The organism is Amnibacterium kyonggiense (genome assembly GCF_004364555.1).
GTDB classification, from domain to species: Bacteria; Actinomycetota; Actinomycetes; order Actinomycetales; family Microbacteriaceae; genus Amnibacterium; species Amnibacterium kyonggiense.
On sequence record NZ_SOAM01000001.1, the window covers coordinates 943,708 to 1,169,005 of the forward strand.

The 225,298-nt window shown below is 74.1% G+C and carries 216 protein-coding genes and 1 tRNA gene (2 of these 217 running past the window's edge); 117 read left to right on the forward strand and 100 right to left on the reverse strand.

Features of this window, described 5'->3' with window-relative positions; genetic code table 11:
- Positions 1-580, forward strand: the final stretch of a protein-coding gene (locus tag CLV52_RS04935; RefSeq protein ID WP_133765157.1) for a DEAD/DEAH box helicase. The gene continues 3,167 nt to the left of window position 1, outside the view; only the last 580 of its 3,747 coding nucleotides appear in the window; its start codon lies off the left edge, out of view; its stop codon occupies positions 578-580.
- A gap of 271 nt (positions 581-851) precedes the next feature.
- Here the strand turns inward: CLV52_RS04935 and mscL are convergent, their stop codons facing one another.
- From mscL to CLV52_RS04950, 3 genes are read right to left on the reverse strand one after another with little or no spacing between them, the layout of a single operon-like run.
- Complete coding sequence (gene mscL, locus CLV52_RS04940) at positions 852-1,289, reverse strand: large conductance mechanosensitive channel protein MscL (RefSeq protein ID WP_133765158.1); 438 nt, start codon at positions 1,287-1,289, stop codon at positions 852-854.
- 43 nt (positions 1,290-1,332) lie between these two features.
- Positions 1,333-1,653 (reverse strand): FmdB family zinc ribbon protein, encoded by a 321-nt coding sequence (locus CLV52_RS04945; RefSeq protein ID WP_133765159.1) that lies wholly within the window; start codon positions 1,651-1,653, stop codon positions 1,333-1,335.
- A 6-nt stretch (positions 1,654-1,659) separates the two neighbouring features.
- Positions 1,660-2,271 (reverse strand): 5-formyltetrahydrofolate cyclo-ligase, encoded by a 612-nt coding sequence (locus CLV52_RS04950; RefSeq protein ID WP_133765160.1) that lies wholly within the window; start codon positions 2,269-2,271, stop codon positions 1,660-1,662.
- Positions 2,272-2,310: 39 nt separating this feature from the next.
- Here CLV52_RS04950 and galU point away from each other — a divergent pair, with 39 nt between their 5' ends.
- The 6 genes from galU to CLV52_RS04985 all read left to right on the forward strand — a co-directional run bounded on the left by galU (position 2,311) and on the right by CLV52_RS04985 (position 6,945).
- Positions 2,311-3,201, forward strand: a complete 891-nt coding sequence (gene galU / locus CLV52_RS04955; RefSeq protein WP_133765161.1) for a UTP--glucose-1-phosphate uridylyltransferase GalU — start codon at positions 2,311-2,313, stop codon at positions 3,199-3,201.
- A gap of 4 nt (positions 3,202-3,205) precedes the next feature.
- Positions 3,206-3,853, forward strand: a complete 648-nt coding sequence (locus CLV52_RS04960) for a GNAT family N-acetyltransferase (RefSeq protein WP_133765162.1) — start codon at positions 3,206-3,208, stop codon at positions 3,851-3,853.
- 86 nt (positions 3,854-3,939) lie between these two features.
- Complete coding sequence (locus tag CLV52_RS04965) at positions 3,940-4,836, forward strand: hypothetical protein (protein WP_133765163.1); 897 nt, start codon at positions 3,940-3,942, stop codon at positions 4,834-4,836.
- A gap of 257 nt (positions 4,837-5,093) precedes the next feature.
- Positions 5,094-5,166, forward strand: a tRNA-Ala gene (locus tag CLV52_RS04970).
- A 936-nt stretch (positions 5,167-6,102) separates the two neighbouring features.
- Positions 6,103-6,447 carry a histone-like nucleoid-structuring protein Lsr2 gene (locus tag CLV52_RS04980; RefSeq protein ID WP_133765164.1) on the forward strand — a complete coding sequence of 115 codons (345 nt, stop codon included), beginning with the start codon at positions 6,103-6,105 and terminating at the stop codon, positions 6,445-6,447.
- Between the two features lie 75 nt (positions 6,448-6,522).
- A complete protein-coding gene (locus tag CLV52_RS04985) occupies positions 6,523-6,945 on the forward strand; it encodes a pilus assembly protein CpaE (RefSeq protein ID WP_133765165.1) in 423 nt (140 codons plus the stop codon).
- Positions 6,946-7,051: 106 nt separating this feature from the next.
- Here CLV52_RS04985 and CLV52_RS04990 read toward each other — a convergent pair whose 3' ends face one another.
- Positions 7,052-8,272, reverse strand: coding sequence for an MFS transporter (locus CLV52_RS04990; RefSeq protein ID WP_162850717.1), 1,221 nt, complete (start codon positions 8,270-8,272; stop codon positions 7,052-7,054).
- 298 nt (positions 8,273-8,570) lie between these two features.
- Here CLV52_RS04990 and CLV52_RS04995 point away from each other — a divergent pair, with 298 nt between their 5' ends.
- Together CLV52_RS04995 and CLV52_RS05005 are read left to right on the forward strand one after the other, a co-directional pair.
- Complete coding sequence (locus tag CLV52_RS04995; protein ID WP_133765166.1) at positions 8,571-11,075, forward strand: ribonucleoside-diphosphate reductase subunit alpha; 2,505 nt, start codon at positions 8,571-8,573, stop codon at positions 11,073-11,075.
- A gap of 174 nt (positions 11,076-11,249) precedes the next feature.
- Positions 11,250-12,242 (forward strand): ribonucleotide-diphosphate reductase subunit beta, encoded by a 993-nt coding sequence (locus CLV52_RS05005; protein WP_133765167.1) that lies wholly within the window; start codon positions 11,250-11,252, stop codon positions 12,240-12,242.
- A 136-nt stretch (positions 12,243-12,378) separates the two neighbouring features.
- Here the strand turns inward: CLV52_RS05005 and CLV52_RS05010 are convergent, their stop codons facing one another.
- Entirely contained in the window at positions 12,379-13,707 is a 1,329-nt protein-coding gene (locus CLV52_RS05010) for an MFS transporter (protein WP_133765168.1), read from the reverse strand.
- A gap of 63 nt (positions 13,708-13,770) precedes the next feature.
- Between CLV52_RS05010 and CLV52_RS05015 the strand changes: the two genes are divergently transcribed.
- The 8 genes from CLV52_RS05015 to CLV52_RS05050 all read left to right on the forward strand — a co-directional run bounded on the left by CLV52_RS05015 (position 13,771) and on the right by CLV52_RS05050 (position 20,956).
- Positions 13,771-14,523, forward strand: a complete 753-nt coding sequence (locus CLV52_RS05015) for an alpha/beta fold hydrolase (RefSeq protein ID WP_133765169.1) — start codon at positions 13,771-13,773, stop codon at positions 14,521-14,523.
- Positions 14,520-15,191 (forward strand): esterase/lipase family protein, encoded by a 672-nt coding sequence (locus CLV52_RS05020; protein ID WP_246017963.1) that lies wholly within the window; start codon positions 14,520-14,522, stop codon positions 15,189-15,191. The genes CLV52_RS05015 and CLV52_RS05020 overlap by 4 nt, the downstream gene beginning before the upstream one ends.
- Before the next feature lie 225 nt (positions 15,192-15,416).
- Positions 15,417-15,944, forward strand: a complete 528-nt coding sequence (locus tag CLV52_RS05025; RefSeq protein ID WP_133765170.1) for a DUF1697 domain-containing protein — start codon at positions 15,417-15,419, stop codon at positions 15,942-15,944.
- Between the two features lie 22 nt (positions 15,945-15,966).
- Positions 15,967-16,617: a TMEM175 family protein gene (locus CLV52_RS05030; protein WP_133765171.1), complete on the forward strand. Its 651-nt coding sequence runs from the start codon at positions 15,967-15,969 to the stop codon at positions 16,615-16,617.
- Between the two features lie 177 nt (positions 16,618-16,794).
- Positions 16,795-18,276 (forward strand): DHA2 family efflux MFS transporter permease subunit, encoded by a 1,482-nt coding sequence (locus CLV52_RS05035; protein ID WP_211342604.1) that lies wholly within the window; start codon positions 16,795-16,797, stop codon positions 18,274-18,276.
- 140 nt (positions 18,277-18,416) lie between these two features.
- Positions 18,417-19,571 carry a GAF domain-containing protein gene (locus tag CLV52_RS05040; RefSeq protein WP_133765173.1) on the forward strand — a complete coding sequence of 385 codons (1,155 nt, stop codon included), beginning with the start codon at positions 18,417-18,419 and terminating at the stop codon, positions 19,569-19,571.
- Positions 19,572-19,583: 12 nt separating this feature from the next.
- On the forward strand, positions 19,584-20,402 hold the full coding sequence (locus CLV52_RS05045; protein ID WP_133765174.1) for a sulfurtransferase: 819 nt from the start codon (positions 19,584-19,586) through the stop codon (positions 20,400-20,402).
- Positions 20,399-20,956, forward strand: coding sequence for a GNAT family N-acetyltransferase (locus CLV52_RS05050; protein ID WP_133765175.1), 558 nt, complete (start codon positions 20,399-20,401; stop codon positions 20,954-20,956). The genes CLV52_RS05045 and CLV52_RS05050 overlap by 4 nt, the downstream gene beginning before the upstream one ends.
- A 71-nt stretch (positions 20,957-21,027) precedes the next feature.
- Here the strand turns inward: CLV52_RS05050 and hrpA are convergent, their stop codons facing one another.
- Together hrpA and CLV52_RS05060 are read right to left on the reverse strand one after the other, a co-directional pair.
- Positions 21,028-24,981, reverse strand: a complete 3,954-nt coding sequence (gene hrpA, locus CLV52_RS05055) for an ATP-dependent RNA helicase HrpA (RefSeq protein WP_133765176.1) — start codon at positions 24,979-24,981, stop codon at positions 21,028-21,030.
- Between the two features lie 58 nt (positions 24,982-25,039).
- Positions 25,040-26,134 (reverse strand): NADH:flavin oxidoreductase/NADH oxidase, encoded by a 1,095-nt coding sequence (locus CLV52_RS05060; protein ID WP_170224908.1) that lies wholly within the window; start codon positions 26,132-26,134, stop codon positions 25,040-25,042.
- Positions 26,135-26,267: 133 nt separating this feature from the next.
- On the opposite strand from CLV52_RS05060, the gene CLV52_RS18655 reads away from it, so the two are divergent.
- The 5 genes from CLV52_RS18655 (at position 26,268) to CLV52_RS05085 (ending at position 30,827) form a co-directional block, all read left to right on the forward strand.
- Entirely contained in the window at positions 26,268-26,537 is a 270-nt protein-coding gene (locus CLV52_RS18655) for a GlsB/YeaQ/YmgE family stress response membrane protein (RefSeq protein WP_246017964.1), read from the forward strand.
- Positions 26,538-26,656: 119 nt separating this feature from the next.
- Complete coding sequence (locus CLV52_RS05070) at positions 26,657-26,854, forward strand: hypothetical protein (RefSeq protein ID WP_133765179.1); 198 nt, start codon at positions 26,657-26,659, stop codon at positions 26,852-26,854.
- A gap of 38 nt (positions 26,855-26,892) precedes the next feature.
- Positions 26,893-28,725 (forward strand): thioredoxin domain-containing protein, encoded by a 1,833-nt coding sequence (locus CLV52_RS05075; RefSeq protein ID WP_133765180.1) that lies wholly within the window; start codon positions 26,893-26,895, stop codon positions 28,723-28,725.
- 35 nt (positions 28,726-28,760) lie between these two features.
- On the forward strand, positions 28,761-29,588 hold the full coding sequence (locus tag CLV52_RS05080) for an aldo/keto reductase (protein ID WP_133765181.1): 828 nt from the start codon (positions 28,761-28,763) through the stop codon (positions 29,586-29,588).
- Between the two features lie 288 nt (positions 29,589-29,876).
- A complete protein-coding gene (locus CLV52_RS05085) occupies positions 29,877-30,827 on the forward strand; it encodes a ferritin-like domain-containing protein (protein ID WP_133765182.1) in 951 nt (316 codons plus the stop codon).
- Positions 30,828-31,083: 256 nt separating this feature from the next.
- On the opposite strand, the gene CLV52_RS05090 is transcribed toward CLV52_RS05085, so the two are convergent.
- On the reverse strand, positions 31,084-31,830 hold the full coding sequence (locus CLV52_RS05090; RefSeq protein WP_133765183.1) for a PspA/IM30 family protein: 747 nt from the start codon (positions 31,828-31,830) through the stop codon (positions 31,084-31,086).
- 55 nt (positions 31,831-31,885) lie between these two features.
- Positions 31,886-33,925, reverse strand: coding sequence for a TPM domain-containing protein (locus tag CLV52_RS19030; RefSeq protein WP_133765184.1), 2,040 nt, complete (start codon positions 33,923-33,925; stop codon positions 31,886-31,888).
- A 113-nt stretch (positions 33,926-34,038) separates the two neighbouring features.
- On the opposite strand from CLV52_RS19030, the gene CLV52_RS05100 reads away from it, so the two are divergent.
- From CLV52_RS05100 to CLV52_RS05110, 3 genes are all read left to right on the forward strand, one after another.
- The gene (locus CLV52_RS05100; RefSeq protein WP_246017965.1) at positions 34,039-35,388 is read left to right on the forward strand and encodes a GH1 family beta-glucosidase; all 1,350 of its coding nucleotides are present in this window, start codon (positions 34,039-34,041) and stop codon (positions 35,386-35,388) included.
- Positions 35,389-35,512: 124 nt separating this feature from the next.
- The gene (locus tag CLV52_RS05105; protein ID WP_133765186.1) at positions 35,513-36,028 is read left to right on the forward strand and encodes a hypothetical protein; all 516 of its coding nucleotides are present in this window, start codon (positions 35,513-35,515) and stop codon (positions 36,026-36,028) included.
- A 90-nt stretch (positions 36,029-36,118) separates the two neighbouring features.
- Positions 36,119-36,388 carry a hypothetical protein gene (locus CLV52_RS05110; RefSeq protein ID WP_133765187.1) on the forward strand — a complete coding sequence of 90 codons (270 nt, stop codon included), beginning with the start codon at positions 36,119-36,121 and terminating at the stop codon, positions 36,386-36,388.
- A 60-nt stretch (positions 36,389-36,448) separates the two neighbouring features.
- On the opposite strand, the gene CLV52_RS05115 is transcribed toward CLV52_RS05110, so the two are convergent.
- Both CLV52_RS05115 and CLV52_RS05120 read right to left on the reverse strand, forming a co-directional pair.
- A complete protein-coding gene (locus CLV52_RS05115; protein ID WP_133765188.1) occupies positions 36,449-36,862 on the reverse strand; it encodes an NUDIX hydrolase in 414 nt (137 codons plus the stop codon).
- On the reverse strand, positions 36,859-37,413 hold the full coding sequence (locus CLV52_RS05120) for an LOG family protein (protein ID WP_246017966.1): 555 nt from the start codon (positions 37,411-37,413) through the stop codon (positions 36,859-36,861). The genes CLV52_RS05115 and CLV52_RS05120 overlap by 4 nt, the downstream gene beginning before the upstream one ends.
- A gap of 66 nt (positions 37,414-37,479) precedes the next feature.
- On the opposite strand from CLV52_RS05120, the gene CLV52_RS05125 reads away from it, so the two are divergent.
- Positions 37,480-38,694: an MFS transporter gene (locus CLV52_RS05125; RefSeq protein ID WP_133765189.1), complete on the forward strand. Its 1,215-nt coding sequence runs from the start codon at positions 37,480-37,482 to the stop codon at positions 38,692-38,694.
- On the opposite strand, the gene CLV52_RS05130 is transcribed toward CLV52_RS05125, so the two are convergent.
- Together CLV52_RS05130 and CLV52_RS05135 are read right to left on the reverse strand one after the other, a co-directional pair.
- Positions 38,678-39,133 carry a DUF4395 domain-containing protein gene (locus CLV52_RS05130; RefSeq protein ID WP_133765190.1) on the reverse strand — a complete coding sequence of 152 codons (456 nt, stop codon included), beginning with the start codon at positions 39,131-39,133 and terminating at the stop codon, positions 38,678-38,680. The genes CLV52_RS05125 and CLV52_RS05130 overlap by 17 nt on opposite strands.
- Positions 39,123-39,560 carry a TlpA family protein disulfide reductase gene (locus tag CLV52_RS05135; protein WP_133765191.1) on the reverse strand — a complete coding sequence of 146 codons (438 nt, stop codon included), beginning with the start codon at positions 39,558-39,560 and terminating at the stop codon, positions 39,123-39,125. Before CLV52_RS05135 ends, CLV52_RS05130 begins: the two co-directional genes overlap by 11 nt.
- 136 nt (positions 39,561-39,696) lie before the next feature.
- On the opposite strand from CLV52_RS05135, the gene CLV52_RS05140 reads away from it, so the two are divergent.
- The 6 genes from CLV52_RS05140 to CLV52_RS05165 all read left to right on the forward strand — a co-directional run bounded on the left by CLV52_RS05140 (position 39,697) and on the right by CLV52_RS05165 (position 46,858).
- On the forward strand, positions 39,697-40,638 hold the full coding sequence (locus CLV52_RS05140; RefSeq protein ID WP_133765192.1) for a DUF389 domain-containing protein: 942 nt from the start codon (positions 39,697-39,699) through the stop codon (positions 40,636-40,638).
- Between the two features lie 22 nt (positions 40,639-40,660).
- On the forward strand, positions 40,661-42,328 hold the full coding sequence (locus CLV52_RS05145) for an FAD-binding dehydrogenase (protein WP_133765193.1): 1,668 nt from the start codon (positions 40,661-40,663) through the stop codon (positions 42,326-42,328).
- A 180-nt stretch (positions 42,329-42,508) separates the two neighbouring features.
- On the forward strand, positions 42,509-43,102 hold the full coding sequence (locus tag CLV52_RS05150) for a TetR/AcrR family transcriptional regulator (protein WP_133765194.1): 594 nt from the start codon (positions 42,509-42,511) through the stop codon (positions 43,100-43,102).
- Positions 43,099-44,334 carry an MFS transporter gene (locus CLV52_RS05155; protein ID WP_133765195.1) on the forward strand — a complete coding sequence of 412 codons (1,236 nt, stop codon included), beginning with the start codon at positions 43,099-43,101 and terminating at the stop codon, positions 44,332-44,334. The genes CLV52_RS05150 and CLV52_RS05155 overlap by 4 nt, the downstream gene beginning before the upstream one ends.
- The gene (locus CLV52_RS05160; RefSeq protein ID WP_133765196.1) at positions 44,331-45,554 is read left to right on the forward strand and encodes a type III PLP-dependent enzyme domain-containing protein; all 1,224 of its coding nucleotides are present in this window, start codon (positions 44,331-44,333) and stop codon (positions 45,552-45,554) included. The genes CLV52_RS05155 and CLV52_RS05160 overlap by 4 nt, the downstream gene beginning before the upstream one ends.
- Entirely contained in the window at positions 45,551-46,858 is a 1,308-nt protein-coding gene (locus CLV52_RS05165; protein ID WP_133765197.1) for a D-arabinono-1,4-lactone oxidase, read from the forward strand. The genes CLV52_RS05160 and CLV52_RS05165 overlap by 4 nt, the downstream gene beginning before the upstream one ends.
- A 118-nt stretch (positions 46,859-46,976) precedes the next feature.
- On the opposite strand, the gene CLV52_RS05170 is transcribed toward CLV52_RS05165, so the two are convergent.
- Complete coding sequence (locus CLV52_RS05170) at positions 46,977-47,918, reverse strand: quinone oxidoreductase family protein (protein WP_133765198.1); 942 nt, start codon at positions 47,916-47,918, stop codon at positions 46,977-46,979.
- 59 nt (positions 47,919-47,977) lie between these two features.
- Between CLV52_RS05170 and CLV52_RS05175 the strand changes: the two genes are divergently transcribed.
- Entirely contained in the window at positions 47,978-48,403 is a 426-nt protein-coding gene (locus tag CLV52_RS05175; RefSeq protein ID WP_246017967.1) for a MarR family winged helix-turn-helix transcriptional regulator, read from the forward strand.
- Positions 48,404-48,418: 15 nt separating this feature from the next.
- On the opposite strand, the gene CLV52_RS05180 is transcribed toward CLV52_RS05175, so the two are convergent.
- Both CLV52_RS05180 and CLV52_RS05185 read right to left on the reverse strand, forming a co-directional pair.
- Positions 48,419-49,603 carry an MFS transporter gene (locus CLV52_RS05180; protein WP_133765199.1) on the reverse strand — a complete coding sequence of 395 codons (1,185 nt, stop codon included), beginning with the start codon at positions 49,601-49,603 and terminating at the stop codon, positions 48,419-48,421.
- Between the two features lie 17 nt (positions 49,604-49,620).
- Positions 49,621-50,544 (reverse strand): S1C family serine protease, encoded by a 924-nt coding sequence (locus CLV52_RS05185; RefSeq protein ID WP_133765200.1) that lies wholly within the window; start codon positions 50,542-50,544, stop codon positions 49,621-49,623.
- Positions 50,545-50,644: 100 nt separating this feature from the next.
- Between CLV52_RS05185 and CLV52_RS05190 the strand changes: the two genes are divergently transcribed.
- From CLV52_RS05190 to CLV52_RS05210, 5 genes are read left to right on the forward strand one after another with little or no spacing between them, the layout of a single operon-like run.
- Positions 50,645-51,010 carry a BlaI/MecI/CopY family transcriptional regulator gene (locus tag CLV52_RS05190; RefSeq protein ID WP_162850718.1) on the forward strand — a complete coding sequence of 122 codons (366 nt, stop codon included), beginning with the start codon at positions 50,645-50,647 and terminating at the stop codon, positions 51,008-51,010.
- Positions 51,007-51,816 carry a M48 family metalloprotease gene (locus CLV52_RS05195; protein ID WP_133765202.1) on the forward strand — a complete coding sequence of 270 codons (810 nt, stop codon included), beginning with the start codon at positions 51,007-51,009 and terminating at the stop codon, positions 51,814-51,816. The genes CLV52_RS05190 and CLV52_RS05195 overlap by 4 nt, the downstream gene beginning before the upstream one ends.
- Positions 51,817-51,832: 16 nt before the next feature.
- Entirely contained in the window at positions 51,833-52,462 is a 630-nt protein-coding gene (locus CLV52_RS05200; protein WP_246018035.1) for a DUF5134 domain-containing protein, read from the forward strand.
- Between the two features lie 14 nt (positions 52,463-52,476).
- Entirely contained in the window at positions 52,477-53,205 is a 729-nt protein-coding gene (locus CLV52_RS05205) for a YcnI family copper-binding membrane protein (protein ID WP_133765204.1), read from the forward strand.
- Positions 53,202-54,785, forward strand: coding sequence for a copper resistance CopC/CopD family protein (locus CLV52_RS05210; protein WP_133765205.1), 1,584 nt, complete (start codon positions 53,202-53,204; stop codon positions 54,783-54,785). The genes CLV52_RS05205 and CLV52_RS05210 overlap by 4 nt, the downstream gene beginning before the upstream one ends.
- A gap of 9 nt (positions 54,786-54,794) precedes the next feature.
- Here CLV52_RS05210 and CLV52_RS05215 read toward each other — a convergent pair whose 3' ends face one another.
- On the reverse strand, positions 54,795-57,065 hold the full coding sequence (locus tag CLV52_RS05215; protein WP_281276049.1) for a heavy metal translocating P-type ATPase: 2,271 nt from the start codon (positions 57,063-57,065) through the stop codon (positions 54,795-54,797).
- A 79-nt stretch (positions 57,066-57,144) separates the two neighbouring features.
- Here CLV52_RS05215 and CLV52_RS05220 point away from each other — a divergent pair, with 79 nt between their 5' ends.
- Both CLV52_RS05220 and CLV52_RS05225 read left to right on the forward strand, forming a co-directional pair.
- On the forward strand, positions 57,145-59,235 hold the full coding sequence (locus tag CLV52_RS05220; protein ID WP_133765206.1) for a cytochrome c oxidase assembly protein: 2,091 nt from the start codon (positions 57,145-57,147) through the stop codon (positions 59,233-59,235).
- A gap of 97 nt (positions 59,236-59,332) precedes the next feature.
- Positions 59,333-60,562, forward strand: a complete 1,230-nt coding sequence (locus CLV52_RS05225) for an Nramp family divalent metal transporter (RefSeq protein ID WP_133765847.1) — start codon at positions 59,333-59,335, stop codon at positions 60,560-60,562.
- Positions 60,563-60,655: 93 nt separating this feature from the next.
- Here the strand turns inward: CLV52_RS05225 and malQ are convergent, their stop codons facing one another.
- Positions 60,656-62,758: a 4-alpha-glucanotransferase gene (gene malQ, locus CLV52_RS05230; RefSeq protein WP_133765207.1), complete on the reverse strand. Its 2,103-nt coding sequence runs from the start codon at positions 62,756-62,758 to the stop codon at positions 60,656-60,658.
- A gap of 77 nt (positions 62,759-62,835) precedes the next feature.
- On the opposite strand from malQ, the gene CLV52_RS05235 reads away from it, so the two are divergent.
- Together CLV52_RS05235 and proC are read left to right on the forward strand one after the other, a co-directional pair.
- Positions 62,836-64,209: a serine hydrolase domain-containing protein gene (locus CLV52_RS05235; RefSeq protein ID WP_133765208.1), complete on the forward strand. Its 1,374-nt coding sequence runs from the start codon at positions 62,836-62,838 to the stop codon at positions 64,207-64,209.
- Positions 64,210-64,244: 35 nt separating this feature from the next.
- Positions 64,245-65,066 carry a pyrroline-5-carboxylate reductase gene (gene proC / locus CLV52_RS05240; RefSeq protein ID WP_133765209.1) on the forward strand — a complete coding sequence of 274 codons (822 nt, stop codon included), beginning with the start codon at positions 64,245-64,247 and terminating at the stop codon, positions 65,064-65,066.
- A gap of 54 nt (positions 65,067-65,120) precedes the next feature.
- Here the strand turns inward: proC and CLV52_RS05245 are convergent, their stop codons facing one another.
- The gene (locus CLV52_RS05245; RefSeq protein ID WP_133765210.1) at positions 65,121-65,642 is read right to left on the reverse strand and encodes a hypothetical protein; all 522 of its coding nucleotides are present in this window, start codon (positions 65,640-65,642) and stop codon (positions 65,121-65,123) included.
- 152 nt (positions 65,643-65,794) lie between these two features.
- On the opposite strand from CLV52_RS05245, the gene CLV52_RS05250 reads away from it, so the two are divergent.
- The 4 genes from CLV52_RS05250 to CLV52_RS05265 are packed head-to-tail and all read left to right on the forward strand — an operon-like array spanning position 65,795 to position 69,766.
- On the forward strand, positions 65,795-66,412 hold the full coding sequence (locus CLV52_RS05250) for a TetR/AcrR family transcriptional regulator (RefSeq protein ID WP_162850719.1): 618 nt from the start codon (positions 65,795-65,797) through the stop codon (positions 66,410-66,412).
- Positions 66,413-66,435: 23 nt separating this feature from the next.
- On the forward strand, positions 66,436-67,065 hold the full coding sequence (locus tag CLV52_RS05255) for a uracil-DNA glycosylase family protein (protein WP_133765212.1): 630 nt from the start codon (positions 66,436-66,438) through the stop codon (positions 67,063-67,065).
- Positions 67,062-67,898, forward strand: a complete 837-nt coding sequence (locus CLV52_RS05260) for a putative RNA methyltransferase (protein ID WP_133765213.1) — start codon at positions 67,062-67,064, stop codon at positions 67,896-67,898. The genes CLV52_RS05255 and CLV52_RS05260 overlap by 4 nt, the downstream gene beginning before the upstream one ends.
- Before the next feature lie 32 nt (positions 67,899-67,930).
- A complete protein-coding gene (locus tag CLV52_RS05265) occupies positions 67,931-69,766 on the forward strand; it encodes a glycoside hydrolase family 15 protein (RefSeq protein WP_133765214.1) in 1,836 nt (611 codons plus the stop codon).
- Positions 69,767-69,857: 91 nt separating this feature from the next.
- Here the strand turns inward: CLV52_RS05265 and CLV52_RS05270 are convergent, their stop codons facing one another.
- Complete coding sequence (locus CLV52_RS05270) at positions 69,858-70,916, reverse strand: histidinol-phosphate transaminase (protein WP_133765215.1); 1,059 nt, start codon at positions 70,914-70,916, stop codon at positions 69,858-69,860.
- A 44-nt stretch (positions 70,917-70,960) separates the two neighbouring features.
- Here CLV52_RS05270 and CLV52_RS05275 point away from each other — a divergent pair, with 44 nt between their 5' ends.
- Positions 70,961-72,274, forward strand: coding sequence for a GNAT family N-acetyltransferase (locus tag CLV52_RS05275; protein ID WP_133765216.1), 1,314 nt, complete (start codon positions 70,961-70,963; stop codon positions 72,272-72,274).
- A gap of 4 nt (positions 72,275-72,278) precedes the next feature.
- Here the strand turns inward: CLV52_RS05275 and CLV52_RS05280 are convergent, their stop codons facing one another.
- Both CLV52_RS05280 and CLV52_RS18295 read right to left on the reverse strand, forming a co-directional pair.
- Positions 72,279-73,007 (reverse strand): SDR family NAD(P)-dependent oxidoreductase, encoded by a 729-nt coding sequence (locus CLV52_RS05280; RefSeq protein WP_133765217.1) that lies wholly within the window; start codon positions 73,005-73,007, stop codon positions 72,279-72,281.
- A gap of 74 nt (positions 73,008-73,081) precedes the next feature.
- Positions 73,082-73,792: a glycosyltransferase family protein gene (locus CLV52_RS18295; RefSeq protein WP_162850720.1), complete on the reverse strand. Its 711-nt coding sequence runs from the start codon at positions 73,790-73,792 to the stop codon at positions 73,082-73,084.
- A gap of 42 nt (positions 73,793-73,834) precedes the next feature.
- Here CLV52_RS18295 and CLV52_RS05290 point away from each other — a divergent pair, with 42 nt between their 5' ends.
- Both CLV52_RS05290 and CLV52_RS05295 read left to right on the forward strand, forming a co-directional pair.
- Positions 73,835-75,526, forward strand: coding sequence for a cation:proton antiporter (locus CLV52_RS05290; RefSeq protein ID WP_133765218.1), 1,692 nt, complete (start codon positions 73,835-73,837; stop codon positions 75,524-75,526).
- 143 nt (positions 75,527-75,669) lie between these two features.
- Positions 75,670-76,515 carry an alpha/beta fold hydrolase gene (locus CLV52_RS05295; protein ID WP_133765219.1) on the forward strand — a complete coding sequence of 282 codons (846 nt, stop codon included), beginning with the start codon at positions 75,670-75,672 and terminating at the stop codon, positions 76,513-76,515.
- Between the two features lie 9 nt (positions 76,516-76,524).
- On the opposite strand, the gene CLV52_RS05300 is transcribed toward CLV52_RS05295, so the two are convergent.
- On the reverse strand, positions 76,525-76,950 hold the full coding sequence (locus CLV52_RS05300; protein ID WP_133765220.1) for a MarR family winged helix-turn-helix transcriptional regulator: 426 nt from the start codon (positions 76,948-76,950) through the stop codon (positions 76,525-76,527).
- A 74-nt stretch (positions 76,951-77,024) separates the two neighbouring features.
- Between CLV52_RS05300 and CLV52_RS05305 the strand changes: the two genes are divergently transcribed.
- The 6 genes from CLV52_RS05305 to CLV52_RS05325 all read left to right on the forward strand — a co-directional run bounded on the left by CLV52_RS05305 (position 77,025) and on the right by CLV52_RS05325 (position 82,083).
- Positions 77,025-77,822 (forward strand): TspO/MBR family protein, encoded by a 798-nt coding sequence (locus tag CLV52_RS05305; RefSeq protein WP_133765221.1) that lies wholly within the window; start codon positions 77,025-77,027, stop codon positions 77,820-77,822.
- Between the two features lie 84 nt (positions 77,823-77,906).
- Positions 77,907-78,995 carry a Gfo/Idh/MocA family protein gene (locus tag CLV52_RS05310; protein ID WP_133765222.1) on the forward strand — a complete coding sequence of 363 codons (1,089 nt, stop codon included), beginning with the start codon at positions 77,907-77,909 and terminating at the stop codon, positions 78,993-78,995.
- On the forward strand, positions 78,992-79,723 hold the full coding sequence (locus CLV52_RS05315; RefSeq protein WP_133765223.1) for a ThuA domain-containing protein: 732 nt from the start codon (positions 78,992-78,994) through the stop codon (positions 79,721-79,723). Before CLV52_RS05310 ends, CLV52_RS05315 begins: the two co-directional genes overlap by 4 nt.
- Positions 79,724-79,828: 105 nt before the next feature.
- Entirely contained in the window at positions 79,829-79,990 is a 162-nt protein-coding gene (locus CLV52_RS18300; RefSeq protein WP_162850643.1) for a hypothetical protein, read from the forward strand.
- Between the two features lie 132 nt (positions 79,991-80,122).
- Positions 80,123-80,551 (forward strand): Fur family transcriptional regulator, encoded by a 429-nt coding sequence (locus CLV52_RS05320; protein ID WP_133765224.1) that lies wholly within the window; start codon positions 80,123-80,125, stop codon positions 80,549-80,551.
- A complete protein-coding gene (locus CLV52_RS05325; RefSeq protein WP_133765225.1) occupies positions 80,548-82,083 on the forward strand; it encodes a catalase in 1,536 nt (511 codons plus the stop codon). The genes CLV52_RS05320 and CLV52_RS05325 overlap by 4 nt, the downstream gene beginning before the upstream one ends.
- 118 nt (positions 82,084-82,201) lie before the next feature.
- On the opposite strand, the gene CLV52_RS05330 is transcribed toward CLV52_RS05325, so the two are convergent.
- A complete protein-coding gene (locus CLV52_RS05330) occupies positions 82,202-82,945 on the reverse strand; it encodes a class I SAM-dependent methyltransferase (protein ID WP_246017968.1) in 744 nt (247 codons plus the stop codon).
- A gap of 145 nt (positions 82,946-83,090) precedes the next feature.
- Here CLV52_RS05330 and CLV52_RS05335 point away from each other — a divergent pair, with 145 nt between their 5' ends.
- The 4 genes from CLV52_RS05335 (at position 83,091) to CLV52_RS05350 (ending at position 88,839) form a co-directional block, all read left to right on the forward strand.
- Positions 83,091-83,909 carry a hypothetical protein gene (locus tag CLV52_RS05335; protein ID WP_133765227.1) on the forward strand — a complete coding sequence of 273 codons (819 nt, stop codon included), beginning with the start codon at positions 83,091-83,093 and terminating at the stop codon, positions 83,907-83,909.
- Positions 83,910-84,572 carry an MBL fold metallo-hydrolase gene (locus CLV52_RS05340; RefSeq protein ID WP_133765228.1) on the forward strand — a complete coding sequence of 221 codons (663 nt, stop codon included), beginning with the start codon at positions 83,910-83,912 and terminating at the stop codon, positions 84,570-84,572.
- Positions 84,573-84,619: 47 nt separating this feature from the next.
- Positions 84,620-87,547, forward strand: coding sequence for a DEAD/DEAH box helicase (locus tag CLV52_RS05345; RefSeq protein ID WP_133765229.1), 2,928 nt, complete (start codon positions 84,620-84,622; stop codon positions 87,545-87,547).
- 104 nt (positions 87,548-87,651) lie between these two features.
- A complete protein-coding gene (locus tag CLV52_RS05350; RefSeq protein ID WP_133765230.1) occupies positions 87,652-88,839 on the forward strand; it encodes an MFS transporter in 1,188 nt (395 codons plus the stop codon).
- Here the strand turns inward: CLV52_RS05350 and CLV52_RS05355 are convergent.
- The 3 genes from CLV52_RS05355 to CLV52_RS05365 are packed head-to-tail and all read right to left on the reverse strand — an operon-like array spanning position 88,836 to position 92,629.
- Positions 88,836-90,830, reverse strand: coding sequence for a hypothetical protein (locus CLV52_RS05355; RefSeq protein WP_133765231.1), 1,995 nt, complete (start codon positions 90,828-90,830; stop codon positions 88,836-88,838). The genes CLV52_RS05350 and CLV52_RS05355 overlap by 4 nt on opposite strands.
- Positions 90,831-90,833: 3 nt before the next feature.
- Positions 90,834-91,403, reverse strand: a complete 570-nt coding sequence (locus CLV52_RS05360) for an HhH-GPD-type base excision DNA repair protein (RefSeq protein WP_133765232.1) — start codon at positions 91,401-91,403, stop codon at positions 90,834-90,836.
- Positions 91,400-92,629: an MFS transporter gene (locus CLV52_RS05365; RefSeq protein ID WP_133765233.1), complete on the reverse strand. Its 1,230-nt coding sequence runs from the start codon at positions 92,627-92,629 to the stop codon at positions 91,400-91,402. The genes CLV52_RS05360 and CLV52_RS05365 overlap by 4 nt, the downstream gene beginning before the upstream one ends.
- A 66-nt stretch (positions 92,630-92,695) precedes the next feature.
- On the opposite strand from CLV52_RS05365, the gene CLV52_RS05370 reads away from it, so the two are divergent.
- The 4 genes from CLV52_RS05370 to pepN all read left to right on the forward strand — a co-directional run bounded on the left by CLV52_RS05370 (position 92,696) and on the right by pepN (position 99,178).
- Positions 92,696-93,655, forward strand: a complete 960-nt coding sequence (locus CLV52_RS05370) for a DUF5937 family protein (protein ID WP_133765234.1) — start codon at positions 92,696-92,698, stop codon at positions 93,653-93,655.
- A 168-nt stretch (positions 93,656-93,823) separates the two neighbouring features.
- Positions 93,824-95,488, forward strand: coding sequence for an ABC-F family ATP-binding cassette domain-containing protein (locus CLV52_RS05375; RefSeq protein WP_133765235.1), 1,665 nt, complete (start codon positions 93,824-93,826; stop codon positions 95,486-95,488).
- Between the two features lie 68 nt (positions 95,489-95,556).
- A complete protein-coding gene (locus CLV52_RS05380; protein ID WP_133765236.1) occupies positions 95,557-96,585 on the forward strand; it encodes an Atu2307/SP_0267 family LLM class monooxygenase in 1,029 nt (342 codons plus the stop codon).
- Positions 96,586-96,631: 46 nt separating this feature from the next.
- Positions 96,632-99,178: an aminopeptidase N gene (gene pepN / locus CLV52_RS05385; protein WP_133765237.1), complete on the forward strand. Its 2,547-nt coding sequence runs from the start codon at positions 96,632-96,634 to the stop codon at positions 99,176-99,178.
- 21 nt (positions 99,179-99,199) lie between these two features.
- On the opposite strand, the gene CLV52_RS05390 is transcribed toward pepN, so the two are convergent.
- From CLV52_RS05390 to CLV52_RS05430, 9 genes are all read right to left on the reverse strand, one after another.
- Positions 99,200-100,447 (reverse strand): hypothetical protein, encoded by a 1,248-nt coding sequence (locus CLV52_RS05390; protein WP_133765238.1) that lies wholly within the window; start codon positions 100,445-100,447, stop codon positions 99,200-99,202.
- Positions 100,444-101,055: an RNA polymerase sigma factor gene (locus CLV52_RS05395; protein WP_162850721.1), complete on the reverse strand. Its 612-nt coding sequence runs from the start codon at positions 101,053-101,055 to the stop codon at positions 100,444-100,446. The genes CLV52_RS05390 and CLV52_RS05395 overlap by 4 nt, the downstream gene beginning before the upstream one ends.
- A gap of 50 nt (positions 101,056-101,105) precedes the next feature.
- Entirely contained in the window at positions 101,106-102,047 is a 942-nt protein-coding gene (locus CLV52_RS05400; RefSeq protein WP_133765240.1) for an NAD(P)/FAD-dependent oxidoreductase, read from the reverse strand.
- A complete protein-coding gene (locus tag CLV52_RS05405; protein ID WP_133765241.1) occupies positions 102,044-102,637 on the reverse strand; it encodes a nucleoside deaminase in 594 nt (197 codons plus the stop codon). The genes CLV52_RS05400 and CLV52_RS05405 overlap by 4 nt, the downstream gene beginning before the upstream one ends.
- Positions 102,638-102,683: 46 nt before the next feature.
- A complete protein-coding gene (locus tag CLV52_RS05410) occupies positions 102,684-103,166 on the reverse strand; it encodes a hypothetical protein (protein ID WP_133765242.1) in 483 nt (160 codons plus the stop codon).
- Complete coding sequence (locus tag CLV52_RS05415) at positions 103,163-103,702, reverse strand: RNA polymerase sigma factor (protein ID WP_162850722.1); 540 nt, start codon at positions 103,700-103,702, stop codon at positions 103,163-103,165. Before CLV52_RS05415 ends, CLV52_RS05410 begins: the two co-directional genes overlap by 4 nt.
- A gap of 71 nt (positions 103,703-103,773) precedes the next feature.
- Positions 103,774-104,610 carry a DUF4349 domain-containing protein gene (locus tag CLV52_RS05420; protein ID WP_133765243.1) on the reverse strand — a complete coding sequence of 279 codons (837 nt, stop codon included), beginning with the start codon at positions 104,608-104,610 and terminating at the stop codon, positions 103,774-103,776.
- Positions 104,611-104,734: 124 nt separating this feature from the next.
- The gene (locus CLV52_RS05425; RefSeq protein WP_133765244.1) at positions 104,735-105,796 is read right to left on the reverse strand and encodes a trans-sulfuration enzyme family protein; all 1,062 of its coding nucleotides are present in this window, start codon (positions 105,794-105,796) and stop codon (positions 104,735-104,737) included.
- A gap of 29 nt (positions 105,797-105,825) precedes the next feature.
- Entirely contained in the window at positions 105,826-106,224 is a 399-nt protein-coding gene (locus tag CLV52_RS05430) for a VOC family protein (RefSeq protein ID WP_133765245.1), read from the reverse strand.
- Between the two features lie 45 nt (positions 106,225-106,269).
- Between CLV52_RS05430 and CLV52_RS05435 the strand changes: the two genes are divergently transcribed.
- From CLV52_RS05435 to CLV52_RS05450, 4 genes are read left to right on the forward strand one after another with little or no spacing between them, the layout of a single operon-like run.
- Complete coding sequence (locus CLV52_RS05435; protein ID WP_133765246.1) at positions 106,270-107,625, forward strand: adenosylhomocysteinase; 1,356 nt, start codon at positions 106,270-106,272, stop codon at positions 107,623-107,625.
- Positions 107,626-107,682: 57 nt separating this feature from the next.
- On the forward strand, positions 107,683-109,323 hold the full coding sequence (locus CLV52_RS05440) for an HNH endonuclease signature motif containing protein (RefSeq protein WP_133765247.1): 1,641 nt from the start codon (positions 107,683-107,685) through the stop codon (positions 109,321-109,323).
- 31 nt (positions 109,324-109,354) lie between these two features.
- On the forward strand, positions 109,355-110,626 hold the full coding sequence (locus CLV52_RS05445) for an amidohydrolase family protein (protein ID WP_342773137.1): 1,272 nt from the start codon (positions 109,355-109,357) through the stop codon (positions 110,624-110,626).
- On the forward strand, positions 110,623-111,075 hold the full coding sequence (locus CLV52_RS05450; protein WP_133765248.1) for a cupin domain-containing protein: 453 nt from the start codon (positions 110,623-110,625) through the stop codon (positions 111,073-111,075). The genes CLV52_RS05445 and CLV52_RS05450 overlap by 4 nt, the downstream gene beginning before the upstream one ends.
- A gap of 58 nt (positions 111,076-111,133) precedes the next feature.
- On the opposite strand, the gene CLV52_RS05455 is transcribed toward CLV52_RS05450, so the two are convergent.
- The 3 genes from CLV52_RS05455 to CLV52_RS05465 are packed head-to-tail and all read right to left on the reverse strand — an operon-like array spanning position 111,134 to position 112,869.
- Entirely contained in the window at positions 111,134-111,532 is a 399-nt protein-coding gene (locus CLV52_RS05455; protein WP_133765249.1) for a VOC family protein, read from the reverse strand.
- A gap of 10 nt (positions 111,533-111,542) precedes the next feature.
- Positions 111,543-111,974, reverse strand: a complete 432-nt coding sequence (locus CLV52_RS05460; RefSeq protein WP_133765250.1) for a helix-turn-helix transcriptional regulator — start codon at positions 111,972-111,974, stop codon at positions 111,543-111,545.
- A gap of 22 nt (positions 111,975-111,996) precedes the next feature.
- Complete coding sequence (locus CLV52_RS05465) at positions 111,997-112,869, reverse strand: LysR substrate-binding domain-containing protein (protein WP_133765850.1); 873 nt, start codon at positions 112,867-112,869, stop codon at positions 111,997-111,999.
- 75 nt (positions 112,870-112,944) lie between these two features.
- Here CLV52_RS05465 and CLV52_RS05470 point away from each other — a divergent pair, with 75 nt between their 5' ends.
- The 4 genes from CLV52_RS05470 to CLV52_RS05485 all read left to right on the forward strand — a co-directional run bounded on the left by CLV52_RS05470 (position 112,945) and on the right by CLV52_RS05485 (position 116,773).
- On the forward strand, positions 112,945-114,243 hold the full coding sequence (locus tag CLV52_RS05470) for an MFS transporter (protein WP_211342608.1): 1,299 nt from the start codon (positions 112,945-112,947) through the stop codon (positions 114,241-114,243).
- A gap of 90 nt (positions 114,244-114,333) precedes the next feature.
- The gene (locus tag CLV52_RS05475) at positions 114,334-115,197 is read left to right on the forward strand and encodes an ABC transporter substrate-binding protein (RefSeq protein ID WP_246017969.1); all 864 of its coding nucleotides are present in this window, start codon (positions 114,334-114,336) and stop codon (positions 115,195-115,197) included.
- Complete coding sequence (locus tag CLV52_RS05480) at positions 115,194-116,039, forward strand: amino acid ABC transporter permease (protein WP_133765251.1); 846 nt, start codon at positions 115,194-115,196, stop codon at positions 116,037-116,039. The genes CLV52_RS05475 and CLV52_RS05480 overlap by 4 nt, the downstream gene beginning before the upstream one ends.
- Positions 116,036-116,773 carry an amino acid ABC transporter ATP-binding protein gene (locus CLV52_RS05485; protein WP_133765252.1) on the forward strand — a complete coding sequence of 246 codons (738 nt, stop codon included), beginning with the start codon at positions 116,036-116,038 and terminating at the stop codon, positions 116,771-116,773. Before CLV52_RS05480 ends, CLV52_RS05485 begins: the two co-directional genes overlap by 4 nt.
- A gap of 9 nt (positions 116,774-116,782) precedes the next feature.
- Here the strand turns inward: CLV52_RS05485 and CLV52_RS05490 are convergent, their stop codons facing one another.
- Entirely contained in the window at positions 116,783-117,052 is a 270-nt protein-coding gene (locus CLV52_RS05490) for a thioredoxin family protein (RefSeq protein ID WP_246017970.1), read from the reverse strand.
- Positions 117,053-117,194: 142 nt separating this feature from the next.
- Between CLV52_RS05490 and CLV52_RS05495 the strand changes: the two genes are divergently transcribed.
- Positions 117,195-117,764 carry a type 1 glutamine amidotransferase domain-containing protein gene (locus CLV52_RS05495; RefSeq protein ID WP_133765253.1) on the forward strand — a complete coding sequence of 190 codons (570 nt, stop codon included), beginning with the start codon at positions 117,195-117,197 and terminating at the stop codon, positions 117,762-117,764.
- On the opposite strand, the gene CLV52_RS05500 is transcribed toward CLV52_RS05495, so the two are convergent.
- From CLV52_RS05500 to CLV52_RS05510, 3 genes are read right to left on the reverse strand one after another with little or no spacing between them, the layout of a single operon-like run.
- Complete coding sequence (locus CLV52_RS05500; protein WP_133765254.1) at positions 117,765-118,817, reverse strand: winged helix DNA-binding domain-containing protein; 1,053 nt, start codon at positions 118,815-118,817, stop codon at positions 117,765-117,767.
- Between the two features lie 4 nt (positions 118,818-118,821).
- A complete protein-coding gene (locus tag CLV52_RS05505) occupies positions 118,822-119,220 on the reverse strand; it encodes a hypothetical protein (protein WP_133765255.1) in 399 nt (132 codons plus the stop codon).
- 14 nt (positions 119,221-119,234) lie between these two features.
- A complete protein-coding gene (locus CLV52_RS05510; protein WP_133765256.1) occupies positions 119,235-119,798 on the reverse strand; it encodes a cysteine hydrolase family protein in 564 nt (187 codons plus the stop codon).
- Positions 119,799-119,824: 26 nt separating this feature from the next.
- Between CLV52_RS05510 and CLV52_RS05515 the strand changes: the two genes are divergently transcribed.
- From CLV52_RS05515 to CLV52_RS05535, 5 genes are all read left to right on the forward strand, one after another.
- On the forward strand, positions 119,825-120,262 hold the full coding sequence (locus tag CLV52_RS05515) for a MarR family winged helix-turn-helix transcriptional regulator (RefSeq protein ID WP_133765257.1): 438 nt from the start codon (positions 119,825-119,827) through the stop codon (positions 120,260-120,262).
- Positions 120,259-121,650, forward strand: coding sequence for an MFS transporter (locus CLV52_RS05520; protein WP_211342609.1), 1,392 nt, complete (start codon positions 120,259-120,261; stop codon positions 121,648-121,650). Before CLV52_RS05515 ends, CLV52_RS05520 begins: the two co-directional genes overlap by 4 nt.
- Positions 121,651-121,756: 106 nt before the next feature.
- Positions 121,757-122,935 (forward strand): LLM class flavin-dependent oxidoreductase, encoded by a 1,179-nt coding sequence (locus tag CLV52_RS05525; RefSeq protein ID WP_133765258.1) that lies wholly within the window; start codon positions 121,757-121,759, stop codon positions 122,933-122,935.
- Entirely contained in the window at positions 122,932-123,378 is a 447-nt protein-coding gene (locus CLV52_RS05530; protein ID WP_133765259.1) for a MarR family winged helix-turn-helix transcriptional regulator, read from the forward strand. Before CLV52_RS05525 ends, CLV52_RS05530 begins: the two co-directional genes overlap by 4 nt.
- An 11-nt stretch (positions 123,379-123,389) precedes the next feature.
- Complete coding sequence (locus tag CLV52_RS05535) at positions 123,390-124,064, forward strand: CE1759 family FMN reductase (RefSeq protein ID WP_133765260.1); 675 nt, start codon at positions 123,390-123,392, stop codon at positions 124,062-124,064.
- Positions 124,065-124,079: 15 nt separating this feature from the next.
- On the opposite strand, the gene CLV52_RS05540 is transcribed toward CLV52_RS05535, so the two are convergent.
- Entirely contained in the window at positions 124,080-125,738 is a 1,659-nt protein-coding gene (locus CLV52_RS05540; protein ID WP_133765261.1) for an APC family permease, read from the reverse strand.
- A 117-nt stretch (positions 125,739-125,855) separates the two neighbouring features.
- Between CLV52_RS05540 and CLV52_RS05545 the strand changes: the two genes are divergently transcribed.
- From CLV52_RS05545 to CLV52_RS05555, 3 genes are all read left to right on the forward strand, one after another.
- Positions 125,856-126,233, forward strand: a complete 378-nt coding sequence (locus CLV52_RS05545) for an HNH endonuclease (protein ID WP_211342610.1) — start codon at positions 125,856-125,858, stop codon at positions 126,231-126,233.
- Between the two features lie 175 nt (positions 126,234-126,408).
- A complete protein-coding gene (locus tag CLV52_RS05550; RefSeq protein ID WP_133765262.1) occupies positions 126,409-127,785 on the forward strand; it encodes a protein kinase domain-containing protein in 1,377 nt (458 codons plus the stop codon).
- A gap of 21 nt (positions 127,786-127,806) precedes the next feature.
- Entirely contained in the window at positions 127,807-128,466 is a 660-nt protein-coding gene (locus tag CLV52_RS05555; RefSeq protein WP_246017971.1) for a hypothetical protein, read from the forward strand.
- On the opposite strand, the gene CLV52_RS05560 is transcribed toward CLV52_RS05555, so the two are convergent.
- The 3 genes from CLV52_RS05560 to CLV52_RS05570 are packed head-to-tail and all read right to left on the reverse strand — an operon-like array spanning position 128,418 to position 131,172.
- Positions 128,418-129,410: a D-alanine--D-alanine ligase family protein gene (locus CLV52_RS05560; protein WP_133765263.1), complete on the reverse strand. Its 993-nt coding sequence runs from the start codon at positions 129,408-129,410 to the stop codon at positions 128,418-128,420. The genes CLV52_RS05555 and CLV52_RS05560 overlap by 49 nt on opposite strands.
- The gene (gene alr / locus CLV52_RS05565; protein ID WP_133765264.1) at positions 129,407-130,540 is read right to left on the reverse strand and encodes an alanine racemase; all 1,134 of its coding nucleotides are present in this window, start codon (positions 130,538-130,540) and stop codon (positions 129,407-129,409) included. The genes CLV52_RS05560 and alr overlap by 4 nt, the downstream gene beginning before the upstream one ends.
- Positions 130,537-131,172 (reverse strand): M15 family metallopeptidase, encoded by a 636-nt coding sequence (locus CLV52_RS05570; RefSeq protein WP_133765265.1) that lies wholly within the window; start codon positions 131,170-131,172, stop codon positions 130,537-130,539. Before CLV52_RS05570 ends, alr begins: the two co-directional genes overlap by 4 nt.
- 132 nt (positions 131,173-131,304) lie before the next feature.
- Here CLV52_RS05570 and CLV52_RS05575 point away from each other — a divergent pair, with 132 nt between their 5' ends.
- Positions 131,305-131,946: an NAD(P)-dependent oxidoreductase gene (locus tag CLV52_RS05575; RefSeq protein ID WP_133765266.1), complete on the forward strand. Its 642-nt coding sequence runs from the start codon at positions 131,305-131,307 to the stop codon at positions 131,944-131,946.
- Positions 131,947-132,015: 69 nt separating this feature from the next.
- On the opposite strand, the gene CLV52_RS05580 is transcribed toward CLV52_RS05575, so the two are convergent.
- Complete coding sequence (locus CLV52_RS05580; RefSeq protein ID WP_133765267.1) at positions 132,016-132,603, reverse strand: CoA-binding protein; 588 nt, start codon at positions 132,601-132,603, stop codon at positions 132,016-132,018.
- 60 nt (positions 132,604-132,663) lie between these two features.
- Here CLV52_RS05580 and CLV52_RS05585 point away from each other — a divergent pair, with 60 nt between their 5' ends.
- A complete protein-coding gene (locus tag CLV52_RS05585; RefSeq protein ID WP_133765268.1) occupies positions 132,664-133,341 on the forward strand; it encodes an SDR family oxidoreductase in 678 nt (225 codons plus the stop codon).
- A gap of 44 nt (positions 133,342-133,385) precedes the next feature.
- Entirely contained in the window at positions 133,386-134,225 is an 840-nt protein-coding gene (locus tag CLV52_RS05590; RefSeq protein ID WP_133765269.1) for a VOC family protein, read from the forward strand.
- Between the two features lie 27 nt (positions 134,226-134,252).
- Here CLV52_RS05590 and CLV52_RS05595 read toward each other — a convergent pair whose 3' ends face one another.
- The gene (locus tag CLV52_RS05595; protein ID WP_211342611.1) at positions 134,253-134,792 is read right to left on the reverse strand and encodes a YbhB/YbcL family Raf kinase inhibitor-like protein; all 540 of its coding nucleotides are present in this window, start codon (positions 134,790-134,792) and stop codon (positions 134,253-134,255) included.
- 17 nt (positions 134,793-134,809) lie between these two features.
- Positions 134,810-135,280 carry a GNAT family N-acetyltransferase gene (locus tag CLV52_RS05600; protein WP_133765270.1) on the reverse strand — a complete coding sequence of 157 codons (471 nt, stop codon included), beginning with the start codon at positions 135,278-135,280 and terminating at the stop codon, positions 134,810-134,812.
- Positions 135,281-135,379: 99 nt separating this feature from the next.
- On the opposite strand from CLV52_RS05600, the gene CLV52_RS05605 reads away from it, so the two are divergent.
- A complete protein-coding gene (locus CLV52_RS05605; RefSeq protein ID WP_133765271.1) occupies positions 135,380-136,138 on the forward strand; it encodes an SDR family NAD(P)-dependent oxidoreductase in 759 nt (252 codons plus the stop codon).
- A gap of 15 nt (positions 136,139-136,153) precedes the next feature.
- Here the strand turns inward: CLV52_RS05605 and CLV52_RS05610 are convergent, their stop codons facing one another.
- From CLV52_RS05610 to CLV52_RS05630, 5 genes are all read right to left on the reverse strand, one after another.
- Positions 136,154-137,203 carry an aldo/keto reductase gene (locus tag CLV52_RS05610; RefSeq protein ID WP_133765272.1) on the reverse strand — a complete coding sequence of 350 codons (1,050 nt, stop codon included), beginning with the start codon at positions 137,201-137,203 and terminating at the stop codon, positions 136,154-136,156.
- A gap of 52 nt (positions 137,204-137,255) precedes the next feature.
- Complete coding sequence (locus CLV52_RS05615) at positions 137,256-137,903, reverse strand: response regulator transcription factor (protein ID WP_133765273.1); 648 nt, start codon at positions 137,901-137,903, stop codon at positions 137,256-137,258.
- Positions 137,900-139,090, reverse strand: coding sequence for a sensor histidine kinase (locus tag CLV52_RS05620; RefSeq protein WP_133765274.1), 1,191 nt, complete (start codon positions 139,088-139,090; stop codon positions 137,900-137,902). The genes CLV52_RS05615 and CLV52_RS05620 overlap by 4 nt, the downstream gene beginning before the upstream one ends.
- Positions 139,091-139,097: 7 nt before the next feature.
- Positions 139,098-139,586 (reverse strand): hypothetical protein, encoded by a 489-nt coding sequence (locus CLV52_RS05625; RefSeq protein ID WP_133765275.1) that lies wholly within the window; start codon positions 139,584-139,586, stop codon positions 139,098-139,100.
- A gap of 195 nt (positions 139,587-139,781) precedes the next feature.
- Positions 139,782-141,221, reverse strand: coding sequence for an HNH endonuclease signature motif containing protein (locus CLV52_RS05630; protein WP_133765276.1), 1,440 nt, complete (start codon positions 141,219-141,221; stop codon positions 139,782-139,784).
- Positions 141,222-141,301: 80 nt separating this feature from the next.
- On the opposite strand from CLV52_RS05630, the gene CLV52_RS05635 reads away from it, so the two are divergent.
- Complete coding sequence (locus CLV52_RS05635) at positions 141,302-141,889, forward strand: GNAT family N-acetyltransferase (protein WP_246017972.1); 588 nt, start codon at positions 141,302-141,304, stop codon at positions 141,887-141,889.
- Here the strand turns inward: CLV52_RS05635 and CLV52_RS05640 are convergent, their stop codons facing one another.
- On the reverse strand, positions 141,890-142,900 hold the full coding sequence (locus tag CLV52_RS05640; RefSeq protein WP_133765277.1) for a LacI family DNA-binding transcriptional regulator: 1,011 nt from the start codon (positions 142,898-142,900) through the stop codon (positions 141,890-141,892).
- A 173-nt stretch (positions 142,901-143,073) separates the two neighbouring features.
- On the opposite strand from CLV52_RS05640, the gene CLV52_RS05645 reads away from it, so the two are divergent.
- The gene (locus CLV52_RS05645; protein WP_162850723.1) at positions 143,074-144,372 is read left to right on the forward strand and encodes an ABC transporter substrate-binding protein; all 1,299 of its coding nucleotides are present in this window, start codon (positions 143,074-143,076) and stop codon (positions 144,370-144,372) included.
- Between the two features lie 21 nt (positions 144,373-144,393).
- On the opposite strand, the gene CLV52_RS05650 is transcribed toward CLV52_RS05645, so the two are convergent.
- The 3 genes from CLV52_RS05650 to CLV52_RS05660 all read right to left on the reverse strand — a co-directional run bounded on the left by CLV52_RS05650 (position 144,394) and on the right by CLV52_RS05660 (position 148,042).
- Entirely contained in the window at positions 144,394-145,878 is a 1,485-nt protein-coding gene (locus CLV52_RS05650; protein ID WP_133765279.1) for a sugar porter family MFS transporter, read from the reverse strand.
- A gap of 137 nt (positions 145,879-146,015) precedes the next feature.
- Entirely contained in the window at positions 146,016-147,302 is a 1,287-nt protein-coding gene (locus CLV52_RS05655; RefSeq protein WP_133765280.1) for an O-acetylhomoserine aminocarboxypropyltransferase/cysteine synthase family protein, read from the reverse strand.
- 128 nt (positions 147,303-147,430) lie between these two features.
- Positions 147,431-148,042, reverse strand: coding sequence for a cysteine hydrolase family protein (locus CLV52_RS05660; RefSeq protein ID WP_133765281.1), 612 nt, complete (start codon positions 148,040-148,042; stop codon positions 147,431-147,433).
- Positions 148,043-148,227: 185 nt separating this feature from the next.
- Between CLV52_RS05660 and CLV52_RS05665 the strand changes: the two genes are divergently transcribed.
- Positions 148,228-149,799 (forward strand): DEAD/DEAH box helicase, encoded by a 1,572-nt coding sequence (locus tag CLV52_RS05665; protein WP_133765282.1) that lies wholly within the window; start codon positions 148,228-148,230, stop codon positions 149,797-149,799.
- Positions 149,800-149,855: 56 nt separating this feature from the next.
- On the opposite strand, the gene CLV52_RS05670 is transcribed toward CLV52_RS05665, so the two are convergent.
- On the reverse strand, positions 149,856-150,371 hold the full coding sequence (locus tag CLV52_RS05670; protein WP_133765283.1) for a GNAT family N-acetyltransferase: 516 nt from the start codon (positions 150,369-150,371) through the stop codon (positions 149,856-149,858).
- Between the two features lie 63 nt (positions 150,372-150,434).
- Here CLV52_RS05670 and CLV52_RS05675 point away from each other — a divergent pair, with 63 nt between their 5' ends.
- Positions 150,435-150,863: an organic hydroperoxide resistance protein gene (locus CLV52_RS05675; RefSeq protein ID WP_133765284.1), complete on the forward strand. Its 429-nt coding sequence runs from the start codon at positions 150,435-150,437 to the stop codon at positions 150,861-150,863.
- 21 nt (positions 150,864-150,884) lie between these two features.
- Here CLV52_RS05675 and CLV52_RS05680 read toward each other — a convergent pair whose 3' ends face one another.
- From CLV52_RS05680 to CLV52_RS05715, 8 genes are all read right to left on the reverse strand, one after another.
- Positions 150,885-152,108 (reverse strand): NAD(P)/FAD-dependent oxidoreductase, encoded by a 1,224-nt coding sequence (locus tag CLV52_RS05680; protein WP_133765285.1) that lies wholly within the window; start codon positions 152,106-152,108, stop codon positions 150,885-150,887.
- Positions 152,105-152,446: a nuclear transport factor 2 family protein gene (locus CLV52_RS05685; protein WP_246017973.1), complete on the reverse strand. Its 342-nt coding sequence runs from the start codon at positions 152,444-152,446 to the stop codon at positions 152,105-152,107. The genes CLV52_RS05680 and CLV52_RS05685 overlap by 4 nt, the downstream gene beginning before the upstream one ends.
- A 73-nt stretch (positions 152,447-152,519) precedes the next feature.
- A complete protein-coding gene (locus CLV52_RS05690; protein WP_133765286.1) occupies positions 152,520-152,978 on the reverse strand; it encodes a hypothetical protein in 459 nt (152 codons plus the stop codon).
- On the reverse strand, positions 152,975-154,387 hold the full coding sequence (locus CLV52_RS05695) for an ABC transporter permease (RefSeq protein WP_133765287.1): 1,413 nt from the start codon (positions 154,385-154,387) through the stop codon (positions 152,975-152,977). The genes CLV52_RS05690 and CLV52_RS05695 overlap by 4 nt, the downstream gene beginning before the upstream one ends.
- Complete coding sequence (locus CLV52_RS05700) at positions 154,384-155,169, reverse strand: ABC transporter ATP-binding protein (protein ID WP_133765288.1); 786 nt, start codon at positions 155,167-155,169, stop codon at positions 154,384-154,386. Before CLV52_RS05700 ends, CLV52_RS05695 begins: the two co-directional genes overlap by 4 nt.
- Before the next feature lie 104 nt (positions 155,170-155,273).
- Positions 155,274-155,546, reverse strand: a complete 273-nt coding sequence (locus CLV52_RS05705) for a DUF4190 domain-containing protein (RefSeq protein WP_133765289.1) — start codon at positions 155,544-155,546, stop codon at positions 155,274-155,276.
- 75 nt (positions 155,547-155,621) lie between these two features.
- Positions 155,622-156,284 carry a response regulator transcription factor gene (locus tag CLV52_RS05710; RefSeq protein ID WP_133765290.1) on the reverse strand — a complete coding sequence of 221 codons (663 nt, stop codon included), beginning with the start codon at positions 156,282-156,284 and terminating at the stop codon, positions 155,622-155,624.
- Positions 156,281-157,540 carry a sensor histidine kinase gene (locus CLV52_RS05715; protein ID WP_133765291.1) on the reverse strand — a complete coding sequence of 420 codons (1,260 nt, stop codon included), beginning with the start codon at positions 157,538-157,540 and terminating at the stop codon, positions 156,281-156,283. The genes CLV52_RS05710 and CLV52_RS05715 overlap by 4 nt, the downstream gene beginning before the upstream one ends.
- A 100-nt stretch (positions 157,541-157,640) precedes the next feature.
- On the opposite strand from CLV52_RS05715, the gene CLV52_RS05720 reads away from it, so the two are divergent.
- Positions 157,641-158,513 (forward strand): alpha/beta fold hydrolase, encoded by an 873-nt coding sequence (locus tag CLV52_RS05720; RefSeq protein ID WP_211342613.1) that lies wholly within the window; start codon positions 157,641-157,643, stop codon positions 158,511-158,513.
- 44 nt (positions 158,514-158,557) lie between these two features.
- The gene (locus tag CLV52_RS05725; protein ID WP_133765293.1) at positions 158,558-159,400 is read left to right on the forward strand and encodes a M23 family metallopeptidase; all 843 of its coding nucleotides are present in this window, start codon (positions 158,558-158,560) and stop codon (positions 159,398-159,400) included.
- Here the strand turns inward: CLV52_RS05725 and CLV52_RS05730 are convergent.
- The 5 genes from CLV52_RS05730 to CLV52_RS05750 form a co-directional block, all read right to left on the reverse strand.
- Positions 159,367-159,687: a hypothetical protein gene (locus CLV52_RS05730; protein WP_133765294.1), complete on the reverse strand. Its 321-nt coding sequence runs from the start codon at positions 159,685-159,687 to the stop codon at positions 159,367-159,369. The genes CLV52_RS05725 and CLV52_RS05730 overlap by 34 nt on opposite strands.
- Before the next feature lie 58 nt (positions 159,688-159,745).
- The gene (locus CLV52_RS05735) at positions 159,746-161,284 is read right to left on the reverse strand and encodes a sulfatase family protein (RefSeq protein WP_162850724.1); all 1,539 of its coding nucleotides are present in this window, start codon (positions 161,282-161,284) and stop codon (positions 159,746-159,748) included.
- A 44-nt stretch (positions 161,285-161,328) separates the two neighbouring features.
- Positions 161,329-161,667 (reverse strand): TraR/DksA family transcriptional regulator, encoded by a 339-nt coding sequence (locus tag CLV52_RS05740; RefSeq protein WP_133765296.1) that lies wholly within the window; start codon positions 161,665-161,667, stop codon positions 161,329-161,331.
- Positions 161,648-163,330 carry an ATP-binding cassette domain-containing protein gene (locus CLV52_RS05745; RefSeq protein WP_133765297.1) on the reverse strand — a complete coding sequence of 561 codons (1,683 nt, stop codon included), beginning with the start codon at positions 163,328-163,330 and terminating at the stop codon, positions 161,648-161,650. The genes CLV52_RS05740 and CLV52_RS05745 overlap by 20 nt, the downstream gene beginning before the upstream one ends.
- A gap of 137 nt (positions 163,331-163,467) precedes the next feature.
- Positions 163,468-164,454, reverse strand: coding sequence for an aldo/keto reductase (locus tag CLV52_RS05750; RefSeq protein ID WP_133765859.1), 987 nt, complete (start codon positions 164,452-164,454; stop codon positions 163,468-163,470).
- A gap of 176 nt (positions 164,455-164,630) precedes the next feature.
- Here CLV52_RS05750 and CLV52_RS05755 point away from each other — a divergent pair, with 176 nt between their 5' ends.
- Both CLV52_RS05755 and add read left to right on the forward strand, forming a co-directional pair.
- On the forward strand, positions 164,631-166,793 hold the full coding sequence (locus CLV52_RS05755; RefSeq protein WP_133765298.1) for an Ig domain-containing protein: 2,163 nt from the start codon (positions 164,631-164,633) through the stop codon (positions 166,791-166,793).
- Positions 166,794-166,886: 93 nt separating this feature from the next.
- Complete coding sequence (gene add / locus CLV52_RS05760; RefSeq protein ID WP_133765299.1) at positions 166,887-167,870, forward strand: adenosine deaminase; 984 nt, start codon at positions 166,887-166,889, stop codon at positions 167,868-167,870.
- Between the two features lie 44 nt (positions 167,871-167,914).
- Here the strand turns inward: add and CLV52_RS05765 are convergent, their stop codons facing one another.
- Genes CLV52_RS05765 through CLV52_RS05775 form a run of 3 tightly spaced genes read right to left on the reverse strand, consistent with a single transcriptional unit; the run spans position 167,915 to position 171,005 of the window.
- The gene (locus CLV52_RS05765) at positions 167,915-168,211 is read right to left on the reverse strand and encodes a hypothetical protein (protein WP_133765300.1); all 297 of its coding nucleotides are present in this window, start codon (positions 168,209-168,211) and stop codon (positions 167,915-167,917) included.
- On the reverse strand, positions 168,208-169,362 hold the full coding sequence (locus tag CLV52_RS05770) for a MalY/PatB family protein (RefSeq protein ID WP_133765301.1): 1,155 nt from the start codon (positions 169,360-169,362) through the stop codon (positions 168,208-168,210). The genes CLV52_RS05765 and CLV52_RS05770 overlap by 4 nt, the downstream gene beginning before the upstream one ends.
- A 17-nt stretch (positions 169,363-169,379) precedes the next feature.
- On the reverse strand, positions 169,380-171,005 hold the full coding sequence (locus tag CLV52_RS05775) for a dolichyl-phosphate-mannose--protein mannosyltransferase (protein WP_162850725.1): 1,626 nt from the start codon (positions 171,003-171,005) through the stop codon (positions 169,380-169,382).
- Positions 171,006-171,071: 66 nt separating this feature from the next.
- Here CLV52_RS05775 and rsmI point away from each other — a divergent pair, with 66 nt between their 5' ends.
- The 5 genes from rsmI (at position 171,072) to CLV52_RS18305 (ending at position 175,790) form a co-directional block, all read left to right on the forward strand.
- The gene (gene rsmI, locus CLV52_RS05780) at positions 171,072-171,923 is read left to right on the forward strand and encodes a 16S rRNA (cytidine(1402)-2'-O)-methyltransferase (RefSeq protein ID WP_133765303.1); all 852 of its coding nucleotides are present in this window, start codon (positions 171,072-171,074) and stop codon (positions 171,921-171,923) included.
- Between the two features lie 7 nt (positions 171,924-171,930).
- Complete coding sequence (locus CLV52_RS05785) at positions 171,931-172,860, forward strand: NADP-dependent oxidoreductase (RefSeq protein ID WP_133765304.1); 930 nt, start codon at positions 171,931-171,933, stop codon at positions 172,858-172,860.
- Between the two features lie 122 nt (positions 172,861-172,982).
- Positions 172,983-174,569 carry a methionine--tRNA ligase gene (metG, locus tag CLV52_RS05790; protein WP_133765305.1) on the forward strand — a complete coding sequence of 529 codons (1,587 nt, stop codon included), beginning with the start codon at positions 172,983-172,985 and terminating at the stop codon, positions 174,567-174,569.
- A 113-nt stretch (positions 174,570-174,682) separates the two neighbouring features.
- Positions 174,683-175,558 carry a TatD family hydrolase gene (locus CLV52_RS05795; protein ID WP_133765306.1) on the forward strand — a complete coding sequence of 292 codons (876 nt, stop codon included), beginning with the start codon at positions 174,683-174,685 and terminating at the stop codon, positions 175,556-175,558.
- Between the two features lie 55 nt (positions 175,559-175,613).
- On the forward strand, positions 175,614-175,790 hold the full coding sequence (locus CLV52_RS18305; RefSeq protein ID WP_162850726.1) for a hypothetical protein: 177 nt from the start codon (positions 175,614-175,616) through the stop codon (positions 175,788-175,790).
- Between the two features lie 97 nt (positions 175,791-175,887).
- Here the strand turns inward: CLV52_RS18305 and fdhD are convergent, their stop codons facing one another.
- Positions 175,888-176,715 carry a formate dehydrogenase accessory sulfurtransferase FdhD gene (fdhD, locus tag CLV52_RS05800; protein ID WP_133765307.1) on the reverse strand — a complete coding sequence of 276 codons (828 nt, stop codon included), beginning with the start codon at positions 176,713-176,715 and terminating at the stop codon, positions 175,888-175,890.
- A 62-nt stretch (positions 176,716-176,777) separates the two neighbouring features.
- Between fdhD and CLV52_RS05805 the strand changes: the two genes are divergently transcribed.
- A complete protein-coding gene (locus CLV52_RS05805) occupies positions 176,778-179,108 on the forward strand; it encodes an FdhF/YdeP family oxidoreductase (protein WP_133765308.1) in 2,331 nt (776 codons plus the stop codon).
- Between the two features lie 55 nt (positions 179,109-179,163).
- On the opposite strand, the gene CLV52_RS05810 is transcribed toward CLV52_RS05805, so the two are convergent.
- The 5 genes from CLV52_RS05810 to CLV52_RS05825 form a co-directional block, all read right to left on the reverse strand.
- Positions 179,164-180,285 (reverse strand): molybdopterin molybdotransferase MoeA, encoded by a 1,122-nt coding sequence (locus tag CLV52_RS05810; protein WP_162850727.1) that lies wholly within the window; start codon positions 180,283-180,285, stop codon positions 179,164-179,166.
- The gene (locus tag CLV52_RS18310) at positions 180,282-180,530 is read right to left on the reverse strand and encodes a DUF6457 domain-containing protein (RefSeq protein WP_162850728.1); all 249 of its coding nucleotides are present in this window, start codon (positions 180,528-180,530) and stop codon (positions 180,282-180,284) included. The genes CLV52_RS05810 and CLV52_RS18310 overlap by 4 nt, the downstream gene beginning before the upstream one ends.
- Complete coding sequence (gene mobA / locus CLV52_RS05815) at positions 180,527-181,093, reverse strand: molybdenum cofactor guanylyltransferase (RefSeq protein WP_133765310.1); 567 nt, start codon at positions 181,091-181,093, stop codon at positions 180,527-180,529. The genes CLV52_RS18310 and mobA overlap by 4 nt, the downstream gene beginning before the upstream one ends.
- Positions 181,094-181,118: 25 nt before the next feature.
- Positions 181,119-182,336, reverse strand: coding sequence for a formaldehyde dehydrogenase, glutathione-independent (gene fdhA, locus CLV52_RS05820; protein WP_133765311.1), 1,218 nt, complete (start codon positions 182,334-182,336; stop codon positions 181,119-181,121).
- Positions 182,337-182,483: 147 nt separating this feature from the next.
- A complete protein-coding gene (locus CLV52_RS05825; protein ID WP_133765860.1) occupies positions 182,484-183,479 on the reverse strand; it encodes an aldo/keto reductase in 996 nt (331 codons plus the stop codon).
- A 53-nt stretch (positions 183,480-183,532) separates the two neighbouring features.
- Here CLV52_RS05825 and CLV52_RS05830 point away from each other — a divergent pair, with 53 nt between their 5' ends.
- Positions 183,533-184,366 (forward strand): PPK2 family polyphosphate kinase, encoded by an 834-nt coding sequence (locus tag CLV52_RS05830; protein WP_133765312.1) that lies wholly within the window; start codon positions 183,533-183,535, stop codon positions 184,364-184,366.
- Between the two features lie 13 nt (positions 184,367-184,379).
- On the opposite strand, the gene CLV52_RS05835 is transcribed toward CLV52_RS05830, so the two are convergent.
- Genes CLV52_RS05835 through CLV52_RS05845 form a run of 3 tightly spaced genes read right to left on the reverse strand, consistent with a single transcriptional unit; the run spans position 184,380 to position 185,980 of the window.
- Positions 184,380-184,886, reverse strand: a complete 507-nt coding sequence (locus CLV52_RS05835; protein ID WP_133765313.1) for an SRPBCC domain-containing protein — start codon at positions 184,884-184,886, stop codon at positions 184,380-184,382.
- Positions 184,883-185,218 (reverse strand): ArsR/SmtB family transcription factor, encoded by a 336-nt coding sequence (locus CLV52_RS05840; RefSeq protein WP_133765314.1) that lies wholly within the window; start codon positions 185,216-185,218, stop codon positions 184,883-184,885. Before CLV52_RS05840 ends, CLV52_RS05835 begins: the two co-directional genes overlap by 4 nt.
- Positions 185,219-185,260: 42 nt before the next feature.
- On the reverse strand, positions 185,261-185,980 hold the full coding sequence (locus CLV52_RS05845) for a hypothetical protein (protein ID WP_133765315.1): 720 nt from the start codon (positions 185,978-185,980) through the stop codon (positions 185,261-185,263).
- 111 nt (positions 185,981-186,091) lie between these two features.
- Here CLV52_RS05845 and CLV52_RS05850 point away from each other — a divergent pair, with 111 nt between their 5' ends.
- Positions 186,092-187,102 (forward strand): aldo/keto reductase family protein, encoded by a 1,011-nt coding sequence (locus CLV52_RS05850; protein ID WP_133765316.1) that lies wholly within the window; start codon positions 186,092-186,094, stop codon positions 187,100-187,102.
- Positions 187,103-187,148: 46 nt separating this feature from the next.
- On the opposite strand, the gene CLV52_RS05855 is transcribed toward CLV52_RS05850, so the two are convergent.
- Positions 187,149-187,514, reverse strand: coding sequence for a VOC family protein (locus tag CLV52_RS05855; protein ID WP_133765317.1), 366 nt, complete (start codon positions 187,512-187,514; stop codon positions 187,149-187,151).
- A 62-nt stretch (positions 187,515-187,576) separates the two neighbouring features.
- Here CLV52_RS05855 and CLV52_RS05860 point away from each other — a divergent pair, with 62 nt between their 5' ends.
- The 6 genes from CLV52_RS05860 (at position 187,577) to CLV52_RS05885 (ending at position 193,728) form a co-directional block, all read left to right on the forward strand.
- Entirely contained in the window at positions 187,577-188,542 is a 966-nt protein-coding gene (locus CLV52_RS05860) for a helix-turn-helix transcriptional regulator (RefSeq protein ID WP_133765318.1), read from the forward strand.
- A gap of 17 nt (positions 188,543-188,559) precedes the next feature.
- Positions 188,560-189,549, forward strand: coding sequence for a LacI family DNA-binding transcriptional regulator (locus CLV52_RS05865; RefSeq protein ID WP_246017974.1), 990 nt, complete (start codon positions 188,560-188,562; stop codon positions 189,547-189,549).
- A 103-nt stretch (positions 189,550-189,652) separates the two neighbouring features.
- On the forward strand, positions 189,653-190,372 hold the full coding sequence (locus CLV52_RS05870; protein WP_133765319.1) for an L-ribulose-5-phosphate 4-epimerase: 720 nt from the start codon (positions 189,653-189,655) through the stop codon (positions 190,370-190,372).
- Between the two features lie 5 nt (positions 190,373-190,377).
- On the forward strand, positions 190,378-191,889 hold the full coding sequence (gene araA / locus CLV52_RS05875) for an L-arabinose isomerase (protein WP_133765320.1): 1,512 nt from the start codon (positions 190,378-190,380) through the stop codon (positions 191,887-191,889).
- Positions 191,886-192,092: a hypothetical protein gene (locus tag CLV52_RS05880; protein WP_133765321.1), complete on the forward strand. Its 207-nt coding sequence runs from the start codon at positions 191,886-191,888 to the stop codon at positions 192,090-192,092. Before araA ends, CLV52_RS05880 begins: the two co-directional genes overlap by 4 nt.
- 40 nt (positions 192,093-192,132) lie before the next feature.
- Positions 192,133-193,728, forward strand: a complete 1,596-nt coding sequence (locus CLV52_RS05885; RefSeq protein WP_133765322.1) for a xylulokinase — start codon at positions 192,133-192,135, stop codon at positions 193,726-193,728.
- A 192-nt stretch (positions 193,729-193,920) separates the two neighbouring features.
- On the opposite strand, the gene CLV52_RS05890 is transcribed toward CLV52_RS05885, so the two are convergent.
- A complete protein-coding gene (locus tag CLV52_RS05890; protein WP_133765323.1) occupies positions 193,921-194,826 on the reverse strand; it encodes a PDDEXK family nuclease in 906 nt (301 codons plus the stop codon).
- A gap of 309 nt (positions 194,827-195,135) precedes the next feature.
- Here CLV52_RS05890 and CLV52_RS05895 point away from each other — a divergent pair, with 309 nt between their 5' ends.
- Positions 195,136-196,062, forward strand: coding sequence for a glycoside hydrolase family 43 protein (locus tag CLV52_RS05895; protein ID WP_133765324.1), 927 nt, complete (start codon positions 195,136-195,138; stop codon positions 196,060-196,062).
- On the opposite strand, the gene CLV52_RS05900 is transcribed toward CLV52_RS05895, so the two are convergent.
- The 4 genes from CLV52_RS05900 to CLV52_RS05915 all read right to left on the reverse strand — a co-directional run bounded on the left by CLV52_RS05900 (position 196,034) and on the right by CLV52_RS05915 (position 200,711).
- Positions 196,034-196,558, reverse strand: coding sequence for a P-loop NTPase family protein (locus CLV52_RS05900; RefSeq protein ID WP_133765325.1), 525 nt, complete (start codon positions 196,556-196,558; stop codon positions 196,034-196,036). The genes CLV52_RS05895 and CLV52_RS05900 overlap by 29 nt on opposite strands.
- 27 nt (positions 196,559-196,585) lie before the next feature.
- The gene (locus CLV52_RS05905; protein ID WP_342773138.1) at positions 196,586-197,851 is read right to left on the reverse strand and encodes a glycoside hydrolase family 27 protein; all 1,266 of its coding nucleotides are present in this window, start codon (positions 197,849-197,851) and stop codon (positions 196,586-196,588) included.
- Complete coding sequence (locus CLV52_RS05910; protein WP_133765326.1) at positions 197,848-199,590, reverse strand: glycoside hydrolase family 35 protein; 1,743 nt, start codon at positions 199,588-199,590, stop codon at positions 197,848-197,850. Before CLV52_RS05910 ends, CLV52_RS05905 begins: the two co-directional genes overlap by 4 nt.
- 77 nt (positions 199,591-199,667) lie before the next feature.
- Complete coding sequence (locus CLV52_RS05915) at positions 199,668-200,711, reverse strand: LacI family DNA-binding transcriptional regulator (RefSeq protein ID WP_133765327.1); 1,044 nt, start codon at positions 200,709-200,711, stop codon at positions 199,668-199,670.
- A gap of 62 nt (positions 200,712-200,773) precedes the next feature.
- Here CLV52_RS05915 and CLV52_RS05920 point away from each other — a divergent pair, with 62 nt between their 5' ends.
- Positions 200,774-202,543: an ABC transporter ATP-binding protein gene (locus CLV52_RS05920; protein ID WP_246017975.1), complete on the forward strand. Its 1,770-nt coding sequence runs from the start codon at positions 200,774-200,776 to the stop codon at positions 202,541-202,543.
- A 43-nt stretch (positions 202,544-202,586) separates the two neighbouring features.
- Here CLV52_RS05920 and CLV52_RS05925 read toward each other — a convergent pair whose 3' ends face one another.
- The 6 genes from CLV52_RS05925 to CLV52_RS05950 all read right to left on the reverse strand — a co-directional run bounded on the left by CLV52_RS05925 (position 202,587) and on the right by CLV52_RS05950 (position 209,213).
- Positions 202,587-203,237 carry a ThuA domain-containing protein gene (locus tag CLV52_RS05925; protein WP_162850729.1) on the reverse strand — a complete coding sequence of 217 codons (651 nt, stop codon included), beginning with the start codon at positions 203,235-203,237 and terminating at the stop codon, positions 202,587-202,589.
- Between the two features lie 22 nt (positions 203,238-203,259).
- Positions 203,260-204,123: a family 43 glycosylhydrolase gene (locus CLV52_RS05930; RefSeq protein WP_133765330.1), complete on the reverse strand. Its 864-nt coding sequence runs from the start codon at positions 204,121-204,123 to the stop codon at positions 203,260-203,262.
- Between the two features lie 25 nt (positions 204,124-204,148).
- Positions 204,149-205,066, reverse strand: coding sequence for a carbohydrate ABC transporter permease (locus CLV52_RS05935; RefSeq protein ID WP_133765331.1), 918 nt, complete (start codon positions 205,064-205,066; stop codon positions 204,149-204,151).
- A complete protein-coding gene (locus CLV52_RS05940; RefSeq protein ID WP_133765332.1) occupies positions 205,063-206,031 on the reverse strand; it encodes a carbohydrate ABC transporter permease in 969 nt (322 codons plus the stop codon). Before CLV52_RS05940 ends, CLV52_RS05935 begins: the two co-directional genes overlap by 4 nt.
- Positions 206,032-206,035: 4 nt before the next feature.
- Positions 206,036-207,316 carry an ABC transporter substrate-binding protein gene (locus tag CLV52_RS05945; RefSeq protein WP_133765333.1) on the reverse strand — a complete coding sequence of 427 codons (1,281 nt, stop codon included), beginning with the start codon at positions 207,314-207,316 and terminating at the stop codon, positions 206,036-206,038.
- 124 nt (positions 207,317-207,440) lie between these two features.
- Positions 207,441-209,213, reverse strand: coding sequence for a glycoside hydrolase family 2 protein (locus CLV52_RS05950; RefSeq protein ID WP_133765334.1), 1,773 nt, complete (start codon positions 209,211-209,213; stop codon positions 207,441-207,443).
- A gap of 193 nt (positions 209,214-209,406) precedes the next feature.
- On the opposite strand from CLV52_RS05950, the gene CLV52_RS05955 reads away from it, so the two are divergent.
- The 6 genes from CLV52_RS05955 to CLV52_RS05980 all read left to right on the forward strand — a co-directional run bounded on the left by CLV52_RS05955 (position 209,407) and on the right by CLV52_RS05980 (position 218,761).
- Positions 209,407-210,423, forward strand: coding sequence for a LacI family DNA-binding transcriptional regulator (locus CLV52_RS05955; protein WP_133765335.1), 1,017 nt, complete (start codon positions 209,407-209,409; stop codon positions 210,421-210,423).
- Positions 210,424-210,563: 140 nt separating this feature from the next.
- Positions 210,564-211,868 (forward strand): ABC transporter substrate-binding protein, encoded by a 1,305-nt coding sequence (locus CLV52_RS05960; protein WP_133765336.1) that lies wholly within the window; start codon positions 210,564-210,566, stop codon positions 211,866-211,868.
- Entirely contained in the window at positions 211,865-212,809 is a 945-nt protein-coding gene (locus CLV52_RS05965; protein ID WP_246017976.1) for a carbohydrate ABC transporter permease, read from the forward strand. The genes CLV52_RS05960 and CLV52_RS05965 overlap by 4 nt, the downstream gene beginning before the upstream one ends.
- A 7-nt stretch (positions 212,810-212,816) precedes the next feature.
- The gene (locus CLV52_RS05970) at positions 212,817-213,740 is read left to right on the forward strand and encodes a carbohydrate ABC transporter permease (RefSeq protein ID WP_133765337.1); all 924 of its coding nucleotides are present in this window, start codon (positions 212,817-212,819) and stop codon (positions 213,738-213,740) included.
- 78 nt (positions 213,741-213,818) lie between these two features.
- Positions 213,819-215,921, forward strand: coding sequence for an alpha-galactosidase (locus CLV52_RS05975; RefSeq protein WP_133765338.1), 2,103 nt, complete (start codon positions 213,819-213,821; stop codon positions 215,919-215,921).
- Complete coding sequence (locus CLV52_RS05980) at positions 215,918-218,761, forward strand: glycoside hydrolase family 2 TIM barrel-domain containing protein (RefSeq protein WP_133765339.1); 2,844 nt, start codon at positions 215,918-215,920, stop codon at positions 218,759-218,761. The genes CLV52_RS05975 and CLV52_RS05980 overlap by 4 nt, the downstream gene beginning before the upstream one ends.
- Before the next feature lie 5 nt (positions 218,762-218,766).
- Here the strand turns inward: CLV52_RS05980 and CLV52_RS05985 are convergent, their stop codons facing one another.
- The 3 genes from CLV52_RS05985 to xylA all read right to left on the reverse strand — a co-directional run bounded on the left by CLV52_RS05985 (position 218,767) and on the right by xylA (position 222,007).
- Positions 218,767-219,294 (reverse strand): IS1096 element passenger TnpR family protein, encoded by a 528-nt coding sequence (locus tag CLV52_RS05985; RefSeq protein WP_133765340.1) that lies wholly within the window; start codon positions 219,292-219,294, stop codon positions 218,767-218,769.
- Positions 219,295-219,368: 74 nt separating this feature from the next.
- Positions 219,369-220,796: a xylulokinase gene (gene xylB, locus CLV52_RS05990; protein WP_133765341.1), complete on the reverse strand. Its 1,428-nt coding sequence runs from the start codon at positions 220,794-220,796 to the stop codon at positions 219,369-219,371.
- Between the two features lie 20 nt (positions 220,797-220,816).
- A complete protein-coding gene (xylA, locus tag CLV52_RS05995) occupies positions 220,817-222,007 on the reverse strand; it encodes a xylose isomerase (protein ID WP_133765342.1) in 1,191 nt (396 codons plus the stop codon).
- A gap of 125 nt (positions 222,008-222,132) precedes the next feature.
- Here xylA and CLV52_RS06000 point away from each other — a divergent pair, with 125 nt between their 5' ends.
- From CLV52_RS06000 to CLV52_RS06010, 3 genes are all read left to right on the forward strand, one after another.
- On the forward strand, positions 222,133-223,101 hold the full coding sequence (locus tag CLV52_RS06000; RefSeq protein WP_133765343.1) for an acetylxylan esterase: 969 nt from the start codon (positions 222,133-222,135) through the stop codon (positions 223,099-223,101).
- A complete protein-coding gene (locus CLV52_RS06005; RefSeq protein WP_133765344.1) occupies positions 223,098-224,366 on the forward strand; it encodes an endo-1,4-beta-xylanase in 1,269 nt (422 codons plus the stop codon). Before CLV52_RS06000 ends, CLV52_RS06005 begins: the two co-directional genes overlap by 4 nt.
- Before the next feature lie 70 nt (positions 224,367-224,436).
- Positions 224,437-225,298, forward strand: partial view of an aldehyde dehydrogenase family protein gene (locus tag CLV52_RS06010; RefSeq protein WP_133765864.1) — the 5' portion only. The gene runs 632 nt beyond the window's last position; only the first 862 of its 1,494 coding nucleotides appear in the window; it begins with the start codon at positions 224,437-224,439; its stop codon lies beyond the right edge, outside the window.

Genomic DNA, 225,298 nt, shown 5'->3' on the forward strand with positions numbered 1-225,298 from the left:
GTCGGTCGGCTTCGGGCGGACCCCGCACGGCCGCACGCTGTCGCAGCTCGGGCCGCTCGCGCGTCCGGGCGGGGAGCGGCTGCTTGCGGCCGCGGTGACGCGGGCGCGCCGGTCGCTCGCCATCGTGTCCTGCTTCCGGCCGGACGACCTCGACGGCGACCGCATGCCGCCCGGCGTGCTCGCCCTCCGTCGACTCCTCGCCGACGCCGAGGGGCGGATCGAGGCCGACGTCATCGACGACGACCGCGACGCGATGCTCGTCGACCTCGCCCGGCGCCTCCGCGCCCTCGGCATGAAGGCGGCGCTCGGCTACCACGGGAAGCTCGGGCTCGTCGCGTCGTACGGCGCGCGGGCGATCACCGTCGAGACCGACGCGGCGCTGCAGGGCACGAGCCTGCGGCAGGGCCTCCGGCTGCGGCCCGAGACCCTGAAGCGGCTGGGCTGGCACTACCTCCGCGTCCACAGCTTCGACCTGTTCAGCGACCCGGACGCGATCGCCGGCCGGATCGCGATCGCGCTCGGCGCGCGCGAGCCGTCGCCGCTCACGACGACGCTGCCGGTGATCGAGGTCCGCCCCTGAGCGAGCCACGCCGTCGGCACCGCCGTGTCCGGACCGAGCCGGTCCCGGGTTCCGATCCGACCCCGTCGTCGGGGGAGCGCGCGGCGGAGGACGAGCCGTCCTCCTGGGGCGACGCCGCGCCGAGCCCGGACAGCGCGAACGACGCCCGCCTGAAGGCGGACAAGCCGCCCCACTGGGGCTGAGCACCTCGCTGCGGGGGCTCCGCGCGGCTGATGGGGCGGCGCGCACCGCCCCGGCAGCCGCGGGGAGCCCCCGCAGCGGAGTGGGTCGGTCAGTCCTGGTTCAGGATGCGCTTGTCGCCGACCCGCTGCTGGCCCTCGAGGAGGTCGCGGATCTGCGCGAGCAGGTCCAGCTCCGTCGGGGGAGCGGGCGTGTCGGAGACGGGCTCGGCGGGCTTCTGGAACGCGCGCTTCAGGAGCGCGTTCATCGGGACGACGAACACGAAGTAGACGACCAGGGCGGTGATGAGGAACGTGATCACCGCCGCGAGGACGGCGCCGAACTTCAGCTCCGCGACCCCGGAGGTCAGCGGGATCCTGACGATGCCCGTCGCCGCCAGGTCCTTCGCGTTGAAGAGCGCGCCGATCAGCGGCGTGAAGATGTTCGTGACCACCGCTCCGACGATCGCCGTGAACGCTGCTCCGATCACCACCGCGACCGCGAGGTCCATGACGTTGCCGCGGAGGATGAACTCTTTGAAACCCTTCATGCGCCCTGTCTAGCAGCGGCGCGTTCCCGGCAGGGGACGGAGTTCAAGCGGAGGACGAGGACGACCCGGAGGACGCGCTCGACGAGGCCGCCGGCTTCGCCGCGCCGGCGTCGGACTTCGCGGCCGCCGGCTTCGCGGAGTCGCCCTTCGACTCGGCCGGCTTCGCGGCCGCGCCGTCGCCCGACCCCGCGCGGGAGTCCGTGCGGTAGAAGCCGGAGCCGTTGAAGGTCACACCGATCGACCCGTACTGCTTCCGGAGGGCGCCGCCGCAGACCGGGCACTCGGTGAGGGGCGCGTCGCTGAACTCCTGGTGCACCTCGAGCGGGGTGCCGCAGTCGCGGCACTTGTAGGCGTACACGGGCATGGGCGGTCAGATCCTCCGTCGGCGGGCGGAGCGGGTGGAGAACTCCACGGTCCTCGTCGGGGTCACGACGCCGTCGATGGCCTGGTCGTGCCGTTCTCTCGGCACCTCGTCCACCAGCTCGGAGTCGAAGAGTACCCCGTACACCGGCGGGCACCGCTCCATCGACCCGAGCGTCTTGTCGTAGTAGCCGCGTCCCCAGCCGAGGCGCATCCCGGACCGGTCGACGGAGGCCGCGGGGACGACGATCAGGTCGACGTCGTTGATCGCGATCGGGCCGAGCAGCTCGCCGACGGGCTCGGGCGTCCCGGCGAGGCCGGTCACCTCCTCCTCGTCGTCCGTGGCGGTCGTCCAGTCGAGCAGCCCGTCGGTGCGGGTGATGGGGAACAGCACCCGGATGCCGGCGTCCCGCGCCCAGTTCACGAACGGCCGCGTGTCCGGCTCGTCGGTCGCGGACAGGTAGCAGGAGACCGATCGTGCGCCGACCTGCCGGGTCAGCGCGATGAGGTGCTCGGTGATCCCGGCGGCCGCTGCGGCGCGCTCGTCGCGGGTGAGATTCCGGCGCCGCTCGCGCAGCTCGGCGCGGAGTGCCCGTTTCTGGGGTGCGAGATCGCCCGTCATGGCCCGATTCTAGGAAGAGCGTCCGGATAGCCTGAGCCCATGGCGTACCACATCACCAAGGCCGTGATCCCGGCCGCCGGTCTCGGGACCCGCTTCCTGCCGGCGACGAAGGCGATGCCCAAGGAGATGCTCCCCGTCGTCGACAAGCCGGCCATCCAGTACGTGGTGGAGGAGGCCGTCGCCGCGGGCCTCAACGACGTGCTCATGGTGACCGGGCGGAACAAGTACGCGCTCGAGAACCATTTCGACCGCGTCTACGAGCTCGAGGCGACGCTCGAGAACAAGGGCGACCACGCGAAGCTCCAGCGCGTCCGCGAGTCGACGAACATCGCCGACATCCACTACTTCCGCCAGGGCGACCCGCGCGGACTCGGCCACGCGGTCCTCCAGGCGCGCATGCACGTCGGGCACGAGCCCTTCGCGGTCCTGCTCGGCGACGACCTGATCGACGAGCGCGACCCGCTGCTGAAGCGCATGATCGAGGAGTCGAGCAAGCGCAACGCCTCCGTCGTCGCCCTGCTCGAGGTGGACCCCGACCAGATCCACCTCTACGGCGCCGCGAAGGTCGAGGCGACCGACGAGGACGACGTCGTGCGCATCACCGGCCTCGTCGAGAAGCCGTCCAAGGAGACCGCGCCCTCCAACTACGCGATCATCGGCCGCTACGTCCTGAAGCCGGAGATCTTCCCGATCCTCGAGCACACGGCCCCCGGCAAGGGCGGCGAGATCCAGCTCACGGACGCGCTCGAGGAGATGGCCGGCGCCACCTGGACGGGCGGCGTCTACGGCGTCGTCTTCCGCGGCCGCCGCTACGACACCGGCGACAAGATCGACTACATCAAGGCGATCGTGCAGCTCGCCTCCGAGCGCGACGACCTGGGGCCCGAGCTGCGGCCCTGGCTCGCCGAGTTCGTCGCCGGCCTCGACTGAGCCGGTGGTCGTGCCCGTCCCCACCCTGCGCTCCGGCAGGGTCGGCATCCGTCCCATCCGCCTCCGCGACGCCCGCGCCATGGAGCGCGAGCTCGTGGAGGGGCGCGGCTGGATGCGCGAGTGGGAGGCGACGAGCCCGCGCGGCTCGATCGGCTTCGACACCCGCTCGAGCATCCGCGCGCTGCAGCAGAACGCCCGCACCGGGCAGGGGCTGCCGTTCGTCATCGAGGTCGACGGGGAGCTCGCCGGCCAGCTGAACGTGACGTCGATCGCGTACGGCTCGCTGTCGTCCGGGACGATCGGCTACTGGATCGCGGAGCGCTTCGCCGGCATCGGCGCGACCCCGACCGCGGTCGCGCTCGCGACGGACCACTGCTTCCAGGCGCTCGGGCTGCACCGGATGGAGATCTGCATCCGGCCCGAGAACGCGAAGTCGCTGCGGGTCGTCGAGAAGCTCGGCTTCCGCTACGAGGGGCTCAAGCGTCGCTACATCCACATCAACGGCGACTGGCGGGACCACTTCTGCTTCGGTCTCGTGACCGAGGAGGTGCCGGAGGGCGTCCTCCGGCGCTGGCAGGACGGGCGCGCGCCGCAGCGCGCCGCGGACGTGCCGGAGGCGGACCGCCGCCTCGCGGCGACGCCCTTCCCCTGACGCCCGGTCTGGGGTGGTGACGCCCGCCCGCGACACGCCGCCCGCGCCTGCGGGGCGTGCTACGGCCGCGGCCCTACGGTCATGCCATGGCAGGCCTGGGTGGCGGCGCGATCATCGCTTTCGCGGCCGTGCTGTGGCTGCTCTACCTCACGCCCACCTGGCTGCGCCGCCGCGAGTACGTCCGGACCGAGCGCACCGCCGTCCGGCTGCAGCAGACCCTCCGCGTGCTCGCGGAGACGGCCGAGGTGCCGGAGGAGGTCCGCGCGGAGGTGTCCGCGCGGAGCATCGCCGAGCAGCACCGGGCGCTGCGCGAGTCCGCCCGCCGCGCCGAGACCGTCGCGCGCCCCCGTGAAGCGAAGGCGGAGCGCAAGCTCGCCCGGTCCGGGAACGGGCCGCGGGAGCCGCGCCGCCGGGCCGTCGCCGTCTCGGACATCGCCGCCGCGCGCCTGCGCCGCTCGCGCGTCCTCGCGACGAACATCCTGGTCGTCGGCATCACGCTCGCGGGCTGGGGCGTCTCGGACGTCAGCGCGGGCGGCGGCTGGGAGTTCCTCGCAGCCGGGATCGTGGTCGCGCTCCTCGCGGTCGCCCTGCTGCAGCGCGCCTCCACCGTCGCCGCCGCGCACCGGGCCGTCTCCGCGGTCGACCAGGCGGTCGTCGTGCCGGAGGAGACCCGCAGCTTCTCCGAGTGGCAGGAGGCGGAGCCCTCCCGCCCCACGTGGACCCCGGTGCCGCTGCCGAAGCCGCGCTACCTCGAGCAGCAGAAGGCCGTCGCGCCGACCCCGCCGGTGCGCGACGACGTGGCGATCGCCGCGTCGCTCCGCGCGGCGGCGCAGCGGGCGGACGACGCGCTCCGCGCCGCGCACGCCTCGCCCGCCGTCGCGGCGCTCGACCGCCGGCCCGTCGATGCGGTGACGGCGATGAACGAGAGCGGCCCGGTCGTCACCGACCTCGACGGCGTCCTGCGCCGCCGCCGCTCCGCGTAGGCCGCGCCGCCGCGCGCGCCGAGCGCGAGCACGACAGCAGGAACGAGGCGCTTCAGCAGGAAGCAGCGCGCCCCTGGTTCCTGCTGATGGTGCTCCTTCCTGCCGACGTGCTCGGTGCAGAGCTCGTGCACGCGCACGGATCCGGCACCGGGCGTCCATGCGTCCTTCCGCGGCGGACGCGTCCGCACGATCCTCGGAACCGGCGTGGTCGGGCGAATCGGAGGTGTCGCCAGGTGCTAAGGTCGATGACCGCACCGGGGCCCTTGGCGCAGTTGGTAGCGCGTCTCGTTCGCAATGAGAAGGTCAGGGGTTCGAATCCCCTAGGGTCCACAGAGAACGGCCCGGTCGGCCGCGGAGTCGCTCCGCACGCCGACCGGGCCTTCTGCATGTCGCGGGGCGGATGCGGCGCCCGCGAGCCCGAGTCGTCCGAGCGCTCTGCGGAGCCTCTCCCCGGCGCGGTTCTCGAACGCCCCGGAGCGCGGTAGGTGAGGGGTCGGGGGCCGCGATCGAGGGCGATCCGGGTCCGCCTGAGTCTGTGATCTCTTCGTTCCGTCCCGTTCCGTTCCGTTCCGGCCCGGTCCGGCGCTGTCCGTCAGGAGTTGGTCTCCGCGTCGGTGATCCTGACGTGGAGCTTCTTGCTGGACGAGCTCGTGCTGATGACGTTCCGGGCGGGCGAGTACTGCGTCCCGGAGATGTCGATCGTCTCGATCACCGGCCCGTCTTCGCCGCCGGTGATCTCATGCTTGATGGACCCTGTAGCCGGTCCAGCCACGTCCGTCCCACCACCGTTCCAGCCCGGCGTCGGTCGGATGCGCGTACCGATCAGGCTTCTTCGGCGAGGATTCATCGGTCCTGAACGATGAGAATGCTCAACCATCCTGCTTGCACCGAGTATCGACTCGACCCCGGACGACGTGCCGATGAAATCCCTTGCGCGCATCTGACGGATGACGCGTCGGTCGAGGACGCTGCGCGCGAGACTCGCTGCTCCGGCTCTTCGTCGGCGGGTGAGGGGCGGAGGGGCCTCATTGGACGCGTCCACTTCGTCCCATCGATGCCGTGCCGACGATGCCGGGGGCGGATGGATGCCGATCGCTATCGCTTTTGGTCCCGCGCCGGGTGAATTCCAACCTTCTCCGCAGCGCTTCGGAGGGCTTGCCGCAAAAAGATGTCCGAATTCGCTTGCATTCCGTGTACAGTTCTTTTCACCGAGAATTGCTCGGGCCCATTCGGACTACCCGCTTCACACAGGAGAACCACACACCCATGGCGCAGAAGTACATCGTGCAGCTCGTCGACGACCTCACGCAGCAGCCGATCGAGGACGGATCCGGCGAGAGCGTGCGCTTCTCGCTCGACGGCGTCAGCTACACCATCGATCTCACGACCGATCACGCGGAGGAGTTCCGCTCCGCGCTCTCCCCGTATGTCAACGCGGCCCGCAAGGCCGACGTCGCCGTCCGGGCGAAGGGCTCGTCCTCCTCGGCGCCGCGCGAGCCGAAGGGCGACCTGAAGGCGATCCGCGAGTGGGCGAACGCGAACGGATTCACCGTCTCGTCGCGCGGCCGAATCCCGGCCGAGGTGCAGACGGCCTACAACGCCGCGAACTGATACTCGTCGGGCGAACGGGGTGGGAGCGTCGTGCTCCCACCCCGTTCGTGCTTTCCGGGTCCTTATCCTGGACCGATGATCTCGCGCCCGCTCGCCCTCCGTCTCCGTGAAGCCGGGCTCGTGTGGCGACCGGCCACCGGCGACCGATTCCAATTCCTGACCCAGGACATGGAGTCGACCGGAACGGAGGCGTTCACCGTCAGCGACATGACGATCGAGGCGCACGCCTATACGACCGGCACGGTGCTCGGATTCAACGGGACCACCGAATGGGCGCTCGATTCCATCGCCATCGAGGACGCGCTCTGGTTCCCTCGGGAGGACCAATTGCGAGAGGCCCTGAAAGGCACGTTCCAGCGGCTCGAACGCGATGACGAGGCCGACGGCTGGCGAGTCGTGTGCACCTTTCGCGGCGAATCCATGACGCATCTCGCGGACACCCCGGAGGACGCCTACGCGATGGCCGTCCTCGCCGAGGTGGAGGCCTCCGCGGTCTGAGCGCGTCAGCAGGAAGGAAGCGGTCCGCGATTCCTGCTGAAGCGCCTGGTTCCTGCTGAAGGGCTCGAGGATTCCTGCTGTCGCGCTCCTGGGCGCGCGGGGCGGGTCAGCCGGCCGAGGGCGGCAGGGGGATCGGTGCCGTGTCGGGCACCGGGCCCGCGTTGCGCCCCTTCAGGTCGGGGAACACCCGGATGCCCGCCGCGGCCGCGAGCGCGGAGAGCACCGCGAGCAGCGCTCCGCAGGCGAACGCGATCGGGGCGCCGAAGTGGTCGAGCGCCTGCCCCGCCAGCGCGGCGCCGAGGGCCACGCCCACGAGCTGGCCCGTGTTCGTCCAGCCGTACGCCTCCGCCGTGTCGCTGAAGCGCACCGAGCTGGAGACGATCGCGGAGATCATGCCGAGGGCGGGCGCCAAGCCGAAGCCGGAGATCACGAGGGCGGTCGTCAGACCCCAGAAGCCGGGGAGGAAGGGCGTCAGCGCCGCCCCGGCCGCGACGAGCGTCAGGCGCAGGGCGAGCGACCACGGCCGCATCGCGAGCCGCCCGAGCACGAAGCCGCCGGCGAGGGAGGCGAGCGACCAGATCGCGAGCACGACGCCGCTCGTCGGGTCCTTCTCGCCGAACGCGCCGGCCACGCTCGCCTCGATGGCCGCGCAGGAGGCGATGACGAGGAAGCCGACCAGGGTCATCAGCGCGACCTGCGGGCGCAGCAGCACGACGCCGAAGCGGCGCTTGCTGCGCGGGATGCGGACGCGCCCCACCTCGCGCGACGCTGCGAACCAGGCGCCGCCGCCGATGAGCAGCACCGCGGAGACGAGCAGGGCGACCGTCGTGCTCACCCCGGTGGCGAGGAAGGTGACGAGCACCGGCCCGCCGATCCAGATCAGCTCCTGCAGCGAGGCGTCCAGCGAGAAGAGCTGGCCGAGCAGCGAGGCGGGCACGAGCTTCGGGTAGATCGTGCGCACGGCCGAGGTGATGGGCGGGAAGGTGAGGCCGGCCGCGAGCGCCAGCCCGACGATCCCGGCGGGCGGCAGGTCGAACAGGGCGATCGCGGCGATCGCGGCCGCGCAGCAGACGGTCGTGACGACGATGACCGGCCGGATGCCGAGTCGGCCCATCAGGCGGCCCGTCGCCGGGCCCGCCACGGCCTGGCCGATGCTGAGCGCGGCGAGCACGACGCCGGCGGTCCCGTACGACCCGGTGCGGCCCTCCACGTGGAAGAGCAGGCCGAGCGAGAGCATCCCGGACGGGAAGCGCGCGGTCAGCTGCGCGGCGATGATGCGCAGCACCCCGCGGGCGCGCACCAGGTCCCCGAATCCGCTCCCGCTCACAGCCCCTCCAGCGTAGGGGAGGGGTTCGTCGGAGCCCGACGAGCGGGCTGCGGAAGCGCTGGTGGCACCGCGTGTCGGGTCGCCTCCGACGCCTCCGGCGGTGTCGGTGGCCGCCCCTACCCTCTCCCCAGGGTCGGCCCGTTTCTCCACAGGCCGGCGGTATCACCTGTGGAGGACACGCCGGTGAAATCCACAACATCTTGGGTTGCGATCCGCCAGGCGCCCCGACATATAGTGGTCCCCCGGTTGCGGGGGGAGTGCCGACCGGCACGCATCACACCCTCAGGAGGAGGCGTTCATGGGCATCACGGTGGTCAAGCGGGACGGGACGCGTGAGCCGTACGACGCGAACAAGATCAACCTCGCGATCGAGCACGCGAGCGCCGGCCTCGACCCGAACATCACGTGGGTCACGCAGATCGCCTCCGAGCTCGAGCTCACGCTGTTCGACGGCATCACGACGCAGCAGCTCGACGAGGCGGTCATCCAGGTCGCGCTCCAGAACGTCAAGGACGACCCGGCGTTCGACACGGTCGCCGCGCGCCTGCTGCTGAAGACCATCTACAAGCGCGTGCTCGGCGACTACGCCGACGACGCGCAGGTCGCCGACCTGCACCGCCAGCACTTCCGCCGCTCGGTCGAGCGCGGCGTCGCCGAGCAGCTCCTCGACCCGCGGCTGCTCTCGATGTTCGACCTCGACCGCCTCGCCGCGGCGCTCGACCCGTCGCACGACGAGCTGCTGAAGTACATCGGCGTCGTCACGCTGAACAACCGCTACGGCATCAAGGCCCGCAACGGTGAGCCGCTCGAGGTGCCGCAGTACTTCTGGATGCGCATCGCGATGGGCCTGTCCCTGAACGAGGCCGACCCGACCACCGCCGCGCTCGGCTTCTACGCGAAGATGTCGCGCCTCGACTACCTCGCCGCGGGCTCGACGCTCGTCAACGCGGGCACGGCCTACCCGCAGCTCTCCAACTGCTTCGTCCTCGAGATGCAGGACGACATCGAGCACATCGCGAAGACCACCCGCGACGTGATGTGGCTCACGAAGGGCACGGGCGGCATCGGCCTCTCGGTCACGAAGCTGCGCGCCCAGGGCTCGCCGATCCGGTCGAACAACACGACCTCCACCGGCCCGATCCCGTTCATGCACACGATCGACTCGATCCTCCGCGCGGTCTCCCGCGGCGGCAAGAAGTTCGGCGCCCTCTGCTTCTACATGGAGAACTGGCACCTCGACTTCCCCGAGTTCCTCGACCTGCGCCAGAACTCCGGCGACCCGTACCGCCGCACCCGCACCGCGAACACCGCGGTCTGGATCTCCGACGAGTTCATGAAGCGCGTCCAGAACGACGACGCCTGGTACCTGTTCGACCCGCTGGAGGTCGCCGACCTCAACGAGCTGACCGGCAAGGCGTTCTCCGACCGCTACGCGCACTACGTCGCGGAGGCGGAGGCGGGCCGGCTGCGCGCGTTCAAGCGCATCGGCGCCCGTGAGCAGTTCAAGGCGATCCTCATGGCGCTGCAGACCACGAGCCACCCGTGGCTGACGTGGAAGGACACGATCAACAACCGGGCGCTGAACAACAACACCGGCACGATCCACTCCTCGAACCTCTGCACCGAGATCACGCTGCCGCAGGACCGCGACAACGTCTCCGTCTGCAACCTGGCCTCCATCAACCTCTCCCGCCACCTCGTGACGGACGAGCACGGGAAGCTCGGCTTCGACTGGGAGCAGATCCACGCCAGCGCGAAGAGCGCGATCCGCCAGCTCGACAACCTGATCGACATCACGATCTCCTCCGTCGACGAGGCGGACCACTCGAACGAGCAGAACCGCGCGGTCGGCCTCGGCGTCATGGGCTTCACGGACGTCGTCGAGCGCCTCGGCTTCTCGTACGAGAGCGAGGAGGCGTACGCGCTCATCGACGAGGTCATGGAGCACGTCTCCTACGCTGCGATCGAGGAGTCGGTCGACCTCGCTCAGGAGCGGGGCGCCTACCCGAACTTCCAGGGCTCGCGCTGGAGCCAGGGGATGGTGCCGTTCGACACGATCGCGATCACCGAGGCGGAGCGCGGTGTGCCCGTGCAGGTCGACCGCACCATGCGGCTCGACTGGGACGCGCTCCGCGAGCGGGTCAAGGGCGGGATGCGCAACGCGACGCTGATGGCGATCGCGCCGACGGCCTCCATCGGCCTCGTCGCCGGCACCACGCCGGGCCTCGACCCGCAGTTCTCGCAGATCTTCAGCCGCGCCACCTCCTCGGGCAAGTTCCTCGAGGTGAACCGCAACCTGGTCTCGACGCTGCAGGACGCCGGCCTCTGGGAGCGGGTGCGGGAGGCGATCCTGCGCAGCCAGGGCGACATCCAGCACATCGCGGAGATCCCCGACGAGATCAAGGCCACGTTCAAGACGAGCTTCCAGCTGTCGCCGTACGCCTTCCTCGAGGTCGCGGCCCGGGCGCAGAAGTGGATCGACCAGGCGATCAGCCGCAACATGTACCTCGAGACGCGCGATCTCGGCGAGATGATGTCGATCTACTCCGCCGCCTGGGAGCGCGGGGTCAAGACGACGTACTACCTGCACATGAAGCCGCGGCACACCGCCGAGCAGTCGACCGTGCGGGTGAACAAGGCCGAGACGATCGATTCGGGCGCGGGGGCTGCGTCCGGACGTCGTGGTTTCGGAGCCGCCGCGCCGCAGCCTGCGGCAGCGGCACCCGCAGGACCCGCACGTCGTGGGTTCGGCGGTCTCGGATCGCCGGTGCGGGGTACCGGCGCTGACAACAAGGGGGAGTGAGTCATGTTCGAGAACGACACCGACCAGGTGGACGGCTACTGGGTTCCGATGGACCCGATGGACCTGCTGCAGTGCGACTCCTGCCAGTAGGCAGCACGCATTGAGCGCGGTGCCGCCGCCCGTCCGGGCGGCGGCACCGAACACACGGAAGAGGAAGAGGAGAGGGAAGAAGCGATGGGCATTCTCGGCACCGGGATCCAGGAGGGTCTGCTGCTGAAGCCGGTCCGGTACCAGTGGGCGATGGACCTGTACGAGCAGGCGGTCGCGAACACGTGGTTCCCGAACGAGATCCAGCTCGGCGAGGACATCGCGGACTTCAAGCGCATGACCGACGAGGAGCGGCACGCCGTGACGTTCCTCATGAGCTACTTCAACCCGAGCGAGCTGCTCGTCAACAAGGCGCTCGCCTTCGGCGTCTACCCCTACGTCAACGCTCCCGAGGCGCACCTCTACCTCGCGAAGCAGATGTGGGAGGAGGCGAACCACTGCATGTCGTTCGAGTACGTCCTCGAGACGTTCCCGATCGACCGCGACGAGGCGTACAACTCCCACGTCGACATCCCGTCGATGGCCGCGAAGGAGCAGTTCGAGGTCGAGTTCATCCGGCGCATGTCGGAGCAGACGCTCGACATCACGACGACCGAGGGCAAGCGTGACTTCGTGCGGAACCTCGTCGCCTACAACGTGATCCTCGAGGGCATCTGGTTCTACTCGGGCTTCATGGTGGCGCTGTCGTTCCGGCAGCGGAACCTGCTCCGCAACTTCGGCTCGCTCGTCGACTGGATCGTCCGCGACGAGTCGCTGCACCTGAAGTTCGGGATCAACCTGATCCTCACGGTGCTCGAGGAGAACGAGGACCTCCAGACGCCGGAGTTCGCGGAGGAGATCCGCCAGATGATCCTGAACGCCGTCGAGATGGAGGAGCAGTACAACCGCGATCTGCTCCCCGGCGGCATCCTCGGCCTCAACGCGAACTACATCAACCAGTACGTCAAGTACCTGGCCGACCGCCGGCTCGAGGAGCTCGGCTTCGAGGCCGAGTACAAGGTCTCGAACCCGGCGAAGTGGATGGCGACGGCGAACGACACGCTGCAGCTCGTCAACTTCTTCGAGTCGACGAACACCTCGTACGAGTCGAACGCGCAGGCCACCGTCTCGGCCAAGTAGACCGTTCCCGGATGCGCCGGTCACCGCCCCTCCCGAGGGCGGCGGCCGGCGCATCGTCGTCCCCGGGCGTGATGTCGCGATCCGGGCCGTCGAGGACGCCCGGCCTGCGACATCACGCCCGGCGATGCGCCTCGAGTCAGCGCGCGAGGTCGGGCGGCGCGGTGCGGCGGGCGATCAGGAGGACGCCGAGGCCGAGCAGCGCGGCGAGCCCGAACGCCCCGACGAACTCGCCGTCCGGTGCGAAGGCCGTGACCACGCCGACGACGGTGAGCGCGAGCCCGTTGCCGAAGCCGTCGGCGATCTGCAGCGCCGCGCTGTTGCGGCCGCGCTCCGCCGGCACCGACAGGGCGAGGGTCATCGTGCTGAGCCGCGGGTAGGCGGTCCCGATCCCGAGGCCGGCGCAGAGCCAGCCGACGACGACCACCGCGATGAGCGCCGTCCACGTGCCGACGCCCACGAGCGCGGCGCCCGAGAAGAAGGCGACGGAGCCGAGGCCGATGGCGCGGTGGTCGGACAGCCGGCCCGCGAAGCGGCTCTGCAGCTCCGATCCCGTCGCCCAGGACACCGCGCCCACGGTCGTGATCGCACCGGCGACGACCGGCGTGATGTCGCGCAGCGCGATCAGCGAGTACGGCAGGTAGGCGTCCGCCGCCGCGAACCCGGCGCTGAACAGGCCGCGTACGAGGATGACCGCCGGGAGGCCAGCGGCGGCGACGAGCGCGCCTCGCGGCAGCAGCGGCCGGAGGGCGACCACGGCCACGACCGCGGCGAGGACGGCCAGCGCGGTGCCGACCGCCGGCACGTCGAGCAGCGGCCGCATGGCGAGCAGCGCGGTGGCGGCGACGGCGGACCAGCCGATGCGCGCCCTCGGCAGGGCGGCGCCGGTGCCCGGCATCGCCTGCGCGCGGAGCTGCGGCAGCAGCAGCGCGGTCGCGGCGGCGACGAGCGGGACGATGCCGACGAAGACCCAGTGCCAGGAGAGGACCGTCGCCACGGCGCCCGCGGCGAACGGGCCGACGAGCGACGGCAGCACCCACGCGGCGGCGAGGAGGGCGAAGACGCGCGGGTGCAGGGTCTCCGGGTACACGCGGGCCACGAGCACGTACAGCGCGGTGCCGATCGCGCCGGCGCCGAGGCCCTGCAGCGCGCGGCCGGCGATGAGCACCGGCATCGTCAGCGCGGTGCCGGAGACGAGCAGGCCGACGGCGAAGACGGCGACGCCCGCGAGCAGCGGCCGTTTCGGGCCGGCCCGGTCGCTCCAGGCGCCGGCGACGACGTTGGCGATGACGCCCGCCGCAGCGAACGCGGAGAAGGTGAGCGCGTAGAGCGGCTGGCCGTCGAGGTCCCGCGCGGCGAGCGGCATCGCGGTCGTCACGGCGAGCGCCTCGAAGGCGATGAGGAAGCCGAGCGCGAAGACCCCGACGGTGGCGACTCGGAAGCGCGGGGAGAAGGCGCCGTCGCTCACCGCTCGAGCGTAGGGAACCGCGGATGGGCGGACTCGCAGGGACGCCGCTCCTACGCTCGACGCATGCCGCGCCGCCCGGACCCGGACCGGCTCGAGCTCGCGGGCCGCACGATGCTGCGCCACCGCTTCGGGCCGCGCGACGGCCGGCCGTTCGTGCTCATCCACGGGATCGGGTGCGGGCTCGACTACTGGCTCCGCCTCGTGCCGGTGCTCGCGGCGCACGGACCCGTCCACGTCGTCGAGCTGCCGGGATTCGGGCGCGCGCCGAAGCCCGCGCGGGCCCTCGCCATCGAGGAGCTCGCGGACCACGTGGTCGACCTGCTCGAGTCGATCGGGCGCCCGGTGGTGCTCGTCGGGCAGTCGATGGGCACCCAGGTCGTGCTCGAGGCGGCCCTCCGCGTCCCGGACCGGATCGACCGCCTGGTCGCCATCGGGGCGGTGACGGACGACGCGGAGCGGACTGCGGCGCTGCAGGGGCTCCGCCTCCTGCAGGACGTGCTGTCGGAGACGCCCGGCGCGAACGTCGCCGTCTTCAGGGACTACCTCCGCTGCGGGCCGCGGCGCTACCTGGCGACGCTGCCGTCGATGCTCGGATACGACACGGAGGCCGCGACGGCGGCCGTCACCGTGCCGACGCTGCTCGTGCGGGGCGCCGGGGACCCGATCTGCCGTCGGCCCTGGGCTCGGCGCCTCGCCGCGCGGCTCGGCGTCGGCGGCCTCGTCGAGATCCCCGGCGCGGTCCACAACGCGCAGCACACCCATCCGCGCGCCGTGGCGTCGGCGATCCTGAGCGCGCCGCTGGAGCCGCGCCCGTGAGGGCGGGGACCGTCGCGCGCTGGTGGGCGCTCGACTACGCGGCGGCGGTGCGGTGGCAGGTCGGACCGCTCCTGCAGCACCACGACCCGGCCGACTACCTCACCGGCGCGCTGCGCCCGGTCGTCGTGCTGCCCGGCATCTGGGAGACGTGGCGCTTCCTCCTGCCCCTCGTCGAGCGCCTCCACCGCGCAGGTCACCCCGTGCACGCCGTGACCGCGCTGCGGGCGAACGGTGCGACCGTCGACTCGAGCGCGGACGTCGTCGCGGGCTACCTCGACGACCGCGACCTGACGGACGCGCTCGTCGTCGCCCACAGCAAGGGCGGCCTGATCGGCAAGCAGCTGATGCTGCGCCCCGACTCGGGGCCGCGGATCGCGCGGATGCTCGCGATCTCGACCCCGTTCTCGGGCTCCGCCTACGCCCCCTACCTCCCGCTGCCGAGCCTGCGCGCCTTCTCGCCGAACGACCCGACGACGCTGAGGCTCGCCGCGGACCGCAGCGTCAACGCGCGCATCGAGTCGGTGTGGGCGGCCTTCGACCCGCACATCCCCGGAGGATCCGAGCTGCCCGGTGCCGTCAACCTGCGGATCGAGGACGGCGGCCACTTCCGCATCCTCCGGAACCCGGAGGTGCTCGCCGAGGTCGACCGCTTCGCCGCCCAGCCCTGAGCGTCCGCCCGCCTGCACCGCGTCCCTCTTGCATCCGGCCGCGCGGAGGCGCACGATCAGCACGAGGAGGTGATGCGCATGGCGGACTCATCCATGAACATCGGCGCGCCTTCCACCTCGGTCGTCTCGGTCTGACGATCGATCGAGCGGGGCAGGCCGCGCGTCGAGCCGGGCCGCGAACCATCTGGGGGAGCGGCCCGGCCTTCTTCTCGTGAGGGGGACCGGATGCGGGCGGTGGTGCTGCTCCGCGGCGTGAACGTCGGCGGCGTGCGGTTCGCGATGCGCGATCTCTCGGACGCCCTGGAGCGAGCGGGGTTCCGCGACGTGCGCACGGTGCTCGCGAGCGGCAACGTGCTCGTCACCACCGAGCTCGAGGAGCCGGCCGAGGTCGCGGACGCGGTCTCCGCCGTGATCCGGGAGCGGTTCGGCCTCGACGTCGCTGCGATCGGCACCGGTCTCGAGGTCGTGCGGCGGGCCGTCGACGAGTACCCGTTCCCGCGATCGGCCGAGCGCCACGCCTACGTGGTGCTCGGGGACGACGACGCGGCGCTCGCCGACCTCGTGGACGTGGCGGCGGAGGTCGACTCCGCCGAGGAGCGCGTCCGCCCGGGAGACGGCGTCGTCTACTGGGAGGTGCCGAAGGGACGGACCCTCGACAGCCCCTTCGGCAAGCGCTTCGGCCGGTGGCAGAAGGCCGGCACGGTGACCACCCGGAACATCAACACCCTCGAGAAGATCCTCGCCGCCGGCTGACCGCCTCCGCCATGCTGGAGGCGTGGAGGAGGACCGGGGTCGCAGCGCCGAGCGGCTCATCACCTTCGTCGACGCCGTCGTGGCGATCGCGGTCACGCTGCTCGCTCTGCCGCTCGCCGACATCCCCGGCGAGGTCGCGTCCCGAGGCGGCGGCCTCGACCGCATCCTCGAGGAGGGCGCGCTGCCGCTGGGCGCCTTCGCGCTGAGCTTCTTCGTCATCGCGCGCCTCTGGTGGGGGCACCACCGAATCTTCGCGCACGTGGTCCGCTGGGACGCGGTCGTGGTGTGGACGACGATCGTCTGGCTGTTCACGATCGTGCTGCTCGCGCCGGCGACCGCGCTCACCCGTCAGCTCGACCCGGACCCCGGACCGCCCGATCCGTACGCGAACGCCGGCGCGGTCGCGATCTACATCGGCGTGATGGCGGCGAGCAGCTGGCTGCTGACCGCGCTCGCCCGGCACGTGCAGCGCACGCCGTCCCTGACGGACGGCCACGACACGGAGGCGGGGGACCGCCTCTTCAACTCCGTCGAGACCTCGATCTCCTTCACCATCGCGCTGGTCGTCGGCACCGCGGTGCCCGCGATCAACTACTTCGCCCTGCTGTCCCTCGTCGTCACCGGGCAGATCGGGCGCCTCCTGCGGCGACGTCGGCATCGGCGGGCTCGCTGAACATCCGGTGACGCTCGTTGCCGGTGTCGGAGGTCGATGGAATGCTGGAGACCTCACCGAGGTTCACGACCCGGTGACCCGTCGGGGGTCGGTGCCGTCCGCTCCGCCCCTGTCGTCCCGGCTCCGCCCTGCGGAGCCCGTCAAGGACGCCGCCCCCGAGCCCTCCCGGAGGTCCCCGTGACCGAGACCATCGACCGCACCTCGTCCGCAGCCGCGGGCGGGCCCGAGCGACTCAGCAGGAGCGACGCCACCGCGATCGGCGTCCTGCTCGTCTCCGCCTTCGTCATCGTGCTGAACGAGACGATCATGAGCGTCGCCATCCCGGTGCTGATCAAGGACCTGCACGTCGACAAGAGCACCGGTCAGTGGCTGTCGACCGCGTTCATCCTGACGATGGCGGTCGTCATCCCGGTCAGCGGCTTCCTGATCCAGCGGACCACGACCCGGATGCTGTTCGGCATCGCGCTCGGCTCGTTCGTCGCGGGCACGCTGCTCGCCGCGCTGTCGCCGTCCTTCTCGGTGCTGCTCGTCGCCCGCGTCATCCAGGGCGTCGGTGCGGCGATCATCACCCCGCTGCTCATGACGACGGTGATGACGATCGTCCCCGAGTCCCGGCGCGGCGCCATGATGGGCAACATCTCGATCGTGATCTCGGTCGCGCCCGCGATCGGCCCGACGGTGTCCGGCCTGATCCTGAGCGTGCTCGCCTGGCCGTTCATCTTCTGGTGCATCCTGCCGATCGCCGTGGCCGGGCTGGTCATCGGGCTCCGCCTGATCCCGAACCTCGGCGAGCCTCGGCACGTGCCGATCGACTGGATCTCCATCCCGCTCTCCGCGATCGGGTTCGGCGGCCTCGTCTACGGCCTCAACGAGGTCGGCGTCGGCGCCTCCTCGAAGGCCGGCATCAGCCTGGTCGCCGTCAGTGCGCCGGTGCTCATCGGCGCCGTCTCGCTGACGCTGTTCCTGTTCCGGCAGCGCGTGCTGCAGCGGGGCGACAACGCGCTGCTCGACCTCCGCGTGTTCCGGTCCCGGGTCTTCACGGCCTCCGTCGTGTCGGGCTCGCTCGCGTTCCTCGGTCTGCTCGGCAGCGCGATCCTGCTGCCGATCTACCTGCAGCAGGTACTCGGGCTCACCCCGCTCCAGACCGGTCTCCTCGTCCTCCCCGGCGGGCTGCTGATGGGGCTGCTCGGTCCGGTGGTCGGGCGGCTCTACGACCGCTTCGGTCCGCGTCCGCTGCTGATCCCGGGCCTGGCGATCGCGATGGTCGCGCTGATCCTGCTCGGCACGACGCTCACCGAGACCAGTGCGGCGTGGCAGGTGCTGCTCTGCCACATGCTGCTGAGCCTCGGTCTCGCCACGGTGCTGCCGTCCGTCTTCACCGCGGGCCTGTCCGCGGTGCCGTCCCGGTTCACCTCCTACGGGAGCGCGATCTTCGCGACCGTCCAGCAGGTCGGCGGCGCGGCGGGCACGGCCCTCGCGGTCACGCTGCTCGCCATCGGCGCGTCAGGGTTCAGCGGCGCCGGCGGTGCAGGTGCGGCGGAGGCGGCGGGCACGCGGCTCGCCTTCCTCGTGAGCGCGGGCGTTTTCGTCGTCGCGATCGCCGTCGGGACGCTCGTCAAGAGCGTGCCGTCCGAGGGGCCGCGACCCGTCGCGCACTGAGCGCCGGGCCCGTCGTCGACGATCGGCGGCGGGCCCGCTCGCGCGGCGGTCCGACGGCACGCGCGAACCCCGGCACGGCAACCCGTGCAGCCCCCAGGTCGGGCACCGCTTCTCGCATCATCATGGGCGCAGGAGGTGCCGTGGATCACAACCCGTCCACCGCCCGCTCCTCGCGACTCGCGATGCAGCGGCTGCACCACAGCGGTGCCCGGCCGGTGCGCGTGCTCCTCATCGGCGACCGCGCGCACCTGTTCTCCGCCGTCGACGGCTCGACCGTGGCCGAGCGGGCCGCGGATCGGATGTGGCTCAGCACGCAGCACGGGGTCGACCTCGACGTGCTCACCGACCTCGCCCCCGTCCTGCACGCGGTGCAAGGCGTCTTCCGCACCTGGCGCCTGTGGCGGTACGACGTCGTGCTCGTCGCCCTCGGCGAGGGCCTCGACGCCGGGCGTCGACCCCGCACCCTCTCGCGAGTCGGCGATTTGCTGACCGAGGTGCTCGAGGACGCGGCCGCCGCGACCGACGTCGTCGTGGTCGGGCCGCCGGTGACCGCGCCCGATCGCAGCCGGCACGCGGCGGCGCCCGAGGACCGGCTCCGAGCCGTGGTGGGTCGGCTGGGGTCCGTCCGCGTCCGCTTCCGCGCGGTCGACCGCGGCGGCGACGAGCTGGCGCGCGCCCGGGCGTGGGCGACCGCGCTCGGCGAGGAGGTCGCCGCATCGGTGACGCGGCTGGACGGCGCCCCCGCCGAGGCGACCGCGGAGGCCCTCCGGCAGCGCCCCGATCCGGAGGCGCAGCGCCAGCACGCGCTCGACGAGCTGCGCATCGTGGGGCGGCCGCCGGAGCCGCGGCTCGACGACCTCGTCGAGCTGGCGCGGGCGGCGTTCGGCACGGCGTCCGCGGAGATCAACTTCATCGACCACGACCGGCAGTGGAAGATGGCCGTCGCCGGCGCGGAGCGGGGCGAGAACCCGCGCGCCCACTCGTTCTGCACCGTCACGATCCAGCGCGCGACGCCCTTGGTGGTGAGCGACGCGATGACCGACCCGGTGCTGCGCGAGAGCCCGTTGGCGCAGGGCGAGCATCCCATCCGGTTCTACGCGGCGCACCCGATCGAGTCGACCGACGGCTACCGGATCGGGTCGTTCTGCATCTACGACCCGGAGCCGCGGGACGTCAGCGGCCTGGACCTGTCGGTGCTGCGGGACCTCGCGCTGCTCGCCCAGGCGGAGATCACCGGGGCGGACGCGGCGCCGACCGGTGTCGCGCCCGCATTGGCGACCGCGCGGTCCGCCTGACACGATCGACGGGTGCTCGTCGACGCCTCCGAGGTCCAGGCCCTGCTCGGCGATCCGCGGCTGGTGCTGCTCGACGTGCGGTGGCGCCTCGACGTCCCCGACGGCCGGCCGGCGTACCGGGAGGGCCACCTGCCGTCGGGCGTGTACGTGGACCTCGAGCGGGAGCTCGCCGGACCGGCGTCGGCCGCGGGCGGTCGTCATCCGCTGCCGGATCCCGCAGCGCTGCAGGCTGCCGCCCGGCGGTGGGGCGTCCGGTCCGACAGCGTCGTGGTCGCGTACGACGACCTCGGCGGGATGTCGGCGGCGCGGGCGTGGTGGCTCCTCCGCGACGCCGGCGTCGACGTGCGGGTGCTCGACGGCGGCCTCGCGGCATGGCGGCGGGCCGGCCTGCCGCTCGAGACGGGCGACGCGACGCCGGAGCCGGGCGACGTCCTCCTGCACCCGGGCGCGCTGCCGGTGATCGACGCCGACGCCGCGGCCGCGTTCCGGGGGACGCTGCTCGACGCGCGCGCCGGCGAGCGGTACCGCGGGGAGGTCGAGCCGGTCGACCCGCGCGCCGGGCACATCCCGGGCGCGGTCAGCGCGCCGACCGCGGGCAACCTGGACGCTGACGGCCGCTTCCTGCCGCCGGAGGCGCTGCGCGAGCGGTTCCACTCGCTCGGGGTCGACCTCGACGGCCCGGTCGCGGCGTACTGCGGGTCCGGCATCACTGCCTCCCACGAGCTGCTCGCCCTCGCGGTCGCCGGCGTCGACGGCGCGCTCTACCCGGGCTCGTGGAGCGCCTGGTCGAGCGACCCGGGTCGCCCCGCCGCGACGGGCCCGTTGCCGTGACGGAGCAGGTCGTCCTCCGGGATGACGACCCTCGCGCACCCGTCCTGCTCTCGGAGGGGTACCGGCTTGCCCATCGGTCGTGGGGAGCGCGCCTGCGGCGACCCGACGTCGCGGCCCTGCGAGCGCTGGCCGGCGACGCCGCCGAGCTCGGCTCGGAGCACGACCCGGGCATCGCAGCCCTCGAGTCGGCGGTCCGGGAGGACTACCCGGGCGGTCCGGCGACGGCGCCGGACCTCCACGACATCGCGTCGCTCGCAGCCCTCCGCCGCGAAGGAACCCGGTTCTTCGGCGTCGTCAAGGGCGGGGAGGTCGCCGCCGTATCGGCGATCCGCCGGAACGGCGACCGAGCGGAGACCGACTTCACCGCTGTCGCGCGAGCCCACCGTCGGCGGGGGCTCGCGGAGTCGGTCAAGGCCGCGTCGGTGCTCGCGCTGCTCGCCGACGGCGCGGTCGTCTTCGGCACGGGCGGCGCCGAGGAGAACGCCGCGAGCCTCGCGATGAACGCCCGGCTCGGCTACGTCGTCACGGAGCGCTGGCTCACCCTCGTGCGGTGATCCCGGACTGCTGCGGCTGATGTCCGAACCGCATCAGTCCGGAACCGCCGCAGGAGGCGATGCGAGCTGCGCTACGCGAGGGCCTTGCGGATGCGCTGCACCGAGACCGGCTCGGCCGTCGGCAGGTGCTGCGCGAAGAGACTCAGCCGGAGCTCCTCGAGCAGCCAGCGCGCGTGGACGAGCTCCGGCCGGAGCCCGGGACGCAGCGGCAGGGTGCCGCCGGCCGCGAGGTAGAGGCCCTGCGCCGTCTGCGCCTCGGTCATCCAGACGCGGTCGCGGTTCGCCTGCTCGGGGAGCCGCTCGACGCGGTGCACGACGCCCGCCGCGTACACGGCGATGCGGGGCAGCCGGTCCGCGCCGTCGATGCGCACGAAGCCCGGGTGGATCAGCGCGTCGAGCTGCGCGCGGGCGTCGGTCAGCGCCGGCACGAGCGCCAGGCTCGTCGCCTGCCGGATCGCCCGGTCGGCGTCCCGCGCGCCCGCGAGCGCCGCCGCGGCCGCGCCGACGACGCGGAACAGGTCGTCGACGACCGAGGCGGCGAGGGCCTCCCGCATGCGGTCGAACGCGGCCCGGTCCCACGCGACGCCGTCCGGGTCGTGCCGCAGCTGCACGCGGTCGATCACCGCGTCGAGGCAGTCCTGGAACAGGGCGTCCGTGCTGCGGTACGGGCTCGCGCCGAGCGCCAGCTTCTCCGCGCCGGTGAGGTGCTCGCGGACGTACGCGGCGGGGGAGGGCGTCGCGAGCGCGAGGAGCCGGTGCACGCCCGCCCGTGTGGAGGCGACCTGCTCCTCCGGCGTCGCGAGCAGCCGCACGTCGACCGCCGCGCCGGTGTCGACGAGGGCCGGGTACGCACGGACGACCCCGCCGGCGGCCCTCGTGTCGAGCACCCGCGGCAGCGCGTCGAGGTCCCAGGTCGTCATGCCCGTCCGCTCGATCGGCGCCGATCCGGGCGCGGGGCGGGCGACGACGCGGGCCGCCGAGGAGCGCGCCCGGTCCGCGAAGCGCTGCTGCAGCGCCGCGAGGTCCGTGCTGCGGCCGAGCTCCTGCGGCGCCCCGCGTCGCCCGCGCGGCGCGTCGGTCACCGCGAATGCAGGACGGAGGTGCGCCGGGAGGCGGGACAGGTCGAAGTCCGCGGGCGCGACCGCGACCCCGGCGCCCCGGCGGACGACCGGCGCGAGCGCGTCGACGAGCGGGCCCGGGTCCGCCCCCGTCTCCGGTCCGGGGGGCAGCTCGGGCAGCAGCCGCCGCGCCCAGTCCGCCGCCGGGACGACGTGCCGGCGGATCGGCTTCGGGAGCGTGCGGAGCAGTGCGGTGACGAGCTCCTCCCGGAACCCCGGCACGAGCCAGTCGAATCCGGCGGGGGAGAGCCCGGCGAGCAGCGGCAGCGGGACCTTCACGGTCACGCCGTCGTCGGCGGCGCCCGGCGCGAACCGGTACCCGAGCCGGAGCCGCTGGTCGCCCTGCTGCCAGGTCGGCGGGTAGTCCCGCTCGTCGATCTCGGCCTCGTCCTCCTCCTCGATGAGGTCGGACCGGCGCATGGTGAGGAGGTCGGGCGCCTCCTGCCGCCTCTCCCGCCACCAGCGCTCGAAGCGGCGCACGTCCGTGACATCGGCCGGGACGCGGTCGTCGTAGAAGTCGACGATCCGCTGGTCGTCGACGGGGCGGCTGCGGGTGCGCTCCGCCTCCTCGTCGAGCTCCGCGCGGAGGCGGCGGTTGGCCCGGTCGAACTCCGACGGCGCCCCGGGAGGCGGCGTCCACTCGCCGCCGAGCAGCGCGTGCTCGAGGAACAGGTCGCGGGCGTGCGCCGGGTTCAGCCGCGCGTACTGGATGCGACGCTTCTCGACGATGGGGACGCCGAACAGGGTGACGCGTTCGTCGGCGACCGCGGCGCCCTGGCGCTGCTCCCACCGCGGTTCGCCGTAGGTGCGCTTGACGAGGTCCCCGGCGATCGGCTCCGCCCACGCGGGGTCGATCGCCGCGTTCATCCGGGCGAAGAGGCGGGAGGTCTCGACGAGCTCGGCGGACATCAGCGCCCGCGGCGGGCGCTTCGCGAGCGAGGAGCCGGGGAACACGACGAACCGCAGCTGGCGGGCGCCGAGGAACTCGTTCGCGCCACGCCGCGGCGTCGGCCGCCCGTCGCGGCCCTTCGCGGGCTGCCCGGTGCGACGCTGTCCTGAGGCACTCGAAGGGTCGTCGCGGATGCCGATCTGCGACAGCAGGCCCGCGAGGAGGCTCTTGTGGATCGCGTCGCCGGGGACGCTCGCGCGCGTCGCCGCGGCGTCGCCCTCCGGCTTCGGGGGGCGCGGCGCAGCCTCGACCTGCAGCCCGACGTCCCGCGCGATGCCGGTCAGCTGCCGGACGAGGTCCTGCCACTCCCGGATCCGGACGAAGTTGAGGAACTCCGACCGGCACCGCCGGCGGAACGCGGAGGACGACAGGTCGGGCTGCTGCTCCTCGAGGTGGTTCCAGAGGTTCAGCAGCCCGAGCAGGTCGCTGGTCGGATCGGCGAAGCGCGCGTGGAGCTGGTCCGCCTGCGCCCGCTGCTCGGCGGGCCGCTCGCGCGGGTCCTGCACGGTGAGCCCGGCGACGATCACGATCACCTCGCGGGTGACGCCGTGCCGCTTCGACTCGAGCAGCATGCGGCCGAACCGGGGATCGATCGGGACCCGCGCCAGGTCGCGGCCGGTGCGGGTGAGGGAGGCGGGCCGCCCGCCGCGCGCCTCCTGCACCGCGCCGAGCTCGCGGAGGAGGTCGAGGCCCGCGCGGACGCCCCGGGAGTCGGGCGGGGTCAGGAACGGGAACGCCTCGATCTCGCCGAGCCCGAGCGACAGCATCTGAAGGATGACCGCCGCGAGGTTCGTGCGCAGGATCTCGGGGTCGGTGTACTCGGGGCGCTTCCCGTAGTCCTCCTCCGAGTACAGCCGGATCGCGACGCCCGCGCTCGTGCGCCCGGCGCGGCCGGAGCGCTGGTTCGCGGAGGCCTGCGAGATCGCCTCGATCGGCAGCCGCTGCACCTTCGCCCGCGCGGAGTAGCGGGAGATGCGCGCGGTCCCGCCGTCGATCACCGCCCGGATGCCGGGGACGGTGAGGCTCGTCTCCGCGACGTTCGTGGCGAGGACGATGCGCCGGTCGAGCCCGGGCGTGCGGCTGCGTTCGAACACGCGGTGCTGCTCGGCCGCGGACAGCCGGCCGTAAAGGGGGAGGACCTCGGTCGGTCGCGTCCGGCCGGCGTAGCGGCCGGTCAGCACGTCGGCGACGTCGCGGATCTCGCTCTCGCCGGAGAGGAAGACGAGCACGTCGCCGCCGGGCAGGTCGCGTTCGAGCTCGTCGAGCGCCTCCTGGATCCCGGTCGCGAGGTCGCGGTCCTCCGTGGTCCCGACGTCGGGATCGTCTTCGTCGTCGCCGGCGTCCTCGACCACGAGCGGGCGGTACCGGACCTCGACGGGATAGGTGCGGCCGGACACCTCGACGATCGGCGCGGGCTTCCCGTCCGCGGCCGCGAAGTGCTCCGCGAAGCGCTCGACGTCGATCGTCGCCGACGTGACGATCACCTTGAGGTCGGGGCGGCGGGGGAGCAGCCGCTTCAGGTAGCCGAGGAGGAAGTCGATGTTGAGGCTGCGCTCGTGCGCCTCGTCGAGCACGATCGTGTCGTAGCGGCGCAGCTCGCGGTCGCGGCGGATCTCCGCGAGCAGGATGCCGTCGGTCATCAGCCGGATCCGGGTGTCCGGGCCGGACGTGTCCGTGAACCGGACCGAGTAGCCGACGAGGCCGCCGAGCGGCACGTCCAGCTCCTCCGCGATCCGCTCCGCGATCGTGCGTGCGGCGATGCGCCGCGGCTGCGTGTGCGCGATGGAGGTCCGCCCGAGTTCGAGCGCGATCTTCGGCAGCTGCGTCGTCTTGCCGGAGCCGGTCTCGCCCGCGACGATCACGACCTGGTGGTCGCGAATCGTCGCCGCGATCTCCTCCCGGACGACGCTGACGGGCAGCTCGGGCGGATAGGTGATCTCGGGGACGACGACAGACATGGGCAGTCCATTGTGAAGGTGTTCGCGGGCCCGGGGGTCCGCGGACACCTTCGCGGGATCAGGCGCGGACGGCCGCGTGGCGGGGCTTCGCCCGCCGGTACTGGACCGGCCAGGCGACGTCGACGCCGAGCTCGGCGGCCCAGGCCTGCGGCAGGTGCGGGTTGCGGAGGAGCGGCCGAGCGAGCATGACCGCGTCCGCGCGGCCCTCCGCGACGATCGCCTCCGCCTGCTCGGCGTCGTGGATCAGGCCCACCGCGTTCACGGGCATCCCGGTCGCGGTCCGGACGGCCGTCGCGAGCGGCACCTGGTAGCCGGGGCCGACGGGGATCTTCGCGTCACCGACGACGCCGCCGCTCGAGACGTCGAACCAGTCCGCGCCCGCCTCGGCCGCCCAGCCGGCCACGGTGTCGGTGTCCTCGATCGTCCAGCCGCCGTCGACCCAGTCCGTGCCGGAGAAGCGGACGAGCAGCGGCACGTCCTCCCCGATCGCGTCGCGGACCGCCCGCACGACGTCGAGCAGGAGGCGGGCGCGGCGCTCGAGCGAGCCGCCCCACGCGTCCGTGCGGTGGTTCGCGAGGGGGGAGAGGAACTGGTGGATGAGGTAGCCGTGCGCGGCGTGCAGCTCGATCGCGTCGAAGCCCGCGCCCACCGCACGCCGCGCGCCGGCGGCGAAGTCGGCGACGACGCCCGCGATGCCGGCCTCGTCGAGCGCGACCGGCGCGGCGTACCCGGCGAACGGGACCGCCGACGGCGCGACGGTCGTCCAGCCGCCGTCCTCGAGCGACTGCGAGCCGTGCCCCCTCCACTCCGGGAGGGTCGACGCCTTGCGGCCGGCGTGTGCAAGCTGGACGGCAGCGACCGCGCCGCGGGCGTGCACGAAGTCGACGATCCGGGCGAGCGCGTCCCGCTGCTCGTCGTTCCAGATCCCGAGGTCCCAGGCCGAGATGCGGCCCTCCGGGCTGACCGCCGTCGCCTCCGTCATCACGAGGCCCGCGCCGCCCTGCGCGAGCGCGCCGAGATGGACGAGGTGCCAGTCGGTCGGCATGCCGTCCCGCGCGTCCGCCGAGTACTGGCACATCGGCGAGACCCATACGCGGTTCGGCACCGTGAGGGAGCGGAGGCGGACGGGCTGGAACAGGGCAGCGTCGGTCACTCGAGGTCCGACCATCCGCGGGTGCACGCTATTCCCCGGTCCTTACACCGCTCCGATCAGGCATGGAGATCGCATTCAGCTTTTATGCAGCCAGATCCGAGACAGTGTGGGCGTCTTGGAAAGGACGGAAACCGTGAGCATCATCATCTTCCTCGTCATCGGCCTCATCGCCGGCCTCATCGCCCGTGCGGTCGTGCCCGGCCGCCAGAGCATGGGGATCATCGCGACGCTCATCCTGGGCGTCGTCGGCTCCTTCGTCGGCGGCCTCATCCTGTCGTTCCTGCCGGGCGGTGAGCCGTTCCCGTCGTTCAACGCCGCGGGCCTGATCGGTTCGATCATCGGCGCGATCGTCGTTCTGCTGATCTACATCGCGGTTCGTCGCCGCTCCGGCCGCACGGCCTGAGCCCGACCACAGAAGGACCCCGTCAGCGATGACGGGGTCCTTCGTCGTTCCCGGGAGGAGCGGTCTCCCGCCGCCGCCGCGGCCAGGGCCTTCGGATCCGCGACCGGTAGACCTGGAGCATGAGCAACAGCATGCCGCAGGGCCCGGGCCCGCAGTTCGGTTCGAACCCCGACGCCTCGCCGGTCGACGAGACCGAGGCGGTCCAGGAGGCGATGGACGAGGAGTCGGCCGAGTTGAGCGCGGAGGGCGACGACGGCGTCATCGACATCAGTGAGGCCGAGGGCCCCGACGTCTCGGGCGGCGACGACGTCGGCTGAGCGGGCCTCGGACGCCGGCACGGGCGGGGACCGCGCGCATGGGTGACCGGCTCCGCGACGCGGTGAGCCCGTACCTCCGCTCGCACGCGGCGAACCCCGTCGACTGGTTCCCGTGGGGCGAGGAGGCGTTCGCGGTCGCCCGCCGGCGCGACGTGCCCGTGCTCGTCTCGATCGGGTACGCGACCTGCCACTGGTGCCACGTGATGGCGCGCGAGAGCTTCAGCGATCCCGACCTGGCGGCGCGGCTGAACGCGGGCTTCGTCGCGATCAAGGTGGACCGGGAGGAGCACCCGGAGGTCGACGCGGCGTGCCTCGCGGCCGCCGGGGCGTTCACCCCGAACCTCGGCTGGCCGCTCAACGTCTTCATGACGCCCGAGGGCCGGGTCTTCCACGCCGGCACGTACTCGCCGCCGCGCCCCGCCGCCGGACACCCGTCGTTCCGGCAGGTGCTCGACGCCGTGGCGGAGGCGTGGACGGACCGGCGCGGGGAGGTGGAGTCTTCCGCGGCCGCACTGACCGCGGCGCTTCGGGAGGCCGCCGCCTCGGCCCCCGCGGTGTCGCCGCTCACGGCGGACGGCCTGGCCCGCGTGGTGGACGAGCTGGTCGCCTACGAGGACCGGCAGCACGGCGGCTTCGGCGGCGCACCGAAGTTCCCGGTCGCGCCGCTGCTGCTCGGGACGCTAGGGCTGGGCCGCTCCGACCTGGTCGACGCCGACCGGCGCGAGCGCGTGCGCGGCGTCGCGGAGCGGGCGCTCGCCGCGATCCGCGACGGCGGCCTCCGCGACCCGGTCGAGGGCGGCTTCTTCCGCTACGCCGTGCGTCGCGACTGGACGGAGCCCCACTTCGAGCGGATGCTGACCGACAACGCCCTTCTGCTCCGCGCGTACGCCGCGATCGGCGACCGGGACACCGCCGCCGGCGTGGTCGCCTTCCTCAGGGACGTCCTCCGGCGCCCCGGCGGCGCGTTCGGGTCGGCGCAGGACTCCGAGAGCGACGTCGACGGGGTGCGGAGCGAAGGCGGCTACTACGCCCTCGACGCCGCCGGGCGTGCGCGGCAGCCGGCGCCGGCCGTCGACGCGAAGGTGCTGAGCGGGTGGAACGGCCTCGCGATCGGCGCGCTCGCGGACGCCGGCACGCGTTTCCGCGAGCCCGGCTGGGTCACCCTCGCCGTGGAGGCCGCGGAAGCGGTCCTCGCCTTCCAGGTGCGCGACGGGGTGCTGCTCCGCGCGAGCCTCGACGGGCGGCCCTCCGACGCGGTCGCGACGCTGGAGGACCACGGCGGCCTCGCCGCCGGCCTGCTCGAGGTCGCGCTCGCCTCGGGACGCGTCGACCTGGCGATCGAGGCGCGGCGCCTCGTCGACGCCTGCCTCGTGGACGGCCGGTTCGCGGCGCCCGCCGCGGATCCGGTGCTCAGCGCGCTCGGGGTGCCGGGCGGGTCGGACGTGAGCGAGGGCGCGGCGCCGTCCGGGCCGACCGCGATCGCGTCCGCCGCGTGGACCCTGCACCTCCTGACCGCCGACCCGGCGTACCGGGATGCGGCGGCGGCGACCGTCGCGCCGCTCGCCGCCGCGGCGCTCGACCGCCCGATCGGGTACGGGGCCGCGCTCGCCCTCGGCGTCGCGATGGCCGAGCCCGTCCGGCAGGTCGTCGTCGTCACGACGGGGGAGCGCGACGCGACGCTCGCCTCGGCGGCGCGGGCCCTACCAACCTCCGTCACCGCGGTGCTCGACGCCCCGGCCGCCGCGGCCTTCGCCGCCGCGGGCTTCGAGCTGTTCGAGGGCCGGACCCCCGTCGGCGGTCGGGGCGCGGCCTACGTGTGCGAGGACTTCGTCTGCCGGCTCCCGGTGACCGAGGCCGCCGCGCTCGCCTGAGACCGACTCGGAGGCGCGGCTGGGAGGCTGTGCCGATGCCCGACATCCCCGTCCTCACCGGCCACGACGGCGCGCGCGTCCCCGCCATCGGTCTCGGCACCTACGACCTGCGCGGCGCCGACGGGGTGCGCCAGGTGCGCACCGCCATCGACGCCGGCTACCGCCTGCTCGACACCGCCTTCAACTACGACAACGAGGGCGTGGTCGGGCGGGCGATCGCCGAGTCCGGCGTGCCGCGTGCGGAGTTCGTCTACTCGACGAAGCTGCCGGGCCGGTACCACCGGCACGACCTCGCGCGGAAGGCGATCGAGGAGAGCCTGTACCGCAGCGGGCTCGACCGCCTCGACCTCGTGCTGATCCACTGGCCGAACCCGCAGCGCGGGCTCTACGCGGAGGCGTGGCGCGCCCTCGTCGAGGCCCGCGCCGACGGGCTCGTCTCGATGATCGGCGTCTCCAACTTCCTGCCGGAGCACCTCGACCGGGTCATCGGCGACACCGGCGTCACGCCGGTGCTCAACCAGATCCTCGTGAACCCGTACACGCCGCACGACGCGTGGCGGGCCGCGAACGCCGAGCGCGGGATCCTCACCGAGGGGTACACGCCGCTCGGCAAGGGCAGCGACCTCGCGGACGACCCGGTCGTCACCGCGATCGCCGCCGACCACGGGGTGAGCGCCTCGCGCCTGCTGCTCGCCTGGTCCGTCGCGATCGGCGTGATCCCCCTCCCGAAGTCCGGGAACGCCGCCCGCCAGGCCGAGAACCTCGACGTGTTCGGCATCGAGCTGACCGACGACGAGCTCGGCCGGCTGGCATCGCTGTCCCGCGGCGGCGGGGCCGACCCCGACACGCACGAGGAGCTCTGATGGCGCAGGCGGACGGTCTCGACGAGGCGCACGCGAGGTGGCGCCGCTCGCTGACGGACCGGGGCAACGACCCGCTCAAGTGACGCGGCGCGCAGGTCGAGTGCAGTCGCGCGGGCCCGGATGCGCGCATCTGCGCGCATCGCGGCGCTCGACGCTGAGAGGACGCCCGGCGCGCCTTCCGAGCCGGCGACACCCGGACCTAGCGTCCGGGACGTGACCCCTGCCCGGGGGTCGTGCGGGCGTCGCCGTGGGTGCGCCCGCCCCATGACGACAGAGAAGACGTCACCCATGTTCGGAAAGCAGTTCCTCGGCCAGGTCGTCGAGCGGAGCGCGGAGACCGCCGTCGACCGCCGCAAGCTCCTCACGATGGCGGGCATCGCCGGCGCCGGTGCCGGCGCGGCGGTCCTCGGTTCCTCCGCAGCGGCGACGGCCGCCCCGGCGCACTGGGGCAACGGTCCCGTCAACGACGGCTCGATCCTCAACTTCGCGCTCAACCTCGAGTACCTCGAGGCCGAGTTCTACCTCCGCGCCGTCACCGGGGAGGGCCTCCCCGACGGCTACACCACCGGGAAGTGCGATCGCGGCCGGGTCCGGGGCGGGCACAAGGTGCCGTTCCGGACGAAGGCGATCAAGAACTACGCCCGCGAGATCGCGATGGACGAGAAGGACCACGTGGCCTTCCTCCGGAGCGCGCTGGGGAACGCGAAGGTCTCACGGCCGTCGATCGATCTGCAGACCAGCTTCACCGCGGCCGCGACCGCAGCCGGCGTGATCAAGAAGGGGCAGACCTTCGATCCGTTCGCGAGCGAGACGAACTTCCTGCTCGGGGCGTTCCTGTTCGAGGACGTCGGCGTCACCGCCTACAAGGGCGCAGCGCCGCTCATCACGAACAAGACCTACCTGGACGCCGCGGCCGGCATCCTCGCGGTCGAGGCGTACCACGCCGGCATCGTCCGCACGACGCTCTACGCGGAGGGCTTCCTCGACCCGAGCCTCTACGGCACGGTGAACAAGCTCTCGGACGCCCGCGATCTGCTCGACGGCCCGGGCGACGACGACCAGGGCATCGGCGACCGGGACCGTGCCAACCTGGTCCCGACGGACCGGAACAGCATCGCGTACAGCCGCACGCCGGGCGCGGTGCTCGACATCGTCTACCTCAACCTGTCCGGGAAGCCGGTCGACAAGGGCGGCTTCTACCCGCACGGCGTCAACGGCGCCATCCACGTCAGCGCCTGACCGCGCACGAAGGGCCCCGTCGACCGACGTCGGCGGGGCCCTTCCGCATCAGGCGAACGCGTGCTCCTGCGCGTCGCGCATCCGATGGACCAGGACGAAGCCGGCCGCGACGATGAGCAGACGGACGATGAGGCGCTTCATGCCTCGACGCTAACCCCGCCCTCCTCCGCCGCCCGCAGCGAACCGCGCTTCGGACGGGTTCACGGATGGGGAGATCGGTGCTCCGGATCTCCGTATCCGTGAACCAGGGCGGCGGCTACTGCTGGTCGCGGTGGGGCGTCGCCGTCAGCTCGACGGGCTGCTTCAGAGCGGCGAGGCGCGCCTCGATCTCCGACTGCGTGCCGAGGTCCTCGAGGCTCTCGAACTGCTTGTCGAGGCTGGAGGAGGCCAGCTCCTGCTGCCCCATGACCTTCGCCTCCTCGCGGCGGACCTTCTCGTCGAAGCGGCCGAGCTCGCTGGTCGGGTCCTGGATGTCGATCGACTTCATCGCGCCGAGCACCTGCGACTGCGCCGCCGCGGTCTTCGAGCGGGCGACGAGCTCGTTCCGCTTCGACCGCAGCTGGTCGAGCTTCAGGTGCATGCCGTTCAGGCCCTCCTTCAGCTTGTCGACCACCTCGGTTTGGCTGGCGATGGTCGGCTCCGCGTCCTTCGCCTCCTTCTCGCTCTGCAGCTGCTTGCCGATCGCGACCTTGGCGAGGTTGTCGAACTTGTCCGCGTCGGCGGTGTTCCCGGCGGAGCGGAGCTCGTCGGCCTTCGACGAGGCTGCGAGCGCCTTCCGACCCCAGTCGGCGGCCGCGTCGACGTCCTCCTTGTGGTCCTGCTCGAGCATGCGCAGGTTGCCGATCGTCACCGCGACGGCGTCCTCCGCCTCCGCGATCGAGTTCGTGTAGTCGCGGACCAGCTGGTCCAGCATCTTCTCCGGGTCCTCGGCCTGGTCGATCAGCGAGTTGATGTTCGCGCGGACGAGGGTCGAGATGCGGCCGAAGATCGATTGCTTCACCATGGGGTTCTCCTTGTTCCTGTTCGTTCGTGGATCTGGTGGGTCGAGACCCGGCGGGTCAGAACGAGCCGCCGCCCCCGCCGCTGAAGCCACCGCCGCCGCCCCCGCCGAAGGAGCCGCCGCCTCCGCCGCCGAAGCCTCCTCCGCCGCCGAAGCCGCCGCCACCCCAGCCGCCTCCGCCCCAGCCGCTCGAATGGCCGCCGCCGGAGAGGATGCCGCCGAGGATGCCGCCGAGCACCGCGCCGCCGAAGGCGCCGTTGCCGCCGCCGCCGTACCCGCCACCGCCCCAGCCGCCGCCGCTGCGGAAGTCGTCGATGTCCCGCTGCGCGAGGTCGGCCGCGTCGTGGGCGAGGGCGAGGGCGTGCTGGGCCGAGCCGAGGGCGTCGACCGGGTCGCTCTGCTGCAGCGCGTTCGCCCGGTCGAGCTCGCGCTGCGCCTCGCTCAGCCGGGTGCGGGCCTCGCTGCCGACGCCGCCGCGCCGGTTCTCGATGTAGCGCCGTGCGTCGCGGACGGCCTGATCGGCGCTGTCGATCGCGCGGGGCAGCGTCGCGACCGCGCGCGACAGCCGCTGCTGCTGATCCCGGATCGGCGCCATCGCCCGCTCGAGCCGACCGTTCGCCTGCTCGACCGTCACCAGGCCGGCCGGAGGCGCCTGCAGGTCGGCGGTCTCGATCGCGGCGCGGGCCGCCGCGACGGCGGCGGACAGCTCCTTGTCGCGCGACCCCGCGCGCTCCGCCTCGGCGATGTCGTTCCGGGTGTCGTCGACCGCGGCGTCGAGCTGCCGCTTCACGGTCATGAACTCGGTCGGCGCCGAGACGATGCCGTCGAGCAGCACGCCCGCCTGCGCGAGCGCCTGCTGCGCGCTCCGGAGTGCGACCGCGCCGCCGCCGGTGCTCGTCGAGCCCGCCGTGCCGGCGTCGGCGAGCGCCTGCGTCGAGAGCGTCAGCAGATCCTGCGCCTGCTGGAGGTCGTCCGCGGCACCGTGCACGGCGTCCTCGCCGAACCGCGTGCGGATGACGTCGAGCGCCTTCGACGCCTCCGCCGCGCGGGCAGTCAGGCGCTGCTGCTCCTGCGACGCCGCGGGGACCGCGGAGGGCAGCTGCTGCTCGAGCTTCCGCAGGTCGTCGAAGGCGGACTGCTGCGCCTGCAGCGTCTGCTCAGCCTCCTCGCAGAGCGCGATGATCCGCTCGGTCATCTCGCGCTGCTGCTGCGGCGTCTCCGGGACGTCGTCGTCGAGCTGCTGCCGGATCGTGAACGCGTCCCGCGCGCGCTGCTTGGCGGTCGCGAGCGCCTCCGCGAACGGCTTCGCGGCCTGGTCGCCGAACTCCGCGGTCGCGAAGCCGAGCTCCTGCTCGCTCGTCGTCAGGTCGTCGTCGAGGGCGACGAGCGCACGGCTCGAGCGGCGGTCGAGCTCCTTCTGGTCGACGGGCGGCGGCCCCACGGGAGCCGCGGTGCCGTCGCCGGCGCCGACCGCGGCCGGCTGGCGCATGCGTCGCCGGATCACGACGACCACGATCACGATCACGACGATCAGCGCGATGAACAGGAAGATCGTCAGGGCGCCGCTGCCGCCGCTCGATGAGGAGCCCTGGGACGTGCCGTCGCCCGACGAGCCGCCCGCCTGCTGCTGCGCCTGGCGGAGCCCGTCCGCGAACGCCTCCACGCCGCCGGCCCAGTCGTTCTGCTTGAACCGTGGTACGAGGTCGTCGGAGGCGACCTGGTCGAGCTCGCTGCGATCGAGCGCGAAGTCGTTCGAGCGGGCGATCCCGAAGTTGCGGTCCTGCGTCGCGACCGCGAGCACGACGACGTCGTTGGAGGAGTCGCCGTTCTGGGCCGTGTCGACGGCCCACTGCTGCCGGTCCGACGGGTCGGTGAAGGTCTTCACGAAGACGACGCGGAGGTCCGAGCCGGTCGCGTTGTCGTAGGACTCGATGGCGTCCCGGACGGTCGTCTCCTGCGCGGACGAGAGGACGTCCGCCTGATCGACGAGCTGCTGCGATCCCAGGTCGACGGGCGGCTCCGCCCACGCCGCCGAGGCGCCTCCGAGCGTCAGCGCCGCCGCGACGGCGAGGCCGAGGGTCACGCGGTGCAGTCGCATCCGTCCTCCTGGACCCGGGATCGTAGTGGCCGCCTCCGCACGGTCGATGTGCTCACCGCATGAACAGGATGAGTGCGGCCGGGATGGCAGGATCGGGCCGACGAGGAGGTCGTATGGGGTTCCCCGAGGGATTCGTGTTCGGCAGTGCAACGGCGTCGTACCAGATCGAGGGCGCGGTCGACGAGGACGGCAGGCGGCCGTCGATCTGGGACGTGTTCAGCCGCACTCCGGGGAGGACGGTCGGCGGCGACACCGGCGACGTGGCCGACGACCACTACCACCGGTGGGAGGCGGACCTCGACCTGATGACGACGCTCGGGCTGCACGCCTACCGCTTCTCCGTCGCGTGGCCGCGGGTCGTGCCGGAGGGGCGCGGCGCGGTCAACCGGAAGGGCCTCGACTTCTACTCGCGGCTCGTCGACGGGCTGCTCGACCGCGGCATCACCCCGGTCGCGACGCTGTACCACTGGGACCTGCCGCAGGTGCTCGAGGACGAGGGCGGATGGCGCGAGCGCTCCACCGCGGAGGCGTTCGCGACCTACGCGGGCGCGGTCGCGGAGGCGCTCGGCGACCGCGTCGACACCTGGACGACGCTGAACGAGCCGTGGTGCGCGGCGTTCCTCGGCTACGGCGCCGGCGTCCACGCGCCGGGCGCGACCGACCCGGTCGCCGCGCTCCGGGCGGCGCATCACCTGAACCTCGCGCACGGGCTCGCCGCGCAGGCGATCCGCGCGCAGCTGCCGGACGCGAAGCTCTCCGTGACGCTGAACCTCCACGTGTTCCGACCGGAGGGCCCGACCGGGCCGGAGGCCGCCCGCCGGCTCGACGCGGTCGGCAACCGCATCTGGCTCGGGCCGATGCTCGAGGGCGCCTACCCGGCCGACCTGCTCGAGGACACGGCCGCGCTGACCGACTGGTCGTTCGTGCAGGACGGCGACCTCGAGGCGATCCGCCAGCCGATCGACGTGCTCGGCGTGAACTACTACTCGACCTCTCACGTGCGGCTGCACGAGGGACCCGTCGAGCCCGCGCCGAGCCCGTGGTCCGGCGCGGACGTCGTCGAGATCCTGCCGCCCGAGGGGCCGCTGACCGACATGGGGTGGAACATCGACCCCGCCGGGCTCACCGACCTCCTGGTCTCGCTGCACGAGCGCTACCCGGACCTGCCGCTCATGGTGACCGAGAACGGCGCCGCGTTCCCCGACGTCGTCGAGGACGGGGCCGTGCACGACGCCGACCGGATCGACTACCTCCGGCGGCACTTCGCGGCGGCGCAGGACGCGATCGAGGCCGGCGTCGACCTCCGCGGCTACTTCGTCTGGTCGCTGCTCGACAACTTCGAGTGGGCGCTCGGCTACTCGAAGCGCTTCGGGATCGTGTGGGTCGACTACGCGACCCAGGAGCGGCTGCCGAAGGACAGCGCCCGCTGGTACGCGGACGTCATCCGCACCGGCGACCTCTGACCTCCCCGAACTTGCTCACGCTTCTTGCCGCGCGACTCGGATCGCGGCGGCAAGAAGCGTGAGCAAAGTGCGGGTTGTGGAGAACTCGAGGCGAGGAACGGGCCCGGTCGGCACCATGCCTGCCATGGCCGAACCGAGATCCCTCCCCGACGACCTCGAGGGCAGGGCCTTCAGTCGCGACGACGCGGAGCGCGCAGGGCTGCGTCCCGGCCGCCTGCGCCGGCGGGACATCCGGCGGCCCTTCCACGGCGTGCAGATCGTGGGCTCGTTCGGAACGCTCCGCGAGCGCTGCACGGCGTACCGGGTGCGGATGAAGCCCGGCCAGGCCTTCAGCCACCAGACGTTGGTGCTGCTGCAGGGGCTGCCGCTCGCGCGGGCGTTCGAGGAGGAGCTCGACCTCCACGTCTCGGTCGTGATGCCGGGGCGAGCGCCGACGACGCGCGGTGTCGTCGGGCACCGCATCCGCATCGCCCCGCCGGTCGTCGATCTCGGCGGCCTGCCCGTCGTCCGGATGGACGAGGCGTGGGCGCAGATGGCCCCGCTGCTGGCGGTCGACGAGCTGATCGTGCTCGGCGACGCCGTGCTTTGGCGCGAACACGAGCTGCTCGAGGCGATGCGGGCTGCCGCCGAGACGCCCTAGCGTCCGGGGCGTGAGCGCCTCGGACGCGCGCTCCGCGAGATCCGGCGCGGCGCGGCGAGCCCGGGGGAGACCCGCACCCGGCTGCTGCTCGTGCGGGCCGGGATCCCGGAGCCGGAACTGAACGCGGAGGTCCACCTGCCCGGCGGGATCGTGCACCCGGACATGGTGTGGCGGGAGCGCCTCGTCGCCGTCGAGTACGAGGGGGACGGCCACCGCGACCGCGAGCAGTTCGTCTACGACGTCGGACGCTACGAGCGCATGCAGGCCGCCGGGTGGACGGTCGTGCGCGTCCTGCCCGACGACCTCCGCGGCGCGCTGGCCGAGCAGCTCATCCGTCGCGTCCGCTCCCTCCTTCTCTGACTTTGCTCACGCTTCTTGCCGCCTGCAGCCAGCACGGGCGGCAAGAAGCGTGAGCAAAGTTCAGGGGGTGGGGCGGGGGAGGAGGAGGCGGGCCAGCGGGGCCAGGCGGGCGCCGAGAGCCTCCGCCTCGGACGGGGTGCACCAGCGGAGCTCCTCGATCTCCGCGTGCGGCTCGATCGCGTCCGCGACGCCGGCGGTGAGCGGCAGGCGGAAGACCTCCGCCTCGAGCCGGTGACCCGGCTCGTTCGCCGCGTCGGTGACGAACGGGCCGAGGGGCTCCAGGGCGGTCTCGGGCACGTCGAGCCCGAGCTCCTCCGACAGCTCACGGACGAGCGCGCCGCGCGGGGTCTCACCCGCCTCCGGCTTGCCGCCCGCCTGCATGAACCGGTCGGTGCCGCGCTTGCGGACCAGGAGCTGGCGCCCCGACGGATCGGTCACGAGCGCCGCGACGACCCGGACGACGAGGTCGGTCACGCGTCCTCGAGGGCGGCGAGGAGCGGCTCGAGGGAGGACTCGAAGCGGATCATCGCGGCGCCCCGGTCGGAGAGGAAGCCCTCGCCGACCATGTGCGCGACGAGCTCCCGCATCGGCGACCAGTACCCGAGCACGTCGAGGAACCCGCACGGCTTGGAGTGGTAGCCGAGCATCGCCCACGACCACTGCTCGACGATCTCCTCGAGGGTGCCCGCGCCGCCCGGCAGCGCGACGAAGACGTCCGCGAGCTCGGCCATCATCGCCTTCCGCTCCGCCATGGTCTGCACGACGTGGAGCTCGGCCAGGTCCGGGTGCGCGAGCTCCGGCCCGATGAGCGCCTCAGGGATCACCCCGACGACGGTGCCGCCCGCGCCGAGCGCGCCGTTCGCCACCGCGCCCATCAGTCCGGTCCCGCCGCCGCCGTAGACGACGGTGATCCCGCGCTCCGCGAGGGTGCGCCCCACCTCGGACGCCGCCTCGAGGTGCCTCGGGTCGACGCCGTCCCGCGCGCCGCAGAACACCGCCACCGCCCTGATCGCTCGTTCCGTCACGCGGCGCATCGTAGGCGAGGGATGTTTCGCAGCCCGCTCGTCGGTGGGCGCTGGAAGGCTGGTGCGGTGGCGGGCAGGCGGGCGGAGGCGGTCTACCTCGCGGGCGCCATCCCGGTCCGGCTCGTCACGAACGGCGCCGGCGTCGCCCTGGCGCTCGCCGCGGCGACCCGCCTCGACAGCGTCGCGATCGGCGGGGTGCTGATCGCCGTGCTGAACGCGCCGAGCGTCGTCGCGGCGCCCGTCATCGGCGCCCTCACCGACGCGGTCGGCTCGCCGAAGCGCTTCATGCTCGGCGCGAGCGTCGTGCTCGCCGCCGCGCTCGTGACCGCCGCCTTCGTCGGCGCGGTCCCGCTCCCGCTCGTGATCCTCGGACTGCTCGCGGGCGGCTGCGTCGTGCCGGTGTTCATCGGCGGCCTCTCCGCCTGGGTGGACGAGGCGATGCCGGGCGACCACGCCCGCGGCTTCGCGGTCGACGCCCTGAGCTACAACCTCGCGGGCATCGCCGGGCCGGCCGTCGTCGCCGGCATGAGCGCGCTGCTGACCGCCACCGGGGCGCTGCTCGCGCTCGCCGCGGTGATGGTCGCGGGCGGCCTCCTCCTCCAGGTGCTGCCGATCGCCGGCCGGGGCGGCGCCGCGGATCCGCGGTCGCTCGCCCGGGGCGTCGCGCGCGCGACGCGCCACCTCGTCACCCACGGGCCGCTCGCCCGCGTCGTGCTCGCGGGCGCGGTCGTGCAGCTCGGCGCAGGGATGATGCCCGTCGTCGCCGTGCTCGTCGCGGTCCACCGCGGGCTCGCCGAGAGCGCGGGAGGGCTCCTGCTCACCGCCTTCTCGATCGGCGGCGTCACGGGCGCACTGCTCGTCGCCGTGCCCGCGATCACCCGCCGGGTCGCCGCGGTGCGGCCGCGGCTGATGATGGCGGTCAGCTTCACGGCGACCGGCGTGCTGACGCTGCTCGCGGCCGTGAGCCCCTCCTTCGCCCTGACGGCGGTCGCGCTCGCGCTGTCCGGGCTGCCGGACGCGACCGGTGTCGCCGCCATGCTGCGGCTGCGGCAGGAGGAGAGCCCCGCGGACGTGCGCGCGCAGGTCTTCGTGGTCGCGGCCGGCACCCGGGCGGTGACCGCGGCGATCGGCGCCGCCGTCGCCGGAGCGGTCGCCGGGCTCGACCCGTCGCTGCTGCTCGGGCTCGTCGCGGTGCCGTGGCTGACGGCCGCGCCGATCCTGCTCGCCCGCTTCCGCCGCCCGCGCGCCGACGCGGCGGAGGCGCCTACGCCGGCCGGATGACCCGGGCGCGGAGCAGCAGCACGTACAGCCGGCAGCCGAGGCAGTACCCGAACACCGAGTTGAGGAACGCGGCGACGAACGCCATCGCCGCGAACACCGCGAGCCCGGCCGGCAGGCCGAACGCGCCGAGTGCGACGCCGACGAGCGTGATGACGAACCCGACGCCCTGGGCGAAGGTCGGCGGCGCAGCGTCCTCCAGCTCCGTCGGCGGCTGCAGGCGCGGGCGGATCAGCGCGCGGAACAGGCGCCCGGAGGGGTGCCGCTCGATCCCGGCGAACGCGCCCCAGGCGAAGAGGGCGCAGATCGCGGCGAGCAGCACGGTCGCGACGACACCCGCGCCGACGAGGGCGAGGAAGACGTCGACGAGCAGCAGGACCGCGGTGATGCCGGCGCCGAAGCGCGGGCCGCGCGGGTCGATGCGGGCGCGGTCAGCGGACATGGTCGCCTCCGAGGACGGTCGTGAGCTCACGGTCGAGGGCGTCCCGCCGCGGCGCGCCGCCGATGCGGGCGCGGACCCGGTGGCCGCCGTCGACGAGCAGGGTGGTCGGGGTCTGGAGGACGCCGAACCGGTCCGCAACGTCGGGTCGCCGGGTGAGGTCCACCTCGACGTGCACGACGCCCTCGTGCCCGTCGGCCACGGCGCGGAGCAGCCGCGCCGTCCCCGGGCACTGCGCGCAGGTCGGCGTGGAGAACTGGACGAGCGTCGCGCGGGCGCCGAGCGGCGCCTCCGCTCCGAGGTCGGCGGCGGTGACGCGATCGCCGGAGGCGGTCCGGAGCCGCCCCGCACCGGCCCGGTGCAGCAGGCCGAGCGCGGTGGCGAGCACGACGAGTGCGGCCAGGGCGGCGAGCGCGAGCAGCGGAGACATCCCGGCACCATACGGACGCGAGCGCCGGACCCGGCGTCGTGTGACGGCGGATGACGCGGAGGCCGGCGCTGCATCGTGCGGTGGGGGCCGGGCCGCGTGCAGCGCGCGTCGCCGGACGCCGGGCAGGATCGGGGCCGTGCTGCACCTGGCGCTCGTGCTCCCGTCCGACCGCTCCCGACCGGCGCTCGAGGAGCTGCGGGCGCACGAGGGCGTCGCGTCCCTGCGACACCTGCCGGGGGCCGCGGTCGACCCGCGGGGCGACGTCATCGAGGCGGACGTCGCGCGCGAGTCGGCGGACGAGCTGATCGACCGCCTCCGCCACCACTGCACCGCGCTCGGGGGCACGATCACCGTCACGGAGATCGCCGTCGCGATCGGCGACCGCATCGAGCGGGCCGAGCGCGCCGCGCCGGGCGAGGGCGTCGACGCGGTGCTCTGGGACCAGCTCGCCGAGCGGACGGGGGAGGACGCGCGGCTCTCGGCGACCTTCCTCGTGTTCCTGATCGCGGCAACGCTGATCTCGGCGGTCGGCATCCTCACCGACAGCGAGGTGCTCGTCGTGGGCGGCATGGTCCTCGGCCCCGAGTTCGGGCCGCTCGCGTTCATCGCCCTGTCGATCGTCCGGCGGCGACCACGGCAGCTGCTGCGCGGCGCCGTGCCCCTCCTCGTCGGCTTCCCCGTCGCGATCGCCGCCACCGCCGGGGTCGTCGCGCTGATCCGGGCGACGTTCGGGCTGCCGGCCGGCTACCTGGACGGGAACCGGCCCCTCACCTCGTTCATCTCGCACCCCGACCAGTTCAGCGTCATCGTGGCGCTGATCGCCGGCGTCGCGGGCGTCGTCTCGCTGACGAGCTCCCGCTCCGGCGCGCTCGTCGGCGTGTTCATCAGCGTCACCACCATCCCGGCTGCGGCGAACATCGGCGCCGCGCTCGTCACCGGGCGCCTCGACGAGGCGGGCGGCGCCGCGGTGCAGCTCGGCGTCAACATCGGGTGCCTGCTCGTCGCGGCGGTCGTCACGCTGGTCGTCCAGCGGGCAGCGCGGTCCCGGCGCCGGCGGCGGGAGGCGCGCGGACGCTGACGGTCGTGGCAGGGTCGCAGGCATGGATGCCGATGTCGTCATCGTCGGCGGCGGCCTCGCGGGGCTCGTCGCAGCGACCGAGCTGACCGCCGCGGGGCGCCGCGTCGCGCTCGTCGAGCAGGAGAACGCCGGGAACCTCGGCGGCCAGGCGTTCTGGTCGTTCGGCGGGCTGTTCCTCGTCGACAGCCCCGAGCAGCGGCGGTGGGGCATCCGCGACTCGGCGGAGCTGGCCTGGCAGGACTGGCGCGGCAGCGCGCAGTGGGACCGCCTCGACGACGAGGACCGGTGGGCCGCGGCATGGGGCGAGGCGTACGTCGCCTTCGCGGCCGGGGAGAAACGGGCCTGGCTGCAGCAGCACGGCGTCCGCTTCACCCCGCTCGTCGGGTGGGCGGAGCGCGGCAACGGCCGCGCGGGCGGCCACGGGAACTCCGTGCCGCGATTCCACCTGCCGTGGGGGACCGGCACCGGCGTCTCGGGACCCTTCGCCGCGAAGGCGCGCGCGGCTGCCGCTGCCGGGCTGCTCGACCTCCGGTTCCGGCACCGCGTCGACGGGCTCGTGGTCGAGGGCGGGGCGGTCGTCGGCGTGCGCGGCGCCGTGCTCGCGCCGGACGAGGCCCCGCGCGGCGTCGCCTCCAACCGCGACGTCGTCGGCGACTTCGAGCTCCGCGCGCAGGCGGTGGTGCTCGCGTCCGGCGGGATCGGCGCGGACCACGACCTCGTGCGCGCGATGTGGCCGGAGCGGCTCGGCCGGCCGCCGCGCCGCATGCTCACCGGCGTCCCCGCGCACGTCGACGGCCGCGGGATCGGCATCGCGGAGGCGTCCGGCGCCCGCGTCGTGAACAAGGACCGGATGTGGCACTACACGGAGGGCGTCGCGAACTGGGACCCGATCTGGGCCGGGCACGGCATCCGGATCCTGCCCGGGCCGTCGTCGATGTGGTTCGACGCGCTCGGCCGGCGCCTGCCGGCGCCCGGGCTGCCGGGGCACGACACGCTCGGCACGCTGCGGCTCCTCCGCACCGACCCCGACATCGCCGCGTTCGACCACTCCTGGTTCGTCGCCTCGCAGAAGGTCGTGGAGAAGGAGTTCGCGCTCTCCGGCTCGGAGCAGAACCCGGACCTCACGAACCACGACTGGCCGCTGCTGCTCCGGTCGCGCCTCGGTCGCGGCCCGACGCCGGCGGTCGCCGCGTTCGAGCGGCACGGCCCGGACTTCGTCGTCGCCGACCGGCTCGGCGACCTCGTCGCGGGCATGAACCGGATCGCCCCGGAGGCGCCGCTGGAGCTCGCCGCGATCGAGCGACAGATCCGGGAGCGCGACGCCGAGCTCGCGAATCCGTTCACGAAGGACGCGCAGCTGCAGAGCATCCACAACGCCCGCCGCGCGCGGAGCGACCGCTTCACCCGCGTCGCGACCCCGCACCGCCTTCTCGACCCGGCCGCGGGGCCGCTCGTCGCGGTGAAGCTCCACGTCATCACCCGGAAGACGCTCGGCGGCGTCCAGACCGACCTCGACGGGCGGGCGATCGGCGCGGACGGGGCGCCGCTGCCCGGGCTGTGGGCCGCGGGGGAGGCCGCCGGGTTCGGCGGCGGCGGTGCGCACGGCTACAACGCGCTCGAGGGGACCTTCCTCGGCGGCTGCCTCTTCACCGGCCGCGTGGTGGGGCGCTCGCTCGCGGCCGCGCTGTAGCGCTCTGCTGCCCGTCCGGCACCACTGCACGGGCATGGTCTCGAGGCTCGCTTCGCTCGCACCTCGACCGGCGGGGGACGTGGGGCGGACGCGCCGCTGCGCGCTCTCGACCCGCGGCGGCCGGAGCGCTACTGTGCGCGGAGTTGGACGCTCGTCCAACTCCCGGCTCGGAGGTGCGCGGTGCAGCGGATCGCGGTGGAGGACCGGCGGGCGGCGCTGCTCGCCGCGGCGGTCCGCGTGATCGCCCGCGGCGGCATGGCGCGCGCCTCGACCCGCGCGATCGCGGCCGAGGCCGGCATGCCGACCGCGAGCTTCCACTACGTCTTCACGTCGCACGCGGCGATGGTGGAGGAGCTGGTCGCCGCGATCCTCGCCGCGCAGTCGGTGGCGGTCGCGGGCTCCGTCGCCGAGGCGGGCTCCCTCCGCGAGTTCGTGGGAGGCGCCCTCCAGGGCTGGCTCGACCGCGCCGCCGAGGACCCGGAGGTCGAGGTGGCGCTGCACGAGATCGTCGCCTGGTCCCGCTCCTCCGCGGAGCTGCGCCGGCTCGCGGAGCGGGTCTACGACGGCTACGCGGGCTCGATCGGCGCGTTCGTGCGCGCCGCGGAGGAGCGGTTCGCGGTGCGCTGGGCCGTGCCGCGGGAGGACGTCGCCCGCTTCGTGCTGGTGATCACCGACGGCGTCGCGGCGCGCTGGCTCGTCGACCGCGACGACGCGGCCGCTCGGCGCTCGCTGGCGACGGGCGCGGGCGCCGTGCTCGGACTGGTCGAGGCGTGACCGTCGTCGAGCCCGCGGTCCGCGTCGGCGCGCGCTGGATCGGCGGCTTCGCCGTCGCCTGGCTGGGCGTCTGGCTCGCGCAGCTCACGGTCATCCAGCTGCTGCTGCCCGCCCAGGTCGCGGGCACGACCGGCGAGCACGGCTTCGTCGACACGATCATGCGGTTCGGCTGGGTGTCCGCGGCGGCCGGCGTCGCCGCGCTCATCGCCTTCCCGGTCGTCGGCGCGCTGTCGGACGCGACGGTCTCGCGGTTCGGCCGCCGCCGCCCCTGGATCGCGGTCGGCACCGCCCTGTTCGCCGCGGGGCTGCTGCTGCTCGGCCTGCAGACGTCGGTCGTCGGGATCGCGCTCGCCTGGTGCGTCGCCCTCGCGGGGTTCGCCGCGGTGTCCTCCGCGCTGACCGCGCTCATCGCCGATCAGGTGCCGGTCGAGCAGCGCGGCGTCGTGTCGGCCTTCGTCTCCGTGCCGCAGGCGGCGGGCACGATCCTCGGCCTGCTGCTCGTCGAGGCGCTGGCGCTGTCCCGGGCCGGCTCGTACGCCCTCGTCGCGCTCGTGCTCGTGGTCCTCGTGGTGCCGCTGCTCCTCCGCATACCGGACGCGCCCGCGTCGGCGCCCGCCGCGCGACCCGGGATCCGGCAGATGACGGCCTCCCTCTGGATCGACCCGCGCACGCACCCCGACTTCGCGTGGACGCTGACGGGGCGCCTGCTCGTGAACCTCGGCAACGCGCTCGGCACGAGCCTCCTGCTGTACTGGCTCGCGGACGGGCTCGGGGACCCGCACGCGGAGGACGACCTCATCCCGCTCGTGCTCGTCTACCTCGTCGCCCTGGTCGTCGCGAGCCTCGTCGCCGGCCGGGCCAGCGACCGCACCGGGCGCCGCCGCGCCTTCGTGGGCGCCGCCGCCGCGCTGCAGGCGGTCGCGGGGCTGCTGCTCGCGCTCGTGCCGTCCTACGGCACGACGCTCGTCGGCGGCGCGCTGCTCGGCGCGGGCTACGGCGTGTTCCTCGCGGTCGACCAGGCGCTCGCGACGCAGGTGCTGCCCGATCCGCAGGACCGCGGGAAGGATCTCGGGATCATGAACGTCGCCCTCGCGGTGCCGCAGGCCTTCGGGCCCATCGTCGGCGCCGCCCTCATCGTCGCGTCCGGCGGCTTCGGCGCGCTCTTCGTCGGCGCCGGGGTGCTCTCCGCGCTCGGCGCGGTGTCGGTCTCGCGCGTGCGGGGCGTCGCGTGATCGCGCTGCCGCCGCCGACGGCCACGCCGTGGACGGACCCGACGCGGTTCTGGCCGGGTGTGCTGGAGGCGACCGCGGGTCTCGACGCCCCGCTCGGCGTGCTCGAGCTCGACGCGCTCGCCTGGAACGCGCACGACCTCGTGCGCCGCGCGAAGGGCACGCCGATCCGCCTCGCCTCGAAGTCCCTGCGGGTGCGGGAGGCGATCGAGTCCGTCCTCGCGCTGCCCGGCTGGCACGGCGTGCTCGCCTACTCGCTGCCGGAGGCCCTGCGCCTCGTCGCTGCCGGGATCGACGACGTCGTGCTCGGCTACCCGGTCGTCGACCGCGCCGCGCTCGCGGCGCTCGCCGCGGACGAGGAGGCGGCCGCGCGGATCACCCTGATGATCGACGCGGTGGCGCAGCTCGACCTCGTCGACGCGGCCGTGGCGCCGGCCTCCCGCCCGCCGCTGCGGGTCGCGCTCGACCTCGACATGAGCATCGACCTCCCCGTCCTCGGGCACCTCGGCGTGCGGCGCTCGCCGCTGCGGGACGCGGCGGCCGCGATCGCGCTCGGCCGGCACGTCGCCGCGCGGCCGGGGTTCCGGCTCGTCGGGCTGATGGGGTACGAGGCGCAGATGGCCGGGGTCGTGGACCGCTACGGCGCGAACCGCGCCTACGAGCGGATCATCGCCGGGGTGAAGCGCCGCTCCGCCGAGGTCGCGTTCGCGCGGCGGGAGGCCGCCGTGGCGGGCCTCCGTCAGCTGACCGATCTCGAGTTCGTGAACGGCGGCGGGACGGGCTCGATCGAGGCGACGATCGGCGACTCCTCCGTCACCGAGGTCACCGCCGGGAGCGGGCTGTTCGGCGGCCACCTGTTCGACCGGTACCGGACGTTCCGCCCCGCGCCGGCCGCCTCCTTCGTCCTGTCGGTGGTCCGCGTGCCGAGCGCGGGCGTCGCGACGCTCGAGGGCGGCGGCTGGATCGCCTCCGGGCCCGTCGGACCGGACCGGCGGCCGCTGCCGGTCTGGCCGCGGGGCCTCGACTACGAGCCGCGCGAGCAGGCGGGCGAGGTGCAGACGCCGGTCCGCGGCGGTCGCCTCGCGGTCGGCGACCGGGTCGTGCTCCGGCACACGAAGTCGGGGGAGCCCGCCGAGCGGCTCGCGGCGTACCGTCTGGTGCGGTCCGGCGCGCTCGTGGGGGAGTGGCCGACCTACCGCGGCGAGGGGGCGACGTACTCGTGACCGGGCGGACCTGGACGAACTGGGGCAGGACGAGCCGCTCGACCCCGGCCCGCGTCGTGCGGCCGCGCAGCGCGGAGGCCGTCGCGCGCGCCCTCCGCGACGCGTCCGCGGACGGCCTCGCCGTGCGGCCCGTCGGCGCGGCGCACAGCTTCACCGCGCTCGCGCGGACCGAGGGCGTGCTGCTCGAGACGACGGGCCTCGCCGGCCTCCGGAGCATCGACCGCGACCGGGGCCGGATCACGGTCGGCGGCGGCACGACGATCGCGGCCGTCGCCCGCATCGCGGGCCGGTTCGGGCTCGCGTTCCAGAACCTCGGGGACATCGACCACCAGACGATCGCGGGCGCGATCGGCACCGGCACCCACGGCACCGGCGGCGCCTTCGGCCCGATCGCCTCGCAGGTCGTCGGGCTGCGGCTCGTCACGCCCGCGGGCGAGGTGCTCGACCTGGGCGAGGACGATCCGCTGCTGCTGGCGGCCCGGGTGTCCCTCGGCGCGCTCGGCGTCGTCACCGCCGTCACCCTGCAGCTCGCACCCGCGTTCGGCCTCGCGGCCGATGAGCGGGCCGAGCCCCTCCGGCCGGTCGTGGAGGGCTTCGCCGACCGGGTCGCCGCGGCGGACCACTTCGAGTTCTACTGGTTCCCCGGCACCGAGCTGGCGCTGACGAAGACGAACACCCGCATCCCGCTCGACGAGGTCGGCCCGCAGGGCTCCCGGCTGCAGCGGCTGATCGACGACGAGGTCCTCGCGAACGGGCTCTTCGAGCTCACGTGCCGGCTCGGCCGGCGCGCACCGCTGCTCGTGCCGACGATCAACCGCATCGCCAGCCGCACCGTCGCGGAGCGCTCGTACGCCGCGCCGTCCCACGCGGTCTTCACGTCGCCGCGGCGGGTGCGGTTCGCGGAGACGGAGTGGGGCGTGCCGCTCGAGGCGCTGCCGGAGGCCTTCGAGGCGTTCCGGTCCGCGGTCCGGCGCAGCGGCCTCCGGATCTCGTTCCCGGTCGAGGTCCGCGCGGTGGCCGCGGACGAGTCGGCCTGGCTCAGCACCTCGTACGCGCGGCCGACCGCCTACATCGCCGCGCACTGCTACCACCGCGACGTGCGGCGGGAGTACCTCCGCATCGCCGAGCGGGTGTTCCGCGGGTTCGACGGGCGGCCGCACTGGGGCAAGCTGCACACCCGCGACGCGGCCGACCTGCGCGGCCGCTACCCGCGGTTCGACGACTTCCTCGCCGTGCGGCGCCGTCTCGACCCGGGCGGGCTCCTCCGGAACCCGCACCTGGACCGGGTGCTCGGACTGCCCTGAGGCGGGGGTCCGGGCAGGCGCCTCGGAGTGCGCTGATGCGGCCGGAACGTGCTGATGCTGCTCGGCGGGGGACCGCATCAGCGCGTTCGAGCCGCAGGAGCCGGCCCCCGAGCGAGGATCACGGGACGAGGACGATCCGGTCGTCGGTCCGCGCGGTCCACGCCGCGGTCACGTCGCGGAGCGGCACGGCGCGTGTCGGGACGTCGTAGCCGCCGCGCATGATCTCGGCCGCGAGCGCGGGCAGCTCCGCCACGATGGCGCGCGGCGACACCGACCCCTGCCCGCTGCCGACGAGGCGGAGATCGGTCGCGCGCAGCGCGGCGGACGGGATGGGCGACTCCAGGCCGCCCGTGGAGCCGATCTCGACCCAGTGCAGGGGTCGGCCGTCGTCCTCCCGCGCCGGCACGATCCCGCGCAGGGCCGCCGCGGTCGCGTCGCCCCAGACGTAGTCGAGCACGACGTCGAGCGACCTGCCGGCCTCCGCGAATCCGGCCGCTGCGCCGTCGCCGAGCTCGATCAGCGCGTCCGCGCCGAGGGCGGGCAGCGTCGCGAGCTTCCGGACGTCGCGCCCGGCGGCCGTCACATGGGAGGCTCCCAGTCGCTTGGCGAGCTGCACCGCGAGCCGTCCGGCGCTCCCCGTCGCGCCGAGCACGAGGACGCGCGCGCCGGCGGGCAGGGCGATGCGCTGCGTCAGCGCCATCCACGACGACATCGCGGGGTTCATCGCGGCGGCGATGCGCACCGGGTCGACGCCCTCCGGCAGCACCGCGCTGCGTCGGGGGTCGATGACGACCTGCTCGGCCATCGCGCCGTCGCGGGTGTCCGGCAGCACGAAGTACCGGAGGGCGCCGTCCGGCGCGCGGCCGACGCCGTCGACGCCCGGGACGAGCGGCAGCTCGTCGGTGCTCGTGTAGTGCGAGCCGGCCGCCTGCGAGCGCACGCGCGGATGGATCGCCGAGGCGACCAGGTCGACGAGCACCCCGTCCGGCCGGGCGGCGGGGGCGGGGATCTCGCGGAAGGCGGGCGGACGGTCGAACGACTCGACGACGGCGGCGTGCATGGCGGGTCCTCTCCGGATATGATTGGGAACACGAACCAAAGGAGTTTGGAGTACCAACGGTGTCAATCGACCCGGAGGACCTGGCGCTCCGCGACGCGCTCGTCAGGAGCTCGTTCGAGGTCATGGGGCGGCTGTCCCGCCTCGCCGCGGAGGAGGGCATGTCGCTGACGCAGCTGCGGGTGCTCGGCGTCCTCCGCGACCGCCGACCCCGGATGGCCGAGCTCGCGCAGGGGCTCGGCCTCGACCGGTCGAGCGTGACCGGCCTGATCGACCGCGCTCAGGCGAAGGGGCTCGTCGAGCGCGTCGCAGAGGAGGGCGACGGGCGCGGCGTCCGGGTGGTCCTCACCGCGGAGGGGCAGCGGGTCGCCGCGCTGCTCGCCGACCGCGTCTCGGAGCTGCTCGCGGACGCGGTCGCGCCGCTGTCGCCGGCGATGAAGCGATCGCTTCGCGAGGGGCTCGAGGCCACCTTCGTCAGCGGGTTCTGACCCCCTCGCGGCCGCTCAGCGGAGGCGCGCGGGTGCGGCGAACGCCGCGCCCGCTGCGGCGAGGACCGACGCGCCGAGCACCGCGGCCATCGCCCCGCCCGTGCCTGCCGCGCCCGCCAGCGCTCCCGCGATCGCCGTGCCCGCGCCGATCCCGACGCTGAAGGCGCTGATCGCCCAGCCGTTCGCCTCCGTCAGCGCGGTCGCCGGCGTCGCGGCGGCCGTGATCGCGAAGACCTGCGTCAGCAGCGGCGGCAGGAGGATGCCGGCGAGGAACGCGCCGACGAGCCACAGCGCCGGCGGCAGGCCGAACGCCGCCGTCGGCAGGTAGAGCACCGCGAGGAGCAGGAGGACGAACCGGAGCGCCCGCTCCGGCGGCGTCCGCAGCGGGAACCGCGCGATGAGCAGCGCGCCGACGAGCGCGCCGCCGGCGTTGATCGCGAGCGCCCAGCCGTTCAGCGACGCCGTGCCGCCCAGCGTCGCGAGCCGGGCGGCGCTGATCGTGAGCACGCCGATCGGGAGGCCGGCGGCGATCTGCACGACGACGAGCGTCCGCACCACCCGGGTGCGGAGGGCGGAGGGGTGCGGGCCGGTCGCGGGCTCGGCGGCGGCCGGCGAGGGGAGGACGCGGTGGAGGCAGAAGAGCGCGGTGCCCGCGAGCCCGGCGACGGCCATGACGACCACGGCGCCCGCCGCGCCCAGCCATGCGGCGAACCCGACCGCGAGCAGCGGGCCGAGGATGAAGAGCACCTCCTGCGCCGCGGCGTCCGCGCTGAAGGCCCGAGCGAGCTGGCGCCCGGGCGCCATGATCCGCGGCCACGCGCTGCGGAGCGTCGGCTCGAGCGGCGGGAAGGCGAAGCCGGCGACCAGGCTGCAGACGAAGGCGGCCGCCGGTGCGACCGCGACGAGCGCGGCGACGCCGAGCAGCGCGGCCGTCGCGACCGCCGCCGAGCCGAGCAGGACGGCCCGGGGCCGGCGCGAGCGGTCGACGAGGCGGCCGAGCAGGGGCGTGCCCGCGGTGGAGGCGATCACGTACCCGCCGGTCAGCGCGCCGGCGAACGCGTACCCGCCTCCGCCGTCCACCACGATCCGCACGAGCGCGAGCGCGCTCATCGCCTGCGGCAGGCGGCCGAGCAGGGAGGTCGCGAGCAGGGTGGTCGCGACGCCCGCCACCTGCGGACGGGCGGCGACGGTCTCATCCACCGTTCGAGCCTGGCAGATCAGGGCACGCGGAGCTCCTGCGGCTCGACGACGACGTCGACGAGCGCGCCGTTCCGCCAGACCGTCATCTCCATGCGGCTGCCGATCGCGCGCTCGACCATCTGCCGCGTCACGTCGCCGACCGTCGTGATCGGCGCACCGCCGAGGGAGACGACCACGTCGCCCGCGCGGGCGCCCGCCGCCGCGGCGGGGCTCCCGTCGATCACGGACGCGACCTGGACGCCGTTCGGGGAGCCGACCCGGGCGGCGATCTCGGGGCGGAGGCGGATCCGCGCGCCGGCGATCCCGAGCCACGCGCGGCGGACGCGACCCGACGTGCGCAGGGCGTCGACGATCTCCCGGGTCGTCGCCGTGATCGGGACCGCGAGCCCCAGCCCGACGCCGGCGACCGCGGTGTTCACGCCGACCAGCCGTCCGGCGCTGTCCGCGAGCGCGCCGCCGCTGTTGCCCGGGTTCAGCGCGGCGTCCGTCTGCACGACCTCGTCGACGACGCGGCCCGCGCGGGTCGGGAGCGAGCGGCCGAGCGCGGAGACGATGCCGGCCGTGACGCTGCCGGCGAGCCCGTGCGGGTTGCCGAGCGCGACGACGAGCTGCCCGACCCGCAGCCGCGCCGCGTCGCCGAACGGCACGGGCGGCGGGGTTGGGTCGTCGGCGCGCAGCACGGCGAGGTCGGACAGCGGGTCGCGGCCGATCACCCGCGCCCGTGCCTCGGAGCCGTCCGCGAAGGCGAGCTCGACCCGCTCGGCGCCCTCGACCACGTGCGCGCTCGTCAGCAGGTGGCCGGCGTCGGAGATCACGGTCGCGCTGCCCGCGCCCGTCCCGCGCGCCGTGCGGACGGTCACCGCGGCGACGGACGGCCCCACCGTCTCCGCCACCCGGATCACCGTCGTGGAGTAGGCGTCCAGCGCCTCCGCGTCGCTCATGCAGGGAGTGTCGCTCCGCCCCGATCGGCCTCCGGCGCGGTTCGCCCACGGCTGACGGGCCGCACTACACTCCACAAGTCGTAGAGCCGCGGAGGTGCGAGTGGTCGGGCGTCGGGCGCACGGGCAGCTGAAGACGACGGTGCTCACGCTGCTGCGGGAGGCGGACGCCCCCGTGACGGCGCGCATGCTCCTCGAGCGCTGGCCCGCCGGGGATCCGGTGCCCGCCTTCACGACGGTGATCACCGTGCTCACCCGGCTGCAGCAGGCCGGCGCGGTGGAGCGGATCGAGGGCCAGGAGGCGCGGTTCGCCCTCCGTCACGTCGCCGGGGGCGTGGCCGCCGAGTCGATGCTCGCCGCCCTCTTCGAGTCCGCGGACCGCGGAGCCGCGCTCATGTCCTTCGCGGAGCAGCTCGACCCCCGCGACCTCGACCTGCTGCGCCGCGCGGTCGGCGGCCCGACCCCGTGATCGTCCTCGCCGCGCTGCTCGCGCTCGCCGCCGCCTGTCTGCTCGGTGCGCCGCGGCTGCTCCGCCTCCGCCGCGCCGCGATCCGCCGGCCCCGCCTGCTGCTCGCGGTCTGGCTCGGCGTCTTCCTCACGGGCGCCGCGGCGGTCGGCTCCAGCGTGCTGTGGAGCGTCATGCTCGCCGTCGCGGACCGGCCCGGGCCGCTCGACGCCGGTTGGGTCGCCGGCGTGCTCGCCTGGGGCGCGCTGGCCGTCACGGGAGCCGTCGCCGCGCTCGTGCTCACGCGGGCCGAACCGCTGCTGTCCGGCCGGAGCGCGACGAGCCGCGACCTCGACCTCCTGGCCGCCGCCTGCGCCGACCGGGTCGAGCGGCTGCGCGGCGTGCAGGTGCTGTTCGTCCGCGCCGATCGCCCCGTCGCGTTCAGCTCGACCTGCGACGGCGGCCGGATCGTCGTCACGACGGCGCTCGCGGAGGGGCTCGCTCCGGGCGAGCTCCGCGCCGTGCTCGAGCACGAGCGCGCCCATCTCGCCGGGCGGCACGACGTGCTCCTCCGCGTCGCCCGCGTCAACCGCGCCTGCCTGCCCGCGCTCTTCGGTGCGCGCGCGTTCGACCAGGCCGTGCACCTCCTGGTCGAGCTCGCCGCCGACGACGCGGCCGCCCGCGCCTGCGGACCCGCGACCGTCGCGGCGGCCCTCCGCCGCGCGGCCGAACTCGAGGCGAACGAGTGGGCGGAGATCCGCGCCGCCCGGCTCGAGGCAGCTCGGCCGCGGACCCGCGCCGTGGGGATCGGAGCGCTCTACAAACTGTAGAGTGGGTGCCGTGACGATGGGCACGCCGCTGACCGCCTCGGTGGTCGCCGTCGTCTTCGGCACGCTGAGCGTCTGGTTCGCGGGCCGACTCGTGACGGGCCGCGACGTGCCCGACCGGATCTCGAACCTGCTCCACCTCCTGATGAGCGCCGCGATGGCCGTCATGCCGTACTCATGGGCGGCGCCCGCGCTGCCCCAGGTCGTCGTGTTCTCCGCGGGCGCGTTCTGGTACGCCGGCGCCGCGCTCTTCCGCCCCGCCGCGGACGCCGGGCTCGGCGTCGGGCACGGCGCCCACGGCCGCGTCGCCGGCCTCTGGTACCACGCGGGAATGCTGCTCGCGATGGTCTGGATGGCCGTCGCGATGATCCCCGCGTCCGCCGGCGACGACGCGGCGGGCATGGCCGGCATGTCGGGGATGGGCCACGCGCACGCCGCGGGCGCGGGCGGGCTCACCGGCGACGCGCCCTGGGCGCTCGCGATCTCGATCGCGCTCGGCGCGCTCTTCGCCGGCGCGGCCGTGTGGCTCGCCGGCCTCCTGATCCGCGAGGCGGCCGGCGCCGCCCACCGCCTCGAGATCGCCGACCTGACCGCCTCGACCCTCATGGCCGCCGGGATGTCGTTCGCGCTCCTCGCCGTCATGACCTGACCCCAAGGAGCACCATGACCTCGACCACGACCCGCCGGCCCTCAGCCCGACGCTGGGGGGCGCGCCTCGCGGCCGGCCTGGTCGGCGGTGCGGTCGCCGTGCTGCTCGGAGCGACGGCGGCCTCCGCGCACGTCCACGTCGACGGGGAGGACGCGACCCGCGGCGGCTACGGTGTGCTGACCTTCCGCGTGCCCACCGAGTCCGCGACCGCATCGACGACCGAGGTGACCGTGACGCTGCCCGCCGACCACCCGATCGCGTCGGTGTCGGTCGAGCCGGTGCCGGGGTGGACCGCGACGGTGACGACCGCGAAGCTCGCGAAGCCGATCGAGACGGACGACGGGCGGCTGACCTCGTACGCCTCCCGGATCGACTGGAAGGCCGACGCGTCGGCGGCGATCGAGCCGGGGGAGTTCCAGCGCTTCAGCGTCTCGGCCGGGCCGCTGCCCGACGTCGCCTCGCTCGCCTTCCCGACGACGCAGCGCTACAGCGACGGCTCCGTCGTCGAGTGGAACCAGCTCGCGTCGGGCTCGGCGGAGCCGGAGCACCCCGCGCCCGTGCTCGAGCTCGCCTCGGGCGACGAGGGCTCGGGGCAGACCCCGACGGAGGTGCGCACGGTGCAGGACACCGGCACCGCCACCGCAGCGCTGGCCGCCGCGATCATCGCCGTCGTCGCCGCGCTGGCGGCGCTCGTCGTCGCGGTCGTCGCCCTGCTGCGGGGGAAGCGGCGCGACGCCGCGTGATCCGGACCGTCCCGCGTCGCCGGGCCGCGGCGCTGCTCGTCGCGCTCGTCGGCCTGCTCCTCCTGCTGCCCGCGGCGCCCGCGTCCCCCCACGCGGTGCTCGTCGCGAGCGACCCGGCCGACGGGGCGCGGGTCGAGACCGCGCCCGCCGCCGTGCGGCTCACCTTCGACGAGGCGGTGACGGTGCCGCCGCGGGCCGCGACGGTGCTGTCCTCCACGGGCGTGCGGGTCGACCGCGGCCCGGTGCGGCTCGACGGCCGGGTGCTCGTCGTGCCCCTGCGGGCCTCGGTGCCCGCGGGCGTCTACAGCGTCTCGTGGCGCGTCGTGTCCGCGGACAGCCACGTCGTGGCCGGCTCGATCCGGTTCGGGGTGCGCCGCGACGCGACCGCGGTGGAGGGCCCCGTCACGACGGCGTCCCCGCTCGACCCCGCGTCCGCCGCAGCCGCCGGCCTCCTGTACCTCGCGGTCTCGCTCGGCCTCGGCGCCCCCGCCGCGGCGACCGCCTTCTGGCCGTCCGTGCGGCGCGGCCGCCGGGTCGGGCGGCTCGCGGCGGCGGGGCTGATCACCGCCGCCGTCGCCACGGTCGCCGAACTGCTCCTCCGCGGGCCGGAGGCGGGCGGCAGCGGCTGGGCCGGCGTGCTCGCCCTCCAGGACCTCGGGGCGACGCTCGCGAGCGGGCCCGGCCTCGTGCTCCTCGCGCGGCTCGTCCTCCTCGGCGCCCTCGCGGTCCTGCTGCGGCGGGCGCTGCTCGTGCCCGCGGGCGTCGCCGGCGTCGGCGTGCTCGTCACGGTCGCCCTGCTCGGGCACGCTTCCGACGGCGCCGCCTGGCTGCTCGTCCCCGCCGCCGTCCTGCACCTCGCGGCCATGGCGGTCTGGCTCGGCGGTCTCGCCGTGCTCGTCGCCGTCGTGCTGCCGCGCCTGCGCGGGACGCCCGGAGCCGCGCTGCGCGCCATGCGGCGGTGGTCGCTCTGGGCCTTCGTCTGCATCGGCGTGCTCGTCGTGACGGGGGAGGTCCAGGCCTTCCCGATCGTGGTGCCGCTGCCGTCGCTCTGGTCGACCGGCGGCGGCCGGCTGCTGCTCCTGAAGCTCGTGCTCGTCGCGCTGCTGCTCGTCGTCGCGGCGGCGCTGCAGCGCCGGGTCGCGGCCGGCCGGGCCGCCCCGCACAGCCGCCTCCGCCGCGCCGTGGCGGTCGAGGTCGTCGGCGTGCTGGCCGTGCTCGGCGTCACCGGCGTCCTCACCGGCAGCGCGACCGCGGCGGAGACCTACGGGCCCGCCGTGCAGCGGACGACGCCGATCGGCGCGGACCGGCTCGTCGTCGACGTCGACCGGACCCGCCGCGGCGCCGCGGTGATCCGCGTCCGCGCGGAGGACGGGGGAGCGCCCGTCCGCCTCGAATCGCTCTCCGGGACCCTCAGCACGCCGGACGTCGCCGCGCTCGACGTCGCGTTCCGCCGCGACGGCGCGGGCTGGCGCAGCACCGACGCGACCCTGCCGGTCCCGGGGACCTGGACGCTGACGCTCGACGCCGAGCGCAGCGCCACGACCGCCTATGCCGCGGAGGTCTCCTGGCCCGTCTGGTGACGGGAGCGCTCAGTCCTGGTGGGGGGCGAAGTTCCGGAGGCGGAGGCTGTTCGTCACGACGAGCACGCTCGACAGCGCCATCGCGGCGGCCGCGATGAGCGGGTTGAGCAGGCCGGACGCGGCCAGCGGGATCGCGGCGATGTTGTAGCCGAACGCCCACACGAGGTTGCCGCGGATCGTGCCGAGCATCTTCCGCGCGAGCGCGACGGCGTCCGGCACCGCGCGGAGGTCGTCGCGGACGAGGATCACGTCCGCGGACTTCATCGCGACGTCCGTGCCGGTCACGATCGCCATGCCGAGGTCGGCGGAGGCGAGCGCCGCCGCGTCGTTGATGCCGTCGCCGACCATCGCGACCTTCCGGCCCTGCCGCTGCAGGTCCGCGACCACCGCGGCCTTGTCGGCCGGGAGGACCTCGGCGATCGTCTCGTCGACGCCGAGCGAGGCGCCCACCGCCGCGGCGGCGCGCGTCGTGTCGCCCGTCAGCAGCACGGTCCGCAGGCCCATCGCCTGGAGCTGCGCGATCGCCTCCCGCGCCGTCGGCTTCACGTCGTCCGCGAGGCCGAGCACGCCGGCCGCCGCGCCGTCGACGGCGAGGAGGACCAGGGTGCGGCCCGCGTCCTCGAGCTGCGCGACGTCCGCCTCGAGGGCATCCGGCAGCGCGACGCCCTGCTCCACGAGCAGACGGCGGTTCCCGGCGAGCACCCGGCGGCCGCCGACCGTGCCCGCGGCGCCGAGGCCGCTCAGCGCCTCGAAGCCCTCGACCGGGTCCGGCCGGCCGAGCTCCGCGGCGGCGGCGCCGGAGACCGCGCGGCCGATCGCGTGCTCCGACGACTGCTCGAGCGCACCCGCGAGGCCGAGGAGGTCCTCCCGCGTCCAGCCCGCCAGCGGCCGGACCTCGGCGACGGTGAAGGCGCCGGTCGTGACCGTGCCGGTCTTGTCGAGGACGACGGTGTCGATCCGGCCGCTCGCCTCCAGGGCGTCCTGCCCCTTGACGAGGATGCCGAGCTGCCCGCCGCGGCCGACGCCGACCATGAGCGCGGTCGGCGTCGCGAGCCCGAGCGCGCACGGGCAGGCGATGATCAGGACGGCGATGCCGATGCCGATCGCCGCGCCGAGCGGGGCGCCGGCGAGCAGCCAGCCGGCCGTGACGAGCACCGCGAGCGCGATGACGGCCGGGATGAAGACGCGGCTGATCCGGTCGACGAGCTTCGTGACGCCGGCCTTGCGGCGCTGCGCCTCGTCCGCGATCGCCGCGAGCTGCGCGAGCCGGGTGTGCTGCCCGACCCGCTCCGCGACGATCGTGAGCGCACCGGCGCCGTTCACCGTGCCGGCCGCGACGGCGGAGCCCGGCTCCACCTCGACGGGCGCGGTCTCGCCGGTCATCGTGCTCGTGTCGACGGACGACCGGCCCGCCTCCACGACGCCGTCCACGGGGACCGCGGTGCCGGGGCGGACGATCAGCACGTCGCCCGGCCGGACCTGGCCGGCCGGCACCTCCACGTCGCCCTCCGGCGTGCGGAGGACGACGGTGCGGGACGCGAGGCCGGAGATCGCGTGGAGGACGTCGCCCGCGCGGCGGCGGGAGCGCGTCTCGAAGTACCGGCCGCCGAGCTGGAACGTCACCATGCCGGCCGCGACGTCGAGGTAGATCGCGTCCGCGCCCGGCGGCGTCGGGCCGAACCCGATCCAGTAGCCGGCCGCCGACGGGCCGCCGACGAGCACGACGAGCGCCCAGACGAACGACACGATCGCGCCGAGGGACACGAGCGTGTCCATGCTGAGCGAGCCCGAGCGGAGGTTCCGGAACGTCGCGCGGTGGAAGGGCCATGCGGCCCAGGTGACGATCGGCACGGCGAGCAGCACGCAGACGAGCTGCCAGCCGGGGAAGCGCCACGCGGGCACGAGCGCGAGCAGGATCGTGAGGTCGCAGAGCGGCACGCTGAGCAGCGCCGAGACGGCGAGCCGGCGGCGGAGGGAGTCGATCCGGTCGCTCGTCGCGCGGCGCGACCACTCGTCGTCGCCGGGCGTGTGCAGGGCGGCCCTGTACCCGGCCTTCTCGACCGCCGCGATGCCGGCGGCCGTGTCGCCGCCGAGCCCGACGACGGTCGCGCGCTCGGTGGCGAAGTTCACGCTCGCGGTGACGCCGTCCAGCCTCCCCAGCTTGCGCTCGATGCGGGTCGCGCAGGCGGAGCAGGTCATGCCCGCGATGTCGAGCTCGACGACGTCGTCCAGGGGTTCGACCGTCGGCCGGTCCGTCAGCACGGCGTCGGTCCGAGCCACATCCGCCTCCAAGCGTCGGGGTGCGATCTACGAATTGTAGAATCTCGGGGCTCGACCGGCCGCGCGACGAGAGGGATCCATGACCACGGAGACCGCCGTCGCCGCCGCGCCCGCGGGGGAGACGCCGCAGCGGCGCGCAGCGCGCGGCCGCATCGACCCGCTCCTCGCCGCCGCCGCGCTGCTGCCGGTCGCGGCCGTCGCGGTCGCCGTCGTGCTGCTCGGTTCCGCGCCGTACCGGGTGCTCGGGCCGAACGTCCCGGACCTCGGCACGTCGCTCACCACCGCCGTGCTGCAGGGGATCGCCGGGGTGGCGGCCGCCGCGTGCGCCGGGGGCCTGGCCTACGGCGTGCTCGCGCGGCAGCGCGCGGGCGAACGCCGGCTGGTCGTCGACTGGTTCGGCGACGCCCGGCTCGCTGCGGTGTCCGCGGGCGTGTGGGCGGTCGCCGCCGCGGCGCTCGTGGCCGCCGACGCCGCCGACGCGGGCGGCCAGTCGCTGTCCCGCCTGCTCGTGCCCGGCGCCCCGGGCTACCTCTTCTCCTACTCCTACGTGCCGACCGCCTGGCTCGTGACCGCGCTGCTCGCCGCGGCGATCGCCGTCACGGCCTTCCTCGCGCGGACCTGGCAGACGCACGCGGCGCTGCTCGGCGTCGCCCTCGTCGCCGTGCTCCCGCCGGTCGTCGTCACCCAGGTGCTCGTCGGCCCGAACCACGACTTCGGCAGCGACGCGGCGATCGTCGGCACGCCGGCCGCCGCGGTGCTGCTCGGCCTCATCGGGGTCGCGCGGCTGCGGACGGTCGCCGGCCCGCTGCCCGGGCTCGTGTCCCTCCGGCGCACCTGGGTGCTCCTCGGCCTCGCGTGGGCCGCGACCACGGCCACGGAGGTCGTGATCGCGCTCTTCGAGCTGTGGAGCTCGCCGTTCCTCGGGTCCGCCACCGCGTGGCTGTTCCTCGTGCGGTTCGTGCTGCTCGCCGCCCTCGCGCCGCTGATCGCGCAGGGCCTCCGCGCCTCCCGCGGCGCGACGGACCTCGCGGCCGTCCGGCGGACCTCCGCGCGGCTGGTGCGGATCGCGCTGCTGCCCGCGGCGCTGCTGCTCGGCGTCGCGCTGATCATGGCGCGCATCCCGCCGCCCCAGTACTTCGTGCCGACCTCGGTGAACCAGACGTACTTCGGGTACGACCTGGAGTCCGCCCCGACCCTGGCCGTGATGCTGTTCGACTGGCGGCCGAACCTCCTGTTCCTGCTCGTCTCGGTCGTCGGGGCGGGGCTCTACGTCGCGGGCGTCGTCGTGCTGCGACGCCGCGGGGACGCGTGGCCGGTCGGCCGGACGGTCGCGTGGGTGCTCGGCTGGACGGTCGTCGTGCTCACGACCTCCAGCGGGCTGGGCCGGTACTCGAGCGCCGTGTTCAGCCTCCACATGATCCTGCACATGGCGCTGAACATGCTCGGCCCGCTGCTGCTCGTGCTCGGCGGCCCGATCACGCTGGCGCTCCGCGCGCTGCCGGCGCACGGCCGGTCCGCGGCCGCCGGGGTGCGGGAGTGGATCGCGGCGATGCTCGCGTGGCGCGTCACGCACGTGCTCTTCAACCCGCTGTTCGTGTTCATCCGGTTCATCGGCGCGTACTACGTGCTCTACTTCACGCCGATCTTCGACTTCGCCCTCCGCTACCACTGGGCGCACCAGCTGATGAACGCGGAGTTCCTCGTCGTCGGCGTGATGTTCTACGGCCTCGTGATCGGCGTGGACGCGCCACCGCGGCCGATCCCGCACATCGGCAAGCTCGGGATGGTGCTCGCCGCGATGCCGTTCCACGCCTTCTTCGGCGTCGCGGTGATGACGAGCAAGGATGTGATCGCCGGCGACTTCTACCGGTACATCAGCGAACCGTGGGCGGGGAACCTGCTCGCCGACCAGGCGACCGGCGGGGGCATCGCCTGGGGCGCCGGCGAGCTGCCGCTCGTGATCGTCATCGTGGCGCTCGTCACGCAGTGGGCGCGGCAGGACGGCCGCGTCGCCGCGCGCACGGACCGGCACCTCGACCAGGGCACGGACGACAGCTTCGAGGCGTACAACGCGATGCTGGCGAAGCTCCAGTCCCGGGACCGCGAGCCCGCCTCCGCCGCTCCGGGCGCCGCCGCCGCGCCCGCCGCCGCTCCGGAACGCGACGCCTGATCCGATCCCCTCCCGGGGCGCCGCGCTTCCGAACCCCGTCATCGGCGGCCGTTAGAGTCGCGGGACCGAGGGGAGCGCGGTGCCGACTGCGGAGGCGATGACGTCGGCGGCGACGAAGCCGCCCGAGCGCCGCCTCCTCCGCCTGCTCGGGCCCGCGTTCGTCGCGGCCATCGCCTACGTCGACCCGGGGAACGTCGCGGCGAACCTCTCGGCCGGCGCCCGGTACCAGTACCTGCTCGTCTGGGTGCTCGTGGCCGCGAACGCCACGGCCGTCGTGGTGCAGTACCTGTCAGCGAAACTCGGCGTCGTCACCGGCCGCACCCTGCCGGAGCTGCTCGGCGACCGCCTCCCGCGCGGTGGCCGGCTCGCCTTCTGGGCGCAGGCGGAGCTCGTCGCCGCCGCGACCGACCTCGCGGAGATCATCGGCGGCGCGATCGCCCTCCAGATCCTGTTCGGCGTCCCGCTGCTGCCGGGCGGCGTGCTCGTCGGCGCGATCTCACTCGCGATCCTCGCGATCCAGTCCGTGCGGGGGCAGCGGACGTTCGAGGCCGTCGTCATCGCGCTGCTGGCGGTGATCACCGTCGGTTTCGTCGCGGGCGTCGTCGTCAGCCCGGTGGACTGGGGCGCGGCCGCGGAGGGCCTCGTGCCCCGGTTCCGCGACTCGGGCTCGGTGCTCATCGCGGCGAGCATGCTCGGCGCGACGGTGATGCCGCACGCGATCTACCTCCACTCGGCGCTCGCGCGCGACCGCCACGGGACCTCCGCGGACCCCGCCCGCATCCGCACGCTGCTGCGGGCGACCCGCCTCGACGTCGTCCTCGCCCTGGTCATCGCCGGGTCGGTGAACATCGCGATGCTGCTGCTCGCGGCCTCGTCGCTCGCCGGCGTCGAGGGCACGGAGACGATCGAGGGCGCGCACGCCGCGATCGGCGCGGCGCTCGGCCCGGTCGTCGCCGCGGTGTTCGGGGTCGGCCTGCTCGCGTCCGGCCTCGCGTCGACCTCCGTCGGCGCCTACGCGGGCGCGACGATCATGGCCGGCCTGCTGCACGTGTCGGTGCCGCTCGTCGTGCGCCGGATCGTGACCCTGATCCCGGCGCTCGTCATCCTCGGGATCGGCGTCGACCCGACCCTCGCGCTCGTGCTCAGCCAGGTCGCGCTGTCGATCGGCATCCCGTTCGCGCTCATCCCGCTCGCCGTGCTCACGAGCCGGCGCGCCGTGATGGGCGACCTGGTGAATCCGATCCCGCTGCGCGTCGTCGCGGTGGTCGTCAGCGTCCTCATCGTGACGCTGAACGTCACCCTCCTGGTCCTCACCGTCTCCGGCTGAGTTGCACGGATCAGGACCGATGCGCCGACACGCCGTCCTCCGGCGCTGTGGCGCGGCGTGTCGCCGAATTCGTCCTGATCCGTGAAAACCGGGTCAGCGGTGGGGGAGGACCGCGGCCAGGCGGGCGGCGCGGGTCGAGGCGAAGACGTCCTCGAGCGGCATCGGGACGCCGTCCGGGCCGGCGAGGGGGACGCGCCAGTTCGGGTACTCGTCGAGCGTGCCCGGCTGGTTCTGCGTCCGCCGGTCGCCGACGAGGTCGACGAGGGCGGCGCTCACGAGCCGCGCCGGCGTGAGCCCGAGGTACCGGTGGAGGGCGAGCACGGTCGCCTCCTCATCCGCCCCCTCGGGGAGCAGCCCGCGCGAGCGGACCTCGTCGAGCCACACGCGCTGCTCCGCCCGGTCGGCCTCGAGCTCCTCCTCGACTGGGCGGGTCAGCAGCCCGAGCTCCGCCCGCAGCCGCACGTGCGCCCCCTCCAGGTACCCGGCGGTCGGCGGCAGGTCGTGCGTCGTCACGGACGCGAGGCACTGCTCGCGCCAGCGCTCGGCTGGCAGCGCCCCGCCGTCCGCGGTCTCGAACCAGAGGATGGAGGTGCCGAGGATCCCGCGGGACGCGAAGTACTCCCGGGCCGACGGGTCGACGACGCCGAGGTCCTCCCCGACGACGACCGCCTGGGCCCGCACGGCCTCGAGCGCGAGGACGCCGATCAGCGCCTCGTGGTCGTAGTAGACGTACGCGCCCCGGTCGGCCTCCTGCCCCTCCGGCACCCACCAGAGGCGGAACAGGCCGATGATGTGGTCGACCCGGACGCCGCCCGCGTGCCGCAGCACCGCGCGGATCAGGTCGCGGAACGGGGCGTATGCGGAGGCCTCCAGCGCGTCCGGCCGCCACGGCGGCTGCAGCCAGTTCTGGCCGAGCTGGTTGAACGGGTCCGGCGGGGCGCCGACCGCGACGCCGCGGGCGTAGGCGGCGCCGAGCCGCCACGCGTCCGCGCCGCCCGGGTGCACGCCGACGGCGAGGTCGTGCATCACCCCGACGCCCATGCCCGTCGTCAGCGCCTTCTCCTGCGCGTGCGCGAGCTGCTCGTCGAGCAGCCACTGCAGCCAGCACGTGAAGTCGATCTCCTCCGCGTGCTCCTCCGCGAACGCGACCACCGCGGGAGATGCGGGGGAGCGGAGGTCCTCCGGCCAGGTGCGGGCGTCGTTCCCGTGCACCTCGGCGAGCACGCTCCAGGTCGCGAAGTCGGTGAGCGCGACGCCCTCCCGGCGGCGGAACGCGGCGAGGTCGAGCTCGCGGCCCGCGCTCCGCGGCACCGCGAAGAGCAGGCGCAGCGCCTCCCGCTTCGCGGCCCACGCGGCGTCCCGGTCGATGCGGTCGCCGCTCGCCCGCTCGCGCACCCGCCGGGCGAGCACCGCGAACCGAGCGCGGGCCCGGGAGGGCAGCGCGGCGATCTCCGGCACCGCCTCGACGCGCAGGTACAGCGGGTTGAAGAACCGGCGGGAGGACGGGAGGTACGGGGACGGCTCGAGCGGCGGCACCGGCTCCGCGGCGTGCAGCGGGTTGACGAGCACGGAGTCCGCACCGAGGTCGGCACCGGCCCAGACCGCGAGGTCGGTGAGGTCCGTCAGATCGCCGACGCCCCACGATCCGGCCGAGCGGACGCTGTAGAGCTGCGCGGCGAGGACCCAGCCGCGCCGGTCGCCCATCCGCTCCGGCAGCCCGACGCGGGCGGGCGTGACGACGAGCGGCGCCGCAGCGGTCGTGTCGCCGGAGCTGGCGACGAGCCGGTGGTAGCCGAGGGGCAGGTCGCCGGGGATGCGGAACGTCGCCTCGCCGACGCGCCGGCCGTCGACCTCCCGCGGCTCGACCCACTGGTCGACCTGCTCGAGGTCGCGACGGCCGCCGAGCTCCAGCTCGACCGCGAGCGCCGCCGGTGCGCCGTCCGGGACGTGCACCCAGACGAGCCGGTCGACGCCCTGCACCGCAGTCGTGCAGGCGGGCAGCGTCCGCCGCCAGGGCGCGTCCCACGCGTCCTGCAGCGCGGCGGCCGGGTCGGCCGGGTCGACCCCGAGCGCCCGCAGCACCGCGGTGAGCGTCTCCGCGGACACCGCCTGCGTGACGCCCTTCCAGTCCGTGAAGGAGGTGGACACGCGGTGGGCGTGCGCGAGGTCGACGAGGGGCTGGTCCGGCAGCGTCACGCGCCGATTCTCGCCCGCCCTCCTGGGTCTGGACGGGGTCCGGACGGCGCTCAGCCGCGCCGCGGAACAGTAGGCGCATGAGCCTGCCCCGTTCGACCCCGTCCGCCCAGGGCGTCGCCGCCTCCGGTGTCGCCGCCTTCGTCGACGCGCTGGAGGCGTTGCCCGGCGTCGACCCGCACGGGCTGATGGTCGTCCGGCACGGGCGGGTCGTGGCGGAGGGCTGGTGGGCGCCGTACTCGCCGGACCGCCTCCACCTGCTCTACTCGCTGAGCAAGACGTTCCTCTCGACGGCGGTCGGCTTCGCCGTGGAGGAGGGGCTGCTCTCGCTCGACGACGCCGTCGCCGACCACTTCCCGGAGTTCCGCGACGAGCTGCCCGAGGCGAGCCGGCGCATCCTCGTCCGTCACGCGCTCGCGATGGCGTCCGGGCACGCCGCGGAGATGGTCGACGTCGCCCTCCGCACCGACCCGGTCGAGCCCGTCCGGGGCTTCCTCCTCCACGCGCCCGAGCACGAGCCCGCCACCTGGTTCGCGTACAACCAGCCGGCGAACTACACGGTCGCCGCGATCCTGCAGCGCGCGGCCGGCACCGACCTCGTGTCCTACCTCCGACCCCGGCTCCTCGACCCGCTCGGCGTCCCGCCGGTGAGCTGGCAGGAGTACCCGGCCGGGCGCGCGCTCGGCTTCTCCGGTCTCCACGCGACGACGGAGACGATCGCGCAGCTCGGTCTCCTCCACCTGCGGGACGGGGTGTGGGAGGGGCGGCAGCTGCTGCCCGAGGGCTGGGCGGCGGAGGTCCGCACCAAGCGCGTCGACACCGACCGCGAGGCGAACCCGGACTGGGCGCAGGGCTACGGCTACCAGGTGTGGATGGCCCGGCACGGCTACCGCGGCGACGGCGCCTACGGTCAGTACTGCCTGATCCTCCCGGAGCAGGACGCGGTGATCGCCCTGAACTCCGCCGAGGTCGACATGCAGGCGGTGCTCGACGCGGTGTGGGAGCACCTGCTGCCCGCGCTCGACGCGCAGGCGGAGGGCGAGGAGGCCGACGCCGCGCTCGCCGACCGGCTCGGCCGCCTCGTGCTGCCGCCGAGCTCCGGCGCCGCGGAGCCGACCGGGACGGTGCCCGACCGCTGGGAGGGCCCCGGGCTCACGGCCGAGCGCACCGGCGACGGCGTCGTGCTGCGGGACCCGGCGACCGCCGTCGCGCTGCCGGTCGGCGCGCCCGGCTGGACCGTCGTCGACGACGGGGAGGGACCCGCGGTCGCGGTCTCCGGCGGCTGGGACGGCGACGTGCTGCGCCTCGACCTCGCGTTCCTGGAGAGCCCGCACCGCCTCGCGGTCGATCTCCTGCCCGACGGCGCGCTCGTATCGCAGTGGGCGACCACGCCGCTCGACTTCCAGCCCGGCGCCACGGTCCTCGACCAGCGCGCACCCCGGCCGCTGCACTGATCGGGGGAGGCCGTGCCGCCTCCTACGCTGGCGGGATGGCGCTCCCTCCCATCGCCGTCCTCGGCGGCGGCAACCTCGGTTCCGCGATCCTGACCGGGCTGGTCGACGCCGGCGTGCGCGACCTCCGGGTCACGACCCGCTCGGCGGCGACCGCGGCGCGGTACGACGGCGGACCGGTCCGCGCGGTGGCGCTCGAGGACGATCCGAGCGCGAACGCGGCGGCCGTCGACGGCGCGGGGATCGTGATCTCCGGCGTCAAGCCGGCCGGGACCGCGGAGCTGCTGCGCACGATCGGCCCCGCGCTCGCCCCGGACGCCGTCGTCGTGAGCCTGGCGGTCGGGACGCCGATCGCGCCGCTCGAGGCGGCGCTGCCGGCCGGCGCGCAGGTCGTCCGGGCGATGCCGAACACCCCGGTGCGCGTGCGGCAGGGGGTCACGGGCCTCGCGCGGGGCGGCGCCGTGACCGACGCCGGGTTCGCGGCGGTGCAGGAGGCGTTCGGGCTGCTCGGCGAGGTCGTCGTGCTCGACGACGAGCGGATCGACCGCATCTCGACGATCTCCGGCAGCGGACCGGCCTACGTCTACCTGCTGCTCGAGCGGTTCGCGGACGCCGCGGTCGGGCTCGGGTTCGAGCGCGGCGACGCCGAGCGCACGGTCGCGCAGACCTTCGCGGGCGCGCTCGCCCTGCTCGGCGCGTCGGGGGAGTCGCCCGCCGACCTGCGCCGCGCGGTGACGAGCCCGGGCGGCACGACCGCGGTCGCCGTCGCCGTCTTCGAGCAGGACGGCGCGCTCGGCCGGCTCATCGAGGACGCGCTCGCCGGCGCCCTGCGCCGAGCGGAGGAGCTCGCCGCCCGCTGACGTCCTCCGGAGGTGCACGGATGCGGGTCGGATCTCCGTATCGGTGAACCCCGCCTACGTCGCGCCCTGGGGCGGGTCGAGGAGCAGGCCGACGCGCTCGTCGAGGTAGGGGCCCAGGTCCCGCGCCGCGTCGTCGCTCGCCGAGACGCTCCACCGCACGCGCACCCGGCCGTCGCGGAGGAACAGCGGTCCGGCCGAGCCCGTGAGCGCCTCCGGCGTCAGCGGCAGCACCGGGGCGTCGTAGTGCACCGTCGCCCCCTGCGGGAACGGACCGCGGAAGGCCGCGTCCCGGATCTGCCGCCGCGCCTCCGTGGAGGCCGCCATGTGCCCCGGGTGCCCCGGCGGCACCGCTCGCGTCACGGCGCCCGTCGCGCGCACGGTGCCGTCCGCGGACAGCAGCAGCACCCCGAGCCGCCATGCGCGGCCGACCGGCCGCAGCTTCGCCGGGCGCGGGATCCCGAACCGTCGGCCGGCCGGGACGAGCTCCGCGACCGCGTCCTCCGGCAGCGCCGCGAGGCGCTCGGCGGCCTGCGCGAAGCGCTCCCGTGCGGCCTCGACCGCCTCCGCATCCGTCACGCCGGGAGCGTAGGCCCCACCACTGGGGGTACGCAGGCGCGCACTCCGTCAGGCGCCCTGCTCCGAATCCCGGAGCACGACCAGCAGCATGAGGACGTCGTCCGGTGACCTCCGGGCGCGTCCCCGACGGACCGATCCCGAACGGAGTATGCGTGCGCCACAGCAAGCATCGGCACCTCGAGCAGGAGGAGGTGCTGACCGCCGCGGTCGGCGTCGCCTTCGACCTGGGCCTCCACGCCGTCACGACCGCGAACGTCGCCGCGCGCCTCGCGGTGCCGGAGCGCTCCATCGGTTCGGCCTGGCCCGACGGCGACGAGCTGGTGGCCACGACGTTCTCGCGGATCGTCGCCGCGGAGCTCGCCGAGGTGAAGCGGGAGGTGCTCGCGAACCCGTCCCCGGTGCAGCAGCTCTCCGTGCTCCTCGACACCCTCGCGGAGCCCGTCCGCGTCGACGTCGACTCCGTCTGGCTCGAGTCCTGGAGCCTCGGCCGCCGCAACCCGGCGCTCGGCGACGCCGTGCGGGCGGAGGAGGGCGCGTGGCACGCCTTCGTCGCCGCCGTCGTCCGCCGCGGCGTGAAGTCGGGCGACTGGTTCGACGTCGACCCCGACGAGGTCGCCGCGCACCTGCTCGCCGTCATCGACGGCGTGAACGCCTACTCCCTGGTCGGGTACCACACCGACCTCGACCGCCTCCGCCTCCTGCACGCGGTCGCCCGCACGCACCTCGGCGCGCAGTTCGACCCCGCCTCGGTGCCGGTCAGCACCGCCTGATCCGGACGCGGCAGGCTGGGCGGGTGCTCGCCCGCTTCCTCGACCTGCTCGCGGACCTCCGCGCGGTCACGCCCCCGGACGCGGAGTTCCTCTACGACGAGGCGACGCCGGAGGGCGCGCTGCGCCTCGGCAACCTCCGGCGCTACCTCGAGCTCGCCGCCGGTGCGACGACCCTGCTCGTCGGCGAGGCGCCGGGCTGGCGAGGCGCGACGATCACCGGCGTGCCCTTCATGAGCGTGCGCGAGCTGACGGCGCGACCCGGCCTGCTGACCGGCGAGCCGGACGGCGACGGCTTCACCGCGCCGCCGGATCCCGCCGCGGCGTGGGAGCTGTCCGCCTCCATCGTGCAGAAGGCGTGCCGCAGCTGGCCCGTCCAGCCCCTGCACTGGCCCGTCTACCCGAACCACCCGTTCCGCGCGCCCGACCGGGCGACGAACCGCGCGCCGCGGGTGCCGGAGGTGCTCGCCGGGGCGCCGCTCGCGGTCGAGCTCGTGCGGGCGCTCGACATCCGCCGCGTCGTCGCGGTCGGCCGGAAGGCCGAGCACGCGCTCGCGGCGGCCGGGATCGCGGCGACCGCGGTGCGGCACCCGGCGCAGGGCGGTGCGGCCCTGTTCGCGGCGCAGATGGCGGCGCTCGGCCGGGAGCCGGTGTGACCGCGTCGGAGCGCCTCGCCGCGCTCGACGCGGCCCTCGCCGTGCTCGCCTGCCCGGTCTGCCTCCGCCCGCTCGAGCGCGACGGCGGAGCCCTGCGCTGCGGCGCCGGGCACGCGTTCGACGTCGCGCGGCAGGGCTACGCGGCGCTCGCGACGGGGTCTGCGGTGCCGGGGGACACCGCGCCCATGGTCCGGGCGCGCGCGGACTTCCTCGCGGCCGGCCACTACGCGCGGGTGGCCGCCGCGGTCGCCGCAGCGGTGCCGGACGAGGCGCGCTGGGTCGCGGACCTCGCCTCCGGTCCCGGCACGTACCTCGCGGCGGTGCTCGACGCCCGTCCCGCCGCCCGCGGCGTCGCGCTCGACGCGTCCGCGCCCGCGATCCGGCTCGCGGCGGCCGCGCACCCGCGCGCGGCCGCGGCGACGGCCGACCTCCGCAGCCGCGTCCCGCTCGCGGACGGCTCGATCGACGCCGCGCTCATCGTGTTCGGGCCGCGCGACGGCGCCGAGCTCGACCGCGTGCTCGCGCCTGGCGGCACGGCCGTCGTCGTCGTGCCCGAGCCGGAGCACCTCGCGGCCCTGCGGGAGCCCTTCGGCACGCTCGGCGTCGCGCCCGACAAGGAGCAGCGCCTGCTCGACCGCATGCGTCCGCTGCGCCTGGTCGCCGAGGAACGCCTCCGCTCCGCCGCCGTGCTGCCGCCCGACGACCTGGCGCGGGTCGTGCTGATGGGGCCGAACGGCCACCACCTCGACCACGACGACGTGCGCGCGACGGCGGCGGCGCTCGGGCCGCTCGAGGTGGAGGTCTCGGTCCGCGTCGCCCGCTTCGCCCGCTGAGCGCCCAGTCGGCGGCCTCTAGCATCGCCGCGATGAGCGAGCCGGACGAGCACCCCGCGGAGCCGCGCCCGGGCGGGTACGCGGCGCTCCGGGGCTACGCGGCGATCGGGGACAGCCGCACGGTCGCGCTGATCGCCCGCGACGGCCGGATCGACTGGCTGCCGGTGCCCTCGCTCGACGCGCGGCCGATGTTCGCGGCGATCCTCGACGAGGAGCGGGGCGGCCGCTTCGAGCTGCAGCCGGACGAGCCGTTCAGCGCGACGCGGCGCTACGTCGAGGGCACGAACGTGCTCGTCACCCGCTTCACCGCCGCGAGCGGCGTCGTGGAGGTCACGGACGCGCTCGTCACGGGCATCGCCGGCCGCCTGCCGTGGATGCAGCTCGTCCGCCGGATCGACGGCGTCGAGGGCGCCGTGCCCATGCGCTGGATCGTCGCGCCCGGCAACGTCCTCGGCGACTACGACGTCCGGCGGTTCGACACCGGGACCGTGCCGCTGATCCGCGCCGGCGCGACGAACATCACGCTGACCGGCTCCGACGTCGGCCGGGAGGACCCCGTCCACCCCGGGAACGGGCCGGCGACCGACTGGGGCGCCGACTTCCGCGGCGCGTTCACGACGGGCGCCGGGTCGCGGCACGTCCTCTGCCTCTCCGGCACGGAGGACGAGCCCGTCCGGGCGCCGGACCCCGAGATCGCCGACCGCTCGGTGGAGCGCACGATCGAGGGCTGGCAGACGTGGTCGTCCGCGTTCGACTGGGACGGGCCGTGGCCCGATCAGGTGCTGCGGAGCACGCTCGCGCTGAAGCTCCTCCTGTACAGCCCCACCGGCTCGATCGCCGCGGCGGCGACCACCTCCCTCCCGGAGGACCGCGACGGCGGCAAAAACTGGGACTACCGCTTCGCCTGGGTGCGGGACCTCGCGTACACGGTCGACGCGTTCCTCCGCTTCGGGCTGCGCGAGGAGCCGCACGCGGCCGTGTCCTGGATGCTGCGGGCGCTGAAGAACAACACGGACGACGGCATGGCGGTGTTCCTCTCCCTCGAGGGCGAGCCGACCGACGGCGTCCACGAGCGGCCCGCCGCCGGCTGGTGCGGCATCGGCCCCGTCGTGGCCGGGAACGCCGCGAGCGGGCAGCTGCAGCTCGGGATCTACGCGGACCTGATCGCGCTGATGCGGTCGTACACGGCGGACGGCAACCTGCTCGACGCGAGCTCGAGCGACCTCCTCGTCCGGCTCGCCGACGCGGCCTGCGTGCAGTGGCGGAAGAAGGACTCGGGCATGTGGGAGCTGCCGGAGGTGCGGCACTACGTCTCGAGCAAGATGGGCTGCTGGCAGGCGCTCGACGCGGCCTGCTCCCTGCACGACATGGGATTCGTGCTGCCGCCGAAGGGCACCCGCGAGCGCTGGGAGAAGAACAAGCGGCTGATCCGGACGTGGATCGACAAGCACGGCTGGGACGAGCGCCGCGGCGCGTACCGGATGGCGAAGGGGAGCGGGGCGCTCGACGCCTCCGTCCTCCTCCACACGGTCAGCGGGTACGACCGCGGCGAGCGGATGTCGCGCACGATCGACGCGCTGCGGGAGGAGCTCGGGCGCGGACCGCTGCTCTACCGCTACTCCGGGATGGAGCGGGAGGAGGGCACGTTCCTCGCCTGCGCGTTCTGGACCGCGTCCGCGCTCGCCTGCGTCGGCCGGGTCGAGGAGGCGACGGCGCTGATGGACGAGCTCGTCACCCTCCCGAACGACGTCGGGATCATGGCGGAGATGGTGGAGGAGGGGTCCGGCGAGTTCCTCGGCAACCTCCCGCAGGCGCTGAGCCACCTCGCGCTCGTCCAGGCCGCGAGCGTCATCCGCGACCTCACCTGACGTTTCACCGATCAGGACGATCCGGCCGACACGCCGTGCGTCCGCGCCGCGCGGTCGGCGTGTCGCCGCGTTCGTCCTGATCCGTGAAAGCTCAGCGGCGGAGGAGGGCGGCCGCCTCGAGGACGCGGTCGACCGACTCGTGCTCGCCGATCGAGATCCGGAGGCCGGAACCCGGGAACGCGCGGACGACGACGCCGTGCTCGTGGAAGACGTCGTCCGCCGCGGCGGACCGCTCGCCGAGCTCGAGCCACACGAAGTTCCCCTGCGCGTCCGGCACGGTGAACCCGAGGTCGCGGAGACCGGCGACGAGGCGGGTCCTCGAGCCGACGATGTCCTCCACGCGGGCGAACAGGAGGTCCTCGTGGTCGAGCGCGACGAGCCCGGCGAGCTGCGCCTGCCCCGTGACGGACAGGGGGATCGCGACCGCGCGGGCCGCGTCGAGGATGTGCTCCGGGCCGACCGCGTACCCGAGCCGCAGGCCGGCGAGGCCCCACGCCTTCGAGAACGTGCGGAGAAGGACGAGGTTCGGGTACCGGCCGATCAGCGTCGACCCGTCGACGGCCTCGGGGTCGCGGACGAACTCGAAGTACGCCTCGTCGAGCAGCACGAGCAGGTCGGACGGCACCTGCGCCATGAACCGCGCGAACGCGTCCGCGGTCACGATCGGCCCGGTCGGGTTGTTCGGCGTGCAGACGATCACGGCGCGGGTGCGGTCCGTGATCGCGGCGGCCATCGCGTCGAGGTCGTGCGTCGCGCCGGGACCGAGCGGCACCTGCACGCTCCTGCCGCCCGCGACCGTGACGAGGCCGGGATAGGCCTCGAACGACCGCCAGGCGTACACGACCTCGCTGCCCGGCTCGCAGACCGCGAGCAGGAACTGGCTCAGCAGCGCCACGGACCCGGCGCCGAGGTGGACCTCCTGCGCGGTCACGCCGAAGCGGTCGCCGAGCTTCGCGCGCAGCGCCGGCCCGGTCGCGTCCGGGTACCGGTTCACCTCCGCGCGGGCGACCGCTTCGACGATCTCGACGAGCGGCGTGAACGGGTTCTCGTTCGAGGAGAGCTTGTACCCGTCGGCGACCGCCTGCCGGCCCTGCTTGTACGCGGGCAGCGCGGCGATCTCCGGGCGCATCCGGACGGGGGAGTCGGCCATGCCGCCCAGGGTATTGGGCCGGGCGCGCCTCCTAGGCTCGGGGGATGCACGCCGACGCCGTCTCCATCCCCGTCGACACCGCCTCCGCCGCGCTGCTCGCCGAGCGCGGCCTCCGGATGGCGGTGGTCGACGCCGCCGATCAGCAGGCGTGGCACGACTGGGTCGCCGCGGACGCGCGCGGGTTCCACGACAAGGCGCCCTCCGGCGCCTTCCTGGAGGACCTCGCCGGTGACGTCCCGCTCGAGCGCGCCGTCGGCGTCTACGACGAGACGGTCGCCGAGCCCCGCATCCCGGTCGCGACCGTCGTCTCCTGGCCGGCCGCGCTGACCGTGCCGGGCGGCGGGGAGGTCGGCTCCTGGGCGATCAGCGGCGTCACCGTATCGCCCACCCACCGGCGGCGGGGCATCGCCCGAGCGATGCTCGAGTCGGAGCTGCGCGTCGCGGTCGCCGGCGGAGCGCCGCTCGCGATCCTCACCGTGTCCGAGGCGACGATCTACACCAGGTACGGCTTCGGCCCCGCCACCTGGTCGACGGACTTCACGATCGACGCGCGCCGGGCGGGCTGGGTCGGCGCGGCGACGCCGGGTCGCGTCCAGTTCGTCGGGCGGGACGGGGCGATGGCGACCGCCCGGACGCTCTTCGAGGAGGCCCGGCGCGGCACGGTCGGCGACGTCGAGATCGTCGGGCACCGCTTCACCCGGCTGTTCGGCCTCCCGTCCGATCCGGAGGAGCAGCGGAAGCGCCGCTTCGTCCGGTACGACGACGAGGACGGCACCGCCCGCGGCCTCGTGATCTACCGTCTCGTCGAGGATCCCGCGGACTTCGCCGGCTTCACCGCGGAGGTCCTCCAGCTCGTCGCGACGACGGATGACGCCTACCGCGCGCTCTGGCGGTTCGTGCTCGACCTCGACCTCGTCGGCACGGTGAAGGCGTGGCTCCGCACGGTCGACGAGCCGTTGCGCTGGCTCGTCCGCGACCCGCGGATGATCCGCACCACGGAGCTGCGCGAGCACCTCTGGGTGCGGGTGCTCGACCCGGTCGCGGCGCTCTCCGCCCGCACCTACGGCGGAGCGGGCCGCCTGGGCCTGCGGATCGCGGACCCGCTCGGGCACGCCGACGGCGCGTTCACGATCGAGTCGGACCCGAGCGGCCGCGCGGTCGTGACGGAGGGCGAGCCGGCGGAGGGCCCGCTGCTCGAGGTGCCGATCGACGCGCTCGGCTCGCTCTACCTCGGGGGCGCCTCCGCCGTCGCGCTCGCCGCCGCGGGCCGCCTCCGCGAGCGGGCGCCCAGCGACGCCGCGGTGGCGGACCGGCTGCTGCGCTCGCCGGTGCCGCCCGCGCTCATGACCTGGTTCTGAGCCGTCAGGCGGGCAGCGGCACGCCGGTCAGCCGCTCGAGCGCTGCGAGCAGCTCGTCCTGGAAGCGCTCGTCCAGGACCGCCGCGACCGGCTGCTGCTGCCGGAGGTCCTTGAAGTAGCGGCCGGACACGAGCGCGGCCGGGTCGTCGCTCGTCGCGAGCCACACCTGTGTCGCGGCGCCCTCGTCCAGCGATCCGGGCGCACCGCTGCCGCCCATGCGGGTGCGGATCCAGCCCGGATCGACCGCGTTGCTCCGCACCGCCGGCCAGCGCCGCGCGACCGCGCCCGCGAGGGCCGCGTCGAACAGCTTGCTGTCGCCGTAGGAGATCCCGCCGCGGGCGAGCGCGCCGGCGTCCGCCCCGCCGCTGCGGTGCATGCCGCTCGAGAGGTAGACCAGGCGGTCGGGGCGCTCCATCAGCGCGGTCAGCAGGTACGGGGCGAGCACGTTCACGGTGGTGAGGGCCGCGCCGCCGCCCGAGCCGACGCCCGCGTTGTGGATCACGGCGTCGAACCGCCCGGTCGCGTTCGCGGCTTCGGCGAGCGCGCGGGTCTCCTCGTCCGACGCGAGGTCGCCGACGAGCACCTCCGCGGCACCGGGCGCCGCGGCGCGGGTGTCGTCGGCGCGGGAGGCGTTCCGGGCGTGCAGGACGACCTCGTGGCCCTGCTCGAGGAGACGCTGCCCGACGGCGAGCCCGAGGCCGTCGGCGGAACCGGTGACGAGGACGCGTGCCATGCCTCCAGCCTGCGCCGTCCCGCCTGGGCGCTCGCGCGGATCCGGGCTGCTCGCGGATCCGCACTTCCGAAGACCTACTCGACCAGGCGGTAGGCGGGGCGGCCGAAGGAGGGCCGGAAGCTCGGCGCCGTCTCGTGGTTCTCGGCGGTGCCGTGCTGCCCCACGACACCGATGTTCTGCACCCGGCTCGCGAGCGGCGCGACGGTCGTCAGCCCGTGCCGCGGCAGCACCCGGGTGTTGAGGTTCCAGTCCCAGCCCGACTCGAATCCCGGCGAGCCGTTCCAGGTCGAGTAGTCGAGGTCCCAGGTCGGGCCGATCAGGTCCGTCCACGTCTCGCGCCAGGTGCCCCACAGCCACGGCGAGAAGGCGGTCGTGCGGTGCACCGCCGCCGGGTCCGCCCCGGCCGGCTCGGGGCTGTACGCGCAGACCGCGGCGACGTCCGCGGCGTCGCGCAACGCGCTCGCGCAGTGCTCGAGCAGCGCGAGCACGTCGTCGGCGACGAGGAGGTCGTCCTCCGTGCGCGCGACGAAGTCGAACCCCTCCGCGAACAGCGCGTCGAGGTGCCGATGCGGATTCCGGCTCACGCCGAGCCGCTCCTCGTTGACGACGACCTCCGCGCCCGGCAGCAGCCGCAGCAGGTCGGCGACCTCGTCCTGCAGCGGCCCGGGCTCCACCGCGGCGCGCACGTGCCAGTCCTCCAGCCCGGGCACCCGGCGCCACGCGTCGACGACGGGGCGGAGGTAGTGCGGCCGGTCGAAGGCCGTGATGAGGAGCGCGCGTCGCACCGCGCCATCGTGGTCGACCGCGGTCGATGCCAGGCTGGGCGCGTGGGAGCGGAGCAGGCGGTCGAGGTCGGGATCGTCGCGCTCGTGGGGGTGCTGCTCGTCGTCGCGGCCGCGGCCGGCTTCGGGCCGCGGATCCGCGTGCCCGCGCCCCTGATCCTCGTGGTCGTCGGCATCGTCCTCTCGCTGTTCTCGCCGCTGCCGGACGTCGTGATCCCGCCCGAGCTCATACTGACCGGCGTGCTGCCGCCGCTGCTCTACGCGAGCTCCGTCTCGGTGCCGACGATGGACCTTCGCCGCGAGTTCGGCGCGGTCAGCGTGCTGTCCGTCGTGCTCGTGATCGTCAGCGCGCTGCTGCTCGGACTGCTGTTCGCGGTGCTGATCCCCGGGCTGCCGTACGCGCTCGGCGTCGCCCTCGGCGCGGTGATCAGCCCGACGGACGCGGTCGCGACCTCCATCGTGAAGCAGGCGAAGGTGTCGCACCGCGTCACCGCGATCCTCGAGGGCGAGAGCCTGCTCAACGACGCGTCCGCGCTCGTGCTGCTCCGCGCCGCGATCGCGGGGGCGGCCTCCCTCTCCTTCCTCCAGGTCGCCGGGTCGTTCCTGTACTCCCTGGTCGTCGCGATCGTGCTCGGCATCCTCGTCGGGCGCGTCACGACGCTGATTCGCGGCCGGATCACCGACCCCACGGTCAACACCGTGCTGTCGTTCACCGTGCCGTTCCTCGCCGCCCTGCCCGCCGAGCTGCTGCAGGCGTCCGGCCTCGTCGCCGCCGTCGCGGCCGGGCTGACCGTGGGCCGCCGTGCGCCGCGCGAGCTGCCCGCGGAGCACCGCCGCTCGGATCGGGAGACCTGGAGCACGGTCAGCCTCGTGCTCGAGGGCGCGATCTTCCTCGCGATGGGGCTGGAGCTCTCCCGCCTCGTGGCCGCGAACGGCGGGGTCGCGAATGGCCTGAGGGCCCTCGGGATCGCGCTCGCCGCGCTCGTCGGCGTGCTCGCCGTGCGCACCCTGTTCGTGTCACCGCTGCTGCTCTGGCTGCACCGCCGCGCGGAGCACGGCGCGGGCATGCGGATCCGGCTGGAGCAGGTGCAGCAGGCGATCGCCGACGGTCGGCCGATCGGTGAGGCGCTCGCGGCGTCGCGACCGGAGAACGAGCGGGCTCGCGCGCCGCGACGCCGAGCGAGGACGCGGCAGCAGCGCCCGGGTGACAGCGAGCGCTTCTCGAAGCGGTTGCGCCAGGTGCTCGGCGACATCGACTACCTCGCCGGGAGCCCGCTCGGGCCGCGCGAGGGCGCGGTCGTCGTGTGGGCCGGGATGCGCGGCGCGGTGACCGTCGCCGCGGCCCAGACGATCGTCGTCCCCGACGGCGTCCCGGCGGAGGTCGGCGACCTCCTCGTCCTCGTCGCGTTCGGGGTCGCCGCGATCTCCCTCCTGCTCCAGGGCGGGACGCTGAACCTGCTCATCCGCGTCCTGCGGCCGCGCGCGGACGACCCGGCCGCGGAGCAGGAGGAGCAGGAGAAGATCGCCCGCCTGATCCGCGAGACCGGCGACGCCGTGCCGCAGCGCGAGGGGGAGCCGGCGCAGGCCTGGGCGCTCCGTCGCGTCGCCGCCACCCGCGCCGCCCTGCTCGACGCGCGCGACGAGGGCGTCTTCAGCTCGGACGTGCTCGGCCGGGCCCTCGACGCGGTCGACGCGACGGAGATCGCCATCGACGCGCGGAGCACCACGTCGGGCTGAGGCCCGATCGCGCAGGCCTCCAGCCAGTGGTCAGCCGGTCCACATCCCGTGCACCGCAAGCATCCATAGGTTCGCGGAACGCCGAGGGCGCTCCTCGCTGCGATCGGCAGCGCGCTCGCGGCGGGACGGGAACGCACCACCACATGACCGACGCCACCGACATCACCGTGCACCGCGGGCTCTTCTCCTCCGTCGACCTGTACGTCGAGGACTCGGGCGGCACGGGCCGACCGGTCGTCCTCATCCACGGCTGGCCGCTGTCCGGCGCCTCCTGGTCGGCCCAGGTCCCGACGCTGCGCGCCGCCGGGTACCGCGTCGTCTCCTACGACCGCCGCGGCTTCGGGCGCAGCGACAAGCCGGCCCGCGGCTACGACTACGACACCTTCGCGGAGGACCTGCAGTCGATCCTCGAGGCCCTCGACCTCCGCGACGTCACCCTCGTCGGGTTCTCGATGGGCGGCGGCGAGATCGCCCGCTACATCGGGAAGTACGGGCAGGAGCGCCTCCACAGCGTGGTCTTCGCCGCCGCGGTGCCGCCCTACCTCGCGAAGACGGACGACAACCCGGACGGCCCGCTCGACCAGGCCACGGCCGACGGCATGGAGTCCGGCCTGAAGGACGACCGCGACGCCTTCTTCCCGCAGTTCGTGCAGCAGTTCTACACGGCGAACGGGGACCTGAAGGCGCTGCCCGCGCAGGTCGACGAGGCCGTCGCGCTCGCGCAGCAGTCCGACCAGAAGGCCGCCCTCGGCGCGATGGAGGCGTTCGCCACCACCGACTTCCGCGAGGACCTGACGAAGGTGACCGTGCCGACGCTCGTGATCCACGGCGACGCGGACGCGGTGGTGCCGTTCGAGGGCTCCGGGAAGCGGACGCACGCGGCGATCGCGGGCAGCGAGCTCGTCGTGGTGCACGGCGCCCCGCACGGCTTCAACGTGACGGACGCCGACGAGTTCAACCGCGCCCTGCTCGCGTTCCTCGCGAAGTAGCGGAGGGCGTCAGGCCGCCGGGAAGCGGCCGCCGGAGGCGCTGCGGACCACCTCGAGCAGGAGGGTCCGCAGCGCCGCCGGGTCGCTGACCGGCGGCAGCGCCTCCGATTCGAGCCGCTGCGCCTCGTCGAGCAGCGCCGCGCCCGCGGGCGTGCGCGAGACGAGCACGCGGCGCGCGTCCGCGTCGTCCCGCTCCCGCGTCACGTGGCCGTGGCGCTCGAGCCGCTCGAGCGTCCGCGCCATCGTCTGCAGCTGGACCCGGGCCGCACGCGCGAGGTCGGTCTGGCTCCGGGCGCCGTCCCCGAGCAGGTGCAGCGCGATGAGCCCGGCGTGCGTCAGGCCGACCGTCTCGAGCCGCTCCGCCCACGCGTGCTCGACGAGGCGCGCGGCGGTCGAGAGCAGGCGCCCCGTCGGCCAGTCCTGCGGCGTCTCCACGACGTGAGTCTACGGCGGATGCTCAGCCTGCTGAGCGATCCTGAAGCGCAGCAGGCTGACCTTCAGGAGGAGTCATGGGAATCCGACGCGACACGGTCCGCGTGCCCGTCGTGATCGTCTCGATGGTGCTGGCGATCGTCGGCTCGGCGTTCGGCTCCGGCGCATTCGGTGGCACGCCGATCCAGGACGCCTCCGGAGGGGCTCTCGCGGCGGACTCCACCCTGCTCGCCCCGGGCGTCGGCGCGTTCCAGATCTGGAGCGTCATCTACCTCGGCCTCGTCGCCTACGCCGTCCTGCAGGCGCTGCCCTCGCGGCGGGCGTCGGCGCGCCACCGCCGCATCGGCCGGCTCGCGGCCGCGTCGATGCTGCTCAACGCGGCGTGGATCCTCAGCGTCCAGTTCGACCTGCTCGCGCTCTCCGTGCCGGTGATCGTCGCGCTCCTCGCCGTCCTGGTCGCGATCGTGCTGCGGCTCGGCCCCGCGGAGGGCGTCGCGGAGCGGGTGATCACCGACGGCACGTTCGGGCTCTACCTCGGCTGGGTGACGATCGCGACGGTCGCGAACATCGCGGCAGTGCTGAAGGCGGCCGGGTTCACCGGGGCGGGCCTGCCGGCCGACGTCTGGGCCGTCGCGGTGCTCGTCGTCGCGGCCGCGATCGGCGTGCTCACCGCGCTCCGGGACGGCGCCCGGATCACCCCGGCGGTCGCGCTCGCCTGGGGGCTCGCGTGGATCGCGATCGCCCGGTCGACCGCGGCGCCGGAGTCGACGCCCGTCGCGGTCGCGGCCGCGATCGCCGCGGTCGTGGTGCTCGCCGCCCCGCTCGCGCTGCGCCTCCGCGGCGTGCCGACGCGGCGCGCGGTCCGGACCGCCTGAGCACTCAGGCTCGGGCCCTCGGCGGAGGGTTGGATGGTCGATCGGCGCCGGCACCGCGGCCGGCCCCGATCGAGAGGAGTCCCCATGTCGGACACCCCAGCCGCCCCGCTCCGCGTCGGCGTCGTCGGTCTCGGCTTCGCCGGTACGACCGCGCTCGACGCCTTCTCCTCGCTCCCGGGCGTCGAGGTCGTCGCGCTCGCCGGACAGGAGCAGCCGCGACTCGACGAGCTCGCCGACAGCCGCGGGGTGCCGAACCGGTACCACGACTGGGAGGACCTCGTCGCGCGCGACGACCTCGACGTCGTGACCGTCGGCGTCCCGAACCACCTGCACGCGCCCATCGCGATCGCCGCGCTGAACAGCGGCAAGCACGTCTTCTGCGAGAAGCCGCTCGCGCCGACCGGCGCGCTCGCGCAGACGATGGTCGACGCGGCCCGCGCGAACGACCGCGTGCTCGAGATCGCCTTCAACCACCGGCGTCGCGCGGACGTCCAGTACCTCCGCCGCTACCTCGACGAGCACGACATCGGCCGGATCTACCACGCCCGCTCCAGCTGGCGACGGCGCGCCGGCATCCCCGGGCTCGGCTCCTGGTTCACGAACCGCGAGATGGCCGGCGGCGGGCCGATGGTCGACCTCGGCCCGCACATGCTCGACATCGCCCTGTTCCTCATGGGGGAGCCGCGCGTCGAGCGGGTCAGCGCCGTCGCCTACGGCGAGCTCGGCCGGGGCGGCCGCGGCGGCGCGGCGAACTCGAAGACGACCGGCGGCAACCGTGCGTTCGAGGTGGAGGACTTCGCCTCCGCGCTCCTGCGGCTCGACACCGGCGCCTCCCTCCAGCTCGAGACGTCGTGGGCGAGCTACTCCGCCGACGAGGAGGACATCGCGGTCGAGCTGCTCGGCTCCGCCGGCGGCGTGCGCCTGTTCGTGCGGGACTACGCGACCGACGGCACGATCCGCATCTACGGGGAGGAGGGCGGCGCCCCCGTCGTCACCATCCCGACCGTGCACGTGCCGAGCGGCCACCACCTCGCCGTGATCGAGGAGTTCGTCGCGACCGTGCGGTCCGGCGAGTGGGCGAACGCGTACGGCGACTACGCCCTGCACCGCAGCCGCGTCATCGACGCGGTCTACCAGTCCGCCGACGAGCACCGGGAGGTCGAGGTCGCATGAGGATCACCGTCTGGAACGAGAACGTCCACGAAGCCCAAGGCGACGAGCTCGTCCTCTCCCACTACCCGGACGGGATCCACGGCGCGATCGCCGCCGGGATCGCGCCGCTGCTGGAGGACGCGGAGATCCGCACCGCGACGCTGCAGGACCCCGAGCACGGGCTGACCGAGGACGTGCTCGCGGCGACCGACGTGCTGCTCTGGTGGGGGCACATCGCGCACGAGCAGGTCTCGGACGAGGTCGTCGAGCGCGTGTTCCAGCACGTGCAGGCCGGCATGGGGCTGCTCGTGCTGCACTCCGGGCACTACTCGAAGATCTTCCAGCGGCTGCTCGGCTCGACCGCGTCGTTGCTGTGGCGCAACGAGGGGGAGCGGGAGCTCGTGTGGACGATCGACCGCACCCACCCGATCACGCAGGGCATCCCGGACCCGATCGTCATCCCGCGCCAGGAGATGTACGGGGAGCCGTTCGACATCCCGACGCCCGACGAGCTGCTGTTCGTGTCGAACTTCGCGGGCGGGGAGGTGTTCCGGTCCGGCGTCACGTACCGGCGCGGACTGGGGCGGATCTTCTACTTCTCGCCGGGCGACCAGGAGTACCCCGTGTACCACCAGGCCGAGATCCAGCAGGTGCTCGCCAACGGCGTCCGATGGGCGGCGCCGACGCGGCCGCGTCGGAACGTCACCGCGATCCACAAGCCGGAGGCGGGCTGGTTCGCCGCCTCCTGACCTGGACGTGCTCCGGATTCGCGCCGCTTCCTCGCGATCGAAGCGGCGCGGATCCGGAGCAAGTCCGTCTGTCCGTCGCGGCGATCGCGCCGCTACGGTCGCCGCATGGGTATGAGCTCGGTCGTCATCCTCGTGTACGTCGTCGTCCCGCTGGTGCTCGCGTACCTCCTCTACTTCGTGCTGCGGAAGGCGATCGCGCACGGCATCCGCGACGCGCAGCGCGCGGCCGCCCGGGAGGCCCTCGCGTCCCGCGTCGACGTCCCCTGACCTGAACTTTGCTCACGCTTCTTGCCGCCGAAGCGATGTCGCGGCGGCAAGAAGCGTGAGCAAAGTGGGTTGACACGCCCGGGGTGGGCGACGATTTCTTGATCTCCTCAAGTCTCGGAGAGGGTTGCGGGGATGTCCCTCCCTCCCGCCGAGCGCCTCCGCGCCGCAGGGCTGAAGGTGACGAAGGGGCGCGTCGCCGCGCTGGAGTCGCTCGCCGCGCAGTCGCACGCCACGGCGGAGGAGCTGCAGCGCCGCATCGCCGCTGAGGGCGTCCCGATGACGCTGCAGGCCGTCTACCTCGCGCTCCAGGTGCTCACCGACGCGCAGGTGCTCCGCCGCATCGAGCCCGCCGGGTCCGCCGCGCGGTACGAGCTGCGCGTCGGCGACAACCACCACCACCTGGTCTGCACCCGCTGCTCCCGCGTCGTCGACGTCGACTGCGCGACGGAGGAGGCCCCGTGCCTCCTCCCGGCGGACACCCACGGCTTCGCCGTCGCGACGGCGGAGATCACCTTCTGGGGCCTCTGCCCCGGATGTGCGGAGGAAGAAGGAGCGGAATGACGGACAGCACCACGACCACCAACAGCGGGGCGCCGGTCGCCAGCGACCAGCACTCGCAGAGCGTCGGGAACGACGGCTCCATCGTCCTGACCGACCACTACCTGGTCGAGAAGCTCGCGCAGTTCAACCGCGAGCGCGTCCCGGAGCGCGTCGTCCACGCGAAGGGCGGCGGCGCGTTCGGCCACTTCCAGGTGACCGGCGACGTCGCGCAGTACACCCGCGCCGCGCTGTTCCAGCCGGGGGCGGACACGAAGCTCGTGATCCGCTTCTCGTCCGTCGCGGGCGAGCAGGGCAGCCCCGACACGTGGCGTGACCCCCGCGGCTTCGCGATCAAGTTCTACACGCCCGAGGGCAACTACGACCTCGTCGGCAACAACACCCCCGTCTTCTTCATCAAGGACGGGATCAAGTTCCCCGACTTCATCCGCTCGCAGAAGCGCCTCCCGGGCAGCCACCTCCGCGACAACACGATGCAGTGGGACTTCTGGACCCTCTCCCCGGAGAGCGCGCACCAGGTCACGTGGCTGCTCGGCGACCGCGGCATCCCGTCCTCCTGGCGGAAGATGAACGGCTACGGCTCGCACACGTACCAGTGGATCAACGCCGACGGCGAGCGGTTCTGGGTGAAGTACCACTTCCACACGAACCAGGGCCACGAGACGCTGACGCAGGACCAGGCGGACCAGATCGCCGGGCAGGACGCGGACTTCCACATCCGCGACCTCTACGCGGCGATCGAGCGCGGCGAGTTCCCGACCTGGACCCTCAAGGTGCAGGTCATGCCGTACGAGGACGCGAAGTCCTACCGGTTCAACCCGTTCGACCTCACGAAGGTGTGGCCGCACGAGGACTACCCGGAGATCGAGGTCGGCACGATGACGCTCGACACGAACCCGGAGAACTACTTCGCGCAGATCGAGCAGGTCGCGTTCGCGCCGTCGAACTTCGTGCCCGGCATCGACGCGAGCCCGGACAAGATGCTCCAGGCGCGCATCTTCAGCTACGCGGACGCGCAGCGCTACCGCGTCGGCACGAACTACCAGCAGCTGCCGGTCAACGCGCCGCAGTCCGAGCTGCACTCCTACTCGAAGGAGGGGGCGATGAACGTCACCTTCCCGCCCGCCTCGAAGCCGGTCTACGCGCCGAACTCGTTCGGCGGCCCGCACGCCGATGCCGAGCGGGCCGGGGACGCGGGCGGCTGGCAGTCGGACGGCGAGCTCGTCCGCGCGGCCGTCACCCTCCACGCGGAGGATGACGACTTCTCGCAGGCGAACGCGCTCGTCAACCAGGTCATGGACCAGGACCAGCGCGACCGCCTCGCGCTGAACGTCATCGGTCACGTGTCCCAGGTCACGCACCCGGAGATCCGTGAGCGCGCCGTGCAGTACTGGCGGAACGTCGACGCGTGGCTCGGCGAGCAGGTGGCGAACGGTCTCCCGCCGCTGAAGACCACCGCCGGTGAGCAGGTCCCGGAGCCGACGCCGAACGTCGGCGACTGGGCCCAGGACCACGTCCCGGAGCCCGCGAAGTAGCCCTCCGCCGAGCACGTCTCCAGGCCCCTCGCACGTCGGCAGGCTCGCAGTCCTCCTGCGGGCCTGCCGAAGTGCGTTCGGCCTGCTGAAGTGCTCAGCAGGTCCGACCAGATGCCGGTCAGGAGCCGGCGACGGCCCAGCGGAAGCGGTTCATCAGGCGGTAGCCGCCGCTCGCCGTGCGGAACGGCGCGGCCGCGGCCACGACGACCGGGCCCAGCTCGCGGAGCACGGAGGCGTCCTCACCGAGGAGCACCGCCCCGATCAACGCCGCGTCGTCCGGGGCGGTCCACGGCACCTCCGCGATCCCGGCGATCTCCACGGCGAACTCCTGCTCGCCGAGCAGCCGTTCGAGTCCGCCGGACAGGCGTTCGGGCGGGTCGGGGGAGGGCTCCTCCCCGTCCGCCTCGGCGACCGCCGCCTCGATCGCGCCGCGGTCGTTCGCGGCGTGCTCCGCCCAGTTCGCGATCCCCAGCCGGCCCCCGGGCGCGAGCACGCGGCGGAGCTCCGCGAAGGCGGCCTCCTCGTCCTCCGCGAACGCCAGCGCGTTCACCGCGGTGACCACGTCGAACGAGCCCTCGGGCCACGGCAGGTCCTCGGTGCCCGCGTCCCGCAGGTCCGCCACCGGCACGCTCCGCCGCGCGAGGGCGAGCATCCCGGAGGCCGGGTCGCAGCCCGCCACCCGTGCGCCGCGGTCGGCCGCGAGCCGCAGCAGCTCGCCGCTCCCGCACCCGACGTCGAGCAGCCTCGTCCCGGCGCCGACGTCCGCGGCGTCGAGTAGCGCGGCGTGCGCGGGCACGGAGGCCACGCCCCACGTGGCCGCCCATCCGGCCGCGACCGCCGACCAGGCGTCCTCCCCGCTCACCCCTCCATGTTCGCGGATCCGCATTTCCTGAACGACACGCCGGAGCGGGGACCTGAGAAGACGGCGTGTCGCTGAAGAAGTGCGGATCCGCGAAGGAGGTCCGGATCCGCGAGGGGCTGACGGTGGTCGCGCCTACGGTGTGCGCGTGCCCGAGCCCGTCGACGCGTGGTGGGAGCGCCGCCGCGCCTCCACCGGCCGCGACGTGCCCTACGCGGTCGGGCGCTACTTCCACGAGTGGCACCGCTACCCGGTGCTCGTGAAGCAGTACCACTCGGACCTCAACCACGGGATCGTGCTGAGCCAGGTGCCGCTCGCCGCGGACGTGTGGATCCAGTGGCAGTGCGACGCCGGGCATCGCTTCATCGCGACGCCGGAGGAGCAGCGGATGCGCCCGGGCGCCGGGAAGCGGCGCCGGTCGACCTGGTGCCCGCGGTGCGCGGAGGCCGCCCTCGAGCGCCCGGTCGGCACGGGCGCGCCCTCGCGGAAGCGGAAGGTCGGCCCGCTCTGCACGAAGACGCCCGACCTGCCGCCCGGCGAGGCGTTCGTGTCGATCTGCGCGCCGAAGCCCGCTTCCGCCGCCGAGCCGGCGCTGCAGCAGAAGCTCGCGAAGCGCCTGGTCTGGGACGCGACGCCGAACGCGATCCGGCTGAAGGAGCCGTTCTTCGACCACCTCGAGGCCTGGCCGGACCTGATCCTCGCGGACCTCCGCATCGCCGTCGAGCTCGACACCGTCGGGCGGTACGGGCTCGAGCACTCCGGCCGGCGGGAGGCGGTGGACGAGCGGAAGGACCGGCTGATCCGGCGAGCGGGGTGGGAGGTCGTGCGGGTGCGCCTCGACCCGCTGCCGCCGATCGGCCCGTTCGACCTCACCGCGGCGTCCGTGTCGAACGCGCTCGCCGACCGCCTCGTCGACCGGTTCCGCGAGATCCGCGGCAGCCTCTTCGTCGACGCGTACCTTCGCTGAATGCCCGACGTCCGCCGCGTCCGCTTCGGCACCATCGTCCGCCCCGCCGAGGAGACCGCCGACGGGTGGGCGCACGTGGAGGCGCTCGACGGCTTCCTCGTGCCGCTGCCCGACGGGCTGCTCCTCTTCGACACCGGCATCGCGGCGGGGGACCCGGAGGTGGACGCGCACTACCGGCCCGAGCGGATACCGCTCCGCGACGCCCTCGCCGCCGCGGGCGCGCGCCTCGAGGACGTGACCCTGGTCGCGAACTGCCACCTCCACCTCGACCACGCGGGTGGGAACGCCGAGCTCGCCGGCCGGCCGGTGCTCGTGCAGCGGGCCGAGCTGGAGGCCGCGCAGACGCCGGACTACACGGTCGCGGGCGTCGTCGGCTTCCCGGGCGCCCGGTACGAGGTGCTCGACGGCGAGACCGAGGTCGCGCCCGGCGTCCGCCTCGTCCCGACGCCCGGGCACACGCCCGGACACCAGTCGCTGCTCCTCGACGACGGCCTCCTCCTCGCCGGCCAGACGCACCTGACCGCGTCGGGCTGGACCGCGGACGCGGAGGCCGTCCGGCGTCCCGCCGACCAGGTCGCGCCGCCGCCCGACTGGTTCGCCGCGCTGCTGCCCCGCGTGCGCGAGGCCCGCTTCGCGCACGACGCCGCCGTCTGGCGGGCCTGAGCCGAGCCTCGGCCGACCACGTCCGAGGCGTGTGACACCGTGGGGGCGTGGGTGCGGACGACGGCTGGCGGCGGGCGCTCGACGGCCTGCTCGGCGGCCGGCCCCAGCCGGAGGCGCCCGCGGCGACGACGCCGCTGGCCCTGCAGGTGCAGGTGCGGGAGCTGCTGCCCCGCACGGCGCACCGCTGGAACGGGCCGACGACCCGCGCGGCGACGGACGACTCGGTCGGCGGCCTCCGCCTCGGTGTGCGGCCCGTGGTGCGGACGGAGACGGGGTGGGCGCGCGGCGGCCTCACCTGGCAGTCCCTCCCGCACGTCCGCAACCGGCTGGACCTCGACCCGGTGCAGCACCGCTGGGCGTCCGAGCTCGGCGCTCTGTACCGCGCCGCCGTGCCCGCGGCGGCGGGCCAGGACCCGGACTGGCTCTTCCTCGACGAGGCGCCGAACCCGCTCGTCTGGGAGCTGCTGCGGCAGGGGGAGGCCCTCGGCGTCCCCCTGGTCGCGCCGGGCAGCGGCTCGGCGCGACTGGCGGGGGAGGCGACGCTCGCGCTCGACGCGGTCCGGGTGGCGGAGGGCTTCCGCGTCGCCCCGCGCCTCGCCGTCGACGGCGACGTCGTCCCGACCGAGGAGGCGCACGCCGTCGGCGACCACGGGGTCTGGGCGACGACCGGCTCGCCCGCCCACGTCGTGCTCGCCCCCTTCGCGACCCCGATCGATCCTGCGCTGCTCGCCCGCGACCCGCTCGTCGTCCCGCCCGAGGCGGCGGAGGAGCTCCGCAGCCGCTGGATCCCCGCCCTGCAGGCCCGCTTCGCCGTCGTGAGCAGCGATGCCTCCGTCCCGGTGCCTGCGGCCCGGCCGCCGCTCCTCGTGCTCACGATCCGCACCGCCGACGGCGGCCGCGCCGCGCTGACCTGGCGATGGGAACGCCGCCACACCGCGCTGCCCGCCGACACCGCCTCGATCGCCGCGGCCCTGCCGGCCGGCTGGTGGCCGGCGCGCGGCCTGCCCGCGCCCCGCGCCCTGACGGACGAGGAGGCGCTCGACTTCGCGGCGGAGTCGCTGCCCGCGCTCGAAGCGATCGAGGACGTCGCGGTCGAGCACGTCGGCGCCCCGCCGCCCGTCGTCGTGCAGGGCGAGCCGCTCATCGACGTGAAGGTCGCCCCGTCCGAGCGGACCGACTGGTTCGACCTCGGCGTCACCGTGACGGTCGACGGCCGCGACATCCCGTTCGGTCCGCTCTTCGCGGCGATCGCAGCGGGGAAGCGGCGGCTGAAGCTCGTCGACGGCACGTTCCTCTCCCTCGCGCACCCGCGGCTCCGCGCCCTCATCGACCTCGTGGAGGAGTCGGCCGAGATCCCCGAGTGGGCCTCCGGCTTCGCGATCCCGCGCGCGCGGGCCGTGCAGGGCGCGGACTTCGCGGACCTCGCGGATGCGACCGAGGAGGCCGTCGAGTGGCGCGCGCTGCGCGACGCGATCAGCGCCCCGCCCGCGTCGGTCCCCGCGCCCGCGGGCCTCCGCGCGGTGCTCCGGCCATACCAGCAGCAGGGGCTCGACTGGCTCGCATTCCTCTGGCGGCATGAGCTCGGCGGCGTGCTCGCCGACGACATGGGGCTCGGCAAGACCCTGCAGTGCCTCGCCCTGGCGCAGCAAGTCCGGGAGACCGAGGCGCGGAGCGGCGCGATCCTCGTGGTCGCTCCGACCTCCGTGGCGTCGAACTGGATCGCGGAGGCGGCCCGCTTCACCCCCGACCTCGACGTGCGCCGCGTCACCGATGCCGACGCTCCGAAGGCGCGGATCGCCGACCTGATCGCGGGCGCGGACGTCGTCGTCACCACCTATCCGCGCCTCCGCCTCGACGCGACGGCGTTCACGCGGCTCGCCGCGGAGGGCGCGTTCTCGGCCGTGCTGCTCGACGAGGCGCAGGCGGTGAAGAACGCCGCCGCGCGCACGCACCAGGTGGTCCGCGACCTCCGGATCCGCCGGACGGTCGCGGTGACGGGCACCCCGCTCGAGAACTCGCTCACCGAGCTGCACGCCCTCCTGGCGCTCACGGTGCCGGGTCTCTTCCCGTCGGTGCGCCGCTTCCGCGAGGAGTTCGTCCGGCCGATCGAGGGCCTCCGCGCCGGGTACACGGAGGGCGTCGGCGCGGGGAGCGCGCCGGAGGCGAACGCGCAGCACCGCGCGGAGCGCCTCGCCCGGCTGCGGCAGCGGATGCGGCCCTATGTTCTCCGCCGCACGAAGGAGCAGGTCGCGCCGGAGCTCCCGCCGCTCGAGGAGCAGGTGCTGACCGTCGACCTCGCGCCCGACCACCGCGCGCTCTACGACGTGACGCTGCAGCGGGAGCGCCGCAAGCTCTTCGGCCTGCTGCCGGACATGGACCGGAACCGGTTCATCGTCCTCCGGTCCCTGACGCTCCTCCGGCTGCTCGCGCTCGACGCCTCGCTCATCGACGACGAGCACGACGGGGTGCGGTCGTCCAAGCTCGACCTGCTCGCCGGCGAGCTCGCGGAGGCGCTCGCGGAGGGCCGCCGCGCGCTCGTGTTCAGCCAGTTCCCCTCCTACCTGCGGCTCGTCGGCGCGCGGCTCGAGCAGGAGGGCGTGCCGTGGACGCTGCTCGAGGGCTCGACCCGCGACCGCGACGCGGTGATCGAGCGCTTCCGCACGGGCGACGCGGCGGTGTTCCTCATCAGCCTGAAGGCCGGCGGATTCGGGCTGAACCTGACGGAGGCCGACCTCGTCTACCTCCTCGACCCCTGGTGGAACCCGGCCGCCGAGGCGCAGGCGATCGACCGCGCGCACCGCATCGGGCAGGACAAGCCGGTCACCGTGCGCCGCCTCGTCGCCGCGGGGACGATCGAGGAGAAGGTGCTCGCGCTGCAGCAGCGCAAGCAGGACCTCTTCGACGCGGTCGTCGACGACGGCGAGCCGTTCTCCCCGGCCCTCACCGCGGACGACGTGCGGGACCTCCTGTCCTGACCCCCGAACCCCCGATCTTGCTCACGCTTCGTGCCGCCTCAGGCGCGTCGAGGCGGCACGAAGCGTGAGCAAAGTGGGAGGAGGGGCGTGACAGGGTTGAGCCGGTGACGACGGCGGAGCGGGGACGGCTGCGCGTCGGGCTCCTCCTCGCCGGGATCGTGCTGCTGGCGTTCCAGCTGCGGAGCCCGCTGGTCGCGCTCGCGCCGGTCGCGGCGGAGGCGCAGCGCGGCTGGGCGATCACGCCCGCGGCGTTCGGCCTCCTGACCACCGTCCCGCTGCTCTGCTTCGGACTGGCGACGCCCCTCGCGCCGTGGCTCGCCCGGCGGATCGGCCTCGAGGGCGCGATCGAGGTGTGCATCGGCGGCATCGTCGTCGCGACCGTCCTCCGCTCGATCGACGGGTTCGGCGTCGCGATCGCCGCCGTGGTGCTGCTCGGCCTCGCGATCACGATCGGGAACGTCCTCGTGCCCGCGGTCATCCGCCGCGACGTCCCTCCTCGGGGCCGCGCCGCCGCGACGAGCGTCTACTCCGTCGCCATCAACGTCGGCACGGTGATCACCTCCGTCGTGACCGTGCCGCTCGCCGCGCTGCTCGGCTGGCGCGCCGCGGTCGCGGCGTGGAGCGTCGCGGGCGTGATCGCGGCCGCCGTCTGGCTCGTCCAGCTGCGCCTCGCGCGGTCCGACGCCCGGCTCGCGCCGCCGCTCGCCCCGGCCGAGCGGATGCCGTTCCGCCCCGACCTGCTGGCGGTCGTCATCGCCGTCACCTTCACCGCGCAGTCGGTCAGCTACTACGGCGTGACGACCTGGTTGCCGACGCTGCTCGCCGACGAGCGCGGGTACTCGCCCGCGGTGGCGGGCTCGGCTTCGGCGGTGTTCCAGCTCGGCGGCATCGCGGGCGCGATCGTCGTGCCCCTGCTGCGCCTCCGGTTCCGCCCCCGCACGGTGATCGCGCTGATCGGCGTGCTCTGGGTGAGCCTCCCCGTCGTCCTCCTGGTCGCGCCGGAGCACTTCGTGCTCGGCAGCATCACGGGCGGCATCGCGCAGGGCGGCGGCTTCACCGCGGTGTTCACGATCATCGCGGAGGTCGGCGGCGACGCCCGCCGCACCACCGCGCTGTCCGCGTTCGTGCAGACCTGCAGCTACCTCGTCGCGGCCGCCGCGCCGCCGGTGGTGGGCGCGCTCCACCAGCTCGCCGGCAACTGGACCGCGCCGATGCTGCTGATCCTGGGGTCGACCCTCGTGTTCCTCGTGGGCGGCGTGCTCGCCGCCACCTTCGCCGCCCGCCGCACCTAGGCGGCGAAGGTGCGGGAGCGGAGGAGCAGCGCGAGCGCCCAGTCCTGGTCGTTCGCGAGCGGATCGGGCGAGTGCGCCGGCACGCCGTCGACGGTGCTCGGGAGGACGAACGCGCAGGACGCGGACCCGTCGGCACCGAAGTCGGCGAGGTTCGCGCGCCAGATCGCCTCCGCCTCCGCGTCGAGCGCCGGGGTGCGGAGGCCGTCGGGGAGGCGCTCGAGCGCGATCGCGCTGAGCACCGACCAGTAGTGCGGGAAGGTGTCGCCCCACCGCCGCAGCGCACCGAACCAGTAGCCGTCCCAGTGCCGGATGCCGATCCGGTGCAGGCGGACGTGCGGCTGCGGGCCGCCGAAGGCGCGCATCCAGCGCAGGGCCTCCGTCATCGCGGCGAGGACGCGCGCGTCCGGCCGGCGCTCGTACGAGCGGGCGAAGAGGGTGACGAGCGGCGCGACCATCGACTGCTCGTAGTTCACCTCGTGCGCCGGCAGGCGCGTGCCGAGCGCCGCGAAGTGGTCCGCGCTCGCGTGGATCGCCGCCTCGAGGGCCTCGGCGCGCGACTGCTGCCCGTCGGCCGCGAGCAGGTCCGCGACGAGCAGCATCGCCTCCGGATGCCCGATCGACAGGTGCGCGCCCGCCCCGAGCGCCTCCGCGCGCTCGAGGACCCGTGCGGCGAGCTCCAGGTCCTCCGGCGACCCGTCGAGCACCGATTGCTCCGCGAACAGGTGCGCCAGTGCCGGAGCGTCGTACAGCCGCGTCGTCGGCCGCAGCGTGCTGCTGCCCGAGCGGGCCGTCCCGTCGGGCTCGATCAGGCGCTCCCGCGCGAAGCGCAGCCACTCGCGGAGCGCGTCGTCGGCCGCGCCGTCGCTCCAGCCGCGCTTGCGCGCCTCCTGCAGCAGCGCCGGCATGCCGACCCGTTCGGCGCCGTCCGACCAGTCGGGCCAGCCGCTCGCGAGCCGCGTGAGGCCGGTGGTCGCGTCGGCCGGCACGAACGCGGCCGCGTCGACGCCGCGCCGCTCGAAGCTGCGGTGCCGGCCGAGGATCGCGACGATCCGGGCCAGCACGAGCTCGCGGATCGGCGGATGCAGCAGCACGGCGGTCCTCGTGCCCGCGATGTCGACGTGGTGGACGCCGGGCTGCCGCGCTGTGAGGAGGGCGCCGTCCGCGTCGCGGCGGACCTCGAGCGCATCGACCGCCTCGACGTCCGCCGTGCCGGCGACGCGGATCGCCTCGCCGACCTCCGCCGCGACCCGGTCCACGGACCAGCCCGGAGCGACCGCGGCCTCCGCGCTCGCCGCGTCCGGCTCGATCGCGATCGTCCACGACAGCACGGTCTCGTCGCCCGGCGGGACCAGCAGCGCCCGCTGACCGCCGAACGCGGTCTCGTTGCGGGCGCCGTCCGTCGGCTGCAGCACGAGGTGCCCGCGGACGTTCGAGCCGGTGAACTCGTTGCGGGACTCGATCGAGTAGGCGCCGAGCCGCCCCTCCTCGAGCCGGAGGCGCAGCACCGGTCCGTCGCCGGACATCGGCACGGCGAGCAGCCAGCCGGTGCCGCCGCCGGTCCACACGTGCGCGTGGACGGCCTCGGCGAGCGAGATCTCCGCCGCGTCGTAGACGTCGTGGATCGGCACGACGACGCCGAGCGAGCCGATCCCGAGCAGCCGGTCGCCGCGGTTCGCGACGCGGTGGGTCTCGCGGAGCGCGCCGTCCTCGACGCGCCGCTCGATCGTCAGCGTCACGTCGGGCAGCAGCCGGTGCTCGGCGACGGAGCCGCTCGCGTCGACGCGCAGCCGCTCCGGGACGTTCCAGCGCGCCGAACCGCCGGTGGAGATCAGGAAGCCGCTGCCCCAGCGGTGCTCGTCGCTGTGCCAGCGCTCGTGCGCGGGATCGAGGAGGTACCGCAGCTCCGGACGCGCGTCGGCGACGATCGCCCGCGGTCCGCCGGACACCTCGTCGACGACGACGCGACCGCCCCGGATCGCCCACTCCCGCACGCGTCAGCCCTTCGCCGCCGCCTTGGCGGCCTGCTTGAAGGCGCGGACCTTCGTCAGCGACTCGGGGTCGACGATGTCGGCGACGGAGCGGTACCCGTCCTCGCCGTAGGCGCCCGCGGCCTCCCGCCACCCGGGCCCGTCGAACCGGTCGCGCTTGCCGAGCAGCGCGAGGAAGATGCGGGCCTTCTGGTCGCCGTAGCCGGGCAGCGCCCTCAAGCGCCGCACCACCTCCGCACCGTCGGGCGCGTCGCGGGTCCAGATCGCGCTCGCGTCGCCGCCCCAGTCCTCCTGCACGGCCGCGGCGAGGGCCTGCACGCGGCCGGCCATCGAGCCCGGGTAGCGGTGCACGGCGGGGGGCTGCTTGAACACGGCGGTGAGGTGCTCGGGGTCCTCCGCCGCCAGCGCGCCCGGGTCGATGCGGCCGAGGCGTTCGCGGATCTTCTCGGGCCCGGCGAACGCGGTCTCCATCGGCACCTGCTGGTCGAGCAGCATGCCGACGAGCAGGGCGAAGGGATCGGACGAGAGCAGCGCGTCGGCGGCGTCGTCGCCGGTGATGTGCAGCGGGGTGGTCATGCCCCGACCGTATCCACCTCCGCGGCGCGGGGGAGCCGGTCGGTCGCGACCCGGCGCAGCAGCAGCGCGCTGCCGAGCACGAGCGCGCCGCAGACGGCCATCGCCGCGCCCGGACCGAGGAGGGACCCGAGCGAACCGGCGAGCAGCGGCCCGACGCCCTGGAAGGTCATCATGCCGACCGAGAGGAGGCCGAAGCCGCTCGCCTGGCGGCCCTGCGGCAGCGCGTCGCGGAAGGCGCCCTGGCGGCCGAGCTCGTAGGCGAGGCCGACCGAGGCCGCGAAGAGCAGCAGGGTCGCGATCACCGGCGGCGGGGTCAGCGCGAGGAGCAGCAGCGGCGCCCCGGTCAGCAGCAGCAGCGGCAAGACGAGGCGCTCGCGCGTCGAGGGGAGGCAGAGGCGCCCGATGACGAGCTCGCCGATGAGCGCGCCGGCCGGCGGCCCGGCGATCAGCAGCGCGGTGAGCAGACCGCTCGCGTGCTGGGCGCCCGCGTACGCGACGGCCAGCGACTCCGCGCCGACGAACAGGCCGAGCGGCACCCACCAGAGCAGCAGGAGGTCGCGCAGCAGCCGCACCCGCAGCACCGACCGGTAGCCGCGCAGCGTCTCCGCGGGGTGCCAGCGCTCGCGCTCGGCGCGGAGGACGGGCAGCGACGGCAGGCCGACCGCGAGGACGACCGCGGCGACGCCCTGCAGTGCGGCGGCCACGAGCAGCGCCGGCGCAGGACCGAGCGCCTGCAGGGTCGCGCCGCCGATCGCGATCCCGACCAGCTGCGACAACATCGAGGTGATGGTGAAGAGCGAGCGGCCGAGCACGTAGCGGTCGCCGTCGAGCAGCCGCGAGACGAGCACGGACTGGCCGGTGCTGAAGAGCGGCTGCAGCAGCGCCGCGGCGGCGACGACCGCGAGGCCGCCGCCGAGGCCGAGCACGCCGGAGGCGAGGAGCGCCGCCGCGGCCAGCCGGATCAGCGCGCCGATCGGCAGCAGCACCCGGGGCGGGATGCGGTCCGCGAGGGACGGGAGGACGGCGCCGCCCACGACCTGCGGCAGGAAGCCGGCCGCGAAGGCGATCGACGACCAGGCCGGGGAGCGGGTCGTGTCGTAGACGGCGACCGAGAAGGCGAGCACCTGCAGCGAGGCGGCGACCATGGTCAATGTCGCGCCTGCGTAGATCGCGGGGTAGCCGCGGGAGGCGAAGACCTCGCGGTAGGCGGTGCGCTGCTCGGGCATGCGACGAGCGTCGCCCGTGCAGGCGGGGAGGCCGTACTGTTTCGCCCTGGAACGAAAGGTGATGCGGTGATCCGGATCGACGTCGGCCCGGCGGACGTCGCGGCCTCGCGCTTCGCGGTCACGCCGTCCTTCGAGCTGGCGGTCCTCGTCCGCACGCTCTTCGCCGCGGCTCCGGCCTCGGCGCTCGCGCGCCGCTTCGCGACCGGCTTCGCCCGCGTCCGGGACGACCCCGCCGTGCGGACGCTCGCGTACCTGAACGGCCCGCAGGTCGGCGCGTCGTTCTCCGTCCCGCCGCCTGCGGGCATGGGGCAGACGATCGAGGACGACCTCGCCGTGCTCCGCTCGGTCCCGGCCGAGGTCGTCGCGCGGGAGCTCGACGACATCCGGGCGCTCCGGCGCCCGTCGCCGGAGATCGCCGCGGTGCTGCGCGATGCGCGGTTCACGCACCTGCTCGCCGACGGGATGGCGCGCGCGTGGGACGCGCTGCTCGCGCCGAACTGGGCCCGGGTGCGCGCGGTGCTCGAGCGCGACGTGCGGTTCCGGGCGGAGCGGCTCAGCGAGGTCGGGTGGTCGGGCGCGCTCGTCGGCATGCACCCCGACATCGCCTGGACGGGCGACGCGATCACGATCGAGCGGCGCACGGCGGCGACGGAGGCGCTGCGCGGCCGGGGGCTGCTGCTCGTCCCCTCCGTCTTCATCGGCTCCGGTCTCGCCGCAACGGCCGAGGCGCCGTGGCAGCCGACGATCGTCTACCCGTGCCGCGGCGCGGGACTCGTCTTCGAGGACGCCGGCGTCCCGACCGACCCGCTCGCGCCGCTGCTCGGCCGGACGCGGGCCGGCCTGTTGCTGGCCCTCGCGGTCCCCTCCTCGACGACCCAGCTCGCGGCGCTCACGGGCGCGTCGACCGGCGCGACCGGCGACCACCTGAAGGTGCTGCTCGACGCCGGCCTCGTCGTCCGCTCCCGGCTCGCGCGGTCGGTCGTGTACGGCCGCACCCCGCTCGGCGACGCCCTCGCCGGGTCTTGACTGGAGCGCGCACGCCCCGTAGCGTCGCCGCCGTGCTGCTCTGAGACCGGTTCCGCGCCCGCTCGAGGCGTCGTCGAACCCGTCCGCAGCGCCTGTCCCTCCGGCCGCTGAACGGTGTGCGGCGACGGATGCCCGGCGGGCGATCCCTCCGCCACCGGAAGGCATCGCATGCCGCAGCAGACCCTCTCCCGCTCGACCGCTCAGCTCCGCGTCGACGGCGTCAGCCGCGTCTTCGGCGACCGCCGGGTGCTCACCGACGTCTCGCTCGTCCTCGGACCCGACGCCCGCGTCGGCCTGATCGGCGAGAACGGCGCCGGCAAGTCGACGCTCCTGCGCATCATCGCCGGGCTCGACGAGCCCGACGCCGGGTCGGTCGCCGTGCCCGCTCGAACCGAGCTGCTGCGGCAGGAGCTGCCCTACCCGTCCGAGGCGACCGTCGGCCGGGTCCTCGACGACGCCCTCGCCGCCTCGGCGCGGGCCGTCGCCGCCGTGGAGGACGCGTCCGCCGCCGTCGCCCGCGGCGAGCGCGGGGCGGACCGCCTGCTCGCCGATGCGCTCGAGGACGCCGAGGCGACGGACGCGTGGAGCGCCGGAGCCCGCCGCGGCGAGGTCGTCGCCGGGCTCGGGCTGGACGCGATCGACGACGAGCGGACGCTCGGCTCGCTGTCCGGCGGTCAGCGGTCGCGCGTCGCGATGGCGGCCCTGCTGCTGGCGCGGCCGACCGCGCTGCTGCTCGACGAGCCGACGAACCACCTCGACGACGACGCGGTCGCCTTCCTCGAGCGCACGCTCGCGGCGTGGCCCGGCCCGGTGCTCTTCGCGAGCCACGACCGCGCCTTCCTCGACGCGGTCGCGACGCGCGTCGTCGACCTCGACCCGGCGCCGCGGCCCTTCGCGGACGTGATCGCGGGCGACGACGCGGGCGGCGGGTACGGCCTCCGCTCCTCCCGCGGCGGCTACACGGCCCACCTCGCCGAACGGCGTGCCGAGCGCACCCGCTGGGAGCGCCGGTTCGCGGAGGAGCAGGAGGAGCTGAACGCCCTCCGGCAGGAGGTCGCCGTCACCGCCCGGCAGACGAACCGCAAGGACACCCCGAGGACGGAGGCGCGCGGAGCGAAGAAGTTCTACTCGGACAAGGACGCGAAGGTGACCAGCCGCCTCGTCCGGAACGCGCGGGTGCGGCTGGAGGCCCTCGAGCGCGAGCAGGTGCGCAAGCCGCCGCCGGAGCTGCGGTTCGGCGGCCTCCTCGGCCCGTCCGGGGCGCCCGGCGGCGGCCCGCTCGCCCTCCTGACCCGCGCGGCGGTGGAGGGCCGCCTCGCGCCGACGACGCTCGCCGTCGACCCGGGCGCGAAGCTGCTCGTGACCGGCCGGAACGGCGCGGGCAAGTCGACGCTGCTGCTCCTCCTCGACGGCCGGCTCGCGCCCACCGCCGGCACCGTGCAGCGGGCGCCGCGCCTCCGCTCCGCCCTGCTCGCGCAGGACGTCGTCGTCGAGGATCCAATGCAGACCGCGCGGGACGCGTACCGCGCGGCGCTGGGGGAGCGGCGCGCGGAGGCCGTGCCGCTCTCCGTCCTCGGGCTCGTCGCGGGCCGGGACGTCGATCGGCCGGTCGGGGCGCTCAGCGTCGGGCAGCAGCGTCGCCTCGCGCTGGCGATCGCGATCGCGGACCCGCCCGACCTCCTGCTGCTCGACGAGCCGACGAATCACCTGTCGCTCGCGCTCGCCGAGGAGCTCGAGGAGGCGCTCGACTCGTCCCCGGGCGCGGTGGTGCTCGCGAGTCACGACCGCTGGCTCCGGCGCCGCTGGTCGGGGCAGGTCCTCTCCCTGGGCTGATCGATCCTCCGTTGTGGAGGACGCGGCGTCCCACGAAACGGAGGATCGAGTGTGGCAGCCTCGGAGGCATGCATCTCGGCGTCGACAGCTTCGTCTCCGCGGTCGAGGACCCGCGCACCGGCCACGTCGTCGGGCCGGCGGAGCGGATGGCGCACCTCCTCGAGGAGATCGCCCTCGCGGACCGCGTCGGCCTGTACTCCTTCGGCATCGGGGAGCACCACCGCGCCGAGTACTACGACTCCGCGCCGCCCGTGATCCTCGCGGCGGCCGCCGCCCGGACCGAGCGGATCCGGCTCGGCAGCGCGGTGAAGGTGCTCTCCGCCGACGACCCGGTGCGCGTCTTCCAGCAGTTCGCGACGCTCGACCTCATCTCGGGCGGCCGCATCGACCTCGTCGTCGGCCGAGGCTCGTTCACGGAGGCGTTCCCGCTGTTCGGTCTCGACCTCGCGGACTACGACTCCCTGTTCGAGGAGAAGCTCGACCTCCTCCTGCGCCTCCGCGACTCGGTCGAGGTCACCTGGTCCGGCCGGCACCGCCCGCCCCTGCACCAGCAGGGCGTGTACCCGCGCCCGGTGCAGGACCCGCTCCCGATCTGGGTCGGCGTCGGCGGCACGCCGGAGTCCTTCGCGCGCGCCGGTCTGCTCGGCCTGCCGCTGATGGTCGCGATCATCGGCGGCGAGCCCCGGCAGTTCGCCCCGCTCATCGACCTCTACCGCCGCGCCGGGGCGCACGCCGGCCACGCGCCCGAGACGCTGCAGGTCGGCCTCCACGTGTTCGGCTTCGTCGCAGAGAGCACGGAGGCCGCCGCCGACACGATCTTCCCCGGCTGGCACCGCATGTTCACAGCGGTGTCGAAGGAGCGCGGCTTCGCCCCGCCCACCCGGGCCCAGTTCGACGCCACCTCGGGCCCGAACGGCGCCTTCTTCATGGGGGACCCGCAGACCGTCGCCGACAAGATCCGCCGGGTGGCGGAGCAGGTGGGCGGGGTCGACCGGCTCTCGCTCCAGATGACGAACCCGCTGCTCGCGCACGAGGACCTGCTGCGCGGCATCGAGCTGCTCGGCACCGAGGTCGCGCCGCTCGTCGCCGCCGTCTGACCCGCGCCTGAGCGCGGAGGTCGGCGCGGTGCGCTGAGATGGGTGCATGCCCGGAGAGAACCTCACCCGACTCGAGGCGGAGGAGCGCGCGGCGCTCGTCTCCGACGTCGAGTACGACCTCGCCCTCGACCTCACGCGCGGTCCGGACGTGTTCGGCTCCACGACGACGATCCGCTTCCGCGGCACCGAGGGCGCCGCGACGTTCGTCGACGCGCTGACCGTCGAGGTCGAGGCGATCCGGTTCAACGGGCGGGACCTCGACCCCGCCGTCGCGGACGGCGTCCGCATCGCGCTGCCGCCGCTCGCCGCGGAGAACGAGCTCACGGTCGTCGCGACGATGCGCTACTCGCGCTCGGGGGAGGGGCTGCACCGGTTCGTCGACCCCGCCGACGGCCGCGTCTACCTCTACACGCAGCTCGCGACGACGGACGCCCGCCGCGTCTTCGCCTGCTTCGAGCAGCCGGACGTGAAGGGGCGCTTCGCCGTCGAGGTGACGGCGCCCGACGGCTGGGACGTCCGATCGAACCAGCCGGTCGCGGCGCAGGAGCCGGTCGGCGACGGCGATCGCTGGTGGCGCTTCGACCGCACCCGGCCGCTCTCGACCTACCTCGTCGCCCTGATCGCCGGGCCGTACGTCGTGCACTCGAGCGAGCTGACCACCGCGGACGGCCGCACGATCCCGCTCGGCCTGCTGACCCGCGCCTCCCTCGCGGCGCACATCGATCCGGAGGAGTGGTTCGAGGTCACCCGCGGCGGCTTCGGCTTCTACGAGGACGCGTTCGGGATCCCGTTCCCGTTCGACGAGTACGACCAGGTGGCGGTGCCCGAGTACAACTGGGGCGCCATGGAGAACCCGGGCCTCGTCACGTTCAACGAGGTCTTCGTGTTCCGCTCCACGCCGACGGAGGCGCAGCGCGAGGAGCGGGCGATGGTCGTGCTGCACGAGCTCGCGCACATGTGGTTCGGCGACCTCGTGACGATGCGCTGGTGGGACGACACCTGGCTGAACGAGTCGTTCGCGACCTTCATGTCGTTCCTCGCCACAGCGGAGACGACCCGCTGGACGGACTCGTGGGCGACCTTCACGACGACGGAGAAGAACTGGGGCTACGAGCAGGACCAGCTGCCGTCGACGCACCCGATCACCGCGGACATCGCCTCCGTGGAGGACATCGCGGTGAACTTCGACGGCATCACGTACGCGAAGGGCGGCAGCGTCCTGAAGCAGCTCGTCGCGTACGTCGGGCGGCGCGAGTTCTTCGCGGGCGTCGCCGCGTACCTGACCGAGAACTCCTGGGGCAACGCGACGCTGGCCGACCTGCTCGCGCACGTCGCGGCCGCGAGCGGGCGGGACCTCGCGGCCTGGAGCGCCGAGTGGCTCGAGACCGCGGGCGTGAACACGCTGGTGCCGGAGATCGAGACCGATCCGAAGGGCGTGATCACCCGGTTCGTGATCGCCCAGGCGCCCGCGCTCGTCGGCGACCCGACCCTGCGCCCGCACCGGATCGCGATCGGCCTCTACGCGCCGGAGGGGGAGGACGGCGCCCTCGTCCGCGTCCAGCGCGAGGAGCTCGACGTGGTCGGCGAGCGGACCGAGGTGCCGGTCCTCGTCGGCCGGAAGCGGCCGGCGGTCGTCCTGCTGAACGACGACGACCTCGCCTACGCGAAGGTGCGGCTGGACCCGTCGTCGCTGGCCGTCGCCCAGCACGCGCTGTCCTCCGTGGCGGCGGCGCTGCCCCGGACCCTGCTCTGGAGCGCGATCTGGGACATGACCCGCGACGGCGAGGCGGCCCCGTCCGACTTCGTGCGCCTCGTGATCGACCACGTCGGCGCGGAGACCTCCCCGGCGCTCCGCGGGACCCTGCTCAAGCAGGTCGTCGTGGCGGCGGAGGAGTACGTCGACCCCGCGATCCGCGAGGCGACCCTCGAGTCCCTCGCGGACGGCCTCCTGCGGCTGCTCGCGGACGCGGCGCCGGCGTCCGACGCGCAGCTGCAGCTCGCGCGCGCGTTCGCCCGCGTCGCGCGGTCGCCCGAGCAGCTGGACCGGCTCGCGGACCTCGACGCCGGGGCGGCGGAGGGGCTGCCGCTCGACCCCGACCTGCGCTGGGACCTCCTCACGGGGCTCGTCGTCGGCGGCCGCGCTGGGGAGGAGGAGATCGCCGCGCTCCTCGCCGCCGACGACACGACGAGCGGGCACGAGAAGGCGCTGTTCGCCCGCGCGGCGATCCCGACCGCGGAGGCGAAGGCCGCGACGTGGTCGAGGATGTTCGACTCGGAGGAGCTCACGAACTCGCAGCTCGAGTCGACGGTCCACGGCTTCGTCCGGACGAACGACCCGACGCTGCTCGAGCCGTACGTCGCCCGGTACTTCGAGAGGGTCGAGTCCGTGTGGACCGCACGCTCGTTCGCGCTGGCGGAGCCGATCGCGCTCGGCGCCTACCCGCGACCGGTCGCGTCCGAGGCGCTCGCGACGGCGGCGCGCACCTGGCTCGAGGAGCACGCGGGGGCACCCGCCCCGCTGCGGCGCATCGTCTCGGAGAACCTGAGCCGCACGGACCGGGCGCTCGCCGCCCAGGCCCGCGACCGCGCCTGACGCGGTCGCGGGCCCCGGCGATCAGCCGGCGTCGGTGATCGTCGCCGTCCACGCGATGTCGCCGTGCGGGGTGACCGAGTAGGGCCCGCGCTTCGCCGGCCCGCCACCGATGCCCGTCGAGAACCTCCCCTTCACGTCGCAGTCGGACCCGCGCCCGATGGTGCCCTGGGCGGTCGCGATCTCGAGCCAGCCGGTGCCGCGGCAGGTGACCGAGATGTCGATGCCCTGCTTCGTGGCGGGCAGGGTGCCGACGACCTGGTTCCCGACGCCGCGGACCTGCGCGAGCACGCGCGGCCCGGCGCCGTCGGTGCCCTGGGTGCTCGGGAACGGCAGCAGCGTGTTCTCGGGCGAGTCCTTCGCGCCGGCGGGCGCCGGCACGATCAGGGCCGACCACGGGCGCGCGGTGACCGAGATCACCTGCGCCGTGATCGTCCGGGAGGACGGCGTGAAGTCGAACCAGTGCGCGATCGAGTTCATGCAGCCGGTGACGACGTGGCCGTCCACGTTCACCCGGATCGCCGCGGCGGAGGGCTTGCACACCAGGTAGACCCGGAGCCGCACGACGCCGTCGGGGATGGGAACGGTCTCCACGGCGCTCGTGCGCTCGCCACTCGCCCGGTAGACCGGTGTGGTGTCGCCGGTCAGGGCGTCCGGGTTCCGCAGGTCGCGCACCGCCGCGAGCGGGTCGAGAAGCGGCCCGGTCGAGACGGTCGGCGCCGGCTTCGCGATGATGAGCAGCGCCCACTCCGTCGCCTTCGGCACGGACACGGTGATCTCGTGCGTGCCGGCCGTGACGGGGATGCCGAAGTTCCCGCTCACGTCGCGGTCGCAGCCGCCGGACGACAGGCCACCGCTGTCGAGCTCGAGCGAGTAGTGCCCGTCGGGCGCGCAGTCGAGGTAGACCTGCATGCCGGAGACCGACGCGGGCACGTCGAAGGCGTGCGTCCCCGGTCCGGTGCCGCGGACCGTCAGCAGCGTCTGCACCGAGCGGGCGACGTAGTTCGGGTTCGCAGGATCGGTGACGCGGGAGAGCGGTGGGATCACGCGCGACTCCTCCGCCGGCTCCGACTCGTGGGTCAGGCGGAGGACGCCGACGGTCACCACGGCGAGCGCGATCGCCGTGACCAGGGACACCCACAGCTGCGGCTTCCCGAGCGCGGTGCGGACCGGCCGGTGCGGTCGTGCGGGTGCCGGCTCGACGTCGGCGAGCGCCTCGAGCTCGTTGCGGAGCGCGGCCGAGAAGACGGGGTCGAACTGCCTGGTGGTCATCGCGCTGCTCCTTCCTGGAGCGTGGGATCGGCGGCGTCGGCGGGATCGATGGGGTCGAGGAGGTCGAGCGGCGTGCCGAGCCGGCCGCGCAGCCGCTTCCTCGACCGGTGGAGGCGGACCCGGGCGGCGCCGGGGGAGATGCCGACCGCCGCGGCGGCCTCCGTCGGCGTGAAGCCCTCGATCGCGGTGAGCAGCAGCAGCGCCGCGTCCGGCTCGCCGAGCGCGCGCACGGCGCCGAGGAGCTGCTCGCGCGCGATGCGCTCCTCCGCGGTCTCCGCGGGGTCGGCCCGGTCGTGCGAGCGGGGGAGGCGGTCGATCGCGGCCCGGTAGCGGCGGAGGCCGCGGCCCGAGTTCCGCGCGAGGTTCGTGATGGTGACGAGCAGCCAGGGCAGCACGGAGCCGTCGACGATCGGCACCCCGTCGCGCTTCCGCCACAGCTCGAGGAACGCCGCGGCGACCACGTCCTCGGCGTCGTGCGCGGAGGCGACCAGGCGGAGGGCGTGGCGGAACGCCCGGTCGCGGTGCGCGTCGAAGAGCGCCGCGAACGCACGCCCGTCGCCCGAGCGGGCGCGGGACCAGAGCGCGGTCTCGTCGGTGATGGTCGTCATCATGCCCGGACATGTCCGCCCGGGCGGGGAGCGTTACACGCTCGCGGGAATCAGCTCAGCCGCTCGACGAGGGCGGCCCCGAGGTCGTCGCCCGACAGCCAGGCGGCCTCGATGCGGCTCTTCTCGCTCCAGCCGTCGCCGCAGAGGCCGATGCCGCCCGCGTCGAGCAGGAAGGTCCGGTCGCGCTGCTCGGTCGGGTGGGCGAAGGTCCAGCGCTGCGCGAGCGTCTCGACGGGCTCGAGCGGCACGCCGAGCACCCGGCGCATCGCGTCGACGACCTGCCCGACCACCGACGCCGGGTCCTCGAGGTGGGCGCTCGCGACCTCCGGCGTCGTGTGGGCGACGAGCACCGGCGCGCCGTCGCCCCGGCTGCGGCCGTCGTCCGCGAGCCAGCTGATCGGGAGGTCGGACACGAACGCGCCGTCGAACTCCGGCCACGTCCGCTCCGCGAAGCGCGCCGCGACGGCGATCGCCGGGGCGGAGCGCTGCTGCGCCGTCCGCATCAGGTCCGGGAGGCCGCCGAGCAGGCGCGCCGCCTGCGGCCCGGGCATCGCGAGCACGACCGCCCGCGCGGCCTCGCCGTCGACGTCGGGGCCCGGGCCGACCCGCTCGACCGTCCGCCGCTCGACGTCCAGCCCGGCGGCGAGGTCGTCGGCGAGGCTCCGCATGCCGCCCGGCGCCGCGAAGCGCATCGGCCCAGACTTCGCCTCGCCGAGCCCCTCGGGGCCCGCGACGCGGAAGGTGTCGGTCCACTCCCGCAGCAGCCCGCGACCGGTCCAGTCCTCGACGACCGCCCGGAAGCGGTCGTCCGACGCCGTGCAGTAGGGCGCGCCGAGGTCGACCTCGTGCCCGTCGAGGGTGCGCGCACCGAGGCGCCCGCCCGGCCGCCTGCCCCGGTCGAGCACGCGCACGGACAGCCCCGCGTCGGCGATGCGGCGGGCGCAGGCGAGTCCGCTGAGCCCGGCGCCGACCACGAGGACGTCGGCGCTCATGCGCCGCCCGTCGTCCGCGCGTTGTAGACCGTCTTGTCGGGCGTCGCGCCGTAGCGCTCGAACACGGCGACCGCCTCGTCGGTGAGCACGCCGACGCGCACCGACACGCCGCGCGCCTCGAGCTGCTCGGCCCAGTCGTCGCGCATCGGCCCCTCGTCGAAGCCGGTGAGCGCCTCGAGCTCCGGTCCGTCGCCCGCGACCACGAGGCCGCGGACGCCCGACCACAGCGTGGCGCCGTAGCACATGGCGCACGGGCGCCAGTTGACCCACAGCTCGAGCGGGTCCTCGAGCGAGCCGAGGTCCCAGGTGCCGAGCCGCGCCTGGGTCACCGAGATCGTGACGACCTCCGCGTGCAGGGAGGAGAGCCCGGAGGCGAGCACGAGGTTCACGCCCGCGGCGACGACCTCCCCGGTGCCGCGGTGCACGGTCAGCGCCGAGAACGGCCCGCCGGACCCCTCCGCGACGTTCCGCTCCGCGAGGCGGTTCAGGAGGCGCATCCGGCCCTCGTCCGTGCCGAGGTCGGACCGCGCCGCCTCCAGCTCCTCGTCGACCCAGAGGGGGAGCTCGCCCCCGAACGCGCGAATCGCCATGCCCCGATCCTTCCCTACGCCGGTTCGGGGTCGGCCCGATTCCGGGTCAGTCCGGCGTCATGCCGTGCGACCGGCAGGTCGTGCCGTCGGCCCAGACGTGCAGGTCGCCGTCGGCGGTCCGGCAGAGCACGGCGGCCCGCGGCGACGTGCTCGGCGACGGGGGGACGGGCGAGGGGCCCCGGTCCGCGACCTGCGGGCCGAAGCGCGCCTCCTCCGCGGCGCAGGCCTGCAGGGCGGACGCGGGCAGGTCCTTCGGGTCGGCCCGGACCGTCGCGGTCGACGCGCCGTGGTGGCAGACGACCGGGACGAGCGCGGAGGCGGGCCGCGCCCCCGACGCGGCCGACCCGCCGCTGCTCGTGCCCAGGACGCCGAGGGTCGGCCGGAGCAGCGCGAACCCGCCGGCGATCAGCACGACGGCGACGGACGCCTGCGCGATCCGCTGCGCGGTGCGGCGCCGGCGGTCGATCCGCTGCCGCACCCCGCGCTCGATCCGCCGCAGCTGCTCGTCGGTGGGGAGGCCGTCGCTCATCGCTCCTCCTCCAGGTCGCGCCGCAGCCGGGCGCGGGCGCGGCTCAGCCGGTTCCGCACCGCGCCCTCCGTGAGCCCGAGCCGCTCCGCCGCCTCCGCGTACGTGACGTCCTCCACGAGGCAGAGCCGGGCGACCTCCGCGTCCAGCGGCGGCAGCGCCGCGAACGCGCGGCGCAGGAGGTCCGCCACCTCGCCCCGGTCCTCGTCCACGTCGGCGAAGTGCGGCTCATGGGCTGCCGCCGTCTCGTGCGTCGTCCGCCGCAGCCGCGCACGCCGCCGGTTCGCCGCGAGGTGCTTCACCGTCACGATCAGCCACGGCAGTGCGGACTCCCCGACGAGGTGGATGCGTCCGCGCTTCCGCCAGAGCAGCAGGAAGGCGTCCTGCGCGACCTCCTCCGCGTCCGCCGCGGACTCCAGCCAGCGGTAGGCGACGGCGTACACCGGGCCGCTGTGCCGCCGCACGACCTCGCCGAACGCCGCCTGCGCCTGCCGACCCGTCCGCGCGAGCAGCTCGGCGTCGCTCAGCGGGTCGGGCACCGCCGCCTCCCGTCGATCGCTCGAACGGTCGGCATCCTGCCAGGCGGCCGGCGAGGAGGGGAGTGCCGTCGTCACGCCGACGTCGGCCGCGTCCGCCGCCGCACGACGCGCACCACGGCCAGCACGAGCGCGCCGAGGAGGCCGAGCGTCGCCGCCCAGGGCAGCACGAGGCCGAGTCCGACCGCGGTCGCCGCGGCGGCCTGCACGAGGGCCTGCGTCCCGGTGACGAGGCCGCCCACGAAGTCCGCGGGGCCCGTCCTCGGCGCCGCGACCGGCACGACGATCGAGATCGTCAGCGTGGCGAGGTCGACCTCGTCCGCGAGGGAGCGCTGCTGGGCGAGCAGCTGCTCGAGCGAGCCCTGCCGGTCGGTCAGCGTGCTCTCGATCTGCACGAGATCCGAGCTCGAGGTCGCCCTCGCCAGCAGCGTCCGCAGCCGGTCGATCGAGGTGCGGAGGTTCGCGATCCGCACCGCGTAGTCGGTGACCTGCGCGGTCACGTCGGTCGCGCGCACCGAGACGTCGCGCACGTCGCCCTCCCGCTCGATCGCAGCGAGCGTGCGCGGGAATGCCGCGGCCGGGATGCGGACGACGAGGTCGGCGGTGGGGCGCTCGGCGGGGTCCTCCGAGCTCCGGTCGACGTGCCCGCCGGCCGCGTCGACGAGGCCGGTGATCCGGCCGGCCACCGCGACGGGGTCGTCGGCGGCGAGGCGCAGCGTGCCCGTCGTGACGACCGAGCGGTCGACCGCCTTCGCGTCCGCCTCCGCGGTCATCGGCTTCGACGCGGAGGACCCCGCGGCGCTGCCCCCGCCGGCGCTGCTCGCGGTCGAGCCGCCGGACGCGGTGCAGCCGGCGAGGGAGGCGGTGGCGACGGCCGCGACGACGGCGGCGGTCAGGATCCTGGTGCGCACACCCCGTCATGTGCGCACACCCTCCCTCCCTCTCATTTCACGGATCAGGACGAATCGGCCGACACGCCGCGTCCGACGGCGTCCTGTGCGGCGTGTCGGCGTCTGCGTCCTGATCCGTGAAATTTCAAGCGGCGGGGAGGGCCTGCTCCAGGTCGTCCCAGAGGTCGTCCGGGTCCTCGAGCCCGACGGAGAGCCGGACGAGGCCCTCCGGGATCGTCGGCGCCTCCGCGGCCCAGCGCCGACGGCGCTCGAGCGTCGACTCGACGCCCCCGAGGCTCGTCGCCGCCCGCCACAGCCGCACGCCGTGGACGAGCGCGTCCGCGGCCTCCGCGTCCGCGAGCACGACGCTGACGATCGAGCCGAAGCCCGGGTACCGGGTCTCGTGGACGCCGGGATGCCCCTCCAACCGGCGGACGAGCCGCTGCGCCGTCGCCTGCGCGCGCTCGAGCCGCACCGGCAGCGTGCGGAGGCCGCGGAGGGCGAGGAACGCCTCGAACGCCGACGGCACCGCGCCGCCGAGCGTCCGCGACCCGGTGACCCGCGTCGCGAGCTCCTCGGACGCGGTCACGACAGCGCCCATCAGCAGGTCGCTGTGGCCGGCGAGGCCCTTCGTGACGGAGTGGACGACGAGGTCGGCGCCGTGCTCGAGCGGCCGCTGCAGCAGCGGCGTCGCGAACGTGTTGTCGACGGCGACGAGCGCGCCCACCGCGTGCGCGCCCCGCACCACCGCCGCGATGTCCGCGAGCTCGAGCGCCGGGTTCGTCGGCGACTCGAGCCAGACGAGCGCCGCGCCCCGGGCCGCCTCGGCGACCGCCGCCGTGTCCGTGACGTCGACGAGGACGGTGCGCACGAGCCCGCGCTCCTCCAGCTCCCGCAGCCGCCCGATCGTGCCGGTGTAGGAGTGCCGGGCGGCGACGACCGTGCCACCCGTCGGCACGAGGTCGAGCACCGCGGCGATCGCCGCCATGCCGGAGGCGAAGGCGATGCACCGGCCGCCCTCGAGGTCGCCCAGCGCGTCCTCGAACGCCGTCCAGGAGGGGTTCGCGTACCGCCCGTACTCGAGGTCGCCGAACGAGCCGTAGGTCGACGCGAGCACGACCGGCGCGTTCAGCGGCGCGTCCGGCCCGGCGGGCGGCCGCCCCGTCGTGACGGCACGGGTCGAGAAGTGGAGGGGGCGATCGGCCATGCGGCAATCCTGCCGCGGCGAGCGCCGACTCAGTCCTCGCCCTCCACGACCTGCGCGAGCTGCAGGAGGTTGCCGACCGTGTCGTCGAGGACCGCGATGATCACCGGGCCCATGTCGGTCGGCGGCATCGTGAACCGCACGCCGCGCGCGACCAGCCGGTCGTGCTCGGCCCGCACGTCGCCGACGCCGAGCTGCAGGAACGGGATGCCGTCGCCGGCGATCGCCGCGGTGAAGGCCGGGACGGCCGGATGGTTCTTCGGCTCGAGGGACAGCTGCACGCCATCGGGCGCCTCCGGCGACACGACCGTGAGCCACCGGAACTCGCCGAGCGGCACGTCCGCCGCGAGGACGAACCCGAGCGTCCCCGTGTAGAACTCGAGGGCACGCTGCTGGTCGTCGACGAACACGCTCACGGTCTGCACTCGCATCGTCCCAGCGTGCCGGAGGAGGAGCGCGCTGCATAGGCTTCCCGCATGGGCCGGCCGATCGACGAGTCGCCGCTCGCGCCCCTCGTCCGGTTCTCCGCCGCCACCAACCTCGGGATCGCCGGTCGCGTCTTCCGCGACGTGCCCGCCGCGACCCTGCCGCTGCTGCGCGGCTTCGGCGGTCGCGAGGCCGCGTCGGGGACGGCCCTGACGACGGAGCGGACCGCCGGCCGCATCGACTGGGCTCGGCGCTGGATGCCCGCGACCGCCGCGGGCGCCGAGGCGCTCGGCGAGCGCGTGCGCGGGCTCCGCATCGGCGTCTCGATGGTGCTCGAGCCGAAGACCGCGGTGCTCGCCCTCCTGCTGCTGGAGGCCGGGGCCGAGGTCGACGTGTTCGCCTTCGCCGCCGAGACGGACGACGCGGTCGCGGAGGACCTCGCCGCCCGCGGCGTCGCGGTGCACGCCGCCGCGTCGGCGTCGCCCGCGCAGGAGCGGGCGCACGCGCTCGCCCTCCTCGACCGGCGGCCGCGGCTGCTCGTCGACGACGGCGCGCACGTCATCCGGCTCGCGCACGCCGCAGGCCCCGACGTGGTCGCGGGCCTGCTCGGCGCGACGGAGGAGACGACGAGCGGCGTCACCCCGCTCCGCGCCATGGAGGCCGACGATGCGCTCCGCATCCCGGTGGTCGCGGCGAACGACGCGGTCACGAAGACCTGGTTCGACAACCGCCACGGCACCGGCGAGACCTGCGTGCTCGCGATCGCGCGGGCGCTCGACGACGACCTGTCGGGCACCCGGGCCGTCGTCGTCGGCTTCGGCCCGGTCGGCGAAGGCGTCGCGGAGCGCCTCCGCGTCCTCGGCGCCGCCGTGGTGGTCGTCGACGTCGACCCGCGCCGCGAGCTCGCCGCGCGGTTCGCCGGCTACGACACCGCTCCGCTCCTCGGCGCGGTCGCGGACGCCGACCTGGTCGTGTCCGCGACCGGGGCCCCGCGCACTCTCGACGGTCCCGCGCTCGCCGCGTGCCGGGAGGACGCGGTGATCGCCGTCGCGGGCGGAGCGCCGGAGGAGGTCCTGCCGCCCGCGGGCACCCGGGCGGAGCGTCTCGGCCCGCACGTCGAGCGCCTCCGGCTGCCCGGCGGGGGAGCCGTCCGCCTGCTCGCGGGCGGCGACTGCGTGAACATCGTCGCGGGCGAGGGCAACCCGATCGACGTGATGGACCTGTCGTTCGCCGTGCAGCTCGCGTCGATCCGCCTGCTCCTCGACGGCGGCCTCGCGCCCGGCGTGCATGCCCTGCCCGAGGGCGCCGACCGCGCCGTCGCCGGGAGCGCGCTCGGGCGGGACCGCCGAGTCGGGGACGACCTCGCGCGGGTCGACTGGCGCAGGACGCGGTTCGATCTGTTGTAGAACACGTCGACGAATCTGTACTCGACCACTGTCAGTGGTCCTCGTTAGCGTGTTCGCATGAGGATGGACGGCGTCGGAGGCGGAGCCGGTCGCGGCACCGCGGCCGCGGTCGACCCGTGGGCGGTGCTGCCCGACTCCGTCCGGATCCTCCGGCGGGAGGACGGCGCGCGGTTCGCGCGGGTGGCGGCGCGCATCTGGATCGGCGGGGACCGCTCGATCCCCGAGCTGATGATCCAGCGCCTGGACGCTGAGCCGCGGGTGGGAGCGGGCGACCACCACGCGGATCTGCGCGGGCTGGATCTGGAGTCCCTCGCCTGGGCGCTCGAGGCCGCGGCGGTGGCTGGAATGGACGCGCGCTGGCGGCTGACCGTCGACGCCGTCGAGCGCTGGCGCTTCAGCGACGAGGAGCTCGTCGGCCTCCCGCTCGCGCCGAACGCGCAGCCCGACCCGGATCCGGTGTTCGACGCGCTCGCGAAGGTCGCCGAGGAGCAGCACTTCTCGAACCGCGCCGACGTCCGGCGGGTGAACGCGGCCGTCGCCGCCTGGCGGATCGCGCGCACCGAGGAGGACCCTGGAGCGGCGAACACCCCGTACCAGAACGGGTTCTTCCAGGACCTCGGCCTGCAGCTCGGCGTCGCCGGCATGACCGCGAAGTCGCTCGTCCACACCGCGGAGCGGATCGAGCGCGACCTCCCGGGGATCTGGGCGAGGTTCCTCGAGGCCGCGCACCCGTGGCGCGCGATGCAGCACGTGCGCACCGCGATCGAGGACCTGCGCGACGACGTCCTGCCGCGGTTCGACGAGGCGGCCGTGGACCTGCTCGCGACGACGCCGGTGCCCAAGCTGCCCGACGCGCTGCGCCGGCTCGCGGAGCGCCTGCAGGCGCGGACCGCGGACGACCGGCACGACGCCGCGATGCGTCGCCGCTCGGTGACGATCGATCCGGCTGCCGACGGCATGGGCTGGCTGCACGCGTACCTGCCGATGGAGGCGCTCGCGGGTCTCGACCACCAGCTCACGAAGGCCGCGATCGCCGCCCGCAGGAGCGCCGACGCGCCGGTCGGGATCGGCGCCCTGCGCGCGGACATCCTGCAGGACGGCCTCATCGACGCGCTCTCCCGGGACGAGACCCGGTCCGACGCGCTCGTCCCGGCTCGCCGGGGTGTCAAGGCTCGGGTGACGGTGACGATCCCGGCGATGTCGGTGCTCGGTCACTCCACGGCGCCGGCCACCCTGCTCGGCTACGGCCCGATCGGCCTCCGCACCGCCGCGCGCCTCGCCGGCGAGGCGACCTGCTGGGTGCGGGTGCTGACGGACCCCTTCACCGGCGCGGCGCTCGACCTCGGACGGCGCAGCTACCGGCCGACGGCCGACATGCGCGCGATGCTCCGGGTCCTCGACGGCGGCGGACGCGGTCCCGGCTGCCCCCGCGGGCCGGAGGACGTCGAGGTCGACCACAACCGCCCCTTCAACCAGGACGGCGAGCGGGGCGGGACCCGGATCGACAACCTGATGCTCCTGTCCCGCTTCGACCACGACCTCAAGACGGCGGGCGAGACGCAGGTGAAGCTCCTCCGGGACCGGACCGGCATCTTCACGACGCGGGCGGGCAACCGCTACGTCACGAGACCGCCGGATCCGCTCGAACCGACGCCCGTCCCACCGGAGCTCGTCGATCCGGACGACTGCCCGTTCTGACCGGCTCGCGCCCGCTCCCTAGGCTCGTCGCGTGGTCACCGTCTACTCCGCCGACCTTGTGGTGCCGATGACCGCTCCGCCGATGCCCGACGGCGCCGTCGCGGTCGAGGGCGGTCGGATCCTGCACGTCGGCACACGGGCGTGGGTGCTCGACCACCTCCGCGACGAGGGGCGTACGGTCGACGAGCGCCGCCTCGACGGCGTCCTGACGCCCGGCCTCGTCAACGCGCACACGCACCTGCAGTACTCGCGGATGGGCTCGGTCGGCGCCGGCCGCTACGACGGGTTCGACGACTGGGCGACCGCGTTCTCCGCCGTCTACGACGCGGGCGGCCAGGACTGGGGCGCCGCCGCGGCGGAGGGCGCGCGGGCGCTGCTCGCCGCCGGCGTCACCGCGGCGGCCGACATCGCGACCGACTCGCCCGCCGCGACGGCGCTCGCGGACGCCGGCCTCCACGGGATCCAGTACTGGGAGGTCATGAACTGGTCGAACGCCGCCTGGCGGCGCGGCGGCCGCGAGCAGGTGATCGCCGAGCTCGAGCGGGTGCCTCGGTCGCCCGGATCCGGCCTGTCGCCCCACGCCCCGTACTCGCTGGACGCGGAGCCGCTGCTCGACATCCCGGACATCGTCCGGGCGCACGGCGGGCGCCTCCACATCCACCTGGGGGAGTCGCACTTCGAGGGCGCCCGCGCGGGCGCCGTGGATTGGCACTTCGCCGGCGTCGAGAGCTTCCGGGCGCTCCGCGAGAGCGGCTACGGCGCCTCCGCGACGGAGTTCGTCGACCGGCTGGGCGTCCTCGGGCCCGACTGCCACGTCGCCCACGGCGTCTACATGGCTGCGGAGGACCGCGCGCTGCTGCGTGCCCGCGGCACCTCCGTGGCGCTCTGCCCGCGCTCGAACGAGGTGATCGGGCTCGAGGAGCCGCCCGTCGCCGCCTACCTCAGCGAGGGCAGCCCGATCGCGGTCGGCACGGACTCGCTGTCGTCGAGCCCGTCCCTCGATCCGATGGCGGACGTCGCGGCGCTCGTCGGCATCGCCCGGCGGCAGGGCTACGCGGGGGGCGACCTGCACGAGCGACTGCTCGCGGCGGCGACGCTCGGCGGGGCGCGGGCGATGGGCATCGACATCGGGCCGGATCGGCTCGGGCACCTCGCGGTCGGCGCGATCGCGGACCTGACCGGGTTCCGGATGGCGGTCGGGTCGGTCGCGGACGCACTCGCGCAGCTGGCGGAGGCGGCGCCGGTCGACCGGTTGACGGTCGTCGGCGGCGAGCCGCGATCGGGCGAGGAGGAGGAGCGATGAGGGCGGTCCGGCGCACGGTCGACGGGGCGGTGATCGAGGAGCTCGAGGTCCCGGCGCGGGCTGCGGCGCTCGGGCTGGAGCCGCACCCGGAGGGCGGCTGGTACCGCCGCACCTGGGCCGCCTCCGTCGGGGTCGAGACGCCGAACGGCCTCCGTCCGGCGGCGACCATGATCCTGTTCCTGCTGCCGCCCGGCGAGGCGTCCGCGTGGCACGTCGTGACCTCGGACGAGACGTGGCTCTGGCACGGGCCCGAGCCGCTCGTGCTGCAGCTCGGCGGCAGCGGCGAGCGGCCCGAGGAGGGCGAGCGGATCCTCCTCGGCCCGGACCGCCCGCAGGCGCTCGTGCCGGCCGGCGCCTGGCAGCGGACGCTGCCGTCCGCGGGCGAGACGCTCGTCAGCTGCGTCGTGAGCCCGGGCTTCGACTTCGCCGACTGGTCCCTCGAACCCTGACGCTCCGTGTCGGAGGCCGACGCGCCCTGCAGGACGACGAGCCGGCCGACACGGAGGGTCAGCCCTGCTGGAGCACCCGGATGACGTTGCCGGACGGATCGCGGAACGCGGCGTCGCGCGGGCCCCACGGCTGATCGGCCGGCTCGGAGACGACCTCGGCGCCCGCCTGCACCGCGCGGTCGAACAGCGCCTCGAGGTCGTCCGTCACGAACACCCACGGCCCGAGCGCGCCCTTGACCACGAGCTCCTCGAGCGCCTCGCCGTCCGCGGGGGACCGGCCGGCCTCCGGGTCCGAGAGCACGATCTGCGCACCGCCCGCCTCGCCGAGGGTGATCCAGCGGTGGCCGCCGGAGGAGACGTCCTGCGCGACGGGGAGGCCGAGCGCGTCGCGGTAGAAGGCCAGCGCCGCCTCCGGGTCCGAGACGGGGACGGGGGAGTACTGGAGGGAGATCGCCATGCCGCCGACGCTAGGCCGCGGACGCCCGATCGGCTTCTCGGTTCCTGCTCGTCCTGCGGCGGGTCACGGCCTTCGCGGTGCAGTCGGGCATGAGCGCCTCCGCGGGGTGCGCGGCGGCGCGGTAGGCGGACGGCGTCATCCCGACGACCTCCGTGAACCGGCTGCTGAACGAGCCGAGCGAGGTGCAGCCGACCCGCATGCACGCGTCGGTGACGGTCGCGCCGGCGCGCAGCAGCGCGCACGCCCGCTCGATCCGCCGGGTCATCAGGTACTGGTACGGGCTCTCGCCGTAGACGGCCCGGAACCGGCGACTGAAGTGCGCGGCGGAGAGGTGGACCGAGGCGGCGATGGCGGGCACGTCGAGCGGCTCGGCGTAGCGGCGGTCGATCAGATCGCGGGCGCGGCGGAGGAGGACGAGCTCCTGCCTGCGCTCCGGGGTCATGCGCCGTACGGTAGCGCGCCGCTCAGCGGCTGCCCAGGGGCGCCTGCGCCGACAGGGTCGCACTCCGGATCGCGGTGGTGAGCGCCTCGACCGCCGGCTTCGGGGCGGCCGGGTTGGCGAGCAGCCGGAAGTCCACCGCGCCGAGCGCCGGCAGCCCGAGGCGGATCTCGACCTTCTGCAGGTCGGCGGGGATGAGCGAGTGCGCGAGCACCGCGATCCCGAGCCCGGCACGGGTCGCCGCGAGCATCGCGTTGATGTCGCGCACGGTGCAGGCGACGCGCCACCGTCGACCCGCCGCTTCGAGAGCGTCGATCGCCATCCGCCGCGTGAAGCTCGGCGCGCGGTGGACGACGAGCGGCACCTGCTCCTCCTTCACGAACGGCTCCGCGTCCTCCGCCGCCCAGACGAACTGGTCGCGCAGCACGAGGGTGCCCTCGCCCGCCTCCACCGACGGCTGCTTCACGAAGACGAGGTCGAGCTGTCCCGCGGCGAGCCGCCGCGTGAGCACGTGGCTCTGCTCGACGGAGAGCTCGAGGTCGACCTGCGGGTTCAGGCGGCGGAACTGCCGCACGATGCGCGGCAGCTGCGTGATCGCCAGGTCGTCGGCGGTGCCGAAGCGCAGCCGGCCGCGCGTGGGGGAGGTGCGGAAGTAGGACTCCGCGTCGGCGTGCGCCCCGAGGATGCGGTGCGCGAAGCCGGCCAGCGCCTCGCCCGCCTCCGTCGGCCGGACGCCACGCGTCTCCCGCACGAAGAGCGGGCGGCCGACCTCGTCCTCGAGGCGGCGCATCTGCTGGCTGACGGTCGGTTGGCTGATGCCGAGCTGCTGCGCGGCCACGGTGAAGCTGCGGCCGCCGGCGACGGCGAGGAACGTGCGGAGGAGCGCCGGGTCGTACACCGTCACCATCCATTCGAGAATCGGATGACGGATATCGAACTCCATCCGTGTCTCGAATGCCAGCCTGTCCGTACCGTGGACCTGCTCATGTCCTTCGCCCTGCACGTCCCCGCCCGCATCCGCCCCGCCTTCAGCGGCTTCGCCCCGCTCTCCGTCCCGAACTACCGCCGGTTCGCCGGCTCCAACGTGCTCGCCATGAGCGCCACCTGGATGCAGCGCATCGCCCAGGACTGGCTCGTGCTGCAGCTCACGCACAGTGTCACCGCGGTCGGGATCACGACCGCGGCGCAGTTCGCGCCCTCGATCCTGTTCGGCCTCCACGGCGGCGTCGTCGTCGACCGGTTCCCGCGGCGCCGGCTGCTCATGGTCACCCAATCGCTCGTCGGGCTCGTCAGCGTGCTGCTCGCGGTCGTGGCCCTGACCGGCACCGCGACGGTCTGGCTCGTGTGGGCGGCGGCGTTCGCCATCGGCTGCGTGACCGTCGTCGACAATCCGGGCCGGCAGGTGTTCGTCAACGAGCTCGTCGGGCGGCGGCACCTGAAGAACGCGCTGAACCTCAACGCGGCGGTGTTCCAGCTCGGGGCGTTCATGGGGCCGGCGGTGGCCGGCGGACTCATCGGCTGGGTCGGTGGCGGCTGGGCGTTCGCGATCAACGCGGCGGCCTGCTGCGTCACGGTGCTGATGCTGAGCCGCCTCGACGCCTCGCAGCTGCAGCCGGTGCCGAGGCCGCAGCGCCGCCCGCACGCCCTCCGGGAGGGGCTCGCGTTCGTGCTCCGCACACCGGCGATCCGCTACTCGATCCTCATGCTCGCCTTCCTCAGCGTCTTCACGCTGACGATGCCGGTGCTGCTCGCCGCCTTCGCGACGCAGGTCTTCCACCTCGGCGCCTCCGGGTACGGGCTCTTCAACTCCGTCGGGGCGCTCGGCGCCGTCGCGGGCGCGCTGGCCTCCACGCGGCTGACGCACCTGCGGCTCCGCATCGTCGTGCTGTGCGGCACGGGCTGGGCGGCCGCGCTCGCGCTCGCGGCCTTCATGCCGAGCGTGCCGACGTTCTGCGCGGCGCTGATCGTGACCGGCGTCGGCAGCCAGTACTTCTTCCAGTCCGGCAACCCGCTCGTGCAGCTGAGCACGCTGCCGGAGGTCCGCGGCCGCGTCATCTCCGTGTGGGTGCTCGTGGTGCTCGGCGGCCAGGGCATCGGCGGCCCGATCATGGGCGGCATCGTCGACGCGCTCGGCGCCCGCGGCGGGATGCTCGTCGCCGGCGGCGTGCCGGCGGTCGCGGGGATCGTGCTGTCCGTCCTCCTGGCCCGCCGCGGCTCGCTCAAGCTGTCGGTGTCCACGACCCGCCCCCGCATCGCCATCACCGAGCGCTGACGCTCCGTTCTGAAGGACTCGGCGTCCTGCACGACGAAGAATGACGGCCCGAAACACCGTCGTGACTCCGGGCCGTTACGCTCCCCGACCGTGATCCGTCGCCGTTCCCTCCTCGTCACCACCGGTCTCGCGGCCGTCGCGCTCGCGCTGAGCGCCTGCAGCGGCACGTCGTCGACCCCGGCGGCGAGCTCGTCCGGAGGCAGCGCCGCCGCGAGCGGTCCCGCCGCGCTGCAGACGGTGGTGCCCGGCAAGCTCACCGTCGCGACCGGGCAGCCGGCGTACTCGCCGTGGGTGGAGGACAACGACCCGACGTCCGGCAAGGGCTTCGAGTCCGCCGTGACCTACGCGGTGGCGAAGCAGCTGGGCTACGCGAAGAGCGACGTCGTCTGGGCGCGCTCGAGCTTCGACTCCGCGATCACGCCGGGCGCGAAGACGTGGGACCTGAACATCCAGCAGTTCTCCATCACGAAGGACCGCGAGAAGGTCGTCGACTTCTCCTCGCCGTACTACACGACGACTCAGGCGGTGGTGACGACGAAGGGGTCGAAGGCCGCCGGCGTCACCACGCTCGCGGGCCTGAAGGGGCTGAAGATCGGCGTCGCGACGGGGACGACGAGCTACACGGTCGTGAACGCGCAGGTCGGGCAGCCGGCCGTCTTCAGCACGGTCGACGACGCCGTGCAGGCGCTCAAGACGAAGCAGGTCGACGCGGTCGTCACGGACCTGCCCGGCGCGTACTACATCGCGGGCGCGCAGCTGAAGGACGGCGTGGTGTCCGCGCAGTTCGCCGATTCGAGCGACGGCGGCGACCAGTTCGCCTACGTCCTCCCGAAGCGCTCCCCGCTGACGAAGCCGGTGAGCGCGGCGATCGACGCGCTCGCGAAGTCGGGCGAGCTGAAGCAGCTCACGGACGAGTGGCTCTCCTCCGCGGTGAAGGTGCCCGTGCTCCAGTGAGCCACGAGCCGTCGGCCGTCGAGCTCGAACGGCGCGCGTACCGGCGGGGACGCTCCGTCCGGTCCGTCGTCGTCGCGGTGGTGTCCTCGCTCGTCGTGGTCGCCGCCGTCTGGCTCTTCGTCGTCAACACGAAGGGGTGGGCGGCGGCCCAGCGGACGTTCTTCGACCCCGCGGAGGCGGCGAAGACGTTCCCCGCCGTCCTCGCCGGGCTCTGGGTCAACGTCTACGTCCTCTTCTTCGCCGCGATCGGCGTCGCGGTCTTCGCGACCCTGCTCGCCGTGATCCGGACGCTGCGCGGCCCCGTGTTCGCGCCGCTGCGCTTCCTCGCCGCCGCCTACACGGACCTGTTCCGCGGTGTGCCGATGATCGTGCTCATCTACCTCGTCGGCTTCGGCATCCCCGCCCTCGGCGTCCTGCCGCTGATCGACCCGCGCATCCTCGGCGGCGTCGCGCTCGTGATCGGGTACTCGGCGTACGTCGCGGAGGTCCTCCGCGCGGGCATCGAGTCCGTGCACCCGTCGCAGCGCCTGGCCGCCCGGTCGCTCGGGCTGAGCTACGCGCAGACCCTCCGTCTCGTCGTCCTGCCGCAGGGCGTGCGGCGGGTCGTGCCCGCGCTCGTGAACGACTTCGTCTCGATGCAGAAGGACGTCGGGCTGATCTCGATCCTCGGCGTCGTCGACGCGATCAGCGCGGCGAACATCGCGAAGGCGATCTCGTTCAACTACACGTCGTTCGTGATCGCGGGGCTGCTCTTCATCCTGCTGAGCCTCCCGTTCATCCAGTTGACGAACCACCTCGAGCGCCGCGCGCTCGCCCGCCAGCAGCAGGGGGCGGTCGTATGAGCCCCGTCCTGCGCACCGAGGGCGTCGTGAAGGCCTTCGGCGACCGCGTCGTCCTGGACGGCGTCGACGTGACCGTCTCGCAGCACGAGGTCGTGGTGCTCATCGGGGCCTCCGGCTCCGGCAAGTCGACCCTGCTGCGCACGATCAACCTGCTCGAGCCGATCGACGACGGCCGGATCTGGCTGGCCGGGGAAGACGTCAGCGACCCGCGCGTCGACGTCGACGCGGTGCGCGGCCGGATCGGCGTCGTGTTCCAGCAGTTCAACCTGTTCCCGCACCTCTCGGTGCTCGACAACGTGACGCTCGCGGCCCGGCACGTGCACCGCACGCCGAAGGCGGAGGCGGAGGAGACCGGGCGTCGCCTCCTCGAGCGCGTCGGGCTCGCGGACTTCGCGAAGGCCTACCCCGACCGCCTCTCCGGCGGTCAGCAGCAGCGGGTCGCGATCGTCCGCGCGATCGCGACGAACCCGGAGCTGCTGCTCCTCGACGAGATCACGAGCGCGCTCGACCCGCAGCTCGTCGGCGAGGTGCTCGACCTCGTCGCCGAGCTGAAGGAGCAGGGCTCCACGATCCTCATGACGACGCACGAGATGCACTTCGCGGAGCACGCCGCCGACCGGGTCGTGTTCCTGAAGGACGGGCGCATCGCGGAGGAGGGGCCGCCCGCACAGGTCCTCCGCGACCCGCAGCACGAGGACACCCGCGCGTTCCTCGCCCGCTTCCGCGACCGGTAGCGCGCGTCTCTACAGGTGCTGCGCCAGGAGGGTGAGCACCTGCGGCGCCGAGGGGACGCCGGCAGCGCGGGCGAGCTCCGTGCCGTCCGCCGCCGTCAGCACCGTCGTCGGCGTCGCCACGATGTCGCGGCGCTCGCTCTCGTCGGGGTCGTCCGCGACGTTGACTTCGCGCAGCTCGACCCGATCGCCCAGCAGGCCCGCGGCGTCCTCCAGCGTCCGACGCGTCTGCGCGCACGCGCCGCAGAAGCTCGAGCTGTAGAGCGTGAGCACGACGGGCACGGGAGGGAGAGCGCGCGGCGCCGCCAGGACATTCCCGGCGCGGACCGGGCTCGCGTCCACCTCCGCGCCAGCGGTCGCCGAGGCGCGTCGCGCACGCTGGTCGCAGCGGCCGGGTTCCATCGGCCGCGCGAGGAGGAGTGACATGGCGGACAGCGGTCTCGGCGGGCGGAAGGTGCTCGCGATCGTCACGAACTACGGGGTCGAGCAGGACGAGCTGATCGTGCCCGTCGAGCGGCTGCGCGGCAGCGGCGCGACCGTGGACGTCGCCGCGCAGGAGCGGGAGGACGTCGTCACGCTGGTGGGCGACAAGGATCCCGGACAGCAGGTCACCCCGACGGCGACGATCTCGGAGGTCGACCCCTCCGGATACGACCTCCTGCTGCTGCCGGGCGGCGCGATCAACGCCGACCAGCTGCGGCTCGACGAGGACGCCGTCCGCATCGCGAAGGCGTTCGTGGACGCCGGGAAGCCGATCGGCGCAATCTGCCACGCGCCCTGGACCCTGGTCGAGGCCGGCGCCGTGCAGGGCAAGCGGCTGACGTCGTTCCGGTCGCTGCGGACCGACCTGCGGAACGCGGGCGGCGACTGGGTGGACGAGGCGGTCGTGGTCGACCCGTCCGGCGGATGGACGCTCATCACCTCGCGCGACCCCGACGACCTCGACGCGTTCGTCGGCGCGCTCGACGAGGCGCTCGCTCCCGTCTCCAGCTGATCAGGACGTCGGTTCGAGCACCGGCTCCCTCGCGGGCAGGCCGAGGAACGCGAGCACCTCGGCCGCGTCCGTGAGGAGGGCCGCCTCGGCGCGCTTCGACAGGGGCGCGAAGGGCGCGATGCGCACCCGGCCCCCGGCGATGCGCCAGAGCGCGACCGCGCGCCCGCCGGAGAACGCCCATGACCGGAAGACGCCGCCGGTGACCACGTCGGGCTCGTGCGGGCCGAGGACCGGGTCCCGCGACACCCAGCCGTGCAGGATCGGGTCGAAGTTGCCGAGCAGCCGCGTCGGCAGCGGCGCCGGGGGCTCCCGACCGGGGAGGTCGACCAGGCCCTCGCCGGCCTCGACCGTCTCGACGGCCGCGAGGCCTGTGCGGACGTCCCGGAGGGGCAGCTTCGCCCACATCGCGAGGTCCCGGTCCGACGACGGTCCGTGCCCCTCGAGGTAGCGCTGCGCGAGGAGCGCGAGCGCCTCGTCGCGGGGAAGCGGCGCCGGAGCCGGGCCGAGCCAGTCCTCGGCGAGCACCATGCAGTGCTCGCCGTCCCGCACCGGGCCGCGGATCAGGCGATGGCGCAGCGTCGCCGCGAGCAGGACGTGCACGACCGCCTGCCCCGCGGTCGGCACGCCGGCCGCTTCGAGCACGGCCCGCAGCTCGTCCCGGGTGCGCGGCGCCCCGGCGACCGCGGTGACGACCGCCGCGATGCCGCGCTCCGTCTGCTCGGGGGAGACGCCCTCCTGCGCGAGGCGCCGGAGGGACTCGGTCGCGAGCTGTGGCGTGGTCAGGTCGTGCAGCCACCAGAAGTCCTCGGCCGCGACGAGGTGGAGGGTGCCGCGGTTCAGCCACGAGACGACGAGGGAGCGCGACCCGGTCAGCGCCTCGTCGACGTCCGCCGCCGTGACGCCGGAGGTCCGCGCCCGGACCGCGAGCCGGAACCCGCGCGCGTCCTGGCCTTGCACGGCGAGCACGCGCCGCACCGCGGCCTCGGCGGACGTCGCCGGCGCGCCGCTCAGCAGCTGCGCCGTGCAGCGGGCGGCGACGGGACCGGCGGTCACGGGATCAGTCGATGAGGAGGGCCCAGCCGTCCAGGACGCAGCCGTCCTGGTCGAGCCCGTACGCCGCGAGCCGCCGGACCCACTCGGCGAGCCCGGGCTGGGTGATCGAGACCTCGGAGGTGGTGCCGCGGACCGTCCAGTCGTCGAGCTCGCCCTCGGGCTCGCTCGCCGTCGCGGCGTAGCCGAGGTCGTCGCGGATGCCCTCGAGCAGGCCGGTCGCGGTCTCCTCGTTCGGCGCGGAGAACGCGAACTCGATCATCGCGCCGCCCGCGACGCCGTTCTCGGCGACGGTCGACCAGTCGTCGCTGTTCATCGTCGTCAGCTCGTCGACGATCTCCGCGAGCTCGCTCACGTCGACGTCGTCCGAGACCTCCGGAACCGTGTCCTCGATCGGGGTCGCCACGCCTCCATCCTGACCTACGCCGGGGACGCCGCCCAGTCCGCCGTCGCCACGACGGCCGCCTGCCGCGGGAAGACCTTCTCCGTGAGCACGCGGTGCACCTCGGCATCCGGGTCGGCGCAGGCGTCGGCGAGCACGACGAGGTCGAAGTCGAGGTCCGCCGCCTGCCGGACCGTCGAGAGCACGACCCCGCTCGTGGAGATGCCCGCGAGCACGAGGCGCTCGGCGCGCAGCCCGCTGAGCAGGACCGCGAGGTCGCTGCCGGTGAACGCGCTGATCCGGCGCTTCAGCACCACGGGCTCGTCGGGACGGCGGTCGAGCTCGGCGACGACCTGGGCGGCGGGGGAGGTCTCGTCCAGAGCGTCCGAGCCCTTGCGCGGGCCGAACGACCGGTTCGCGGCGGCGATCTCCGGCGTGCCGGCGCGGAACGCGACGCGGACGAACACGACCGGGATGCCCGCCGCCCGCGCGGCGTCCGCCGCCGTCCGGGCGTTCGCGAGCACGGCCGCGTTCCCGAGCCGGTCGACGATCTCGCGCTGGAAGTCCATCAGCAGCAGGACGGTTCGGTGCTCTTCGCTCATGAATGCACAGCCTAGACTGTGCATTCATGAGCGATCCCGGATCCGATCTCGCGGCGAGGACGGCGAGCGAGGTGCGCGTCGCGGTCGGCCGCCTGCACCGGCGGCTGCGGCTGGTGAACGAGGGCGGGCTCTCCGCCTCGCAGAGCTCCGCGCTCGCGCGGATCGTGAAGGGCGAGGCGGACACGGCCGCCGCGCTCGCCGCGCTCGACGGCGTCCGGCAGCAGTCGATGGCCGCGACCGTGGCGGCGCTCGAGCAGGACGGGCTGCTCGTCCGGTCCGTGGATCCGGCGGACGGGCGCCGCTCGATCCTCCGCGCGACGCCGGAGGGGGAGGCGCTGTTCCTCGGCAACCGTGCGGCGCGGCAGGAGTGGCTGTCGACCGCGCTGCGCGAGCGGCTCGACGAGGCGGAGCTCGCGACGGTGCTGGAGGCGGCGGCGCTCCTGCAGCGGCTGACCGAGCAGTGAGCGTCCGGACCGCGCCGCCGCCGGGCCGCTTCGACCGGCGCCTGCTCGCGCCGATGATCCTCGGGTCGATCCTGAACCCGATCAACTCCTCGATCATCGCCGTCGCCCTCGTGCCGATCGCGGTCGCGTTCGGGGCGCCCGCTTCGGAGACGGCGTGGCTCGTCTCCGCCCTCTACGTGGCGACCGCGATCGGTCAGCCGCTCGTCGGCCGCCTCGTCGACGTCTTCGGCCCGCGCCGGCTGTTCCTCGCCGGCACGCTGCTCACGGGCGTCGCGGGGCTGATCGGCGCGCTCGCTCCGTCGATCGCTGTTCTCGTCGTCGCGCGGATCGTCCTCGGCTTCGGCACCTGCTCCGGGTACCCGGCGTCGATGGTGCTCATCCGCCGGGAAGCGGAGCGGACCGGGCAGGCCAGCCCCGCCGGCGTGCTCACCGCGCTCGCGGTCGCGACCCAGACGGTCGCGGTCGTCGGGCCGACGCTCGGCGGCCTGCTCGTCGACCTCGGCGGCTGGCGGGCGACGTTCGCGGTCAACGTGCCGCTCGCCGTCGCGGGCGTGCTGCTCGGACTGCTCGTCCTGCCGAAGGACGAGGCCGTGCCGGAGGCCGGGCGCCGCTTCCTCCACCTCGACTGGGCGGGCGTCGCGCTCTTCGCCGGCGTGCTCGTGGCGCTCCTCCTGTTCCTGATGGACCCGCACGTCGAGACGGTCTGGCTGCTCGGCGCCGCGGTCGTCGCAGCCGCCGCGTTCGCCTGGCGGGAGCTGCGGGCCCGCGACCCCTTCATCGACGTGCGCGTCTTCGCGGGCGACCGGGCGCTGCTCGCGACCTACGCGCGCTCGCTCCTCGCCGCGACCGTGTCGTACGGCTACCTCTACGGCTTCACGCAGTGGCTGGAGGACGGGCGCGGGCTGACCGCCTCGGCGGCCGGGCTCGTCCTGCTCTCGACCTTCGTGGTCGGCCTCCTCGTGTCGATCACGACCGGGCGGCGGCCACAGGTCTGGCCGAAGCTGCTCGTCGGCGGCGTCGTGCAGGTGGTCGTGTCGGCCGCGCTCCTGCTCGTGACCGGGGCGTCGCCGATCTGGTTCCTGGTCGCCGTCGCCGCGGTGCTCGGGGTGCCGCAGGGGATGCTGAACCTCGCGAACCAGAACGCGCTCTACTTCCAGGCCGACCCGGACCGCGTCGGCGCCTCCGCCGGGCTGCTGCGCACCTTCATGTACCTCGGCGCGATCGTCTCGTCGTCCGCGAGCGCGGGGTTCTTCGGGCAGCGGGCGGACACGGGCGGCCTCCACGAGCTCGCCGTCTTCATGCTCGTCGCCTGCGTGCTGCTCGTGGTGCTCGTGCTCGCCGATCGGCGCCTCCGCCTGATCGGGCGCCCGGAGCCCGAGCCGGCCTGAGCCCCTCCGCATCGTCGACGCGCGGGAATACGACTGGACAGATCGAGTTGTATGCGATTGCATACAGTTCGGGTCGAACGGCCCGGCGAGAAGGAGTGTGGTTCGGATGCAGTTCGGTGTGTTCTCCGTGGGCGACGTCACCCGCAACCCCGTGACGGGTGAGACGCCCAGCGAGGCGGAGCGGATCAGGAACGTCCTCGCCATCGCGAGGAAGACGGAGGAGGTCGGGCTCGACGTCTTCGCGTTCGGCGAGCACCACAACCCGCCGTTCATGTCGTCGTCGCCGACCACGCTGCTCGCGGCCGTCGCCGCGCAGACCGAGAAGCTGGTCGTCTCCACCTCCACGACGCTCATCACCACGAACGACCCGGTGCGCATCGCCGAGGACTACGCGATGCTGCAGCACGTCTCCGGCGGCCGCATGGACCTCATGCTCGGCCGCGGCAACACCGCGCCGGTCTACCCGTGGTTCGGGCAGGACATCCGGCAGAGCCTGCCGCTCGCCCTCGAGCACTACAACCTGCTGCACCGCCTGTGGCGGGAGGACGTCGTCGACTGGCAGGGCCGCTACCGCACCCCGCTGCAGGGCTTCACCTCCACGCCGCGCCCGCTCGACGACGTGCCCCCGTTCGTCTGGCACGGCTCCATCCGCACCCCGGAGATCGCGGAGCAGGCCGCCTACTACGGCGACGGGTTCTTCGCGAACCACATCTTCTGGCCCTCGGAGCACTCGAAGCGCCTCATCGACTTCTACCGGACCCGCTTCGAGCACCACGGCCACGGCACGCGCGAGCAGGCGATCGTCGGCCTCGGCGGCCAGGCGTTCATCGCGAAGACGTCGCAGGAGGCGCACGACCGCTTCCGCCCGTACTTCGACGAGGCCCCCGTGTACGGCAACGGGCCCCGCATGGAGGACTTCGCGCGCCAGACCCCGCTGTCGGTCGGCAGCCCGCAGGAGGTCATCGACAAGACCCTGACCTTCCGCGAGACGTTCGGCGACTACCAGCGCCAGCTGTTCCTCGTCGACCACGCCGGCCTGCCGATCGAGATGGTCCTCGAGCAGCTCGAGCTGCTGGGCGGCGAGGTCGTGCCGGTGCTCCGCAAGGAGCTCGACGCGCTGCGCCCCGCGACCGTCCCGGACGCCCCGACGCACGCCTCGCTCGTGAAGGCGAAGTACGGCGACGCCGAGCCCCGGCAGCCGCGCCCGAACGCGAACCGCGGCGACAACGTGACCGGCGGCTCGCCGTACCAGGACACGGACGAGCGGGACGGCGCGGCCGCATGAGCGCGGCGATCGCGGAGGTCCGCGACGTCCGACTCGCGAACGAGTCGTGGGAGGCCCTCCTCTCCGCCCAGGTCGCGGTCATGCGCGGCTTCGCGGCGGAGCGGATGTGGGACGAGGTCTCGCTGAACGAGTACGACGTCCTCTACGCGCTGAAGAAGGCGGGCTGCGCCCTGCGGCAGGGCGACCTGACGAAGGGCGTGCTGCTCAGCCAGCCGGCGCTGTCGCGCATGATCGAGCGGCTCGGGCAGCGCGGCCTCGTCACGCGGGCGCCCGATCCGGACGACCGCCGGGCCGTCCTCATCACCCTCACCGACGCCGGTGCCGATGCGCAGCAGCGCGTCGGCGCCCGGCACGCCCGGAGCGTGGAGGAGCGCATGCGCGCCCTCACGCCCGACCAGCAGCGGCAGCTGCGCGACCTCTGCGCACTGCTCACCACCGACTGAAGGACCTCATCATGCAGCTCGTCGTCGTCTCCGGCGGCACCAGCGACCCGTCATCGACGCGGATGCTGGCCGATCGCATCACCGCCCGCGTCCTGGACCGTGCCGAGCAGGCCGGCCTCGAGGTGGACACGGCCGTCGTCGAGCTCCGCCCGCTCGCGGCCGAGCTCGCGTCCGCCCAGGTGACGGGGTTCGCCCCGCCCGCGGTCGCCGAGGCGATCGCGACGCTCGCGAAGGCCGACGCGCTGATCGTCGCGACGCCGGTCTACAAGGCGGGCGTGAGCGGCCTCGTGAAGTCGTTCTTCGACGTCGTCGACCAGGACGTGCTCATCGCGGTGCCGACCGTGCTCGCCGCGACCGCCGGCACGTCGCGGCACGCGCTCGTCGCGGACGAGCAGCTCCGCTCGCTGCTCGCGTACCTCCGTGCCCTGACGACGCCGACGAGCGTCTTCGCGGCGCAGGAGGACTGGGGCACGAGCGGCCTCTCCGACCGCGTCGACCGCGCCGCGCACGAGCTGGTCGTGCTCGCCGCCGCCGACGTGAAGGCGGCGATGCGCGACGCGGGCACCCGCTACAACCGCGTGTTCGGCGGTGCCGCGGAGGGTGCGGACGAGATCGAGTTCGACACGGACCTCATGCGGCTCGCCACCGGCGGCCCGTCGGTCGTGCCGCCGGTCCGGCCGGTCTAGGAGCGCCGGCCCCGGTCAGGCGATGCCGGGCGCCGGGCGCAGCTCGGCCGGCTCCTCGGCGAAGTCCGCCTCGACGGCCCGCTCGACCTCGGTCCGCGGCTGCGCCGTGCGGACGACCAGGAAGTAGACGACGATGGAGAACGCCGCGACGATCAGCGCGTCGAGGTCCTCCGGCAGGACGTGGAGCTCGACGTCGCCCTTGCTGCCGTAGTTCCCGAGCAGGCCGAGCACGACGAGACCGATCTGCCACGGCCAGATCCAGAGGGCGGACCGGAAGCGCGGGCGCGCGTCGACGTTCCTCGCCCGCGCCAGGACGGCGACGATGAAGACGAGCTGGCCGACCAGCAGGCCGATCGCGAGCTTCCACGTCGCGCCGAATCCGCCCCAGTAGATGATGAGGTTCGCGAACGCGAACCCGACGGGCAGCAGGATCCTCGGTGCGGGCAGCCGGTACGGGCGCGGCCGGTCGGGATCGGACCGCAGCAGCGCGCCGAGCGAGATCGGGGCGAACGCGTACATGATCGCGGTCGCTCCGGTGATGACGGTCACGAGCTGCTGCCAGCTCGGCGCGGGCGCCAGGAAGACCATGCCGAAGATCGTCGCCACGACGATCGACCACACCGGGACGCCGCGGGCGGTGACGCGCGTCAGCGCGCTCGGCAGGCCGAGGGCGTACGAGATGCGCGCGGTGGTGCCGACGTAGATCAGCCCGGTGCCGCCGGGGGAGATCACCGCGTCCACGATCAGGATGAGCGCCAGCCAGATCACGCCCCCGGAGATCGCGAGCGTGTAGTACGGGCCGTAGTCGCCCGCGCCGATCGGCTTCGCCCAGCCGCCCGCGGCGAGTTTCGCGGGGTCGAGCGCGCCGACGAAGGCGACCTCCAGCCCGATGTACACGACCGCGCCGATGAGCATGGCGAGGATGATCGCCTTCGCGACGTGCTTCCGCGGGTTCACCGATTCGCCGGCCATCTGCGTGGCCTGCTCGAAGCCCTGCAGGGCGAACACGACGCCCGCGGGCAGCGCGGCGAAGACGCCGTGGAAGCCGAACGGCGCGAAGCCGCCGTTCGCGGTGAAGTTGCCCGGGTGGAAGTCGATGAGCAGCAGCGTGACGATCGTCAGCACCGGCACGAACAGCTTCCACAGGACGATCAGCGTGTTGCTGTCCGACAGCCACCGGACGCCGCCGAGGTTGATGAAGGCGAACAGCGCCATCGCCAGCACGCCGATGACGATGCCCTGCGGGGTCAGCGTCCCGTCGGCGTGCACGAGCGGGAACGTCTTCGAGACGGTGCCGACCGAGTTGACGTAGGAGAGCGACGCCTCGACCTCGATCGGCGCGATGGCGACCGCCTGGAGGTAGGTGGTCCAGCCCGCGGTGAACCCGGCGAAGCCGCCGAACGCGTAGTGCGGGTAGCGGGACGTGCCGCCCGCGACCGGGTACGCGCCGCCGAGGTCCGCGTGGATCAGGGCGAGGACGATCAGCATGACCGCGGCGAGGACCCACGAGACGAGTGAGCCACCGCCTCCGGCGACGCCGGCCGCGGTCAGCGCGCCGAGCAGCCATCCCGAGCCGATGATCGAGCCGAGCGACACGAACGTGAGGCCCCAGAACCCGACCGAGCGCTGCAGGTGGTGTCCCGTGCCGGCTTCCGGTGCTGCGACAGCGGTCATGGTGCCTCCGTCCCTCGTGGTTGCAGCACCGTACGGACGGATCGGGTGGTGCGGTCTGCACGCAGGATGACCGGAAGTCGTCGGGGCGCCCGGGCGTTCAGCCCTGGTGGAGGGTCGATGGCGCAGGCGGGCAGGGCGGCGCGGATGGACGCGGCCCGGCGGCGGGACGGCGACACCTGCGTCTGGTGCGGCGTCGCGTTCGACGACCGCACGCGACCGACCCGCGAGCACGTGATCCCGCGCGTCAAGGGCGGTCCGTCGTGGCTCGAGAACGAGGTCGCCGCGTGCCGGCGGTGCAACGGGGAGCGCGGCCACCGCGCGCTCGTCGAATGGCTCGACGAGTGCGAGCGCCGCGGCTGGCACCCGGACGTCCCGCGCCTCGAGCGCGTGCTCGAATCCCTTCAGCGGGCGATCCGCGAGCGGGGCGGTCAGCGCCGTGCCCGACCCCAGCTGGACGGCCAGCTGCGGCGCCTTCGGAAGCGGCCCCGGGGCTGACCGCGGCCATCCGCGCACACCGGCACCCGGGTGAGCGCGCACTCCTCCGGAAATCCCTCGGATTCGGGGGCAATCCGTGCACGGACCGTTCCGTGATCCGGGTATCCGGGGGACACTGGACGGGTCTGGCCGGGAGGTCCGACGCTCGGAGCACCGCGGGGACGGGGGCGAGGGCATGGCGATCGAAGCGCCGGCACGTCGCGTCACCGAGCCCGCGGACGTCGCGTCGGGGCGCTACCAGCTGGGCCGGGAGATCGGCCGCGGTGGAAAGGCGCGCGTCTTCCTCGCCCGGGACCGCCTCCTCCGCCGCGACGTCGCGGTCAAGGTGTTCCGCGCGCGGGCGGCGGACCCGGAGGAGCTCCGGCTGCAGGAGGCGGAGGCGAAGCTCGTCGCCTCCCTGAACCACATCGCGCTCACGACGCTCTACGACGCGGGCATCGACCTCACGGACGCCGCCCGGCCGCAGATCTACCTCGTGATGGAGCACGTCCGGGGCGGGGACCTGCGCGAGCGGCTGCGCCGCGGTGCGCTCTGCCCGCTGCAGGTCGGCTACCTCGGCTACGACATCGGCGGCGGGCTGCAGTACCTGCACGACGCGGGCTTCGTGCACCGGGACATCAAGCCGGCGAACGTCCTCCTCGATGACCGGGAGGAGACGACGCGGATCCGCGGCAAGCTCGCGGACTTCGGCATCTCCTCGCTGATCGGCGTGAGCGAGGCCGGCGAGTCGGTCACCGGGACGGCCGCGTACCTCAGCCCCGAGCAGGCGGCGGGGGAGGAGTCCGGGCCGGAGTCGGACGTCTACTCCTTCGGCCTCGTGCTGCTCGAGGCGCTGACCGGCCGGGTCGCCTACCCGGGCGACATCGCGACGTCCGCCCTCGCCCGGCTCGACCACGACCCGGTGATCCCGGCGACCGTGCCGCCGGAGCTCGGCGCGATCCTCCGCGGCATGACCCGGCGCGACCGCGCGCAGCGGATCTCCCTCACCGAGGCGGTCGTGCGGTTCCAGGACTTCGTCGTCGACGACCTCATCCGCCGCCGCGAGGCCGGCGCGCCCGACACGGAGTCGATCCGGATCGAGGCGGTCCGCCGCTACGACGTGCTCGACACCCCGCCCGAGGAGGCCTTCGACGAGGTCACGGACCTGGTGCGCCGCACCCTGCACCTGCCGGTCGCGATCGTCGCGGTCGTCGACGAGGAGCGGGTCTGGTTCAAGTCGCGGCAGGGGATCGACCTGCCCGAGCTGCCGCGGTCCCTCACGCGCGAGGTCGCCGCCGGGCACGGCGAGGCCACCTGGAACCTGCCCGACGTGCTCGCCGAGCCGAGCCTGCGGGAGCACCCGTTCGTGCAGGGGCCGCCGCACGTGCGCTCCGCGCTCGCGGCGCCGCTCCTCACCCACGACGGGCAGTCGATCGGGCGGCTGCTCGCCTGCGACCTCGTGGTGCGCGAGTTCACGGACGACGAGGTCGCCACGCTCGAGGGGTTCGCGCGCATCGTGATGCGCGAGCTGGAGCTGCGGCTCGCCTCCCGCCGGGCGGTCTTCGCCCGCTGAGCGGCCTGCCACACTCGGGCCGTGCAGAGCAGCAGACCGATCCCGGGGAACCCGTGGCCGCACGACCTGGTCCTCGAGGTCGACGACGCACCGCAGGCGATCCTCGACCTCCTGTGGCTGCGGGAGGCGTGCGGGCTCGAGCCGACCGGCGTCGACCTGCCCCCGCTGCTCGAGGTGCCGCCGACCGGGTCGCCCGTGCACGCGCCGGACCCGGAGCGGCGCCGGGTCTGGCAGGCCGCCTGGCCAATCGTCTGGGACGAGGTGCTGGAGCACGCCGGGCGACCGCGCCAGGGCGAGCGCTTCCAGCGGCTGCTCGAGCTGCCGGTCGCATCGCCGGACCGGGCCCGGCTGATCCGCGAGTTCATCGGGCCGACCTGGCGCGACCGGTTCGGCGACGAGGTCTTCGACGACGACGGGTACCGCGACTGGATCGCCGCGGACGCCGAGCGGCACCTCTCGCGGCAGCTCGAGTACGAGCGCTCGCCGGAGCACGTCGCACTCCCGGCGCTCATCCCGGCGTGGGAGGCGGGGCTGGTCACGGTGATCACCATCCCGACCCGCGGCTCGTTCACCCGGGTCGTCGGGCCGTCCGCGCTCCTCGTGACCGCCGCGACGCGGGACGACCCGGACGCCTACCGCGCGGCGCTCGAGACCTTCGTGGAGGACGTCCCGCGCTCCTGAGCGACCAGCACCAGCTCGTCCACGAGGGCGGGCAGGTCGAGGCCGGCCGCCCGGCACATGCGCGGGAAGCCGGACTGCGGCGTCATGCCGGGCATCGTGTTCACCTCGTTCAGGAGGAAGCCGTCCTCGGTGACGAAGAAGTCGAACCGGGACAGGCCGGCGCAGCCGAGCGCCCGGAACAGCCGCGCCGCCGCGTCGCCGAGCGCCGCCTCCAGCCCCGGCTCGACGGCCGCGGGGAAGCGGACGACGGCGGTGCCGTCGTACTTCCGCGACGTGTCGAACACGTCGCCCTCGTCGACCCCGTACTCGATCGGCGGGGCGACCGTCAGCGAGCCGTCGCGCCGCTCGACGACCGCGAGCTGCACCTCCCGTCCCCGGACGTAGCGCTCGATCAGGACCGCGTCGCCCGCGGCGCGGGCGGCGGCGACGGCCTCCTCCAGCGCGTCCGGCGACGTCACCACGGAGACGCCGACGCTGGAGCCCGCGGTGGTCGGCTTCACGACGACGGGCGGCAGGGCCGACGGCACCGGGTCGCCGGGCAGCAGGAGCAGCCCGGGCGCGACGCCGATGCCGAGGGCCGCCGCGACCGCCTTCGTCGCGTGCTTGTCCATGGCGAGCGCGCCGGCGATCGCCGGGCAGCCGACCACCGGCAGCCCGGCGAGGTCGGCGAGCGCGGCGATCGCCCCGTCCTCGCCAGGGGCGCCGTGCAGCACGGGGAGGACGACGTCGCAGGCGGCCAGCACGGGGAGCGCACCGGCGAGCGATGCGGCCGCGGTCGCCCCGAACGCGCCGGCCGCGTCGCACCAGACCCCGTCCTCGCGGATCGTGATCGGCACGGCCTCGTGCCCGCCTGCGACGAGCGCTTCGACGACAGCAGCCGCGCTGCGGAGGGAGACCGCGTGCTCGGAGGACCGGCCTCCGCCGAGCACCGCCACGCGGCTCACGCGCGACCGTCCACGACGCGGGCGACGCGCGCGCCGATCCCGGTGACGACGTCGTGCTCGATGGTGCCGGCCCAGGACGCCCAGTCGGCCGCCGTCGGCTCGCCGTCATCGCCCGGACCGAACACCGTCGCGACGGCGCCCGGGCGGACCCCGCGGGGGCCCGCGTCGACGACGGCCTGGTCCATCGACACCCGGCCGAGGACCCGGCAGCGCCGACCGCCGAGGAGGACCTCCGCGCGCGGGTCGATCCGCCGCGGCAGGCCGTCGGCGTAGCCGAGCGGGAGCAGCGCGAGCGTCGTGGCGCGCTCCGTGGTCGCGGTGTGGCCGTACCCGATGGGCGTGCCCGCCTCCACGCGCCGGGTGAGGACGACGGGGGCGGTGAGCGTGAGCGCCGGCCGCAGCCCGGGGCCGATGCCGACGAGGCCGGCGCCGATGCGGACGAGGTCGAACGCCGCCGCCGGCAGTCGCAGCGCCGCCTCGGTCGCGGCGAGGTGCCGCACGGTCGGCCGCAGCCCGGCCGCGAGGGCCGCGTCGAGCGCGGACCGGTAGGTGCGGACGCCCGCCGCGTTGCTCGGGTCGGCGGGCTCGTCGGCGCGCGCGAGGTGCCCCATGACGCCGACCACCTCGACGAGCCCGGCCCGCTCGGCCGCCGCAGCGCCGGCGACGAGCGCGGGCCAGGCCCCGAGCGGGGCGCCGTCGCGGGCCATGCCGGTGTCGACGTGGAGATGCACCCGGGCCCGGACGCCGGCGCGTCGTGCGGCGCGGGTGATGGCGCGGAGGTGCGCGTGAGAGGCGACGGCGAGGTCGATCCGGAGCCGCAGCGCCGCCTCCCACCGCGCGTCGATTGGCAGCAGCCAGCAGAGCAGCGGGGCGGCGAGGCCGGCGCGGCGGAGCGCGACGGCCTCGTCGAGGGTCGCGGTGCCGAGCCAGGTCGCGCCGGCGGCGAGCGCGGCGCGCGCAGCGGGGACCGCGCCGGCGCCGAAGCCGTCGGCCTTCACGACCGCCATCACGGCGACGCCGCTCGACGTGGCGGCGGCGCGGACGTTCGCCGCGATCGCGGTCGTGTCGACCCGGAGCTCCGGGCGCGGCGCCGGCCGGTCGACCGGCTGCGCGGCGACGAGGGCGCTCATCGCGCCACCAGCGCGGGCACGTCGACCGGGCCGTACAGCGCCGCGGGCGCGTGGAGGGACCAGGCCCAGTAGCGGTCGCCGTGGCTCCAGTGCCACCATTCGGTCGGGTAGTTCACGAAGCCCGCGCCGGTCATCGCCGCGATGAGCAGCCGCCGCTCCTCCTGCGCCGCACGCGGCACGACCGCGTCGGTGAAGCAGGCGCCGCCGCTCTGCTCGGGCGTCGCGTCGACCGGGGTGCCGAGGTCGACCTCGCGGCCGAGCCGGTCGACGAGCACGACGTCGACGGCGGCCCCGGCGACGTGCGGCGCCACCTCGAGCGGCGAGACGAACCGGCTCGTCAGCCGCCGCTGCTCGGCGGCGTCCGCGAGCGGGTGGTCCCGGGCGACGTCCGCGGCGTAGCGGCGCCAGATCGCGAGCTGGTCCTCCGGGCGCCGGTGCCCCTCCACCACCCGGAGGCGGCGTCCCGGCGGGAGCAGCAGCTGCGCGACCGCGAGGCGGGCCGCGACGCCGCTGCGCACGAGGGGGCGCGGGCCGTCGAGGGCGGCGGTGTCGGCGGGGACGGGGACGAGGGGTTCGCCCGCGTCGGCGACGGGGACGGCGGCGATCGGCGGATCGGCGAGCAGGACCGGCATGCTCCGAGCCTCCCGGCCGGGCCGGGTCGCGCGGATCCGCCGCCGGGGGCGTCGTGCTCCGCCGCGTGGCTGATCCGCGCCTCATCCGCGAGGGGGAGGGCCCTCCCAGCGCGGCAGCGCGAGGCTGGAGCCATGGCACGCATCGCAGTCCTCGGCGGGACCGGGTACACCGGCGGGAACATCGTCCGGGAGGCCGCCGCCCGCGGCCACCACGTCACCGCGTACAGCCGGCACGCGCCCGCGGAGCCCGTGCCGGGCGTCCACTACCTGCAGGCGTCCTTCCTCGAGGAGGGCGCCGTCGCGGCGGCGGTCGCCGGGCAGGACGTGGTCGTCGAGGCGCTCGCGCCGCGCGGGGAGCTCGCCGGGCAGCTCGAGGGGCTGATCGGCGACCTCGCGAAGCTCGCCGCGGAGCAGTCCGCCCGCCTGATCGTCGTCGGCGGCTGGAGCGGTCTCCGCCCCGCATCCGGCGAGCCGCGGTTCGTGGAGGGCGACGTGCCGGCCGCCTTCCGTGCCGAGGCCGAGGAGATGGTGCGGGCGCTGGAGGGACTCGAGCGCGACGCCCCGGCCGACCTCGACTGGCTCTTCGTCAGCCCGGCGCAGGAGTACGGCTCGTACGCGCCCGGCGAGGCGCGGGGCACGTATCGGATCGGCGACGACGTCGCGCTGACGGGCGCGGACGGCCGCTCGGCCGTGTCCGGCGCGGACTTCGCGAGAGCCGTCGTCGACGAGATCGAGCGCCACGAGCGCCGGGGCCACATCGGCGTCGCGTACTGACACCCGTCGGCCCGCGCCCCCGCGCCCGGCCCCCGCGCCCGGCTCGACCATCGAGGCGCGCGCCCGGGGTCAGCGGATGGTCTTGCGGGACGTGATCTGGCCGGTGTCGAAGCCGAGCAGGTGCAGGCCGCCGTGGAAGCGGGCGTGCTCGATCTTGATGCAGCGGTCCATGACGACGGTGAGGCCCTTCGCCTCCGCGTCGATCGCCGCCTCCTGGTTCCAGATGCCGAGCTGCACCCAGATCGTCTTCGCGCCGACGGCGAGGACGTCGTCGACGACCGAGGGGATGTCGCTGCCCTTGCGGAAGACGTCGACGATGTCCGGCACCTCGGGCAGCGACGCGAGGTCGGGGTAGGCCCGCTGACCGAGGATCTCGGTCGCGCGCGGGTTCACGAAGTACACGCGGTAGGGGCTCGACGAGAGCAGGTAGGTCGCGACGAAGTAGCTCGAGCGCGCCGGGTTCGGGCTCGCACCGACGATCGCGACGCTCTTCGCGTTCCGGAGGATCCGCAGCCGCTGCTTGGCGTCCGGGCCCTGCCAGGTGCGGTTCGCCTTCGCCAGCTTCGCGAGCGGGCTGGAGGCCGGGATCGCGCAGGTGTTCCCGTTCGCGAGCGTCGTGGTCACGAGGTCGGGTGCGGTCTGAGCGGTGTTCGACATGGCGCCTCCTGGACGATCAGTCTGCCCCCTCGCGCAGGTGCGGCCGCCTAGCCTGACGGAATGCGTCGACCCGTCGCCCTCGTCACCGGCGCCTCCCGGGGCATCGGCCGTGCCGTCGCCCTGGACCTCGGCCGCACCCACCACGTGCTCGTCGGCGGGCGGACGATGGAGGGCGTCGCGCCGATCGTCGCGGCGCTGCCCTCCGCGGAGCCGTTCGTCGCCGACCTCGCCGTCGACCCGGCGCCGGCCCTGCCGGACCGGCTCGACGTGCTCGTCCACTCCGCCGGGGTCGAGGACGGCGGCCGGATCGCCGAGACCGATCGCGCCGTGTGGGAGCGCGTGTTCGCGATCAACCTGTTCGCCGTCGCGGATCTGACGCGGGCCGCGCTGCCCGCGCTGCGCGCCGCGGGCGGCCTCGTGATCGCCGTCAACAGCGGCGCGGGCTTCGCGAGCGCGCCCGGCGGCGCCGTCTACGCGGCATCGAAGTTCGCGCTCCGCGCGTTCGCGGACGCGCTGCGGGAGGAGGAGCGCGCGGCGGGCGTCCGCGTCACGTCGATCCATCCCGGCCGCACCGACTCGGACATGCAGCGCGCCAAGGTCGCGCGGGAGGGCCGGGACTACGACCTCGACGTCGTGCTCGACCCGGCTTCGGTCGCCGCCGTGGTGCGGACGGCCGTCGACCTGCCCCCGGGCGGCACGGTCGAGACGCTCTCGATCCGCCCGACCCGCATCCGCTGATCCCGGGCTTCCGCCCTGTCGGCAGCCGGGGCTACCGTCCCGGCATGACGGACGAGCGCGTGCCCCGCACCTACCCGCAGGGCGTTCCGAGCTGGATCGACCTCGAGGCGCCCGACGCGACCGGGATCGCCCCGTTCTACGGCGCGGTGCTCGGCTGGTCCTTCACGGACGCGATGCCGCCGGGCGCTCCGGGCCACTACCTGATCGCGACGATCGACGGCCAGGACGTCGCCGCGATCGCGTCCGGCGCCGCCGCGATCGGCCGCGACCCGGTGTGGAGCACCTACTTCGCCGTCGACGACGCCGAGGTGTCCGCGGCGGCCGTCGAACGGGCTGGCGGCACGGTGACCGCGCCGCCCGCGGACACGCCGGGCGGGCGCCCGGTCGCGTGCGTCGACCCCGAGGGAGCGCCGTTCCGGCTCTGGCAGGCCGGCCGTCGACTCGGCGCGCAGCGGGTCAACGCGCCGGGCGCCTGGGGCTTCAGCCTCCTGCGCACCGCGGACCCCCGAGCGGCGTTCGCGTTCTACTCGTCGTTCCTGCCGTGGGCGTGGAGCCCGGAGGCCTCCGCCGGCTTCATCCGCGTGCCCGGGTACGGCGCCCACCTCGCGGCGACGAGCGACCCGGGCATCCTCGATCGCCAGCGGTTCGCGCCCGAGGGCTTCGAGGACGCGGCCGCCGGCTTCGACGCGCTTGCGCCCGGGGAGGCCCCGCACTGGCACGTGTCGTTCACCGTGCCCGACCGTGACGCGACCCTCGAGGCCGTGACGGCGAACGGCGGCACCGTGGAGTCGACGGGGCAGGACCGGTGGACACGGCACGCCACCGTCGCGGACCCGCTCGGGGCCCGCTTCGCGGTGTCGCAGTTCACGCCGCCGGGAGGCTGACGGCGCAGATCCGGCGACCGACGAGGATCAGCTCGCCGGGATCTCCGCCGTGGCGACGATCGTGGCCCGCGCCAGGGTGTGGGAGAACATGGTGAAGCCGAGGAACGCGGCGGCGGCGTCGGCCGGCACCTCGATCTTCGGCACGTCGAGCGCGTGCACCGTGATGAAGTAGCGGTGCTCGCCGTGGCCGGCGGGCGGAGCGGCGCCGATGAAGCGCGCGGCCCGCGCGTCGTTCGGCAGCTGGATCGCGCCCTTCGGCAGGCCGGAGCCGGTGTCGTCGCCCGCGCCGCTCGGCACCGAGGTGACGTCCGCGGGGATGTCGGCGACCGCCCAGTGCCAGAAGCCCGACTGGGTCGGCGCATCCGGGTCGTAGACGGTGATGGCGTAGCTCTTCGTGCCCTCCGGGGCACCGCTCCAGCTGAGCTGCGGGGAGACGTCCTCGCCGCCCGGCACGCCGAAGGCGCCCGAGTGCTGCGCGGGCGCGAACCGCTGCCCGTCCTCGATGTCCGTGCTCGTCACGGTGAAGCTCGGCACCTCGGGGAGCCGGGCGAAGGGATCGTTCGTCATGATCCCGTTCTCCCACATCACGGGTGGGGCGTCGCTGAGGGGTCCGGATCGCGCCGCATCGTGACGTGCGGGATCCCGTCCTCCACGTGATGGTCGTCCGTGGCGACGAAGCCGAAGCGGGCGTACCAGTCGGCGAGGTGCTCCTGCGCGTCGAGCAGCACCGGCAGCGCGGGGTCGAGCTCGCCGCAGCGGGCCACGGCGTCCCGCATCAGCGCGGAGGCCACACCGCGGCTCCGGGCCTCGGGCGCCGTCGCGACCCGGCCGATCCGGAGCGCGTCCGGCTCGCGCAGCACCCGGGCGGTGCTCAGCACGGCGCCGTCCTCCTCCGCCCAGAGCAGCTCGGCGCCCGGCTCCACGTCCCTCCCGTCGAGGTCCGGGTAGGCGGCCTGCTGCTCGACGACGAACACCGCGACGCGCAGCTCGAGCAGGCGGTAGAGCAGCACCGGGTCGAGGTCGGCGGCGGGGGACCGGTGGAGCGTGATCGGCACCGCTCGACGCTAGCGGGCGGTCGCGGCCTCCCTCGGCTGCGGGGAGAGCGGTCCTCCATCAAGCGGATGGTTCACTGCTCGACGAGTCGAGGAGGACGCATGGCGGGGACGCTGGAGGGGACCGTCGCGGTCGTGACCGGGGCCGCGCGCGGCATCGGGCGGGCGATCGCGCTCGAGCTGGCGCAGGCCGGTGCGGACGTGGGGCTCGGGCTGAAGGACGTCGGCCGCGACGCCGGGCTCGTCGCGGAGATCGAGGCGCTGGGGCGCCGCGCGTTGCCGCTCGCGATGGACGTGACCGACCTCGCGGCGTCGCGGGCGGCGATCGACCGCGCCGCCGCGGAGCTCGGGCGCATCGACGTGCTCGTCAACAACGCGGGCGGCAGCATCCTCGGCGACGCGATCGACGTGACGGAGGAGGACTTCGACGCGGTCTGGGCGCTGAACACGCGCAGCACGTTCTTCCTCTCGCAGCAGGCGGCGCGCCACATGCGCGACTCGGGAGGCGGCGCGATCGTGAACGTCGCCTCGCAGGCCGGCCTCGTCGCGCTGCCGGGGGAGTCCTCCTACTGCACCGCGAAGGCGGCCGTGATCCACCTGACCCGCTGCCTCGCGGTCGAGTGGGGCGGCCTCGGGATCCGGGTCAACGCGGTCGCGCCGACGTTCGTCGAGACCGACGGGACCGAGCCTGCGCTGTCCGATCCGGCGTTCCGCGCGGACGTCGTCGAGCGGATCGCCGCGCTGCACCGCATCGGCACGCCGACGGAGGTCTCCGCCGCGGTCGCGTTCCTCGCGTCGCCCGCCGCGTCGCTGATCACCGGGCAGACGCTCGCGATCGACGGCGGCTGGACGGCGCGCTGAGCGCGCGCCCGGACCTCAGCTCAGGTGCGGCTCGAGGAGCGCCCTCGTCGCGGGCCCGGTGCGGTCCGAGGCGCCGAGCTGGTGCCAGTGCGGGTAGCGGAGCGGCTCGAGCGAGACCGCGTCGAGCCGTGCGATCTCGTCGGCGGACAGCTCCAGGTCCGCCGCGGCGAGGTTGTCGGCCAGCTGCTCCTCCGTCCGCGCACCGACGATCAGCGACGTGACGGCGGGCTTGGCGAGCGTGTACGCGAGGGCGACCCGGGCGGCGGAGACGCCGTGGCCGTCGCCGATCTCGACGAGCGCGTCGATCGTGTCGTAGAGCCGGTCCTCGTCGTGGACGGGCGGCTCGCTCCAGCCCTCGAAGCGTCGCGTGCCCTCCGGCGCGTCCTGCCCGCGGCGGTACTTGCCGGACAACAGGCCGCCCGCGATCGGGCTCCACACGAGGATGCCGAGGCCCTGGTCGATGGACACCGGCACGAGCTCGCTCTCCGCGTCCCGCGCCTGCAGCGAGTAGTAGATCTGCTGGCTGACGAACCGCTCGAGGCCGTGCTTGTCCGACGTCCACAGCGCCTTCATCAGCTGCCAGCCGGTGTAGTTGGAGGCGCCGATGTAGCGGACCTTGCCGGAGCGGACGAGATCGTCGAGCGCGTGCAGCGTCTCGTCGAGCGGCGTCTGGCCGTCCCACTCGTGCACCTGGTACAGGTCGATGTGGTCCGTCTTGAGGCGGCGGAGGCTCGCCTCGGCCGCGCGGACGATGTGATGCCGCGAGAGCCCCGCGTCGTTCGGGCCCTCGCCCATCGCGCCGCGCACCTTCGTGGCGATGAGGACCTCGTCGCGGTCCCCGCCGAGCGCCTCGCCGAGGATCTCCTCCGACAGCCCGTTCGAGTACACGTCCGCGGTGTCGATCAGGTTGACGCCCGCGTCGCGGGCGAGGCCGATCTGGCGCCGGGCGGCGTCGACGTCGAGGTGGCCGATGGGGGAGGCCCAGCCGGTACCGCCGAAGCCCATGGTGCCGAGGGTGATGGTGGAGACGCGGAGGCCGGACGAACCGAGCTGTCGGTACTGCATGGCGCGAGCGTAGGCGCGGCCGCTCCGCGCCCCCTGGGGTGGAGTGAGGCGGTCAGGGCGCGAGGACGAGTGCGATGGCCTCCGCTCGGCTGGCGGCGCCGAGCTTCGCGAGGACCGTCGTCACGTAGGACTTGACGGTCGCGGTGCTGAGGAAGAGCTCGGCGGCGATCTCCGGATTCGCGCGGCCCTGCGCGACGAGCGCGAGCACGTCCGCCTCCCGCGCGGTGAGCGCGGGGAAGCGCGAGCGGAGGGCGTCCGCGTCGGCGTGCGGCGGTTCGGCTTTCGGCGCGAACCCGGCGGCGAGGCGGGCCCCGACGCCCGGGTCGAACACGGCCTGCCCCTCCGCGGCGGCGCGCACCGCGGCGAGCAGCTCCCGCCGCCCGGCGTCCTTCGTGAGGTAGCCGATCGCGCCCGCGCGGAGGGCAGCAGCGATGGATCCGTCGTCGGCGAAGGTCGTCAGCACGAGGACCCGCGTCCCGGGCCGCTCGGCGGTGATGCGCGCGGTCGCGCCCGCGCCGTCGAGCACCGGCATCCGGAGGTCCATCAGCACCACGTCGGGCGCCGTCTCGGCGACGAGCCGCACGGCCTGCTCCCCGTCGGCGGCCTGCCCCACCACCTCGACGTCCTCGCTGAGGTCGAGCACGGTCACGAGGCCGTCCCGCACGATCGCCTGGTCGTCCGCGACCACCACCCGGATCACGCGAGCACCGCCCGGGCCTCGACGACGAAGCGGTCCCCGCGTCGGCCCGCGCTCACGGCGGAGCCGTCGCCGAGCGACGCGAAGCGCTCGGTCATGCCCGTCAGGCCGTGACCGCCGCCGGGGGAGGGCGACGGCGTCGAGGGCGCGGGGTTCTCGACCCGCAGGACGAGCAGGTGCGGATCCCGCTCCACGGCGACGTGGACCGGCGAACTCGGCGCGTGGCGTCGCGCGTTCGTCAGCGCCTCCTGCAGCGCGCGGACGAGTACCTGGCGGTGCGGTTGATCGACCCCTGCGAGCGCCGGGTCGCCGGTGACCTCGACCGGGCCGCCGAGGGATCGGTGCGCGGTGAGGAGGTCCTCGAGCGCCTCGTCCGACACCGTCGGACCGGTGTCCAGGGCCGGGTCGCGCAGCGCGGCGACCGCTCGACGCGCGTCCGCGAGCCCCTCGGCGGCGAGCGTCCGCGCGGCGCCCGCCCGCACCGCGGCCTCGTCGAGCCGGCCGCGCTCGAGCAGCGCCTCGATGGCGTCGAGCTGCAGCACGAGGCCGCCGAGGCTGTGCGCCAGCACGTCGTGGAGGTCGCGCGCGACCGCCGCCCTGTCCTCGAGCAGGCGGTTCCTCGCCGCGTCCTGCTCGGCCGCGCGGGACGCCTCCCTCGCCGCCTCCCGCAGCGCCTCCTGCTGCTCGGCGGCCTTCACCCGGGCGCGCCGGCTGACGCCGATCAGCACGCCGAACGCGAGCACGGCGAGGTCGAGCAGCAGGGAGGTCGTCGTGATCCGCGCGAGCGCGCCGACGACCAGCAGCAGGCCGCAGCCGCCTCCGGTGAGCGCGACGATCGGCGCGAGGCGCTGCCGCGGATCGCCGATGAGCAGCACCGCGCCCGCGACGAGGCCGGCGATGAGCTGCGGGACGCCGAGCCCCGCGCCGACCGAGGAGGCGGCTGCGCAGGCGACGACGAGGACGGAGCGGATGCGGCCGGGACGGAGCACCGTCCACGCCAGCCACAGCAGGAGGGTGACGACCGTCAGCACCAGCACGGGCGGGTGCTCGGCGACCGCCCGGTCCTGGAGCGCGCTGAGACCGAGCGCGACGATGATGACCAGGACGATCCAGCTCCGCATGCCGGTCGCGTCGGGTGCGCCGAACGGCACGGCCGTCGTGGGCCGTGCCGCTTCGGGTCGCTCGCTCACAGGTCGATCATGCCGACACCGGCGCCGCCTGCGGCGCGCGGGAGCGTGCGATCAGCGCGGTCGCGCCGCGTGCGGCGGCGAGGACGAGCAGCGAGACGCCGGCCGAGGTCGCCGCGTGGACGCCGATCGCGGGGCCGGCGACCGAGACGCCGATGCGCATCGCGATGATCACGAGCCAGAGCGCGGCGCCGACGGCACCCGTCCGGGCCTCCCAGGCGCCCGGCGCGGTCGGGGAGGGGCGGAACACGGTCCGCGCGCCCATCGCGGCGCCGATGCCGACCGCGACCGCGACCTCCGCGGCGAGCACCGCCACGTCGACCGCCTCGAGCCGGACCGTCGTCGAGGTCGCGATCTCCACGAGCCCGAGCGCGCCGAGCACGACGGGCAGGCGGAGGACGCGGCTCGCGTCGAACCGGGTCCAGCGCAGCTGCCGCCAGACGAGCAGAGCCACCACCAGGAGTGCGAGCGCGGCGATCGCGAAGGGCTGCAGGGACATCGGATCCTCCTCCTCGGTCGCCGTCCGGCGACCTGCTTCCAGACTCCTCACCGGCGGTGCCGGCGACCACCGACCACGGGTGGTGATGCGGGTGGGGATCGGGTGGGGTCGCGGTCGGAGGACCGACGGGGTCTGCTCCGGCGCGCTCAGCCGATCAGCCGTGCGGGCGGCCCAGGTCGTCAGGGTCCGGGATCGTCAGAAGGGGCAGTCGCCGTCGTCCCGGGGCGGCGGGAGGAGTTCCGGTGGTGCGGGATCGAGGGGGTCGTTCGGCGGGTCCGCGAAGTGGTGCCCCCACACCTCGTCCCACCCGACGGTGCCGTCGTCCTCGACGGCCTCGATGAAGAGGCCGGCCGACTTGAGGTTGTGGTCGGTCCTGCCGAGGGTGACGAGGTTGCGGGCATCGGTCGCGCCGCCGTGCTGCCACTCGCGCGCATGGTCGATGTCGGCCAGGTGCGGGGCGATCGTCGAACCGGGGAACCGTGAGCGGCCGTCGCGGATCTTCACCCATCGGGCGAGGTCCGCGGGCGGCGCGTAGACCTTGCGGTCCATCGACAGGCGGACGCCCGTGACCGGATCGGTGAGGACCCGGATGAACGAGGTCGCGGTCCCGGCGAGCGCCTTGGCCGTCTCGAGGTCGATCGGGCCGTACCCGCCGAGCTGCGCCTGCTCCTTCGTCTTCCCGAGCCACGCGAGCGCCGGCACGGTGAGGATCAGCTGGACCTGGACCGGCTTGCGCTGCGGGACCGAGGCCCCGTCGGCAGCGGTCGGCGCCTGCAGTCCCTCGCGGAGGATGTCGAGCGCGATGTCGTGCCGCAGCTGCGCGATGCCGCGGGTCTCGCCCTCGACGCCGTGCGCGGCGACCGCGGCCTTGTGCAGGGCGTCGTTGATCGGCACCCAGTCGGCGGCGAGGCCTTCCGCCACGAAGGCGACGCCGCCGTCGTGGCCGAGCTCGAGGCTCGTCCGGCGGCGCTCGTGCGTGGTGCGGGCGCGCTTCGCGGCTGCCTCGTCGTCGAGTCGGGCCCGCGCCTTGCGGAGGTCGTCCTTCAAGCGGGTCGACTCGACGACCTTGACGGCCGCGGTCCCGTCGTACGCCGCCCAGTGCTCGGCGTCGAGCCCCTCCGCCTCGCGGACGACCGTGCGCATCCGGCTCCAGGACGCCTCCCCGGCCTGGAACGCACTCCAGGTGAGGGGGAGTCGGTCGCGAAGGATCAGCCCGGCGTCGACCTCGCCGGCCACGACGGCGGGGTGGGCGCCGGTCTGGAGGCCGAACGAGCGGAAGAAGGCCTGCGCACCGAGCCCGGCGCGGGTGCCGTAGGACGCGCCGAAGCGGTGGGCGAGGTCGATCAGCGCCCGCTCGTAGGCGGTCAGCAGGGCGGCGATCCGGTTGGCATCGGCGAGGATGCGCATCCGGTCGGCCTGCACGGCGAGGTCCTGGGTGTACACGGCCGCTTCCTCGGTCAGCGCGGCAGCGAGCCACGCCGCATCGGCGATCGCCCCGGGGCCGAACTGCTCCCGGTACCGCTCGTCCGGCGGCAGCTGCGCGCGTCGCTCCTCCTCGGCGAGTGCGTCCCACGCGTCGATCTCCTCGCGGGTCCACACCCGCGAATCGTCGCTGTCAGGGAACTCCTCGAACACGTCTCCGAATGTAGAGGAGGGGTCCGACAGCGGTTCGGTGGCGATGTGCTCCGGTCGGTGGCTCGGTCTACGGTCCTGCCGTGGGCCACGACGACACCGCGCGCTCCCTGGCGCCGGACTACCCGATCGAGACGGAGCGGCTGCTGCTGCGGCCGATCGACCCGGAGCGCGACCTCGACGCGATGCACGCCTACCGGTCCCGCGAGGACGTGTGCGCGTACATCCCGCCCGTGCCGGTCACGCGCGAGCGCCTCGCCGAGACCTACCGGGATCCGGAGCGCACCCGGTCGGTGCTCACCGAGCCCGGCCAGGTGCTCGCGCTCGCGGTCGTGCTGCAGGAGACGGGCGAGCTGATCGGCGACGTCGTCCTGTTCTGGCACAGCGCCGAGCACCGCAGCGGCGAGATCGGCTACATCATCGGCCCCGACCACCAGGGCCGCGGGTACGCGACGGAGGCGGCGCGTGCGCTGCTCGCGCTCGGATTCGACGGCCTCGGCCTGCACCGGATCACCGGCCGGATCGACGCCCGCAACCCCGCCTCCGCGAGGGTGCTCACGCGGGCGGGCATGCGGCAGGAGTCGGTGCTCGTCGAGAACGAGTGGTTCAAGGGCGCATGGAGCACCGAGATCGACTTCGCGATCCTCGAGTCGGAGTGGGCGGCGCGCTGATCAGGCGGGCGGCGCCGTCGAGTCCCGGATCACGAGGCTCGTCGCGAGCTCGACGCGGCGGGCCGTGGGGGAGCCGTTCGGCTCCTGCAGCAGCATGCGGACCGCGGCCGCGCCGAGCTCCGAGATCGGCTGCCGCACGGTCGTGAGCGGCGGCGTCGCCCAGCCCGCCTCGGGCAGGTCGTCGAACCCGACGATGCTGAGGTCCTCCGGCACCCGGAGTCCGAGCTCCCGGGCGGCGTCGGCGATCCCGATCGCCATCAGGTCGCTGCACGCGAACATCGCGGTGGGCCGGTCGGGCCGCGCGAGGATCGGGGCCGCCGCGGCCCGGGCGTCGTGCCGTCGCCAGTCCGCCCAGTCGACCGCGACGACCGTGCCGTCCGGCACGGCCGCGACGCCGGAGCGGAAGCCGTCGAGGCGCGCCTGGCTGTAGAGGTGCGTGCGGCCGCCGCCGATGGCGGCGAACCGCCGGTGCCCGAGGCGCAGGAGGTGCTCCGCGGCACTGCGGCCGCCCTCCCAGTTGCTGACGCCGACGCTCGCCGCGTAGCCCGGGGCGCGGCTCATCGGGTCCATCAGCACGAACGGCTTGCCGGCGGCGTGCAGGACCTCGAGCTGGGCCGTCGTCGGGTCGACGAGGGTGATCACGGCGCCGGCCGAGCGGTGTCGCAGGACCCGCTGCACCCAGGCGCCGTCGCGGCGGGCGATGGTGAGCACGACGTCGTGGTCGGCCGCGGTGGCCGCGCCCTCGACGCCGCCGAGCGCCTCGTGGACCCAGCTGCCGTGCACGTCGCTGAGCACGAAGTCGATCAGGGCGGCGCCGGACTCGCGCAGCCGCGCGCCGTGGCGCGGGACGTAGCCCGCCTCCTCCACGGCCGCCATGACCGCGCGCCGGGTGCGCAGCGAGACGTCGGTGCCGCCGCGGAGGACCTTCGACACCGTGGGCACGCTCGTGCCGGCCAGCACCGCGACGTCCGCGAGCGTGCGGCGCGCCGTCCGGTCGCGCGGTTCCTGCATGGCCGCACCGTATCGGTTCGACCAGTTCTTGCGCAAAGAACCACATCGGCCGGCGGGTGCGCTTGCCATTCCGCATGCCGCCGTGCAGAGTCGGAGCGGATCAACCGGAACGGGACTTGCGCAATCAGGTCCGGCGATCGTCAGCAGAGCGGCTGACGGGAGAGGCGGCTGCAATGGCGGGCGCAGACATCTCAAGGCGGACGTTCGCGGGGGTGGGCCTCGGCGCCGTCGCCGCTCTCGGGCTCGCCGCCTGCTCGTCGTCGAGCGGGGCGGGGTCGAAGGGGCCGCTCAAGTTCTGGAACATGCCCTGGGGCACGCCGGAATTCGCGAAGGTCGACCAGCAGATCACGGAGGCGTTCAAGCCGAAGAGCGGTCTGCCCGCGGCCACCTACCGGTCCGTGCAGTGGTCCGCCTTCAACCAGACGTTCTCGACCGCGGTCGCGTCGAACACCGGGCCCGCCGTGAGCAGCGGCGGCGGCACCCAGGCCTTCCAGTTCGCGAAGCAGGGCAAGATCGCGTACGCCGACGGCCTGCTCGACTCGTGGAAGAGCACCGGGCTCTACGACGACTTCCTCCCCGGCCTCCTCGACACGATGAAGACGGCGAAGGGCTACGTCGCCGTCCCGTACCACGTCGATCTCCGCATCCTGTGGTACCGGAAGTCGCTGCTCCAGAAGGCGGGCGTCTCCGTGCCCACCGACTGGCAGTCGCACCTGGACGCCTGCGCCGCGCTGAAGAAGATCGGCGTCTACGGCTTCGGGCTGAGCGGCGGCGCGACCGGGAACGCGTTCCAGGCGTTCGTCGGCTGGATGATCAACAACGGCGGCGGCATCTTCGACGAGGAGCAGAAGCCGAACCTCGTCACGCCGGCGAACATCGAGGCGCTCGACTACGCGCAGGAGCTGATCCGCAAGGGCTACGCGGACCCGCGCAGCAACGGCTACTCGACCGCGAACACGCAGGCGCAGTGGAAGGCCGGGAAGTTCGGCATGCAGGTGGAGGCCCCCGGCCTCGCGTCCCAGGTGGGCGGCACGGTCGGCCCGGACATGGCGGTGGGCGAGCCGCTCACGAGCCCGTCCGGCCAGAAGGGCGCGCTGTCCTTCCCGAACAACATCATGATGTACACGAACACCCCGAGCCAGAAGGACTCCGAGGCGTTCATGACCTACTACTACAAGAGCATGACGCCGCTCTGGACGAAGAACCTCGGGCTCGGCCTGCCGGTGCTGAAGTCGATCGCGGCGACGCCGGAGTTCCGTGCGGACGCGAACCTCGCGAAGATCGCCGACGCGTGGCAGCCGGTCGCGAAGACGTGGGCGGCGCCGGGCGGGGCCGCGCTGTTCGCGAACGTCGCGCTCGTCGACAGCACGCAGCCGATGACGATCTTCGGGCAGAACGTCATCGCCCTGAAGCCGCCGAAGACCGTGCTGCAGACGCTGCAGTCCTCGCTCGAGGCCGGGCTGAAGGGCTGACCCGCGGGCGCGGGAGGCGGCTCAGCTGCGAGCCGCCTCCTTCGCCGCGAGGCGTGCCTTCCGGCCGAACGCGAGGCCGCCCATGTCCTCGAGGCTGACGCCCTTCGTCTCCGGGATCAGGAAGAACACGAACAGCAGCGACACCAGCGCGAACAGCGTGTAGAGCCCGTAGGTGACGGGCAGCGACAGCTGGGACAGCGGCGGGAACGTCAGCGTCACCGCGAAGTTCGCGATCCACTGCGCCGCCGCGGCCACGCCGAGGGCCTTCGCGCGGATCCGGTTCGGGAACATCTCGCCGAGGAGCACCCAGACGAGCGGGCCCCACGTCGCGCCGAAGCAGATGACGAACAGGTTCGCGCCGATCAGCGCGACGACACCCCACGGGTTCGGCAGCGACACCGCGCCGTTCGCGCCGGTCTGCGCCTGGCTGAACGAGATCGCGACGGCGGCGAGCGCGATGGTCATGCCCGCCGAGCCGGCGAGCAGCATCGGCCGGCGGCCGACCTTGTCGACGATCGCGATCGCGATGAAGGTGACGGCGACGTTGAGGACCGCGGAGAAGACCGAGATCGCGAACGAGTCCTTGAAGCCGACCGCGTTCCAGAGGGTCGTCGAGTAGTAGAAGATCACGTTGATCCCGACGAACTGCTGCAGCACGGAGAGCACGATCCCGGCCCAGACGACGGGCTGCAGGCCGAGCACGGGCCCGCGGAGGCTGCCCTTCTTCGCGTTCTCCTCGTCCTGCTCGATCGAGCGGCGGATGTCGCGGACCTCGTCGTCGATCACGTCGATCGGCGTGGTCTGTCGCAGCACCTCGCGCGCACCGCCCTCGTCCTGCTTCGCGAGCAGGTGGCGCGGCGACTCCGGCAGACGGAGGGCGATCACGCCGTAGGCGATCGACGGCACGACGCCGACGAGGAACATCCAGCGCCAGGCCTCGAGGCCGAAGAGGAGCGTCTGGGATGCGCCGGTCGAGCCGTTGAAGCCGGCGAAGAGGGCGTCCGAGAGCAGCGCCGCGAAGATGCCGACCGTGATCGCGAGCTGCTGGAGCGAGCCGAGGCGGCCGCGCACCGAGGCGGGCACGACCTCCGCGATGTACGTGGGGGAGACGACGGAGGCGACGCCGATGCCGAGGCCGCCGACGATGCGCCAGAACATGAAGTCGCCGACGCCGAACGCGAGGCCGGCGCCGAGGGAGCTGACGAGGAACAGGATCGCGCCGACGAGCATCGTCCGGGTGCGGCCGAAGCGGTCCGCGATGCGGCCCGCGAGGTACGCGCCGACGGCGCAGCCGAGCAGGGCGACGGCGACCGCGAAGCCCTGCAGCGTCGCGGAGAGCTTGAAGTCCTTGCCGATCGCGTCGACCGCGCCGTTCACGACGGAGGAGTCGAAACCGAAGAGGAAGCCGCCCAGCGCGCCGGCGACCGCGAGACCCGTGACCTTGCGCCGGAGCCTCCCGGGCGCGGATGCGTCCGATCGCCGCTCGTGCTGCTGCGTGCCGCTCATGTACTCGTCCAGACCGAGCGGCTCAGGACGGTGACGGAATCCGGTCGGGCCGCTGCGATGCGAATGGGTTCACTCGATCATCCGGATGTTGACCGAGAGCAACCTGTGTGCGGCCCGGGAGGCGGCCGCGATCGAGGTCAGGCGGTCGCGGCGGCGAGGGCCTGGTCGAGGTCCGCGAGGATGTCCTCCGGGTCCTCGATGCCGACGCTGATGCGGATCAGACCCGGCTGCACGCCGGCGTCGACGAGCTGCTGCTCGGAGAGCTGCGCGTGCGTCGTCGAGGCCGGGTGGATCACGAGCGTCTTCGCGTCGCCGATGTTGGCGAGGTGGCTCGCGAGGTCGACGGACTCGATGAAGGTGCGGCCCGCGTCGCGCCCGCCCGTGATCCCGAACCCGAAGACGCTGCCCGGGCCCTTCGGCAGGTACTTCTGCGCCCGGTCGAAGTGGTGGTGGCCCGGCAGGCCCGGCCAGTTCACGTACTCGACGCGGTCGTCGGCCTCCAGCCACTCCGCAACGATCCGCGCGTTGTCCACGTGCGCCTGCATCCGGAACGGCAGCGTCTCCACGCCGAGCGAGAGCAGGAACGCGGAGTGCGGGGCGAGCGCCGGCCCGATGTCGCGCAGCTGCTCGGCGCGGAGGCGGGTGAGGAAGGCGTACTCGCCGAAGTTCCCCTGCCACTCGAGGCCGCCGTACGAGGGGACCGGGCCCTCGAAGAGCGGGAAGCGCTCGCCGCCCCAGTGGAACCGGCCGGACTCCGCGACGACGCCGCCGAGCGTCGTGCCCTGGCCGCCGAGGAACTTGGTGGCCGAGTGCGTGACGATGTCCGCGCCCCACTCCATCGGCCGGACGAGGTACGGCGTCGAGACCGTGGAGTCGATCATCAGCGGCACCCCGGCGGCGTGCGCGACGTCCGCGAGGCCCTCGATGTCCGCGACGTCGCCCGACGGGTTCGCGACCGTCTCCGCGAAGACGACCTTCGTGCGGTCGGTGATCGCGGCGGCGTAGGCCTCGGGATCGCTCGACGCCACGAACGTCGTCTCGACGCCGAAGCGGCGGAGCGTCACGTCGAGCTGGGTGAGCGAGCCGCCGTAGAGGTTGGCCGAGGCGACGACGTGGTCGCCCTGCCCGGCCAGCGAGGCGAAGGCGATGTACTGCGCGCCGAGCCCGGAGGCCGTCGCGACCGCGCCGAGCGCGCCCTCGAGGCTCGCGATGCGCTCCTCGAACGAGGCGACCGTCGGGTTCGCGAGGCGGCTGTAGATGTTCCCGTACTTCTGCAGCGCGAACCGGGCCGCCGCGTCGTCGGCGTCGTCGAACACGAAGGCGCTCGTCTGGTAGATCGGCACCGCCCGGGCCCCGGTCGTCGGATCCGGGATGTTCCCGGCGTGGATCGCCCTCGTGCGGAACCCGTACTCGCGGTCGGCCATGCCCCGACGCTACCGGCGGCGTCCTGCGCCCCAGCGCCGCATGACGGCCCGCGACAGGTCGGTTCTCGGATACGGAGATCCGCGGCGCGGAGCGTCCCGGATCTCCGTATCCGAGAACCCGGGCGGGATCAGGCGCGGGCGGGCTCCGTCGCGGCCCAGAGGTTCGCGGGCGGCAGGGCCTCGCCCGCCGTGACTGCGGCGACCCAGGCGTCCGTCGGGGCGACCGAGACGAATCCCGCGCCGAGCACGACCAGGGTGCGCTCGTGGACCTCCCGCGCGGAGAGCGTGCCGGCCGGCGACGTCAGCGGGAGCGTGCCCGTCGCGTCGGAGAGGAACTCCACGGCGAGGCCGAGGTCGGCGGCGTCGCGGGACGTGGACTCGTCGCAGTGCTGGGTCATGAACCCCGCGATCGCGAGCGTGTCGACGTCCCGCTCCTCGAGCCACGCGGCGAGATGCGTGCCCGCGAAGCAGGAGACCTCGCGCTTGACCATCAGCAGGTCGTGGGCCGCGTCGGCGACGACGTCGTGCAGCTCGGCGCCGCGCGAGCCCTCGGCGAAGACGGGGGAGTCGGCCGCGTCGACGTGGCGCACGAGCACGACCGGCACGCCCGCCCCGTGCGCGGCCTCCACCGCAGCCTTGATGTTCGGGAGGCTCTGCTCGAGGGGCGGATACGCGATCGGGAGGTTCCCGTCCACGTACTCGCGCTGGACGTCGATCACGAGCAGGGCGCGGTTCGGCACGGGTCGAGGCTAGTCATTTGCTATCCTGACCAGGCGTCCGTCCCGGACGTGAGCGTCGAAGCGCACCCTTTCTCCCGCCCGTGGTCGACACGGCCGGTCGAGACGGTGCCGCTCGCGGCGCGTCCTGGTGCACCGTCCGCACCGCCGCCGCGGCCCGACGCCGCCATCGAACAGAGAGCTTCTCCTTGTCTGCAACCTCCTTCGGCGCGCTCGGCGTGCCCGCCTCGCTCCTCCCGGCCCTCGACGCGGCCGGCATCACGGAGCCGTTCCCCATCCAGACCGCGACGCTGCCGGACAGCCTCGCGGGCCGCGACGTGCTCGGCCGCGGCCGCACGGGCAGCGGCAAGACGCTCGCCTTCGCGCTGCCGCTCGTCGCGCGCCTGCAGGGCGGTCAGCGCCGCTCCGGCCGGCCGCGCGGCCTCGTGCTCGCGCCGACCCGCGAGCTCGCGACCCAGATCGCCGCCGTCGTGCAGCCGCTCGCCGCAGCCGCCGGGATGACCGTCACGACCGTCTTCGGCGGGGTCTCCCAGAACCCGCAGGTCGCCGCGCTCCGCGCCGGCGTGGACATCCTCGTCGCCTGCCCCGGCCGCCTCGAGGACCTGCTCGGGCAGCGGGCGCTCACGCTCGAGGGCGTCGAGATCACCGTGCTCGACGAGGCCGACCACATGGCCGACATGGGCTTCCTCCCCGGCGTCACGCGGCTGCTCGCCGCGACGCCGGCGGGCGGCCAGCGCCTCCTGTTCTCGGCGACGCTCGACAACGGCGTGGACAAGCTCGTCAAGCGCTTCCTCTCGAACCCGGTGACGCACTCCGTCGACGACGGCAAGCCCGCCGTCGAGACGATGTCGCACGCCGTGCTCGAGGTGAAGGACGCGGACGGCAAGCGCGAGGTGATGGAGGCGCTCGCCGGAGGCACCGACCGCCGCATCCTCTTCGTCCGGACCAAGCACGTCGCCAAGCGGATCGCCAAGCAGCTGACCGCCGCGGGCATCCCCGCCGCCGACCTGCAGGGCAACCTCTCGCAGAACGCGCGCGAGCGGAACCTCGCCGCGTTCTCCTCCGGCGCCATCAAGGTGCTCGTCGCGACCGACGTCGCGGCCCGCGGGGTGCACGTCGACGACGTCGCGCTCGTGATCCACGTCGACCCGCCCACCGAGCACAAGGCGTACCTGCACCGCTCCGGTCGCACCGCGCGCGCCGGCGCCGCGGGCACGGTCGTGACGCTCGTGCTGCCGGAGCAGCGCCGCGAGGTCGCTCAGCTCCTCCGCGCCGCGGGCGTCGCCGCGAGCCCTGTGCAGGTCACCGCGAGCTCCGCCGCCGTCACCGAGCTCGTCGGCGAGGTCGCGCCGAAGGTCGCTCCCGCGCCGGTCGTCGCACAGCCGCAGCAGCAGCCCCGCAAGCCGAAGGCGGACCGCCCGGCGGGCGGCGAGCGCCGCGGCGGCGCCCAGCCCGCCCGCGGGCGCGGCGGCGAGTCCGCCGGCCGCGGTCGCGGCCAGGGCGGCGAGCCCCGTCGTGCGGGCGCAGCCGGTGAGGGGCGCGGTTCGGGCGGCGGTCGCCGCGGCGGCGCGTCGACCGGCGGCAGCGGGGCACGGCGCGGCGGCGCCTCCGGTGGCGCCGCACCCGTCCGCTTCTCGACCTCCACCGGCTCGCCGGCCGGGTCGGCCTGGGCGTCCTTCAGCGAGCGCGACAGCGCCCCGGCCCCGCGCCGCGGCAGCCGTCGTGCGGGACGCGAGGGCGGTCGCCCCGACCCCCGCTGAGCACATTCCTCGTTCTGTAGGACGGCGCGTCCTGCAGAACGAAGAATGCGCGGGGCTCAGACCTCGAACCAGTAGCGGCGCTTGCCGTTGCGGGAGTCCTCGTAGGCGCCGCCGACGCGCTCGATGACGGTGCGGGAGCCGACGTTGTCCTCGTCGCACGTGACGAGGACGCGGTCGACGCCGAGGTCCTTCGCGATCGGCAGCGCCGCGCGGAGGGCCTCGGTCGCGTGCCCGCGGCGCCGTGCCGACGGCCGCACGCTGTAGCCGATGTGCCCGCCCTCCTCGAGCAGGTAGGGCGTCAGCCGGTGCCGGATCTGCAGGAATCCGACGAACTCGCCGCCGTGCACGATCCACAGCGCGGTCGCGGGTACGCGATCGGCCGCTCGGGGCGTCTCCTCGAGCGCGTCCGCGCGCAGCCGCTCGACCATGGCGGCGAACGCGTCCTGGTGGGTCAGCGTCGCGACGTCCTCGAGCAGGTCGCTCCCGCCGTCCTTGTGCTGACCGCCGAACTCGGCCACGCCCACGATCCAGGAGGCGTGGTAGCGGACGTCCGGACGCACGAGCTCGGTCATCGTCCCAGTCTCCTCCGCATGCTGCTCGCGGAATAGACGTCGCCGGGCGGGGTTGGTGGAGGCATGGCAACCACCACCCTCTACACGGCGGAGGCGCTCTCGACGGGCGCCGGACGCAACGGCCACGTTCGTTCCTCGGAGGGTGTGCTCGACCTCGACCTCGGCGTGCCGAAGGAGATGGGCGGGTCGGGCGTCGGAGCGAACCCGGAGATGCTGTTCGCCGCCGGGTACGCGGCCTGCTTCCACTCCGCGCTGCAGGGCGTCGCCCGCGCGGCGAAGGTGTCGCTCGGCGACTCGTCCGTCGGCGCGCGCGTCGGCATCGGCCCGAACGGCGACGGCGGCTACGAGCTGACCGTCCACCTCGAGGTCGTGATCCCCGACCTGCCGCACGACGAGGCGCAGGCGCTCGCCGACCAGGCGCACACGGTCTGCCCGTACTCGAACGCGACGCGCGGCAACATCGAGGTCACGGTCGCCGTCTCCGACGATTGAGCCGAGCACGACGCGCGGGCGTCAGCGGCCGGCGAGGTAGGCGTCCGCGGCCCGGCGGCCGCTGACGAGCGCGCCCTGGCTCGACGGGGTGTCGCGGTGGTCGCCGGCGACGTAGAGCCCCTCCGCCAGCCGCACCGGGCGGCGGAGCGGGCTGCCGCCCGGCAGTGCCGGCAGCGCTGCGGGGACGCGGGTGACGGCGACCTCCTCCCACATCGCCGTGCCGACGCCCCAGATCCTCGCGAGCGTCGACCGCAGCAGCGGATCCGGCAGCGGCTCGGGGCCGAGCACGGAGGACGCGACGAGCGCGCGGCGGTCGAGGGAGTACCCGGGCGCCGTGTTCGTCATCACGACGCTGTTCGCGACCGGTCCGCCCTCGGTGTCGAGCGCGATGACCGGTCGGCGCACGGGCGGCGCCGCGACCGCGTGCCACACGGTCGTGACCGCGTGCATCGCCGGGCGGCGGACACCGAGCAGGTCCGCCGCGGTGCGCGGATCGGCGGCGACGACGACGGCCTCCGCGCGCCGGGTCGTGCCGCCCTCGACGTCGACCTCGCCGGGGCGCACCGCCGTGGCGCGCGCGCCGTACTCGATCGTCCCGCCGGGCAGTCGGTCGGCGAGCGCCGCAGGCAGTGCGCCCATGCCCGTCGCCGGGACCCCGACCGTGCCGAGCGCGAAGCTGCGGAGGACGAACGCGGCGAACCGGCTCGAGGTCGTCAGCTCGCGCTCGAGCAGCACGCCCTGCAGGAACGGGCGGAGGAAGTGCTCGACGGGGTCGCCGACGACCCCGCGGCGGCGCAGGGCCTCCTCGAGCGGCAGGTCGTGGGCGCCGCGGAGCCGCGACGCCGGCAGCACGGTCACCGCGCCGAGCCAGGCGAGCAGACGCGCCCGCTCCGCCGCGGAGCCGAGGGGCGCGGCGACGAGCCCGGCGGCGCCGCCCGGCGCCTGCCGCGGATCGGCGACCAGGTGGAGCCCGCGCTGGTCGCGGAGGAGCGCGCCGCGCACGAAGGGGCGGAGCCCGACGTCGGGCATCCCGATCCGCCGCAGCTCCGGGTACGCCGTGTTGAGGATCTGGAAGCCGCGGTCCACGGTGAAGCCGTCGATGACGTCGGACCGCATCCGCCCGCCGGGGGCGTCGGACGCCTCGAGCACCCGCACGGAGCGGCCGGCCGCGGTCAGCCGCAGCGCTGCCGCGAGGCCGGCGAGGCCCGCGCCGACGACGAGGACGTCGGCCTCCCGGGCCGTCACGGCTCGATGACGAGGCGGGACACGCGATCGCCCCGCAGCGTGAACTCGAGGTCGCCCGTGCCGTTGAAGCCGTCGCCCGACACGAGCATCGTCGCGATGAACTGCTGGTCCCCGAGCCCCGGCTTCACGCCGAGCAGCTCGAAGTGGGAGCGCTTGCCGATGTTGTCCGTCCGGTCCCACTCCGCGACGCCCTCGTGGCCGCGGAACTCGCGGCCGGAGTCGGAGACGAAGGCGTCCTCCGTGAAGGTCTGCACGAACGCGGCGGAGTCGCCGGCGTTCGTGGTGTCGACGAAGGCCTGGATCGCGGTCGGGACGTCGCTCGAGAGGCTCATGCTCATGTCGACATCGTGGCGGTGCCGGTTGGACGTCCGCCCGATCCCGGCGCAGGTGCACCGGGATCGGGCGGCGGGGTCAGCGCTCCTCGGCCTCGCTCGGGGCCAGCGGCGTCCAGCCGAACCAGCCGCCGTTCACGCGCATCACGGCCCAGTTGCCGCACCGCTCGACCGTGTCGGGGAACCGCTTCGGCGCCCAGGACTCGCCGAAGGAGTCGAGCGAGCGCCTCGTGATCGTCGTGCACGACGTCGGCAGCGCGCTGCCGGTCGTCACGCGGACGGAGGCGGGGGCCTTGTCCGCCGAGCCGCCGGTCGCCGCGATGTACCGGATGTCGGTCGCGTCCGCCGGCACCCAGTCGGGCTCGGAGGCGGGCGTGCGCCACGCCTGCTCGAGCGCGCGGGGCGTGGCCGCCGTGCCGCTCGTCTGCTTGTGCAGGACGTCGGCGACGCCGCAGCCGGACAGGGCGACCGGGACGAGCGCCGCGATCGCGAGCGCGGGCAGCAGCCGCGCGATCGCGCGGTGTCGGACGGCGCTCATTCGACGCCCAGCGCTTCCACCGGGGCGATCCGGGTCGCGCGGCGGGCCGGGGCGACGGAGGCGACGAGCGTGAGCAGCACGCCTCCGGCGACGACGACCGCGAGGACGGGCCACGGCAGCCCGACGAACCACAGCGCGGGAGCGCCGCGGACCGCGCCGATCAGGGAGTGGGCGCCCGCCCAGCCGTAGACCGTGCCGAGCAGGAGCCCGAGCGCGACCGCGGTGAGCACGAGCTGGCCGCTCTCGGCGAGGACCATCCGGCGCAGCTGCCGCGCGCTGAAGCCCAGCGCTCGCAGGAGGCCGAGCTCCCGGGTGCGCTGCAGCACACCGAGCGAGAGGGCGTTCACGAGCCCGACGCCCGCGATGACGGCGCTGAAGCCGATCAGGACGGAGAACACGACGGTGACCGTCGTGAGCATGGTGTCGACGCCCGCGTAGTAGACGGGGTCGTCGCCGGACGCGATGGTGATCATGTCGCCGAAGGTGCGGAGCGCGACCGCGAAGGTCGTGATCAGCGTCACCGACACGAGCAGCCCGACCGTCGAGCGGGTGCTGCGCTGCGGGTAGCGGACGGCGTTCTCGGCGGCGAGGCGGGCCGTCGCCGAGCCGCCCATGAGGCGGCCGACGATCCGCAGCGCGCGCGGGATCACGAGGTGCGCGCCGAGCACGACGCCGGTGAAGGACACGATGCCGCCCGAGAAGGCGACGAGCAGGCCGAGGGGGTCGACCGCACCGATCGCGACGCCGCCGAACAGCAGCAGCGCCCCGAACGACAGGAGCGCAACGGCCGCGCCAGAGCGCAGCCGACTCGCGCGGCCCTCCTCCTCCGAGCGCTCCTCCGCGCCGCCGAGCGCCTGCATCGGCGTCACGGTCAGCACCCGTCGCGAGCCGACCACCGCGGCGAGCCAGGTCGTGAGCACGACCGCGGCCGCCGGCAGGAGAGCCGTCGGGTTCGCGTACGAGTAGGGGAAGTCGGCGAGCACGCCGGCGGCCCGGGCCACCGCGGCGATCGCCGCGACCCCGCCGCTGCCGAGGACGAGCCCGATGACCGCGCCGATGAGCCCGACGAGGAGGCCCTCCCGGGCGACGGCGCCGCGCTCGGCCCGGGCCGTCGAGCCGAGCAGGCGGCGGAGGGCGATCTGCCGCACGCGGCCCGCGACGATGACGGAGAACGTGTTCGTGGTGACGACGGCGCCCGAGTACATCGCGACGCCGATGAAGACGACGGAGGTGACCCGCAGCAGCGCGCCGACCGTGTCGCTCGCGCCCGTGACCGGGTCGGCCTTCGCGGCCGCGTCGAGCAGGCCGGTGCCCTGGATCAGCGCGACGCCGAAGGCGGAGGAGAGGGCGGCGACGAGGACGCCCGGGCCGTGCTCGGTGCGGGCGCTGCCCGCGCGGGCGCCGCTCATCGGGCGTCCTCGAGCGTGAGCATGAAGCGGGCGATGCGCTCGGCGTCCATCCGGCCCTCCTCGGCGACCACGCGGCCGTCCGCGAGGAACACGACGCGGTCCGCGTAGCTCGCGGCGATCGGGTCGTGCGTGACCATCGCGATCGCCTGGCCGTGACCGGCCGCCGCGGAGGCGAGGAGCGAGAGCACCTCGCGGCCCGTGCGGGAGTCGAGGTTGCCGGTCGGCTCGTCCGCGACGACGAGCTGCGGACGGGACGCGAGCGCTCGGGCGATGGCGACGCGCTGCTGCTGACCGCCGGAGAGCTCGCGGGGCCGGTGCCCGAGCCGATCGGCCAGGCCGAGCTCGCCGAGCAGGCGGCCGATGAACGTGCGCTCCTCGCGGCTCGGCTTCGCGCCGCGCAGCTCGAACGGGAGCATCACGTTCCCGATCACGTCGAGCGTCGGCACGAGGTTGAAGGCCTGGAACACGAAGCCGATGCGCTCGCGGCGGAGCAGCGTCAGCGCCGTGTCGTCGAGTGCGCCGATCTCGCGGTCGCCGAGCCACACCTCGCCGCTCGTGGGCGAGTCGAGGCCGGCGAGCAGGTGCATCAGCGTGGACTTGCCGCTGCCGGAGGGGCCCATGATCGCGACGAACTCGCCCCGGCGGACCGCGAGGTCGACGCCGCGGAGGGCGTGCACGGTGGCGTCGCCGGAGCCGTACCGCTTGGCGACGCCCTGGACCCGGGCGACCGCTTCGAGGTGCTCGGAGGCGGTCCGGGGCTGGGCGGGGAGTGCTGTGGTCATGGCTCCACGCTCCCGCTCGGTGCCCTCGTCGCGGATCGGGCGGTGGGCGGAACCGGTCTCCGCCGCGAGGGGGAGATGCGCCTCATCCCTCCGCAGCGGACGGATCAGCGCGCGAGGTGGAGGACGAACGCGCCGAGCGGCAGACCGATCACGAGCAGCGCCGTGCCGATCGCGATCCCGTACCCGATGACGAGCGCGAGCACGGCCATCCAGCGGCCCCGCTCGCCGGACCGGGCGATCTGGCTGAGGGCGACGTGCCCGCAGACGATGCCGCCGATGATCGTGACGAACGACAGCGCCAGCGCGATCGCGGCGAGGGAGTTGAAGGCGGCCTGCTCGGCGAGGTGGTGGTCCCGGGGGACGACGGCGGTGCTCATGCTTCGACGCTAGGAACGCGGCGCGCGCACCGCCTCGGTCGCTCGGACGAGATGCGCCGGGCCTGCGGCACGGGATCAGCGGTCGACGAGGCCGTTCTCGTAGGCGAAGACGACGAGCTGCACCCGGTCGCGCAGGCCGAGCTTCGTCAGCACGTTGCTGATGTGCGTCTTCACCGTCGCCTCCGAGACGTACTCCGTGCGCGCGATCTCGGAGTTGGACAGCCCCTTCGCCGCGAGGGCGAAGACGTCGCGCTCGCGGCCGGTCAGGGTGTCGAACTCCGGCGGCGCCGGCTTCCGCTCGGTCGGCTCGAAGCGCTCGAGCAGCGCCCGGGTCGCGGAGGCGGCGACGACCGCAGTGCCCGCGTGGACGGTACGGATCGCCGCGATGAGGAAGTCCGGATCGGCGTCCTTCAGCACGAAGCCGCTCGCGCCCGCGCGGATCGCGGCGGCCGCGTCCGCGTCGAGGTCGAACGTCGTCAGCACGATGATCCGCGGCCCGGTCGCACCGCGGGCGGCGGCGTCGCCGAGGATCCGCTGCGTCGCCGTGACGCCGTCCATGACCGGCATGCGGACGTCCATGAGGACGACGTCGGGCGACTCGCGCTCGACGAGCGCGATCGCCTGCTCGCCGTCGCCGGCCTCGCCGACGACCTCGAGGTCCGGCTGCGAGCGCACGATCATCGAGACGCCGCGACGGAACATCTGCTGGTCGTCGACGAGGGCCACACGGATCGTCATCGGGCTCCTGCCGTCTGGATCGGGACAGTCCCCGGCGGCTCGGCCGACCCGTCGCTTCGCGACGCGTCGGAACCGGCCGCCGTGGGCCCAGCGGTCGCGCCGACGGGGAGGAAGGCGCGGACGCGGAAGCGGTCGCCGTCCGGTCCGGCCCGCAGGTCGCCCTGCACCGCGCCGGCGCGCTCCCGCATGCCGATCAGGCCGTGGCCGCCGGGGGAGGTCCGCGGCGGTCGCGACGGGTCGACGGCGTTCACGACCTCCACCTCGAGCCCGTGCGGGGTCCGGGTGAGGACGACGGAGGCGGGCCGGGTCAGGTCCCCGTGCCGCAGCGCGTTCGTCAGGGACTCCTGCACGATCCGGAACGCCGCGAGCTGCACGGCCGTGCCGAGCCCGCCGAGGTCCGGGTCGCGGACGACGTCGACCTCGAGGCCCGAGCCCTGGAACTGGGCGAACAGGGTGTCGAGGTCCGCGAGCCCGGGCTGCACGCTCGTCGTGCCCTCGTAGCGGAGCTGCTGGAGGAGGACGCGCACGTCGGCGAGCGCGGCGCGGGCCGTCGAGCCGATCGTCTCGAGCGCCTCGTCGACCGCCTCCGGGTCCGTCCTGCGCAGCAGCCGTGCGCCGTCCGACTGCGCGATGACGACGGCGAGGGAGTGGGCGACGACGTCGTGCATGTCCCGGGCGATGCGGGTGCGCTCCTGCTCGGCGGCGACCTGCTCGCCCGCGGCGTCGGCCTCCTGCCGGTTCCGGCGGGAGCGCTGCGCGGTCCGGACGAGCACGCCCAGGGTCCAGGCGAGCAGGAGGGTGACCGCGGTGAGGGCGCCCACGATGCCGAAGACGCGGAGGGTCTCCTGCACGTCGCCGAGGTCGCCCCGCACCGCGCCGAAGAAGGTGTACCGGGCGGTGTAGACGCCGGCGATGCCGGCGCCCACGAGCGACGAGGAGAACGCGGCCCAGCGCGCCGCACGGGTGCCGTACACGGCGCAGGCGTAGACGATCGGCGGGATCGCGGCATCGTAGAGGTTCGGGGTGTCCCCGGCGATCATCTGCGCGATCGCGCCGATCCAGGCGGCGGTGAGGGCGAGCGGCGGCGACCAGCGGCGGAGCGCGAGCGCGCCGCCGAGCGCGACCACGACGAGCAGGATGACCGGCGACGAGGTGACCGTGTACGCCCGGACGAAGAACAGCGCGAAGACGAGCACGAACGCGATCGCGATCACCAGGTCGACGACCTTCTGCGTCTGGCTGATCGGACGGAACACGGGGGCAAGGGTAGGGGCGGGTGCGGCGCGCGCGGGGGGCACGGGACCGATCTCCTCCTCGCGGATGAGGCTCGCGGGCGCCCGGTGCCAGGATCGGGCCGTGACGCTCGGAACCCTCGCCCTGGCCGACGGCCGCTCCCTCGAGACCTGGATCAGCGGTCCGGAGGACGGCGTCCCGTTCGTGCTCCACCACGGCACGCCGGGTTCGGCGAAGCCGCCCCGCGCGCTCGAGCGCGCCGTGCACGCCCGCGGGCTGCGGTACGTCGCGCTCTCGAGGCCCGGCTACGCGACCTCGACCCGACTGCCCGGGCGGGCCGTCGTCGACGTCGTCGCCGACACCGCCGCGGTGCTGGACTCGATCGGCGCCGAGCGCGCCTACGTCGCCGGCTGGTCCGGCGGCGGCCCGCACGCGCTCGCCTGCGCGGCGCGCCTGCCGCACGCGACCGCGGTGCTGCTCATCGCCGGCGTCGGTCCCTTCGACGCGGCCGGGCTGGACTGGCTGAACGGCATGGGCCAGGACAACGTCGACGAGTTCGGCGCCGCGACCGAGGGCGAGGCGCGCCTGCGCCCCTACCTGGACGCGCAGCGCCCGGAGCTCGTCGGCGCGACGCCCGAGGGGGTGATCGCGTCGATGTCGACGCTGCTGCCGGAGGCCGACCGCGCCGTCCTGACCGACGAGTTCGGCGAGGACATGGCGGCGTCGTTCGCGGACGCCCTCCGCGTCTCGGTGGACGGCTGGCTCGACGACGACCTCGCGTTCGTGCGCGACTGGGGCTTCGCGCTCGACGAGATCGCGGAGCCCGTGCACGTCTGGCAGGGCGACCAGGACCTGATGGTGCCGTTCGCCCACGGCCGCTGGCTCGCCGAGCACGTGCCCGGCGCGACGGCGCACCTCCTGCCCGGCGAGGGACACCTCTCGATCGCGATCGGCGCGATCGAGCGGATGCTCGACGGGCTCATCGCCGACGCATAGGCGCTGGTCGGGGGACTGTGCGGCCCGCACGGCACGGTCGGAGGATGCCGGACCTGAGAACCGTGCTCGCCACCGCGAGCGGCCGCGTCCGGCTCCCGGCGCAGGCGGGCGGCGCGCTCGCGATCGTCGCCGGCGTCGTCCTCGTCCTGCTCGACGTCGACGCCGTGGGCTCGGCGCTCACCGGCGCCGGCGTCGTGCTGCTCGTGGTCGCGCTCGTCGGCACCTTCCTCGGACCGGCGGTGCACGCCGAACCGCTGCTCCTCGCACCGCCGGTCGAGGGCCGGTGGGAGGCGCTCAACTCGCCGACGTCGAAGGTCCCAAGCCACGGCACCCACGCCTACGGCCAGGCCTACGCGATCGACCTGATCGCCGCGCCGGAGGGCGTCCCACGCCCGCGGTTCGGCGAGGCGGGCGGCTCGTTCCTGCCGCCGGACCGCTTCCCGGCGTTCGGGCGCCCCGTGCTCGCGCCCGCCGACGCCGTGGTGGTGCGCGCGGTCGACCGGATGCGGGACCACCGCAGCCGCTCGTCCTGGGCCGCCTACGGCCTGTTCTTCCTCGAGGCGATCCCGCGGGAGGCGCTGGGCCCGACCGGTGTGCTCGGCAACCACGTGGTGCTCCGCCTCGCCGACGGCACGCACTTCGTCCTGGCGCACCTGCAGGCGGGCAGCGTCGCCGTCCGTCGCGGGGAGCGCGTGGTCGTCGGGCAGCCGCTCGCACGGTGCGGGAACACCGGCAACACGACCGAGCCGCACCTGCACTGCCAGCGGCAGGACACGGCCTCCGTCTTCACGGCGACGGGGCTGCCGTGGACGGTGCGCGGCGGACTTCCCGCGAACGGCGCGGTGCTCGCGACTCAGGCGGAGGCGGGCGCCTCGACCGAGCCGTAGGAGACCGTCTCGACGAAGATCGTCTCCACGTCCGTGTGCTCCACGAGCGCTCCCACGCGGTCGCGCCAGTCCGGGCGGACGAGCGCGCCGAGGTCGTCGAGCACGTGCTCCGGGTCGCCCTCGAACTCGAACACCGTCACCGTGGAGCGCTCGTCGACCGTCGAGTGCGAGACCGTGACCCGCGCCGGGTAGTCCTCCCGAGCGGTGCCCTCCGGCATCCAGGCGTCGATGTACTCGTCGTCGGTGACACCCTCCTTGAGGGTCCGGACGTAGACGGCTCGCAGCATGGACCGATCGTGGACGGCGCACCTGGACGTGCGCCCGGGCGACGGGGGCGCGGGCCGCTCACGGGGTGCGCGCGGCCGACTGGCAGGACGCGACGCCGTGGCAGCGCTCGAGGGCGGCGAGCATCCGCGGCAGCCGCGGCGGCACCCCCTTCGGGGCGAGGTTCACGAGCTCGTCCGGGTCCGCGGCGGTGTCGTAGTACTCCTGCTCGCCGTCCGCGTACCGCACGTACATCGCGTCCTTCGTGCGCACCGCCTCGTACGCGGGCGGATCGGCGCTGCGCGCGTTCTGCAGGTCGGGATCGCTCGGCACACCCTGTCGATGGTGGTGCTCGACGAGCACGCCCTCCTGCCAGTCGGCCGGGTCGGCGCCGTGCCACACGGCCTTCAGGCTCGTCCCGTCGGCCTCCGGATCGGTACCGACGCCCGACACGTCGAGGAAGGTCGGCCCGAGGTCGATGCTCGAGGTGAGCGCGTCCGAGGTCGTGCCGGCGGGCACCCCCGGCCCGGTGACGACGAGCGGCACGTGGACGTCCGTGTCGAACGCGGTCTCCTTGCCGGGGGTCAGCCGGTACTCGCCCATGTGCAGGCCGTTGTCGGAGGAGAACACGACGTAGGTGTCGTTCGCGACGCCCGCGTCGGCGACGGCGCGCCGGACGTTCTTCAGCAGGTCGTCGATCGCGAGGTCGGCCTCCAGGCGGCGCTCCCAGTCCTTCGCGATCAGCGCCTTCTCGGCGGGCCGCAGGGGCACGTGGCCCTTCAGCCACGAGGGGGCGTTCCGGACGGTCGCGTCCCACGCCGCGGTGCGCGGATACGGCACGTCCTTCATGGTGCCCGCGTAGCGCGGCGGCGGCACGTACGGGTCGTGCGGCGCGTACGTCGCGACCTCGAGCAGGAAGGGCTGCCGCGTCGCGGCCGTCGTCCGGATGAAGCCGGCCGCCTTCCGGGAGAGCACGTCGACCATGTAGTCGCTCGGCCGGTGGCCGTAGTGGACGATCCGCCCGTTCTCGTTGAGCGTGTAGCCGAACTCCGCGTAGCCGCCTCCGCCGCCGACGTCCCACTCGTCCCAGCCGGGCTCCGGGCCCATCTTCTGCGGGACGTAGCCGTTCAGGTACTTCCCCATGAACGCCGTCCGGTACCCGGCCTTCTGCATCGGTACGGCGAAGCAGTGCTGCTGGTCGCCGTACCGGTGGAAGGCGTCGATGCCGCCGTCCGTGCCGGCGTTCGTGTACACGCCGGTGTCGTGCGGGTAGCGCCCGGTGAAGATGGAGGACCGGGAGGGGCAGCACAGCGAGTCGACGACGTAGTGGCGCGACATCGTGCGCCCGGCCGCCTGCATCCGCTGCAGCTCCGGCATGTGCTGCACGAGGTTCATCGCGTAGTCGTCCGCGAGCACGAACACGATGTTCGGGTGCTGCGGGCCCGCCGGGACGTGCGGCCGTGCGACCGGCGTCGGCGACTCCGACGCCGTCGTGGTGGTCGCCGGGGCGGTGCAGGCGGCGAGGGGGACCGCGCAGACGGCGGCGATCAGCAGCGCCGCCGCGCGGCGGAGGAGCGAGGAGCGGCGTGCGGGCGCTGCTCGACGTGTCGGGGAAGGCACCGGAGCATCATTCCCGCTCCCGCCGCTCCCCGGGAGCATCGCGGTCAGGCGTGGCGGATGCAGCGGTCCGTCGTCGGCCGGGCTTCGAGGCGGCCCGGCGCGATCGGCTCGCCGCAGACCGCGCAGACGCCGTCCGTGCCGTCCGCGATCCGGGTCAGCGCGGCGTCGATCTCGGCGAGGCGCTGCCGGAGGCCGCCCCGGAGGGCGTCCGCCTGCGACCACTCGAACCCGATCGTCGCGCCCTCCGGATCGTGCTCGTCGTCCGCGTTCGCGTCCGCCCGCGCCGCCGTCATCGCGTCGATGCGCTCGCCGGCCGCGCGGAGCTCCGCCTCCGTCTCCGCACGGAGGGCGTGCAGCCGCGCCTCAACGGGCGCGCTGGACATGCCCCACCGCCCAGTCGGGGCGGTCCGACTCGCGGACGCGCCCGTCCGCGTCGAAGACGAGGAACCGGTCGAAGCCGCGCGCGAACCAGCGGTCGTGCGTCACCGTGACGACCGCGCCCTCGAAGCGGGCGAGGGCCTCCTCCAGCGCCTCCGCCGACTCGAAGTCGAGGTTGTCGGTCGGCTCGTCGAGCAGCAGGAGCGTCGTGCCCTCGAGCTCGAGCAGCAGGATCTGGAACCGCGCCTGCTGGCCGCCGGAGAGGCTCTCGAACCGCTGCTCCGCGCTCTTCACGAGCCCGTACCGCCCGAGGACGGAGGACGCCCCGCCGCGGTCGAGCCCCGCGCGGTGGGGCGATCCCGCGTCGAGGATCTCGAGCAGGGTGCGGCCGACGAACTCCGGGTGCTCGTGGGTCTGGTTGAAGTAGCCCGTCCGGACGCGGTTGCCGAGGCGGGCCGTGCCGGTGTGCGCGACCGGGTCGCCGACCGCCTCCGTGTCGACTCGGTGCTCGTCCATCTGCCGCAGCAGGCGGAGGAAGTGGCTCTTGCCGGAGCCGTTGCTGCCGAGCACCGCGACGCGGTCGCCGAACCAGATCTCGGTCGAGAACGGCCGCATCAGGCCCGTCAGCTCGAGGCGTTCGCAGACGATCGCCCGCTTCGCGGTCCGGCCGCCGGCGAGCCGCATCTGCACCTGCTCGGGGACCGGCGCGGACTCCGGCATGCCCTCCGCGCGGAAGCGCTCGAGCCGGGTGCGGGCGGCCTGCAGCCGCGACGCCATGTCGGAGTTGTAGGCGGCCTTCGCCTTGTACATCGCGACGAGGTCCTTGAGCTTCTGCTCCTCCTCGAACCAGCGGCGGCGCACCTCGTCGAGCCGCTCGTTGCGGTCGATCCGCGCCTGGCGGTAGGACTCCAGGCCGCCGCCGTGCAGCCAGAGGCGCGCACCGGCGGCGCCGCGCTCGAGCGTCGCGACGGCGGACGCGCAGCGCGCGATCACCTCGCGGTCGTGCGTGACGAGGAGCACCGTCTGCGGCGATTCGCGGACGATCCGCTCGAGCCACTCCTTGCCCGGCACGTCGAGGTAGTTGTCCGGCTCGTCGAGCAGCAGGACGTCGTCCGGGCCGCTGAAGAGGCTCTCGAGCACGAGGCGCTTCTGCTCGCCGCCCGACAGCGTCGCCGCTCGGCGGTGCTGCACGCGGTCGAACGGGACGTGCAGCGCCTCGAGCGTCGCCGAGTCCCAGCGCACCTCCTCGTCGTAGCCGCCCGCGTCGCCCCAGTCCGCGAGAGCGCGGGCGTACGCCATCTGCGCACGCTCGTCGTCGGAGGTGAGCCCGTGGTCGGCCAACATCTGCTCCTCGGCCGCGTCGACGGCGGCCGCGGCGGCCCGGATCGCCGGCGGGCTCGTGGTCAGCAGGAGGTCGCGGACCGTTGCGTCGCCGCCGACCGATCCGATGAACTGGCGCATCACGCCGAGCCGTCCCGACAGTGCGCGCTGCCCCTCCTGCACCGGGACGCGGCCGTCGAGCAGGCCGAGCAGCGTCGTCTTGCCGATGCCGTTCGGACCGACGAGCGCGACCTTCGCGCCGTCGCCGATGCGGAGCGAGACGTCGTTCAGCAGCGGTCTGCCGTCGTCGAGGGCGTGGTCGACGTGGGCGAGCTCGAGCTGCGCCACGGGGATCCTCCGGGGTCGCGGCGCGATGGCCGGCCGCAGATCGCAGCCGACCAGGGTGCCCGAACCGGGCACGACTCGCAACCGCGCTCTGCGTTTCGGAGGAAGCGCGGTCCTCCGAAACGAAGAGTGCAGAGCGGCTACCAGGCGTAGTCCTCCGGCGCGGGCCGGTGGCCCGGGAAGATCGCGTCGAGACGGGCGAGCGCGTCCGCGTCCAGCCGGACGTCGAGCGCGCGGATGCCGGACTCCAGCTGCTCCATCGTGCGCGGGCCGATGATCGGCGCGGTCACCGCGGGCTGGTGGAGGAGCCACGCGAGGGCGACGTCGCCGGGCTCGTGGCCGAGCTCGTCCGCGAAGTCCTCGTACTGCTCGATCTGCTCGCGGTGCGCCTCGAGCGCCTCCTTCGCACGGCCGGAGGTGCGGCGGCTCGAGTCGCGCTCCTTCTTCAGGACGCCGCCGAGGAGCCCGCCCTGCAGCGGCGACCACGGGATGATCCCGATGCCGTTGTGCTCGGCCGCCGGGATCACCTCGAGCTCGATCGTCCGCGCGAGCAGGTTGTAGAGCGACTGCTCCGACACGAGCCCCGTGAAGTTCCGCTTCCGCGCGGCCTCCTGCGCGGTCGCGAGGTGCCAGCCGGCGAAGTTGCTGCTGCCGGCGTACAGGATCTTGCCCTGCTGCACGGCGACCTCCATCGCCTGCCAGATCTCGTCCCAGGGCGTCTCCCGATCGACGTGGTGGAACTGGTACAGGTCGATGTGGTCCGTCTGGAGGCGCCGCAGGCTCGCGTCGAGCGCGTGCCGGATGTTCAGGGCGGAGAGCTTCCCGCCGTTCGGCCACGAGTCGCGCTCGCCGAACGGCATGTCCCCGTAGAGCTTCGTGGCGAGCACCGTGCGCTCGCGGCGGCCGCCGCCCTGCGCGAACCACCGGCCGAGGATCGACTCGGTGCCGCCCGGGCCGGTCCTGCCGCCGTACCGGTTCGCGGTGTCGAAGAAGTTGATGCCGGCGTCGTGGGCGGCGTCCATGATGCGGAAGCTGTCGGCCTCCTCCGCCTCCATCCCGAAGTTCATCGTGCCGAGCACGAGGCGTGAGACGGAGAGGCCCGAGCGGCCGAGGTGGGTGTACTGCATCGGTGCTGTCTGCATGCGCGAAAGCCTGCGCCTCCGTGATCGCGCGGCACCTGTGTCCGGTCTCGACGTGCGACGAGCCCGTTCTGGGGGTGAGCACGTCCCCGCGGCACGGATCGTCGCAGGTTCACTTCAGCCAAGAGCGCATCCACTGTTCCAGCGCTCGGTCGAGGAGACCCGTGTTCCACCGCACCGCCCAGGCGCCCTGCCGCCTGTCCACCCGCCGCCGCCTCACACTCGGAGGGCTCGTCATGACCGGCGCGCTCACCGCGGGCGCCTTCGTCTCCACCCCCGCGTTCGCCGACGCGGCCACCCAGGTCTCGAGCATGAGCGACCTGACCGATGCGCTCGCTGCGCACGACCCCAGCATCCGGCTGACGCAGTCCCTCGACGCGGGCGGCACCCTGACCGGCGAGGACGTCGAGGTCCCGACGCAGCTCGACCTCAACGGCTTCGACCTCACCACGAACGGCGTCTGGGTCGAGGCGAACGCCTCGCTCAGCGTCATCGACTCGACGGCGACCCCCGACGGCGGCTCGAACTCGCACCTCACGGTCACCGCGCCCGCGTTCGGCGCCGTCCCGGCGGTCGACCTGGCCAGCGGATCGACCCTCCACGTCACCGACGTCGACGCGACCTTCCTCGGTGCGCAGGGCGGGGCCGGCATCTCCGGCACGGCGGACTCGAGCTTCATCGCCGACGGCTCGGCGTCCGTCGAGGCCCGGGGATCGGACGACACCACCCACGGCGGCGGCGCGGGCATCGGCGGAGCGGCCGGACAGCCGGGCATCCACGTCACGGTCGACGGGAGCGCGCAGGTCCGCGCGTACGGCGGCACGGGCGCGGCCGGCGTCGGCGGCGGCTTCGGTGCGGCCGGCGGCGACGTCCACGTCGCGGGCGGCGCCCTCCAGGCCGACCCGGGCGACTCGATCGACGCGACCGACGTCCGGGCGAGCGCGATCGGCGCCGGCGAGAACGCGACGGCGCTCGGCTTCGGCGGTCTGCGGATCGACGACGGCGCCTCCGTCTCGCTCGACAGCGACACCCCCCTCGTCCTGCCCGCCGATGCGGTGGTGCACAACGCGGGCGGCATCCTCATGAACCCGGGTTACGTCGACCCGACGGGTCGCGTCGTGCTGGGCTCCGGCACGATCGACAACACGGGCTCCATCACCGCGCAGGACGCGAACGGCGACGCGATCGATCCGGACCAGCTGATCGACTCGACGGTGAAGGTCACGGGCAGCAACTACCGCATCACCGTCGACCCGAACGGCGGCACGATCACGGGCGCGAACGGCACCAGCCGGCACCTGATGTCGAACTCCCTCGGCGACCTCCTCGGCTACGGCTACTCGGTCGCGGCCCCGTCCGGCCCGGCGTACTTCCAGGGCTGGAACACGAAGGCCGACGGCACCGGGACCGATGTCGCCGACCTCGAGCAGGGCGACCTCGCCGCGCTCGGCACGAGCACCGACGGCACCCCGGTGTCGGCGACGCTCTACGCGAAGTTCGTGACCGACCCGGCCCCCGCCCCGGAGCCCGAGGGCCCCGTGCTCGCCGACCCGATCCGCTCGACGGTGAAGATCGGCCACACGGTGCGGCTGGTCCTCGGATCGAGCACCGTCCCCGCCACCTACCGGATCGTCTCGGGCTCGCTCCCGAAGGGCGTCGTGCTCGACCGCGCCACCGGCGTGATCAGCGGCACGCCCTCCGCGGCCGGCTCCTGGTACGTCGAGGTGGAGGCGACGAACGACGGCGGTTCGGCGTCGACCACCGTCCTCATCACCGTGCCCGAGGTCAAGGACCTGCTCCACACCCGGAACCACGTCCCGGCCGTCGCCCTCGGTGCGGCGAAGGTGCCGCTGCACGTCGCCGGCTTCAAGAAGGGCGAGCACTGGACGGTGAAGGTGGACGGCAAGGTCGTGCACCGCGGCGTCATGAAGAAGGCCGGCACGCTCTCGGTCACCGTGCACCTCAAGAAGGCGCTGCGCGACAGGTCGCACACGATCAGCATCTCGGGCTCCCGGAAGGTGACGGACCGGTCCACGCGGGCTGCGACGACCGTCACCGTGACGTCCCTCGCGGCGAGGAAGACGTTCACGATGAAGAGCGTCGCCGGCTACGACGGCCACAAGTACGTCGTGATCGGGCGCCTGGCCGCGGGCGAGCGGGTCGTCGTCAAGGACGGCGCGAAGGTGATCGCCTCGGGCCACGCGGCACTCGACGGGACCTTCGTCCTCCCGCAGTCGAAGGCCGGCAAGGGCACCAGCAAGCTGACCGTGCACGGCGCGACGGCGAAGCGCGCCGGGAAGCTGACGGTGAAGAACCCGAAGCGCTGACGTCCAGACGCTCAGGGGCCCGTGGCCCGGCACACCGCCGGGCCACGGGCCCCTCGTCGTCCGCTCGAAACATCGGCCCGGGAGGATGAGGGCGTGACCCGTGATCTCGCGCAGCTCCCCAAAGGCCATCTCCACCTGCACTTCGAGGCGAGCACCCGCCCGCTGACGCTGCGCGACTTCGCGGCCGAGGCGGACGCGCCCGTGCCGTCGTGGACGGACTTCGCCGACTTCCTCGACTTCCAGGACGCGTACGGGGAGGTGCTCGCGCTCATCCGGCGCCCGGAGCAGCTCGAGCGGATCATGACCGAGATGGCCGATGACGCGAAGGCGGACGGCGTCGTCTACGTCGAGGTGACGCTCGCGCCGGTGCTGCACGCCCACCTCTTCGACGGCGACGCGGAGGCGGTCCTGCGGTTCCTGCTCGCTGCCGCGGAGCGCGAGGAGGAGCGGACGGGCGTCGTGATCCGGGCCATGATCGCCTCCGCGCGGGTGATGTCCGTCGAGCTCGCGCTCGAGGACGCCCGGCTGGCCGCGCAGTACGCCGGCCGCGGCGTCGTCTCCTACGGCCTGCACTCCGACGAGCGCGGCGCTCCCGCCGCGCCCTTCGCGGCGGCCTTCGACATCGCCCGCGAGGCCGGGCTGCTCATCACCCCGCACGCCGGCGAGCTGGAGGGCCCCGAATCCGTGCGCGAGGCGATCGAGGTGCTCCGCGCGGACCGCGTCCTGCACGGGGTGCGTGTGATCGAGGACCCGGAGCTGACGGCGGAGGTCGCCCGGCTCGGCGTGACGCTCGACGTCTGCCCGAGCTCGAACGTCGTGCTGCACGTCGTGCCCGACCTGGAGCACCACCCGCTGCCCGCGCTGCTCGCCGCCGGGGTCAGCTGCTCGATCAACGCCGACGACCCCATCCAGTTCGGGCCGAACGTGCTCGAGGAGTACGAGCTCGCCCGTGAGCGGCTCGGCCTCACCGACGAGCAGCTCGCGGGCTGCGCCCGGGCCTCCATCACCGCGTCCGGCGCCCCGGAGGACGTGCAGACCCGCGCGCTCGCCGGCATCGACGCCTGGCTCGCCGCCTGACTTCCCGGATCAGGACGGAATCGGCGACACGCCGTCTCCGGCGCTCAGCGCTGCGGCGTGTCGGGATCCCGTCCTGATCCGTGAAGCAGCTCGGCGACCGCGGGGACCGCGAAGCAGCGGAGGCGGAGCGGGCCGCTCGGTGTCTCGAGCACGAGGACGCGGTGCGGGAGTCGGGTGACGCGCACGGCCGTGACCGCCTCGAGCGCCACCTCGGTGACCGTGCCGTCGTGCGCGGTGAAGCGGAGGACGCGGTCGCTGACGCGGAGCCGGCCGGGCGTCCACGCGCCGCGCGGCGCGGCGAGGAGCGCGCGGCGGGACGTCCAGACCCGCTCGTCGGTCATGCGAGCGCGCGGGCCAGCCGGTCGACGATCTCCTCGAGCACCGGTCGCGGCGTCGCGAGGATCACCCGCGCGAAGCCCTCGCCCCCGCGCCCGCACGCCGCGCCGTCGGTGAGCGCCACCCCGGCCCGCTCGAGGATCGCGGCGGCGGGCTCCGGCCCGAGATCGAGGGCGCGGAGGTCGAGCCAGCCGATGTACGTGCCGTCCGGCGCCCGGTACCCGACCTGCGGCAGCCGTTCGGCGAGCAGCTCGCCGAACCGGATGCGGGAGTCGTCGAGGTACCCGCGGACGGCGTCGAGCCACGGCCCGCCCTCGCGGTACGCGGCGATGTTCGCGGCGACGCCGAGCCCGCTCGCGCCGTGCGAGGCGAGCCCCGCGACCGCGTCGTAGCGCTCCGCGTCCTCGGCGTTCGAGAGGACGAGCTGCGCGCACTTCAGCCCGGGGAGGTTGAACGCCTTCGACGCTCCGACGGTGGTGATCGTGTGCGCCGCCGTGACGTCGCTGATGCTCGCGTACGGCACGTGGACGGCGTCGCCGAGCACGAGCGGCCCGTGGATCTCGTCCGCGAACACGCGCCCGTCGTACCGGGCGACGACCTCGCTCAGCGCGACGAGCTCCTCCCGGTCGAGCACCCGCCCGACCGGGTTCCAGGGGTTGCAGAGCACGAAGGTGTCCGCGCCCGCCTCGAACGCCGCCGCGATGCCGTCGAGGTCGAGCGCGTACCGCCCGTCCACGAAAGGGCTCGACACCTCGATCACCGGCCGTCCCACGAGCTCCGGGATCCGGAGGAACGGCATGTAGGCGGGCGTCGCGACGATCACCGGGCGGCTCGGGTCGCTGTAGCGGCGGAGCGTCACGTCGAGCGCGGCGAGCACGTCGCCGACCGGCTTCACCCGGTCCGGCTCGACGGTCCAGCCGAACCGCTCCGCGCTCCAGGCCGCGGTCGCCTCGCCGAGCGCGGCCACGTCGCCCTGCGGCAGGTAGCCGGTGCGGCCGGCGTCGACCTCCCGCACCAGCGCCTCGCGGATCACGGGCGCGAGCCCGAAGTCCATCTCGGCGACGAACGCGCCGATCGCGTCCGGGAACGCGGACCACTTCACGCTGCGGCCGGCGCGGAGCGCGGCGATGTCCGGGGTCGCGAAGGGGAGGCTCATCGCCCCATGCTGCCCGGTCAGATCCAGGTCGGGGACCACATGTGGATGTGCCAGAACCAGTACGGCACCGGCAGGCCCGCGCTGATCGGGAAGAAGAAGACGCTGAGCACCACCGCGGCGACGACGAACACGGCGACGACCACGCGTCGGATTCGGAGGCCGTAGGAGGCCTCCATGGCGATCAGCTCGTCGGGGGAGTCCGCCGCGGGCGGCTTCACCACCATGAGCCCGATCGTCGCGGCGAGCGCGAGGAGCATGTAGGGCTCGAAGGCGATCGAGTAGAAGAAGAACATGGTCCGGTCGGGATACTGCAGCCAGGGCAGGTAGCCGCCGACGAAGCCCATGAGGATGAGAGCGGCCTGCCACTCCCGCTTCCGGATGAACCGCACGAGCAGGTAGATCGACGCGGCGACCGCGGCGTACCAGATGAGCGGGTTCGGGAGGTCCGTGATCGCGGAGACGCAGGACTCGGTGCCGCAGGAGCCGGCGTTCGAGTCCCACCACATCGACGTCGGGCGCGCGATGAGGGGCCAGAGCGCCGCCGGCGCCATGTACGGGTGCGGGGTGTCGAGCCCGGTGTGGAAGACGTAGATGCTCGTGGTCCACTGCCACAGGTCCTGGATCGGGATCGGGACCCACGAGAAGAATCCGGTCGCGGCCTTCGCGGTGCCGTTCTGGATCGCCTGCCGGTCGTAGCCGCCGGAGGTGAGGAACCAACCGGTCCAGCCGGCGAGGTAGGCGAGCAGCGCGGGCGGCACCAGGCTGACGAACAGCATCGGCCCCTGCTTGAGGAGCCCGGCGACGTGCCAGAGCCGGACGCCGGCGCGTCGCCGGAGCAGCAGGTCCGACCCGAGCGCGTAGAGCCCGAACGCGGCGAGGAAGTACAGCCCCGACCACTTCACGGCCGAGCAGAGGCCGAACGCGACGCCCGCGCCGATCAGCCACGGTCGCCAGAGCAGCGCCGGACCCCAGTCGCCGATCCCGCGCCTGCGGCGCATCAGCCATGCGCCGAGCCGCCGTTCGGCCCAGAACCGGTCCTCGAGCACGCAGGCGAAGCCGGCGAGCGCGAAGAGCATCACCATGTTGTCGAGCAGCCCGACCCGGGACATCACGATCGCCTGGTTGTCGATCGCGAAGAAGCCGCCCGCGAGGGTCGTGACGAGCGGCGTCCGGAACATGCGGTGCGCGACGAGCATGAGCAGCGCGACGGCGAGGATCCCCACGATCGCGACGGAGAGCCGCCAGCCGTACGGGTTCGTGGCGCCGCCCGCGAGCAGCTCGCCGACGCCGATGATCCACTTCCCGAGCGGCGGGTGCGCGATGTAGGACGCCTGGCCGGTGAAGAAGTCGACGTGCCCGGCGGCGAAGGCGTCGTCCGTCGACGTGAACCCCTTGGGGAAGCCCGCGTCGTCCGGCCCGGGCCACGTCCCCTCGTAGCCGAGGTGGATCAGCGACCAGGCGTCCTTGACGTAGTAGGTCTCGTCGAAGATGAGCTTCGGCGGGTAGCCGAGGCCGACGAGCCGCGAGACCGCCGCGACGAGCAGCACCGCCGGCGGCCCGTAGCGCGCCCAGTAGGAGACGCGGTCGAACAGCGTCGGGCGGGCGGCGGGCGTCTCCTGGGCGGGGACGACGGCCTGCGACACGGAGGAAGGATACGGTCGCCCTCCGTCCGGTCCGCGGCGCCGGACCGGCCCCGGCAGACTTCGTGCATGCTCGTCCTCGCCGCCACGCCGATCGGGAACCTCGGCGACGCGTCGCGCCGGCTCGTGGAGGTGCTCGCCTCCGCCGCCGTGATCGCCGCGGAGGACACCCGCGTCGCCCAGCGCCTGCTCGCCGGCCTGCAGGTCGAGACGCACGCCCGGCTCGTCGTGGTGAACGAGCACACCGAGCGGGCGCGGATCGGCGAGCTGCTCGCCGCGGCGCGGGAGGGGGAGGTCGTCCTCGTCACCGACGCGGGCATGCCGACCGTCTCCGATCCGGGCTTCGCGCTCGTCCGCGCGGCGGTCGACGCGGGCGTGCCGGTCACGGCGGTGCCCGGCGCCTCCGCCGTCCTCACCGCGCTGGCGCTGTCGGGGCTGCCGACCGATCGCTTCGTGTTCGAGGGGTTCCCGCCGCGGAAGCCGGGGGAGCGGCGCCGGTTCCTCGAGACCCTCGCCGCCGAGCCGCGGACGACCGTGCTGTTCGAGTCCCCGAACCGCACCGCCGCGCTGCTCGACGCGATGGTGGCGGTGTTCGGGCCCGACCGGCAGGTCGTCGTCGCGCGCGAGCTGACCAAGCGGTACGAGGAGGTCGTCCGCGGCACCGTCGCGGAGGTCGCCGCGTGGGCCGCGGGCGGCGTGCGCGGGGAGGTCGTCGTCGTGCTCGCGGGCGTCCCGCCGGTCGCGGCCGACGCCGACGACGCGCTCGCCGCGGTGCTCGCCCTCGTCGCGGCCGGGACGAAGCTCAAGGACGCGACCGCGGAGGTCGCCGCGCGCACCGGGCTGTCACGGAAGGCGCTGTACGACGCGGCGCTCGCCGCGCGCGCGTCCGGCCCCGGAATCCCACCGCCGCCGGCGCGTTGACCCGCGCATGCGAGCAGTGCGATTCGACGAGTACGGCGACGAGACGGTCCTCGAGGTGCGGGAGGTGCCGGACCCGGTGCCCGGCGAGGGCGAGGTCGTCGTGCGGGTCGTGGCCGCGGGCACGAACCCGGGCGAGGTCGGCATCCGCTCGGGTGCGCTCGCGGAGCGGTGGCCCGCGCGCTTCCCGGAGGGCCAGGGGAGCGACCTCGCTGGCCGCATCGAGGCGGTCGGCCCGGGCGTGACGGGCCTCGCGGTCGGGCGGTCGGTCGTGGGGCTATCGGACTCCCGGAACGCGCAGGCGGAGCTCGTGCTGCTGCCCGCCGACCGGGTGGTCCCGAAGCCGGACGCGCTCGGCTGGGACGTCGCCGCGACGCTCTTCGTCGCCGGGACGACCGCGCAGGCGCTGCTCCAGGAGGTCCCGGTCGGCTCGGCCGACACGGTCGTCGTCGCCGGAGCGGCGGGCGGCGTCGGGGTGTTCCTCGTGCAGCTCGCGGCCCGGGCGGGCGCGACCGTCGTCGCCGTCGCCGGGGAGGCGAACCACGCCTGGCTCGGCGAGCACGGCGCGCGCCCGGTCCCGTACGGGGACGGGCTCGAGGAGCGGATCCGCGCCGCGGCGCCCGGCGGCGTCACGGCGTTCTTCGACCTGTTCGGCGCGGGGTACACGGACCTCGCGGTCGCGCTCGGCGTGCCGCCGCAGCGAGTGGCGACCATCGCGGACTACGGCGCCGGCGAACGGCTCAGCGTGGTGGTGACCGGCATGGCCGCCCTCCACGATCCGGTCGCCGGGGTTCGGGAGCTCGCCCGGCTGGCGGCCGACGGCGGGCTCGACGTGCCGATCAAGGCGCGCTTCCCGCTCGAGCGGGTGCAGGACGCCTACCGGGAGGTCTCCCGCCGCAGCGGCCTCGGCAAGGTCGTCCTCGAGGTCGCCGCCAATTGACGCCTGGTTCACGGATACGGAGTTCCGCGCGCGGAGCGCCCGGAACTCCGTATCCGTGAACCCCGCGGAGCTCGACCGTCACACGGCCTGAGCGGCTGCTCGGCGCCCCGTAAAATCCTTCGGTGCCCGCAGACCGGTCGTTCTACATCACCACGCCGATCTTCTACCCCTCGGACGTGCCCCACATCGGCCACGGCTACACCGAGGTCGCCGCGGACGTCCTCTCCCGCTGGCACCGCCAGGCGGGCGACGACACCTGGTTCCTGACGGGCACCGACGAGCACGGGCAGAAGATGCTCCGCACCGCGACGGCGAACGACATGGGCCCGCGGGAGTGGGCGGACAAGCTCGTGCGCGAGTCCTGGATCCCGCTGCTCGAGACCCTCGACATCGCGAACGACGACTTCATCCGCACCACGCAGGAGCGGCACGAGCAGGGCGTCGCCGCGTTCATCCAGAAGCTCTACGACACCGGCTTCATCGAGGCCGGCGACTACGAGGGCTTCTACTGCGTGGGCTGCGAGGAGTACAAGCAGACCTCCGAGCTCGTCACGGGCACCGGGAAGTACGACGGCGAGCTCGTCTGCGCGATCCACTCGATCCCCGTCGAGCTGCTGAAGGAGCGGAACTACTTCTTCCGCATGAGCCGCTTCACCGACCAGCTGCTCGCCCTCTACGAGGAGCGGCCGGACTTCGTGCAGCCGGACAGCGCCCGCAACGAGGTCGTCCAGTTCGTGAGGCAGGGGCTCGACGACCTGTCGATCTCCCGCTCCTCGTTCGACTGGGGCGTCCCCGTGCCGTGGGACCCGAAGCACGTCGTCTACGTCTGGTTCGACGCGCTGCTCAACTACGTCACGGCGGTCGGGTTCGATGGCGACGAGGCGACCCTGCGCCGCCGCTGGCCCGCGACGCACCTCGTCGGCAAGGACATCCTCCGGTTCCACGCCGTCATCTGGCCCGCGATGCTGATGGCCGCGGGGCTGGAGGTGCCGAAGCAGGTCTTCGCGCACGGCTGGCTGCTCGTCGGCGGCGAGAAGATGTCGAAGTCGAAGCTGACGGGCATCGCGCCGCACCAGATCACGGACGTCTTCGGCTCGGACGCGTTCCGCTACTACTTCCTCCGCGCGATCCCGTTCGGGCAGGACGGGTCGTTCTCCTGGGAGGACCTCGCCGCCCGGTACCAGGCGGAGCTCGCGAACGGCTTCGGCAACCTCGCGTCCCGCGTCATCGCGATGATCACGCGCTACCGCGACGGCGCCGTGCCCGCGGCCGGCGAGCCGTCGGCGCGCGACCTCGGGATCCGGGAGACCGTGCGGAACGCGGCCGTGCAGGCGGACCTCGCGATCGAGCGGATGGCCCCGCACGAGGCGGTCGCCGCGATCTGGACGATCGTCGAGGAGCTGAACGGGTACATCACGCTCGAGGAGCCGTGGAAGCTCGCGAAGGACCCGGCCGCCTCCGAACGCCTCGACTCGGTGCTCGCGACGGCGGCGGAGGGCCTCAGGGCGCTCGCCGTGCTGCTCTCGCCCGTCATCCCGAAGGCGACCGCGAGCCTCTGGACGGCGCTCGGGGCGGAGGGCGCGCTCGGCGGCCTGGTCGACCAGCGGCTCCGCGCCGCGGGCGACTGGGGGCAGCTGCCCACCGGCACCGCGGTGACCACGCTCGAGCCGCTGTTCCCGCGCATCGACCCGGACGTCCTGAATGCGTGACCGCCGCCTTCGCGGATCCGCACTTCCTCCGCGGATCCGCAGTTCTCGGGCGACACGCCGCATCGGAGCCTCCGGCGACGGCGTGTCGATGGATTTCTGCGGATCCGCGAACCATGGCTGACCGGAGCTACCCGCCCCTGCCCGAGGCGCTGAAGGTCCCGGTCTACGACGACCACACGCACATCGACCCGTTCTCGGGGCCCGGCTGGTTCGACGGCGAGGGCGAACCCCTCGACTGGCGTGAGCAGCTCGACCGCGCGTCCGTCGCCGGGGTGAAGGGCGTCGTCCAGGTCGGCACCGACGTCGAGTCGAGCCGCTGGTCCGCCGAGCACGCCGCGATCGACCCGCGGATGCTCGCCGCCGTCGCGATCCACCCCAACGACGCGGCGGTGCTGGAGGCGGAGGGCGGCCTCGACGACGCGCTCGCCGTGATCGACGAGCTGGCCGCGCAGCCTCGGGTGCGGGCCGTCGGGGAGACCGGCCTCGACTTCTACCGGACCGGGGAGGACGGCCGCGCCGCCCAGTTCCGCTCCTTCGAGGCGCACATCGACATCGCGAAGCGGCACGGCGCCGCGCTGCAGATCCACGACCGCGACGCGCACGCGGAGGTCGTCGACACCCTTCTCCGCGTCGGGGCGCCCGAGCGCACCGTCTTCCACTGCTTCTCCGGCGACGCCGGGCTGGCGCGGCTGGCGGCCTCCCACGGCTGGTACCTCTCGTTCGCCGGGACCGTGACGTTCAAGAACGCGGAGCCCCTCCGGGACGCGCTCCGGGTGATCCCGCGCGACCGGATCCTCGTGGAGACGGACGCGCCGTGGCTCGCGCCCGCGCCCGTCCGCGGCCGCCCGAACGCGCCGTACCTCGTGCCGCACACCCTCCGCTTCATGGCGGGGGTGCTCGAGACGGACGTCTCGATGCTCGCCGCGCAGATCGCGAGCACCGCGGAGGCGGTCTACGGCAGCTGGACCGACGACGCCCCGGAGCGGTAAGGCCGCTGATCGCCGTCCGCGCTACGGTGGCGCCGCGACCGGGAGAGGAGCGTCGATGACCCGCAGGCTCGTGATCTCGCTGGTGCTCAGCGTCGTCCTCGTCGTGATCCAGCTGCTGTTCGCCCGCACCGCGATCGGCACCGCGCTGCTGACCGGCCTGATCGCCTTCGTCGTCGCGTTCCTGGTGCTGCTCGTCTCGGACCGCTGGTTCTCCCGCACCGGTCGCCGCTGAGCACCTTTCACGGATCAGGACGACCGGCGCGACACGCCGCAGCGGCGCTCGTCCGGACCGGCGTGTCGGCCGATCCGTCCTGATCCGTGAAAAAGCGTCACGCGATGATGCGCTCGGGGTGGGCGTAGATGGTGAACGAGTGACCGCGGCTGAACCCGACGAGGGTGATGCCGGCGTCCTCCGCGAGCTCGACGGCGAGGGAGGACGGCGCGCTCACCGCCGCGAGCACGGGGACGCCCGCCATCCGCGCCTTCTGCACGAGCTCGAAGGACGCCCGGCCGGACACCTGCAGCACGCTCCGGGACAGCGGCAGGAGGCCCTCGGTCAGCGCGTGCCCGACGACCTTGTCGACCGCGTTGTGCCGCCCGACGTCCTCCCGCACCGCGAGCGGCGTCCCGGACGCGTCGAAGAGCCCGGCGGCGTGCACCCCGCCGGTCGCCTCGAACAGCGTCTGCGCGCCGCGGAGGCGGTCGGGCAGCGCCGCGATCAGCGCCTCCGGCACGGTGAAGCCGACGGGCAGGATCGGGAACGCGGAGGCCGTCCGGACGGCGTCGATGGACGCGAGCCCGCAGACGCCGCACGCGCTCGTCGTGTAGACGGTGCGCGCCCGCTCGGCCGCGACCGCGACGCCCCGGCCGGTCACCGCGGCGTCGACGATGTTGAACGTCGGCTCCCCGTCCATGCCGATGCCGGACACCACGCGCATCCCGCGCAGCTCGTCCGGGGACGACACGACGCCCTCCGAGACGAGGAAGCCGGCGACCAGGTCGAAGTCGTCGCCCGGCGTCCGCATCGTCACGCTGAACCGGGCGCCGTTCACCCGGACCTCGAGCGGCTCCTCGAGCGCGACCACGTCCTCCCGGGTCCGCCGCGCGGGCTCCGCGAGCCGGACCGTCTGCACCCGTCGCCGCGCGATCAGCCTCATGCGGCGATGATCGCACCGGCTGTCCGGGAGGCCGGACGTACCATCACGACGGGGAGGCCGACATGGGCGACGACACCACCGCACGGGCCGAGCAGAACATCGACGACTCGAAGCTGCGCGTCACGAGACCGAAGACGCACGCCACGGGGTGGCCGGCGATCGGCAACTCGCTGCTCACGGGCGAGGAGGAGATGGGGGCCGTCCGCACGATGCGGACGCTGCTCGACATCAACCAGGCCTCGGGCTTCGACTGCATGAGCTGCGCCTGGCCGGACCCGGACCCGAAGCGCCGCAGCCCCGCGGAGTTCTGCGAGAGCGGCGCGAAGGCGGTGGCGGAGGAGGCGACGAAGCGGCGCGCGACGCCGGCGTTCTTCGCCGCCCACTCGATCGCCGAGCTCGAGACCTGGGACGACTACGCGCTCGGGAAGCAGGGGCGGATCACCGAGCCGATGCTCCTCGAGGCGGGCGACGACCACTACCGGCCCGTGTCGTGGGATCGCGCGTTCGCGATCGTCGCGGAGGAGCTCGGCGCGCTCGACAGCCCGGACGAGGCCGTCTTCTACACGTCTGGCCGCGCCTCCAACGAGTCCGCGTTCGTGTACCAGCTGTTCGCCCGCTCCTTCGGCACGAACAACCTGCCCGACTGCTCGAACATGTGCCACGAGTCGACCTCGGTCGGGCTCGCGCAGGTGATGGGCGTCGGCAAGGCGTCGGTCTCGATCGAGGACATCGAGCACGCCGATCTGATCCTGATCGCCGGGCAGAACCCGGGCACGAACGCGCCGCGGATGCTCACCCGTCTCGAGAACGCGAAGAAGCACGGCGGCCGGATCGTCGCGATCAACCCGCTCCGCGAGGCGGGACTGCTCCACTTCGACAACCCGCAGAGCGTGAAGGGGCTCGTGTTCCGCGGCACGCAGCTCGCCGACGAGTTCCTGCAGATCCGGCTGGCCGGGGACCAGGCGCTGTTCCAGGCGCTCGGCAAGGTGCTGATCGAGCTCGACGGGCAGCGGGGCGGCGCCGTCCTCGACCACGACTTCATCGCGCGGTCCACCTCCGGGTTCGAGGCCTACCGCGACCACGTCGCCGCGCTCGACTGGGCGGACGTGGAGCGGGCGACCGGCCTGCCCGAGCAGCAGATCCGCAAGGTCGCCGGGATGATCGCGGACGCGAAGAGCGTGATCATCGCGTGGGCGATGGGCATCACGCAGCACGAGAACGCGGTCGCGACGATCCGCGACATGGCGAGCGTCGCCTGGCTGACCGGGAACGTCGGCCGGCCGGGCGCGGGCCTGCTCCCGGTGCGCGGGCACTCGAACGTGCAGGGCGACCGCACCATGGGCATCTGGGAGCAGATGCCCGACGCGTTCCAGGACCGGCTGTCGGAGGAGTTCGGGTTCGACTCGCCGCGGGAGCACGGCTACGACGTCGTGAAGGCGCTCCAGGCGATGCGCGAGGGCCGCGTCAAGGTGTTCATGGGGCTCGGCGGCAACTTCACGCGTGCGACGCCGGACACGGCGAGCACCGAGGACTCCATGCGGGCGCTGGCGCTGACCGTGCAGATCTCGACGAAGCCGAACCGGTCGCACGTCGTGCACGGCAGGCGCGCGCTGATCCTCCCGTGCCTCGGCCGCACCGAGGTCGACGTCCAGGCGTCCGGCGCGCAGCGCGTGAGCGTGGAGGACACGGTGCTGAACGTGCACGCCTCCCACGGGCACCTGCCGCCCGCGTCCCCGCACCTCCGCAGCGAGGTGGCGATCCTGTGCGGCATCGCCGAGGCGGTGCTCGCGGGCCGGCCGAACACCGCCCGGGTCGACTGGAGCGCGCTGAAGGACGACTACCGCCGCATCCGGACGCACATCGAGCACGTGGTCGACGGGTTCGGCGCCTACGAGGAGAAGCTCGACGTGCCGGGCGGCTTCGTGCTGCCGCACCCGCCGCGCGACACCCGGACCTTCCCGACGAAGACGGGCAGGGCGATGTTCACGGTGAACCCGCTCGAGGTGGTCGAGGTGCCGGAGGGCCAGCTGCTGCTGCAGACGATCCGGTCGCACGACCAGTTCAACACCACGATCTACGGCAAGGACGACCGGTACCGGGGCATCCACGACGCCCGGCGCGTGATCATGCTGAACCGCAAGGAGCTGGTGGCGCGCGACCTCCACGAGGGCGACCTGGTCGACCTCGTCTCGATCGGCTTCGACGGGGTGGAGCGGCGGGCCGAGGGCTGGCGGGTCGTGCCGTACCGCATGCCGAGCGGCAACGCGGCGGCGTACTACCCGGAGACGAACGTGCTGATGCCGCTCGGGCACTCCGCCAAGGAGAGCAACACCCCGGTCGCGAAGGCGATCCCGATCCGGATCGAGCGCGCGGCCGTCCCCGTCCCCGCCTGATCCCGTTCTGAAGGAGTTCCTGCGCTGCCTGCGCAGGAACTCCTTCAGAACGGAGTCACCAGGGGAGGGGGAGGACCTCCGCGGTCTCGCCCGCGGCGACGCCCTCCGGCGGCACGACCGCCAGGACGTCGGAGGCCGCGAGCCCGCGCAGCATGTTCGGGCGGGCGGCGCCGGCGGGCTCGAGGCCCTCCTCGCCCCAGCGGCACGGGACGAGCGACGTGCCGCCCGGCCAGCCCGGCAGATCGACCGCGACCGGCGCCTCGACCGCCTCGAGCGCCGTCGAGCCGGTCAGCGCGTCGAGCAGGGGCGGGAGGAACGACAGCAGCACCGCGACCGCGGCGAGCGGGTTGCCGGGCAGCCCGAGCAGCGGCCGCCCGTCCGGGAGCCGGGCGAGCAGGGCCGGATGGCCGGGGCGCATCGCGACGCCGTCCGCGAGGACCTCCGCGTCGCCGAGCGCGTCCCGCAGCCGGTCGACGCGGCTCCTGCCCGTGCCGCCGACGGTCACCACGACGTCGGCGTCCGCGCTCGTCGCCGCGCGGATCGCGGCCGGGTCGTCCCCGACGCGGACCGGCGGCAGCGCGTCCGCGCCGAGCCCCGTCGCCGCGGCGGGCAGCAGCGGGTCGAACGCGTCGCGCACCCGTCCCGCGGCGGGGAGCCCGGCCGTGTCGACCTCGTCGCCGGTGAGCACGAACGCGACGCGCGGCCGGCGCCGCGCGGACACGGCGTCGACCCCGGCGATCGCGAGCACGGCCACGACCGCGGGGGAGAGCCGGCCGCCCGCGGCCGCGAGCACGGCGCCGGCCGGGGCCTCCTCGCCCGCGCGGCGGACGTGCGCGCCGGGCTCGGGCGCGTGCGCGTCGAGGAGGCCGTCGACGACGACACCGCGCTCCAGCGGCACGACCGCGACGGCGCCGAGGGGGATCGCGCCGCCGGTCACGACGGGGTGGGCCTGCCCGGGCACGAGGACGTCCTCCTCGGTGATCCGCCAGGGCGGCGGCCCCGCGACGGCCCAGCCGTCCATCGCGGACGAGTCGTAGTGGGGGATCGGCCGGGGCGCGAGGACGTCGTCCGCGAGCACCGCGCCGACGGCCTCGCGGATCGGGACGTCGACGACCGGGCCGGCCGGCCAGGACGCCGCGAGCTCCCGCGCCGCCGCCCAGGACAGGTCGGCGGTCATCCCTCGGTCGCGGCGCGCGAGCGCTCGATCGCGGCCGCGACATCGGAGGCGGAGCCGCCCGCCAGCCCGGCCGCGTAGCCCGCGAGGAAGGTCGTGATCGGCGCCGCGGGCCGGACGACCGCGTGCGCCGCTTCGCCCGCGAGCCCGAGGATCGCGCCCCGGTCGGCCGGCACGTCCTCCAGGCCGAGCGCCCGGGTCAGCGTCGTCCACCAGGCGTCGAGGACCGCGTCCACGTCGTCGCTCATCGCGTCTCCTCACCGGGCAGGACCGCCCCGGCCCGCACCGCATCCGCCACCGTATCGACGTCGAGTTCGAGGCCGGGTGGGAGGGGGAGCGGCGCGACGTCGAGCGCGCCGAGCAGCGCGCGCAGCGGCCGATCGCGAGGGTCGCCGAGCGCCTCCGCCGCGGCGCGCAGCGCGTCCGAGCGGTAGCGGCCGAGCAGCCACTGCGCGCGCCCGTCCGCATCCACGACCACGGTCCCGTCCCGTCCGAGCGGCGCGGCGAGCAGGAGCGGGAGGGCCTCCGGGAGGCGCGGGAGGTCGACGGCGAGCAGCAGCACCTCGTCGACCGGCGGCAGCGCGCCGAGCCCGGCGACGACCGCGGCGGCCGGCCCGGACTGCGGCGGCGCCTCCTGCACCGTCCGCACGCCGGCGCGCGGCGGCCCGACGACGAGCGTCGGGAGGTCGCCGAGCGCCGCGAGCGCGCGGTCGAGCAGCGTCGCGCCGTCGACCCGCAGCGCCGCCTTGTCGACGCCCCCGAGGCGGGACCCGCGGCCGCCCGCGAGCACGATCGCGGCCACCGGTCCCATCCCGGCACTCTCGCACCCTGGAGGTTCAGGCGGCCTTAATGTAGTCGTTCGGGTTCAGCACGTACTTCCGCGCCGCGCCCTCGTCGAACTCGTGGTAGCCGCGCGGCGCGTCGTCGAGGCTGATCGGCGTCGCGTTCACGGCCTTCGCGATGTGCACCCGGTCGTGGAGGATCGCCATCATCAGCTGCCGGTTGTACCGCATCACCGGGCACTGGCCGGTGGTGAACGAGAGCGACTTCGCCCAGCCGAGCCCGAGCCGGAGCGAGAGGGAGCCGACCTTTGCCGCCTCGTCGACCCCGCCGGGGTCGCCGGTGACGTAGAGCCCCGGGATGCCGAGCGCGCCGCCGGCCGCGGTGACGCCCATCAGGGAGTTCAGCACGGTGGCGGGGGCCTCGCCGGCGTGGGCGCCGTGCCCGCGCGCCTCGAAGCCGACCGCGTCGACGGCGGCGTCGACCTCCGGCACGCCGAGGATCTGCTCGATCTGGTCCTGCGGGTCGCCCTTCGTCAGATCGACGGTCTCGCAGCCGAACGACCGGGCCTGCTCGAGGCGCTGCGCGTTCAGGTCGCCGACGATGACCGCCGCGGCGCCGAGCAGCATCGATCCGGCTGCCGCGGCGAGCCCGACCGGTCCCGCGCCGGCGATGTAGACGGTCGACCCGGGGCCGACCTTCGCGCTCACCGCGCCGTGGAAGCCGGTGGGGAAGATGTCCGACAGCATCGCGAGGTCGAGGATCTTCTCCATCGCCTGGTCGCGGTCGGGGAACTTCAGCAGGTTCCAGTCGGCGTAGGGGACGAGCACGTACTCGGCCTGGCCGCCGACCCAGCCGCCCATGTCGACGTAGCCGTAGGCGCTGCCGGGGCGGTCGGGGTTGACGTTCAGGCAGACGCCGGTCTTGCCCTCCTTGCAGTTGCGGCACCGCCCGCAGGCGATGTTGAACGGCACGGACACGAGGTCGCCGACCTGGATGAACTCGACGTCGCGGCCCTTCTCGACGACCTCGCCGGTGATCTCGTGGCCGAGCACCAGGTCCGCCGGCGCGGTGGTGCGCCCGCGCACCATGTGCTGGTCGGAGCCGCAGATGTTCGTCGCGACCGTGCGGAGGACGACGCCGTGGTCGACCCGTCGTCCGATGTTCGCCGGGTTGACCCCGGGGCCGTCGTGCAGCTCGAAGTCCGGGTACGGGGTCTCGATGACCTCGACCCTGCCCGGGCCCTTGTAGGCCACCGCTCTGTTGCTCGGCATCGCCGCTCCTCTCGTTCCGGCCGCCGGGCGGAGGCCGCGGCGGCGCCGGACGACGGCGGCACGATCCGGCCCCCGCGCACGCCCGGCCGGGCGAGGCTAGGTCGGGGGGAGCACCCGGCGGAGGGTCCAAGGTCCCTCCGCCGGGGCTCACCAGCGGGCGTGGATCCCGGCCCGGAAGAACTCGTCGTAGATCGCGTGCACGCCCGCGTCGAAGGCCGGTCCGAGCGGCGGGAGCAGCCCGGCCGCCGCGTTCGACTCGGCCTGCGCGACGGACCGGGCGCCGGGGATGACCGACGTGACGCCCGGCAGCTGCGCCACCCAGGCGATCGCCGCCTGCGCGGGCGTCGTGCCGTCCGGCGCCTCCGCCTCGACCAGCGCGGAGAAGCGGCGCGCGGCGGCGACCCCCGCCTCGTAGTCGACGCCGGAGAACGTCTCGCCCTGGTCGAACGCCTCGCCGTGCCGGTTGTAGTTCCGGTGGTCGTCGGCGCCGAACTCGGTGCGCTCGTCGTACTTCCCGGACAGCAGCCCCGAGGCGAGCGGCACGCGCGCGAGGATGCCGACGCCGGCCTCCGCGGCCGCGGGCAGCACCTCGTCGAGCGGCTTGAGCCGGAAGGCGTTGAGGATGATCTGCACGCTCGCGACGTGCGGCCGGGCGATCGCGGCGAGCGCCTGCGCGGTCTCCTCGACCGAGACGCCGTAGGCCGCGATCGCGCCCTCGGACACGAGCGTGTCGAGCGCGTCGTAGACGGCGTCGTCGTGGAACGCGGCCGTCGGCGGGCAGTGCAGCTGCACGAGGTCGAGCGTGTCCTGGCCGAGGTTCCTCCGCGACCGGTCGGTCCACTCGCGGAAGTTCGCGAGCACGTAGTTCGCGGGGACCTGGTCGAGGCGGCGGCCCATCTTCGTCGCGACGGTCACGCCGGCGTCGGGGTGGTCGGCGAGCCAGCCGCCGATGATGCGCTCGCTGCGGCCGTCGCCGTAGACGTCGGCGGTGTCGAACAGCGTCACGCCGGCGTCCGCGGACGCGTCGAGCACGGCGCGCGCGTCCGCCTCCGGCACGTCGCCCCAGTCGCCGCCGAGCTGCCAGGTGCCGAGGCCGACCGCGGAGACGGAGCGGCCGGTGCGGCCGAGGGTGCGGGTGGGCATCAGTGCGTCGTCGAGCATGCCGACATCCTCCTGCAGCCCCGTAGCCTGCAGATGTGAGCAAGGACGCCTCTCTTCGCGACGCGCTGCGCGTGCCGCACGGCCCGATCAGCGTGTCGGGGTTCGACTCGGGCGCGAAGCCCCTCGAGCCGAAGTCGAAGCGCCTCGAGCACGACCTCGATCAGATGGCCGACCTGCAGGAGCGGCTCTGGGCGGAGTCGACCGGCGGCGGCGAGCGCCGCGTGCTCCTCGTGCTCCAGGGCATGGACACCGCGGGCAAGGGCGGCGTCGTCAAGCACGCGGTCGGCGTCTTCGGGCCGATCGGCGTCGAGTACTCGGCGTTCAAGAAGCCGACGGAGGAGGAGCGCGCGCACGACTTCCTCTGGCGCATCCGGAAGCGCCTGCCCGGACCCGGCATGATCGGCGTCTTCGACCGCAGCCACTACGAGGACGTGCTCGTCGTGCGCGTGCACGACCTCGTGCCGAAGGCCGAGTGGGAGACCCGCTACGACGCGATCAACGCGTTCGAGCAGGAGCTCGTCGACGGGGGCACGACGGTGGTGAAGGTCTTCCTCCACGTCTCGTACGACGTGCAGCGGGAGCGCCTGCTGCGGCGGCTCGCGCGCCCGGACAAGCACTGGAAGTTCAACCCCTCGGACATCGACGAGCGGGCGCACTGGGACGAGTACCGCGCCGCGTACGACGCGGTGCTCGAGCGGACGAACACCGACGCGGCGCCCTGGTACGTCGTGCCGGCGGATCACAAGACGTACCGGAACTGGGCGGTCGCGGAGCTGCTGCGGGAGACGCTCGTCGAGCTCGACCCCCGCTACCCGCAGCCGGACCTCGACGTCGCGACGCTGCGCGAACGGCTCGCACCCCCGCACTGATCGCGGGCCGGACTCAGTCCAGTCCGGCGGCGGCGACGCGCGGCGCCCAGCGCTCCCGCGCCGGCGAGAACCGGGTCTCGAACCCGACCGAGGCGAGGTCCTCCCGGGTCGGTGCGACGACGTGGTCGGCGAGCATGCCGAGGTAGACGGCCCAGCCGGCCGAGTAGAACGCGCCGGTCATCCCGTCGTGCTCGAGGACGAGCCGCGTGCCGCCCTCCGCGTCCTCGAGGCGGACGACCAGGGTGGAGGACGGCTCGCCCTCGACCTCCCACGTCGAGGTGAACCCCTCCATCGGCTCGCAGGCGGTGACGGTGCCCGCGCCCCAGACCTCGCCGTCCGACATCGCCTCCCAGCGGCCGCCCAGGCGGAGGTCGCCGCGGTAGTCGGCCATCCACCGGCGCAGGCGGTGGAGGTCGGTGCACGCCGACCAGAGGTCCGCGCGGTCGGTCGGGTACACCTCGTCGACCGCGATGCGCCAGCGGTCGCCGCGGCGCTCCAGCCGCAGGTCCTCGATGCTCATGACGACTCCTTCCCGGCCCGCGCGCCGCGGGCGATCTCGGTGCGGAGGGCGTCGAGCCGCTGCGGCCAGAGCCTCCGGTAGCGCTGCAGCACCGCGTCCGCCTCGTCGAACCCCGCGCGCTGCAGGGCGTAGAGGCGGCGCGCGCCCTCGGGGCGGACGGTCGCGAACCCGGACTCGCGGAGGATCCGGAGGTGGCGCGAGACGGCGGGCTGAGTGATGCCGAACTCGGCCCCGACCGCGTCGACGACGTCGCCGGCGGTCCGCTCGCCGTTCGCGAGCAGCTCCACGATGCGGCGCCGAACCGGATCGCCGAGGACCTCGAACGCATGCACGGTCCAGGTCTATCAGACGCAGGTTATATCGGTCGAACGGTGTCAGCGCTCGAAGATCGACACCGCGTATCCGGCTGTGCCCTGCGTGCTGATCTCGAGCACGAGCGGCCGGGCGCCGGCCGGGATGCGCAGCGACCCGCCGTCGAACCCGCCGCACGGGCCGGCACCGGAGCCGAGCGCCCGGCCGTCCGCGGCGCGGACCGTCCAGCGGGAGCGGCCCTCCGACGTCGCGCAGGTCGGCACGACGAGGAGCGCACCGGTCGCGTCCGCGATGGAGAGCCGCAACCGACGCGGTCCGCTCAGCTGCACGTAGCTGCGGCCGTCGGTGTCGCCGGACCACTCGCTCGGCAGCTGGCCGGGGTAGAAGCGGTAGTAGTCCTGCGCGGACCAGGTGCCGTTGCTCGCGAGCACGCGCGCCCGCAGCTCTGCCCCCGGCCGCTCCGGGGCGGGCGTCACGGTCGCCGCTGCGGTCGGCCGGGCGAGGGACACGGCCGTGCCGCCGAGCAGTGCGCCGACGACCAGTGCCGCGACCGCGACGGCGCCGATCGCGCCCCACCGGCGCGGGGGCTCCGGGCGCTCCGGCGGCTCCGCCGGCGCGCGGGGCGCCGCCGCCTCGGCCGGCGCGTCGTCCTGCTCCAGCGCGGCGAGCCGGGCGCGGTCCTCCGCGGAGGCGTCCCGGCGGAAGGCGGCCTCGCGAGCGGCCCGCAGCCGCTCGTCCCGCGTCTCCGCCACCGCCGCCCGCCGTCCGTGCGGCGTCCGCACCGCGCGACCATCGTGGCATCCGCCGCTCGCGGCCCGAGCCCTCCCAGGCGACCGCTCCTAGCCTGCTCGCTGCGGCCAGGGTCGCGGACGGCACGGCGGAAGGCGGAGACGATGGAGTACCGGTACCTCGGGAAGAGCGGATTCAAGATCTCGGAGGTCACCTACGGCAACTGGGTGACCGCGGCGAGCCAGGTCGAGAACGACCGGGCGATCGCGACGGTGCACGCGGCGCTCGACGCGGGCATCTCCACCTTCGACACGGCGGACGTGTACGCGAACACCGGCGCGGAGACCGTGCTCGGCGAGGCGCTGAAGGGCACCCGGCGGCAGTCGATCGAGATCTTCACGAAGGTCTTCGGGCCGACCGGCCCCAAGGGCCACAACGACGTCGGCCTGTCGCGCAAGCACATCCTCGAGTCCATCGACGGCTCGCTGCAGCGGCTCGGCACGGACTACGTCGACCTCTACCAGGCGCACCGGTTCGACCACTTCACGCCGCTCGAGGAGACGATGCAGGCGTTCGCCGACCTCGTCCGCATGGGCAAGGTGCTGTACGTCGGCGTCTCCGAGTGGACCGCCGATCAGCTCCGGCAGGGTGCGGCGCTCGCGAAGGAGCTCGGCTTCCAGCTCATCTCGAACCAGCCGGAGTACTCGGCGCTGTGGCGGGTCATCGAGGGCGAGGTCGTCCCGGCCTCCGAGGAGCTCGGCATCAGCCAGGTCGTCTGGTCGCCGATCGCGCAGGGCGTGCTGACCGGCAAGTACGTGCCCGGCCAGGCGCACCCGGAGGGCAGCCGCGCGACCGACGACAAGGGCGGCGCGAACTTCGTGAAGCGCTGGCTGCAGGACGACGTGCTGCAGCGCGTGCAGGACCTGAAGCCGATCGCCCAGGAGCTCGACCTGTCGCTCGCGCAGCTCGCGGTCGCGTGGGTGCTGCAGAACGACAACGTCGCGACGGCGATCATCGGCGCGTCCCGCCCGGAGCAGGTGACGGAGAACGCGAAGGCCGCCGGCGTCGTCATCCCGGTCGAGCTGATGACCCGGATCGACGAGGTGCTCGGCGACGCGGTCGAGCGCGACACCTCCATCACCGCGACGCGCAGCCCGAGCCAGCGCGAGGCCTGACGCGCGCCGGATCCGGAGCCGCGCGGCTCCGGATCCGGTCGCCGCGTCAGCGGAGGGGCGCGTAGACGTTCACGAGGACGCCGTCGGGGTCGCGGAGCAGGAGCGAGCGGTTGCCCCACGGCATGTCCGTCGGCGGCTGCACGACCTCCACGCCGTCGGCCAGGCGCGCGTGCACCGCGTCGACGGCCGCGGGGCTCGTCTCGAGGAACTCGACGAGCGCGCCGTCGTGCGCGGCGGCGAAGCCGGGCACCGGCACGGTCGAGGGGTGGCCGATCGCGAGGGTGCCGGTCTCGGCCCGGAACACGGCGAACACCGGGGCGGGGCGCTCCGGTGCCAGGCCGAGGAGGCGCTCGTAGAACGCGACCGAGCGGTCGACGTCGGCGGTGATGATGCGGGCGGAGGCGAATCTCATGCGCCGCACCGTAGGAGCGATACCGGACGGAACCCACCCGGTATCGCTGCGATGATCGCGCTGTGCCCCGTCCGACCGCCCGCGTGCTCGCGCTGCTCGAGCTGCTGCAGGCCGGCGGCACGCGGACCGCGGCGGAGCTCGCCGAGCGGCTGGAGGTCGACGAGCGCACCGTGCGGCGCTACGCGGACCACCTGCTCGAGCTCGAGGTGCCCGTCGAGACGGTGCGCGGGCGGTACGGCGGCTTCCGCATCGCCGCGGGGTCCCGGCTGCCGCCCCTGATGCTCACCGACGAGGAGGCGGTCGCGGTCGCCCTCGGGCTCGGCGGCGTCGCCCGCACCGGCCCCTCCACCGCGGTCCGCACGGCCGCCGAGACGGCGGCCGCGAAGCTCGTCCGCGTCCTGCCCGGCCGCCTGGCGGCCCGCGTCCCGGGGGTCGCGGACGTGCGCTCCACCGCGCGCAGTCATCCCGCGCCGGAGGCCTCCGCCGACGCGATCACGACGGCGACCACCGCCGCGCGCGAGCACCGCCCCCTCCGCATCCGGCACCGCCGCGGCGGGACCACGACGACCAGGACGCTGCTGCCCTGGGGCGTCGTCGAGCACGAGGGGCGCTGGTACGTGACCGGCCTCGACTCCGCGTCGGACGCGGTGCGGACCTTCCGCATGGACCGGCTCGAGCACGTCGAGATCGGGACGGGGCGCTTCGAGCCGCCTCCGGATGCCGACCCGGTGCGGGAGGTGCTCGCCGCCCTCGCGGGCACGCCGCGCGACTTCTCCGTCCGCGTGCTCGTCCGGGCGAGCGAGGACCGGATCCGGCGGACCCTCCCCGCGTCCGTCGCGGTCCTCGAGCCGGCGCCGGAGGAGGAGGGCTGGGTGCGCGTGCTGCTCGAGGCCGCCCGGCTCGACTGGGTCGCCGGAGCGCTCGCGCTGCTCGACGCACCCTTCCGCATCGAGCGGCCGGCGGCGCTGCGCGACGAGGTCCTCCGCCTCGCGGACCGGCTGCGGGCCCGGGCCGCGGATCCGGACTGAGCCCTACACTCGCGCCCGTGCCGAACATCTTCGACGTCGCGAAGGCGGCGGGGGTGTCGCACCAGACCGTCTCGCGCGTGCTGAACGGCGACCCGACCGTCCGGCCGGCCGTCCGCGAGCGGGTCGACGAGGCGATCGTCGCGCTCGACTACCGGCCGAGCGCCGCCGCCCGCGCGCTCGCGCGTCGCAGCACCCGGACGATCGGGCTCGTCGTCGTCGGCATGCAGTACTTCGGGCCCGGCAGCATCGCGAACGGCTTCAACGCGGCCGCGCGCGCCTCCGGCTGGGACGTCGCGATCGCGGCGACGGACGACGGCGCCGCGGAGGACGACGTGCGGCAGGCGGGGGAGTCCCTGCTCGCCCAGGACCCGCGGGCCGTCGTCGTGATCGCGCCGGGACCGGCGGTCGGCGCCGCGCTCGCCGGGCTCGCGCAGCGCGTGCCGGTCGTCACGACGGTCGACGTCGTCCCGGGCGCCGCCGCCGTGTCCATCGACGACGTGCGCGCAGCGGAGCTCGCGGTCGAGCACCTCGCCGCGCTCGGGCACCGCTCGGTGCTGCACCTCGCCGGGCCGGAGGGCTGGACGGAGGCCGACGAGCGGATCGCCGGCTGGCGCTCGGCGTCCGAGCGACTCGGGCTCGAGGCGCCGGAGGTCGTCCGCGGCGACTGGAGCTCGGCGAGCGGGTACCGGGTCGGCCGGCGCATCGCGGCGGAGGGCGTGCCGACCGCCGTGTTCTCCGCGAACGACCAGATGGCGCTCGGGCTCCTCGCCGCGTTCCGCGACGCGGGGGTGCGGGTGCCGGACGACGTCAGCGTCGTCGGCTTCGACGACATCCCCGAGGCGGCGTTCTTCGCGCCGCCGCTGACCACCCTGCGGCAGGACTTCGTCGCCCTCGGTCACGGCCTGATGGCGCGCGTCGAGGGCCTGCTCGCGCGGCAGGACGTCCCGCCGGCATCGCCCCTGGTGCCGGAGCTGATCGTCCGCGCCTCCACCGCGCCGCCGCGCTGATCGCGCCGCCCGAGCCGGGCCGCGAGCGGCCGCTTCTGCTAATGTGAGCGCTCACTCGCAGCTCGCCGCGCTGCGCTCAGCACCCCAGTCGATGGAGACCGCGATGGCCCTGCCCCCCGACGTCGAGGCCGCCGTCGGGCGGATCCGTGCGGAGGTCGCGGCGCTCCACCAGGAGCTCGTCCGCTCCGGGCTCGTGGTCTGGACCGGCGGCAACGTCTCCGGCCGCGTGCCGGGCGCCGACCTCTTCGTCATCAAGCCGTCCGGCGTCTCCTACGACGACCTCACCGCGGCGGACATGATCCTCTGCGACCTCGACGGCACCGTGATCGAGGGGAGCGAGGGCGGCCATCGCAGCCCGTCCTCCGACACGGCCGCGCACGCGTACGTCTACCGCCACATGCCGCACGTCGGCGGCGTCGTGCACACCCACTCGACGTACGCGGTCGCCTGGGCGGCGCGCGGCGAGGAGATCCCGTGCGTCATCACCGCGATGGCGGACGAGTTCGGCGGCCCGATCCCGGTCGGCCCGTTCGCGATCATCGGCGACGACTCGATCGGGCGCGGCATCGTCGAGACGCTGTCCGGCCACCGCAGCCGCGCCGTGCTGATGCGGAACCACGGGCCCTTCACGATCGGCAAGGACGCGAAGGACGCGGTCAAGGCCGCCGTCATGGTCGAGGACGTCGCCCGCTCCGTGCACATCTCGCGCCAGCTCGGCGAGCCCGTGCCGATCCCGCAGGAGGCGATCGACCGCCTCTTCGACCGCTACCAGAACGTGTACGGGCAGTCGTCCGACACCCGCTTCGAGAAGACGCAGGACTGACACCAATGGCAAAGCTCGACACCGGTCTCGACTCCTACCGGGTCCTGTTCCTCACCGGCAGCCAGCACCTCTACGGCCCGGAGACGCTCGCGCAGGTCGCCGAGCAGTCGCAGGCGATCGCCGCCGAGCTCGGCGCCGGCGTGCCCGTCCGCCTCGACTGGCAGCCGGTGCTGACGGACGCGGAGGCGATCCGCCGTGCGATGCTCGACGCGAACAGCGATGACGGCGTCATCGGCGTCATCGCGTGGATGCACACGTTCAGCCCGGCGAAGATGTGGATCGGCGGCCTCGCCGCGCTGCAGAAGCCGCTCCTCCACCTGCACACGCAGGCGAACGTCGCGCTGCCGTGGAGCGAGATCGACTTCGACTTCATGAACCTGAACCAGGCCGCGCACGGCGACCGGGAGTTCGGCTACATCGAGTCCCGCATGGGCGTGCCGCGCACGACGGTCGTCGGGCACGTCTCCGACCCGGCCGTCCGCGCCCGCGTCTCGGTCTGGCAGCGTGCCGCCGCCGGCCGCACCGCGGCCCGGACCCTGAAGCTCGCGCGCTTCGGCGACAACATGCGCTTCGTCGCCGTGACCGAGGGCGACAAGACCGAGGCGGAGATCCGCTTCGGCATGCAGGTCAACACCTGGGGCGTGAACGAGCTCGCCGAGCGCGTCGCGCGGATCGGCGACGCGGAGGTCGACGCGCTCGTCGCCGAGTACGACGACCTCTACGACGTCGTGCCCGAGCTCCGGGCCGGCGGCGACCGCCGGCAGTCGCTCCGGGACGGCGCCGCGATCGAGCTCGGCCTCCGCTCCTTCCTCGAGGAGGGCGGCTTCGGCGCCTTCACCACGAACTTCGAGGACCTCGGTGCGCTGAAGCAGCTGCCGGGCCTCGGCGTCCAGCGCCTCATGGCCGACGGCTACGGCTTCGGCGCGGAGGGCGACTGGAAGACCGCGTCGCTCGTCCGCATCGCGAACGTGATGGGTGCGGGCCTCCCCGGCGGCGCGAGCCTCATGGAGGACTACACCTACGACCTGACGCCCGGGCAGGAGCTGATCCTGGGCGCGCACATGCTCGAGGTGAGCCCGTCCCTGACGTCGGCGAAGCCGAGCCTCGAGATCCACCCGCTCGGCATCGGCGGCAAGGACGACCCGGTGCGGCTCGTCTTCAACGCCGACGCCGGCCCCGCGGTCGTCGTCGCGATGAGCGACGTGCGCGACCGCTTCCGGCTCGTCGCGAACGTCGTCGACGTGGTCGAGCCGCCGCACGCCCTGCCGAAGCTGCCCGTCGGCCGCGCCGTCTGGCGGCCGGAGCCCGACTTCACCACCTCCGCGACCGCGTGGCTGACCGCGGGCGCCGCCCATCACACGGTGATGACCACCGCCGTCGGCGTCGACGTGTGGGAGGACTTCGCGGCGATGACGGAGACCGAGCTGCTCGTCATCGACGCGGACACGACCGTCCGCGGGTTCCAGCGCGAGGTGCAGTGGAACGCGGCCTACCACCGGCTGGCGCGCGGGTTGTGAACCGCTTCGCGTCCTCCTTCGACGAGCTGCTCGCGCTCGTCGACCGGCTCGCCGCGCGGCTGCCGCAGGTGCCGCGGCTCCGCATCCTCGACGTCGTCGAGGCGGAATGGGTCCGGCTGGGCGCGAGCGCGGAGCCCTACCTCGCGCACCTGGTCGGCGCGGCGGCGCTCAGCCGTCTGCGCGCCGACCCCTGGGCCGTCTGACCCGGGCTGCGGCCCGGACGAACCCGAAGGAGGAGCGGCGATGGCCGACCTGTCCACCGAAGCCGCTCGCGGCCTGATCGCGAGCGGCGGGGCCGTGCTCGGCGTCGAGCTCGGGTCCACCCGGATCAAGGCCTGCCTGATCGGTCCGGGCGCCCAGGTGCTCGCCGCCGGCGGCGAGGAGTGGGAGAACGAGTTCGTCGACCGGCGGTGGACGTACTCGCTGGACGCCGTCGAGGCGGGCCTCCGGGCCGCGTACGACGACCTCGCAGCAGACGTGCGCCGCCGCTACGACGTCCCGATCGAGTCGCTCGCCGGCATCGGCGTCTCCGCGATGATGCACGGCTACCTCGCGTTCGACGACGGCGGCGAGCTGCTCGTCCCGTTCCGGACCTGGCGCAACACCTCCACCGGCCCCGCGGCGGCGGAGCTCTCGGAGCTGCTCGGCGTCAACATCCCGCTCCGCTGGTCGATCGCGCACCTCTGGCAGGCGGTGCTCGACGACGAGCCGCACGTGCCGCGCATCGCGGCGGTGACGACGCTCGCCGGGTACGTGCACCGGCGGCTGACGGGGCGGCACGTGCTCGGCGTCGGCGACGCGTCCGGCATGTTCCCGATCGACTCGGCCGCGCACGACTACGACGAGGCGCTGCTCGCGCGGTTCGACGAGCGCGCTGCGGGCCGCCTGCCCGCGCTGCGGACCCTGCTGCCGGCCGTGCTGGACGCGGGCGCGGCCGCCGGCGAGCTGACGGCGGAGGGCGCCGCGTTCCTCGACCCCTCCGGGGCGCTGCGGCCCGGCGCGGTGCTGGCGCCGCCCGAGGGCGACGCCGGCACCGGGATGGTCGCGACGAACTCGGTCGCGCCCCGCGAGGGGAACGTCAGCGTCGGCACGAGCGTGTTCGCGATGGTCGTGCTCGAGGGGCCGCTCGCGCAGCAGCACCACGAGCTCGACCTCGTCACGACGCCCTCCGGCGACCCGGTCGCGATGGTGCACTGCAACAACGGCGCGAGCGAGCTCGGCGCCTGGGCGGGCCTGTTCGGCCGGTTCGCGGCGGCCTCCGGCTCGGACCTCGCGGCGGACGACGTGTTCGGCGTCCTGTTCCGCGAGGCGCTCGAGGGGGAGGGCGACGCCGGCGGCCTGCTCGCGTACAACCTCCTGTCCGGCGAGCCCGTGGTCGGCCTCGAGGAGGGGCGGCCGCTCGTGGTCCGCGCGCCCGACAGCCGGTTCACGCTCGCGAACTTCATGCGGGCCCAGATCTACGGCGTCTTCGGCGCCCTCGCGCTCGGCATGCGGGTGCTCGCCGCGGAGGGCGTCCGGCTCGACCGGATGCTCGCGCACGGCGGGCTCTTCCGGACCGAGGGCGTCGGCGAGCGGTTCCTGGCCGGCGCGCTCGACGCGCCCGTCGCCGTGGGGGAGACCGCGGCCGAGGGCGGCGCGTGGGGCATGGCCGTGCTCGCCGCGTACACGGCGAGCGGTGCGACGACCGACCTCGCCGCCTACCTCGACGAGCAGGTCTTCGCGGACGCGGCGTTCCGCCGGGTCGAGCCGGACCCGGCCGACGTGGCGGCCTTCGCGGCGTACCTCGAGCGCTATCGCGCGGGCCTCGCAATCGAGCACGCCGCCGTCGACGCCCTGTAGGCCCGACCCCTCGACCTCCCCTCGACCTCCCCTCGACCGGAGTTGCCACTTCGGACACGTTTCGGGGCCGAAAGCGTGCTCGAAGTGGCAACCCCGTCCGTCGCGGGGACGGCTCCTGCTCGGCGTTGCCATTTCGGACACGTTTCGAGGCCGAGAACGTGTCCGAAGTGGCAACCCTGTCGCGCGACAGGGTCAGCGGTGGCGGAGGAGGGCGCGCTCGACGCGCGCGATCGTCTCGGAGAGACGGGCTCGCTGGTCGTCGGCCGTCACTCGGATCACGCGCCAGTCGAAGTCGGTGAGGCGCTCATACCGCACGACGTCGTACCGCCACTGGGTCTGGTCGGTCCGGTGCTGATCGCCCTCGATCTCGATCCACACGCGGAGCTCGAGGTAGACGAGGTCGCCCTCGGTCGTCCGCCCGTCCGGGCCGCGCCATCGGTGGTTCATCAGCGGCTCGGGCAGCCCAGCGGCGACGAGTCGCAGTCGGAACCGGGACTCCTCCGCTGAGCGCGAGCCGATCCGGATGCGCGGCGCGACCCGCTGCAGCTTCCGGGAGTGCGGCCGATGCGGGTCGGAGAACGCGGAGACGATCCGCTCGAGCATCACCGCGCTCGAGGCCCGGTGCGGAGGCAGCAGGCTCTCCGCGGCGACGACCAGATCGTCCTCGCTGAGCAGGGAGGCGAGCTGGCAGAGCGTCTCGATCGCATTCGCGACGCGCATGCCTCGGCGCTCCACGACGAGTCCCGGGCGGTCGACGATGTGGTGCCCGCGGACGCGCGCGTCACGCGGTGCGCGGTGCGATCCGGTGGGCGCCTTGATGACGGACACGTGCAGCTCGAGGCACCGCTCGATCGCGAGCGGCAGCCAGATGTCGTGGATGATCGCCGCAGTGACGTGGCTGAAGAACTCGTGGAGCGCCATCTTCGGCAGGTAGGCCCTGCACAGCTCGAGGACCGTCTCGGGGTCACGACCCGCCCGGACACCGCGGAACGGACGCCGCAGCCGCCGTCCGTGCACCCGGCGTCGACCGACGCCCGCGCGTCGGGCCTCCGCGGTCGTGAAGGGCTGGTCGAGGAAGGGGGCGAGCGGGTCCGGCATGGCCGACGAGCGTGCCGCACGACCCCGCCGGCGCGACCCGGATCGGCGAGCGAGGACCGGCGAGCATTGATCGGGCGCCTGGGGAGGAGCGGAACACCGACCCGCGCCGCTCGCTCGGGCTCTCGATCTCTCGGGGTTGCCACTTCGGGCACGTTTCGAGCGCGAAGACGTGTCCGAAGTGGCAACTCGATGCGATGTGCCCGGCTGGATGCGGGGCCGAGCTCTCGGGGTTGCCACTTCGGGCACGTTTGCGGCCCCGAAACGTGTCCGAAGTGGCAACTCCAGGGGTCGCTCGGGGAGGGTGGAGGGGTGACCGACGCCGCTGCGCTGCTGCTCGCCTACTTCCTCGACGAGCACCTCGCGGACGGGGAGGAGATCCGCTTCGCCGTGAGCGACGGGGCGGACGTCACGCGCTGGACCGAGGTGCCGATCCGGATCCGTTCGGAGGTCGGGGAGCGCGGCCTCCGCGATCCCTTCCTCATCCGGCGCCCGGACGGCGGCGCGGTCCTGCTCGCGACCGACCTGCGCGTCCTCGCCGACGGCGACTGGAGCCGCGCGGTCACGCGCGGCAGCCGCGCGATCGCGGTGTCGACCTCCGACGACCTCGTCTCCTGGTCCGCGCCGAGACGCACGACAGTCGCGCCGCCCGAGGCCGGGAACGCGTGGGCGCCGAAAGGCGCGTGGGAGGACGACCGGTACGTCGTCCGCTGGGCCTCGGCGCTGTACGGGCCGGGCGACCGCCGTCCCGACGACTCGCACCAGCGCATCCTCCGCGCCGAGTCGACCGACCTCGAGCATTGGTCGGCTCCGGTCGTCGAGCTCGACCCGGGGCGCGACGTCATCGACGTGCAGCTCGTCCGGGAGGGCGGCGCGGTCCACCGGTTCTCCGTCCCGAAGCCCGAGCACCAGGCGGCCGCCGGCTTCCCGCGGCACGAGCGGGGGGCGGACCCGGACGCGGACGACTGGACGGTCCTCGCCCCGGCGATCGGCGACGGGGTGATCGCGCGCGGCGAGGGGCCGGCCGTCGCGCAGGCGCCGGACGGCCGGTGGCTGCTGCTCGTCGACGAGTTCGGGCTCTCCGGCTACCACCTCTTCGCGGCGGACTCGCTCGACTCCGGCGACTGGCGCGAGCTGCCCGACGTGCGGCTCCCGGAGGGCGCCCGGCACGGCAGCCTGCTCCGGATCACCGCGGAGGAGCTCGACCGGCTCAGGGCGGCGGCCGGATCCCCTCGCTGAACGCGCGGATCGCTCGCGGACCGAGGAGCGCCGCCTTCGGCAGCTCCACCTCGTCGAGCCACCGCAGGCGACGGCGACGATTCGCACGGCTGTGCAGCACGATCCACCGGACCATGGCGATGGTGACGTGCTCGCGCACGCCGAGCCCGCCGATCCGACCGCTGCGCGTGTACGTCCGCCGGACGTAGCGGGCGAGGCTCAGCGCCGTGGAGACGTCGAGCAGCAGCACGCCGGTCGCGCGGGCGAGCCGCTCCGGCAGGACCGTCGAGTAGTTCCCCTCGATCACCCAGCGTTCCCCGGCGATCGCGGCCGCATGGAGGCGGAGGAACTCCTCGTCGGGCCGCAGCTCCCAGTGCGTCCCCGGCCTGTGGCGCAGCTGGTCCAGGTGCACGACGGGCGTGCTGGTCGCGCGCCCGATCCGGTCGGCGAGCGTCGACTTGCCGCTGCCGGACGGGCCGAGGATGCAGATCCGCGGCCCGAGGTCCTCCAGGCGCATCCGACGACCCTAGGACGGGCGGACCCCTCAGGTCGGGTCGAAGCGGAGGAGGCGGCAGCCGTGCGGCGGGACGACCAGCGGGTCGGCCGGGTCGACGTCCCAGCAGTCCCACACGTCGACCGCCGTCGCGGGACCGGCGTGGGGCGCGCGCAGCGCGACCGCTGGCACGCGGATGCGGGTCTCCTCGTCGCCGAGATGGAAGACGGCGGCGTACGTCGCGTCGCCGTCGGTCGCCTCGGCGGTCCAGACGACGAGATCGCCCTCGCGCAGCACCTGGCGCCCGTTCCGGCTCGCGCGGTGGAGCCGCATCAGGCCCGGATGCGCCAGCATCCGGATCGTCTCCGCCGGGGAGGTCGGCAGGTCGCCGCCCATCATCAGCGGCGAGCGGCCGATGCACCACAGGGTCAGGAGGGTCCGCTGCTCCGCCTGGGTGAGCCGGGTCAGGCGGTCGTCCCCGCGCTCCGCGCGGATGCCGATGCGGCCGAGCGGCAGCATGTCGGCGTCCGCCCAGCCGCCCCGTCCCTGGACCGGCGCCCAGGCGGCGAGCCGGTCGAACTGCGGCGCGACGTCCTCCCACCGGTCCCACACGTCGTCCGAGATCCGCCACAGGTCGGCGTTCGCGGCGACGTGCTCGGCGACCGTCAGCGGCAGCGCGGTGCCGGGGGACAGGCTCAGCACGATCTCGCGGCCGCTCGCGTCGATCGCCCGCCGCAGCGCTTCGATGTGCGCGACGTCGTACGGCGCGAGCATGTCGTCGACCTTCAGGTAGTCGACGCCCCAGGCGGCGAACTGCGCCACCTGCGCGTCGAGCCACACCTGCGCGGCCGGGTGCTCGAGCCGGAGCCCGAAGTCGTCGGGATTCCAGCTGCAGACGTCCGCCGGGTCGGCGATGTCCGCGGTGGTCGCGTCCGTGCCCGGGATCGGGAGGGCCTGCGCGGCGGCCCGCCGCGGGATGCCGCGCATGACGTGGATGCCGAAGCGCAGCCCGAGCGCGTGCACCGCGTCCGCGAGCGGCCCGAATCCCGCGCCGTCCGCGCCGGAGGGGAAGCGCACCGGGTCCGGCAGCTGGCGCCCGAGCGCGTCGAGCACGATCGGGGCGTCGGCGTTGTACCCGTGCGCCCGCGCGGTCGGGTCGTACCACGCGATGTCGACGACGACCGTGTCCCAGCCGGCCGGCAGCAGGTGCTCGGCGAGGAAGCGGGCGTTCGCCAGCACCTCCTCCTCCGTCACCGTCGTCCCGTAGCAGTCCCAGCTGTTCCAGCCCATCGGCGGCCGGGAGGCCGACGCGCTCACTCCTCGACCTGCCCGAGCAGCGGCCGCGGGACGAACCGGACGGCGGGGTCGCGGAAGCCGTGCAGCTCGAGCACGACGAGCTCGTTCGTGCCCGCGACGAGCTGCGTGCCCGGCACGAACAGCGTGTGCTGGGGACCGCGCGCCCAGTACCGGCCGAGGTGGAAGCCGTTCACCCAGGCGACGCCCTTGCCCCAGTGGGTCGTGTCGAGGTGCAGATCCGCCGGGGCGTCCAGGTCGAACGATGCGATCGAGAACGCGGCGCCCGCGTCCGTCCCGGCCGCGTCGCCGAGGTCCGCGGCGGTCAGGCGGTCGAGCCGCAGCGGCCGCACCGTCCATCCCGTGACCGGGAGGCCGTCGAGGGTCACCGGACCGAGCAGCCCCTTCGGCTCGCCGAGCCGGTCGCCGTAGTTCACCCGGCCGCGGTCCTCGACGAGCAGCTCGAGGCGCCGACCGGCCGGGATGCGGAGCGCGTGGTCGTGCCGGTCGCGCTCGAGCACGCCGACGGGGACGCCGTCGACGAGCACCTGCGCCCGATCGCGGACCGCGCCCACGACGAGCACGCCGCTGCGTCCGTCGAGCGGCGCCGCGTAGATCCCGAAGCCGCGCGGGTGCTCGACGTCGTCGAAGGCGGGCGGCGCGTCGAACGGGCCGAGCTCCTCGCCGAGCCGGTCGGCCACCGCGCTGAGGGCGACCGTCCGATCGAAGGCCGCCGTCAGCGCGGGCGCGGCGGGCGCCGTCGGCACGTCCTCCTCCGGCACCGGCGCGTAGCGGCGGATGACGTCCCGGAACGCGCGGAACTTCGGGGTGGCCCAGCCGGTCTCGTCGAGCGGGGCGTCGTAGTCGTAGGAGGTGACGTGGGACTTGTAGGCGCCCTTGTGGTTCGCCCCGTTCGTGAACCCGAAGTCGGTGCCGCCATGGAACATGTAGATGCTGACCGAGGCGCCCGCGGCGAGCAGCTCGTCGAGGGAGGCCGCCGCGTCCTCCGCGGAGGTCGTGTGGTGGTGCTCGCCCCAGTGGTCGAACCAGCCGTCCCAGAACTCCGAGCACATCAGCGGGCCCGTCGGCTGGTGCTGTCGCAGGGTCGCGAGCCGTTCGGGCACGCGGGACCCGAACGAGCCGGTGAGCAGCGCGCCGTCCACGCGCCCGCGCTCGAGCATGTCGTCGGTCGGCTGGTCGACCGTGGTCAGCGGCACGGTGATGCCGCCCCCGCGGTAGCGGCGCACGAGGTGCTCCAGGTAGGCGGTGTCGTCGCCGTAGGCGCCGTACTCGTTCTCGACCTGGAGCAGGATCACCGGGCCGCCCCGGTCGATCTGCAGGGGCGCGACGATCGGCAGCACGTGGTCGAGGTACGCGTCGATCTCGGCGAGCCAGCCGGGTTCGGCGCTGCGCAGCCGGATGCCCGGCCGGCGGAACAGCCACGCGGGCAGGCCGCCGCTGTCCCACTCGGCGCAGATGTAGGGGCCGGGCCGGACGATCGCGTGCATGCCCGCCTCGCCGATCAGGCGGAGGAAGCGGTCGAGGTCGAGGGCGCCGTCGGTGGCGAACGATCCGCGCACCGGCTCGTGCGCGTTCCAGGCGACGTAGGTCTCGATCGCGTTCAGCCCCATGCGCCGGGCCTTCTCGATGCGGTCGGCCCACTGGTCGGGGTGGACGCGGAAGTAGTGGAGCGCGCCGGCCAGTACGCGGTGCGGCTCACCGTCCAGGAGGAAGTCCCGCTCGCCGATCGCGAACCGCGCCATGCCTGCCGACCCTCTCCGGCGCACCCCGGCGGGCACCGCGGTCGGAGGGTAGCATGGTTGCGCTACCATGCCCGGTCTCACGCGGGCGCGGCGGTGCTTCCCCGGACGATCAGCTGCACCGGGACGACGACGCCGGCGGTCGGCCGGTCGTGGTCGGCGATGCGCTCGAGCAGGTCGGCGATGGCGACCCGGCCGACCTCGTCGAACGCCTGCCGCACGGTCGTCAGCGGCGGCCAGGAGGCGTCCGCGTCGATCACGTCGTCGAAGCCGACGACGCTCACCTGCCCGGGCACGTCGATCCCGAGCTCGTGCAGGCGCTGCAGCACGCCGAACGCCATCTGGTCGTTCGCGGCGAAGATCGCGGTCGCGCCGTCGGCGAGCAGGGCGTCGACCGCCTCGTGCCCGGAGGTGCTGCGCCAGTCGCCGATCGGCGCCTCCGGCACGCGGAGGCCGCGCTCCTCGAGCACCCGCCGCCACGCGGCGAGGCGGCGCATGGCCGCGTAGGACTCCCGTGGCCCGGCGATGTGGTGCACCGTGCGGTGGCCGAGGTCGAGGAGGTGCTCGGTCGCCATCCGTGCGCCGCCCGCCTGGTCGCTGTCGATGACCGTGTACTCGTCGCCGCCGCCCGCGTCGATGAAGATGACGGGCACGCCGGGCGGCAGGGTGATGGAGGTGTCGTCGTCGAGCCGCCGCTCCGCGACGACGATCGCGCCGTCCACGCCCTCGTGCGTCAGCCGGTCGTACGCGTTCACGACGGTCTCGCCGCCGCGCAGCTCGAACGGCAGCAGGGTCACCGTGTAGCCGCGCTCGGCGGCGGCGGTGACGATCTCGCCGATCGTCCACATGTTGCCGGGCGACCGCATGCTCGACGTGAGGACGCCGATCGACTTGAAGTGGCCGGTGGCGAGGGCGCGGGCCGCGAGGTTCGGGCGGTAGCCGAGCCGGCCCATCGTGTCGAGGACGCGGCTCCGCGTCGCCTCGTCGACGTTCTCCGCGCCGTTCGCGACGCGGCTCGCCGTGATCGGCGCGACGCCCGCCTCGCGGGCGACGTCCGCGAGCGAAGGCGTCCTCCGCACGCGGCGCCGAGAGGGCCTCGTCTCGCGCTCGTCGGCGGTGGTCACACGCCTCAGCGTAGCCCGAGAGGCCGCGGAGAGCCCGGTGTGGTAGCGGTACCATGCACGGTGTGACGGGGCGTGCGTACTCCCAGCCCATCCAGGTCGACGCGGCCCGCCCGGCGCGCTCGACGCTCGCCCTCCTCGGTCGCTACCGGGGCCGCGTCGGCGCGGCCCTCGTCGCCTTCGTGGTCAAGGACACCCCGCTCTGGCTGATGCCGGTCCTGACGGCGTCGATCATCGACACCGTCGTCCGCGGCGGTCCGGTGTCGCGTCTGTTCGTCCTGGTCGCGATCGCGGCGGTCGCGCTCGCCCAGAACTACCCGACGCACTGGCTCTTCATCCGCCTCTACTCGAAGGCGGTGCGGCAGATCGGGATGGACCTCCGCAACGCGCTGACGGACCAGCTGCAGCGGCTCTCGATCGGCTACCACAGCCGATCGAGCTCCTCGGTCGTGCAGAACAAGGTCGTCCGCGACGTCGAGAACCTCGAGAACATGTTCCTGCAGGTCGGGCACCCGCTCGTGTCCTCGATCATCGTGCTCACCGGGGCGCTCGTGATGACGGCGGTCAACATCCCGGCCTTCCTGCCCGTCTACGCGCTCACGGTGCCGATCGCCGTGCTGCTCCGCCGGTTCCTGCGCCGCCGCTCGCAGTCGCTGAACGAGCGGTTCCGGCACGACACGGAGCGGTTCGCCTCCGCCGTCGGCGAGATGGCGAGCCTGATCCCGATCACGCGCGCGCACGGCCTCGAGACCGTCGCGCAGGACCGGGTCGCGACCGTCGCGGACCGGCTGAAGACCTCCGGGTACACGCTCGACGTGATGAACGGCCGCTTCCAGGCGCTGTCCTGGGTCGCGATGCAGCTGCTGGCCATCGGGTGCATCGCGCTCGCCGCGTTCTGCGCGATCACCGGGTTCCTGCCGATCACGGCCGGTCAGGTGGTGCTCGTCAGCTCCTACTTCGCGATGCTGACCGGCAACGTGACGAACCTGCTGATGCTCGCGCCGCTCGTGGCGAAGGGGCTCGAGTCGACGCGCTCGGTCGCGGAGGTGCTGCAGGAGCCCGACCTCGAGTTCAACGAGGGCAAGCGGGAGGTCGGCGCCGTGCAGGGGCGGCTCACGCTCCAGGACGTCACGCAGCGGTTTCTCGAGGACGAGCCGCCCGCCCTCGATCACGTCGACCTCGAGATCCCGGCCGGGCGGGCGGTCGCCTTCGTCGGCCCGTCGGGGTCCGGCAAGTCGACGATGCTGAACACGCTCGTCGGGTTCATCCGGCCGACGGACGGCGTCGTGCTCCTCGACGGCGTCGAAATGGAGGAGCTCGACCTCCGGACGTTCCGGACGCGGGTCTCGATCGTGCCGCAGGAGCCGGTGCTGTTCGAGGGCTCGATCCGCGACAACGTCGCGTACGGGATGGGCGACGTCGACGAGGCCCGGCTGCGGCGGGCGCTCGACGGCGCGAACGCGCTCGACTTCGTGCAGGAGCTGCCGCAGGGGCTCGAGACGATCGTGGGGGAGCGGGGGGCGCGGCTCTCCGGCGGTCAGCGGCAGCGGCTCGCGATCGCGCGGGCGCTGATCCGCGACCCGCGCGTGCTGCTGCTCGACGAGGCCACGAGCGCGCTCGACCCGGAGTCGGAGCGCCTGGTGCGGGATGCGCTGCAGCGGCTGATGCGCGGCAGGACGACGCTGATCGTCGCCCACCGGCTGTCGACCGTCCGCGCGGCGGACGAGATCGTCGTGCTCGACCACGGTCGGGTCGCGGAGCGGGGCACGCACGACGAGCTGCTCGCCGCGGGCGGCCGGTACGCGCGGATGCACGACCTCCAGACCGCCGGCTGAACCGTTCGGTCCGGAGGATGCCGCGTCCTGCGGAACGAAGGGTTCAGGGGGCGAGGAGCGAGGTGATCGCGCGGGCGAGGATCGCGCGGTGCTCGGGTGCCTCGTACGACGCGGCGTCGTGGCCGAGCAGGTCGACGACGATCCGTCCGCGCCCGGCGGACCACTCCCAGAGGAGCGGGTGGAGGAGCCCGTCGTGCTCGTGCTGCAGCAGCGGCACGACGTCGGCGTCGACCTCCATGAACGAGTAGCGCTCGTCGGCCAGCGCGAAGGCGGCGATCCCGGCGGTCAGCTCGGAGGGCGCGGCCGCGAGGACCCACGCCTCGCCGTACTCGGGGTGCATCGTGACCCCGCGGTGCCAGTACCCGCCGAAGGGCTCGGTCGTCGCACCCGTCAGCGGTACCGCGGTGACGCTCGAGTGCACCGCGAGCACCGGTCGCCCGGCCGCGAGGTGCGCCGTCAGGCCCGCGCGGATCCGCTCGTCCTCGTCCGCGTCCGGCTCCTCCGGGTTCCCGAGGTTGAGCACGAGCAGGTCGGCGTCGCCCGCGTCGGTCAGGCGGTGCGCGACGTCCTCGTCGATCACGACCTCGTGCCCGAGCTCGTGGGCGATCCCGGCGAGCGCGGCGGAGGTCGCGGGGAACGGGTGCCACGGGTCGGCGAATCGACCCGACCCGGACACGACCACGACGCGGCTCACGGTGCTCATCCTCCGCCGCGGGTCAGCCGGGCAGCGGCAGGCGCAGCCCGTCGAGGGTCGGCACTGCCGCCAGCCCGCCGTCGGCCGTGTGCCGCAGCTCGTCGAAGACGACCTCGCGGTGGATGCCGTCGCCCGGCGGCTCCGTCCCGATCGCGAAGCGGTGGTACGCGATCACCCAGGTCCCGAGCTCCGGGACCTCCAGCACGCTGTGGTGCCCGGTCGCGAGGATGCCGAGCTCCGGCCGCTGCTCGAGCAGCACGCCGCGGCGCGCGATGCCGCCGGCGCCGTCGTCGACGCCCCAGGCGACCCGGTACTCGGGGTCGCGGGTGTCGTTCTCCGACCAGGACCAGTACCGCCGGCCATCATGGCGGTGCAGGGCCAGCGCCTCGCGGAACCCCTCGGGCGTCACCTCCCGCAGCCGGGAGCGGTCGATCGCGGCGAGGTCCTCGGTCAGCGGCGCGACGAAGGCGTGCGTGTTGCCCCAGAGCAGCAGCGGAGAGCCGTCGTCGTCGAGCGCGAACGCGGGGTCGATCGCCTGACCCGGCAGCTCGTCCTTCGCGATCAGCGGCGCGGGATCCGCGGTGAACGGGCCGTCCGGCGCGTCGGCGACGGCGTGCCCGATCGCCTGCTCGCCGCAGAAGAAGAGGTGGAAGCGGCCTCGCCACGGCACCATCGCCGGCGCCCACGCGCGGACCGCGGCCCAGGGCACGTCGACACCGAGCCGCAGCACGACGCCGTGGTCGGTCCAGTCCACGAGGTCGGGGGAGGAGAACGCGGAGAACGTCGTCCCGCCCCAGTCGGCGGATCCGTCCGTCGTCGGGTGGACCCAGTAGCGATCCCCGACGCGGACGAGGGAGGGGTCGGCGTGGAAGCCCGGCAGGCTCATCGTCGTCCCCTCCCTCGTCGGCGCGTCAACCGGTCATCCCCGTCTCGGCGATGCCGCGGACGAGGAAGCGCTGCATCGTGAAGAACACGATGACGAGCGGGACCATCGACAGCACCGCGGTCGCGAAGAGGCCCGTGTAGTCGAACGTCTGCGCCGTGAGGAACGTCGACAGGTAGACCTGCAGGGTCGTGATGCCGAAGCCGTCGCCGGAGATGACGAGCGGCCACAGGAACGAGTTCCAGTTGCCGACGAACCCGAGGACCGTCAGCGACGCGACGAAGGCGATCTGGTTCGGCATGACGATCCGGAGGAACACCCCGAAGTGCCGCAGGCCGTCGAGCTTGCCCGCCTCCTCCAGCTCCCTCGGGAAGTTCAGGAACGCCTGCCGGAACAGGAACACCGTGAACGCCGCGAACAGGGTCGGGATGATCAGGCCCTGGAGGGTGCCGACCCAGCCGAAGCTCGCGACGATGATGTAGTTCGGGATGAACGTGGTCGCCGACGGCACCATCAGGACGAGCAGCGTGAGCGCGAACACCGGCTTCGAGAGCCGGCTCGGGACCCGCGCCAGGCCGTAGCCGGCCATCGCCGCGATGGCGATCGTGAGCGTCGTCGAGACGACGGCCATGACGACCGAGCCGAGCAGCGCCTGCTGGAACCCGGGGTCGCCGAGCACCGTGAGGTAGTTCTCGACGTGCGGCGGGATCGGCAGGAACACGAAGTTCGGCTTGCTGATGTCGTCGTTCGTCATCAGCGAGATCTTGATCAGCACCCAGAACGGGATGAGGAACAGGACCGCGACGACGCCGAGGACGACGTACCGGGCGACGAGGTTGCCACCGGAGGGCCGGAGCGGACCCCGGTAGTGGTGCGTCCGCGTCCGCGAGCGACCGGCCGAGGTGGACTCGGCCGTCCTGGCGGACGCCTCGAAGGTCGCGGTCATGCGGCCACCTTCTTCCTGCTCGCGCGCTTGCGCGGCGAGTCGTCGTCGGCCGCGCCGAACCCGAAGAACCGGTTCTGCAGGAGGGCGACCACCACCATGATCAGCGTGAGCACGAGCGCGCCGGCCGAGCCGTGGCCGAAGTCCTGCTGCGTGAACGCGCGGTTGTAGAGGTAGACGAGCGGCGGCCGCGCCGTCGGACCCGCGCCGACGAGGTTGTAGAACTCGTCGAACGCCTGGAACGCGGCGATCATGAGCAGCAGGATCACGGCGCTCGTGGTGGAGCGCAGCTGCGGCCACGTGATCGACCAGAACATCCGCCAGCTGCTGCGCACGCCGTCGATCGACGCCGCCTCGTAGAGCTGCTCGGGGACGCGCTGGAGCGCGGCCGAGAACAGCAGCATGTAGAACCCGATCTGCAGCCACAGCCGGACGGTGACGAGCAGGATCCAGAACAGCGGGAACTGGTTCAGCCAGGAGTAGATCGGCTGCTGGCCGAACAGTGCCAGCACCTGGTTCGCGAGGCTCGACTCGAGCCCGTTGAACAGGCCGAGCTTCCAGATCAGCGACGCGACCACGTAGGAGCACGCCGTCGGCAGGAAGATCACCGTGCGGAAGAACCCGGCGCCGTGCGGCAGCCGGTTCACGAGCAGGGCCAGGCCGAGCGAGCACACCAGCGTCACCGGGACGATGAACACCGTGAACACCAGGAAGGTCCCGATGCTGTTCAGGAAGTCGGGGTCCGTGACGATGTCGATGTAGTTCCGGAGCCCGACGAAGATCGTCGGGTACACGGTGGCCTGCGCGTCGAACAGGCTGAGCACCGCGCTCCACGCGATGGGGAGCAGCGTGAAGATCAGCAGGCCGACGAAGAACGGGGCGAGGAAGATCCAGAAGGTCAGCTCCTCCCCGCGCCGGGGGTGCCGGCGCGAGGAGGAGGCCTTCCGACCCGGTGCGAAGGTCGTCACGACGTCACTGGAGGGTCGCGAGCGAGGCGTCGATCTTCTTCGCGGCCGCGGCCAGCTGGGTCTTCGCGTCCGCGCCCTTCACGATGATGTTGGTGCCGGCGTCCTCCATCGCCTGCCCGATCTCGTTCGTGTAGTAGGGGCCGGTCGCCTTGCCGTACTTCGTGAACGCGTCCACGAACTCCTTCGCGGCGCCGCTCTGCAGCTTCGAGGCGCTCGCGGCGACCGCCTTCAGCGGCGGGATGTGGAAGCCGTAGCTGAGGGCCCAGTCCTCCTGGTCCTGCTTCTGGTCGACCCAGAGCCACTTCGCGAACTCGAGCGCGGCCTTCCGGTTCGGGCTCTTCTGCGCGACCTGCTGGTTCCAGTTGGAGCCGATGAGGGCGTAGGTGCCGTTCGAGCCCGACGGCGGCATCGGGAACATGCCCACGTCGTCGCCGAGCGCCTTCACGGCCTGCGGCATCGACCACATGCCGCCCCACTGGATGCCGATCTTGCGGTTCGCGAACGGGGTGATGTCCCACCAGTCCGACGGCTGGCCCTGCAGGCCGAAGCCGTTCTGCTGGATCTTGCGGAACCAGCTGTAGGTCTCGGCGAGCGCGTCGACATCGCCCGAGAAGCCGTTCGTCTTGTTGTCCGAGGCGATGATGTCGGTACCGGTCGCCCAGGCCATCGTCGATGAGAAGCCGGCGCCGCCGTCCGTGTTGCTGAGGAAGATGCCCTTCTTGCCGCCGGAGGAGAGCTTCGCGACGCACTCGTAGAAGGCCTCCATCGTCGTGGGGACCTCGAGGCCGGCGTCCGAGAACATCGCCTTGTTGTAGTAGAAGGCCTGCGGGTCGATGATCATCGGGATGCCCCAGTACTTCCCGTCGATCTGGACGTTGTAGAGGGCGGTCTCCGAGAACTGGTCCTTGATCGGCTCGATGATCGAGGTCATGTCGGCGTACTTGCCGGCGCGAGCGTCCGCGATGTTGATCGCGTTGTTCTCGAAGACGTCCACGCCGCTGCCGGCGAGGAGGCGCGTGTTGAGCTTCGAGGCGTAGTCGCCCGCGACCCAGTTCACGTTGACGGTCGCGTCCTTGTAGGAGGCGGCGTACTTCTTGGCCGCCTGCTCCGTGCCGGCCTCGCCGTACTGGTGGTACCACTGCGAGAGGGTCGGGTGGCTGCCGCCGCCGCCCGTGCTGGCGCCGGGGCCGGAGCAGGCCGCGAGGACGAGCGGGGTGACGGCGCCGAGGCCGAGGATCCCGGCCATCTGTCGTCGTGAGATCTGGGTGCTGCCGATACCGGGCATTCGGACTCCTCATTGAGTGGTGCGGACTGGTGCGTCCACGGGATGCGAGTGATGGTAGCGCTACCATCCGGCATCGGCCACCCCGGATCGTCCGGCGCGTCGTGGGGCTCCCGGCGGTGCGCGTTCAGGCCCGACGGGGTCCGAGGACCATCCGGCGGATCTCCTCGATCGGCAGCTTCGGCGTCCGATCGGCCCGCAGCAGGCCGTTCGACTCCTGCATCGTGTCCGTGAGCTGGGTGTAGCAGAAGCCCGCGAGCAGCGGGCTCGCGTGAGCCGCCGCGAACAGCCCGCCGACGAGCCGTGCGTACTCCTCCGGCGAGCCGACGACGGCGTAGCCCCAGGTGTCCGCGGCCGCATGGGCGATGCCGCCGAACTCCGTCAGCATCACGGGGAGCCCCCGGTCGAGGTGGTCCCGGTGGCGTCCGACCTGGAGCGGCCGCCCCGCCTCGGTGCTGGTCGCGTCCGTGTGGGCGACCGCCGCATCGTCGGCGAAATGGGCCCGGAGGCGGTCCGGGTCCGTCTCGTAGTCGTGCAGGGAGAGCACGTCGCTGTCGACGTGCTCCCAGCCGTCGTTCGAGATCACCGGACGGCTCGGGTCGAGCGCCCGCGTCAGCGCCGCGAGCGCCTGGGCGTAGTGCTGCTGCGCGGGGGATGCGGAGACGTCCTGGACGCCCCAGCTCTCGTTGAGCGGCACCCAGGCGACCACCGAGGGATGGCTCCGCTGCTGCGCCACGATCTCGGTCCACTCGGTCGTGAGGCGGGCGACCGCACGGGGCGAGAAGCCGTACGCGCCGGCCGTCTCCGCCCACACCGCGATGCCGAGCCGGTCCGTCCAGTACAGGAAGCGGGCGTCCTCCACCTTCTGGTGGATGCGGACCGCGTTGAAGCCGAGGGCCTTGACGAGCTCGGCCTCCGCGCGGAGCCGGTCGGGCGTCGCCGTCAGCTGGCCGTCCTCCCAGTAGCCCTGCTGCAGCACCGACCGCAGGTACAGGGGGTGCTCGTTCAGGAGGAACGCCGACCGGCCGACCCCGACCGACCGGACGCCGAAGTAGCTGTCGACGACGTCGCCCGAGTCCTCGAGCGCGACGGTCGCGTCGAAGAGCTCCGGGTGGTCGGGGCTCCAGAGGTGGTCGTCGCGCTCCTGCGCGTGGCGGAGCAGCGGCAGGTCGACGGGCACGACGACGAGCCGGTCGAGCGCGCGCACCGCCACCTCGCCGACGATCGCGCCGCGGCGGGAGACCGTCACCCGCACCGTCTCGCCGTCCCGGGGCGGCCGGGCCAGCGTCACCCGCGCCTCGACCGAGCCGGCGACCTGGTCGGTCGACCAGTCGAGGCCGGCGACGTGCTGCTCCGGCACCTCCTCCAGCCACACGGACTTCCAGATACCCGTCGTGCGGCGGTACCAGATCGCGTGCGGCTCGTCCCGCCAGTCCTGCTTGCCCCGCGGCACGTCCGGGTCGTCCGGGTCGTCGAACGCCCGCACCACGACGGCGTGGTCGGCGCCGTCGCCGAGGGTGTCCGTCACGTCGAAGGAGAACGCGGTCTGCCCGCCGACGTGGCGACCGACGTGGTGGCCGTCGACCCAGACGTCGGCTTCCTGGTCGACGGCGCCGAAGTGGAGGACGACCCGCCGGCCCGGTGCCCGGGTCGCGGGAAGCGGGCGGCGGTACCAGACGACGCGGTGCGGCGCGCCGTCGCCGATGCCGGACAGCGCGGCCTCAGGCGGGAAGGGCACGCGGATGGTCCGGTCGAAGGCGCCGCCGTCCCGCCACCAGCGCTCGGCGAGGCCGGCGTCCGCGTCGTCGAACGCGAACGACCAGTCGCCGTCGAGGTCCGTCCACGCGGCCCGGACCAGCTGCGGGCGCGGGTGGCTGCCGTCCTGCTCGGAAGCGCGCACGGGGTCTCCGTCGTGTCACCGCGGCGTGCGCGCCCGCTGCGGGCAGGAGCCGACATCCGCGTCGTCCATCGCCCCGGTCGGGAGCGTCGCCGATGGTAGCGCGACCATCCATCGTCGTCCGGCGTCGTCGGTACCGGGAGGTGCGTGTCCTCCGTACGCTGAGGGTCCACCGGACGAACGCCTGGAGAGCACGATGGAGCCTCGCGAGCTGCGGCTGCGACCGCCGTCGATCCGCGACGTGGCGGATCGCGCGGGCGTCTCGTACCAGACGGTGTCGCGGATGCTGAACGCGCACCCCGGCATCCGCGCCGACACCGAGCGGCGGATCCGGGCCGCGATCGACGAGCTCGGCTACCGCCCCAACCGCGCCGCGCGCGCGCTCGTCACGGCGCGCTCCCGCATGATCGGCGTCCTGCTGACCGCGCGTCCCCTGCACGGGCCCTTCAGCTCGTTCCTCGCGATCGTCGACGCGGTCCGGGAGCGCGGCTACAGCGTCACGACGACGCCGGATGCGGGCGACGACCCGGCCGATCTGGTGCACGCGCTCGAGGAGCTGCTGGCGCACGGCGTCGAGGGGATCGTCGCGATCGCGCCCCAGGACCGAGCGCGTGAGGCCGTGCGGCTGAGCGGTGCGCCGGTGCCCGTGCTCACGCTGCAGGGCGTCCCGGGCGAGCTGAACGACTTCGGCTTCGACCAGCACGAGGGAGCCGTGCTGGCGACGCGCCACCTCCTCGACCTCGGGCACCGACGGATCGCGCACCTCGCCGGCCCCGTGGGCTGGGGCGAGGCCGAGCAGCGGCAGCGCGGCTACGAGCGGGCGATGCTCGAGCGCGGCCTGGAGCCGCGCGTGCTCTCGAGCGACTGGACCCCGGACGGCGGCATGGCCGTCGGGCGGCGCCTGCTGTCGGACGAGCGACCGACAGCGGTCTTCGCCGCGAACGACGAGATGGCGGTCGGGCTGCTCGCGGCGGCGCACGACCTCGGGCTCGCGGTGCCGGACGACCTGAGCGTCGTCGGCTTCGACGACGTGCCGTTCGCCCGGTACCTCCGCCCCGCGCTGACCACGGTCCGGCAGGACTTCGGGGACCTGGGGCGCCGCGCCATCGCCCTGCTGATCGACGAGATCGAGGGGATGGTCCCGGATGCCCCGCCGCCGGCCGTGCCGTCCTCGTTGGTCGTGCGCGACAGCACCGGTCAGGTCACGATCTGAACGTCGACGCAGCGTCGACTTGACCGCATCGGGCGCGCCGAGTGAAGATGCGCTGGCCGATGTGAACGTTTCGCATCGGAGCACGTCGTCCTGCCGCAGCAGCATCCGGGACGGCGACGGAACGCACGAAGGAGTGGTTCATGGTGGCAACGCGATCGGGTCGATTCGAGATCGACCGTCGCACTCTTCTCCGCACCGGCGGCCTCGGAGCGGTCTCGCTCGCGGGCGTCGGCCTGCTCGCGGCCTGCTCCGGCGGGACGGCCGGCGGCGGCTCGGGCGGAGGCGGCGGCAGCCTGACCTTCGGCTCGAACGCCTCCGACGCCGTGCCGAAGAAGGCGTACGCGGCGTTCGTCTCCGCCTTCGAGAAGAAGTCGAAGGACACGGTCTCGACGAACGTGTCGGACCACAACTCGTTCCAGGACAAGATCACCAACTACCTGCAGGGCAGCCCGGACGACGCGTTCACCTGGTTCGCCGGCTACCGGATGCAGTACATCGCCAAGAAGGGGCTGGTCGGCGACGTCAGCGACGTCTGGTCGAAGATCGGCTCCAACTACTCCGACGCGCTGAAGAAGGCGTCGACCGGGGAGGACGGCAAGCAGTACTTCGTCCCGAACTACAACTACCCGTGGGGCTTCTTCTACCGGAAGTCGTTCTGGCAGTCGAACGGCTGGGAGGTGCCCGGCACGTTCGACGAGCTCGTCGCCCTCTGCAAGAAGATGAAGGCGAAGGGGATCATCCCGATCGAGTTCACCGACAAGGACCTCTGGCCCGCGTGCGGCACGTTCGACTACCTGAACATGCGCATCAACGGCTACCAGTTCCACGTCGACCTGTGCGCGCACAAGGAGTCCTGGAACTCCTCGCAGGTCAAGGAGGTGTTCGACACCTGGAAGGAGCTCCTGCCCTACTACGACCCGAGCGCCGCGGGCCTCACGTGGCAGGAGGGCGCGCAGAAGCTCGGCAACAAGCAGGCGGGGATGATGCTGCTCGGCTCCTTCATCACGCAGCAGTTCACCGATGCGAGCGTGCTGAACGACATCGACTTCTTCCCGTTCCCCGAGGTCAAGGTCGAGGGCACGGATGCGGTCGAAGCCCCGATCGACGGCCTGATGCTCTCGAAGAAGGGCGCGCAGAACCAGGCGGCGAAGGACATGCTGCAGTTCATGGGCACCGGCGCCGGCCAGGAGGCCTACTACTCGGTCGACAAGTCGAACATCATGACGGCGAAGGACGCCGACACCTCCGGGTACTCCGCCTTCACGAAGAAGCTGTCCGGCGTCATCGCGGACGCGAAGTCGATCAGCCAGTTCTTCGACCGCGACGCGCTGCCCGCCATGGCGAGCAACGTGCTCGAGCCGGCGATGCTGAACTTCCTGAAGAGCGGCACGGTGAACCTCGCGAACATCGAGTCGCAGGCGAAGACGCTGTACTCGCAGCAGTGACGGTCGAAGCACCGATCTCCGCGGCGCGGGCGACGAGGTCGCCCGCGCCGCGGCGCCGACTGCGGTCCCTGACGAAGCGGGACCGCATCGTGCTCGGGGTGATGATCGGCATCCCGACCCTGATCCAGGCCGTGCTCGTCTGGATCCCGCTGCTCGCCTCCGTCGCGCTGTCGTTCTTCAAGTGGGACGGCCTGCAGCTCTCGGGGTTCGTCTTCCAGGGGCTGACGAACTACAACTTCGTCTTCAACCAGGCGCCCGCGTTCTGGCCGGCGGTGCTGCACAACATCGTCTGGCTGCTGTTCCTCGGCCTCATCGGCACGCCCCTCGGCCTGCTGCTCGCGGTGCTGCTCGACTCGAAGATCCGGGGCAGCCGGATCTACCAGACCGTCTTCTTCATGCCGGTCATGCTGTCGCTCGCGCTGATCGGCATCATCTGGCAGCTCATGTACAGCCAGGACAACGGCCTCATCAACAACGTGCTCGGCACCGCGGGCACGCCCGCCGCGATCGACTGGTTCGGCGACTCGAGCGTCAACCTGTGGGCGGCGCTCGTCGCCGCCACCTGGCGGCACGCCGGCTACATCATGGTGCTGTACCTGGCGGGTCTGAAGGGCGTCGACCCGAGCATCAAGGAGGCGGCGTCGCTCGACGGAGCGAACGGGCGGCAGACGTTCTTCCGCGTCGTGTTCCCGGCGATGGCGGCGACGAACGTGATCATCGTCGTGATCACGGTGATCGAGTCGCTCCGCGCCTTCGACATCGTCTACGTCATCAACCACGGCACGAACGGGCTGGAGCTGCTCTCGGTCCTGGTCGTGCAGTACCTGGTCGGGGAGACGCAGGTGATCGGCATCGGCAGCGCGTTCGCGGTGGTGCTGCTCGTCATCTCGCTGGTACCGATCGTCATCTACCTGTCCCGCACGTTCCGGACCAAGGAGTGATCGCCCGATGACGACGACGACGGCCCCGGCGGCCGCGCGCAGGACCCGGGTCACCGCCTCCACGCGGACCCGGATCAAGAACGGTCCGGGCGTCTGGGGCGCCTACCTGTTCCTCACGGTCGCCGCGATCCTCTGGCTGATCCCGCTGCTCTGGGCGGTGTACACCTCCCTTCGGCCGAAGGCGGACACCGACCGGCTCGGCTACTTCTCGATCGGCGGCAGCTACGGGTTCTCGAACTTCGCGCAGGCCTGGACCCAGGGCGGGTTCCTGACCTACTTCGGGAACTCGGCGTTCATCACGATCGCGACCGTGGTCCTCACCCTGTTCTTCGCGTCGATGATGGCGTTCGCCGTGAGCCGCTTCTCCTGGCGGTTCAACGTGACGCTGCTCATCATGTTCACGGCCGGCAACCTGCTGCCGCCGCAGGTCCTGGCGACCCCGATCTTCGAGCTGTTCAAGCTGATCCAGCTGCCGTACTCGATCTCCGACTCCGGCTCGCTGCTCAACCAGCTCGTCGGCGTCGTCGCGGCGAACACCGGGTTCCAGATCGGGTTCTGCACCTTCGTGCTGTCGAACTTCATGAAGGCGATCCCGCAGGAGCTGGGTGAGGCGGCGCGCGTCGACGGCGCCGGCGTCTGGACCCAGTACTGGCGCGTGATCATGCCCCTGACACGACCCGCGCTCGCCGCGCTCGGCACGCTCGAGGTCATCTTCATCTACAACGACTACTTCTGGCCGCTGATCCTGATCCAGTCGGGCAACCGCCTCCCGATCACGACGGCGATCAACAACCTGCAGGGGCAGTTCCTGTCGAACTACAACCTGCTGTCCGCCGGGGCGATCATCACCGTGATCCCGACGCTCGTCATCTACCTGGCGCTGCAGCGCCAGTTCGTCGCCGGCCTGACCCTCGGCGCAAGCAAGGGCTGAGCCCGGACCCGTCCGCTCTGCAGGTGCCTCCCGCCCTGCAGGGCGGAGGATCCGTGCTGCCCGTTCGAAAGGACCGCCATGGTCGATCAGCACTACCTCGAGGCCGGCGGCGTCGGCCTCCTCGTCGACGTCCGGGGCGACGACCCCGTGATCGTGCACTGGGGCGCCCCCCTCGGGGACGCCGTGCCGGACGCCGCGCTGCTCACCGGAGCGGTCCCGCACTCGAACTTCGACGAGCCCGTGCGCCTCTCCGTCCTCCCGCAGGCGTCCCGCGGCTGGCGCGGCCGGGCCGCGGTCCGCGGCGGCCGGTCCGGCGCGGCGTTCTCGCCGCGATTCGTGCTCACGGACGCGGCGCGGGAGGGGAGTGCGCTGACCCTCCGCCTCGCCGACCCGCAGGTCGGTCTCGAGGCGGAGGTGCGGTTCGCCCTCGACCCCTCCGGCCTCCTGCTCCTCGACGGCACCCTCGTGAACACCGGTGCCGACGAGTACGGGCTCGACCGGTTCGACCTCGTGCTGCCGGTGCCCCAGCAGGCCGTCGAGTCGCTCGACACGACCGGGCGCTGGGCGCGCGAGAAGCATCCCCAGCGCCGCCGCATCGACCAGGGGACCTGGGTGCGCAGCGGGCGGCACGGCCGGACCGGGCACGACGCCACTGCGGTCATCGCCGCGGGCGGCGCCGGCTTCGGCTGGCGCTCCGGCGAGGTCTGGGCGCTGCACCTCGGCTGGAGCGGGAACCACGAGTCGTTCCTCGACCGCCTCCCGAGCGGGCAGACGACGATCGGTGCCGGCGAACTGCTCGAGCCGAGCGAGATCCGCCTGGCGCCGGGGGAGTCCTACCGGACGCCGACCGCCTACGCGGCGTACGCGGTCGACGGGCTGGACGGGGTGAGCGCGCGGTTCCACACCTGGCTGCGCGCCCGGCCGCAGCACCCGTCCTCCCCGCGGCCGGTCGTCCTGAACACCTGGGAGGCCGTCTACTTCGCCCACGACCTGGGCACCCTCAGCGCGCTCGCCGACACGGCGGCCGAGCTCGGCGTCGAGCGCTTCGTGCTGGACGACGGCTGGTTCGGGCACCGGCGGAACGACCGCGCCGGCCTCGGCGACTGGTGGGTCGACCCCGCCGTCTGGCCCGACGGGCTCGGTCCGCTGATCGACCACGTCCGCGGCCTCGGCATGCAGTTCGGCCTGTGGGTCGAACCGGAGATGGTGAACGAGGACTCGGACGTGATCCGCGAGCACCCGGACTGGATCGCCGGACCCGCCGGTCGCACGTCGATCGACTGGCGCTTCCAGCAGGTGCTCGACCTGGCGAACCCGGACGCGTTCTCGTACATCCTCGGCCGCATCGACGCGCTGCTCGACGAGTACCCGATCGCCTACCTGAAGTGGGACCAGAACCGGGACCAGCTCGAGCTCGGGCACGAGGGACGGGCGTCCGCGCACGCACAGACCCTCGCCGCGTACCGGCTGTTCGACGAGCTGAAGGCGCGGCATCCCCGGGTCGAGATCGAGTCGTGCTCGTCCGGCGGTGCCCGCGTCGACCTCGGCGTGCTGCAGCGCACCGACCGGGTGTGGACCTCCGACACGAACGACGCGCTCGAGCGGCAGACGATCCAGCGCTGGACGCAGCTGGTCGTCCCGCCCGAGCTGGTCGGCGCGCACGTCGGCCCCACCACCTCCCACAGCACCCGCAGGACGCACGACATCGACTTCCGGACGGCGACCGCGCTGTTCGGGCACTTCGGCATCGAGTGGGACGTCACGACCGCCACCGACCAGGAGCGGGAGGGCCTGCGGCGCGCGATCGCCCTCTACAAGGAGTGGCGGGAGGTGCTGCACACCGGGGCGGTGGTGCGGGCCGACTCGGCCGATCCGAGCGTCCAGCTGACGGGCGTCGTCGCCCAGGATCGCGGCCGTGCCCTCTACTCGTTCGTGCAGCTGACCACGAGCGCGTTCGAGCAGCCCCTGCCCGTCGCGCTTCCCGGGCTCGACCCCGCCCGGTCCTATCGCGTCACGCCTGCCGTGCCGGTCCCCGCGCACGCGATGCTCGGGCGCGCGGCGCCGCCGTGGCTCGCGAGCGGCGTCGAGCTGTCCGGCACGGCCCTCGCCGTGCTCGGGCTGCCGATGCCGGTCATGAACCCGGAGCACGCCGTGCTGCTGCGCGTGGAGGCGATCGCATGACCACGGCCCCGACGCTGCAGGAGCTCGTCGGCGACGGATGGATCGCGCCGCGGGCGCGCTTCGCGACGGACGCCGCGCTGCTGTCGCTGAACGGCGAGTGGTCGTTCCGATCGTCGCCGAGCCGGGCCGACGCGCCGGACGACCTCGCATCCGCGGACGGCGCGGGCTGGGACCGCATCCCGGTGCCGTCGAGCTGGCCGATGCACGGGCACGGCGCCCCCGCGTACACGAACGTGCGCTTCCCGTTCCCCGTCGACCCGCCGCACGTCCCCGACGAGAACACGATCGGCGACCTGGTGCGAACCTTCGACTGGCCGGGCGGCCCCGCGCTGCTCCGCCTCGACGGCGTCGACGCGGCCGGCGAGGTGTGGGTGAACGGGCGACGGGTCGGCTCGACCGCGGGAAGCCGCCTCGTGCACGAGTTCGACCTCACCGACGTCGTCAGGACCGGAACCAACACCGTCGCGCTGCGCGTCGCCCAGTGGGCGGCGACGAGCTACCTCGAGGACCAGGACATGTGGTGGCTCCCGGGCGTCTTCCGCGACGTCGCGGTGCAGGCGCTGCCGCCCGGCGGTGTCCAGGACGTGCGCGTCGAGGCGCAATGGGCCGACGGATACGGCGTGCTGATCGTCGACGTCGACGCAAGGGACGGCGCGACCGCCCTCGTCGACGTGCCCTCCCTCGGGCTCACGGGGCTGGCGACCGGGGTCGCGCACGACGTCGGGCGGGTCGACGGCTGGACGGCCGAGACCCCGGCGCTCGTCGACGTCGTGGTGCGCACGGAGGCGGAGCGGGCGACCGTGCGCGTCGGCTTCCGCACGATCACGATCGAGGACGCGCAGCTGAAGGTGAACGGCCGACGCATCCGCATCCGCGGGGTGAACCGCCACGAGCACCACCCGGACCTCGGTCGGGTGGTGCCGGCGGAGGTCGTGCGGGCCGAGCTGCGGTTGATGAAGCAGCACAACATCAACGCGATCCGTACCTCCCACTACCCGCCGCACCCGGACCTGCCGGGGCTCGCGGACGAGCTGGGGTTCTGGCTCGTCGACGAGTGCGACCTGGAGACCCACGGGTTCTTCGAGGTCGGCTGGCGCGGCAACCCGAGCGACGACGCGGCATGGGAGCCCGCTTACCTCGACCGGATGCGCCGCACGATCGCGCGCGACCGGAACCACGCCTCCGTCATCCTGTGGTCGCTCGGCAACGAGGCGGGCACCGGGCGGAACCTCGAGGCGTCCGCGAAGCTGTCGCACGAGCTCGACCCCACCCGCCCCGTCCACTACGAGGGCGACTGGTCCAGCACCGCCGTCGACGTGTACTCGCGCATGTACGCCCACCAGGACGAGGTCGACGCGATCGGCAGGCAGGCGGAGGAGCCGCTGCCGGACCCGGTGGCCGACGCGCACCGGCGGTCGCTGCCGTTCCTCCTCTGCGAGTACGCGCACGCGATGGGCAACGGGCCGGGCGGCCTGTCCGAGTACGAGGCGAGCTTCCGCCGGCATCCGCGGACGCAGGGCGGCTTCGTCTGGGAATGGCTCGAGCACGGCATCCGCCGTCGGACGCCGGACGGGCGCGAGTTCTTCGCGTACGGCGGCGACTTCGGGGAGGAGATCCACGACGGCAACTTCGTCGCGGACGGCCTCGTCGACGCGGACCGCCGGCCGAGGCCCGGGCTGCTCGACTACAAGAAGGTGATCGAGCCGATCGGGCTCGAGATCGACGGCGCGCGCGTGCGCGTCACCGACGGGTACGACTTCGCCGACCTGGCAGGCGTCGAGCTGCGGTGGACGCGCGGGTCGGCCGGTGGCGTCCTGGCGCTGCCGCCCGTCCGACCCGGTGAGACCGCGGAGGTCCACCTCCCCGAAGGGGCCGTCGGCGACGGCGTGCTCACGGTGCGGGCGGTGCTCGCCGCGGACACCGCCTGGGCGCCGGCCGGGCACGAGATCGCCTGGGGCCAGGCCGGGGAGCTGCCGACGCCGACGTCGATCGCGGCGCGCATCCCGATCGAGGACCGGGACGGGGTCGTGCACGTCGGGCCCGGCGCGTTCGATCGGAGGACCGGTCGCCTCCGCTCCATCGGTGGCACGGCAGTCGACGGACCTGCGCTCGCGCTCTGGCGGGCTCCGACCGACAACGACCTCGGCGTCGCGCAGTTCCTCGAGGGCGGCGTCAGCGACGCGGCCGCCTGGGCGGCGGCCGGGCTCGACCGTCTGCACGAGCGCCGCGTCGGGGTGCGGACCACCGAGGACTCGCTCGAGGTGGAGACGGTGATCGCGCCCGCGGCGCTCGACCACCGCGTGCGGATGCGGCAGCGCTGGACGACCGACGGCGATGCGCTCCGCCTCGACCTCGTCCTGACGCCGGAGGGGGCCTGGCCGTCGGGGTGGGCGCGGGCCGGCGTCGAGCTCGTGCTGCCCTGGGCGGCCGACTCCATCGAGTGGGACGGGTACGGTCCGGGGCAGCGCTACCCGGACACCGGTCAGGCGCAGCGGCTCGGCAAATTCGCGGTGGACGGCGCCGCGGCGCTGCACACCGACTACGTGCGGCCGCAGGAGAACGGCTCCCGGGCGGGCGTGCACCGACTGGTCGTCGCCCGCGGCGGCTGCGGCATCGTCGTGACCGGCGACGGGTTCTCCTTCACGGCGAGCCCGTGGACCTCGTCCGAGCTCGCCGCCGCGGCGCACCCGACCGACCTGCCCCCGTCCGACCGCACGCGGCTCACGCTCGACCTCGCCGAGCACGGCATCGGCACCGCCTCCTGCGGTCCCGGCGTGCTGCCGCAGCACCGGCTGGACGCGCGGGAGGTGACGGCGACGCTCGTGTTCCGCGCCGGCTGAGCGGTTCAGCGGGCGCGGCGGCCCCAGCCGGGGTGGAGGGGCGGCAGGTCGCGCGCCTGCGGGTCCTTCCCGGGGGCGCCGCCGTCGTCGTCGAGCCAGCGGCGGCCGTACTGGTCCGGCAGGTCGCCGGCGCCGAAGTACGCGACCGGGGCGGTCGGCACCGCGCCCCAGACGTCGAGCGGATCGACCGCCGCCTCCTCGACCCGGCAGACGTGGACCCAGCGGTCGGCGAGGTCGAACTCGTACGCGAACCCGTCGCCGGGCCGCAGGCGGTCGAGCGGCTCGGCGTCCGCGTCCAGCGCCTCGGGCGTCGCCCAGTCCGGATCCGGGGTGCCGATCGAGGTGCCGTCCGCGAGCAGGAACCCGTGGCTGTGCGCGAGGTCCCAGCGGCCGAACGCCTCGTCGATCGCCGTCGCGAGCTGCCCGAACGTGTGCGCGCGGTCCGCGGCGAGCACCCGGCCGGGCCGCGGCCAGACGAAGCGGCCGCGCCCCTCGACGAGCTCCACCTTGATCGCCAGCCAGGTCCGCGCCACCCTCCTCACGCTAACGGGGCCCTTCGCTGCTGAGGCGGGCGTGCGCACCGCCGGAAGTGCAGCGGAGGGCCCCGTCAGCGGGCGCGGGCGGCCGCGGCGCGGTAGGCCTCGAGGATCTCCGGGCGGTGGTCCGGGGCGGGGGAGGCGACGTCCGGGACCGGCCACGTCGGCCGCTTCCCGGTGAGCGCCCAGCCCGCCTGCACCGCGCCGCCGAGCGCGACGTACTCGCCGGGCTCCGGCACGACGACCGGTTCCGCGAACACCTGCGCGGCGACGGCCTGGACCGCCGGGTTCAGGGCCGCGCCGCCGATCAGCAGCAGGCGTTCGGCGACGACGCCCTGCCCCTGCACCGCGGCGAGGCCGTCGGCGAGTGCGCAGAGCAGGCCCTCGACGGCGGCGCGCGCGAGGCCCTCCCGGGTCGTGTTCGCGAGCGTCATGCCGAGCAGGGAGGCGGTCGCGTCCGGCAGGTTCGGCGTCCGCTCTCCCGCGAAGTACGGCACGAGCGCGAGCCCGCCAGCCCCGGGGGAGGCGGCGAGCGCGAGCCGGCCGAGCTCGTCGTGGTCGACGCCGAGCAGCTTCGCGGTCACGTCGAGGATCCGCGCCGCGTTCAGCGTCGCGATCAGCGGCAGGAACTCGCCGGACGCGGAGGCGAACCCCGCGACCGTGCCGGACGCGTCGTGCGTCGGCGTCGGGCTGACGGCGAACACGGTGCCGGAGGTGCCGATCGACACGACGACGTCGCCGGCGGTCGCGCCGAGCCCGAGCGCCGCCCCGGCGTTGTCGCCGGCGCCCGCGCCGACCACGATCCCGGCCGGGATCCCGGGGACGCCGTCGATGGTGGTGCCGGCGGCCTCCGACGGGCCGAGCACGCGGGGGAGGACGACGTCGTGGCCGAGCGCCAGCTCGAGGACCCCGCGGTCGTACCGGTTCCGCACCGGGTCGAAGTAGCCGGTGCCCGACGCGTCGGACCGGTCGGTCGCGAGCGCCTCGAGGACGGGGCCGGACGGCGACTCGTGCTCCGGCCCGTAGCCGAGCAGGCGCCAGGTCAGCCAGTCGTGCGGCAGGGCGACCGCCGCGACGCGGGCCGCGTTGTCCGGCTCCGCGTCGCGCAGCCAGCGCAGCTTGGTCGAGGTGATCGACGCGACCGGCACGGTGCCGGTGCCGTCCGCGAGCGCCTGGGCGCCCGCCTCCTCGATCAGGTCGAGCGCGGCCTGCGCGGAGCGGGTGTCGTTCCACAGCAGGGCGTCGCGAACGACGTTCCCCTCGCCGTCGAGCGCGACCATCCCGTGCTGCTGACCGCCGATCGAGATCGCCGCGACGTCGTCGAGGCCGCCGGCGTCGGCGATCGCCGTCAGCAGCGCGTCCCACCAGGCGGCCGGGGCCACCTCCGTCCCGTCCGGGTGGGAGGCGCGGCCGGTGCGGACGATCGCGCCGGTGTCGAGGTCGCGGACGACCACCTTGCAGCTCTGCGTCGACGAATCGACACCGGCGACGAGCGTCATGCCGATGACCCCTCGCGGACTCAGCGGGCGCCGAGCAGGTGGTCGATCGCCAGCTGCTGCAGCCGGACGAAGCCGAAGCCGTGCCCGTTGAAGTACGCGTCGGTGTCGAAGTCCTCGTACGAGGCGCGGTCGGCGAGCAGGTCGTCGAACGACTCGCCCTCGGACAGCGTCGGCGTGGCGAGCTCGAGCACCTTGGCGGACCGCAGCAGCTCCTGCACCTCCGGGTCGGCGCGGAAGGACTGCGCCCGCTCCTTGAGCAGCAGGTACATGCGCATGTTCGCGGCCGCGGAGTCCCAGACGCCGGTCTCGTCCTCGGTGCGGCTCGGCTTGTAGTCGAAGTGGCGCGGGCCGTCGTAGGCCGGGCCGCCCGCGAGGCCGCCGTGCTCGAGGAGGTCGACGAGGGAGAACGCGACGTGCAGGTCGCCGTGGCCGAACACGAGGTCCTGGTCGTACTTGATCGACCGCTGGCCGTTCAGGTCGATGTGGAAGAGCTTGCCGTGGTACATCGCCTGCTGGATGCCGGCGGTGAAGTTGAGGCCCGCCATCGTCTCGTGGCCGACCTCCGGGTTCACGCCCGCGAGCTCGGGGTGCTCGAGCGTGTCGATGAAGGCGAGGGCGTGCCCGACCGTCGGCAGGAGGATGTCGCCGCGGGGCTCGTTCGGCTTCGGCTCGATGGCGAACCGGATGTCGTAGCCCTTGCTGAGCACGTAGTCGGACAGCAGGTTCACGGCCTCGCGGTAGCGGTGCAGCGCCTGCTGGATGTCCTTCGAGGTGTCGTACTCGGCGCCCTCACGGCCGCCCCACATGACGAACGTCTTCGCGCCGAGCTCGGCGGCGAGGTCGAGGTTGCGGAGCACCTTCCGCAGCGCGAAGCGGCGCACGGCGCGGTCGTTCGAGGTGAACCCGCCGTCCTTGAACACCGGGGCGCTGAACAGGTTCGTCGTCACCATCGGGACGATCAGGCCCGTGTCGGAGAGCGCGCCCTTCAGGCGGTCGATCTGGGTCTGCCGCTCGGCGTCGGTCGAGCCGAACGCGAACAGGTCGTCGTCGTGGAAGGTGAGGCCGTAGGCCCCGAGCTCGGCCAGCTTCTCGACGACGTGCACCACGTCGAGGGCGGCGCGGGTCGGGCCGCCGAACGGGTCGGACCCGTTGTAGCCGACCGTCCAGAGGCCGAAGGAGAACTTGTCGTCGCGGGTCGGCGTCAGCGCCATGGGAGGGTCCGTTTCCTCGTCGAAGCGAAAATGTTGCAGGAAACAACATAGGTCGTAGGCTGGCCTTCGGCAAGGTCGCCGAGCCGGACGTCGGTCGCGGCGCGTGCCATGCGCGAAGGGATCCGATGTTCACCGATCTTCCTGTCGAACTGCTCCGCGAGCACCGCACCGCGGTGCAGGAGCCCGCGGACCTCGACGCGTTCTGGTCCGAGCGGCTCGCCGAGGCGCGCGCGCTCGCCGAGCCGCCGGAGGCGACCGAGGTCGACACCGGTCTCACGGCGATCCGCACCTGGGACGTGCGCTTCTCCGGCTGGGACGGTCAGCGCATCGCCGGCTGGCTCCGCGCGCCCGCCGGGGCGACCGGTCCGCTGCCCGCGATCGTCGAGTACGTCGGCTACGGCGGCGGTCGCGGCTCCGCGCTCGACAACCTCGCGTTCGCGGCGGCGGGCTACGCCCACCTGATGATGGACACCCGCGGCCAGGGCTCCGGCTGGAGCGGGGGCGTCACGCCGGACTCGGGCGGCACCGGACCCGAGGTGCCGGGCGTCATGACGCGGGGGATCGACGATCCGGCGCAGTACTACTACACGCGCTTCTTCACCGACGCGGTCCTCGCGGTCGACGCCGTCCGCGCCCTGCCCGGCGTCGACGGCTCGCGCGTCGGGGTGACCGGCGGGAGCCAGGGCGGTGCCGGCGCGCTCGCGGCGGGCGCCCTGGCGGAGGACGTGCGCGCCGTCGCGGCCCGCGTCCCGTTCCTCTGCGACATCCCGCGGTCGATGACGATCACGGACGCGCGGCCGTTCCACGAGCTCGTCGACTACCTGGCCGTGCACCGCGACCGGGTCGACCACGTGCTCGGCGTGCTCGCGCGGATCGACGGCGCGGTGCTCGCGTCCCGCATCACCGCGCCGCTGCAGATCTCGGCCGCGCTGATGGACGCGATCGTCCCGCCGTCCGGGCCGTTCGCCGCGTTCAACGCCGCGCCCTCGACGCGGAAGGAGATCCTGGTCCACCCGTACAACGGCCACGAGGGCGGCGGCCCGGAGGACGTCGCGGCGGCGCTGCGCCTCTTCGCCGCGGAGCTCGGCCGGTGACGGACCGCATCCCCGCGCACCACCGCGTCTATGCGACCGTGCGCGTCCTCGACGCGGCGGGCGAGCCGCTGCGGGACGCCGACGTGACGGTCGAGCAGCGGCGTCAGGCCTTCGGGTTCGGGAACATCGGCTTCGACCTCCTGCCGCTCGTCGGCGGGCCGGCCCCGCACGGTGCGGAGGACGTCGAGGCGTTCGGCACCGCCGAGGGGCTGCCGCTCGAGGTCCTCGAGCCGGCGTTCCTCGGCCTGTTCAATCAGGTGACGCTGCCGTTCTACTGGGGCCGGTACGAGCCGGAGCGCGGCGTCACGGACGAGGAGCGGCTCCGGCGCACCGCGCAGTGGTTCGTCGACCGGGGCGTGACGGTCAAGGGCCACCCGCTGCTGTGGCACACGGTCACGCCGGCCTGGCAGGCGGCGCTGCCGCTCGACGAGGTGGAGCGGCTGCAGCGCGAGCGGAGCCGCTCGCTCCCGGCCGCGTTCGCCGGGCTCATCGACGTCTGGGACGCCATCAACGAGGCCGTGATCATGCCGGTGTTCGCGAACGGGGCGAACCGGATCACGGACCTCGCCGCCCGGAAGGGCCGGCTCGAGACCGTGCGGCTCGCGTTCGAGGAGGCCCGGGCGGGCGATCCGGCGGCGACGCTGCTCATCAACGACTTCGACCTGTCGCCCGCCTACGAGCGGCTCATCGAGGAGGTGCTCGACGCGGGGATCGCCGTCGACGCGATCGGCCTCCAGACCCACATGCACCAGGGGTACCGGGGCGAGGCGGCGACGACGGCCGTGCTCGACCGCTTCGCGCGGTTCGGGCTGCCGCTCCACATGACGGAGACCAGCCTCGTGAGCGGCCACCTGATGCCCCCGGAGATCGAGGACCTGAACGACTACCGAGTCCCCGACTGGCCGACGACCGCGGAGGGCGAGGCGCGGCAGGCGGACGAGCTGGTGCGGCACTACCGCACGCTCGTCGCGCACCGGGCCGTCGAGGTCGTCAACTACTGGGGCATCACGGACGCCGGGGCGTGGCTCGGCGCCCCGATCGGCCTGCTGCGGGAGGACGGCTCGCGGAAGCCGGGCTACGACGCGCTCGAGGCGCTGATCCGCGGCGACTGGTGGCTGCCGTCGACCGCGCTGCGCACGGACGGCGACGGCGCGGTGCGGGTGACGGGCTTCGCGGGGGACTTCGTCGTCGCCGGTGCGGGGTTCGAGGTCCCCGTCGCACTGGCCGCGGGCGCCGTCGACGTCACGGTCCGCACCCGGGTCTGACGGCCCTGGTGCCGGACGGAGGTCCGTCGGGCATGATGTCGGCGGAACGCGCGACGAGGGAGTTGTGACGATGACGATGGTCGACGAGTCGACGGGCACCACGGGGCTGCTCGACGGGGCGGACTGGTCCGGGAAGCTCTTCCTGGACGGGCGGTGGACCCTCGGACACGGCGGTGATGCGCCCGTCATCGAGCCGGCGACGGGGGCGGAGCTCGGCCGGGTCGGCATCGCGTCGCCGGAGGACGTGGCCCGCGCGGCCGCGTCCGCCGCCGAGGCGCAGCAGGCCTGGGCGGCGACGCCGCACCCGGTGCGGGCGGCCGTGCTGCGGAAGGCCGCGCAGCTCTACGAGCAGCACGCCGACGAGGTGATGGGCTGGAACATCCGCGAGGTGGGCGCCGTGCCCGCGCTCGCCGGGTTCGCCCTCCACGTCGGCGCCGCCGAGTGCTACGAGGCGGCATCGCTGCCGTCGCACCCGCTCGGCTCGATCCTGTCCAGCGAGGAGCCCCGCCTCTCGCTCGCCCAGCGGGTGCCGGCGGGCGTCGTCGGCGTGATCTCGCCGTTCAACGTGCCGATCATCCTCGGCATCCGGGCGGTCGCCCCGGCGCTCGCGCTCGGCAACGCCGTGCTCCTGAAGCCCGACCCCCGCACCGCGGTCACCGGCGGCGTGACGATGGTGCGCATCTTCGAGGAGGCGGGGCTGCCCGCGGGCGTGCTGCAGCTCGTCACCGGCGGCGCGGACGTCGGGCAGGCCCTCGTGGAGGACCCGCACGTGCGGATCATCGCCTTCACCGGCTCGACCCGCGCCGGACGCAGCGTCGGCGAGCTCGCGGGCAAGCACCTGAAGCGCGCCCACCTCGAGCTCGGCGGCAACTCCGCGTTCCTGATCCTCGAGGACGCGGACGTGGACAAGGCGGTCAACCTGGCGGCCTGGG

Excerpts from the sequence above, each read along its gene's own strand:
- CLV52_RS05380 (WP_133765236.1), top strand. The coding sequence starts at position 95,557 with ATGCATCTCGGCGTCGACAGCTTCGTCTCCGCGGTCGAGGACCCGCGC.
- CLV52_RS18310 (WP_162850728.1), bottom strand. The coding sequence starts at position 180,530 with ATGAGCGACGACGTGGACGCGGTCCTCGACGCCTGGTGGACGACGCTG.
- CLV52_RS05485 (WP_133765252.1), top strand. The coding sequence starts at position 116,036 with ATGAGCCCCGTCCTGCGCACCGAGGGCGTCGTGAAGGCCTTCGGCGAC.
- CLV52_RS18300 (WP_162850643.1), top strand. The coding sequence starts at position 79,829 with ATGGGTATGAGCTCGGTCGTCATCCTCGTGTACGTCGTCGTCCCGCTG.
- CLV52_RS05530 (WP_133765259.1), top strand. The coding sequence starts at position 122,932 with ATGAGCGCGGCGATCGCGGAGGTCCGCGACGTCCGACTCGCGAACGAG.
- CLV52_RS05580 (WP_133765267.1), bottom strand. The coding sequence starts at position 132,603 with ATGTCGAACACCGCTCAGACCGCACCCGACCTCGTGACCACGACGCTC.
- CLV52_RS05535 (WP_133765260.1), top strand. The coding sequence starts at position 123,390 with ATGCAGCTCGTCGTCGTCTCCGGCGGCACCAGCGACCCGTCATCGACG.
- CLV52_RS05945 (WP_133765333.1), bottom strand. The coding sequence starts at position 207,316 with ATGCCCGGTATCGGCAGCACCCAGATCTCACGACGACAGATGGCCGGG.
- CLV52_RS05170 (WP_133765198.1), bottom strand. The coding sequence starts at position 47,918 with ATGCACGCCGCCGTCGTCGAGTCGTTCGACCGTCCGCCCGCCTTCCGC.
- CLV52_RS05075 (WP_133765180.1), top strand. The coding sequence starts at position 26,893 with ATGGGTGACCGGCTCCGCGACGCGGTGAGCCCGTACCTCCGCTCGCAC.
- CLV52_RS05610 (WP_133765272.1), bottom strand. The coding sequence starts at position 137,203 with ATGCAGTACCGACAGCTCGGTTCGTCCGGCCTCCGCGTCTCCACCATC.
- fdhA (WP_133765311.1), bottom strand. The coding sequence starts at position 182,336 with ATGCCGAGCAACAGAGCGGTGGCCTACAAGGGCCCGGGCAGGGTCGAG.
- mobA (WP_133765310.1), bottom strand. The coding sequence starts at position 181,093 with ATGGGACCGGTGGCCGCGATCGTGCTCGCGGGCGGCCGCGGGTCCCGC.
- CLV52_RS05090 (WP_133765183.1), bottom strand. The coding sequence starts at position 31,830 with ATGGTGAAGCAATCGATCTTCGGCCGCATCTCGACCCTCGTCCGCGCG.
- CLV52_RS05220 (WP_133765206.1), top strand. The coding sequence starts at position 57,145 with ATGACCACGGAGACCGCCGTCGCCGCCGCGCCCGCGGGGGAGACGCCG.
- CLV52_RS05280 (WP_133765217.1), bottom strand. The coding sequence starts at position 73,007 with ATGGCACGCGTCCTCGTCACCGGTTCCGCCGACGGCCTCGGGCTCGCC.
- CLV52_RS05200 (WP_246018035.1), top strand. The coding sequence starts at position 51,833 with ATGGGCACGCCGCTGACCGCCTCGGTGGTCGCCGTCGTCTTCGGCACG.
- CLV52_RS05400 (WP_133765240.1), bottom strand. The coding sequence starts at position 102,047 with ATGAGCGCCGACGTCCTCGTGGTCGGCGCCGGGCTCAGCGGACTCGCC.
- CLV52_RS05910 (WP_133765326.1), bottom strand. The coding sequence starts at position 199,590 with ATGGCGCGGTTCGCGATCGGCGAGCGGGACTTCCTCCTGGACGGTGAG.
- CLV52_RS05850 (WP_133765316.1), top strand. The coding sequence starts at position 186,092 with ATGGAGTACCGGTACCTCGGGAAGAGCGGATTCAAGATCTCGGAGGTC.
- CLV52_RS05390 (WP_133765238.1), bottom strand. The coding sequence starts at position 100,447 with ATGACCACCAGGCAGTTCGACCCCGTCTTCTCGGCCGCGCTCCGCAAC.
- CLV52_RS05540 (WP_133765261.1), bottom strand. The coding sequence starts at position 125,738 with ATGACCGCTGTCGCAGCACCGGAAGCCGGCACGGGACACCACCTGCAG.
- CLV52_RS05265 (WP_133765214.1), top strand. The coding sequence starts at position 67,931 with ATGAGCGAGCCGGACGAGCACCCCGCGGAGCCGCGCCCGGGCGGGTAC.
- CLV52_RS05730 (WP_133765294.1), bottom strand. The coding sequence starts at position 159,687 with ATGCTGCGAGCCGTCTACGTCCGGACCCTCAAGGAGGGTGTCACCGAC.
- CLV52_RS05725 (WP_133765293.1), top strand. The coding sequence starts at position 158,558 with ATGCCGGACCTGAGAACCGTGCTCGCCACCGCGAGCGGCCGCGTCCGG.
- CLV52_RS05785 (WP_133765304.1), top strand. The coding sequence starts at position 171,931 with ATGCGAGCAGTGCGATTCGACGAGTACGGCGACGAGACGGTCCTCGAG.
- CLV52_RS05980 (WP_133765339.1), top strand. The coding sequence starts at position 215,918 with ATGACCACGGCCCCGACGCTGCAGGAGCTCGTCGGCGACGGATGGATC.
- CLV52_RS05025 (WP_133765170.1), top strand. The coding sequence starts at position 15,417 with ATGCGGGCGGTGGTGCTGCTCCGCGGCGTGAACGTCGGCGGCGTGCGG.
- CLV52_RS05395 (WP_162850721.1), bottom strand. The coding sequence starts at position 101,055 with ATGACGACCATCACCGACGAGACCGCGCTCTGGTCCCGCGCCCGCTCG.
- CLV52_RS05750 (WP_133765859.1), bottom strand. The coding sequence starts at position 164,454 with ATGCAGTACACCCACCTCGGCCGCTCGGGCCTCTCCGTCTCACGCCTC.
- CLV52_RS05455 (WP_133765249.1), bottom strand. The coding sequence starts at position 111,532 with ATGGCGATCTCCCTCCAGTACTCCCCCGTCCCCGTCTCGGACCCGGAG.
- CLV52_RS05235 (WP_133765208.1), top strand. The coding sequence starts at position 62,836 with ATGAGCCTGCCCCGTTCGACCCCGTCCGCCCAGGGCGTCGCCGCCTCC.
- CLV52_RS05105 (WP_133765186.1), top strand. The coding sequence starts at position 35,513 with ATGGCCGAACCGAGATCCCTCCCCGACGACCTCGAGGGCAGGGCCTTC.
- CLV52_RS05810 (WP_162850727.1), bottom strand. The coding sequence starts at position 180,285 with ATGACCGCCGACCTGTCCTGGGCGGCGGCGCGGGAGCTCGCGGCGTCC.
- CLV52_RS05825 (WP_133765860.1), bottom strand. The coding sequence starts at position 183,479 with ATGCCCACCCGCACCCTCGGCCGCACCGGCCGCTCCGTCTCCGCGGTC.
- CLV52_RS19030 (WP_133765184.1), bottom strand. The coding sequence starts at position 33,925 with ATGCGACTGCACCGCGTGACCCTCGGCCTCGCCGTCGCGGCGGCGCTG.
- CLV52_RS05005 (WP_133765167.1), top strand. The coding sequence starts at position 11,250 with ATGGGCATTCTCGGCACCGGGATCCAGGAGGGTCTGCTGCTGAAGCCG.
- CLV52_RS05805 (WP_133765308.1), top strand. The coding sequence starts at position 176,778 with ATGGGCGACGACACCACCGCACGGGCCGAGCAGAACATCGACGACTCG.
- CLV52_RS05185 (WP_133765200.1), bottom strand. The coding sequence starts at position 50,544 with ATGAGCGACGCGGAGGCGCTGGACGCCTACTCCACGACGGTGATCCGG.
- CLV52_RS05670 (WP_133765283.1), bottom strand. The coding sequence starts at position 150,371 with ATGACCGAGCTCGTGCGTCCGGACGTCCGCTACCACGCCTCCTGGATC.
- CLV52_RS05430 (WP_133765245.1), bottom strand. The coding sequence starts at position 106,224 with ATGCGAGTGCAGACCGTGAGCGTGTTCGTCGACGACCAGCAGCGTGCC.
- CLV52_RS05080 (WP_133765181.1), top strand. The coding sequence starts at position 28,761 with ATGCCCGACATCCCCGTCCTCACCGGCCACGACGGCGCGCGCGTCCCC.
- CLV52_RS05765 (WP_133765300.1), bottom strand. The coding sequence starts at position 168,211 with ATGACCGACGAGCGGGTCTGGACGTCCCGCCGCGCGCTCCTCGCCGCG.
- hrpA (WP_133765176.1), bottom strand. The coding sequence starts at position 24,981 with ATGTCTGTCGTCGTCCCCGAGATCACCTATCCGCCCGAGCTGCCCGTC.
- CLV52_RS05085 (WP_133765182.1), top strand. The coding sequence starts at position 29,877 with ATGTTCGGAAAGCAGTTCCTCGGCCAGGTCGTCGAGCGGAGCGCGGAG.
- CLV52_RS05900 (WP_133765325.1), bottom strand. The coding sequence starts at position 196,558 with ATGCGCCTGGAGGACCTCGGGCCGCGGATCTGCATCCTCGGCCCGTCC.
- CLV52_RS05645 (WP_162850723.1), top strand. The coding sequence starts at position 143,074 with ATGGCGGGCGCAGACATCTCAAGGCGGACGTTCGCGGGGGTGGGCCTC.
- CLV52_RS05575 (WP_133765266.1), top strand. The coding sequence starts at position 131,305 with ATGGCACGCATCGCAGTCCTCGGCGGGACCGGGTACACCGGCGGGAAC.
- CLV52_RS05510 (WP_133765256.1), bottom strand. The coding sequence starts at position 119,798 with ATGAGCGAAGAGCACCGAACCGTCCTGCTGCTGATGGACTTCCAGCGC.
- CLV52_RS05640 (WP_133765277.1), bottom strand. The coding sequence starts at position 142,900 with ATGCAGGAACCGCGCGACCGGACGGCGCGCCGCACGCTCGCGGACGTC.
- CLV52_RS05655 (WP_133765280.1), bottom strand. The coding sequence starts at position 147,302 with ATGGCCGACCGCGAGTACGGGTTCCGCACGAGGGCGATCCACGCCGGG.
- CLV52_RS05700 (WP_133765288.1), bottom strand. The coding sequence starts at position 155,169 with ATGACCACAGCACTCCCCGCCCAGCCCCGGACCGCCTCCGAGCACCTC.
- CLV52_RS05270 (WP_133765215.1), bottom strand. The coding sequence starts at position 70,916 with ATGGCCGACTCCCCCGTCCGGATGCGCCCGGAGATCGCCGCGCTGCCC.
- CLV52_RS05585 (WP_133765268.1), top strand. The coding sequence starts at position 132,664 with ATGCGTCGACCCGTCGCCCTCGTCACCGGCGCCTCCCGGGGCATCGGC.
- CLV52_RS05935 (WP_133765331.1), bottom strand. The coding sequence starts at position 205,066 with ATGACCGCGACCTTCGAGGCGTCCGCCAGGACGGCCGAGTCCACCTCG.
- CLV52_RS05410 (WP_133765242.1), bottom strand. The coding sequence starts at position 103,166 with ATGAGCGACGGCCTCCCCACCGACGAGCAGCTGCGGCGGATCGAGCGC.
- CLV52_RS05650 (WP_133765279.1), bottom strand. The coding sequence starts at position 145,878 with ATGAGCGGCACGCAGCAGCACGAGCGGCGATCGGACGCATCCGCGCCC.
- CLV52_RS05360 (WP_133765232.1), bottom strand. The coding sequence starts at position 91,403 with ATGACCACCCCGCTGCACATCACCGGCGACGACGCCGCCGACGCGCTG.
- CLV52_RS05595 (WP_211342611.1), bottom strand. The coding sequence starts at position 134,792 with ATGACGAACGATCCCTTCGCCCGGCTCCCCGAGGTGCCGAGCTTCACC.
- CLV52_RS05885 (WP_133765322.1), top strand. The coding sequence starts at position 192,133 with ATGGCCGACCTGTCCACCGAAGCCGCTCGCGGCCTGATCGCGAGCGGC.
- CLV52_RS04945 (WP_133765159.1), bottom strand. The coding sequence starts at position 1,653 with ATGCCCGTGTACGCCTACAAGTGCCGCGACTGCGGCACCCCGCTCGAG.
- xylA (WP_133765342.1), bottom strand. The coding sequence starts at position 222,007 with ATGGCGCTGACGCCGACCCGCGACGACAAGTTCTCCTTCGGCCTCTGG.
- CLV52_RS04950 (WP_133765160.1), bottom strand. The coding sequence starts at position 2,271 with ATGACGGGCGATCTCGCACCCCAGAAACGGGCACTCCGCGCCGAGCTG.
- CLV52_RS05835 (WP_133765313.1), bottom strand. The coding sequence starts at position 184,886 with ATGAGCATCGAGGACCTGCGGCTGGAGCGCCGCGGCGACCGCTGGCGC.
- CLV52_RS05405 (WP_133765241.1), bottom strand. The coding sequence starts at position 102,637 with ATGGCGATTCGCGCGTTCGGGGGCGAGCTCCCCCTCTGGGTCGACGAG.
- CLV52_RS05295 (WP_133765219.1), top strand. The coding sequence starts at position 75,670 with ATGACCGACGCCACCGACATCACCGTGCACCGCGGGCTCTTCTCCTCC.
- CLV52_RS05960 (WP_133765336.1), top strand. The coding sequence starts at position 210,564 with ATGGTGGCAACGCGATCGGGTCGATTCGAGATCGACCGTCGCACTCTT.
- CLV52_RS05450 (WP_133765248.1), top strand. The coding sequence starts at position 110,623 with ATGAGGGCGGTCCGGCGCACGGTCGACGGGGCGGTGATCGAGGAGCTC.
- CLV52_RS05275 (WP_133765216.1), top strand. The coding sequence starts at position 70,961 with ATGCACGCCGACGCCGTCTCCATCCCCGTCGACACCGCCTCCGCCGCG.
- CLV52_RS05590 (WP_133765269.1), top strand. The coding sequence starts at position 133,386 with ATGACGGACGAGCGCGTGCCCCGCACCTACCCGCAGGGCGTTCCGAGC.
- pepN (WP_133765237.1), top strand. The coding sequence starts at position 96,632 with ATGCCCGGAGAGAACCTCACCCGACTCGAGGCGGAGGAGCGCGCGGCG.
- CLV52_RS05695 (WP_133765287.1), bottom strand. The coding sequence starts at position 154,387 with ATGAGCGGCGCCCGCGCGGGCAGCGCCCGCACCGAGCACGGCCCGGGC.
- CLV52_RS05435 (WP_133765246.1), top strand. The coding sequence starts at position 106,270 with ATGGGCCGGCCGATCGACGAGTCGCCGCTCGCGCCCCTCGTCCGGTTC.
- CLV52_RS05930 (WP_133765330.1), bottom strand. The coding sequence starts at position 204,123 with ATGAGCCTGCCGGGCTTCCACGCCGACCCCTCCCTCGTCCGCGTCGGG.
- mscL (WP_133765158.1), bottom strand. The coding sequence starts at position 1,289 with ATGAAGGGTTTCAAAGAGTTCATCCTCCGCGGCAACGTCATGGACCTC.
- CLV52_RS05145 (WP_133765193.1), top strand. The coding sequence starts at position 40,661 with ATGGATGCCGATGTCGTCATCGTCGGCGGCGGCCTCGCGGGGCTCGTC.
- CLV52_RS04980 (WP_133765164.1), top strand. The coding sequence starts at position 6,103 with ATGGCGCAGAAGTACATCGTGCAGCTCGTCGACGACCTCACGCAGCAG.
- CLV52_RS05340 (WP_133765228.1), top strand. The coding sequence starts at position 83,910 with ATGCCCGACGTCCGCCGCGTCCGCTTCGGCACCATCGTCCGCCCCGCC.
- CLV52_RS05870 (WP_133765319.1), top strand. The coding sequence starts at position 189,653 with ATGGCCCTGCCCCCCGACGTCGAGGCCGCCGTCGGGCGGATCCGTGCG.
- CLV52_RS05970 (WP_133765337.1), top strand. The coding sequence starts at position 212,817 with ATGACGACGACGACGGCCCCGGCGGCCGCGCGCAGGACCCGGGTCACC.
- CLV52_RS05545 (WP_211342610.1), top strand. The coding sequence starts at position 125,856 with ATGGCGCAGGCGGGCAGGGCGGCGCGGATGGACGCGGCCCGGCGGCGG.
- CLV52_RS05605 (WP_133765271.1), top strand. The coding sequence starts at position 135,380 with ATGGCGGGGACGCTGGAGGGGACCGTCGCGGTCGTGACCGGGGCCGCG.
- xylB (WP_133765341.1), bottom strand. The coding sequence starts at position 220,796 with ATGACGCTCGTCGCCGGTGTCGATTCGTCGACGCAGAGCTGCAAGGTG.
- rsmI (WP_133765303.1), top strand. The coding sequence starts at position 171,072 with ATGCTCGTCCTCGCCGCCACGCCGATCGGGAACCTCGGCGACGCGTCG.
- CLV52_RS05425 (WP_133765244.1), bottom strand. The coding sequence starts at position 105,796 with ATGGCCGATCGCCCCCTCCACTTCTCGACCCGTGCCGTCACGACGGGG.
- CLV52_RS05710 (WP_133765290.1), bottom strand. The coding sequence starts at position 156,284 with ATGACGATCCGTGTGGCCCTCGTCGACGACCAGCAGATGTTCCGTCGC.
- CLV52_RS05440 (WP_133765247.1), top strand. The coding sequence starts at position 107,683 with ATGAGGATGGACGGCGTCGGAGGCGGAGCCGGTCGCGGCACCGCGGCC.
- CLV52_RS05320 (WP_133765224.1), top strand. The coding sequence starts at position 80,123 with ATGTCCCTCCCTCCCGCCGAGCGCCTCCGCGCCGCAGGGCTGAAGGTG.
- CLV52_RS05685 (WP_246017973.1), bottom strand. The coding sequence starts at position 152,446 with ATGAGCATGAGCCTCTCGAGCGACGTCCCGACCGCGATCCAGGCCTTC.
- CLV52_RS05130 (WP_133765190.1), bottom strand. The coding sequence starts at position 39,133 with ATGTCCGCTGACCGCGCCCGCATCGACCCGCGCGGCCCGCGCTTCGGC.
- CLV52_RS18305 (WP_162850726.1), top strand. The coding sequence starts at position 175,614 with ATGACCCGCAGGCTCGTGATCTCGCTGGTGCTCAGCGTCGTCCTCGTC.
- CLV52_RS05525 (WP_133765258.1), top strand. The coding sequence starts at position 121,757 with ATGCAGTTCGGTGTGTTCTCCGTGGGCGACGTCACCCGCAACCCCGTG.
- CLV52_RS05675 (WP_133765284.1), top strand. The coding sequence starts at position 150,435 with ATGGCAACCACCACCCTCTACACGGCGGAGGCGCTCTCGACGGGCGCC.
- galU (WP_133765161.1), top strand. The coding sequence starts at position 2,311 with ATGGCGTACCACATCACCAAGGCCGTGATCCCGGCCGCCGGTCTCGGG.
- CLV52_RS05740 (WP_133765296.1), bottom strand. The coding sequence starts at position 161,667 with ATGTCCAGCGCGCCCGTTGAGGCGCGGCTGCACGCCCTCCGTGCGGAG.
- CLV52_RS05770 (WP_133765301.1), bottom strand. The coding sequence starts at position 169,362 with ATGAGCCTCCCCTTCGCGACCCCGGACATCGCCGCGCTCCGCGCCGGC.
- CLV52_RS05515 (WP_133765257.1), top strand. The coding sequence starts at position 119,825 with ATGAGCGATCCCGGATCCGATCTCGCGGCGAGGACGGCGAGCGAGGTG.
- CLV52_RS04995 (WP_133765166.1), top strand. The coding sequence starts at position 8,571 with ATGGGCATCACGGTGGTCAAGCGGGACGGGACGCGTGAGCCGTACGAC.
- CLV52_RS05375 (WP_133765235.1), top strand. The coding sequence starts at position 93,824 with ATGCCGCAGCAGACCCTCTCCCGCTCGACCGCTCAGCTCCGCGTCGAC.
- CLV52_RS05955 (WP_133765335.1), top strand. The coding sequence starts at position 209,407 with ATGGAGCCTCGCGAGCTGCGGCTGCGACCGCCGTCGATCCGCGACGTG.
- CLV52_RS05975 (WP_133765338.1), top strand. The coding sequence starts at position 213,819 with ATGGTCGATCAGCACTACCTCGAGGCCGGCGGCGTCGGCCTCCTCGTC.
- CLV52_RS05890 (WP_133765323.1), bottom strand. The coding sequence starts at position 194,826 with ATGCCGGACCCGCTCGCCCCCTTCCTCGACCAGCCCTTCACGACCGCG.
- CLV52_RS05570 (WP_133765265.1), bottom strand. The coding sequence starts at position 131,172 with ATGCCGGTCCTGCTCGCCGATCCGCCGATCGCCGCCGTCCCCGTCGCC.
- CLV52_RS05460 (WP_133765250.1), bottom strand. The coding sequence starts at position 111,974 with ATGACCCCGGAGCGCAGGCAGGAGCTCGTCCTCCTCCGCCGCGCCCGC.
- alr (WP_133765264.1), bottom strand. The coding sequence starts at position 130,540 with ATGAGCGCCCTCGTCGCCGCGCAGCCGGTCGACCGGCCGGCGCCGCGC.
- CLV52_RS05315 (WP_133765223.1), top strand. The coding sequence starts at position 78,992 with ATGAGGATCACCGTCTGGAACGAGAACGTCCACGAAGCCCAAGGCGAC.
- CLV52_RS05305 (WP_133765221.1), top strand. The coding sequence starts at position 77,025 with ATGGGAATCCGACGCGACACGGTCCGCGTGCCCGTCGTGATCGTCTCG.
- CLV52_RS05690 (WP_133765286.1), bottom strand. The coding sequence starts at position 152,978 with ATGAGCGCCGTCCGACACCGCGCGATCGCGCGGCTGCTGCCCGCGCTC.
- CLV52_RS05365 (WP_133765233.1), bottom strand. The coding sequence starts at position 92,629 with ATGCCCGAGCAGCGCACCGCCTACCGCGAGGTCTTCGCCTCCCGCGGC.
- CLV52_RS05225 (WP_133765847.1), top strand. The coding sequence starts at position 59,333 with ATGACGTCGGCGGCGACGAAGCCGCCCGAGCGCCGCCTCCTCCGCCTG.
- CLV52_RS05325 (WP_133765225.1), top strand. The coding sequence starts at position 80,548 with ATGACGGACAGCACCACGACCACCAACAGCGGGGCGCCGGTCGCCAGC.
- CLV52_RS05855 (WP_133765317.1), bottom strand. The coding sequence starts at position 187,514 with ATGAGATTCGCCTCCGCCCGCATCATCACCGCCGACGTCGACCGCTCG.
- CLV52_RS04965 (WP_133765163.1), top strand. The coding sequence starts at position 3,940 with ATGGCAGGCCTGGGTGGCGGCGCGATCATCGCTTTCGCGGCCGTGCTG.
- CLV52_RS05100 (WP_246017965.1), top strand. The coding sequence starts at position 34,039 with ATGGGGTTCCCCGAGGGATTCGTGTTCGGCAGTGCAACGGCGTCGTAC.
- CLV52_RS06000 (WP_133765343.1), top strand. The coding sequence starts at position 222,133 with ATGTTCACCGATCTTCCTGTCGAACTGCTCCGCGAGCACCGCACCGCG.
- CLV52_RS05205 (WP_133765204.1), top strand. The coding sequence starts at position 52,477 with ATGACCTCGACCACGACCCGCCGGCCCTCAGCCCGACGCTGGGGGGCG.
- CLV52_RS04985 (WP_133765165.1), top strand. The coding sequence starts at position 6,523 with ATGATCTCGCGCCCGCTCGCCCTCCGTCTCCGTGAAGCCGGGCTCGTG.
- CLV52_RS05495 (WP_133765253.1), top strand. The coding sequence starts at position 117,195 with ATGGCGGACAGCGGTCTCGGCGGGCGGAAGGTGCTCGCGATCGTCACG.
- CLV52_RS05135 (WP_133765191.1), bottom strand. The coding sequence starts at position 39,560 with ATGTCTCCGCTGCTCGCGCTCGCCGCCCTGGCCGCACTCGTCGTGCTC.
- CLV52_RS05625 (WP_133765275.1), bottom strand. The coding sequence starts at position 139,586 with ATGTCCCTGCAGCCCTTCGCGATCGCCGCGCTCGCACTCCTGGTGGTG.
- CLV52_RS05015 (WP_133765169.1), top strand. The coding sequence starts at position 13,771 with ATGCCGCGCCGCCCGGACCCGGACCGGCTCGAGCTCGCGGGCCGCACG.
- CLV52_RS05705 (WP_133765289.1), bottom strand. The coding sequence starts at position 155,546 with ATGAGCACCGCCGTCGTCCCCCGGGACCACCACCTCGCCGAGCAGGCC.
- CLV52_RS05310 (WP_133765222.1), top strand. The coding sequence starts at position 77,907 with ATGTCGGACACCCCAGCCGCCCCGCTCCGCGTCGGCGTCGTCGGTCTC.
- fdhD (WP_133765307.1), bottom strand. The coding sequence starts at position 176,715 with ATGAGGCTGATCGCGCGGCGACGGGTGCAGACGGTCCGGCTCGCGGAG.
- CLV52_RS05550 (WP_133765262.1), top strand. The coding sequence starts at position 126,409 with ATGGCGATCGAAGCGCCGGCACGTCGCGTCACCGAGCCCGCGGACGTC.
- proC (WP_133765209.1), top strand. The coding sequence starts at position 64,245 with ATGGCGCTCCCTCCCATCGCCGTCCTCGGCGGCGGCAACCTCGGTTCC.
- CLV52_RS05070 (WP_133765179.1), top strand. The coding sequence starts at position 26,657 with ATGAGCAACAGCATGCCGCAGGGCCCGGGCCCGCAGTTCGGTTCGAAC.
- CLV52_RS05795 (WP_133765306.1), top strand. The coding sequence starts at position 174,683 with ATGGCTGACCGGAGCTACCCGCCCCTGCCCGAGGCGCTGAAGGTCCCG.
- araA (WP_133765320.1), top strand. The coding sequence starts at position 190,378 with ATGGCAAAGCTCGACACCGGTCTCGACTCCTACCGGGTCCTGTTCCTC.